The organism is Corallococcus sp. M7 (genome assembly GCF_054512695.1).
Window position 1 is genome coordinate 4895096 of sequence record NZ_CM137252.1, and the last position, 230686, is coordinate 5125781.

The 230686-nt window shown below is 70.5% G+C and carries 139 protein-coding genes and 3 pseudogenes (2 of these 142 cut by a window edge); 51 read left to right on the plus strand and 91 right to left on the minus strand.

Going from position 1 to position 230686, the window contains the following annotated elements:
- From ACX114_RS19735 to ACX114_RS19775, 9 genes are all read left to right on the plus strand, one after another.
- Positions 1–150 carry the end of a peptidylprolyl isomerase gene (locus ACX114_RS19735; RefSeq protein ID WP_459299961.1) on the plus strand. It extends 408 nt beyond the left edge of the window, so 150 of the gene's 558 nt are visible here — the last part of the coding sequence; the start codon falls outside the window, past its left edge; its stop codon occupies positions 148–150.
- A gap of 88 nt (positions 151–238) precedes the next feature.
- Positions 239–1192 carry a GTPase Era gene (era, locus tag ACX114_RS19740; protein WP_459299962.1) on the plus strand — a complete coding sequence of 318 codons (954 nt, stop codon included), beginning with the start codon at positions 239–241 and terminating at the stop codon, positions 1190–1192.
- Positions 1193–1262: 70 nt separating this feature from the next.
- The gene (gene der / locus ACX114_RS19745) at positions 1263–2675 is read left to right on the plus strand and encodes a ribosome biogenesis GTPase Der (RefSeq protein WP_459299964.1); all 1413 of its coding nucleotides are present in this window, start codon (positions 1263–1265) and stop codon (positions 2673–2675) included.
- A gap of 95 nt (positions 2676–2770) precedes the next feature.
- The gene (locus ACX114_RS19750) at positions 2771–3580 is read left to right on the plus strand and encodes a tetratricopeptide repeat protein (protein WP_459300211.1); all 810 of its coding nucleotides are present in this window, start codon (positions 2771–2773) and stop codon (positions 3578–3580) included.
- 46 nt (positions 3581–3626) lie between these two features.
- Positions 3627–4766 (plus strand): outer membrane protein assembly factor BamB family protein, encoded by a 1140-nt coding sequence (locus ACX114_RS19755; protein ID WP_459300213.1) that lies wholly within the window; start codon positions 3627–3629, stop codon positions 4764–4766.
- Positions 4763–5200: a (deoxy)nucleoside triphosphate pyrophosphohydrolase gene (locus ACX114_RS19760; RefSeq protein ID WP_014397046.1), complete on the plus strand. Its 438-nt coding sequence runs from the start codon at positions 4763–4765 to the stop codon at positions 5198–5200. Before ACX114_RS19755 ends, ACX114_RS19760 begins: the two co-directional genes overlap by 4 nt.
- On the plus strand, positions 5200–6075 hold the full coding sequence (locus ACX114_RS19765; protein ID WP_459299967.1) for a ribonuclease H-like domain-containing protein: 876 nt from the start codon (positions 5200–5202) through the stop codon (positions 6073–6075). Before ACX114_RS19760 ends, ACX114_RS19765 begins: the two co-directional genes overlap by 1 nt.
- A gap of 11 nt (positions 6076–6086) precedes the next feature.
- Entirely contained in the window at positions 6087–7139 is a 1053-nt protein-coding gene (locus tag ACX114_RS19770; RefSeq protein ID WP_459299968.1) for a hypothetical protein, read from the plus strand.
- 69 nt (positions 7140–7208) lie between these two features.
- Positions 7209–8090 carry a DUF3014 domain-containing protein gene (locus ACX114_RS19775; protein ID WP_459299970.1) on the plus strand — a complete coding sequence of 294 codons (882 nt, stop codon included), beginning with the start codon at positions 7209–7211 and terminating at the stop codon, positions 8088–8090.
- Positions 8091–8093: 3 nt separating this feature from the next.
- Here ACX114_RS19775 and ACX114_RS19780 read toward each other — a convergent pair whose 3' ends face one another.
- On the minus strand, positions 8094–8651 hold the full coding sequence (locus ACX114_RS19780) for a hypothetical protein (RefSeq protein ID WP_459299972.1): 558 nt from the start codon (positions 8649–8651) through the stop codon (positions 8094–8096).
- Positions 8652–8992: 341 nt separating this feature from the next.
- Between ACX114_RS19780 and ACX114_RS19785 the strand changes: the two genes are divergently transcribed.
- Together ACX114_RS19785 and chrA are read left to right on the plus strand one after the other, a co-directional pair.
- Positions 8993–9400 carry an arsenate reductase/protein-tyrosine-phosphatase family protein gene (locus tag ACX114_RS19785; RefSeq protein ID WP_459299974.1) on the plus strand — a complete coding sequence of 136 codons (408 nt, stop codon included), beginning with the start codon at positions 8993–8995 and terminating at the stop codon, positions 9398–9400.
- Positions 9400–10545, plus strand: a complete 1146-nt coding sequence (chrA, locus tag ACX114_RS19790) for a chromate efflux transporter (RefSeq protein WP_459299976.1) — start codon at positions 9400–9402, stop codon at positions 10543–10545. Before ACX114_RS19785 ends, chrA begins: the two co-directional genes overlap by 1 nt.
- Before the next feature lie 59 nt (positions 10546–10604).
- Here chrA and ACX114_RS19795 read toward each other — a convergent pair whose 3' ends face one another.
- Positions 10605–13805 (minus strand): RCC1 domain-containing protein, encoded by a 3201-nt coding sequence (locus tag ACX114_RS19795; RefSeq protein ID WP_459299978.1) that lies wholly within the window; start codon positions 13803–13805, stop codon positions 10605–10607.
- A 209-nt stretch (positions 13806–14014) separates the two neighbouring features.
- On the opposite strand from ACX114_RS19795, the gene ACX114_RS19800 reads away from it, so the two are divergent.
- The 6 genes from ACX114_RS19800 to ACX114_RS19825 all read left to right on the plus strand — a co-directional run bounded on the left by ACX114_RS19800 (position 14015) and on the right by ACX114_RS19825 (position 17981).
- Entirely contained in the window at positions 14015–14170 is a 156-nt protein-coding gene (locus ACX114_RS19800; protein ID WP_459299980.1) for a hypothetical protein, read from the plus strand.
- 197 nt (positions 14171–14367) lie between these two features.
- Entirely contained in the window at positions 14368–14526 is a 159-nt protein-coding gene (locus tag ACX114_RS19805; protein ID WP_459299982.1) for a hypothetical protein, read from the plus strand.
- Between the two features lie 71 nt (positions 14527–14597).
- Positions 14598–15152, plus strand: coding sequence for a MauE/DoxX family redox-associated membrane protein (locus ACX114_RS19810; protein WP_459299984.1), 555 nt, complete (start codon positions 14598–14600; stop codon positions 15150–15152).
- Between the two features lie 8 nt (positions 15153–15160).
- Positions 15161–15682, plus strand: coding sequence for a TlpA family protein disulfide reductase (locus tag ACX114_RS19815; protein ID WP_459299986.1), 522 nt, complete (start codon positions 15161–15163; stop codon positions 15680–15682).
- The gene (locus ACX114_RS19820) at positions 15679–17544 is read left to right on the plus strand and encodes an ABC transporter ATP-binding protein (RefSeq protein WP_459299988.1); all 1866 of its coding nucleotides are present in this window, start codon (positions 15679–15681) and stop codon (positions 17542–17544) included. Before ACX114_RS19815 ends, ACX114_RS19820 begins: the two co-directional genes overlap by 4 nt.
- Positions 17544–17981 (plus strand): S26 family signal peptidase, encoded by a 438-nt coding sequence (locus ACX114_RS19825; protein WP_459300215.1) that lies wholly within the window; start codon positions 17544–17546, stop codon positions 17979–17981. The genes ACX114_RS19820 and ACX114_RS19825 overlap by 1 nt, the downstream gene beginning before the upstream one ends.
- A 93-nt stretch (positions 17982–18074) precedes the next feature.
- Here the strand turns inward: ACX114_RS19825 and ACX114_RS19830 are convergent, their stop codons facing one another.
- A complete protein-coding gene (locus tag ACX114_RS19830) occupies positions 18075–19169 on the minus strand; it encodes an RCC1 domain-containing protein (protein ID WP_459299990.1) in 1095 nt (364 codons plus the stop codon).
- A 147-nt stretch (positions 19170–19316) separates the two neighbouring features.
- On the minus strand, positions 19317–19526 hold the full coding sequence (locus tag ACX114_RS19835) for a hypothetical protein (protein WP_459300429.1): 210 nt from the start codon (positions 19524–19526) through the stop codon (positions 19317–19319).
- On the opposite strand from ACX114_RS19835, the gene ACX114_RS19840 reads away from it, so the two are divergent.
- Genes ACX114_RS19840 through ACX114_RS19855 form a run of 4 tightly spaced genes read left to right on the plus strand, consistent with a single transcriptional unit; the run spans position 19455 to position 29909 of the window.
- Entirely contained in the window at positions 19455–24467 is a 5013-nt protein-coding gene (locus tag ACX114_RS19840; RefSeq protein ID WP_459300217.1) for an amino acid adenylation domain-containing protein, read from the plus strand. The two genes, ACX114_RS19835 and ACX114_RS19840, sit on opposite strands and share 72 nt — an antisense overlap.
- Positions 24464–27415: a type I polyketide synthase gene (locus tag ACX114_RS19845; RefSeq protein ID WP_459299992.1), complete on the plus strand. Its 2952-nt coding sequence runs from the start codon at positions 24464–24466 to the stop codon at positions 27413–27415. The genes ACX114_RS19840 and ACX114_RS19845 overlap by 4 nt, the downstream gene beginning before the upstream one ends.
- On the plus strand, positions 27412–28167 hold the full coding sequence (locus tag ACX114_RS19850) for a thioesterase II family protein (protein ID WP_459299994.1): 756 nt from the start codon (positions 27412–27414) through the stop codon (positions 28165–28167). The genes ACX114_RS19845 and ACX114_RS19850 overlap by 4 nt, the downstream gene beginning before the upstream one ends.
- A complete protein-coding gene (locus tag ACX114_RS19855; RefSeq protein ID WP_459299996.1) occupies positions 28164–29909 on the plus strand; it encodes an acyl-CoA dehydrogenase family protein in 1746 nt (581 codons plus the stop codon). Before ACX114_RS19850 ends, ACX114_RS19855 begins: the two co-directional genes overlap by 4 nt.
- A 205-nt stretch (positions 29910–30114) precedes the next feature.
- On the opposite strand, the gene ACX114_RS19860 is transcribed toward ACX114_RS19855, so the two are convergent.
- On the minus strand, positions 30115–31437 hold the full coding sequence (locus tag ACX114_RS19860) for a metal-dependent hydrolase family protein (protein ID WP_459299998.1): 1323 nt from the start codon (positions 31435–31437) through the stop codon (positions 30115–30117).
- Positions 31438–31464: 27 nt separating this feature from the next.
- Positions 31465–32289, minus strand: a complete 825-nt coding sequence (locus tag ACX114_RS19865; RefSeq protein WP_459300000.1) for an MBL fold metallo-hydrolase — start codon at positions 32287–32289, stop codon at positions 31465–31467.
- Positions 32290–32395: 106 nt separating this feature from the next.
- On the opposite strand from ACX114_RS19865, the gene ACX114_RS19870 reads away from it, so the two are divergent.
- From ACX114_RS19870 to ACX114_RS19880, 3 genes and pseudogenes are all read left to right on the plus strand, one after another.
- Positions 32396–33172 (plus strand): helix-turn-helix domain-containing protein, encoded by a 777-nt coding sequence (locus ACX114_RS19870; RefSeq protein ID WP_459300002.1) that lies wholly within the window; start codon positions 32396–32398, stop codon positions 33170–33172.
- Positions 33173–33371: 199 nt separating this feature from the next.
- Positions 33372–35466: pseudogene (locus ACX114_RS19875) on the plus strand (S46 family peptidase).
- Positions 35467–35600: 134 nt separating this feature from the next.
- A complete protein-coding gene (locus ACX114_RS19880; RefSeq protein ID WP_459300004.1) occupies positions 35601–36365 on the plus strand; it encodes a phytanoyl-CoA dioxygenase family protein in 765 nt (254 codons plus the stop codon).
- A 13-nt stretch (positions 36366–36378) separates the two neighbouring features.
- Here the strand turns inward: ACX114_RS19880 and guaA are convergent, their stop codons facing one another.
- Entirely contained in the window at positions 36379–37932 is a 1554-nt protein-coding gene (gene guaA / locus ACX114_RS19885; protein ID WP_459300006.1) for a glutamine-hydrolyzing GMP synthase, read from the minus strand.
- A gap of 124 nt (positions 37933–38056) precedes the next feature.
- On the opposite strand from guaA, the gene ACX114_RS19890 reads away from it, so the two are divergent.
- Positions 38057–38644, plus strand: a complete 588-nt coding sequence (locus tag ACX114_RS19890; RefSeq protein WP_459300008.1) for a hypothetical protein — start codon at positions 38057–38059, stop codon at positions 38642–38644.
- Between the two features lie 48 nt (positions 38645–38692).
- Here the strand turns inward: ACX114_RS19890 and guaB are convergent, their stop codons facing one another.
- Positions 38693–40150, minus strand: a complete 1458-nt coding sequence (guaB, locus tag ACX114_RS19895; RefSeq protein ID WP_459300010.1) for an IMP dehydrogenase — start codon at positions 40148–40150, stop codon at positions 38693–38695.
- A 164-nt stretch (positions 40151–40314) separates the two neighbouring features.
- Here guaB and ACX114_RS19900 point away from each other — a divergent pair, with 164 nt between their 5' ends.
- The 4 genes from ACX114_RS19900 (at position 40315) to ACX114_RS19915 (ending at position 111794) form a co-directional block, all read left to right on the plus strand.
- Positions 40315–42555 carry a TIGR02266 family protein gene (locus ACX114_RS19900; protein ID WP_459300012.1) on the plus strand — a complete coding sequence of 747 codons (2241 nt, stop codon included), beginning with the start codon at positions 40315–40317 and terminating at the stop codon, positions 42553–42555.
- A 134-nt stretch (positions 42556–42689) separates the two neighbouring features.
- On the plus strand, positions 42690–62780 hold the full coding sequence (locus ACX114_RS19905; protein ID WP_459300014.1) for an amino acid adenylation domain-containing protein: 20091 nt from the start codon (positions 42690–42692) through the stop codon (positions 62778–62780).
- Positions 62746–73770, plus strand: coding sequence for a non-ribosomal peptide synthetase (locus ACX114_RS19910; RefSeq protein ID WP_459300016.1), 11025 nt, complete (start codon positions 62746–62748; stop codon positions 73768–73770). The genes ACX114_RS19905 and ACX114_RS19910 overlap by 35 nt, the downstream gene beginning before the upstream one ends.
- Before the next feature lie 251 nt (positions 73771–74021).
- On the plus strand, positions 74022–111794 hold the full coding sequence (locus ACX114_RS19915; protein WP_459300018.1) for a non-ribosomal peptide synthase/polyketide synthase: 37773 nt from the start codon (positions 74022–74024) through the stop codon (positions 111792–111794).
- Positions 111795–111863: 69 nt separating this feature from the next.
- Here ACX114_RS19915 and ACX114_RS19920 read toward each other — a convergent pair whose 3' ends face one another.
- The 26 genes from ACX114_RS19920 to sppA all read right to left on the minus strand — a co-directional run bounded on the left by ACX114_RS19920 (position 111864) and on the right by sppA (position 135827).
- Positions 111864–112658, minus strand: a complete 795-nt coding sequence (locus tag ACX114_RS19920) for a DedA family protein (protein WP_459286825.1) — start codon at positions 112656–112658, stop codon at positions 111864–111866.
- A gap of 306 nt (positions 112659–112964) precedes the next feature.
- The gene (locus ACX114_RS19925) at positions 112965–113435 is read right to left on the minus strand and encodes a cyclic nucleotide-binding domain-containing protein (RefSeq protein WP_459286826.1); all 471 of its coding nucleotides are present in this window, start codon (positions 113433–113435) and stop codon (positions 112965–112967) included.
- Between the two features lie 32 nt (positions 113436–113467).
- Entirely contained in the window at positions 113468–113983 is a 516-nt protein-coding gene (locus tag ACX114_RS19930) for a gamma carbonic anhydrase family protein (protein ID WP_120563250.1), read from the minus strand.
- Positions 113984–114019: 36 nt separating this feature from the next.
- Entirely contained in the window at positions 114020–115405 is a 1386-nt protein-coding gene (miaB, locus tag ACX114_RS19935) for a tRNA (N6-isopentenyl adenosine(37)-C2)-methylthiotransferase MiaB (protein WP_459286827.1), read from the minus strand.
- A gap of 73 nt (positions 115406–115478) precedes the next feature.
- The gene (locus tag ACX114_RS19940; RefSeq protein WP_459286828.1) at positions 115479–115994 is read right to left on the minus strand and encodes a hypothetical protein; all 516 of its coding nucleotides are present in this window, start codon (positions 115992–115994) and stop codon (positions 115479–115481) included.
- A gap of 29 nt (positions 115995–116023) precedes the next feature.
- Entirely contained in the window at positions 116024–117421 is a 1398-nt protein-coding gene (locus ACX114_RS19945; protein ID WP_459286829.1) for a VWA domain-containing protein, read from the minus strand.
- A gap of 6 nt (positions 117422–117427) precedes the next feature.
- Positions 117428–118723 carry a class I SAM-dependent RNA methyltransferase gene (locus ACX114_RS19950; protein ID WP_459286830.1) on the minus strand — a complete coding sequence of 432 codons (1296 nt, stop codon included), beginning with the start codon at positions 118721–118723 and terminating at the stop codon, positions 117428–117430.
- A 39-nt stretch (positions 118724–118762) separates the two neighbouring features.
- On the minus strand, positions 118763–119155 hold the full coding sequence (locus tag ACX114_RS19955) for a PilZ domain-containing protein (protein WP_459286831.1): 393 nt from the start codon (positions 119153–119155) through the stop codon (positions 118763–118765).
- Between the two features lie 87 nt (positions 119156–119242).
- Positions 119243–119905: a CoA transferase subunit B gene (locus ACX114_RS19960; RefSeq protein WP_014397005.1), complete on the minus strand. Its 663-nt coding sequence runs from the start codon at positions 119903–119905 to the stop codon at positions 119243–119245.
- Positions 119906–119908: 3 nt separating this feature from the next.
- Positions 119909–120610, minus strand: a complete 702-nt coding sequence (locus ACX114_RS19965; protein WP_459286832.1) for a CoA transferase subunit A — start codon at positions 120608–120610, stop codon at positions 119909–119911.
- A 16-nt stretch (positions 120611–120626) separates the two neighbouring features.
- On the minus strand, positions 120627–121808 hold the full coding sequence (locus tag ACX114_RS19970) for a thiolase family protein (protein WP_459286833.1): 1182 nt from the start codon (positions 121806–121808) through the stop codon (positions 120627–120629).
- Positions 121809–121953: 145 nt separating this feature from the next.
- The gene (locus ACX114_RS19975; protein WP_014397002.1) at positions 121954–123660 is read right to left on the minus strand and encodes a 30S ribosomal protein S1; all 1707 of its coding nucleotides are present in this window, start codon (positions 123658–123660) and stop codon (positions 121954–121956) included.
- A 271-nt stretch (positions 123661–123931) separates the two neighbouring features.
- On the minus strand, positions 123932–125077 hold the full coding sequence (locus ACX114_RS19980) for an acyl-CoA dehydrogenase family protein (RefSeq protein WP_459286834.1): 1146 nt from the start codon (positions 125075–125077) through the stop codon (positions 123932–123934).
- Positions 125078–125097: 20 nt separating this feature from the next.
- Positions 125098–125559 (minus strand): AgmX/PglI C-terminal domain-containing protein, encoded by a 462-nt coding sequence (locus tag ACX114_RS19985; protein ID WP_459286835.1) that lies wholly within the window; start codon positions 125557–125559, stop codon positions 125098–125100.
- Between the two features lie 10 nt (positions 125560–125569).
- Positions 125570–126712, minus strand: coding sequence for an acyl-CoA dehydrogenase (locus tag ACX114_RS19990; RefSeq protein WP_223743094.1), 1143 nt, complete (start codon positions 126710–126712; stop codon positions 125570–125572).
- 35 nt (positions 126713–126747) lie between these two features.
- Positions 126748–127362: a hypothetical protein gene (locus ACX114_RS19995; protein WP_459286836.1), complete on the minus strand. Its 615-nt coding sequence runs from the start codon at positions 127360–127362 to the stop codon at positions 126748–126750.
- A 1-nt stretch (position 127363) separates the two neighbouring features.
- Positions 127364–128140, minus strand: coding sequence for an enoyl-CoA hydratase-related protein (locus ACX114_RS20000; protein WP_459286837.1), 777 nt, complete (start codon positions 128138–128140; stop codon positions 127364–127366).
- Between the two features lie 24 nt (positions 128141–128164).
- On the minus strand, positions 128165–129013 hold the full coding sequence (locus tag ACX114_RS20005) for a 3-hydroxyacyl-CoA dehydrogenase family protein (protein WP_128797323.1): 849 nt from the start codon (positions 129011–129013) through the stop codon (positions 128165–128167).
- Positions 129014–129062: 49 nt separating this feature from the next.
- On the minus strand, positions 129063–129470 hold the full coding sequence (locus ACX114_RS20010; RefSeq protein WP_459286838.1) for a hypothetical protein: 408 nt from the start codon (positions 129468–129470) through the stop codon (positions 129063–129065).
- A gap of 4 nt (positions 129471–129474) precedes the next feature.
- Positions 129475–129981, minus strand: coding sequence for a hypothetical protein (locus ACX114_RS20015; protein WP_459286839.1), 507 nt, complete (start codon positions 129979–129981; stop codon positions 129475–129477).
- 27 nt (positions 129982–130008) lie between these two features.
- Positions 130009–131091, minus strand: coding sequence for an iron-sulfur cluster carrier protein ApbC (gene apbC, locus ACX114_RS20020; protein WP_459286840.1), 1083 nt, complete (start codon positions 131089–131091; stop codon positions 130009–130011).
- Positions 131092–131245: 154 nt separating this feature from the next.
- Entirely contained in the window at positions 131246–131848 is a 603-nt protein-coding gene (locus tag ACX114_RS20025; protein ID WP_459286841.1) for a hypothetical protein, read from the minus strand.
- Positions 131849–131931: 83 nt separating this feature from the next.
- A complete protein-coding gene (locus tag ACX114_RS20030) occupies positions 131932–132681 on the minus strand; it encodes a zf-TFIIB domain-containing protein (RefSeq protein ID WP_459286842.1) in 750 nt (249 codons plus the stop codon).
- Between the two features lie 45 nt (positions 132682–132726).
- Complete coding sequence (locus tag ACX114_RS20035; RefSeq protein ID WP_459286843.1) at positions 132727–133548, minus strand: helix-turn-helix transcriptional regulator; 822 nt, start codon at positions 133546–133548, stop codon at positions 132727–132729.
- A 3-nt stretch (positions 133549–133551) separates the two neighbouring features.
- A complete protein-coding gene (locus tag ACX114_RS20040) occupies positions 133552–134082 on the minus strand; it encodes a YbhB/YbcL family Raf kinase inhibitor-like protein (protein WP_459286844.1) in 531 nt (176 codons plus the stop codon).
- 74 nt (positions 134083–134156) lie between these two features.
- Positions 134157–135827: a signal peptide peptidase SppA gene (gene sppA / locus ACX114_RS20045; protein WP_459286845.1), complete on the minus strand. Its 1671-nt coding sequence runs from the start codon at positions 135825–135827 to the stop codon at positions 134157–134159.
- A gap of 79 nt (positions 135828–135906) precedes the next feature.
- On the opposite strand from sppA, the gene ACX114_RS20050 reads away from it, so the two are divergent.
- Positions 135907–136260, plus strand: a complete 354-nt coding sequence (locus tag ACX114_RS20050; RefSeq protein WP_459286846.1) for a hypothetical protein — start codon at positions 135907–135909, stop codon at positions 136258–136260.
- Positions 136261–136270: 10 nt separating this feature from the next.
- Here ACX114_RS20050 and ACX114_RS20055 read toward each other — a convergent pair whose 3' ends face one another.
- Both ACX114_RS20055 and ACX114_RS20060 read right to left on the minus strand, forming a co-directional pair.
- A complete protein-coding gene (locus ACX114_RS20055; RefSeq protein ID WP_459286847.1) occupies positions 136271–137347 on the minus strand; it encodes an RNA 3'-terminal phosphate cyclase in 1077 nt (358 codons plus the stop codon).
- Between the two features lie 63 nt (positions 137348–137410).
- Entirely contained in the window at positions 137411–139345 is a 1935-nt protein-coding gene (locus tag ACX114_RS20060; RefSeq protein WP_459286848.1) for a CocE/NonD family hydrolase, read from the minus strand.
- Positions 139346–139514: 169 nt separating this feature from the next.
- On the opposite strand from ACX114_RS20060, the gene ACX114_RS20065 reads away from it, so the two are divergent.
- The 3 genes from ACX114_RS20065 to ACX114_RS20075 all read left to right on the plus strand — a co-directional run bounded on the left by ACX114_RS20065 (position 139515) and on the right by ACX114_RS20075 (position 143169).
- Positions 139515–140009 (plus strand): peroxiredoxin, encoded by a 495-nt coding sequence (locus ACX114_RS20065; protein ID WP_014396984.1) that lies wholly within the window; start codon positions 139515–139517, stop codon positions 140007–140009.
- A gap of 122 nt (positions 140010–140131) precedes the next feature.
- Positions 140132–141607 carry a hypothetical protein gene (locus ACX114_RS20070; protein ID WP_459286849.1) on the plus strand — a complete coding sequence of 492 codons (1476 nt, stop codon included), beginning with the start codon at positions 140132–140134 and terminating at the stop codon, positions 141605–141607.
- Between the two features lie 98 nt (positions 141608–141705).
- Positions 141706–143169 (plus strand): TraB/GumN family protein, encoded by a 1464-nt coding sequence (locus tag ACX114_RS20075; RefSeq protein ID WP_459286850.1) that lies wholly within the window; start codon positions 141706–141708, stop codon positions 143167–143169.
- A 49-nt stretch (positions 143170–143218) separates the two neighbouring features.
- Here the strand turns inward: ACX114_RS20075 and ACX114_RS20080 are convergent, their stop codons facing one another.
- On the minus strand, positions 143219–145519 hold the full coding sequence (locus ACX114_RS20080) for a S8 family serine peptidase (protein ID WP_459286851.1): 2301 nt from the start codon (positions 145517–145519) through the stop codon (positions 143219–143221).
- A 235-nt stretch (positions 145520–145754) separates the two neighbouring features.
- Here ACX114_RS20080 and ACX114_RS20085 point away from each other — a divergent pair, with 235 nt between their 5' ends.
- The 4 genes from ACX114_RS20085 (at position 145755) to ACX114_RS20100 (ending at position 150258) form a co-directional block, all read left to right on the plus strand.
- Positions 145755–147170 (plus strand): hypothetical protein, encoded by a 1416-nt coding sequence (locus tag ACX114_RS20085; RefSeq protein WP_459286852.1) that lies wholly within the window; start codon positions 145755–145757, stop codon positions 147168–147170.
- A 69-nt stretch (positions 147171–147239) separates the two neighbouring features.
- Entirely contained in the window at positions 147240–148052 is an 813-nt protein-coding gene (locus tag ACX114_RS20090) for an STM4013/SEN3800 family hydrolase (protein WP_459286853.1), read from the plus strand.
- Positions 148049–149362 (plus strand): STM4012 family radical SAM protein, encoded by a 1314-nt coding sequence (locus tag ACX114_RS20095; protein WP_459286854.1) that lies wholly within the window; start codon positions 148049–148051, stop codon positions 149360–149362. The genes ACX114_RS20090 and ACX114_RS20095 overlap by 4 nt, the downstream gene beginning before the upstream one ends.
- Positions 149359–150258 carry an STM4011 family radical SAM protein gene (locus ACX114_RS20100; protein WP_459286855.1) on the plus strand — a complete coding sequence of 300 codons (900 nt, stop codon included), beginning with the start codon at positions 149359–149361 and terminating at the stop codon, positions 150256–150258. The genes ACX114_RS20095 and ACX114_RS20100 overlap by 4 nt, the downstream gene beginning before the upstream one ends.
- Here ACX114_RS20100 and ACX114_RS20105 read toward each other — a convergent pair.
- From ACX114_RS20105 to ACX114_RS20115, 3 genes are all read right to left on the minus strand, one after another.
- Positions 150225–151349, minus strand: a complete 1125-nt coding sequence (locus ACX114_RS20105) for an STM4014 family protein (protein WP_459286856.1) — start codon at positions 151347–151349, stop codon at positions 150225–150227. The genes ACX114_RS20100 and ACX114_RS20105 overlap by 34 nt on opposite strands.
- A 9-nt stretch (positions 151350–151358) precedes the next feature.
- A complete protein-coding gene (locus tag ACX114_RS20110; RefSeq protein ID WP_459286857.1) occupies positions 151359–152723 on the minus strand; it encodes a WGR domain-containing protein in 1365 nt (454 codons plus the stop codon).
- 62 nt (positions 152724–152785) lie between these two features.
- Positions 152786–154102 (minus strand): OmpA family protein, encoded by a 1317-nt coding sequence (locus ACX114_RS20115; RefSeq protein ID WP_459286858.1) that lies wholly within the window; start codon positions 154100–154102, stop codon positions 152786–152788.
- Between the two features lie 178 nt (positions 154103–154280).
- Between ACX114_RS20115 and ACX114_RS20120 the strand changes: the two genes are divergently transcribed.
- A complete protein-coding gene (locus tag ACX114_RS20120; RefSeq protein ID WP_459286859.1) occupies positions 154281–155030 on the plus strand; it encodes a hypothetical protein in 750 nt (249 codons plus the stop codon).
- A 13-nt stretch (positions 155031–155043) separates the two neighbouring features.
- On the opposite strand, the gene ACX114_RS20125 is transcribed toward ACX114_RS20120, so the two are convergent.
- Both ACX114_RS20125 and ACX114_RS20130 read right to left on the minus strand, forming a co-directional pair.
- Positions 155044–156759, minus strand: a complete 1716-nt coding sequence (locus ACX114_RS20125; RefSeq protein WP_459286860.1) for a ribonuclease H-like domain-containing protein — start codon at positions 156757–156759, stop codon at positions 155044–155046.
- Between the two features lie 16 nt (positions 156760–156775).
- A complete protein-coding gene (locus ACX114_RS20130) occupies positions 156776–159196 on the minus strand; it encodes a DEAD/DEAH box helicase (RefSeq protein WP_459286861.1) in 2421 nt (806 codons plus the stop codon).
- A gap of 183 nt (positions 159197–159379) precedes the next feature.
- Between ACX114_RS20130 and ACX114_RS20135 the strand changes: the two genes are divergently transcribed.
- Positions 159380–160627: an ArsB/NhaD family transporter gene (locus ACX114_RS20135; protein WP_459286862.1), complete on the plus strand. Its 1248-nt coding sequence runs from the start codon at positions 159380–159382 to the stop codon at positions 160625–160627.
- Here the strand turns inward: ACX114_RS20135 and ACX114_RS20140 are convergent.
- Positions 160624–161463, minus strand: coding sequence for a hypothetical protein (locus ACX114_RS20140; protein ID WP_459286863.1), 840 nt, complete (start codon positions 161461–161463; stop codon positions 160624–160626). The genes ACX114_RS20135 and ACX114_RS20140 overlap by 4 nt on opposite strands.
- A 90-nt stretch (positions 161464–161553) precedes the next feature.
- Here ACX114_RS20140 and ACX114_RS20145 point away from each other — a divergent pair, with 90 nt between their 5' ends.
- From ACX114_RS20145 to ACX114_RS20155, 3 genes are read left to right on the plus strand one after another with little or no spacing between them, the layout of a single operon-like run.
- Positions 161554–162312 (plus strand): GspE/PulE/PilB domain-containing protein, encoded by a 759-nt coding sequence (locus tag ACX114_RS20145; protein ID WP_459286864.1) that lies wholly within the window; start codon positions 161554–161556, stop codon positions 162310–162312.
- A gap of 7 nt (positions 162313–162319) precedes the next feature.
- Positions 162320–164245: a hypothetical protein gene (locus ACX114_RS20150; RefSeq protein WP_459286865.1), complete on the plus strand. Its 1926-nt coding sequence runs from the start codon at positions 162320–162322 to the stop codon at positions 164243–164245.
- Positions 164242–166365 (plus strand): hypothetical protein, encoded by a 2124-nt coding sequence (locus ACX114_RS20155; protein ID WP_459286866.1) that lies wholly within the window; start codon positions 164242–164244, stop codon positions 166363–166365. Before ACX114_RS20150 ends, ACX114_RS20155 begins: the two co-directional genes overlap by 4 nt.
- Before the next feature lie 10 nt (positions 166366–166375).
- Here ACX114_RS20155 and ACX114_RS20160 read toward each other — a convergent pair whose 3' ends face one another.
- The 23 genes and pseudogenes from ACX114_RS20160 to trpS all read right to left on the minus strand — a co-directional run bounded on the left by ACX114_RS20160 (position 166376) and on the right by trpS (position 195504).
- Positions 166376–166888 (minus strand): hypothetical protein, encoded by a 513-nt coding sequence (locus tag ACX114_RS20160; protein ID WP_459286867.1) that lies wholly within the window; start codon positions 166886–166888, stop codon positions 166376–166378.
- Positions 166885–170712, minus strand: coding sequence for a type VI secretion IcmF C-terminal domain-containing protein (locus ACX114_RS20165; protein WP_459286868.1), 3828 nt, complete (start codon positions 170710–170712; stop codon positions 166885–166887). Before ACX114_RS20165 ends, ACX114_RS20160 begins: the two co-directional genes overlap by 4 nt.
- Before the next feature lies 1 nt (position 170713).
- Positions 170714–171031, minus strand: a complete 318-nt coding sequence (locus ACX114_RS20170; RefSeq protein WP_459286869.1) for a hypothetical protein — start codon at positions 171029–171031, stop codon at positions 170714–170716.
- The gene (locus tag ACX114_RS20175) at positions 171028–171669 is read right to left on the minus strand and encodes a DotU family type IV/VI secretion system protein (RefSeq protein WP_459286870.1); all 642 of its coding nucleotides are present in this window, start codon (positions 171667–171669) and stop codon (positions 171028–171030) included. The genes ACX114_RS20170 and ACX114_RS20175 overlap by 4 nt, the downstream gene beginning before the upstream one ends.
- 12 nt (positions 171670–171681) lie before the next feature.
- On the minus strand, positions 171682–173328 hold the full coding sequence (locus tag ACX114_RS20180; protein ID WP_206794620.1) for a type VI secretion system baseplate subunit TssF: 1647 nt from the start codon (positions 173326–173328) through the stop codon (positions 171682–171684).
- A 52-nt stretch (positions 173329–173380) separates the two neighbouring features.
- Positions 173381–173983 carry a hypothetical protein gene (locus ACX114_RS20185; protein WP_459286871.1) on the minus strand — a complete coding sequence of 201 codons (603 nt, stop codon included), beginning with the start codon at positions 173981–173983 and terminating at the stop codon, positions 173381–173383.
- 13 nt (positions 173984–173996) lie between these two features.
- Positions 173997–175670, minus strand: a complete 1674-nt coding sequence (locus ACX114_RS20190) for a hypothetical protein (RefSeq protein WP_459286872.1) — start codon at positions 175668–175670, stop codon at positions 173997–173999.
- Positions 175670–176059, minus strand: coding sequence for a GPW/gp25 family protein (locus ACX114_RS20195; RefSeq protein ID WP_459286873.1), 390 nt, complete (start codon positions 176057–176059; stop codon positions 175670–175672). Before ACX114_RS20195 ends, ACX114_RS20190 begins: the two co-directional genes overlap by 1 nt.
- A gap of 5 nt (positions 176060–176064) precedes the next feature.
- Positions 176065–177315, minus strand: coding sequence for a type VI secretion system baseplate subunit TssK (gene tssK / locus ACX114_RS20200; RefSeq protein ID WP_014396955.1), 1251 nt, complete (start codon positions 177313–177315; stop codon positions 176065–176067).
- An 88-nt stretch (positions 177316–177403) separates the two neighbouring features.
- On the minus strand, positions 177404–177988 hold the full coding sequence (locus ACX114_RS20205) for a hypothetical protein (RefSeq protein WP_459286874.1): 585 nt from the start codon (positions 177986–177988) through the stop codon (positions 177404–177406).
- 54 nt (positions 177989–178042) lie between these two features.
- Positions 178043–179530 carry a type VI secretion system contractile sheath large subunit gene (gene tssC / locus ACX114_RS20210; protein ID WP_459286875.1) on the minus strand — a complete coding sequence of 496 codons (1488 nt, stop codon included), beginning with the start codon at positions 179528–179530 and terminating at the stop codon, positions 178043–178045.
- Positions 179531–179570: 40 nt separating this feature from the next.
- Positions 179571–180218 carry a type VI secretion system contractile sheath small subunit gene (gene tssB / locus ACX114_RS20215; protein WP_459286876.1) on the minus strand — a complete coding sequence of 216 codons (648 nt, stop codon included), beginning with the start codon at positions 180216–180218 and terminating at the stop codon, positions 179571–179573.
- A gap of 136 nt (positions 180219–180354) precedes the next feature.
- Positions 180355–181251, minus strand: a complete 897-nt coding sequence (locus ACX114_RS20220) for a hypothetical protein (protein WP_459286877.1) — start codon at positions 181249–181251, stop codon at positions 180355–180357.
- A 5-nt stretch (positions 181252–181256) separates the two neighbouring features.
- Entirely contained in the window at positions 181257–182348 is a 1092-nt protein-coding gene (locus ACX114_RS20225; protein WP_459286878.1) for a type VI secretion system protein IglI family protein, read from the minus strand.
- Positions 182341–182727: a DUF4280 domain-containing protein gene (locus ACX114_RS20230; RefSeq protein WP_459286879.1), complete on the minus strand. Its 387-nt coding sequence runs from the start codon at positions 182725–182727 to the stop codon at positions 182341–182343. Before ACX114_RS20230 ends, ACX114_RS20225 begins: the two co-directional genes overlap by 8 nt.
- 15 nt (positions 182728–182742) lie before the next feature.
- Positions 182743–184458, minus strand: a complete 1716-nt coding sequence (locus tag ACX114_RS20235) for a long-chain fatty acid--CoA ligase (RefSeq protein ID WP_459286880.1) — start codon at positions 184456–184458, stop codon at positions 182743–182745.
- 6 nt (positions 184459–184464) lie between these two features.
- Positions 184465–185352 carry a hypothetical protein gene (locus ACX114_RS20240; protein WP_459286881.1) on the minus strand — a complete coding sequence of 296 codons (888 nt, stop codon included), beginning with the start codon at positions 185350–185352 and terminating at the stop codon, positions 184465–184467.
- 138 nt (positions 185353–185490) lie between these two features.
- Entirely contained in the window at positions 185491–187596 is a 2106-nt protein-coding gene (locus tag ACX114_RS20245) for a cyclic nucleotide-binding domain-containing protein (RefSeq protein WP_459286882.1), read from the minus strand.
- Complete coding sequence (locus ACX114_RS20250; protein ID WP_459286883.1) at positions 187597–189714, minus strand: HEAT repeat domain-containing protein; 2118 nt, start codon at positions 189712–189714, stop codon at positions 187597–187599.
- 97 nt (positions 189715–189811) lie between these two features.
- Complete coding sequence (locus ACX114_RS20255) at positions 189812–192463, minus strand: pseudouridine synthase (protein WP_459286884.1); 2652 nt, start codon at positions 192461–192463, stop codon at positions 189812–189814.
- Between the two features lie 27 nt (positions 192464–192490).
- Positions 192491–193490, minus strand: a pseudogene (gene scpB, locus ACX114_RS20260) (SMC-Scp complex subunit ScpB).
- The gene (locus ACX114_RS20265) at positions 193477–194289 is read right to left on the minus strand and encodes a segregation and condensation protein A (protein WP_459300219.1); all 813 of its coding nucleotides are present in this window, start codon (positions 194287–194289) and stop codon (positions 193477–193479) included. Before ACX114_RS20265 ends, scpB begins: the two are co-directional and overlap by 14 nt.
- Before the next feature lie 201 nt (positions 194290–194490).
- Complete coding sequence (trpS, locus tag ACX114_RS20270) at positions 194491–195504, minus strand: tryptophan--tRNA ligase (protein WP_459286885.1); 1014 nt, start codon at positions 195502–195504, stop codon at positions 194491–194493.
- A gap of 244 nt (positions 195505–195748) precedes the next feature.
- Between trpS and ACX114_RS20275 the strand changes: the two genes are divergently transcribed.
- On the plus strand, positions 195749–196936 hold the full coding sequence (locus ACX114_RS20275; RefSeq protein WP_459286886.1) for a DUF4388 domain-containing protein: 1188 nt from the start codon (positions 195749–195751) through the stop codon (positions 196934–196936).
- A 4-nt stretch (positions 196937–196940) separates the two neighbouring features.
- Entirely contained in the window at positions 196941–197915 is a 975-nt protein-coding gene (locus ACX114_RS20280) for an RNA ligase family protein (RefSeq protein ID WP_459286887.1), read from the plus strand.
- 6 nt (positions 197916–197921) lie between these two features.
- Here ACX114_RS20280 and ACX114_RS20285 read toward each other — a convergent pair whose 3' ends face one another.
- Positions 197922–198284, minus strand: a complete 363-nt coding sequence (locus tag ACX114_RS20285) for a hypothetical protein (protein ID WP_459286888.1) — start codon at positions 198282–198284, stop codon at positions 197922–197924.
- Positions 198281–199528 (minus strand): annotated as a pseudogene (gene sitA5 / locus ACX114_RS20290) (SitA5 family polymorphic toxin). Before sitA5 ends, ACX114_RS20285 begins: the two are co-directional and overlap by 4 nt.
- 81 nt (positions 199529–199609) lie before the next feature.
- Here sitA5 and ACX114_RS20295 point away from each other — a divergent pair.
- Positions 199610–199993, plus strand: coding sequence for a hypothetical protein (locus ACX114_RS20295; RefSeq protein ID WP_459286889.1), 384 nt, complete (start codon positions 199610–199612; stop codon positions 199991–199993).
- 7 nt (positions 199994–200000) lie between these two features.
- Here the strand turns inward: ACX114_RS20295 and ACX114_RS20300 are convergent, their stop codons facing one another.
- The 5 genes from ACX114_RS20300 to xerD form a co-directional block, all read right to left on the minus strand.
- Positions 200001–200444: a PAS domain-containing protein gene (locus ACX114_RS20300; RefSeq protein WP_459286890.1), complete on the minus strand. Its 444-nt coding sequence runs from the start codon at positions 200442–200444 to the stop codon at positions 200001–200003.
- A gap of 128 nt (positions 200445–200572) precedes the next feature.
- Entirely contained in the window at positions 200573–201316 is a 744-nt protein-coding gene (locus ACX114_RS20305) for a glutathione S-transferase family protein (protein WP_459286891.1), read from the minus strand.
- 57 nt (positions 201317–201373) lie between these two features.
- Complete coding sequence (locus tag ACX114_RS20310) at positions 201374–203248, minus strand: hypothetical protein (RefSeq protein ID WP_459286892.1); 1875 nt, start codon at positions 203246–203248, stop codon at positions 201374–201376.
- A gap of 23 nt (positions 203249–203271) precedes the next feature.
- Positions 203272–204804, minus strand: coding sequence for a hypothetical protein (locus ACX114_RS20315; RefSeq protein ID WP_459286893.1), 1533 nt, complete (start codon positions 204802–204804; stop codon positions 203272–203274).
- A gap of 261 nt (positions 204805–205065) precedes the next feature.
- Positions 205066–206004 carry a site-specific tyrosine recombinase XerD gene (xerD, locus tag ACX114_RS20320; protein ID WP_459286894.1) on the minus strand — a complete coding sequence of 313 codons (939 nt, stop codon included), beginning with the start codon at positions 206002–206004 and terminating at the stop codon, positions 205066–205068.
- A gap of 126 nt (positions 206005–206130) precedes the next feature.
- Between xerD and ACX114_RS20325 the strand changes: the two genes are divergently transcribed.
- On the plus strand, positions 206131–206445 hold the full coding sequence (locus ACX114_RS20325; RefSeq protein WP_459286896.1) for a hypothetical protein: 315 nt from the start codon (positions 206131–206133) through the stop codon (positions 206443–206445).
- 28 nt (positions 206446–206473) lie between these two features.
- Here ACX114_RS20325 and ACX114_RS20330 read toward each other — a convergent pair whose 3' ends face one another.
- Genes ACX114_RS20330 through ACX114_RS20355 form a run of 6 tightly spaced genes read right to left on the minus strand, consistent with a single transcriptional unit; the run spans position 206474 to position 211544 of the window.
- The gene (locus ACX114_RS20330) at positions 206474–207460 is read right to left on the minus strand and encodes a hypothetical protein (RefSeq protein WP_459286898.1); all 987 of its coding nucleotides are present in this window, start codon (positions 207458–207460) and stop codon (positions 206474–206476) included.
- Between the two features lie 23 nt (positions 207461–207483).
- A complete protein-coding gene (locus ACX114_RS20335; RefSeq protein ID WP_459286900.1) occupies positions 207484–208104 on the minus strand; it encodes an L-threonylcarbamoyladenylate synthase in 621 nt (206 codons plus the stop codon).
- Between the two features lie 52 nt (positions 208105–208156).
- The gene (locus ACX114_RS20340) at positions 208157–209455 is read right to left on the minus strand and encodes a cation:proton antiporter (protein ID WP_459286902.1); all 1299 of its coding nucleotides are present in this window, start codon (positions 209453–209455) and stop codon (positions 208157–208159) included.
- Positions 209452–210687 carry a sodium:proton exchanger gene (locus ACX114_RS20345; protein ID WP_459286904.1) on the minus strand — a complete coding sequence of 412 codons (1236 nt, stop codon included), beginning with the start codon at positions 210685–210687 and terminating at the stop codon, positions 209452–209454. Before ACX114_RS20345 ends, ACX114_RS20340 begins: the two co-directional genes overlap by 4 nt.
- A 32-nt stretch (positions 210688–210719) precedes the next feature.
- Positions 210720–211058, minus strand: a complete 339-nt coding sequence (locus tag ACX114_RS20350) for a hypothetical protein (RefSeq protein ID WP_459286905.1) — start codon at positions 211056–211058, stop codon at positions 210720–210722.
- Between the two features lie 39 nt (positions 211059–211097).
- Positions 211098–211544 (minus strand): general stress protein, encoded by a 447-nt coding sequence (locus tag ACX114_RS20355; protein ID WP_459286907.1) that lies wholly within the window; start codon positions 211542–211544, stop codon positions 211098–211100.
- A gap of 316 nt (positions 211545–211860) precedes the next feature.
- Here ACX114_RS20355 and ACX114_RS20360 point away from each other — a divergent pair, with 316 nt between their 5' ends.
- Positions 211861–212604 carry a TVP38/TMEM64 family protein gene (locus tag ACX114_RS20360; protein ID WP_459286909.1) on the plus strand — a complete coding sequence of 248 codons (744 nt, stop codon included), beginning with the start codon at positions 211861–211863 and terminating at the stop codon, positions 212602–212604.
- On the opposite strand, the gene ACX114_RS20365 is transcribed toward ACX114_RS20360, so the two are convergent.
- The gene (locus ACX114_RS20365) at positions 212591–213496 is read right to left on the minus strand and encodes a LysR family transcriptional regulator (protein WP_206794553.1); all 906 of its coding nucleotides are present in this window, start codon (positions 213494–213496) and stop codon (positions 212591–212593) included. The genes ACX114_RS20360 and ACX114_RS20365 overlap by 14 nt on opposite strands.
- Positions 213497–213599: 103 nt before the next feature.
- Between ACX114_RS20365 and ACX114_RS20370 the strand changes: the two genes are divergently transcribed.
- The 4 genes from ACX114_RS20370 to thiD all read left to right on the plus strand — a co-directional run bounded on the left by ACX114_RS20370 (position 213600) and on the right by thiD (position 216661).
- Positions 213600–214250, plus strand: a complete 651-nt coding sequence (locus tag ACX114_RS20370; RefSeq protein ID WP_459286911.1) for an NADPH-dependent F420 reductase — start codon at positions 213600–213602, stop codon at positions 214248–214250.
- An 86-nt stretch (positions 214251–214336) separates the two neighbouring features.
- Positions 214337–215350, plus strand: a complete 1014-nt coding sequence (locus ACX114_RS20375) for an alpha/beta fold hydrolase (RefSeq protein WP_459286913.1) — start codon at positions 214337–214339, stop codon at positions 215348–215350.
- Positions 215351–215362: 12 nt separating this feature from the next.
- Positions 215363–215839 carry a GNAT family N-acetyltransferase gene (locus ACX114_RS20380; RefSeq protein ID WP_459300221.1) on the plus strand — a complete coding sequence of 159 codons (477 nt, stop codon included), beginning with the start codon at positions 215363–215365 and terminating at the stop codon, positions 215837–215839.
- Positions 215840–215851: 12 nt separating this feature from the next.
- Positions 215852–216661 (plus strand): bifunctional hydroxymethylpyrimidine kinase/phosphomethylpyrimidine kinase, encoded by an 810-nt coding sequence (gene thiD / locus ACX114_RS20385; RefSeq protein ID WP_459286915.1) that lies wholly within the window; start codon positions 215852–215854, stop codon positions 216659–216661.
- 347 nt (positions 216662–217008) lie between these two features.
- On the opposite strand, the gene ACX114_RS20390 is transcribed toward thiD, so the two are convergent.
- The 11 genes from ACX114_RS20390 to mutS all read right to left on the minus strand — a co-directional run.
- Entirely contained in the window at positions 217009–220581 is a 3573-nt protein-coding gene (locus tag ACX114_RS20390) for a DEAD/DEAH box helicase (protein ID WP_459286916.1), read from the minus strand.
- A gap of 23 nt (positions 220582–220604) precedes the next feature.
- Positions 220605–222329 (minus strand): N-acetylmuramoyl-L-alanine amidase, encoded by a 1725-nt coding sequence (locus ACX114_RS20395; protein ID WP_459286918.1) that lies wholly within the window; start codon positions 222327–222329, stop codon positions 220605–220607.
- Positions 222330–222413: 84 nt separating this feature from the next.
- Positions 222414–223181, minus strand: coding sequence for a DUF3592 domain-containing protein (locus ACX114_RS20400; protein WP_459286920.1), 768 nt, complete (start codon positions 223179–223181; stop codon positions 222414–222416).
- Positions 223182–223224: 43 nt separating this feature from the next.
- A complete protein-coding gene (locus tag ACX114_RS20405; RefSeq protein WP_459286922.1) occupies positions 223225–223575 on the minus strand; it encodes a DUF2019 domain-containing protein in 351 nt (116 codons plus the stop codon).
- Positions 223572–224861: a hypothetical protein gene (locus tag ACX114_RS20410; RefSeq protein WP_459286924.1), complete on the minus strand. Its 1290-nt coding sequence runs from the start codon at positions 224859–224861 to the stop codon at positions 223572–223574. Before ACX114_RS20410 ends, ACX114_RS20405 begins: the two co-directional genes overlap by 4 nt.
- 322 nt (positions 224862–225183) lie before the next feature.
- A complete protein-coding gene (locus tag ACX114_RS20415; RefSeq protein ID WP_459286927.1) occupies positions 225184–225606 on the minus strand; it encodes a cyclophilin-like fold protein in 423 nt (140 codons plus the stop codon).
- A 28-nt stretch (positions 225607–225634) separates the two neighbouring features.
- On the minus strand, positions 225635–226159 hold the full coding sequence (locus ACX114_RS20420; protein ID WP_459286929.1) for a (R)-mandelonitrile lyase: 525 nt from the start codon (positions 226157–226159) through the stop codon (positions 225635–225637).
- A complete protein-coding gene (locus ACX114_RS20425) occupies positions 226156–226578 on the minus strand; it encodes a (R)-mandelonitrile lyase (protein ID WP_459286931.1) in 423 nt (140 codons plus the stop codon). The genes ACX114_RS20420 and ACX114_RS20425 overlap by 4 nt, the downstream gene beginning before the upstream one ends.
- Positions 226579–226711: 133 nt before the next feature.
- Positions 226712–227611, minus strand: a complete 900-nt coding sequence (locus tag ACX114_RS20430) for a universal stress protein (RefSeq protein WP_459286933.1) — start codon at positions 227609–227611, stop codon at positions 226712–226714.
- A gap of 110 nt (positions 227612–227721) precedes the next feature.
- The gene (locus ACX114_RS20435; RefSeq protein ID WP_459286935.1) at positions 227722–229989 is read right to left on the minus strand and encodes a hypothetical protein; all 2268 of its coding nucleotides are present in this window, start codon (positions 229987–229989) and stop codon (positions 227722–227724) included.
- A gap of 120 nt (positions 229990–230109) precedes the next feature.
- Positions 230110–230686 carry the 3' end of a DNA mismatch repair protein MutS gene (gene mutS / locus ACX114_RS20440; RefSeq protein ID WP_459286937.1) on the minus strand. 2198 nt of this gene lie beyond the right edge of the window, so the window shows 577 of its 2775 coding nt (coding positions 2199–2775); its start codon lies off the right edge, out of view — the gene reads right to left on this strand; the stop codon is at positions 230110–230112.

The window sequence follows — 230686 nt, forward strand, 5'->3', positions numbered from 1 at the left end:
GACAACCGGTACACCATCTTCGGCGAGGTGGTGGAGGGGCAGGACGTGGTGGACCGCATCGCCAACGAGCTCCCCAAGGATTCAAACGACCGTCCCCGCCGGGACGTGCGCATCCAGACGTTGACCATCTCCACGGCGCGGCCGTCTTAAAGCAGTCCACCGCCGCCGTACCCTGGCAGTTCCCCCGGGGTCTTCCTGTCTCACGAAGTCGGAAGGCCCACTGATCATCTCCGGAAGTATGGCCTCCCAGTCCCAGAAGAAGACCCCTCGCGCTGGCTTCGCCGCGCTCATCGGCCGGCCCAACGTGGGCAAGAGCACGCTGCTCAACGTGCTCACGGGCGAGAAGATCGCCATTGTCTCGCCCAAGCCGCAGACCACCCGCAACCGCATCCTGGGCGTGGTGACGCGTCCGGAAGGGCAGGTGGCGTTCATCGACACGCCCGGCATCCACCAGGCCAAGGGTGAGCTCAACCGCTACATGGTGGAGGCCGCCCTCTCCGCGGCCGAGGAGGTGGACCTGGTCCTCTTCCTCATCGAGCCGCCCCAGGGCGAGACGCTGGACGTGACGCCGGGCAACCGCGCCATCCTCGAGCGGCTGCAGAAGGTGGGCAAGCCCACCTTCCTGGTCATCAACAAGATCGACTCCATCCCCAAGGCGAAGCTGCTGCCGCTGATTGCCCTCTACGGCCAGGAGTTCCCCTTCGCGGAGGTGGTGCCCATCTCCGCGCGCGAGAAGGACGGCGTGGAGCACCTGTTCCAGGTCGTGCTGGGCCACCTGCCGGAGGGCGAGCCCATCTTCGCGGAGGACATGCTCACGGATCAGCAGGAGCGCGTCCTGGTCGCGGAGTACATCCGCGAGCAGGTGCTGCGTCACTGCCGCCAGGAGATCCCGTACTCCACCGCGGTGCTGGTGGACGTGTTCGATGAGTCCGAGCGCGAGCCGCGCCCGGGCACGCCCCCGGGCCAGCTGGGCGGCCTCATCCGCATCGCGGCGTCCATCTACGTGGAGCGCGACAGCCAGAAGGCCATCCTGATTGGCAAGCAGGGGCAGATGCTGAAGCTCATCGGGACGGACGCGCGCAAGTCCGTGCAGCGCCTCCTGGGCGCGCATGTCTACCTGGACCTGCGCGTGCGCGTGGAGGCCCGCTGGAGCGAGCGCGCCGCGGGCCTGCGGAAGCTGGGTTACGAGTGATGTCGCCGCTGAAGTCCGTGCCGCTGACGTCGTTGCCTTCGAAGTCGTCGTCGCTGTCGAAAGAGACTCCATGAAGCCGCTGGTCGCCATTGTCGGTCGCCCCAACGTGGGCAAGAGCACGCTGTTCAACCGCCTGGTGGGCCGCCGCATCGCGCTCGTCGAGGACCAGCCGGGCGTCACCCGCGACCGGCACTACGCCGACGCGGAGTGGGAGGGCCGCGCCTTCACCCTCATCGACACGGGCGGCTTCGTCCCCGGTGAGAAGGACACCCTGCTCAAGCAGGTGCGTGAGCAGGCGCAGTTCGCCGTGGAGGAGTGCGACGTCATCATCTTCGTGGTGGACGCCCGCGCGGGAATGACCACGGCGGACGAGGCCGTGGCCAACTACCTGCGCAAGGCGGGCAAGCCCGTCGTCGTGGCGGCCAACAAGCTGGACAACGAGTCCGGGCAGATGCAGTCGCTGGCCGGCGAGTTCTTCCGCCTGGGCCTGGGCGACGTGAACGCTATGTCCGCCGAGCACAACCTCGGCATGGGCAGCCTGATGGACTCCGTGGTGTCCAAGCTCCCGGAGAAGCAGGAGGGTGAGGACGCCGAGGCGCCGCCGGACGACGGGAAGATCCGCGTGGCCATCATCGGCCGGCCCAACGTGGGCAAGAGCACGCTGGTCAACGCCATCCTCCAGGAGAAGCGCGTCGTCACCAGCGACGTCGCCGGCACCACGCGCGACCCCATCGACTCGGAGGTGACCTACAAGGGCAACCCGATCATCCTCACGGATACGGCGGGCATCCGGCGCAAGAAGACCATCGCGCACCAGGTGGAGCAGTACTCCGTCATCGCGGCGCTGAAGGTCCTGGAGCGCAGCGACGTGGCGGTGCTGCTGATGGACGCCACGGAGCCGGCGGTGGATCAGGACGCGAAGCTCGCGGGCCTGTCCATGGACCGCGGCCGCGCGCTGGTCATCGTGGTGAACAAGTGGGACCTCATCGCGGAGGACAAGCGCCGCCAGGAGGCCTTCCGCGAGGACCTCAAGCTCGCGCTCAAGTTCGTGGGCTACGCGCCCGTCATCTTCACGTCCGCCCTCAACGGCACCAAGGTGGAGAAGGTGGTGGACGTGGCGGTGGAGCTGGCGAAGCAGTTCCGCTTCCGGGCGCCCACCCCCCAGCTCAACAAGCTGCTGGATTACATGGTGGACAACAACCCGGCCCCCATCGTGAAGGGCAAGCCGCTGCGCCTGTACTACATCGCCCAGGTGGCGGCGGCGCCGCCGACCTTCGCCCTCACGTGCAATGAGCCGCAGGGCGTGCCGGACATGTACAAGCGGTACATCACCAACCAGATCCGCAAGACGTTCGATTTGCGGGTCCCCATCCGCCTGCTCTTCCGCGAGCGGCCAGGCAAGGCCAAGCGCGAAGCCCGGAAGAACCCGCACCTGGCGGGGAAGGGTGGCAAGAAGGGTGGGAAGCGCGCGGGGCGTGACTGACCGCGCTCGCGCGTTGACACTCCCAGCGGGCGCTCTTTACAGTGCGCCGCTTTCCCAGAGCGAAGAGCACCGTCGAGCCGGAGAGAGGTCCCTTCATCGTGGCCCAGCAGAAGACCGAGAAGATTCGCCAGCAGGAGCTTCGTCAGCCGGACGCTTTCCAGAAGGCGGGAGCGGACGCGCGGGACTGGCTGATGCAGCGCCAGAAGTTCCTCGCCATTGGCGCGGGCGTGCTCGTGCTGGGCGCGGTGGGCGTGGCCATCGCCAGTGAGGTCTCCAAGCGTGGCGAGGAGCAGGCCTCCATGGCCCTGGGCCAGGCCCTCACCGTCCTGGACCGCCCCGTGACGGGCGTGGACCCGGTGGACCCGTCCGCCACGGAGCCCCCGTTCCCCACGGTGCAGGCCCGCGACGAAGAGGTCGTGAAGCAGCTGGCCGCCTTCCGCAAGGAGCACGGCGGCACCCGCTCGGCGACGACGGCCGCCCTGCCGCAGGCCAAGGCCGAGTTCCGGCTGGGCAAGAACGACGACGCCCTGGCGTCCCTGGACGTCTTCCTCAAGGGCGCCCCGGAGAACGACGCCCTGCGCGCCAGCGCCCTGGAAGGCCAGGGCTACGCCTACGAGGCCAAGGGTGACTACGCCCAGGCCATCACCTCCTTCGAGGCGATGGAGAAGGCGGACACCGGCGAGTACCTGGTCGGCATGGGCGCGTACCACAAGGCGCGCATGCTCATCCTCCAGGGCAAGAAGGACGAGGCCGCGCAGGTGCTGTCCAAGATCCCCACGGACCACCCGAACAGCGCCGCGGCCCGCCAGGCCACCGAGCGCATGGCGGTGCTGGCCGCGGAGGGCGTGAAGGTGCCCACGCCGGCGCCTCCCGCCGCGACGGCCACGGACGCGGGGCAGCCGTAGCTCGCTCATGACCATGCGGCTTGCTCGGTGGAAGCGGTGGGTGGGAATGGTGGCCGGGGCAGGGCTCCTGGCCGGGTGTGCGTCGGCGCCGCTGTACGGCAACCCGGAGCTGCCCGCGGCGCCCCGGCAGCCGCCGGTGGACTACTTCCAGGTGGACTGGTGGGCGGGGCTCATCGACAAGGTCCCGCTGCTGGAGTACTCGCCGCGCGAGCCCGCCTCCCCGGTGTACGACCCGGAGAGCCGGAACGTCGTGGTGCAGACGCGTGACGGCTACGTCCGCGCGGTGGGACCGGACGGGAAGGTGGCCTGGTCCCTGCGCACCGGTGCCCGGGCGCTCGCGGGCGGTCTGGCCAGCGAGGGCGTCATCTACCTGCCGGGCGGTGACGGCGTGCTGTACGCCGTGGACGGCCGCACCGGCGCGGTGAAGTGGAAGTACGCCACCAACGAGTCCCTGGCCACGGTGCCGGTGCTCGCGGACGGCCTGGTGCTGGTGGCCACGGACACCGACACGGTGTTCGCGGTGAAGGCGACGGACGGCGCGTGGGTGTGGCAGTACCGGCGCGACCCGCCGTCCGGCTTCACCGTCCGGGGCGCCTCCGCGCCGCGAGTGGACCAGGACACCGCGTACATCGGCTTCTCCGACGGCTTCCTCGTCGCCCTCAAGGTGGAGGACGGCGGCGTCATCTGGGAGAAGTCCCTGTCGGGCGCGGGCACGGAGTTCCTGGACGTGGACACCACGCCCGCCATCGACTCGGCGGGGCGGCTCTACGTGGCCTCGTACAAGAACGGCCTGTACGCCCTGGAGGCGGACACCGGCGCCGTCATCTGGAACGCCAGCGTGGGCGGCCTGACGTCGCTGCTGGCGCGGGGCGAGGTGGTGTTCGCGACCGGTGACGGCCGCGTGGACGCCTACCTGGGAGAGACGGGAAAGCTCATCTGGTCGCTTCCTCTCAAGAACAGGACGGCGCTCGCTCCAGTGTTGGCCAGGGGAATGCTGCTGGTGCCCAACGAGCGCGCGCTGCTGTTCGTGGACCCGACGACGGGCAAGTCCCGCATGGCCTGGAACCCGGGCGTGGGCATCTCCGCGCCGCCGTTCGTGGTGGGCTCGCGCGTGTACGTGCTGTCCAACAACGCGTACCTGTACGCGCTGGACATGAACGACGTGAAGAAGGGGCCGCGCGGGTGACGCGCGCCGTGCCCCGGACGGTACGGGTGGTGGCCGCGCTGATTCCCCGGCCTGGTCCGGAAGACGGCGGGCCGCGGTACCTGGTCCAGCAGCGCCTTCCCGGTGGGAGCCGCGCGCTCCTCTGGGAGTTCCCCGGCGGCAAGGTGGAGGCGGGCGAGACGGACGAAGCCGCCCTCGCGCGCGAGTGCCGCGAGGAGCTGGACGTGGAGCTGTCCGTGGGCCGCCGCCTGTGGGAGGGCCGGCACACGTACCCGGACCTCACCGTGGAGCTGGTGCTGCTCGCGGCCACGATCGTGTCCGGCGAGCCGAAGCCGCTGGGCGCGCACCAGCTGGCGTTCCACACGCCCACGGAGATGCAGGCGCTGCCGTTCTGCGAGGCGGACATTCCGCTCCTGGACGACCTCCTGGCGGGAAGGCTGGGTGCGCTCGATTGATGCTGCTGCACACGTTCCAGCTCATCCCCGGCGTGGGGCCGTGGCGCGAGAAGGACCTGTGGTCCAAGGGCATCCGGACCTGGGATGACTTCCCGGACGGCGGCATCGTCATCAGCCGCAAGGCGGACACGGCGGCCCGCGAGCGCATCGCGGAGGCCCGGGCGGCGCTGGCCCGGCGCGACCTGAAGGACCTGGCCCGCATGGTGCCGCCGCGCGAGCACTGGCGCCTGTTCCCGGAGTTCCAGGACGACGCCGTCTACTTCGACATCGAGACGGACGGCAGCAAGACGCAGGTGCCCACGGTGGTGAGCCTGTTCGACGCCGCCGGGCTGCACGTCTTCATCCAGGGCCGGAACATGGACGCGCTGCCAGAGGCCATGGCGAAGCGGCGGCTGTGGGTGACGTTCAACGGCTCGTGCTTCGACGTGCCGGTGCTGAAGGAGTACTTCGGCGCGAAGAACTTCCCGGTGCCGGAGGCGCACATCGACCTGCGCTTCGTCACGCGGCGGCTGGGGATGGGCGGCGGGCTGAAGGAGATTGAAGACAAGCTGGGCGTGGGCCGGCCGCCGCACCTGAAGGGCGTGAACGGCTACGACGCGGTGCTGCTGTGGCGCGCGTACCTGCGGCGCGGGGACGTGGAGGCCCTGCGCTACCTGGTCGAGTACAACCTCTACGACTCGTTCCAGCTCCGGTCGCTGATGGACCTTGCGTACAACAAGGGCGCGGACGACCTGAACATGGACGTCCCCCGGCTGAAGGTCTTCGAGCGCGGGGACCTGCTGTACGACGTGAGCCGGCTGCTGCTGGAGCTGGGCCCCACGGAGCGCGACCTGGACACGCTCGCGCGCGTGCGGGCCATGGAGCAGGATTCCTGAGCGGCCAGGTCGTGCCTTGGGTCGGCCGGCCGCGGCCCGGCACGCCGTGGGGCATCCCCAGCCGCCGCGTTGCGCTCACTCGAGTCACGACGCTGCCGGTGACGGACGCGGAGTGGGCGGGTGACGGCTTCGTGCTGCCGCCCGCGGGTGAGTCCGTGGGGCTGGCCCTGGGCGTGCGGCGCCTGGCTGTACTCGGGGCTCGGGAGTCCTGGCCGCCGGAGCATGCGCTGGATCTGCCTCGGACCGCGGGGCTCGTGGCGTTGCATCCGTCGCTCCGGTTCGCGGCGGTGCTGGGACCGGGGCGCATCGAGATGGTGGGCCGGGCGCTGGACGGGAGTCCGGTGGAGACGCCCGCGCGGACCTGGACCCGGCACACGCAGTCCCTGGGGTTCGACGTCACCGGCGAGAGCCTCTGGACGAGCGGCGTCCAGGACGGTCGGGCTTCGGTGCGCGTCCTGGATGCCCGAACGTTATCGGACGGAGTGGGCACGGAGGCCGGGCTCGAGCTCGACACGCCGGTGTTGGGCGAGGACGACCTGGACGGGCTGCACGAATGGATGCCGCATCCGCGCCTGCCGGTGATGGGCGCGTCGGTGAGCCTGGGCCAGGAGGGCACGTGGCTCACCTTCGTGGAGCGCGGTGCGGCGGGGCTCGTGCGGGGCGCGGCGGTGGCTTCGGTGGAGGCGCCGTTCTATCCGGCGGGGTTCCTTCCGGATGGCTCGGGCTTCATCGGCGTGGGCGGCACCTGGGTGCGGCGTTGGACGTACCCGGAGGCCACGCTGGCGGCGGAGTTCCTGCTGCCGGAACAGGGCACGCTCGCCACGGGGTACAGCGGGCTGGTGACGGAGCGGGCGGTGCTGGTGGCGGTGGAGGACCTGTTGGAAGCGGGTGAGTGGTACCTGCTTCAACTGGACCCGGGCTCATTGCGGCCCGTGTGCGCGTGGGAGCTGCCGTTGTCCACGGAGGCCGTCACGTCGGTGCACCTGCTGCCTGGCGGCTTCATCCTGTCGCCCGAGGACGGCCAGCTCTGGCGCCTGCCGGACGAGGTCCTCTCCGCGCGGTGAACACAGACGGCGCGGATTGTTCACGCGCGCGTGGAATGGCTCGAAGGCCTGTCTGTAAGGTCCGGGACCATGAGCGATCCGAACTTCGTGAATCAGGGCCCTGGAGCCATTCCGCCGCCGCCGGAGGCCGAGCCGCCCAAGTCTCCGTCGCGGGGCAAGGTCCTGGGCATCCTGGTCGCGCTGATGGTCGTGGGCGTGGTGGGTTCGTATTTCGGCCTGAGGCGCCAGTCGGAGGCGCCCGTGGTGACAGCGCCGCCGGTGGTGGACGCGGGCGTGGCGGAGGTGCCCGCGGAGGTGTCGCTGCCGGAGAGTGACGGCCGCATCCGCGACCTGGTGGGCAAGCTGTCGGTGGACCCGGAGCTGGCGAAGTGGCTCCAGGAGCGCGACCTGGCGCGCCGGTTCACCGCGTCCGTGAGCAACATCGCCGAGGGTGAGAGCCCCCGGGCGTCGCTGTTGTTCATGGCGCCCGTGGGGGCGTTCCAGGTAGGCGCGGCCGGGGCGAACGGGCGCTCGGAGATCGCGCCGCTGAGCTACGCCCGCTACGACCTGGTGGCTCGGGTGCTGGGATCGCTGGACGCGTCCGGCGCGGCGATGGTGTACCGGGAGCTGAAGCCGCTCATCGACCAGGCGTATCGGGAGATCGCGCCGCCGGATCAGGGCTTCGAGACAGCGTTTGGCCGGGCCATCCAGCATCTGCTGGCGGTGCCGGTGCCGAAGGGGCCGGTGGAGGTGGAGCCCAAGGGCGCGCTGTATGTCTATGCGTCGCCGGAGCTGGAGGGGCTGAGCAGGGCCCAGAAGCACCTGCTGCGGATGGGCCCGGGGAACATGCGGATCATCCAGGCGAAGCTGCGGGAGCTGCGCACGGCGCTGAACCTGCCGACCCCGGCGCCGGCCACGCCCGAACCGTTGCCGGATCAGGCGGTGCCGGGGCAGTCGGAAACCCAGGAATGACGGCTACTTGGACTTCTTCTTGCCGCCCTTGGCGGGCGGCGGAGGCGGCTTCGGCTTCTCCTTGTCGCCGATGATCTGGAACGAGGCCCGGAGGTCCTCGACGTCGCGGCCGCGCGAGTCCTGGAACGACGAGCCGGTCTGGGAGTCGACGACGAGAGTGTACGAGTAGCCGGTCTTGAGCGGCTGCGGCAGGTGGATGCGGTACACGAGGCCGTCATCGGCCTCGGACACGGAGTCGTCGGAGACCATGGCCCGGTCGGCTTCGTCCATGAGCCGGACGCGGTAGTTCTTGAGGCCCAGGGTGCTGCGGAGCTCCAGGTCGGAGGTGGGCTCCACGAGCGGCTTTTCCTCCAGGGCCAGGGGGATGAGCGCGGAGCCGCCATCCGGCGACAGGTACTGGAGCGTGAAGACCACGGCCTCGGGACCCGAGTCCGGGGCCGCCGTGGCGCCGGTGACGCCGCCGTCCACGGGGGCCTGGGACGTCTTGTCGGGGCAGCCCGTCAGCAGGGCCGCGGTGAGGCCGCAAAGCGCGGCGAGTCCGGTTCGTCGGAAGAGGCGCATGGGGCGGCAAGGTACGTTCCGGACCGGGGCTCGGGAAGCACGAGATTCCACGGGCCGGGGACGGGCGGTGGGTGGTCGACGGTATGTTTTGGGGAACGGTCGGCGCATGGCGCACCGTCCGCGGCCGAGGTTCGGGAGGCCCATGAGGCCGGCTGCGCGAACGTCCGTGGAGGCTCTGAGCGGGCCAGGGAAGCGCCTGGAATCCTTGGGGAACGCCCAGTCAGAACGTCTGATAAGAAGCGTTATGTAAACTAAGCCTCTGGGCGTCCTGGGGACTTCTACCTGGGCCCGTTTCGCGTTCGTTTGGGTGGTTCCCCTGCTTCTCTGGTGAAGTCCGCGCGATGGAAACGGTCATCTTCGCCTGCGTCCACAACGCGGGCCGCTCGCAGATGGCGGCGGCGTTCTTCAACGCGCTCGCGGCTCCAACCCGGGCGCGTGCCCTCTCCGCTGGAACTCGGCCCGGAGACCGCGTCCACCCGGAGGTCCAGGCCGTCATGGCCGAAGCCGGCATCGACTTGTCTGGCGCCCTGCCTCGGCTCCTTACGGACGAACTGGCCCGGAACGCCGGATGGCTCATCACCATGGGCTGTGGCGATGCGTGCCCGGTCGTTCCTGGCCTGAGGCGCGACGACTGGCCCCTGGACGACCCCAAGGGACAGCCGCTGCCCCGTGTGCGTGAGATCCGGGACGAAATCCGGGCCCGTGTAGTCGACCTGCTGACCCGTCAGCTCTGGCTTCGAGTCCCCTGATGGCGCCCCCACGCCCGGGTTCCGTCGGCGAAGTCGCCTGGGTCTTCCTCCGGCTGGGGCTGACGGCCTTTGGGGGCCCTGCCGCGCACATCGCCATGATGGAAGACGAGCTCGTACGGCGGCGCCAATGGCTGCCCCGTGAGGAGTTCCTCGACCTGCTGGGCGCCACGAACCTCATCCCCGGCCCCAACTCCACCGAGCTGGCAATCCACCTGGGCCACCGGCGTGCCGGCTGGCCCGGGCTGCTGGTGGCCGGTGCCTGCTTCATCGTTCCGGCAATGCTCCTGACGCTCGCGGCGGCCTGGGCCTACGTGCGTTTTGGCACCCTGCCGCAAGCCGGCGCCCTCTTGTACGGCGTCAAACCCGTCATCCTGGCCGTGGTCCTCCAGGCCCTGTGGGGCCTCGGCAAGACGGCCCTGACGACCCGGCCCCGGATCGCCGTGGCCATCGTTTCAGCCCTGGCGAGCGCCCTGGGCGTCAACGAACTGCTCATCCTGGCCCTGGCTGGCGTTTCCCTGGCGGCCTGGAGCCATTTTCGGTCCTCCCCCGAGTCCAGATCGGCGCTCACGCTGACCCCGTTCGCATTCCACGGCGTCACCGCCATGGCCGCCACGGCCCCCGTTCCGGCCAGCCTCAGCGGCCTCTTCCTGTTCTTCCTCAAGGTCGGCAGCGTGCTGTTCGGCAGCGGCTATGTCCTCCTGGCCTTCCTCCGGGCCGACCTCGTCGAACGCTGGGGCTGGCTCACGGAAGCCCAGCTCCTGGACGCCGTGGCCGTGGGCCAGTTCACGCCGGGCCCCGTCTTCACCACGGCGACGTTCATCGGCTACCTCGTGGGCGGCACGCCCGGCGCCGGGCTCGCGACACTGGGCATCTTCCTGCCCGCTTTCGTCTTCGTGGCGCTCAGCGGTCCCCTGATCCCCCGGCTTCGCCAATCCCGGACCGCGGGCGCGGTGCTCGACGGCGTCAACGCGGCCTCACTGGCCCTCATGGCCGTGGTGACCTGGCAGCTGGGACGCGCGGCGCTGGTGGATGGCTGGACGGTGGCCCTCGCCGTGCTCGGCGCGGTGTTGCTGCTCCGCTGGCGGGTCAACTCGGCATGGCTGGTGTTGGGCGGTGCCGCCGCCGGACTGCTACGGGCTTGGTGACAGGCCTGTTCTCTGTACCGCCCAAGGGCGCCTGCCAAACGCAAGCGCCCATCGCCTCGTCAGAGGCTCAGGCCGTACACCTGCACGGGTATGAGGCGGTTCGCGACTGTCGTGTCGCCGAGCTGGCCCGCGTCGTTGAGGCCCCAAGCCCAGACGGTGTCGTCGTGCTTCAAGGCGAGCGAATGGGCGAAGCCACCAGCGATGGCCGCGACGCCTGTCAATCCCTGCACCTGCACGGGCGTGAGGCGTTGGGTGGTTGTCCCGTCGCCCAACTGACCCGCGATGTTGCGGCCCCATGCCCAGACGGTGCCATCTTGCTTCAAGGCGAGCGAGTGGGCGTAGCCACCAGCAATGGCCGCGACGCCCGTCAATCCCTGAACCTGCACAGGCGTGAGGCGCTGGGTGGTTGTACCGTCGCCGAGCTGGCCATCACCGTTGGTTCCCCAAGCCCAGACGGTGCCGTCGTGCTTCAAGGCGAGCGAGTGGAAGTCGCCAACAGCGATGGCCGCGACGCCCGTCAATCCCTGCACCTGCACGGGCGTGCTCCGGGCCCACGTCGTCCCGTCGCCGAGCTGGCCCTGGTTGTTGAAGCCCCATGCCCACACGGTCCCATCCTGCTTCGATGCGAGCATGTGGTTCCCAGTCGCGAGGGCCGTGACACTCGTTAAGCCTGGCACCTGAACAGGCCCATCGCCGAGCTGGCCGAACTCGTTGACGACCCAGGTCCAGACGGTGCCGTCCTGCTTCAAGGCGAGCGGGGGACCTTTGCCAGCGGCGATGGCCGCGACGCCCGTCAATCCCTGCACCTGCACCGGGGTGCGGCGGATCGTGACTGTCCAGTCGCCGAGATGGCCGTAATTGTTTTCGCCCCAGGCCCAGAGGGTGCCGTCCTGCTTCAATGCGAGCGGGGTGTAGGCGCCACCGAGGCCCGCGACACCTGCCAATTCCTGCACCTGTACGGCCCAGGGGCGGCTCGCGACTGTCCCGTCGCCGAGCTGGCCGTAATTGTTGTGGCCCCAGGCCCAGACGGTGCCGTCACCCATCAGGGCCATGCTGTGCCAGCCGCCAGCGGCAACGCGGCGCCTCCCGGAAACGAAGCACGCGGAGCCAGGAGGACCGGAAGCCGCCTCGTCGGTTGCTCCGTCGCAGTCGTTGTCCACGCCGTCGCAGGCCTCCGCCGCCCCAGGCCGGATGCTCGCGTTGGAGTCATTGCAGTCGCCGGCATTCGATACATAGCCCGCGGGCTGGCTGCACTTCTGCAGTGCCTGGGCCGAGGTGCCGTAGCCATCCCCGTCCGCGTCACGAGACCAGGTCTGCGTGGGCACGCCCTCGTCCACCTGGCCGTCGCAGTCGTTGTCCACGCCGTCGCAGACCTCCGTGGCTCCAGGGTTGAGGGCCGGGTTGCTGTCGTTGCAATCCCCCGCATTCGGGGCATGCCCCGCAGGCTGGACGCAGGCCAGGACGGACTGGGACGTCTGGCCGTAGGTGTCGCCGTCCTGATCGCGGTACCACGACGGGAAGGCCAGCCCATCATCCGGCTGTCCGTTACAGTCGTTGTCCTTGCCGTCGCACACCTCGCTGGAAGCCCCCTGCGTCGGCACGCAGTGAATGACTCCCTGCGTGCAATACGTCACCCCCTCGCCGCACACGCCCAACTGACCCGTTGCGCACGCCTGGAGCCCGCCCGGATTCCCCTCGTCCGTCGCGCCATCGCAGTCGTTGTCCAAGCCATCGCACCGCTCGGCCGACGCGGCCTGACGCTGCTGGCACAACACGGTGCCGTTCGTGCACGCCGTCACTCCCGCCGCGCAGACGCCCTGCTGCCCCGTCGAGCACCCCGCCCCGCCGCTGGCGCTGCCGTTGTCCACCACCCCGTCGCAGTCGTCGTCCATCCCGTTGCAGGTCTCCTCCGCACCGGGATGGGTGCTGGCCGAGTAGTCATCGCAGTCGAGGTCCTCCACGTATCCCGGTGACGGCTCGCAGGCCTCCTCGGCGATGTACTCGTCGCCAAAGCCGTCCATGTCGCCATCGAAGTAGAACGTGTTGGCGATGAGGGCCGTCCCCGGCGCCGTCACCGGCGTCGTTGACGTGCTGCCCGTGCCGAGCTGTCCCTGTCCGTTGTTGCCCCAGACCCAGACGGGGCATCCGGGCCGCAGGGCCAGCGTGTGCTGGGCCCCGGCCGCGAGCGCCGTCGCATCCGAGATGCCCGTGACACCGACGGGCGAGGCGCTGTTCGCCGTGCCGCCGTTGCCCAGTTGGCCCGACGCATTGTGTCCCCAGGCCACCGCCAGGCCATTCCCGATGATGGCCAGGGAGCTGTTGTGCCCGGCGACGAGCTTCGTCACCGCGAAGACGCCATTCACCGGAACGGGCGTCACCACCGGCGTCGAACTGGTGCTGCCCGTGCCCACCTGGCCGAAGGTGTTCTGCCCCCACGCCCACACGTTGCCGAACTGCTCATCGACGATGAGGGAGTGGCCCGCGCCCGCCGCGACGGCCTTGGCGAGCGGCAACCCCGCGACCTGCACAGGAGTCGCCACCGCCGCGCTGGTGCTGCCCGTGCCCACCTGGGCGGATGAGTTCAGGCCCCAGCCCCACACCTTGCCGTTCGCATCCAGGGCCAGCGCGTGGTTCACGCCCGCGGCCATGGCTCGCACGGTGGGCAGGCCTTGCACCACGACAGGCGTGGCCACCGCAGCGCTCGTGCTGCCAGTGCCCATCTGCCCGGAGGCATTCTGGCCCCAGGCCCACAGCCGGCCGTCCGCGCCCAGCGCGAGCGAGAAGTTCCCGTTGGCCGCGATGGCCTGGATGCCGGTGAGCGCCGCGACCTTCGTGGGAACGAGCACCGGGCTCCCCGAGGTCCCCAGGCCCGCCTGACCGGAAGCATTCTGGCCCCACGCCCAGACGTTGCCGCTCACGTCCAGCGCGAGCGAGTGTCCGATGCCCGCGGCAACGGCCTTGATGGAAGGCAGCCCATAGACACGGCCCGGCTGCGACTGGGGCGTGCCGCTGGTGCCGCCAGTGCCGAGCTGCCCCGTGACGTTCTGGCCCCACGCCCACACCGTTCCGTCCTTCTTGAGGAACAGGGAGTGATAAGCGCCCGCCGCAACGGACTGGGGAACCTTCACGCTCGTGAGCGCCTGTTCCGCGGTGGCGGTCTCGATGTCACCGGATGCGTCTGGCTGCATCCCTCCGCAGCCCATGGCCGCGAAAAGCCCCACAGCCAGAATCACCAACCAACTGCTGCTCACTCGTTTCACGAATGCCCCCGGGAAAGGGGGCGCTATAGCCGATATGTAAATGTTTTTGCTCGTGAGTCCACCCTGCCCCCAATGAGTCAATCGCGCGGCGCGTTGTTCTGTTTTTGCTAATATTTCTTTTATTGGCCGGTTTCGCTGAAAAACCTTCAGGAGGTAACGTTCGTATCGCGTCGAGAATCCCTCTCAACGCATACCCAAAGGACCCCACCATGAAGATCCTCAAGGCGATGAGCGACCGTTTCCTGAAGCTGTTCCTGTCCGAGGTTTCCGCAGGTGCGTGCGTCATCAACCATGGCGAGTGCTGCAACACCCGGCGCATGAGCCACAACTGCTATGGCATCTGCACCAAGTCGCCCGTCTGCTGATTCCCGCATCATGACCACGGCTGGACGTGCCACGGCGCGTCCAGCCGTGCCGCGCAAGGCGCGCCGCGTTAATCCTTGAATGCCAAGATTGCGAGAAAGCCCCCTTTCGCCGCAGAACCTTCGGGAGGTAACGTTCGTGTTGCGTTTGAGTGGATGTTGTTCACCCCCCTCTCAACGCGTCCCGAAAGGACCACACCATGAAGATCCTCAAGACGCTGAGCGACCGCTTTCTGAAGCTGTTCCTGTCCGAGGTTCCCGCTGGCGCCTGCGTGCCCTCCAACGGCGAGTGCTGCACCACCAAGCGCAAGGTCCACAACTGTTACGGCATCTGCGTCGCGTCGGTCGGCTGCAAGTGACCTCTGTTTCATGAGGCCGCGGCTGGACGCGCCCCATTGGCGTCCAGCCGTTGTCCCTGGGAGTTCTTCCATTGAGCGCGGTCAATCTGGCGTGTCGCCTGATGCTGTCCCTGGTGTTCGTGGTCGCCGCCTTCGGCAAGGCGCGCGGACGCAAGCCCTTCGAGGACTTCATCCAGACGCTTGGGAACTTCGGCCTTCCACCCTCCCTGGTGGGCTCGCCGCTCGCGGCCACCTTGATCCTCGCGGAGGCCGCCTCCGCGGTCCTGCTGCTCTTGAACGTGGCCGCGGGCTATGCGCTGGCGCTGGCGCTCCTGGGCGGCTTCACGCTGGGCATCGCATGGGTGTTGCGCCGGGGCGCCAGGGTGGCCTGCCGGTGCTTTGGCGCCAGCAATACCCCCGTGGGCGCGGCGCACCTGGTGCGCAATGGCCTGCTGCTGGCCATCACTGTCGTGGGCGCCGTGAGCCACGCGGCGGCCTCGGGTGCGTCCGTGACGGTGGCGATGGGGGCCATCGCGGGGACCGCCGGAGTGCTGGCCGGAGTCTTCGTCACGCGTTGGGACGATCTGGTGTTCCTGATTCGCGGACCGGAGCCCCTGGCCGCTTCGTCGCGAGCCCGAAGGAGCTGAGAGAGACGATGGTTGAAATCCTTGTCGTGGGTGGCGCCATCCTGGCCGTGCTGGTGGTGCTCAACCTCTTGCTGACGCTCGCGCTCATCGGCCGGCTGCGGAAACTCCAGGAGACGGTGGCCAACCAGGTCCCCACCCGGGACCCTGCCCTTCCGCTGGAGGGGGACAAGGTGGGCCGCTTCGAGGCGACCACGGTGGAGGGCGATTCCGTCACGGATGCCGTCCTGGCGGAGGGGCAGACCCTGATCGGCTTCTTCACGCCGGGCTGCCGGCCCTGCTCCTCGGTGCGCGAGAAGCTCATCGCCGCGCCACCCGGAATGCCGATCCTGGCGTTCATCGAGGGAGGCCCCGAGGACCCGGACGTGGTCTCGCTCGGCGCTTCGCTGAAGCAGGTGGCCCGGGTGGCGTACCTGAACGATGGGGACTCCATCACGCGGGCGATCAAGCAGGCCGGCTACCCTACCCTCGTGCTCGTCGATAAGGGCGTGGTCACCGCCGCGGGGCACTTCGTGCACGAAGTCCTGCCATGACCGGGCCGCGGAACGCGCGGAGACTCGTGCGTGAGGTGCTGCGCACGGTGCGGGCGGCCGTGGTGCTCCAATGGCGTTCGGCTCCGCTGGCGTCGGCCTTCGCGTTCGCGCTCACGCTGTGCACCGGCTCCGTGGCGGCCGTGGGCGGGTGGCTCACCAAGCAACTGCTGGACGAGCTGAGCCGTGGTGCGCTCGCCGACACGCAGCGGGCGCTCACGCTCGCGGTGGGCGCCGCCGCCGTCGCCGGGGGCTCCATGGCGGTGCTCAACGTCACCGAGTACCTGGCCGGAGTCATCCGCTGGCGCGTCACCATCGAGGTCGAGCGCACCCTCTTCGCGAAGGTGGTGGCGCTGGAGGGCCTGCGCCACTTCGAGGACCCCGCCTTCCACGGCCGGCTTCGCCTCGCGAAGGAGGCCGCCCTGGACGCGCCCCAGCAGCTCGCCGAGTTCGTGCGCGCCATGGTGCGCACGCTGGTGTCGGTGGCGACGCTGAGCGCCGTGGTGCTGATGGTATCGCCGCCCATGGCGCTGCTGCTGCTGCTGGCGGGAGGCGTGGCGTTGGCGGCGCAGCTCGCGCGCAGCCGGTGGTTGGTGGAGCTGACCGCGGCGCTCGTGCCCACGTACCGCTGGAGCGACTTCTACCGCTCGCTGCTTGTGGACGTTCGTGCAGCCAAGGAGAGCCGGCTGTTCAACCTGGGGGATCTGCTGCTGGAGCGGATGGTGGCGTCGCTGCGGAAGGCGTCGAGCCAGGAGCTGGCCGTGACGCGCAAGGGGTTGGGCGTGCAGGCGGCGCTGTCGCTGCTCACGGCCGCGGTGGCCGCGCTGGGGGCCTTCATCGTCGCGCGCGGGGCGCTCCGGGGGCAGCTCCAGCTCGGGGACGTGGCCCTCTTCCTCGCGGCGGTGGCGGGCATCCAGAGCGCCTTCAACGGGCTGCTCTCGCAGATCGAGTTCGCGAGCCGCAGCATCCAGACGTTCAAGAACTACCTCGACATCATCGAGCTGCCGGTCCGCGCGGCGGGGCCCTCGCGTCCGGTGGCGCCGCTGCGACATGGCATCGAGCTGCGCGACGTCTGGTTCCGCTACGACGCCAGCGGCCCCTGGGTGCTGCGCGGCGTGAACCTCTTCATCCCGGCGGGAGGCTCGGTGGGGCTCGTCGGCGTCAACGGCGCGGGAAAGAGCACGCTGGTGAAGCTGCTGTGCCGCTTCTACGACGTGGAGCGCGGGCAGATCCTCTGGGACGGCGTGGACGTGCGGGAGCTGGATGCCCCGGCGCTCTGGGCGCGGATGACGGCGACCTTCCAGGACTTCATGACGTACGACTTCAGCGCGGCGGAGAACATCGGCCTGGGGGACGTGGCCCGGCTGAAGGACGGCGCGAGGATTCGGGACGTGGCGCGGCTGGCGGAGATGGACGCCACGCTCGCCGCGCTGCCGGCGGGCTACGACACGCTGCTGAGCCGCGTCTTCGCGGGAGAGGAAGACGACGCGCCAGCGGGAGTGTCGCTCTCCGGAGGCCAGTGGCAGCGGGTGGCGCTGGCCCGCTCGCTGATGCGCGAGGACGTGGACCTGCTGGTACTGGACGAGCCCAGCTCCGGGCTGGACGCGGCCGCGGAGTTCCACATCCACCAGACGCTCGAGCGCCACGGTGCGGGCCGCGCGCGGCTGCTCATCTCCCACCGGATGAGCGCGCTGCGGAGCGCGGACAGGCTCTACGTCCTCTCCGACGGCCGCGTCATCGAGCAGGGCACGCATGACGAGCTGATGGCCGCGGGTGGCGAGTACGCACGCCTGTTCACCCTCCAGGCCAGCGGCTATCAGGACGAGCGTGTCGCCTCACGGACCACGTCGCGGGAGGTCGCGTGATGCTCGCGGCGATGGGCGTGGGCGCGGGGCTCCTGGTGGCGGGCGCCGCGCTCACGGCCTGGGCCCGGCGCCGCTGGCTCGTGGTCACGGTGCGAGGCAACAGCATGTCGCCCACGCTGCGCGACGGTCAGCAGCTCCTCGCGAGGCGCCGAGTGGGAGACGGCGGCTACGCGCGCTCCGACGTCATCGTCTTCCTGCTGCCCGCCGAACGGCTGGCGGTGATGAACGCGGAGGACCCGCCCTACCTCATCAAGCGGGTGGCCGCCGTCGCGGGAGATCCAGTGCCGGACTGGGCGTGGGCGAAGATTGGTGCCAACGGCCAGACGCGCGTCCCGCCCGGCAAGGTGGTGGTGTTGGGAGACAACGCCGACAACACCCAGGACTCACGGCAGCTCGGCTACATCGACGCCGAAGCAATCATCGCCGTCGTGCGATGACATGGCCCAGAACGAGGACCTCAGGATTGACGTCGCGGCCTGACATTGTACGGAGACGGACTGGGGGACATTGGGCGCCATCCGCTGCTCTTCCTAGAGTCCTTGAACCTGCACCGGCATGGACCGGTTCGTCGTGGTCCCGTCCCCGAGCCCGCCGAGCCCGTTGAAGCCCCACGCCCAGACGGTGCCAAGTGTGTCCATGGCCAGGACGTGGTTGCTCCCAGACACGAAGCTGTAGAGTCCAGGAACGCCTTGCACTTGAACCGGCAGGAGCCGGTCCACCTCCGTTCCGTCTCCCAACTGGCCAAGGCTGTTGGAGCCCCAGGTCCACAGGGTGTAGTCCAGCTTCCGTGCCACGAAGTGGTCGGCACCTGAAACGACGAACGCCGCGGTTCCAAAAACTCCCTGCACCTGCACCGGCGTGGAACTGGAGTTCGTCGTTCCGTTCCCCAGTTGGCCGTGGCTGTTGTCCCCCCAGGCCCACAGGGTGCCGTCCAACTGCGCCACCACCGTGCTGCGGCGGCCGGCAGCGACGCTGATGATGTTGGTGAGCCCTGGCACCTGTGCCGGCGTCGACCTGGACGTCGTCGTGCCATCGCCCAGTTGGCCGTGAAAGTTGCTGCCCCAGGTCCAGACGGTACCGCCCGCCTTCAGCGCCACGGTGTGGTGGGCACCTGCGGCGAAAGCGATGGTCCCGTTGAGGCCCTGGACCTGAACCGGAGTTTGGCCGTAGCCGCTCCCCCAGGTCCAGACCGTGTTGTTCGACTTCAGTGCCACGGAGTAGCCGTCACCCGCGGCGACGGCGACCACCCCGGTGAGGCCCTGCACCTGCACCGGCGTTGAGCGATCGGCCGTGGTCCCGTCACCCAACTGGCCGTTGGCGTTGCTTCCCCAGGCCCAGACGATGTCATTCGATTTTATCGCCAGGCTATGGGTAGCGCCCGCGGCGACATCGGTCACCCCGGTGAGGCCCTGCACGTGCACCGGCGTTGAGCGGTCGATCGTCGTCCCGTCGCCCAACTGGCCGTTGGCGTTGTAGCCCCAGGTCCAGACGGTGCCATCCACCTTCAAGGAGATGGAATGTGCCTCGCCTGCCGCGAGCATCAGCGTGACGGGGTTCCCCGAGAGCTTTTGCTGGACGACGCCCTGGGTGCTGCCCGTCTCGCCCTCCGCTCGCAAGCCAGCCACCACCAGTCCAAAAGCCAGGCAGAGCCACCCACTTCGACTGTGTCGCCTCATGACGTACTTCCCCGCGTAAGCAATGAGGGCGGGACTTTACGGGGAGTCATGATGTCTTCGCCGGGAGGCAGACCTGTCTCACGGTGTTTCACCGGGTCATGTAAAATCCTGAAAACGGCCCAAATCCGCTAAACGCCTGATTTTCTTCGGACGGGTGCGGCGCCGGTTGGAGGATTCTTGCTGCCCCCCGTCCATCAGCTCGTCGAGCGACGAGCGACCGAACTTTCCTCCCAGATCGCCGTTGCCTCCCGAGCCCGCTCCCTCACCCATGCCGCGCTGAATGCGCACGCGAACCGGGTGGCTCATGCGTTGATCACCCGGGGCGCCGGACCGGACGTCCTCGTGGGCGTCTGTCTTCCTCGAAGCGTGGAGCTGGTCACGTCCGTCCTGGGCGTCCTCAAGGCCGGAGCCGCCTGGCTTCCCCTGGACCCGGCCGCCCCTCCTGAGCGCCTGCGATACATGGCCGTCTCGGCGGGGACCCGGTTCGTCATCGGCACGGGACCGGCCGTGGAGCGGCTCGCGGCGGACGGCGTCCAGGTCCTGGCTCCGGAGGCATCAGCGCTCCAGTCGTTCCCGGACGTGAATCCGGGCGTCACCGTCCAGCCGGATCACCTCGCGTACGTGATCCACACCTCGGGGTCCACCGGGCTGCCCAAGGGCGTGATGGTCAGCCACCGGGCGCTGTCCGCCTTCACGGAGTACCACCTCGACACGTTCGGCCTGTCGCCCACGGACCGCATCGGCGTGGTGGCCTCGGTCGGCTTCGACGCCTTCGTCATGACGCTCCTGCCGTCGCTGGCCGCGGGGGCTCGGCTGGAGCTTCCGCCCGACGAGGAGACCCGCCTGTCGCCCCAGCGGCTTCAGGACTGGCTCCTGGCCCGGGACATCTCCTGCGTTTTCCTTCCCACGCCGCTGGCCGAGCGTGTCCTCCCTCTGTCCTGGCCCGAATCCTGTGCCCTGCGCCTGATCCTCACCGGCGGCGACCGGCTGCACCTGCACCCCAGGCCCGGGCTGCCGTTCCAATTCGTGAACGGCTACGGCCCCGCCGAGTGCACCATCTACAGCACGTCCGGGGTCGTCCCTCCGGGTGACACATCGGCATGGGAACAGCTGCCCTCCATCGGCCGTCCCATTGGCGGCGTGGAGGTGCACGTCCTCGATTCGGACCTGCGGCCCGTGGCGGATGGCGAGACCGGGGAGCTGTTCATCGGCGGCCCCGGTCTGGCTCGCGGTTACGTGGGCACGCCGGACCTGACCGCGGACCGCTTCATTCCGGATCCCTTCTCCCGCTTCGGCGGTGAGCGGCTGTATCGCACGGGAGACCTGGGGCGCCGGTTGCCGGATGGCTCGCTGGAGTTCCATGGCCGCTCCGACCGGCAGGTGAAGGTCCGTGGCATCCGCATCGAGCCCGCGGAGATCACGGCCGCGCTGCTGACCCATCCACACGTCGGGGCCGCGCACGTGCTGGCTCGCAGCACCGAGGGCCAGGACGTCTTCTTCGTGGCGTGGTTCGCGCCGAAGGACGCTCGCGCCGTCCCCGGGACGGAGCAGCTCCGCGAGCACCTCCGCGCCTGGCTCCCCGAGGCCATGCTCCCCCGGACCTTCGTCGTCGTGGACGCCCTACCCCTGGGCCCCACCGGCAAGGTCGACGTCCGGGCGCTGCCGATGCCCGATGCCCACGCGACCCGGAGCAGCGCCTACGTCGCGCCTCGCACGGAGCTGGAGCGTGGGCTCGTCCAGGTGTGGCAGGAGGAGCTGCGCCTGGAGCAGGTCGGCATCGAGGACGACTTCTTCGAGCTGGGGGGCCACTCGCTGCTGGCCACGCGGATCACCGCGCGGGTCGCGGAGGTGCTGGGGCTCCCGCTGTCGCTGACGGAGCTCTTCTCCCTCCGCCGCATCTCCCAACTGGCGAACATGCTGGAGCCACGCCGGGCTGTTCCCGCGAAGGACGTGCTGCCTCCCGTGGTGCGCGTCGCCGACCCCGAACGGGCCACCCTGTCCGTGCAGCAGGAGCAGGTCTGGTTCCTCCAGAAGCTGTCCCCCGGCAGCATCTCCTACCAGGCGCAGACGACCCTCCGCGTGCTGGGCGGACTGGACCTGGCGGTGCTCGAACGCGCGCTGACGGAGATCACCCGGCGCCATGAGCTGCTGCGGACGACCTACGAAGAAGTCGACGGCCGGCCGTGGCAGCGTGTCCTTCCCGTGACGCCGGTGCAGGTCCCGCTGATTGACCTGTCCGGGCTGCCCCCGGTCGAGCGTGAACAGCGGCGTGAAGAGGCGCTCCGCCAGGAGCTGCGGCGGCCCCTGTCGCTCTTCGAACCGCCGCTCGTGCGGTGGACCGTGGTCCGCCTGGCTCCGGACGATCACGAGCTGGTCCTCGTGGAGCACCACGTCGTCCACGACGGCGTGTCGTTCTCCGTGCTGATGCGGGAGCTGGACGCGCTCTACAACGCGTATCTGCGCGGTGAGCCCTCGCCGCTCCCGGAGCTCCCGGTGCAGTACCGCGACTTCGCGGCGTGGCAGCGCGAAGCGCTCGACGGTCCGGCCATGAAGGCCCAGATCGACTTCTGGCGGAAGCGGCTGGCCGGTGCTCCGGAGGTGCTGCCGCTGCGCACCGACCATCCGCGTCCCCGCGTGCAGACCTTCAACGGTGACCTGCTCCGGCTGGAGCTGCCGCCCGCCCTGCCCGGTGCCCTGCGCGCGTTCTGCCAGCAGGAGGGCGTGACGCTCTTCAACACCCTCTTCGCCGCCTTCGCCACGCTGCTGCACCGATACACCGGCGAGCAGGACCTTTGCATCGGTTCGGCGTTCGCGGCGCGGGCCGGCATCCGGAACATCGAGAATGTCATCGGGATGTTCGTCAACGCCGTGGTCCTCCGGTGTGACGTCTCCGGCGCGCCGTCGTTCCGCGAGCTGGTCCGTCAGGTGCGGGACCTCACCGTGGCGGCGGCCGAGCATCAGACGTATCCGTTCCTCAAGCTGATCGAAGCCCTGGGCGTGAAGCGCGACCCCAGCCGCAATCCGCTCGTACAGGCCATGTTCAGCTTCCATGACTCCGCGGTGCGGAGCCCCCGGCTGGGTGATGCCTCGTGCACCATCTTCGAGCGGGGCAATGGGTCGTCGAAGGTGGACCTGGATGTCGTCGCCATTCCGCACGCGGGCCGGCACCTGGGCGACCGCGAGCGCGGTGATGCGCGCATCTCGCTCATCTGGGAGTACAACCGGGACCTGTTCGACCGCTCGACCATGGAGCGGATGGCCGCGCACTTCCTCCGGTTGCTCGAGGCCGCGGTGGCCCGTCCCGAAGTGCCGGTGTCGCGACTGCCGATGCTCTCGGACGCGGAGCGGCAGGTCCTCCTGGCGAATGGATCCACGAAGCCTGTCAGCGCGGATCCACCCGTGCATCAGCAGGTCCTGGCGCAGGCCCTCCGGACTCCTGACGCCGTGGCCGTGCGCGACGAGGCAGGCACCCTCACCTACGCGGAACTGGTCCGGCGCGCGACGCTGCTCGCCGAGCATCTTCATGCGCACGGTACGGGCGCGGAGTCGGTCGTCGGTGTCTGCGCGCCTCGTGGCGCGGAACTCGTGACGGCCGAGCTGGGTGTGATGCTGTCCGGAGCCGCGTTCCTGCCGCTGGATCCGGAGCATCCGGCTGAACGCATCGCGCTCATCCTGGGGGACGCAGGCGTGCGTCGGGTGATCACCACCGGGCCGCTCGCGGAACGGCTCCCCGCCACGGTGGAGCGTGTGCGCATCGAGTCCTTCCATGGCCCCGGCACGCTCCAGGGAGGTCTGCCCACGAAGGTGCGGCCCGGGCAGCGGGCCTATGTCATGTACACGTCTGGCTCCACGGGCGTTCCCAAGGGCGTGGTGGTGGAGCACGGCGCGCTGGCCCACCTCGTCGGGTGGCACCGGCGCGCGTTCGGCCTGACAACAAGCAGCCGCACCACGCTGCTCTACTCGCCCGCGTTCGATCCGTCCGTCGCGGAGCTCTGGCCTGCCCTGACCGCGGGCGCGACGTTGCATGTCCCCGGACAGGACGTGCGCCTGTCCCCGGAGCGGCTCCAGGCGTGGCTCCTCTCCGAGCACATCACCTTCACGGACCTGCCCACCGCGCTCGCGGAACGACTGCTGGCCCTGCCATGGCCGGCGTCGTGCGAGCTGCGCACGGTGCTCGCGGGCGGTGACCGGCTCCACGCGCATCCCGTGCCCGGACTCCCGTGGCGGCTGTTCAATCAGTACGGCCCCACCGAGACCACCGTGACTGCCACCTCCGGCGAGGTGCTGCCCACGGGCCCCGTGGAGACACTGCCCGACATCGGCCGGCCCATCGACGGGACCACGGCCCATGTCCTGGACGCGGAGCTGCAACCTGTCCCCACGGGCGTCGCGGGCGAGCTGTACATCGGCGGTGCCGGTGTGGCGCGCGGCTATCTGAACCGCCCGGACCTCACCGCCGCGAGCTTTGTCCCCGACCCGTACGCGGCACATCCAGGCGCGCGCATGTACCGCACGGGCGACCGGGTCCTGCTCCGTGTGGACGGGACGCTCGAGTTCCTGGGCCGCATGGATGCGCAGCTCAAGATCCGGGGCTTCCGCGTGGAGCCCGCGGAGGTCGCTGTCCGCCTGCGCACGCATCCGGGACTCGCGGAGGCACATGTCCGCGCGTGGAGCCCTCCCGGTGGCGCGCCGCAACTGGTCGGCTACCTGGTGCCCCTCGCGGGTCAGGCCGTGCCCACACCGGCGCGGCTGCGTGAGCACCTGTCGCGTGAGCTGCCTGCGTACATGATCCCCTCCGCGTACGTGGAGCTGAAGGCGCTGCCGCTCACCCACGGTGGCAAGGTGGATGAACGGGCGCTGCCCGAACCCACGCCCGGAACCCAGGCGCCTCGGGTCCCGCTCGCGAACGAGGCTGAACAGCGGCTCGCCGGCATCTGGTGCGAGACGCTGCGCCTGGAGCACGTGGGCGCGGAGGACAACTTCTTCGACCTCGGTGGCCACTCGCTGCTGCTGGCCCAGGTGCAGTACCTGCTGAAGCACCGCATGGGCCATGACGTGCCCATGGTGACGCTGTTCGAGTTCCCCACCGTCCGTGCGCTCGCCGGTCATCTCCAGGGCCGTGACGATGGTGGCGAGGCCGAGGCCGCGCAGGCGCAGCGTCAGGAGCAACGGCGCAGTGGCCGTGCGCGCTTGCTCGGGCGTCAGGGCCGGCTGTCGGCGGACCGCTCGCGGGAGGAAGTGGAATGAGCGCGTCCCTCGACGTGATGGAGGAAGAGGACCGCTCGGCGCACCTCGCGGTGGTGGGCCTGGCGTGCCGGCTTCCCGGTGCGGCCACCGCGGCGGAGTTCTGGTCCAACCTGGCCGGCGGCATCGAGTCCATCACCTTCTTCGGTCCAGACGGCCAGCCCTGTGCCGGGCCTCCCACCGAGCGCGCCGTGGGCGAGGAGGTCCCCGCGTTCGGTCTGGTCGCGGATGCGGACCGGTTCGACGCGCAGGCCTTCGGGATGTCGCCGCAGGAAGCGCTGATGCTGGATCCGCAGCACCGGGTGTTCCTCGAGTGCGCGCGGGAGGCGCTGGAGGATGCCGGGTATGATCCGGCTCGATACCGGGGCGCCATTGGCATCTACGCCGGGGGCAGTGAGACGGACTACCTGTCCGCGCTGCGGGCCCGGAGGGACCTGCTGGCGGGTGCCAGTGACTGGCAGCTCCGGCTGGCCACGGGCGTGGACTTCCTCACCAGCCGCGTGGCCTACAAGCTGGGCCTTCGCGGGCCGGCCGTCACGGTGCAGACCGCGTGCTCCACGTCCCTGGTCGCGATCCACCTGGCCGCGCAGGCGCTGCTCGCGGGGGACTGTGACATCGCCTTGGCAGGCGGCGCGTCGGTGCATGTGCCGCCCCGGTTCGGTCACTACAGCGAGGGCGGGCCGCTGTCCCCGGACGGCCGCTGCCGCGCGTTCGACGCTCGGGCGCAGGGCACGGTGGGCAGCAACGGCGCGGGGATCGTGGTGCTCAAGCGGCTCGCGGATGCGCTGGAGGATGGGGACACCATCCGCGCCGTCCTCCGAGGCACCGCCGTCAACAATGACGCCGCCGGGAAGATCGGCTTCACCGCGCCGAGCGTGGAGGGCCAGTCGCGCGTCATCGAGACCGCCCTGCATGCCGCGGGCGTGGACCCCGCGAGCATCAGCTACCTGGAAGCGCACGGCACCGGCACGCGGCTGGGGGATCCCATCGAGGTCGCCGCGCTGACGAAGGCCTTCGGTGCCCGCGAGCCCCGGTCCTGTTGGCTGGGATCGGTGAAGACGAACATCGGCCACACGGATGCCGCGGCGGGTGTGGCGGGCTTCATCAAGACGGTGCTCGCGTTGGAGCACCGGAAGCTGCCACCGAGTTTGAACTTCGAACGGCCCAACCCGGAGATCGACTTCGAGCACGGCCCCTTCCGCGTGAACGCGGAGCTACGGGACTGGGACACCGGCGGTCATCCGAGGCGGGCCGGCGTCAGCTCGCTGGGCATTGGCGGCACCAACGCGCACGCCGTGCTGGAGGAGGCCTCTACCCTGCCCGCCTCCGAACGTTCGCGCACCCCGCAGTTACTGGTGCTGTCGGCCCACGGTCCCGCCTCACTGGCGCGTGCGGTGGATCGGATCGGAGGGCACCTGCGTGCGCATCCGGAGGTGGACCTGGGTGACGTCGCCTGGACGCTCCAGATGGGACGCGCCGCGCACAAGCACCGGACGTTCGCGGTGGGCCAGGACCCCGCGGAGGTCCTTCGCGCCCTGTCGGAACAGGATGGCTCCACGCACCACGAAGCCGGCGAGCGCCAGGTGGTGTTCATGTTCCCCGGCCACGGTGGGCAGCACGTGGGCATGGGGCGGGAGCTGTACGGTTCGCAGCCGGCATTCCGAGAAGCCGTGGACGCGTGCCGTGCGCACCTGACGCCGCTCCTCGGGTTCGACCTGGGGACGGTGCTCCATCCGGATCCCACGGATGCCGCCGCGCTGGAGCAGGCCTCCGCCCGGATGGGCGAGTTCGTCACCGGTCAGCTCTCCGTGTTCGTCATCGAGTACGCGGTGGCGCGGCTGTGGAAGCGCTGGGGCGTGCAGCCCGCCGCGGTCGTGGGCCACAGCCTGGGGGCCTATGCCGCGGCCACGGTGGCCGGGGTGTTCCGTCTGGAGGACGCGCTGCGGTTGGTCCTGGAGCGCTCGCGCATCCTCGCGAGTCTGCCCGCCGGGGCCATGCTGGCCGTGCCGTTGCCCGAGGCGGAGCTGGCGCCCCTGCTTCACGGAGACCTCGCACTGGCGGCCGTGAACGGGCCCGCCCAGTGCGCGGTGTCTGGCCCTGCGGCGGAGATCGAAGCGCTCCAGGCGCGACTGATGGAGCGCGGTGTGGAGTCGAAGCTGCTGCGCATCCCGGGCGCGGGACATTCGCCGCTCGTCGAGCCGTCCCTGGCAGCGTTCACCGCCTGCGTCCAGCGAGTCGAACGGCGTCCTCCCCAGCTCCCGTGGATCTCCGACCGCACGGGTGTGGCGGTCACGGCGGAAGAGGCCGTGGACCCGGACTACTGGGCCGCTCATCTGCGCCACACCGTGCGCTTTGGCGACGCGTTGGACACGTTGTTCGCCGGCCCGCCAGGTGTGTTCCTGGAGGTCGGGCCCGGACGAACCCTGGCGACGCTGGCGCGCCAGAACCCTGGTGCAGGGCCGCACCTCACGGTGGCCACCCTGCCCCATCCCTCGGACAACACGTCCGATGCGGTCAGCGCGCTCACCGCCGCGGGACGCCTTTGGAGCGCGGGCGTCGCGATCTCCTGGCAGGGACTCCACGGGGGCGTCCCTCGTCGCCGGGTGCCGCTGCCCACGTATCCGTTCGAGCGGCAGCGCTACCTCGTCGACGCGCCCGCCACCGTTGCAACAGTGTCACCACCGCCCGAACCTGAAACCACGGCGGTGCCGGAACTGCCCGAGGACGAAGTCGTGCGCCGGGTTGCCACCGCGTTCGCGGAGGTCCTGGGGCTGGCGAGGGTCGGGCTCCACGACAACTTCTTCGCGTTGGGCGGCGACTCGTTGATGGCGGCGCAGGTCATCGCGCGGTTGCGTCCGCATGTCGCCACGCCCCTCAAGGTGAAGGCCCTCTTCCGCGCGCCCACCGTGGCCCGCCTGACGCGCTTCATCGCGGAATCGTCCCCGGCATGACCCCGACTTCTCCCTGGCTCGCATGCCGCATCCGGCGTCCGGAAGCCTCCGTGCGCCTCTACTGCTTCCCGCACAGCGGCGGCTCCGTGGGCGAGTACGTCCGCTGGGCGGACCTGCTCCCGGACATCGAGGTCTGGGGCGTGCAGCTTCCGGGTCGAGGGGCGCGGGCGGAAGAAGCACCGTTCACCCGGCTGGACGAACTGGTGGACGCACTGGTTCGCGCGGTGGACTTCGGATCCTCCTTTGCCTTCTTCGGTCACAGCCTGGGGGCGTTCGTGGCCTTCGAGACGGCCCGCCGTCTGCGCGACCTGGGCCGCGTGCTTCCCGAGGCGTTGTTCCTCTCCGCGGCTCCAGCCCCGCAGCTCCCACCACGAGGCATCCCCGCGAGCCACCTGGACGAGGACGGACTCCTCACCGCCCTGGAGCCCACCTACGGCGAGCTGATCCACGAGCTGCGCGAGGACGAAGAGCTGCGCGAGCTCATCCTCCCCGGCCTGCGAGCGGACCTGCTTCTCGTGGAGTCCCACCGGCACCAGGACCGCGCTCCCCTTCCCTGCGCGATGACCGTCACGGGCGGCACCCAGGACGACCTGACCCGCGCTGACCTGGAGCCGTGGAGACTCCACACCTCCGGGCCCTTCGCGCTCCACCTGCTGTCCGGTGGGCACTTCTACCTTCGCGACCCGGAACCGAAGTCCACCCTCCTGCGCCTCATCGCGGAGACCCTCTCCAGAAGGACACCGACTCCATGAGCCACGAGCCACTGCACCCCGCCACCCGCAGCCGCGAGGGCTTCCTGGGCCAGCTCTTCGCGGGGAGGCTCCGCTGGGATCTCGTCCGCGCGTTCCCCGAACAGGACGCCGGGGAACGCCGTCAAGGCGACGCCGTCATCGCGGAGGTCGAGCAGTTCCTCCAGGAGCACGTGGACCCGGACGAGATTGAGCGCACGGGCCGCATTCCGCCGGAGCTGCGCGAAGCCCTGCGTTCACGCGGCTACTACAAGCTCCAGGTGGAGCGGGAGCTGGGAGGCCGAGGCCTCTCCATGCTGAACACGTTCCGCGTCATCGAGGCCGTGATGAGCGTGTGCCTGCCGGTGGGCTACACGCTGGCCATCCACAGTGGCCTGGGCGCGGGTGCCATCATCGAGGCCGTGCAGGACGGCCCCCTCAAGGACTACGTCCGAGGCCGCGTCGCCGAAGGAGTCATCTCCGGCTGGGCCGACACGGAGCCCATCGGAGCCTCCGTGCGGCGCGCGTCCACCACGGCCGTGCCCACGGAGGACGGAACGGCGTATGTCCTCAACGGGGAGAAGGTCTTCATCGGCAACGGCTCCATCGCGGATCTGCTGAACGTCACCGCGACGCTCCAGGAGGACGGTCGCGAGCAGATCAGCCTCTTCTTCGTGGAGACCACCAGCCCCGGCTTCCACGTCCGAGCCGAGCACGGCCTGATGGGACTGCGAGGCCTGCCCATCGCCGCGCTGAGCTTCGACAACGTGCGGGTGCCGAAGGAGCGCATGCTCGCGATGTCGCAGGAGCACTGGCGGAACACGCCGCTGCTGGAGCCGCTCAGCGCCCTGGGCCGCATGTACATCATCGTGGCCGCGTCGCTGGCGCTCTCCAAGAAGTGCCTCCAGTGGTCGCGAGGGTTCCTCCACCGGCGGCTCGCACAGGGGCGCAGGCTCGGTGACTTTGATGAGATCCAGCGCCAGGTGTCCGCCACGGCGGCGGAGGTCTTCGCCATGGAGAGCGTGGCCCGCTGGAGCCTCACGGGCGTGACGGCGGACACCCTGCCCCTGCGCTGGTTCGAACAGGTCGCGGCCAAGAACATCGCGTCCCTGACGTGCGCGCGAATCACGGACCGGACGATGTCGCTGCTCGCCGCCGAAGGCTACGAGACGTCGGAGAGCAAGGCCGCCCGGGGCGCCACGCCGGTCCCGCTGGAGCGCACGTTGCGTGATGCCCGGGCCTTCCGGGTCGCGGGAGGCGTGGACTTCCTGGTGGACCACAAGGCCGCGAGGGAGGGCCTCTTCTCCCTCTATTACCCATCGGCCTCGCACGCGGCGGAGCTGGAGTCGCCCCCGGTACCCCTCCCCGGGGAAGAACACCTCTCCCCGCGCAACCGCGACCATCTCCAGCACACCGCCCGGGAGGTGCACCGGCTCGCGAAGCGAAGCCTGGACCTGTCGCGCCGCTACCCGGACGCGGGAGCCCTGCACGCGAAACAGCGGACGCTCATCCTGATGAACCAGCTCTGCAACGAGCTGTTCACGATGTCCGTCACGCTGGCCCACGCGTCGGCCCTGGCTTCACGCGGCCAACCCCAAGCCGACGCACTGGCGGACATCTACTGCACCGCCGCGCGCTACCGCCTGGAGGACCTCTGGCGCCAGGCCGACGCCGAAGCGGAGCCGGACTTCTCGGGCGTGAGCGAACGCTGGCTGACGGGGGACACGCTCGACTTTCTGCTGCGCGATGTGCTCCTCCGGAAATGAGCTTCATGGCGCGTCGCGCAAACAGCCGCCATGTCGTCAGGGAGGCTTCGCTTCTTTGAGCCCACACGGGCCGAACCGTCCGCCGGGGGCAGAGTGAGCCAAAACCTGTCGGACAGTCGGACAGGTTCGCGGACCTCGCGGCCCGGGGGCGCTCAGGCCCAGGGTTTGACGCGGGCGGTCAGCGTGGTGCTTGGGGCCGCGAGCTTTACGGTGCGGCGCGTGAGGTCGTCGCGGTGTCGTCTCGGTGGATGACGCCTTCCTTCATCACGAAGAAGACCTTCTGCGTCACGCGGATGTCCTGGAGCGGATTGCCCGGCACGGCGATCACGTCCGCCAGCTTCCCCGGCTCCAACGTCCCCAGCTTGTCCGCCACCCCGAGCAGCTCCGCCGTGTTCACCGTGGCGGTGCGCAGGGCCTCAGCCGGTGTGAGCCCTGCCTCCACCAACAGCGCGAACTCCGCCGCGTTGCGCCCGTGGGCGAACACTCCCGCGTCCGTGCCGAAGGCGATGCGCACGCCCAGGGAGATCGCCTTGCGCAGCACGTGCTCCCGCCTCCGGTCCACCGCTCGCAGCTTGGCGACCGTGTCCGCCGGGAGCTTGCCCTGATCCGCCAGCTCCTTGATTCCGAAGAACGCGAAGGCCGTGGGCACATACCAGGTGCCCTTCTGCTTCATCAGCGCCACACCTTCATCGTCCATCAGCGTGCCGTGCTCGATGGAGTCCACGCCCGCGCGGATGGCGCGCTTCGCTCCTTCCGCGCCGTGCGCGTGCGCGGCCACCTTGCGCCGGTGCGCGTGCGCTTCGTCCACCACCGCGTCCAGCTCCGCCTGCGTGAACTGCGGCGCGTCCGGGTCCGCGTTGAGGCTCATCACGCCGCCCGTGGCGCAGACCTTGATGACGTCCGCGCCGTACTTCACGTTCTCGCGCACCCTGGCGCGCAGCGCGTCCGGGCCATCCGCCACGCCGGGGCTCGCGTCGTGGGCCAGCAGCCCCTTGCGGAACGAGTTGCCGTAGTCACAGTGCCCGCCCGTGGAGCTGAGGCTGGACGTCGCCGCGAGGATGCGCGGCCCCACCACGAGGCCTCGCGCGGTGGCGTTGCGCAGGCCCACGTCGATGAAGTCCTCCGCGCCCAGGTTGCGCACGGTGGTGAAGCCGGCCATCAGCGTCGCCCGGGCCCACGGCAGCGTGTCCAGCGTCTGCTCGGGGATGGTGCGCTGGAAGCTGTCGACGAGGTCCTTTCGCCAGTCCGGACCGGGCTCCACCGTCAGATGCGTGTGCGCGTCCATGAAGCCCGGCAGCAACGTGGCGTCGCCCAGGTCCACGACGCTCGCGCCTTCCGGCACCGGCGCCTTCGGACCCACGCCCACCACCCTCCCCTCCGACACCACCACCACACCCGGGGTGACGACCTTCCCCGCCTTCGCATCGAACAGGCGGGCGGCTTTCAAGACCTGGACCCGGGCGGGTTCAGCGGCGGAGGCGGAGGACAGCGACCACAGGAGGGAGCCGAAGAGCAGAGCGCGTCGCAAGGTCCGGCCATGCTACCGCCCGCACCCTCACGCACGCATCCGGTCGAACTCCACGGCACAGTGCGCGGAGAACACCTTCACCTCGTGTCCGTGCGCACGGACCAGGCCGCGCAGCCGCTCCTGGTTCTGGAGGCGCACGGCGTTGTCCTCGGAGTACAGCCGCTGGAACAGCGCCACGCCCCAGGGGCTTCGCGGTGCCACCGGGTTCACTTCATGGTGGCTGAAGTACGCGTCCCCCGCGTGCAGCATCCAGCCCCCGGGCCCCTTCACCGCGACGCCGCAGTGACCCGCCGTGTGGCCCGTCAGCGGCACCAGCAGCACCTCCTCGTCCAGGCCTGGAATCACCCGCACCGACTCGAAGCCGAACCAGCGCTCGCCGTCCACCGCGTAGCGGCTCCACTTCGGCCCGTGCGCCCACTGCACCGGCTTGTAGCCGTGCCTCGCGCCCGCCACCGGAGGCTCCACCGCCGCGGCGTGCTCGTCCCCGAAGACGTGGACCTGGGCATCCGGGAAGTCCACCAGGCCGCCGACGTGATCCAGGTCCAGGTGCGTGGGCACGATGTGCCGGACGTCCTCGCGCCGGAAGCCCAGCCGCTCCACCTGGGCCAGCGCCGTCTCCGCCGGGTCCAACCGGGGCGTGTTCCGTCGCACGAAGCGCTGTCCCAGCCGCCCCCGCGCGTCCTGCACATCCCGGGTCCCCAGGCCCGTGTCCACGAGCACGAGCCCCCGGGACGTCTCCAGCAGCAGGCAGTGGCAGACCATCCGGGCCCGCTCGAACAGGCCGCCGGAGCCCGTGACGAACCGGGCACTGGCGGGACACAGGGTTCCACAGTTGAGGTGATGGATTCGCATGCCCGGCAAGGTACGGACCGGGCCCCGGTCCCCGATTGGAGGAATCGGCCATCCGCCCAGGGCCCGGGTTGAAGCGCGGGCCCGGCCAGCCCATGCTTCCTTTCGCATGGCCGCTCCGCCCGACAACGCGCTGGTCCCCCGGGCCGACCTGTCCCGCTTCGTCCAGCGGGTGCGCGTGCTCTGGCGCGGTCCCTCCCACGGCGACTACGTCCGCGTGCCGGACGGCACCGTGGAGCTGGTGGTCCGCGTCACCTCCACCACTTGCGACGTGCACGCCCTGGGGCCGCGCGAACAGGTGGTGCGCAAGGCGCCCTCGGAGGTTCCGCCCGACACGCTGGGCCTCCAGTTCAAGCCCGGCGGCGCCTACCCCTTCTTCGGCCTGCCCATGTCGGAGCTGGCCCACCGGTCGCTCTCCATCGACACGCTCTGGGGCAAGGCGGACGGCGCGAAGCTCCGCGAAAGGCTCGCGAAGGCCCCCTCCTCCCAGGCCCGCCTGCGCACGTTGGAGTCCGCGCTCGTGGACCGGCTCCACCGCGACGACGTCTACGAACCGGCCGCCGCGTACCTGGTGCGGCGCGGCATCCGCCTGCTCACCGGCCCTGGGGAGATCCCCCGTGTCGCGGACCTGGCCCGCACGCTCGGCGTGAGCGAACGGCACCTGCGCCGCGCCTTCGACGACGTGCTCGGCATGGGACCCAAGTCCTACGCCCGGCTCGTCCGCTTCCAGCGCGCACTCCAGGCATCCTCTACCCAGGGCGGCCGGCCGGACTGGGGAAGCATCGCCGCCGGTGCGGGCTACTACGATCAGGCCCACCTGATCGCGGATTTCCGGGCCGTGCTGGGCACCACGCCGGGCGCGTGGGTGCGCGCACGGGCCGCCTGAGCCGGCCCGGACGCGCTGCGTCGGGACCCGGCGGGTGGGGAAAGCGCATGCCCGGTGGGCATCCCTGGGAATCGTTCAGGCGCTCGGACGTTATCCGGCTGGCGGAGGTGTTTTCCCAGCTTGACCGACGCTGGGGCATCCACCACAAACGCCCCGTCCCCGCGGAGCTCCGTCCCGCGGCCCGAAAGGATCCCATTCAATGAAGCGATTGGTCGTCATCGCCGCCCTCGTGGGTGCCGCCCCGGCGCTCGCCGATGAAGGCATGTGGACGTTCAACAACTTCCCCGCCGCCAAGGTGAAGGAGAAGTACGGCTTCCAGCCGGATCAGCAGTGGATGGACAAGCTGCGCCTGGGCGCGGTGCGTCTGGCCGGCGGCTGCTCGGCGAGCTTCGTGTCGCCGGACGGCCTGGTGATGACCAATCACCACTGTGCGCGCGGCTGCATCGAGCAGCTGTCCACCGCGAAGCAGGACTACCTGGCCAACGGCTTCTACGCGAAGACGCAGGGCGAGGAGAAGCAGTGCCCGGCGATGGAGGTGAACCAGCTCGTCGAGATCACCGACATCACCGAGCAGCTCAACAAGGCCACCGCGTCGCTGACCGGTAAGCAGTACTCGGACACGCTGAAGGCGGAGATGTCCAAGGCGGAGAAGCGCCTGCTCCAACGGCGACGACAAGGTGCGCTGTGACGTCGTCACGCTGTACCAGGGCGGCAAGTACAACCTGTACAAGTACCGCCGCTTCCAGGACGTGCGCCTGGTGTTCGCCCCGGAGCACGCCATCGCCTTCTTCGGCGGTGACCCGGACAACTTCGAGTTCCCCCGCTACGACCTGGACGTGACCTTCGTGCGCGTCTACCAGGACAAGCAGCCGGTGAAGACGCCGGACTACTTCAAGTGGTCCGCGAGCGGCGCGAAGGAGAACGACCTCACGTTCGTGGCCGGCAACCCGGGCCGCACCTCGCGCGCGCTGACCATCGCGGAGCTGGAGTACACCCGCGACGTGTCCCTGCCCAAGACGCTCGTGTACCTCTCCGAGCTGCGCGGCATGCTCACCGAGTTCCAGCGGCGTGGCCCCGAGCAGAAGCGCATCTCCAGCAACCTGCTGTTCGGCGTGGAGAACGGCCTGAAGGCGTCCAAGGGCCGCCACGAGGCGCTGCTCGACAAGAAGTTCTTCGCCTCCAAGGTCGCCGCGGAGCAGGAGCTGCGCAAGAAGGTCGACGCGAACCCCGAGCTGAAGAAGAAGTACGCCGCCGCCTGGGATGAGATCGCCAAGGCGGAGGCCCAGCTGCTCACGATCCGCAAGGACCTGAACTTCATCGAGCAGGGACAGGGCCTGTCCGCCAGCCTGTTCCACACCGCCCGGGCGCTGGTGCGCGCCGGCGACGAGCTGCCCAAGGACAACGGCCAGCGGCTGCGCGAGTTCAACGACGCCAACCTGCCCGCCCTCAAGGCGCAGCTCTTCAGCCCCGCGCCCATCTACGCGGACCTGGAGATCGCCCGCCTGACGTTCGGCCTCACCAAGATGCGTGAGGAGCTGGGCGCCAAGCACCCGTTCGTGAAGAAGGTGCTGGGCAAGGAGTCCCCGGAGCAGGTCGCCACCCGCGTGGTGAAGGGCACGAAGCTCTTCGACCCGAAGGCGCGCCAGGCGCTCTGGGACGGCGGCAAGAAGGCCGTGGACGCGTCCAAGGACCCGATGGTCCAGCTGGCCGTGCTGACGGATCCGGACGCCCGCGCCATCCGCAAGAAGTTCGAGGACGACGTCGAGTCCATCATCAAGAAGAACAGCGAGCTGGTCGCCAAGGCGAAGTTCGACATCTACGGCACCAGCCAGTACCCGGACGCGACCTTCTCCCCGCGCGTGTCCTTCGGCTCCGTGAAGGGCTACGTGGATGAGGGCCAGCAGGTCGCCCCCATCACCCAGATGTCCGGCACCTTCGAGCACGCCACGGGCCAGGATCCGTACGCCCTGCCCAAGTCGTGGCTGAAGTCGGAGAAGATCGTCAACGGCAGCACGCCGATGAACTTCGTCACCACCAACGACATCATCGGCGGCAACTCCGGCTCGCCCGTGGTGAACAAGAACCACGAGATCGTCGGCCTGGTGTTCGACGGCAACATCCAGTCGCTGGGCGGCGAGTACGGCTTCGACGAGTCCGTGAACCGCACGGTGGCCGTGCACTCCGAGGCCATCATCGAGGCGCTCCAGAAGATCTACGGCGCCAACCGCGTCCTGGAAGAGCTGCGCCCCGGCAGCACCAAGGTCGCGCCGGTGAAGGCGAACCCGGCAGGGTAGTCCTCCCTTCCGAGTCCTGAAGTCCCCAGAGGCTGTCCGGTGCGAACCGGGCAGCCTCTTCCGTTTGTCAGGATGAGCGGCTACTTGGAGTGAAGTCACGGCGCCCCGGCACTTCCCCCGGGGACAGGAGGCAGATGGACGCGCGCGCCGAGCAGTTCATGCGGGACGGGTTCCTCCGCATCGACGGAGCCTTCCCCCGGGAGGCCGCGGACGAGGCCCGGGCCATCCTCTGGCGGGACACGGGCTGCGACCCGGACCGGCCCGCCACCTGGACCCGCCCCGTCATCCGCCTGGGCATGTACACCCAGAAGCCCTTCGTGGACGCGGCCAACACGCCCGTGCTCCACGCGGCCTATGACGCGCTCGTCGGCGCCGGCCGATGGCTGCCCCTCGGGGCCATGGGCACGTTCCCCGTGCGCTTCCCCTCCCCCGAGGATCCGGGTGATGCCGGATGGCACATCGACGTGAGCTTCGGCGTCGACCATCCGGACTTCATGGAGTGGCGCGCCAACGTCGCCTCGAAGGGCCGGGCGCTGCTCATGCTCTTCCTCTTCTCCGACGTGGGCGAGGACGACGCGCCCACCCGGATCCGCGTGGGCTCGCACCAGGACATCGCGCGGCTCTTGGGCCCGGCGGGCGAGGCGGGCCTGACGCTGCGTCAGCTCGCGGCCAATGGCTTCGCGGAGTCCGCCCACCGGCGGGAGGTCCTGGCCACGGGCGAGGCGGGCACGGTGTACCTGTGCCACCCCTTCCTCGTGCACTCGGCCCAACCCCACCGGGGAACCCGGCCGCGCTTCATGGCGCAGCCGCCACTGCTGCCCCGGGAGCCCCTGAGCCTGGCCCGGCTCCCGGAGGACACGTCGCCGGTGGAGGAGGCCATCCGGCGCGCGGTGACTTAGAGGCGCTACCGCCTCACTCCCACTCGATGGTGGCGGGCGGCTTGGAGGAGATGTCGTAGACGACGCGGTTGATGCCGCGCACCTCGTTGGTGATGCGCGAGGAGATCTTCTCCAGGATGGGGAACGGGATGCGGGCCCAGTCCGCCGTCATCCCGTCCACGCTGGTGACGGCGCGCAGCACGCAGGTGGACTCGTAGGTGCGCTCGTCGCCCATCACGCCCACGCTCTGCACCGGCAGCAATACGGCGAAGGCCTGCCACACCTCCTTGTAGAGGCCGGCCTTGTGGATCTCCTCCTGCACGATGGTGTCCGCGCGGCGCACCAGGTCCAGGCGCTTCTCGTTCACCTCGCCCAGCACGCGGATGGCCAGACCCGGGCCCGGGAACGGCTGACGGGAGACCATCTCGTCCGGCAGGCCCAGCTCGCGGCCCAGGGCACGGACCTCGTCCTTGAAGAGCTCGCGCAGGGGCTCCACCAGCTTGAGCTTCATCTGCTCCGGCAGGCCGCCCACGTTGTGGTGGCTCTTGATGGTGACGGAGGGGCCCTTCCAGGACACGGACTCGATGACGTCCGGGTACAGCGTGCCCTGCGCCAGGAAGCCCGCGTCCTGCACGTCGCGCGAGGCCTCCTCGAACACGGCGATGAACTCCCGCCCGATGATCTTCCGCTTCTGCTCCGGGTCCGTGACGCCGGCCAGCTTCGACAGGAAGCGCTCGCGCGCGTCCACCGTCTTCAGCGGCACGTGGAAGCGGTCCACGAAGAGCGCCTCCACCTGCGCCCGCTCGCCCTGACGCAGCACGCCGTTGTCCACGAAGATGCACTGGAGCCGGGGGCCAATCGCCCGGTGCAGCAGCAGCGCCGCCACGGAGCTGTCCACGCCGCCGGACAGGCCGCAGATGACGCGGCCTTCGTCACCGACCTGCTTGCGGATGGTCTCCACGGCCTCGTCGATGAAGCCCTTCATCGTCCACGAGCCGGTGACCTTGCAGTCGTTGAAGAGGAAGGCGCGCAGCATGGCCTTGCCCTGCGGCGTGTGGACGACCTCCGGGTGGAACTGGAAGCCGTACCAGGGGTTCGTCTTGTGGGCCGCCGCCGCGAAGGGCGAGTTGCCGCTGCGACCGATGGCCTCGAAGCCGGGCGGCAGCTCGTCCACCCGGTCACCGTGGCTCATCCACACCTGCACCTGGTCGCCCGGGCGGAACTCCGCGAAGGGGCCCCGCGCGGCGAGCACCTCCACCGCGGCGCTGCCGAACTCGCGGTGGGCGCTCCGGTCGATGCGGCCGCCCAGGAGCTTGGAGATGAGCTGGAGGCCGTAGCAGATGCCCAGCACCGGGAGTCCGGCCTCGAAGACGTAGGGGTCGCAGCGCGGGGAACCGGGCGCTTCCACGGACGCCGGCCCGCCGGAGAGGATGATGCCCTTGGGCGCGAACTGGCGGATGTCGGCGGCCGGGAGGTCCGGGCGGTGGATTTCGCAGTAGACGCCCAGCTCGCGCACCCGGCGGGCGATGAGCTGGGTGTACTGGCTCCCGAAATCAAGGATCAGGATCTTCTCGGAGTGCAGGTCCACCGGCGATTCTCCCAGGGGGCGTCGTTGACGGGTGGGGGCCCTTATCGCTACAAACTTCGGGAAATCAACGCTGAAAGGCCGTCAATTGTTCGTGCGCCGCCTGTCCGCTTCCACTGCAGCAGCCATGCTCCTCCTGTCCGCCTCGGGGTGCGTGAAGGAGATCACCTCCGACGAGCGTCTGGAGCGTGACACCCGCAGCGTCGCGGTGAAGGACGCGCCCGGGGTCGACCAGCTGTCCAAGCTCACCTGTGACGACACCACCGCGCCCCTCAACAAGGCGCGCGACGTGAACCGGCCGGAGTCCGACCGGCTGGTGGACTACGTCAACCTCTACTCCTCCCTGAAGGACCGCACCCACACCTTCGAGGAGGCCATGGCCCGCAACCCGGACCTGAGCTACCGCGAGGGCAGCCAGAACCTGGTCAACGCCAAGGACACCTGCATCCAGCAGACCGCGGACGTCCGGGTGGAGTTCGAGACCTACCTGCGCGAGCTGGTGGACGTGCCCACGGTGCAGGAGATCAAGGGGGGCAACACCGTCACGGTGGCCCGCCTGGACTTCGGCGCCCTGAAGAAGGCCATTGAAACGCTGGACCCGGACGACCGCGAGTCGCTCCTCCAGCGCGTCAACGCGGCGGAGAAGCGCGTGTCCACCACGGCCGCCCCCGCCGAGGACTCGTCCTCGGGCGGTGGCAAGCGTCGCGGCAAGTAGTCGTCCGCAGCCCTCCCCCGGCGCACCGCCGGGGGAGACGCCCCTGCCCTACTCCATCCGGTAGTTGGGCGCTTCCTCGGTGATGATGACGTCGTGCACGTGGCTCTCCTTGAGCCCGGCGGACGTGATGCGCGTGAAGGTGGCCTTCGTGCGCAGCTCCTCGATGGTGGCGCAGCCCACGTAGCCCATGCCGCTGCGGATGCCGCCCAGCATCTGGTGCACGTTCATGGAGAGCGTGCCCTTGTACGGGACGCGGCCCTCGATGCCCTCCGGCACCAGCTTCACCGCCTCCACGTCCGACTGGAAGTAGCGGTCCTTGGCGCCCTGCTTCATGGCGCCCAGGCTGCCCATGCCCCGGTAGCTCTTGTAGCTGCGGCCCTGGTACAGGATGACGTCGCCGGGGGCCTCTTCCGTGCCGGCGAACAGCGAGCCGATCATCACGGAGCTGGCGCCCGCGGCGAGCGCCTTCACGATGTCGCCCGAGTACTTGATGCCGCCGTCGGAGATGATGGGGACGCCGTGCTTGTCCGCCTCGCGGGCGCAGTCGTCCACCGCCGTCACCTGGGGCACGCCCACGCCGGCCACCACGCGGGTGGTGCAGATGGAGCCCGGGCCGATGCCCACCTTCACCGCGTCCACGCCCGCTTCAATCAGGGCGCGCGTGCCCTCCGCGGTGGCCACGTTGCCGGCGATGAGGTCGAAGCCCTTGAAGTTCTTGCGCGTGTCGCGCACGCCTTCGATGACGCCCTTCGAGTGGCCGTGCGCGGTGTCCACGACGATGACGTCCACGCCCGCCTTCACCAGCGCGTCGATGCGGGCCTCGCGGTCCGCGGACACGCCCACGGCGGCGGCGCAGAGCAGGCGGCCCTTGGCGTCCTTGGCGGCGTACGGGTGGGTGCGGCGCTTCTCGATGTCCTTGATGGTGATGAGGCCCTTGAGCTCGTAGGCCTCGTTGACCACGAGGAGCTTCTCGATGCGGTGCTCGTGCAACAGCTTCGTGGCGTCGTCCTGGGTGATGCCCTCGCGGCCGGTGACGAGCTTCGTCGTCATCACGTCCTCGACCTTCTGGGACAGGTTCTTCTCGAAGCGCACGTCGCGGCTGGTGAGGATGCCCACCAGGCGCTTGCCCTGCACCACGGGCACGCCGGACACGCCGTGGACCTTCATCAGCTCCAGCGCGCGGGCGAGCGGCGCCTTCGGGTCGATGGTGATGGGGTCCACCACCATGCCGCTCTCGAACTTCTTGACCTTGAGGACCTCCAGGGCCTGCTGCTCGGGCGTCATGTTCTTGTGGATGACGCCGATGCCGCCCTCCTGCGCCATGGCGATGGCGGTTCGCGCCTCCGTCACGGTGTCCATGGCGGCGGACAAGAGGGGAACGTTCAGCCGGATGTTGCGGGTAAGGCGGGTGGTGAGGTCGGCATCACGCGGGGTGACGGCGCTCTCACCGGGCAGCAGGAGCACGTCGTCGAAGGTGAGGGCCAGCCGGATATCGGGGTTCAACATGGGGGCTCCCGGAGGCCCCGCGGGGCACCAGCGCCCGGCGGGTGCGTGTCCATACGGTTTGCGCGGCTGCCGCGCAACGGAAGAAGGTTTTTTGCCGCCCGTTCCCGGGGACTTCAGGTGATACTCGGCGTCCCACCAACACTTATTGGGACTTGGACCGGGCCTTGGCGGAATTGAATCAAGCGGGGGCGGTGGGGCTGGTGGTGAAGCTGCCCTTCGCCACCCCCGAGGAGTTCCTCGCGAAATACGGGGGCAACATCACCCGGGGCGGCATCTATTTGCGCGCCAAGGCCGTGCGCCCCCCTGGCACGGCCGTTACCCTGGACCTCCGCCTGGCAAGCGGCGACCGGCTCCTCTACACGGCGGCCATCGTCCACTTCGTCACGGGCCAGCAGGGCCAGGGCATCTCTGGCATGGGGCTGAAGTTCGGGGAGGCGGATCCCCCGACCCGCCGGTTCCTGGAGACCGCGGTCGCCATCCTTCCGCACGCCCAGTCGGACGTTCCGCCCGTGCCCAACGGCGTGGGCACCCCGGACTTCACCGTGCCCGTCCAGGCGGCGGCCCCTGCCCTGCCCCAGGCCGCGGCCATGGATGCCCCGGCGCGGGTGGACGCCCCGGCCGCCGCCCCCGCTCCCGCCCTGGAGATGGTGACGGATGCGTCACTGGGGCTGAGCGTCGAGGAGCCGCCCCGGACGGGGCCAGTGATCGGCATCGACCTGGGGACGACGAACTCGTGCGCCGCGTTCGTGCGCGGCAACAAGCCCGGGGTGCTGCCCAGCCGCGAGGGCCACAACACGGTGCCCTCCATCCTCGCGTTCAACCAGCGCGGCAAGCTGGTGGTGGGCCACCCCGCGAAGGGGCAGATGCTCACCAACCCGCGCCAGACGGTGTACGGCGCCAAGCGGCTGGTGGGCCGGCCGTACGCGTCGCCCATCGTCGGGCAGATCAAGGGCCGCTTCCACTACGAGATCGCCGCGGGCCAGTCCGGCGAGGCGGCGGTGCGGCTGGGTGACCGCATCTATTCGCTCCAGCAGATCTCCGCGCTGATCCTCCGCGAGGTGCGCGAGGTCGCGCAGAACCAGCTGGGCCAGCCCATCTCCCGGGCGGTCATCACGGTGCCCGCCTACTACAACGACAACCAGCGGCACGCGGTGCGCGAGGCGGGCAAGCTCGCGGGCCTGTACGTGGAGCGCATCCTCAACGAGCCCACGGCGGCGGCGCTGGCGTACGGCTACGGCAAGAAGCTGAACCAGCGCGTGCTGGTGTACGACCTGGGCGGCGGCACGTTCGACGCGTCGGTGCTGGAGCTGCACGACACCGTCTACGAGGTGATCTCCACCGGCGGCGACACGTTCCTGGGCGGCATCGACTTCGACAACGCCATCGTGGAGTACCTCCTGCAGGAGTTCGAGCGGCAGACGGGCCGCGCCTTCCAGGGGGACCGGGTGGCCCTGCAGCGCATCAACGACGCGGCGGAGCGGGCCAAGTGCGCCCTGTCCGAGCGCTCCGAGATGCGGGTGCACGTGGCCTTCATCACGATGATCGACAACAAGCCGTACGACCTGGACGTCACGCTCTCGCGGCAGAAGTTGATCGCCCTGACGGAGGGGCTGGTGGACCGCACGGTCCAGGTCTGCGAGGAGGTGCTCCAGGCCAAGGGGCTGAAGCCCACGGACATCGACGAGGTGATCCTGGTCGGTGGCCAGAGCCGCTTCCCGCTGGTGCACGAGAAGATCACGAAGTTCTTCGGCCGGCCGCCCAGCAAGGGCGTGCACCCGGACGAGGCCGTGGCGCTGGGCGCGGCGCTCCTGGCGCACAGCCTGGGGCAGCTGGAAGGCGTGGTGCTCATCGACGTGCTGCCCATGGCCATTGGCGTGGGGCTGCCGGGTGGGCGCTTCAAGCCGGTGCTGGAGCGCAACGTGTCGCTGCCGGCGGCGAAGAGCTACACGCTCTCCACGCACCGGGACGGGCAGACGGAGCTGGAGCTCACCGTCTTCCAGGGCGACTCCGAGCGCGCGCAGGACAACGAGTACCTGGGCACTCTGCGGCTGGCGGGCCTGCCGAAGAAGCCTCGCGGCGCGGTGCAGGTGTCGGTGACGTTCGAGGTGAACAACGAATCGCTGCTCAAGGTGACCGCGAAGGAAGGCACCACGGGGCGCGAGGTCGTCAGCACGTTCACCACCCGCGATACGCCGGAGGCGGTGAAGGCCCGGCTGGCGCAGGAGGAGTCCGCGGCGGCCGCGCCGGCGCCTCCGGTCGTGACGCCGGGGGCAGCGGCTCCGGCGGCGCGCAAGGTGGCGGCTGCCCCGCCGGCCGTTCCGGAGGAGGCGGCGGCGGACGTCTCCGTCGTGTCAAAGCAGAAAGGTTTCATGGGGTGGTTGAAGGGACTGTTCGGCCGCGCCTGATGCAGGGCCTCCCGTGAGTCATCACCGGGAGTGCCTACGGGATTGAGCAGTCGGGCTGCTATGAAGTGTCGAAATTTTTCGACACCTGGACGGCCCCCCCCGTGACCGACCTCGCCCCCCGAAGCCTTTCTGGCTTGTTGCTGACCCTTGCTCAAGGGTCGTCCGCACACGCGCCGCTCTACACGTTCCTGGGAGATGACGGCGAGGAGACCGTCTGGAGTGCGTTCGACCTGGACGTGCGCGCGCGGCGCATTGCTTCAGCGCTGCGTGAGCAGGGCGCGCAAGGCGAGCGCGTGTTGCTGCTGTACCCGCCAGGGCTGGACTACATCGCGGGCTTCTTCGGCTGTCTGTACGCGGGAGCGGTGGCGGTGCCCGCGTATCCGCCGGACCCGATGCGGCTGGAGCGCACCCTGCCCCGGCTGCGCGCCATCATCCAGGACGCGCGCGCGTCGGTGGTGCTCACCACGTCGGGCATCCTCGGGCTGTCGGACTTCGTCTTCGAGCAGGCGCCGGACTTCCGCGCGCTGCACTGGATGGCGACGGACGCGTTGCCGGAGGGCAGCGAGCGGGACTGGGTGGCGCCGGAGGGCCTGGGCGCGGAGTCGCTCGCGTTCCTTCAGTACACGTCCGGGAGTACGGGCACGCCGAAGGGCGTGATGCTCACGCACGGCAACCTGCTGCACAACCTGTCGCTCATCCACGGTGCGTTCGGCGCGCGCGCGGACAGCGTGGGCGTCATCTGGTTGCCGCCGTACCACGACATGGGGCTGATTGGAGGCATCCTGGAGCCGCTGTACGGGGGCTTCCCGGTGACGCTGATGTCGCCGATGTCCTTCCTCAAGCGGCCCATGGCGTGGCTGGAGGCGGTGTCGCGCTTCGGGGGCACCATCAGCGGCGGGCCCAACTTCGCGTTCGACCTGTGCGTGCGAAAGAGCACGCCGGAGCAGCGCCGGGCTTTGGACTTGAGCCGGTGGGAGGTGGCCTTCTGCGGCGCGGAGCCGATTCGCCCGGAGACGCTGGAGCGCTTCGTGGAGGCGTTCGGCCCGAGTGGCTTCCGGCGTGAGGCCTTCTACCCGTGCTACGGCCTCGCGGAAGGCACGCTCATCGTCTCGGGTGGAGAGAAGTCAACGCCGCCGGTGTCGGTGACGATTTCAGGTGAGGCGCTGGAGCGGCACCGCGCGGAGGAAGTAGGCGCGGCGGAGCCTGGGGCGAGGACGCTGGTGGGCTGCGGCCGGACACTGGCGGAGCAGCGAATCGCCATCGTGGACCCGGAGACGCTGGAGCGGCGTGGGCCTGGGGAGGTGGGCGAAATCTGGGTGTCGGGGCCGAGCGTGGCCCAGGGGTACTGGGGCCGGGAGGAAACGACGCGCGAGACGTTCCATGCGCGCATTGCCCGGGAGGAAGGCGGGCCGTACCTGCGCACGGGTGACTTGGGCTTCCTGAGGCCGGAGGGCGAGCTGTACGTCACGGGACGGCGCAAGGACCTCATCATCCTGCGAGGGAGAAACCACTACCCGCAAGACTTGGAGACGACGGTGGAGGGGGCGCACCCGGCGCTGAGGCCCGGGGGCGGCGCGGTGTTCTCCGTGGAGGTGGGGGGCGAGGAGCGCGCCGTCGTCGTGCAGGAAATCGACGTGCGGCGGCTGGGAGGACTGCGGGAGCAGTTGGCTGCGGCGGACGCTGCGGTGGGAGTCATTCGTCAGCGACTGGCGGAGTCGCACGAGGTGCAGGCGCACGCGGTGGTGCTCATCGAGCCGGGCAGCCTGCCGAAGACGTCCAGCGGCAAGGTGCAGCGGCATGCGTGCCGTGCGGCCTTCCTCGCGGGAACGTTGCAGGAGGTGACAGCATGGCGGGCGGTGCCGCCGGGTGGCCCGGCGCAGGCGCCCCTCCCCCCTTCATCCGCAGCGCCAGGTTTCGGCGCATTGGCTGAGGCCTCCGGTTCCGGAGCCGCCGCTGCATCCGTTCCAGGCGACGGCAGGCCCGGGTCCAATACGGCGCCGCGCATCGGCGCATCCGGGCGGGTGGCTTCGACTGAGGCCTCCGGTTCCGGAGCCACTGCTCCAACCTTCCCAAGCCCTGGCGGGGCCGGTTCCCATACGGCGTCGGACTTCGGCGCATCCGGGCCGTTGGCTGAGGCCTCCGGTTCTGGAGTCGCCGCTTCATCCGCCTCGGGCCCTGTCTCGGCCGGAACCATCCTCGCGTCGGACTTCGGCGCACCCGGGCCTGTGGCTTCGACTGGGGCCTCCGGTTCTGGAGCCGCCGCTTCACCCGGGTCCAACACGGCGTCGGGTGGGGCATCGGCGAGTCATGCGGGCGGAGCCCTCAGCTCGTCCTCTCCTGGCTCTGGTTCGGGAGCGCGCGAAGCGGTGTCCGGCTCCGTGGGGCTGCCCGCGAAGCCGGACGCGGAGGCACTGATCGCGTGGCTGCGTGACGTCGTGGCCCGGCACGTGCGGATGCTCCGTGAGGACATCGACGTCGATGCTCCGGTGACTCGATACGGGCTGGACTCGCTGGGCGCCGTGGATCTGGCGCACGAAGTGGGTGCTGGCACCGGGCTGACGGTGCCCATGGAGTGGCTGCTCCAGGGGCCGAGCATCACCTCCCTGGCGCACAGGCTGGCCTCGCTCCGTGACGCGGTGGGGCCCGCGCCCCACCGTAGGAACGTGGGCGGCGACCGTGAGGCGTCGTCCTCGCAGGCCCGGTTGTTCTTCCTGTCCCGGTACGCCCCTGGCGACGTGTCCTACAACCTGCCCGCCGCCGTTCGCCTGGAGGGCGAACTGGATGTGGCCGCGCTGGAGGGCAGCCTCGTGGCGCTCGCGGCCCGGCATGAAGGACTGCGGACCTCCTTCCGTGAGGCCCCGGGACAGCCCCGGCAGGTCATCGCCAAGGACGCGTCCCTGCCGCTGACGCGCGTGTCACTGGAGTCCCTGCCCACCGCCGCCCGCGAGTCAGAGGCGCTCCGCCTGGCCCATGAAGAGGCCCGCCGCCCGTTCGACCTGGAGCGCGGACCGCTGGTGCGCGCCACGCTCCTCACGCTGGATGCGCGGACCCATGTGCTGGTGCTCGTCATGCACCACGCCGTGTCGGACGCGACGTCCATGGCGGTGCTGGTGCGCGAGGTCTCCGCCCTCTATTCGGCGCTTCGCGAAGGCCGTCCGTCGCCCCTGCCCGCCCTGCCCCTGGACTACGCCGACGCCGCTGACTGGCAACGGGACTCGCTGGACAGCGCCGCGCTGGAGTCGCGGCTGGACTACTGGCGGACGCAGCTCGCCGGTGCTCCCCAACTGTTGGAGCTGGCCACGGATCGGCCGCGTCCCTCGCGGCGTGGGTCCTCGGGTGCCCGGGTCCCGGTGGTGCTGGACGCGGGCCTTTCGAACTCCGTCAGGACGCTGGCGGAGCGCGAAGGCGTCACGCCGTTCATGGTCCTGCTCGCGGCCTTCCAGACCGTGCTCGCCCGCCGATCGGGCCAGGACGACATCAGCGTGGGCACGGCCATCGCGGGCCGTCAGCGTGCGGAGTTCCAGGGGCTCGTCGGTCTCTTCGTCAACTCGCTGGTCCTGCGCACGCGCCTGTCGGGCGCTCCTTCGTTCCGGGAGTTCCTGGGGCGCGTGCGGGACACGGCGCTGGGGGCGTACGCGCACCAGGACGTGCCCTTCGAGCGCGTGGTGGAGGCACTCAAGCCCCCTCGCGAGCTGGGACACACGCCGCTGTTCCAGGTGATGTTCAACCTCCAGGGCGCCCGCGTGGACGCGCCCGTCCTACAGGGGCTCCAGTCCCGGCTCCTGGACGTGCACACCGGCACGTCCATGTTCGACCTCACGCTGTCGCTCGCGGAGTCCCCCCAGGGCTTCGAGGGCTGGCTGGAGTACGCCACGGAGCTGTTCGACGCGGACACCGTGGCGCGGCTGGCCGGCCACTTCCGCGTGCTGCTGGAGGCCGCCATCGCGGCCCCTCGGACGCCCATCCACGAGCTGCCCTGGATGACGGACGCGGAGCGCCACCAGGTGCTCACCGCGTGGAACGACACGGCCCTCGACTACCCCTCTGGCAGGACGATTCCCGAGCAGTTCGCGCTCCAGGTCGCTCGGACTCCGGACGCTGTCGCCGTGGAGGACGGGGACCTTCGCCTGACGTACGCGCAGTTGGAGGCGCGGGCCAATCCGCTCGCGCACTTCCTCCGCGCCCGGGGTGTGGGCCCGGACGTGCCGGTGGCGGTGTGCATGGAGCGCTCCGTGGACTTCGTCGTCACGGTGCTCGCCATCCTCAAGGCGGGCGGCGCCTATGTCCCGCTGGACGCGTCGTACCCCGCGCAGCGGCTGGCGTTCATGATGGAGGACGCCCGGCCCCGGATGCTGCTTACCACGCGTGCGCTGCGTGAGCGGCTGCACGTGCCCGACGCGTCCCTGGCCTGCTTCTTCGTGGACTCGCTGGTACTCGACGACCAGCCCGTCACCGCGCCGGATGTCACCGTGGGGCCCCGCAACCTGGCCTACGTCATCTTCACCTCCGGCAGCTCCGGGCGTCCCAAGGGCGTGGCCAACGAACATCGCGGCGTGCTGCGCCTCGTGCACGCCGAGCCCTACTCGCGCGTCGGCTCGCGCGAGACGGGGATGCTCTTCGCGCCGCTGTCCTTCGACGGCTCCGTGATGGAGCTGTGGACGATGCTGCTGCACGGCGGCCGGCTGGTCATCTTCCCCGGCAAGGTCCCCGCTGGAGACATGGACACGCTCGCGCGCGTGGTGGAGCGCCACGCGGTCAGCTTCGCCCACCTGCCGTCGGGGCTCTTCTCGCAGTTGGTGGAGCACCGGCCGGACATCCTCGGGCGGCTGCGTGAAGTGCATGTGGCGGGCGACGTCATCTCCGCCCCGCATGTGCGCCGCGCGGTGGAGTTCCGGGGCCGGCCCGTCATCAACGCCTACGGCCCCAGTGAATGCTCCGTGGCCGCGTCGTTCTTCACGGTGGAGAGGCCGGAGCAGGCGGACGCGTCGGTGCCCATTGGCGCGCCGCTCGCGAACACCACGGCGTACGTGCTGGACGCGCGGCTCCAGCCGGTGCCGGTGGGCGTGCCGGGGGAGCTGTTCCTCGGCGGGGATGGCGTGGTCCGGGGCTACGTATCGCGGCCGGACCTGACCGCGGAGCGCTTCGTGCCGGATGCCTGGGGTACGAAGCCGGGGGCACGGCTGTACCGCACGGGCGACCGGGTGCGCTGGCGCGCGGATGGGACGCTGGACTTCCTGGGCCGCACGGACCACCAGGTGAAGGTGCGCGGCTTCCGCATCGAGCTTCCGGAAGTGGAAGCCGCCCTGCGCGAGCTGCCCGAAGTGCACGAGGCCGCGGCGGTGGTGCGCGAGGACGTGCCCGGCGACAAGCGGCTCGTCGCCTACGCGATGCCTCGCCCGGGTCAGGTGCTGGAGCCCACGCGGCTGCGTGAGGCCCTGCGCCGCAAGCTCCCCGACTACATGGTGCCGTCACTCTTCGTGGCGCTCCCCACCCTGCCCCTGAACCCCAGCGGCAAGGTGGACCGCAAGGCCCTGCCCGCCCCGGACTCGGAGGTCACCGGCCGGAGCGAGCGCTACGTGGCGCCGTCCCATCCGCTGGAGGAACGGATCGCCTCCACGTGGGCCCGTGAGCTGGGGGCCGACCGGGTGGGTACGCAGGACCACCTGTTCAACGACCTGGGCGGCACGTCGCTGTCCGTGATGCGGCTCGCGTCGCGCCTGAAGGAGGCGCTGGGCCGCGACGTGCCCGTGGTCTGGTTGTTCGAACATCCCACGGTGGAGTCGCTCGCCCAGCGGTTGGAGCACGAGTCCCGGTCGCCGGGCTCACCCGCTCCGGCACCTGGCCACCATCCGCGCGAGGCGTCGAAGCCGGGCGCTTCCGGCTCCATCGCCATCGTCGGCATGGCGGGCCGCTTCCCCGGCGCCGGAACGGTGGAGGCGTTCTGGCGCAACCTGCGCGAGGGCGTGGAGTCCATCACGCGCTTCTCTCCCGAGGAACTGGAGCACCTGCCCTCCCTGCCGGAGGGCTTCGAGCTCTGGTACCACCCGGCGTTCGTTCCGGCCGCGGGTGTCCTGGAGGACGTGGAGGGGTTCGACCACGCGTTCTTCGACATGTCCCTGCGCGAGGCGCAGTTCACGGATCCGCAGCAGCGGCTGTTCCTCCAGACGGCGTGGGCCGCGCTGGAGGACGCGGGCGTCAATCCGGAGCGCTACCCCGGCGCCATCTCGCTGTACGCGGGGGCCGCGGCCTCTGGATACGCGGAGGCCGTGCGTCAGTCGATGCCGCTGGATGCGGCGTCCTTCTTCGAGCTGAACGGCACCGCCACGCACGAGAGCCTGCCGACGAAGGCGTCCTTCAAGCTGGGGCTCACGGGTGAGAGCACGCTGCTCTACACGGCGTGCTCCACGGGTCTGGTGGCCGTGCACCTGGCCTGCCAGAGCCTGCGGACGGGCCAGTCCGATGTGGCGCTCGCGGGGGCCTCGCGGCTGTCGCTGCCGCAGCGCACGGGCTACGTGGCGCAGGAGGGGCTCATCTTCTCCCCGGACGGCCACTGCCGTGCGTTCGACGCCAAGGCCCAAGGGACGCTGCCCGGCAACGGCGTGGGCGCGGTGGTGCTCAAGCGCCTGGAGGACGCGGTGCGGGATGGGGACGCCATCTACGCCGTCATCCGGGGATCGGCGCTGAACAACGACGGCCGGAACAAGTCCGGCTTCACCGCGCCGAGTGTGCAGGGACAGGCGGCGGTTGTTTCCCAGGCCCTGGCCAACGCGGGCGTGGCACCGGAGGCCGTGGGCTACGTGGAGGCCCATGGCACCGCGACGCCGTTGGGGGACCCGATTGAAGTAGCGGCGCTGACTCGCGCGTACGGTCTGGGTGCGGAGCACCGGGGGCGCATCGCGCTGGCGTCGCTGAAGACGAACGTGGGGCATCTGGATACGGCCGCGGGCCTGGCGGGCCTGATGAAGGCCGCGCTGGCACTGCACCATGGGGAGATTCCTCCCAGCCTCCACTTCGAGAAGCCCAACCCGCAGATCGACTTCGACGCGGGGCCGTTCTTCGTCAACACCACCTTGCGGTCGTGGCCTCGGAGCGAGACGCCTCGCTTCGCCGCGGTCAGCTCCTTCGGCATTGGTGGCACCAATGCCCACGCCATCCTCGAGGAAGCCCCCATGCGGCAGAGTGGTTCCACCACGCGTTCCCATCAGCTCGTCGTGCTGTCCGCGCGCTCGCCGGAGGCACTGGAGGCGGCGGCGCGGCGGTTGGAGGCGAAGGGCGTCGGGGACTCGGCGCTGGCGGATCTGGCGTTCACGCACGCCGTGGGCCGCAAGTCGTTCGAGTACCGCCGCGCGGTGGTGGTGAAGGACACGGAGGACCTGGCGCGGCAGCTCCAGAAGCCGGTGACGCTGGCGAAGATCCCGGGCAAGGCGCCTCGAGTGGCGTTCGTGTTCTCCGGGCAGGGGTCGCAGCGGCTGGCCATGGGGCGTGAGCTGGCGGAGGCATCGCCCCTGTTCCGTGCGCACCTGAATGCGTGCCTCGCGTTGCTGGACGCGCCGCTGCGGGCGCGGGTGTCGGCCGTGCTGGCGGCCGAGGCCGATGCTTCGGCGGACCTCGCGGACACGCGCGTGGCGCTGCCCGCGTTGTTCAGCGTGCAGGTGGCGCTGGCGCGGATGTGGCGGGACCTGGGCGTCACTCCGTCCGCGGTGATGGGACACAGCTTCGGTGAGTACGCGGCGGCGTGTGTCGCGGGGGCGCTGTCCCTGGAGGACGCGATGCGCCTCGCGGTGGCTCGCGGGGAGCTGATGCACCGGATGCCGCCGGGCGCGATGCTCGCGGTGGCCCTACCCGTGGAGCGCGTCCAGTCGTTGCTGTCGGGCCGGCTGTCGGTGGCGGCGGTGAACGCTCCGGATCGCTGCGTGGTGTCCGGGCCGGTGGAGGAAGTGGAGTGGCTGGAGGCCGAGCTGAAGGGCCTGAAGGCCGGAGCGGTGCGCATGCCCGCGCCGCACGCGTTCCATTCCGCGGACGTGGAGCCGCTGATGCCGGAGCTGGCGCGCGTGGTGGGCACGCTGCGCTGGTCGGAGCCGACGGTGCGGTACGTCTCCAGCCTCACGGGGGCGGTGGTGCAGCCCGGGCAACTGGCGGCGCCGGACTACTGGACGGAGCAGATGCGTCAGCCGGTGCGCTTCACCCGCGCGGTGGAGGCGCTCCAGGCGGAAGCCTGCACGGTGCTGCTGGAGGTGGGCCCGGGCCAGGACGTGACGCCGCTGGTGCGCGCGAACCTCGTCAGGCCCGAGGGTGGCGGTGCCCCTGTTATCGCGCTGGCGTCGCTGCGGGTGGGCGGGAAGACGACGGAGCAGATGGGCTGGCTCCAGTCCGTGGGTGAGCTGTGGACCGCGGGCGTGGCCATGGACTGGAACGCGTTCTACGCGCACGAGCAGCGACTGAGGCTGCACCTGCCCACGTACGCGTTCCAGACCAAGCCGGTCTGGGTGCAGCCAAGGGCACGCGCCACGACGTCCCCGTTCGCGCCGCCCTCGGTGGGCGCCATCCGGGCCCCACAGGCCGCGCCCGCTGAGCGTGCGCCCGAACCATGGACTCCGACCGCGCCCACCGGGCGTGCGCCCGAAACGACTTCCGACCTGGCCCTGGTCACGGCGTCGGTCCGCGCCCCTCAAGCGGCGTCCGCGATGACGGCCACGGCTTCGATCCGCGCCCCTCAAGCGGCGTCCGCGATGACGGCCTCGATCGGCGCTACCCAGAACGCATCCGCGATGATGACGGATCCAAACGGCGCTTCACCAAGCGCATCGGCGGCTACGGCGTCGGCCCGCGCCCCCCAGGTCGCGTCCGCGATGACGGCTCCGGCCAGTGCTTCTCAGTCCGCCTCCTCGTTGACGGAGCCGAACGGCGCTCCAAGGAGCGCGTCCGCGATGACGGCTCCGACCAGTGCTCCTCAATCCACCTCTGGGATGACGGCTCCCATCGGCGCGTCCCAGTACGCATCAGCGACGACGAGTCCGGTTGGCGTCTCACACGGGGCTCCGGTGTACGTGATGCATCCGGAGGCGGCGGTGGCCTCGCACGGGTCTGCCGTGCCCACAGTCGTGGAACCCACGCCCGCCGTTGCTCCCCCTCCCGGTCGAGCGGACGCGCCTCGGGGCGACATCGAGGAGCGTGTGGCGGCGCTGTGGCGCGACCGTCTGGGCCTGGAATTCGTGGGCCGCCATGACGACTTCCTGGAGCTTGGCGGCAACTCGCTGACGGCCGCGCAACTGCTCAATCAGCTCCGTGAAGCCTTTGGCGTGAACCTGCCCCTGGCCGCACTCTTCGAAGCGCCCACGGTCGCGGGTATCGCGGAGCGCCTGGAGCCCCTGCTGCTCCAGACGCCCCAGGCCCCCGTCTCCGCGGAGCTTCCGCTGGTGCCGCTGCCTCGCGATGGCAGCGAGCTGCCGCTGTCCTTCGTGCAGGAGCGCGTCTGGCGCCTGGAGCAGCACCTGCCCGGCCTGTCCGCGTACAACCTCCCGTTCGTCCTGCGGCTCGAAGGCGACCTGGACGCGGACGTGATGGAGCGCGGCATCCAGGAGATCGTCCAGCGCCACGAGTCCCTCCGCACGACCTACGACACCGTGGACGGCCGCCCCGTGCAGCGCTTCCACGCGCGCATGCGCGTGCCCCTCACTCGCGTGGAGCTGCGTGGCCCGCTGGAGACCCGTGAACCGGAGGCGCTGCGCCTCGCCCGCGAGGACGCCGCGAAGCCGTACGACCTGGTCCGCGGCCCCGTGCTGCGCACCACCCTGGTCCGCCTGGACACGAAGCTGCACCTGCTGATCGCCAGCATCCACCACATCGTCAGCGACACGATGTCCATCGCCCTCTTCGTCCAGGAGCTGGGCCAGCTCTACGACGCCTTCCTCCAGGGCAAGCCGTCTCCGCTCAAGCCGCTACCCCTCCAGTACGCGGATTTCGGCGCGTGGCAGCGCCGGGGCATCACGAGCGGCCGTCTGGCCGAACAGGACCAGGGCTGGCGGCAGCGGCTGGCCGGCATGCCGCGCAAGCTGGACCTGCCCACCGACCGGCCCCGCTCCAATGAGCCCCTCATCTCGTCCCACCGCATGACGCTGGACTTCCCGCCAGCGCTCGCTCACGAGCTGGTGGCCTTCACGCGCCGCGAGGGCTTCACCGGCTACATGACGGTGCTCGCCGCATGGCAGACGCTGCTGCACCGCTACAGCGGCCAGACGGACGTCGTCGTCGGCACGCCCATCGCGAACCGCACCCGTCCGGAGCTGATGCCGCTCATCGGCTACGTGGCGCACTCGGAGGCGTTCCGGACGCGCTTCACCGAAGGGCTCACGTTCCGCGAGCTGCTGGCCCAGGTGCGCGGCGAGGTCGCGGACGCGCAGACGCGTCCCGACGTCCCCTTCGAGTACCTGGTCGAAGCCCTCATCCCGGGCCATGACATCGGCCGGGGGCGCATGACGGACTCCGTGTTCGTCTACCACACGGGCGCGAGCTCCTCGGAGACGCTGGAGCTCATCGGCCTGCGCGCCACGTTGGTGGAGGTGCCGGGCACGCCCGTGCAGTGGGGCTCCACCCTGAGCGCCCTCACCCTGGTCCTCTTCGAGTCCCCCACCCGCGTCCACGGCGCGCTGGAGTACGCGTCGGACCTGTTCGACGCCGCTACCACGGCGCGGCTCATGGAGCACTTCCAGGTCCTGCTCGCCGCGGCGCTCGCGAACCCCGACACGCAGGTGGCGCACCTGCCGCTCGCCACCGATGACGAGCGCCGCGCCTGGCCCACGCCTCGCGCCACGCCGGGGCTGGTCCCCGTGCCCGCTGCGCTCGCGGAGCGGCGTGCTCGCCATGCGGATGCCACCGCCCTGTCCCAGGGGGAGACGCACTGGACCTGGGCGGAGCTGGGCGCCCGCGCGGACGCCCTGTCCGCGAGGTTGAGGTCCCTGGGCGTGAAGGCCGGAACACCGGTGGCCGTGTGCCTGCGCACGTCGCCGGAGAAGCTGGCCGCGCTGTGGGGCGTGCTGGGCGCGGGCGGCGCGTGCGTCGCCCTGGGCCCGTCCGACCTGAGCCACCTGCCCGTGTACGCGCCCGAAGGTGCTCCGGTGCCGGTGCTCGTCACCACGCGCGCGTTGGTGGCCTCCGTGCGCGTGGATGCGGCGCGCGTCGTCTACATGGAGGACGTGCCAGCCGCCACTGAGGCCTCTGCTGTGCACGTGGAGTCGGACGCCCTCGCGTGGCTGCTGCCCACGGGGCGGGGGCAGCCCGCGTGGGCCCTGGGGCACCGGGAGCTGGCGGAGTTCTTCACCGGCCTGGACACGCGCCTGTCGCCCCCGGACGGCGGCGCGTGGCTGGCCGCGAGCGAACCGTCCTCCGACCGTCCGGAGCTGGAGGCCCTGTGGGCGCTCACGCGCGGCCTGCGGGTGGTGTTCCCGCCGGAGCGCATCACCGCCCGGCTGGTGAGCCTGGGTGATGGAGGCCCTCGCGCGAAGGCGATGGACCTGAGCCTCATCTACTTCGCCAACGACGAGGACACGCTCACCGGGCCCAAGTACGAGCTGCTGCTGGAGGGCGCGAAGTTCGCGGACGCGAACGGCTTCTCCGCCGTGTGGACACCGGAGCGGCACTTCCATTCGTTCGGAGGTCTGTACCCGCAGCCCGCCGTGGTGGCGGCGGGTCTGGCCACCGTCACGAAGCACCTGCGCCTGCGCTCCGGCAGCGTGGTGTTGCCGCTACATGATCCGCTACTCATCGCGGAGCAGTGGTCCGTGGTGGACAACCTGTCGCAGGGCCGCGTGGGCCTGTCCGTGGCCACGGGCTGGCACACGCAGGACTTCACCTTCGCGCCAGCCAACTACGAGAAGCGCCGCGACATCCTGCTGGAGAAGCTGTCCACGCTGCGCGCCCTGTGGCGCGGCGAGCGCTTCAAGCGTCCCGGCGGCGCTGGCAGCACGGTGGAGGTCGGCCTGCGCCCGAAGCCGGTGCAGAAGGAGCTGCCGGTGTGGCTCACCGCCACGGGCAACCCCGAGACGTTCCGCATGGCGGGCGAATTGGGCGCGGGCGTGCTCACGGGCCTGCTGTCCCATTCGTTGGAGGAGCTGAAGCAGAAGGTGGCGCTGTACCGCGACGCGTGGCGCCGCAACGGGCATCCGGGCCGGGGCCACATCACCTGCATGCTGCACACGTACCTGGGCGACGACGAACAGGAGGTGCTGCGCACGGTGCGCCAGCCGCTGCTCGGCTACTTCCGAAGCTCCGTGGACATCAGCACGTCGCTGCTCCAGGCGCAGGGCATCACCGACGTCCAGAAGCTGTCGCCGGACGACATCAACGCGGTGCTGGAGCGCACGTTCGAGAACCACGCGAAGAACACCGGCCTGCTGGGCACGGTGGACAGCGCGATGCGGCGGCTGCGTGACGTGCGCGCGGCGGACGTGGACGAGGTGGCGGCGCTCATCGACTTCGGTCTGGACACGCCGGTGGTGCTGGAGGGCCTGCGCCGGCTGGCCGTGGTACGTGAGCGCATGGACGCGGAGGCCGCCGCCCGCCAGGAGCAGGTGCTGGTGGAGGCCGAGGCGGGCGTCGAAGGCCTGCTGGAGCTGGCGCGCCAGTCCGGCGCCGTGCTGCTGCACACGTCGGCCCGCCTGGCGCGTTCACTGAGCGAACTGCCCGGAGCACGCGAGTCCCTGGCCCGGGTGGGCGCGCTCGTGTTGGAGGGCGCGTCGGTGGAATTGGGCGCGGCGCTGCACCGTGCCGCGGGCGTGGAGGTGTGGCTGTCCGGTGATGCCCAGGAGGGCGCGCTGCTGCCGCGCACGTTGGCGGAGCGCATCCCCGCGAACCTCCAGGCCTGGGTGCTGGACGCGGCCGGTCAGCCCGTGCCTGCGGGCGTGGTGGGCGAGCTGGCCCTCGCGGGCGCCGGGCTCCCCTCCGCCCTGTGGCGCGCGGGTGATGAAGAACACCGGCGCCTGGTGCCGCACCCTCGCGAGGCTTCCGCGAAGCTGTTCCGCACCGGCCGTCACGCCCGCCTGCGCGGGGACGGCCGGCTGGAGCCCGTGGCCTCACCGTCTCGCCTCCCCCCTCCGCCCGTGGCGCGTCCCGCCGTCGTGGAGGCCCCGCGTCCGGTGGCGCCCGCCGCACCGGCGGTGGTGAACCTGGGCCCGCCGCCCATCCCGCGCGTGAGCCGGGATCAGCCGCTGCCGCTGTCCTTCGCGCAGCAGCGCCTCTGGTACCTCCAGCAACTGGATCCCACGAGCAGCGCGTACAACAACCCGGCCATCTTCCGGCTCACAGGCGAGCTGGACGAGGCCGCGCTCCAACGCGCGCTGGATGTGATGGTGACCCGCCACGAGGTGCTGCGCACCACCTACTCCCTGGAGGGGGACCACTCGGTGCAGGTCATCCACCCGCCCAGGGGCCTGCCGCTCCAGCACTGGGACGTGCCCGGTGACACACCGCAGGCGCGCGAAGCGGCGATGCGGCGCTTCTTCCAGCAGGCCGTGCGCCAGCCGTTCGACCTGGAGAAAGAGGTGGTCCGCGGGGCGCTGCTGCGCATGGGCGCGCGGGAGCACGTGCTGCTCGTCACCTTCCACCACGCGGTGTCCGACGCGTGGTGCACCATGGTGGTCGCCCGTGAGCTGACGGAGAACTACACCGCGTTCCGCGCGGGCCAGCCGTCGCCACTGCAGGAGCTGCCGGTGCAGTACGCGGACTACGCCGTGTGGCAGCGCGCCTGGTTGGACGGCGGCGTGATGGAGGCACAGCTCGCGTGGTGGAAGCAGCAGCTCACCGGAGCGCCCACGCTGGAGCTGCCCACGGACCATCCGCGTCCCGCCCTCCAGTCCTTCGCCGGCGCGCTGCACCGCTTCGCGTTCCCGGCCGACGTGTCCGCGCCGCTGCTTGCGCTGGGCCGCAAGCACGGCGCCACGTCGTTCATGGTGCTGATGGCGCTCTTCCAGACAATGCTGTCGCGCTACTCTGGCCAGGAGGACTTCGTGGTGGGCACGCCCATCGCGGGCCGCACCCGGCCGGAGGTGGAATGGCTGATGGGGTGTTTCATCAACACCCTGCCCTTCCGCTCGCGGCTGTCCGGCAGGCCGTCCTTCGTGGAGCTCCTGGGCCGCGTGCGCACCCAGTCCCTGGAGGCCTATGCGCACCAGGACGCCCCCTTCGAGCGCGTCCTGGAGACGCTCGAGCTTCCCCGCGACTTGAGCCGCACCCCCGTCTTCCAGGTCAGCCTCAACGTCGTCAACACCCCGGAGATGCGGGCCACGTTGCCGTCGCTGGAGTTGAGCCCGGTGGAGGTTCCCACCGACACGGCCAAGTTCGACCTGGCCCTGGAGGTTCGGGAGAGCCGCACGGAGCTCTCCTGCCACCTGGAGTACGCCACCGCCCTCTTCGACGAGGCCACCGTCGCGCGCATGGCGGAGCACCTGGTGGGGCTCGCGCGGGAGATCGTCGCGGCGCCGGAGGCCCCCGTCGCGACGCTGCCGCTGCTGACGCCGTCCGCGCGCGAACAGGTGCTGCGCGGTTGGAACGACACGCGCGTGGACTTCCCAAGCGGCGCCACCCTGCATCAGCTCTTCGAGTCCCAGGCGGAACGCACGCCGGACGCCATCGCGCTCCAGTTCGAGGAGCAGCGCCTCACGTACGCGCAGCTCGACGCCCGGGCCAATCAGCTCGCGCACCACCTGCGTTCGCTCGGTGCGGGCCCGGAGACGCTCGTGGGCGTCTGCATGGAACGCTCGCTGGAAATGGTCGTCGCCCTGCTGGGCGTCCTGAAGTCCGGCGCGGCCTACGTGCCGTTGGATCCGGCCACGCCCGCGGAGCGGCTCGCTGGGATGCTGGAGGACACCGCCGCGCCCGTGCTCCTCACCCAGGAGCGCTTCCGGGCCGCGTTGCCTTCGCACGCCATCGCGCTCGACGCCGGGTGGACCGCCATCGCGCGGGAGCCCACGGACCGCCCCGTGCCGCGGGCCGGTGAGGACTCGCTCGCCTACGTCATCTTCACCTCTGGCAGCACGGGCCGTCCCAAGGGCGCGATGAACGCGCACGCGGGCGTCGTCAACCGCCTGCGCTGGATGCAGGGGCGCTACGGCCTGACGCCGTCCGACACGGTGCTGCAGAAGACGCCGTTCAGCTTCGACGTGTCCGTGTGGGAGTTCTTCTGGCCCCTGATGACGGGCGCGCGGCTGGTGCTCGTGCGGCCCGGCGGACATCAAGAGCCGGACCACCTCGTCGCCCTGATGGCGCGCGAGAACGTGACGACGGTGCACTTCGTGCCGTCCATGCTCCGGGCCTTCGTGGAGGAGCCCGGCCTGGAGTCCCTGACGCGCCTGCGCCAGCTGATGTGCAGCGGCGAAGCCCTGTCCGCGGACCTGGTGCTCCGTGCCCAGGCCCGCCTGCCGCACACCACGCTGCACAACCTCTACGGCCCCACCGAGGCCGCCGTGGACGTGACGTCCTGGGAGTGCCCTCGCGACGAAGCCCCGCGAGTCATTCCCATCGGCCGCCCCGTGGCGAACACGCGCATGTACGTCCTCGATGCCCACGGGCAGCCGGTGCCCATGGGCATCCCGGGCGAGCTGTTCATCGGCGGTGTGCAGGTGGGCCGGGGCTACTGGCGCCGCCCTGGCCTCACGGCCGAGCGCTTCATCCCCGACGCCTTCAGCGACGCGCCCGGTGCCCGGCTGTACCGCACCGGAGACATCGCCCGGTGGCGCACCGACGGCACGCTGGAGTACCTGGGCCGCGCGGACTTCCAGGTGAAGCTGCGCGGCTTCCGCATCGAGCTGGGCGACATCGAGGCCGCGCTGCGCTCCCACCCGGACGTGCGGGAGACCGTGGCCATGGTCCGCGAGGATGCGCCCGGTGCGAGGCGCCTCGTGGCCTATGTCGTCTCCGGGGTGGAGCTGGATCCGGCTTCGCTGCGGGCCCTCCTGCTGCGGCGGCTGCCGGAGTACATGGTGCCCTCCGCCTTCATCGCGCTGCCCGCGCTGCCGCTGACCTCCAGCGGCAAGGTGGATCGCAAGGCGCTGCCCGCGCCGAAGGGACAGCGCGCCTCGCGCCGCGAGTTCATCGCGCCGCGTACGCGGCGGGAACAGGCGCTGGCGCAGGTGCTGGCGCAGGTGCTGCGCGTGGAGCGAGTGGGCCTGGACGACAACTTCTTCGAGCTGGGCGGCGACTCCATCATCAGCCTCCAGGTGGTGGCGAGGGCGCGGCAGGCCGGCGTGCGGTTGCAGGTGAAGGACCTCTTCCAGAACCCCACCCTGGGCGCGCTGGCGGCGGTCGCCCGCGACGGCGAGGCCCCCGTCGCGGAGCAGGGCCCGGTGGTGGGCGAGGCGCCCCTCACGCCCATCCAGGTGGACCTGTTCGAGCGCGAGCCGACGTACCCCCACCACTTCAACCACGCCCTGCTGCTCCAGGCCCGTCAGCCGCTGAAGGCCGGTCTGCTCGAGCAGGCGCTCCAGGCGCTGGTCACCCACCACGATGCCCTGCGCCTGCGCTACGTCCAGGCTGAAGGCGGCACGTGGCGCCAGCAGGGCCTGGCGCCCGGGGACGTGCCGCTGGTGCTCCTCCAGGTGGACCTGGCCATGCTGCCCCAGGAGGCCCGGCCCGCCGCGATGGAGAAGGAGGCCGCACGCCTCCAGGCGGACTTCGACCTGGCCACGGCGCCCCTGGTGCGCGTGGCGCTGTTCGACTTCGGCCCCAGGGAGCCGCAGCGCCTGCTGCTCGTCATCCACCACCTCGTGGTGGACGCGGTGTCGTGGCGCATCCTGGTGGAGGACCTGGAGGCGGCGTACCTCCAGCTCCAGTCCGGCCGTGCCCCGGCGCTGCCCGCGAAGACGACGTCATTCCTGTCCTGGGCGCAACGGCTGCGGAAGCATGCCCTGTCGGACGCACCGGGCGCGCAGGAGTCCTTCTGGCGGGAAGCGCTGCGCGGCGACGTGGCTCCGCTGCCCGTGGACGGCCCGGGGCCGTGCACGTACGCGTCGCGGCGCAGCGTCGCCGTGGAGCTGGACGCGGAGGAGACGCGGCAGTTGCTCCAGGAGACGCCCACCGGCTGGCGGGCGCGCATCGACGACGTGCTGCTGACCGCGCTCGCGCGGACGCTGGGCGAATGGACGGGGAAGCCTGACGTCCTCATCGACCTGGAAGGACACGGCCGCGAGGAGCTGTTCGCGGACGTGGACGTGTCGCGCACCGTGGGCTGGTTCACGTCCATTGCCCCTGCCCTGCTGCGGCTGCCCGCGGGCGGCTCGCTGGGAGACGGACTGCGCGCCGTGCGGGACTCGCTGAAGGCGTGGAGCGGGCGGGGCATCGGCTTCGGGCTGCTGCACCGTCTGGGGCCGCCGGAGACGCGGGCCCGGCTGGCCGCGCTGCCCCAGGCGCAGGTGGTGTTCAACTACCTGGGCCAGCTGGACGGCACGGCCGCCGCCAGCACCCTCTTCACGATGAGCCACGAGCCGGTGGGGTCCCTCGTGGCGCCCCAGGCCGTGCAGCCGTACGCGCTCACCGTGGACGGCTCGGTGTTCCAGGGCCGGCTGCGGATGACGTTCGGCTACAGCCACCAGCAGCACCACGAAGCGACGGTGCGCGCGCTGGCGGAGCGCTTCCTGCGCGTGCTGCGCGAGCTCATCGCCCAGCGGCACTCGGAGGATGCGCGCAAGCGGACGCCCGGCGACTTCCCGCTGGCCCGCCTGTCCCAGGCCACGCTGGACGCGGTGCTCGCGGCGCAGGGCCCCACGGTGGAGGACCTGTTCCCGCTGTCCCCGCTCCAGGAGGGCATGCTCTTCCACGCCCTGAATACGCCAGAGGCGGCCTACTACTTCGAGCAGGCCGCGTGGTCGAGCCACTCGGACGTGGACATCGCGCTGCTCCAGCGGACATGGCAGACGGCCGTGGACCGCAACCCCGTCCTGCGCACCGCGTTCGTGTGGGAGGGCCTGGAGTCGCCACTCCAGGTGGTGCACTCGCACGCCACGCTGCCGTTCATCGTGCATGACTGGCGCCACCTGCCGGAGGCGGAGCAGCCGGCCGCGCTGGCGAAGCTCACGACGGAGGACCGTGTCCGCGGCTTCGACGTGTCGCGCGCGCCGCTGTCACGGATGACGGTGGTGCGCCTGGGCGACGCGCGCTGGCGCTTCCTCTGGAGCCACCACCACCTGCTGATGGACGGCTGGAGCATGGGCCTGTTCTTCCAGGAGGTCTTCGCCCTCTACGACGCCGTGCACGCCGGGACGGCGCCGCCGCCCTCGGGCCGGCCCCCGTTCCGCGACTACATCGCGTGGCTGGACCGCCGCGACCCGGTGGAGGACGAGCGCTTCTGGCGCGGCCAGCTCGCGGGCCTGTCGGCGCCCACGCCCCTGCCCTCGGCGCGGCCCGCGTCCCTGGCGCGGCCCACCACCGCCTCGAAGCCGCCCGACGTGCGGGTGACGCTGCCGGAGGCGGTCACCACCGCGCTGGGCGTCTTCGCGCGGCGGCATCAACTCACGCTCAACACGCTGGCGCAGGCGGCCTGGGCGCTGGTGCTCGCACGCCATGCGGACACGCGCGACGTGCTCTTCGGCACCACGCTCGCGGGCCGGCCGCCGGAGCTGCCGGGCTCGGACGCCATGCTGGGCATGCTCATCACCACGCAGCCCGTGCGCGTCACGCTGCCCGGTGACGGCGATCCGGTGCTGCCGTGGCTCCAGGCACTCCAGGCGAAGCTGCTGGGCATCCAGCAGCACCAGTACACGCCGCTGGTCGCGGCGCACGGCTGGAGCGACATCCCTCGCGGGCAGCCGCTGTTCCAGTCGCTGCTCGTCTTCGAGAACTACCCGTTCGACGAATCGGTGCTGCGCCGCTTCACCACGATGGACCTGCGCGACCTGGAGCTGGGCGACAGCACGAACTACCCGCTGGCGGCCACCGTGGTGCCGCGCAGCGAGCTCCAGTTGCAGTTGGCCTACGACGCGGGCCGCTTCGACGTGGAGTCCGTGCGGCGGGTGCTGGGCCAGTGGCGGCAGGCGCTGGAGTCCCTGGTCCAGCCGGACGCCCGGCTCGAGGACGTGTCGCTGTTGTCCGCCGGGGACCGGGACTGGCTGCTGCGCACCGGCACGGGCAGCGCCATGGACTTCGAGCGCGACACCACGCTGCACGCGCGCTTCGAACGGCAGGCCGCCGCGACGCCGGACGCGGACGCCGTGGTGTCCGGCGGGACGACGCTGTCCTTCCGGGAGCTCGATGCGCGGGCGAACCAGCTTGCATGGCACCTGCGATCGCTGGGCGTGGGCCCCGAGGTGACGGTGGCGCTGTGCCTGGAGCGGTCGGCGGAGGCCGTCGTGGCGCTGCTGGCGGTGCTCAAGGCGGGAGGCGCCTTCGTGCCAGTGGACCCGGCGGCCCCCGCGGCTCGCAAGTCGTTCGTCCTCCAGGACAGTGGTGCGAGCGTGCTGGTGACGACGCGAGCCGCGCAAGACGCGTGGCACCCGGAGGTGACCCACCGGGTGCGGCTGGACGAAGCGCCTGTCGGACCCTCGGACAGGTTCTCGGAAACCCCGCCGCCGGCGGCGGGCCCGGCGAACCTTGCCTACGTCATCTACACGTCGGGCTCCACGGGCACGCCCAAGGGCGTGATGGTGCAGCACCGGTCGGTGCTCAACCTGCATCAGGCGCTGGGGCGGAGCCTGCACGCGGGGCTGTCACCGGGGCAGCGCGTCTCCGTCAACGCGCCGCTGCACTTCGACGCGTCCATCGCGCAGGTGATCCAGCTGCTGAGCGGCCACAGCCTGCACATCGTGCCGGACGTCGTGAGGCAGGACCCGGAAGCGATGGTGGCGTGGCTGGAGGACCAGCGCATCGACGTGCTGGACTGCACGCCGTCGCAGCTGCGCCTGATGCTGGCCGCGGGCCTGCTGGAGCGCGCCCACGTGCCCGGCGTCATCTCGGTGGGCGGCGAGGCGGTGGACGAGAGCTCGTGGAACCAGCTTCGTGCATCGAACCGCACGCGGGCGTTCAACGAATACGGCCCCACGGAGTGCACCGTGGACTCGGTGGACTGGCGCATCCAGGACGCCGCGCAGGAGACGCCTGTCATCGGTCGTCCGCTGGCCAACCTCAACGCCTACGTGCTGGACGCGCGCCAGCGGCTGGTGCCCCTCGGCACGCCAGGCGAGCTGTGCCTCGGCGGCGAAGGCGTCACGCGTGGCTACCTGGGCAGCGCTCGACCTGACGGCTGAGCGCTTCGTGCCGGATCCCTTCAGCACGGAGCCCGGTTCGCGGCTCTATCGCACGGGTGACAAGGCCCGCTGGCGCGAGGACGGCACGCTGGAATACCTGGGCCGGTTGGACTTCCAGGTGAAGCTGCGTGGCTACCGTATCGAGCTGGGGGAGATTGAAGCCGCGCTGCGCACGCACCCGGACATTCGCGACGCGGTGGTGCTGATGCGCGAGGACCGGCTCATCGCCTGGGTCGCGCCCCAGGTGGACACGGCGCCCCTGCGTCAGCACCTCCAGCGGACCTTGCCGGAGTACATGGTGCCCGCCGCGTTCGTGGCGCTGGACGCCCTGCCTCAAACCCCCAACGGCAAGGTGGACCGCAACGCCCTGCCCTCGCCAGAGGCCACTCCGGCTCCCGAGCGCGTCATCGAACCGCCTTCGACTCCCACGGAGGTGACGCTGGCCGCGCTGTGGAGCGAGGTGCTCCGCGTCCCGGCGGTGGGCCGCCATGATGGCTTCTTCGAGCTGGGCGGTCACTCGCTGCTGGCCACGCAGTTGGTGTCGCGGGTGCGCGCGCGCTTCGGCGTGGAGCTGCCCCTGCGCGCCCTGCTGGAAGGGCCCACGGTCGCGGCGCTGGCCGAGCGCATCGACTCGCTCCACCAGCCGCGGCGGCAGGAGGTGTCCGCCCTGCCTTCGCTGGTCCGGGTGGAGCGGCCGGAGGTGCTGCCGCTGTCGTTCGCGCAGCAGCGCATGTGGTTCGCCGAGCAGTTGGGCACCGCGAGCACCGCCTACAGCATCCCGCACCTGCTGGACCTGGACGGCTCGCTGGACGTCATCGTCCTGCTGGCCGCGTTCGACGAGCTGGTGCGCCGCCACGAAGCGCTGCGCACCACGTTCCAATCGAGCGAAGGCACGCCGTCGCAGGTCATCCACCCGCCGTTCCCCATGTCCCTGCGGCACGCGGACCTGTCCGCGCTTGCGACGCATGAGGCACGGGAGGCGGAGGTGTCGCGGCTGGCGCGGGAGGAGTCCTCCACCCCGTTCGACCTGGAACACGGCCCGTTGTTCCGGGGGCTCCTGATGAAGCTGGGGCCCACGAAGCACGTGCTGCTGCTCAACACGCACCACATCATCATGGATGGCTGGTCCACCGGTGTGCTGGTGCGGGAGATGGGCGCGCTCTACGCGGCGTTCGCGGCGGAGCAGCCGTCGCCGCTGGCCCCGCTGACGGTGCAGTTCGTGGACCATGCGCTCTGGCAGCGCGCCTGGTTCCAGGGCGAGGTGCTGGAGTCGCAGGTGGCGTACTGGCGCGCGCAGCTGGACGGCGCCGCGCCCTACCTGGAGCTGCCCACGGACCACCCGCGTCCGGTCGGTCAGGGGGCCTATCGCGCCAGCTCGCGGTCCGTCGTGCTTTCGCGCGAGCTGAGCGAAGCGGTGGAGGCCTACGCGCGGCAGGTGTCCGCCACGCCGTTCATGGTGCTGCTCGCGGCCTTCCAGTTGTTGCTGCACCGGTACTCGGGACAGGAGGACGTGATCGTGGGGTCGCCCATCGCGGGCCGCCGCCACGCCGAGTCGGAGTCGCTGATCGGCTACTTCGCGAACACGCTCGTGCTGCGCACCCGGATGCGTGGGACGCTGCGCTTCCGCGAGCTGCTGGAGCAGGTGCGCGCCACCACGCTGGGCGCGTACGAGCATCAGGACCTCCCGTTCGAGAAGCTGGTGGAGGTGCTCCAGCCGGAGCGCGACCTGGGCCGCACGCCGCTCTTCCAGGTGACGTTCACGCTCCAGAACGCGCCCATGCCGGAGCTGGCGCTGCCAGGGCTGACGCTCAAGGCCCGCGAGGACCTGAAGGACTCCACCCTCTTCGACCTGCAATGCGTGCTGTCCCGGGGACCGGACGGCTTCGAAGGCGTGCTGGGCTTCAACCAGGACCTGTTCGATGCGGAAACGGTGGCCGGCATGGTGGAGCACCTGCGGGTGCTGCTGGAGTCCGCGCTCCGCTCGCCGGACGCAAGGCTGGCGGAGCTGCCCTGGCTCACCGGGGCGGAGCGTCAGCGGCTGCTCTCCGACTGGAGCGGCACCGCTCGGGATTACCCGCGTGACGCGTCCGTGGCGTCGCTCTTCACCGAGCAGGCCGCGCGCACGCCGGACGCCACGGCGCTGAAGGCCGGTGAGCGGCGGATGTCCTACGCGGCGCTGGACCGCGCATCGAACCAGCTCGCGCACCACCTGCGGCGCCAGGGCGTGCGGCCCGGCCACCGGGTGGGCCTGTGCGTGGAGCGTTCCTTCGAGAGCATCACCGCCCTGCTCGGCATCCTGAAGGCCGGCGCTGCCTACGTGCCGGTGGACCCTCAGGCCCCCGCGGAGCGCATCGCGTGGGTGCTGCGCGAGGCGGGCGTCAGCCTGCTCGTGACGGAGGAGGCGGTGGCCGACGAGCTGCCGGCCGTCACGGACCTCCTGGTCCTGTTGGACGCGGACGCCGCCGTCATCGCACGGCAGTCCGAAGCGGCGCTGGACGTGGCGGTGTCCTCGGAGGCACTGGCCTACGTGATGTTCACGTCGGGAAGCACCGGCCGGCCCAAGGGCGTGAGCGTCCCGCACCGGGGCATCACCCGCTTGGTGCGCGGCGCGGACTTCATCCACTTCGGCCCGGAGGAGGTCTTCCTCCACCTGGCACCCCTCGCGTTCGACGCGTCCACGCTGGAGGTCTGGGGCGCGCTGCTCAACGGCGCGACGCTGGTGGTCGCACCCGCGGGCGCGCTGTCGCTCGGGGACACGGGAGCGCTGCTGCGGCGCGAAGGCATCACCACGCTGTGGCTCACCGCCGCCCTCTTCGAGCAGATGGTGCTCCACCAGGGCGACGCACTGGCCCGGGTGAAGCAGGTGCTGGCGGGTGGCGACGTGCTGCCCGTGGAGCGTGTGCGCGAACACCTGAAGCGGCTGCCTCCAGGTGCCGTGCTGGTCAACGGCTACGGCCCCACGGAGAACACCACGTTCTCCGCCACGCACACGCTGCGCGCCGGGGACGCCGTGGGCCGTTCGGTGCCCATCGGCCGGCCGTTGGTGAACTCCACGGCGTGGGTGCTGGACGCGGCGCTCCAGCCCGTGCCGCCGGGAGTGCCGGGCACGCTGTACGTGGGCGGGGACGGTCTGGCCTGGGGCTACCTCCAGCGCCCGGACCTCACCGCCGAACGCTTCATCCCCCACCCCTTCGCCCCTGAACCCGGAGCGCGTCTCTACGACACGGGCGACCGCGTGCGCTGGCAGCGCGACGGGACGTTGGAGTTCCTGGGCCGCACCGACTTCCAGGTGAAGCTGCGCGGCTTCCGCATCGAGCCGGGCGAAATCGAAGCCGTGCTGCGCCAGTCGCCGGAGGTCCAGGAGGCGGTGGTCGTGGTGCGTGAGGACGTGCCCGGCGACAAGCGCCTCGTGGCCTACGTCGTGAGCAGCGAGGACCTGGAGACGGGAACGCTTCGGGCAGCCGTGCAGAAGCAGCTGCCGGAGTACATGGTGCCGACCGCCATCGTGGTGCTGCCGAAGCTGCCGCTGAGCGCCAACGGCAAGGTGGACCGCAAGGCCCTGCCCGCACCGAAGGCCCGAGTCGCGGACCCCGCATCCGCCACGCCCCGGAGCGCACTGGAGAAAGCGCTCGCGGACATCTGGGCGGAGGTGCTGCAACTGAAGACGGTGGACATCCACGGCGACTTCTTCGAGCTGGGTGGCCACTCGTTGCTGGCCACGCAGGTGGTGGCGCGCATCCGGTCGACGCTGGGCCTGGAGCTGCCGTTGGGCGAGCTGTTCCGCGCGCCCACGGTGGCGTCGTTGGCGGAGCGGCTGGTGGATGCCCGCCGCACCCAGGCGCCGCCGCTGGTCCCCGTGTCGCGCGCGTCGGCGCCGGCTCTGTCGTTCGCGCAGCAGCGACTGTGGTTCGTCGACCAGTTGGAGCCGGGCAGCCCGCTCTACAACATGCCGCTGGCCTTGAGCCTCACCGGCGACCTGGACGTGGATGCACTGCGAGGCAGCCTGAACGCGCTGATGGCGCGGCATGAATCCCTGCGGACTACCTTCCGCATGGAGGCGGGCAAACCGGTGCAGAACATCCACGCAGAGGGGCAAGTGCCCCTGGAGTTCGTGGACCTGACGGTCCTGGGCAGCCGCGCCGCGAGACAGGCCGAAGCCCAGCGGTTGGGCCACGCCGAAACGCTGCGTCCGTTCGATCTGACGCGCGGGCCGGTGATCCGCGCGCTGCTGATGAAGCTGGACGCCAGCGAGCACGTGCTCGTGCTGCACCTGCATCACATCGTGTCCGACGGCTGGTCACTGGGTGTGATCGTGCGGGAGCTCACGGCCCTCTACGAGGCCCGGCGTTCGGGCCGTTCCGCCGTCCTGCCGGAGCTGCCGGTGCAGTACGCGGACTACGCCGTCTGGCAGCGCGGCTGGCTCCAGGGCGGCGTGCTGCAAGCGCAGGTGGAGTGGTGGAAGAACCAGTTGTCTGGAGCCCCCTTCGTGCTGGACATGCCCACGGACCGGCCGAGGACGGTGGGGGCGGATCGGCGCGGTGGGCGGATTCGGGTGTCGCTGCCGCGCGCCCTGAGCGAGCGCATGGAGGCGCTGGCGCAGGCCGAAGGCACCACGCCCTTCATGGCGCTGCTCGCGGCGTTCCAGGCTGTGCTGTCTCGACTCTCCGGCCAGGATGACGTGCTGGTGGGCTCGCCCATCGCGAACCGCCGGCAGGCGGAGACGGAGGGCCTCATCGGCTTCTTCGTGAACATGCTGGTGCTGCGCGGACGCCTCGGCGCGAGGACGACGTTCCGCGAGCTGCTCGCGCAGGTGCGCGCCACCACGCTGGGCGCGTACGAGCACCAGGACATCCCGTTCGAGCACCTGGTGGAAGCGCTCCAGCCCGAGCGTGACCTGGGGCGCACGCCGCTGTTCCAGGCGATGTTCGCGCTCCAGAACGCCCCGCTGCCGGAGATGTCGGTGCCCGGCCTCACCGTGGCGCCGGCCCACCTGGAGGGCGACGTCCCCTCGCAGTTCGAGCTGGCCCTGAACCTGAGCCGCTCGGCGGAGGGCTACGAGGGCCACCTGGGCTTCGCGGCGGACCTGTTCGACACGGCCACCATCGAGCGGCTCTTCGCCCAGCTCCGGCGGCTGCTGGAGGCCGTGTGCGACGCGCCGGACCTGCCGCTGTCGGACGTGTCGCTCGTCTCGCCGGAGGAGCTGGTGCGGCTGGTGCGCATGGGCAGCGGCGAGATGGTGGACTTCGAACGCGACGCCACGCTGCACGGCCTCATCGAAAGGCAGGTGGCGCGCACCCCGGATGCGCCGGCTGTCGTGTTCGGAGAGACGGCGCTGACGTACCGGCAGCTCGACACGCGGGCCAATCAGCTTGCGTGGCGGCTGCGCTCTCTGGGCGTGGGCCCGGAGGTGAAGGTGGCGCTGTGCCTGGAGCGCTCGGTGGAGGCCATCGTGGCCCTCCTCGCGGTGCTCAAGGCCGGTGGCGCCTTCGTCCCGATGGATCCTTCCGCCCCGGCGGCGCGCAGGGACTTCGTATTGAAGGACAGCGGCGCGTCCGTGCTCGTCACGACGGAGGCCGCGTGCGGGGACTGGAGCCCCTACGGCGTCCACGAAGTGTGGCTGGACGTCGAACAGACCGGACTGGGCGCTCTCTCCCATGAGCCCCTGCCCGCCCTGACGGGCCCCGGCCACCTGGCGTACGTGCTGTACACGTCCGGCTCCACGGGCAAACCCAAGGGCGTCATGGTGCAACACCGCACCATCCTCAACATGCACCGCGCCTTCATCCGCGCCTTCTACGCGGGCCAGCCGCGTGGACAGCGCGTCAGCGTCAACGCGCCGCTGTACTTCGACGCGGTGATGGACCGCGTGGTGCAGCTCATCGACGGACACTGCCTCCACATCGTCCCGGACGCGCTGCGCGTGGACCCGGAGGCGATGCTGGCGTGGCTGGAGCAGCACCGCATCGACTCGTTCGACTGCACGCCCGCGCAGCTCAAGCCGCTGCTGGCGGCCGGAATGCTGGAGCGGGCCTGGGTGCCGCCCCTCGTGATGATGGGAGGCGACGCACTGGACGCGGAGTCGTGGCGCAAGCTGGCCGCGACGGACCGCACGCGCGTCTTCAATGGCTACGGCCCCACGGAGTGCACGGTCTGCACGGCGGGCGTCACCATCCAGGGCAGTTCCCGCACGGAGCCCTTCATCGGCCGGCCGGTGGCGAACCTGAACGCGTACGTCCTCGACGCGCGGCAGCGCCTGGTGCCCTTCGGCACGCCGGGCGAGCTGTGCTTCTCCGGCGAGAGCGTCACCCGCGGCTACCTGGGCCGGCCGGACCTGACGGCCGAGCGCTTCGTCCCGGATCCCTTCAGCGCGGAGCCTGGAGCCCGCCTCTACCGCACGGGCGACAAGGGCCGCTGGAGACCGGACGGCACGCTGGAGTTCATGGGCCGCCTGGACTTCCAGGTGAAGCTGCGCGGCTACCGCATCGAGCTGGGCGAAATCGAAGCCACGCTGCGCACGTACGCGGGCGTCAGTGACGCGGTGGCCCTGGTGCGCGAGGACGTGCCCGGCGACGCGCGGCTCGTGGCCTACGTGGTGACGGACGGCGACACGGAAGGACTGCGCGAGCACCTGCGCCGGCACCTGCCCGAGTACATGGTGCCGTCCGCGTTCGTCACCCTGCCCGCCCTGCCGTTGACGCCCAACGGCAAGCTGGACCGCAAGGCGCTGCCTTCGCCGGAGGCACAGCGGCGCGCCGCACGCTCGTACGAAGCACCAGCGACGCCCGCGGAGGTGGCCCTGGCCTCGCTGTGGGAGGAGCTGTTGAACGTGCCCGTGGTGGGCCGCAACGACCACTTCTTCGAGCTGGGCGGCCACTCCATCCTGGCCACGCAACTGGTGTCCCGCATCCGCGCCCGCTTCGGCGTGGACGTGGGCGTCCGGGCGCTGTTCGAGTCCCCCACCGTGGCGGGACTCGCCCAGCGGCTGCCGGATGCACCGGAGGCCAACGCCCTCCCGCCACTGCGGCCCGCCGCGACGCCCGGTCCGCATCCGGTCTCGTTCGCGCAGCAGCGGCTGTGGTTCATCGACCAACTCGAGCCGGGCAGCGCGCTCTACAACATGCCCACGGCGCTGTGGCTCACGGGCACGGTGGATGTGTCCGCGCTCCAGCAGGCCTTCGACGCGCTGGTAGAGCGTCATGAAGCGCTACGCACCACGTTCGAATCGCACGACGGTGAACCCCGTCAGTACGTGCACCCTGCCCCCACCGGAGTCCTGTCGGTGGTGGATCTGACAGGCCTTCCTGAGGACATGCGCGAGACGGAGGCGGTGCGGTTCGCGAGCGAGGACGCGCTGAAGCCCTTCGACCTCGCCATGGGTCCGCTGGTGCGGCTCACGCTGCTGAAGCTGGGCGAAGCGGAGCACGCGCTGCTCCTGTGCATGCACCACACCATTGGCGACGGCTGGTCCATGAGCATCCTGGTGCGTGAAGTCACCGCGCTCTACGAGGCCTTCCGTCAGGGGCAGCCCTCGCCGCTGGCTCCGTTGCCGGTGCAGTACCCGGACTTCGCCGTGTGGCAGCGCGGCTGGCTCCAGGGTGAGGTGCTGGACGCGCAGCTCGCCTGGTGGACGCAGCAGTTGGCCGGAGCCCCGCAGGCCCTGGCCCTGCCCACCGACAAGCCGCGTCCGCCGCAGCGTTCCGCGAGAGGCGCGACGTTCCCGGTGCGCCTGTCGCAGTCGTTGAGCGAAGCGGTGGAAGCACTGGCCCAGGCGGAGGGCGCCACGCCCTTCATGGTGCTGCTCTCGGCCTTCCAGACGCTGCTGCACCGCTACTCCGGGCAGGAGGACCTGCTCGTCGGAACGTCCATCGCGGGCCGGCGTCACGCGGAGACAGAGGGCCTCATCGGCTTCTTCGTCAACACGCTGGTGCTGCGCGCACGGTTCGACAGCCGCCCGTCGTTCCGTCAGCTCTTGGCTCAAGTGCGCGCCACCACGCTGGGCGCGTACGAGCACCAGGACATCCCCTTCGAGCGCCTGGTGGAAGCCGTGCAGCCCGCGCGCGACCTGTCGCGCACGCCGCTCATCCAGGCCCTCTTCGGGCTCCAGAACGTGCCGGACGCGGAGGTGCGCCTGCCGGAGCTGACGCTGCGTCCGGTGGAGGTGGACCTGCCCTCGACGAAGTTCGACCTGGACCTGACCATGGCCCGCAAGGAGCAGGGCTTCGAGGGAGCCCTCTCCTACGCCACGGACCTCTTCGAGCCCGCCACGGCCCGCCGGCTGTCCGAGCACTTCGTCCAACTGCTGGAAGCCGCCATCTCCCGGCCGGACGCGAAGGTGGACAGCCTGCCTCTGCTGACGGCGGAGGAGCGCCAGTGGGTCCTGGAGGAGTGGAGCGGCGAGACGGCTCCCTTCGAAGGCGACGTGCCCTTCCACGCGCGCTTCGAGCAGCAGGTGACGCGCACGCCCAAGGCACCCGCCGTGGTGATGGGCGAGGCCTCCGTGTCCTTCCACCAGCTCAACGTGCGAGCGAACCAGTTGGCGCATTACCTGCGCTCGCTGGGCGTGGGCCCGGATGTGCCGGTGGCCTTCTGCCTGGAGCGCTCGCCAGAGGCCATCGTCGCCATCCTGGGCATCCTCAAGGCAGGCGGCGCGTACGTGCCGCTCGACCCGGCGGCCCCTGAGGCGCGCAAGGCCTTCATCCTGGAGAACAGCGGCGCGGCCGTGCTGCTGATCACCCAGGCCCAGGTGGAGTCGTGGCAGCCGCCAGCGCGGCACGTGGTGCGGCTGGACGCGGACGCGCGGCGCATCGAGTCGTCCTCGCCAGGCAACCCGCGTTCGGGCGTGCGGCCGGAGCATCTGGCCTACGTCATCTACACGTCGGGCTCCACGGGCATGCCCAAGGGCGTGATGATCCAGCACCGCTCGCTGGCGCACCTGCGGCGCGCGATGAACGAAGCCTGCTTCGATCGGGCGTCGTCCCGGCCGCTGCGCGTCAGCGTCAACGCGCCGTACTTCTTCGACGCGTCGGTGCAGCAGTTGTCACTGCTGCTGGATGGCCACTGCCTCTTCCTCGTTCCGGAGGCCGTGCGGAGGGATCCGGAGGCGATGCTCGCATGGGTGGATCAGCACCGCATTGACGTGCTGGACACCACGCCGTCTCAGTACCAGCTGTTGCTGGGGGCGGGTCTGCTGGAGCGCGAACACGTTCCGGCCCTCTGCTCCATCGGCGGTGAGGCGATGGACGAGGTGACGTGGCGCACGCTCGCGGCGACGGAGCGGACCTGGGCCTTCAACGCCTACGGTCCGACCGAGTGCACCGTGAACGCCACCATCGCCCCCATCCAGGGCAGCACCATGCCCACGCCCGTCATCGGGCGCCCGCTGCTGAACCTGGGCGCGTACGTCCTGGATTCGAACCTGAACCCCGTGTCCGTGGGCGTCCCGGGTGAGCTGTACATCGGGGGCGAGGGCCTGGCGCGCGGCTACCGCAACCGCCCGGATCTCACCGCGGAGCGCTTCATCCCCCACCCATTCAGCACGGAGCCCGGGGCTCGGATGTACCGCACGGGCGACCGGGTCCGGTGGATGCAGGACGGCACGCTGGAGTACCTGGGCCGGTTGGACTTCCAGGTGAAGCTGCGCGGCTACCGCATCGAGCTGGGAGAGATTGAGGCCGCGCTGCGTGCGTCTCCGGGCGTCCGCGACGCGACGGTGGTGCTGCGTGAGGACGTCCCCGGGCTCCCGCGCCTGGTGGCGTATGTGACGCCGGAGGTGGACACCGCGACGCTGCGAGGACACCTGCAACGCTCGTTGCCGGAGTACATGGTGCCAGCGGCCTATGTCGCCCTGCCCGTCCTGCCGCTGACGCCCAACGGCAAGGTGGATCGCAAGGCGCTGCCCGTCCCCGTGGACGGCCCCGTGAGCCCCGAGACCCACGTGGGCCCCAGGAACGAAGCCGAGGCGCGGATCGCGGCGCTCTGGGCGGAGGCGCTGGGCGTGTCCACCGTGGACGTGCGCACCAGCTTCTTCGAACTGGGCGGGCACTCGCTGCTCGCGGTGCGGCTGATGGCGGCGGTGCACCGGGAGACGGGCCGCAAGCTCCCGCTGTCGGCGCTCTTCCAGGCCCCCAGCGTGGAGCGGTTCGCGCTCCTGCTGGGAGAGGCAGAGCCGAAGCCCTTCACGCCGCTGGTGCCCTTCACGACCGAAGGCACCGGCACGCCGTTCTTCTGCGTGCACCCGGTGGGCGGCAACGTGCTGGCCTACGCGGAGCTCGCGCGGAGACTGGGACCGGATCGGCCCTTCTACGGCATCCAGGCCCGGGGCCTCGACGGCACGGCTCAGCCGCTGGACACCGTGGAGGCCCTGGCCGCCAGCTACGTACGCGCGGTGCGAGGCGTCCAACCCCATGGCCCGTACCACCTGGGCGGTTGGTCCCTGGGCGGCGTCATCGCCTACGAGATGGCGTACCAGCTCCGTGAGGCAGGCGAAGCGGTGGAGTTGGTCGCGATGATCGATTCGTACGTCCCGGAGACGGTTCCGGACTCGGAGCCGGACCTGGACCGCACGCTGGCGGTGGGCATGTTCGCGCAGGACCTGATGGGCGTGTCGCTGGCGGACCTGGATGTGGACACGGCGGAGCTGGCGAAGCTGGAGCCTGAAGCGGCGCTCGGAAAGGTGCTGGAGTCCGCGGCCCGGTTCGGCGCGCTGCCGCCTGGAGTGGACGCCACGGCCCTCTTCCAGGTCTTCGAGGCGAACCTCGAAGCGGCCCGGCGCTACCACCCGCCCGCGATGGAGCAGCGCGTGCTGCGCATCCAGGCGGAGGAGCTCGCCGATGACGCGGGTACGGGTGACGGAGGCTGGACGGCGCTCGTGGGAGACCGGCTGGAGTCGCACCGCCTGCCGGGCACCCACTACACGCTGCTGCGCGAGCCGGGGGTCCAGTCCGTGGCGGAGCTGCTGACGAAGGCGCTCCGCGCCGCGAGCAAGGAGTAACGCGGAAATCCCCGCTCCCTCCGTCGAGGGGGCGGGGCCCACACGGGATGTATCAGTCGAGTCAATGTAGAAAGGTTTCATGGGGTGGTTGAAGGGGCTGCTCGGCCGCGCGTAAGTGCGTGTCGAGTCCCCGCTCCCCGAGTGGGCTGGCGTCGCGAACCCGCCGGGTTTCGTGACCAGGAGTGCCGAGGAATTGAGCACTCGGGCTGCTATTAAGTGTCGGCGGTTTTTCGACACATGGATGGCTCCCCGTGCACGACTTCTCGCGAACCCTTCCTGGCGTCCTGCTGAAGCTTGCCCAAGGGCCGTCCGCCCACGCGCCGCTCTACACGTTCCTGGATGAGTCCGACGGTGAAGAGACCGTGTGGAGCGCGGCCGATCTGGACGTGCGGGCGCGGCGAATCGCGGCGGCGCTGCGTGAGCGGGGCGCGCAAGGCGAGCGCGTGCTGCTGCTGTACCCGCCGGGGCTGGACTACATCGCGGGCTTCTTCGGCTGTCTGTACGCGGGAGCGGTGGCGGTGCCCGCGTATCCGCCGGACCCGATGCGGCTGGAGCGCACCCTGCCCCGCCTGCGCGCCATCATCCAGGACGCGCGCGCGTCGGTGGTGCTCACCACGTCGGGCATCCTCGGGCTGTCGGACTTCGTCTTCGAGCAGGCGCCGGACTTCCGCGCGCTGCACTGGATGGCGACGGACGCGTTGCCGGAGGGCAGCGAGCGGGACTGGGTGGCGCCGGAGGGCTTGGGGGCGGAGTCGCTCGCGTTCCTTCAGTACACATCCGGGAGCACGGGCACGCCGAAGGGCGTGATGCTCACGCACGGCAATCTGCTGCACAACCTGTCGCTCATCCACGGTGCGTTTGGAGCGCGTGCGGACAGCGTGGGCGTCATCTGGCTGCCGCCGTACCACGACATGGGACTCATCGGCGGCATCCTGGAGCCGCTGTACGGGGGCTTCCCGGTGACGCTGATGTCGCCGATGTCCTTCCTCAGGAGGCCCCTGGCGTGGCTGGAGGCGGTGTCGCGCTTCGGGGGCACCATCAGCGGTGGGCCCAACTTCGCGTTCGACTTGTGCGTGCGAAAGAGCACGCCGGAGCAGCGGCGGGCGTTGGACCTGAGCCGGTGGGAGGTGGCCTTCTGCGGCGCGGAGCCGATTCGCCCGGAGACGCTGGAGCGCTTCGTGGAGGCGTTCGGCCCGAGTGGCTTCCGGCGTGAGGCCTTCTACCCCTGCTACGGCCTGGCGGAAGGCACGCTCATCGTCTCTGGTGGAGAGAAGTCAGCGCCGCCGGTGTCGGTGACGATTTCAGGTGAGGCGCTGGAGCGGCACCGCGCGGAGGAAGCGGGCGCGGAGGAGCCTGGGGCGAGGACGCTGGTGGGCTGCGGCCGGACACTGGCGGAGCAGCGAATCGCCATCGTGGACCCGGAGACGCTGGAGCGGCGTGGGCCTGGGGAGGTGGGCGAAATCTGGGTGTCAGGGCCGAGCGTGGCCCAGGGGTACTGGGGCCGGGAGGACGCGACGCGCGAGACGTTCCATGCGCGCATCGCGAGGGAGGACGGCGGGCCGTACCTGCGCACAGGTGACTTGGGCTTCCTGAGGCCGGAGGGCGAGCTGTACGTCACGGGACGGCGCAAGGACCTCATCATCCTGCGAGGGAGAAACCACTACCCGCAGGACCTGGAGGCGACGGTGGAGGGGGCGCACCCGGCGCTGAGGCCCGGGGGCGGCGCGGTGTTCTCCGTGGAGGTGGGGGGCGAGGAGCGCGCCGTCGTCGTGCAGGAAATCGACGTGCGGCGGCTGGGAGGACTGCGGGAGCAGTTGGCTGCGGCGGACGCGGCGGTGGGCACCATCCGTCAGAAGCTGGCGGAGTCGCACGAGGTGCAGGCGCACGCGGTGGTGCTGATTGAGCCGGGCAGTCTGCCGAAGACGTCCAGCGGCAAGGTGCAGCGGCATGCGTGCCGTGCGGCCTTCCTCGCGGGAACGTTGCAGGAAGTGACGGCGTGGCGGGCGGTGCCGCCGGGTGGCACGGCTCAGGCTCCCCTCCCCGCTTCATCCGCAGCGCCAGGTTTCGGCGCATCCGGGCCGTTGGCTGAAGCCTCCGGCGTTCCGAGCGACGGCAGGCCCGGGTCCAACACGGCGCCGAGCATCGGCGCATTCGGACTGGTGGCTTCGACTGAGGCCTCTGATTCGGGAGCCGCCGTCTCCCCTGCATTTGGCTCCGTCCTGGCCAACATGAGCCCCATGCAGGACACCGGCGCATCCGGGCGGGTGACTTCGACTGAGGCCTCTGATTCGGGAGCCGCTGTCTCCCCCGCATCCGGCTCTGTCATGACCGGCATGAACCCCGCGCCGGAGATCGATGAATCCGGGCGGGTGGCTTCCACTGAGGCCTTCGGTGCCGGAGCCTCCGATCCATCCGCATCCAGCTCTGGTGGGGCCGGGCCCAGCCCAGCGCCGGGCATCGGCGTATCCGGGCTGATGGTTTCGTCTGAAGCCTCCAGTTCCGGAGCCGCCGTTTCATCCGCATCCGGCTCCGTCATGGCCGGCATGCCTCCCTCGCCGGACTTCGGCTCGTCCGAGCCGGTCGCTTCGACTGGGGCCGTCGGGGTCGGCCCCTCTGCTTCAGCCGTCCAGGGCTCCGGCAGTCTCGGGTCCGACATGGCGCCGGAATCGAGAGCAGCCGAGTCATCGAGTCAGGAAGGCGGAGCGCTGAGTCCGTCCGCTCCTGACGCGGGTTCGAGAGCACACGAAGCAGCGCCCGTCTCCGTGGGCCTGCCTGAAAATCTGGACGAGGCGGCGCTGGTCGCGTGGCTGCGCGATGTCGTGGCCCGTCACATGCGCATGCGCCGTGAGGACATCGATGTCGATGCTCCGGTGACGCGCTACGGACTGGACTCGCTGGGCGCGGTGGAACTGGCGCACGAAATGGGAATCGGCGCGACGCGCCTGGCGGTGCCCATGGAATGGTTGCTCCAGGGACCGAGCATCACGTCCCTCGCGCGACAGTTGATCTCGGCCCGGACGCCAGTGTCCGTCCCTGCATCGAGCACGCTGCTTCGCCGGGATGTGCAGGGTGACCGGGCGGCGTCCTTCGCGCAGGCGCGGCTGTGGTTCCTGGACCGGTACGCACCGGGCGACGTGACCTACAACCTCCCCGCCGCCGTGTGGCTGGAAGGCGAACTGGACGTCGCCGTGTTGCAGGACAGCCTCCTGGTGCTCGCCGCGCGCCATGACGCGCTGCGGACTTCCTTCCGGGAACAGGACGGACGGCCGCTTCAGGTCATCTCGAAGTTCGCATCCCTGCCGCTGGCGCGCGTGTCACTGGAGTCCCTGCCCGCCGACACCCGTGAGGCTGAAGCCTCCCGGTGGGCCCATGAGGAGGCCCGCCGCCCGTTCGTCCTGACTCAAGGGCCGCTCGTGCGCGCCACGCTGCTGACGCTGGACGAGCGCACGCATGTGCTGGTGCTCGTCATGCACCACGCCGTGTCCGACGGCACGTCCATGGCCGTGCTGGTGCGCGAGATGTCCGCCCTCTACGCGGCGCTGCGCGAACATGGCCCGTCGCCGCTGCGCGCGCTGCCGGTGACCTACGCGGACTACGCCGAGTGGCAGCGCGAATGGCTGGGCGGCGCCGCGCTGGCTTCGCACCTGGACTACTGGCGCCAGCAGCTCTCGGGCGCACCCCGCTTGCTGGATCTGGCCACGGACCGGCCGCGTCCCGCCGAGCGTGGGACGCAGGGCGCCCGCGTGCCGGTGGTGTTCGACTCGCGGCTCGCTGAGGCGGTGCGCGCGCTGGCGGTTCAAGAGGGCGCCACCCCCTTCATGGTCCTGCTCGCGGCCTTCCAGGCGGTGCTCGCGCGTCGCTCCGGACAGGACGACGTCAGCGTGGGCACGGCCATCGCGGGCCGCGACCGCGCGGAGTTGAAGGGCCTGGTGGGCTTCTTCGTCAACACGCTGGTGATGCGCACGCGGCTGTCCGGCGCGTCCACCTTCCGTGAGCTGCTGGGCCGGGTGCGCGCGACGGCGATGGGTGCGTACGCGCACCAGGACGTGCCCTTCGAGAAGCTGGTGGAAGCGCTCCAGCCCACGCGCGAGCGCGGACACACGCCCCTCTTCCAGGTGATGTTCATCCTCCAGGGCGCGCAGGTGGGCGCCCCCGCGCTGCCGGGCCTCCAGTCACGCTTGATGGACGTGCATTCGGGCACGGCGATGTTCGACCTGACGCTCTCGCTCTCCGAGTCCGCGCGGGGCTTCGAGGGCTGGCTGGAGTACGCCACCGACCTCTTCGACGCGGACACCGTGGCCCGCATCGCTGGCCACCTGCGAGTGCTGCTGGAGGCCGCCGTCGCGGATCCTTCGCGCCACGTGGATGTACTGCCGTGGCTGGATGCCGACGAGTCGGAGCACCTGCTCGCGCTGTCGCGGGGTCCCGATATCGAGTTCCCGTCGGACGCCACCCTCTCCTCACGCTTCGCGGCGCAGGTCGCCCGCACGCCGGATGCCGTGGCGCTCGTCGCTGGGGAGCACCGCCTGACGTACCGGGAGCTGCGCGCTCGGGCCCGGGCCGTGGCGCACACGCTGAGGCAGCGGGGTGTGGGGCCGGAGTCAGTGGTGGGCCTGTGCGTGGACCGCTCGGTGGATCTGGCCGTGGGGATGCTTGGCATCCTCGAAGCGGGTGCGGCGTACCTGCCGTTGGATCCGGCGTACCCGGCGCAGCGGCTCGCGGCGATGTGGGAGGACTCGGGAGCGAAGGTCCTCGTGGGGCCCCGGCGCCTGGAGGACGTGATCGCGGTGCCGGCCGAGCGCCGGTTCTTCCTCGATGACGTGAACCCTTCGGTGGGCGCGGACTTCGTGCGCTCCGCGAGCGACGCGCGGACGCTCGCCTACGTGCTCTACACGTCGGGTTCGACGGGGCGGCCCAAGGGCGTGGGCGTGCCGCACCGGACGGTGATGAACTTCTTCCGCGCGATGGATGCGCACGTCTCGCCGTGCCCGGGCACGTGGCTGGCGATGACGAGCATCTCGTTCGACATCTCCGTGCTGGAGCTGCTCTGGGCCTGGACGCGCGGCTTCCAGGTGGTGCTCGCGCCCACGGGCCTGGAGCCCGCCGCGTTCGCGGACCTGCTGGAGCGCCACGCCGTCACCCACTTCCAGTGCACGCCGTCGTACGCGAGCGTCCTCGTGGAAGAGCCCCGGGCGCTGCATGCGCTGGGCGGGCTGCGCCAGATGCTCGTGGGCGGCGAAGCGCTTCCAGGGAGCCTCGCCTCGAAGCTGCGGTCGCACGTCCCCGCCCTGCTCAACATGTACGGCCCCACCGAGACGACGGTGTGGTCGTCCATGCATCGCGTGGAGACGGCCACGGCCGGCACGGTGTCGCTGGGCCGGCCGCTGGCGAACACGGGGCTGCACGTCCTGGATGACCGGCTGAGGCCGGTGCCGGTGGGTGTCCCCGGTGAGCTGTTCATCGGCGGTGAAGGCGTGGTGCGCGGCTACCTGGGCCGGCCAGACCTGACGGCCGAGCGCTTCGTGCCGGACACGTTCCGCGACGCGCCGGGCACGCGGATGTACCGCACGGGCGACCGGGTGCGCTGGAGCGCGGACGGGACGTTGGAGTTCCTGGGCCGCATCGACCACCAGGTGAAGCTGCGTGGCTTCCGCATCGAGCCGGGCGAAATCGAAGCCGCGCTCCGCATGCACCCCGAGGTCCGAGAGGCCGTGGTCGACGTGCGCGAACAGCGGCTCGTGGCCTACGTCGTCCCGGCATCCGCGGAGGCCGGCGTCCTGAGTGAACACCTGCGCTCCCGCCTCCCGGAGTACATGGTGCCCTCGGCCTTCGTTGGCCTGGACGCACTGCCCCTCACGCCCAACGGCAAGGTGGACCGAGGTGCCCTGCCCGCCCCCGCGGCGCCTGCCGTCACCGAGGACACCGGCCCGCTGACGCCGCTCCAGCAGAAGCTGGCCGCGTTGTTCCAGGACGTGCTTCGCGTGGAGCGCGTGGGCGCGCACGACGACTTCTTCGCGCTCGGTGGGCATTCACTGCTGGCCACCCAGCTCGTCACCCGGGTGAGCGCCCGGTTCGGCGTGGACCTGCCCGTGCGCGCTCTGTTCGACGCACCCACCGTGGCAAGGCTCGCGGAGCGCATCGAGGCGCTCCCCTCCCGATACCCCGCCGAGCCCATCCCCACCGTGTCCCGGGACGGGGCGCTGCCGCTGTCGTTCGCGCAGCAGCGCATGTGGTTCCTGGACCAACTGGAGCCCGGTCAGGCCCTCTACAACATCCCCCTGGCCCTGCGGCTCTCCGGTCCCCTGGACGTGGACGTGCTGCGCCGCACGTTCGCGGAGATCGTCCGCCGGCACGAACCGCTGCGGACCACCTTCGAGGATCACGAGGGCCAACCGCTCCAGCGCATCCACGCGCCGCCCTCGGACTGGCCGCTGCCGGTGGAGTCTCTTCCCGAAGGCGCCGATCGCGACGCCATCCTGCGGCAGCGCATGCGGGAGGACGCGACCCGGCCGTTCGATCTGGGCACCGGTCCGTTGCTGCGCACGCGGCTGCTCCGGCTGTCCCCGGACGAACACGTGCTGCTGCTGTGCATGCACCACATCGTCACGGACGGCTGGTCCATGGGCGTGCTCGTGCACGAGGTGGGCAGCCTCTACCCCGCGCTCGCGGCGGGACGTCCGTCGCCGCTTCCGGCGCTGGAGGTGCAGGCCGCGGACTTCGCCGCATGGCAGCGCCAGCAGGAGGACTCCGAGACGGCCCGGGCCCGGCTGGACACCCTCAAGGAGTCCCTGAAGGACGTGCCCGTGCTCAGCCTGCCCGCCGAGCAGGGACAGCCCGGGACCCGGTCGACACGTGGAGGCAGCCATGTCTTCACGCTGCCTGAGTCCCTGGTGCGTTCGCTGGAACAGGTGGGCCGCGACCGGGACGCCACGTTGTTCATGGTGCTGATGGCCGGATACCAGGCCGTGTTGTCGCGCTACTCCGGGCAGGACGACTTCGCCGTGGGCATGCCGGTGGCCCACCGCACCCGGCCGGAGCTGGAGCCCCTCATCGGCGTGTTCCTCAACACGCTGGTGCTGCGCGCCCGCCTGGACGGAGCGCCTCGCTTCTCCGAGCTCCTGGACCGTGTGCGCGAGTCCTCCCTGGCCGCGTACGCGCACCAGGACGTGCCGTTCGAGAAGCTGGTGGAGGCGGTGGTGCACGCACGCGGTGGAGACCGCACCCCGCTGTTCCAGGTGATGTTCGTGCTGCAGAACGCGCCGCTGTCCACGCCGTCCCTGCCCGGCGTCCACGTGGAGCGGCTGCACACCTCGACGGAGACCGCGCGCTTCGACCTCATCCTGTCGCTCACCGCGCGGGACGGCGGGCTGGAGGGCACGCTTGAGTACAGCCGCGACCTCTTCTCCGAGGATGCGGCCGCGCGCTTCGCGACCCACTTCCGGGTCCTGCTGGAGGCCGTGGCCCACGACGCGGCGACGCCCGTGTGGCGGCTGCCCCTGATGGACGCGGCGGAGCGTGCGCGGGTGCTCGAAGCCTTCAGCGCACCGGACCTCCGGCCGCTGAGCACGCCGTCCCTCCTGGAGTGCTTCGACGCGCAGGTCCAGCAGGCTCCGGAGGCCGTGGCCGTGGAGCACGAAGGCCACACGCTGACGTACGCGCAGTTGGATGCACGGGCGAACCAACTGGCGCGACACCTGCTGGTCCAGGGCCTTCCGCCCGAGGGCCGCGTGGGCCTGTGCCTGGAGCGCGGCCTGGACCTCGTCGTGGGCATGCTCGGCGTCGTCAAGGCGGGCGGCTGCTACGTGCCGCTGGATCCGGCGTACCCGGCCTCGCGGCTGACATTCATGTTCCAGGACGCCGGGCTGTCGCTGGTGGTGACGGAGCGCGCGCTGCCTCCTGTCGTCCAGGACCGCTCGTGGCCCACGGTGAGCCTGGAGGCGGACCGGGACACGATCGCGAGCCATGACGCGTCCGCTCCGGGCGTGCGGCTGCTGCCCGACGCGTGGGTCTACGTGCTCTTCACGTCGGGCTCCACGGGCACGCCCAAGGGCGTCGGCGTCACGGCCGCCTCCATCGTTCACGTGGTGCGGGACACGGGCTACATCCAGCTCGGGCCCGACGACCGCATGGTGCAGGGCGGGACGCCGTCGTTCGACATCGCGACCTTCGAGGTCTGGGGCGCGCTGCTCAACGGCGCCCGGCTCGTCATCCTGCCGCGCGAGGTGACGCTGGATCCGGCGCGGCTGGCTCGCACGCTGCGGGAGACGGGCGCCACCACGGCCATGTTCCCCACGGCGCTGGTCCACGCCGTGGCGCGAGAGGTCCCGGACGCGTTCGCCACGATGCGCGTGGTCTTCTGCGCGGGCGAAGCCGCGAACCCGGAGGCGATCCGCGCCGTGCTGCGCGCGGGGCCGCCGGGCCGGCTGGTGAACTTCTATGGCCCCACGGAGACCACCGTGGGCGCCACCACGCATGACATGCACGGCCTGCCGGAGCATGTGACGTCGGTGCCCATCGGCCGGCCGATGACGCGGGTCCAGGCGTACGTGCTGGATGCGCACGGCCAGCCCGTGCCCGTGGGCGTCCCGGGGGAGCTGTACATCGGAGGGGCCGGGGTCGGCCGGGGCTATGTGGGCCGCCCCGCGCTGACGGCGGAGCGCTTCCTGCCCTCGCCCTTCGGTGACGTGCCCGGCGCACGGCTCTACCGCACGGGCGACCGGGTGCGCTGGATGGCGGACGGGACGCTGGACTTCCTGGGCCGCCTGGATCACCAGGTGAAGCTGCGCGGCTTCCGCATCGAGCTGGGAGAGGTGGAGTCCATCGTCCGCCAGCACCCGGCGGTGAAGGCCGCGGTGGCCTCGGTGCTCGACGACGGCGAGGGCGATCCGCGCCTCGTGGCGTGGTACGTGCCCCGCTCGCCGATGGAGGCGGCGGAGCTGCGCGCCTTCGTCGCCGAACGGCTGCCCGCGCCGCTGGTGCCCTCCGCGTTCGTGGCGCTTCAGGCCCTTCCCCTCACGCCCGTGGGCAAGGTGGACCGCAAGGCCCTGCCCGCTCCGGATGCGCGCTCGGTCGCCGTGGCGCCTTCGAAGCCTCAGCGGATGTCGCCCTTCCAGCAGCGGGTCGCGGACCTGTTCCGCGACGTCCTGCGCGTGCCGGACGTGGGTGTGCACGATGACTTCTTCGCGCTGGGTGGCCACTCGCTGCTGGCCACGCGGCTCGTGTCCCGCTTGCGCTCCACGTTCCAGGTGGAGTTGCCCCTGCGCGGCCTCTTCGAAGGCGCCACCGTCGCGGACGTCACCGACCAGGTCGAGGCGCGACTCCTCGCGCGCACCGGCCTTCCGCGCGTGCCCGCGATCCGCAAGGTGTCCCGAGACGGCGAGCTGCCCCTGTCCTTCGCGCAGCAGCGGCTCTGGGTGATGGAGCAGCTGCAACCCGGCGCCACGCCCTACCTCCTGCTGGGCGCGGTGCGGATGGAAGGCGCCCTGGACGCGGAGGCCCTGCGCCGCGCGCTGGAGCTGCTCGTCGATCGTCATGAAGCGCTCCGCACCACGTTCACGTTGAAGGGCCGAGAGCCCGTCCAGGTCATCCAGGCCACGCCCCCGTGGGCCCTGCCCCTGACGGACCTGACCGGTGTACCGGCGGAGGAGCGCGAGGCGGAGGTGCGGCGGCTCGCGAGGGAAGAAGCAGCACGGCCGTTCGACCTCGGCACGGGACCGCTGCTGCGCACCCGGCTCCTACGGCTGACCCCGTCCCATCACGTGCTGCTGCTGGGCATGCACCACGTCGTCTCCGACGGCTGGTCACTGGAGGTGATGGTGCGCGAGGTGGCCACGGCCTACGCGGCCTTCGCCTCCGGCGCGGCACCCGAGCTGCCGGCCCTGCCCGTGCAGTACGCGGACTTCGCGGCGTGGCAGCGCGGCTGGCTCCAGGGCGACGTGCTCGCGGACGAGGTCGCATGGTGGAAGGAGCAACTGGCCGGTGCGCCCCGGGTGCTGGAGCTGCCCACGGACAAGCCGCGCCCCACGACGCGAAGTCCGCGCGGCGCGCTCCTGCCCGTGCACGTGCCTCGTGAGCTGACGGACCGCCTGTCGGAGCTCGCGCGGCGGGAGGGCGCCACGCCCTTCATGGCGCTGCTGACCGTGTGGCAGATGTTGCTGTCGCGCTACAGCCGGCAGGAGGACCTGCTCGTCGGCGCCCCCATCGCGGGCCGCACCCACGGCGACGTGGAGGGGCTGGTCGGCTTCTTCGTGAACACACTGGTCCTGCGTGCGCGGATCCGTCCGGACGATTCCTTCCGCGCGCTGCTGGGACAGGCGCGGGACACGACGCTCGCGGCCTATGAGCACCAGGACCTGCCGTTCGAGAAGCTGGTGGAGGAGCTCCATGTGCCTCGCGACCTGGGGCGCACGCCGCTGGTGCAGGCCGTGGTCGCGCTCCAGAACGCTCCGGCCGGGGTGCTCGAAGCGCCTGGACTGAAGATGGAGCTGCTGGAGGTGGACGCGGGCACGGCGCACTTCGACCTGGGCCTGCTGCTCACGGAGACGCAGGACGGGCTGCGCGGCTCCATCGAATACAGCACCGACCTCTTCGAGCACGACACCGTGGCCCGGCTCGCGGGCCACCTGCGCGTGCTGCTGGAGGCCGCCGTCGCCGTGCCGGACGTGCCGGTCTCCCGGCTGCCCTGGCTCACGCCGGAGGAGCGCCAGCAGGTGCTCGTCGCGTGGAACGACACCGCCCTGCCCTATCCCTCGGACAGCACCGTCGCGGCGCGCTTCGAGCTGCACGCCGCGCGGCAGCCGGACGCCATCGCGGTGGAAGACGGCGAAGCCCGGCTGACGTACGCGCAGCTGGATGCCCGGGCGAACCAGCTCGCTCACGTCCTGCGCTCGCGGGGCGTGGGACCGGACGTGCCGGTGGCGCTGTGCCTGGAGCGAACCGTGGGCTTCGTGGTCACGGTGCTCGGCATCCTCAAGGCGGGCGGTGCGTACGTGCCGATGGACGCGTCGTATCCCGCGCAGCGGCTGCGCTTCATGCTGGAGGACGCACGGCCGCACCTGCTCGTCACCACTCGCGAGCTGCACGGGCGGCTGCACCTCCCCGACGCGTCCCTGCCGTGCCTGTTCCTGGAGGAACTGGCGCTGGAGGACCAGCCCGTTACCGCGCCGGAGACCGGCGTGGGGCCGCGCAACCTGGCCTACGTCATCTTCACGTCCGGCAGCGGCGGACGGCCCAAGGGCGTGGGCATCGAGCAGCGCGGGCTGCTGCGCCTGATGCACTCGGCGCCGTACACGCGCTACGGGGCGCGCGACACGGGGCTGCTCTTCGCGCCGGTGTCCTTCGACGGCTCCGTGCTGGAGCTGTGGACGCCGCTCCTGCACGGCGGCCGGCTCGTCGTCTTCCCGGGCCACGTCCCCGCGGGTGACATGGACGCACTGGCGAACGTCGTGGAGCGCCACGGCGTCACCTTCGTGCACCTGCCCTCGGGCCTCTTCTCGCAGTTGATGGAGCACCGGCCGGACATCCTCGGGCGGCTGCGGGAACTGCACGCGGGAGGCGACATCGTGTCCGCGCCGCATGTGCGCCGGGCCGTGGAGTCGCTGGGCATCCCCTTCACCAACGCGTACGGACCGACCGAGTGCTCCGTGGTCGCCACCACCTTCACGGTGGAGCGGCCGGAGCAGGTGGCCCTGTCCGTGCCCATCGGTGCGCCGCTCTCCAACACGTCGGTGTACGTGCTGGACGCGCGGCTGCATCCGGTGCCGGTGGGCGTGCCGGGCGAGCTGTTCCTCGGGGGCGACGGCGTGGCCCGGGGCTACGTGTCCCGGCCGGACCTCACGGCGGAGCGCTTCGTCCCGGATGCGCACGGCGCGACACCCGGCGCCCGGCTGTACCGCACGGGGGACCTGGTGCGCTGGCGTCCGGACGGGACCCTGGAGTTCCTGGGCCGCGCGGACCAGCAGGTGAAGGTGCGCGGCTTCCGCATCGAGCTGGCGGAGGTGGAGGCCGCCCTGCGCGATCTGTCCGCGGTGCAGGAGGCCGCGGTGGTGGTGCGCGAGGATGTACCCGGAGACAAGCGGCTCGTCGCCTACGCGATGCCCCGCGGGGGGCAGGTGCTGGAAGCCTCGGCGCTGCGCGCGGCGCTGCGGCAGCGGCTGCCGGAGTACATGGTCCCGTCGGTGTTCGTGACGCTGGCCACCCTGCCCCTCAACCCCAGCGGCAAGGTGGACCGCAAGGCGCTGCCCGCGCCGGATGCCGCGTCCACGGGACGGCAGGTCCGCTTCGTGGAGCCGTCGCACCCGCTGGAGCAGCGGCTGGCGCCCCTCTTCGCTCGCGAGCTGGGCACGGACCGCGTGGGCGCGCAGGACCACCTCTTCGAGGAGCTGGGAGCCACGTCGCTGACGGTGGTGCGCCTGGCCGCGCGCCTGCGCGAAGAGCTCCAGCGCGAGGTGCCCGTGGTGTGGCTGTTCGAGCACCCCACGCTCGAAGGGCTCGTCCAGCGGCTGGAGCGCGAGTCCCAGGGCTCGAACACCGCACCGTCCGTGGCCCCGGCCCCCGGTCACCGTCCGCGCGAGGCGTCGAAGCCGGGCGCGTCCGGTTCCATCGCCATCATCGGCATGGCGGGCCGCTTCCCCGGCGCGATGACGGTGGCGGAGTTCTGGCGCAACCTGCGCGGAGGCGTGGAGTCCATCACGCGCTTCGCACCGGAGGAACTGGAGCACCTGCCCGTCCTGCCCGAGGGCGTGGAGCTGTGGCAGCACCCGGCGTTCGTCCCGGCCGCGGGCGTGCTCGACGGCGTGGATCGGTTCGACCACACGTTCTTCGACATGTCGCTGCGCGAGGCGCAGTTCACGGATCCGCAACAGCGGCTGTTCCTCCAGACGGCGTGGGCCGCGCTGGAGGACGCGGGCATCGATCCGGAGCGCTTCCCTGGAGCCATCTCGCTGTACGCGGGGGCCACGGGCTCCGGGTACACGGACGCCGTGCGCCAGGCGATGCCAATGGACGCGGCGTCGTTCATGGAACTGCAGGGCACGGCCACGCACGAGAGCCTGGCGACGAAGACGTCCTTCAAGCTGGGGCTCACGGGCGAGAGCACGCTAATCTACACCGCGTGCTCCACGGGTCTGGTGGCGGTGCACCTGGCCTGCCAGAGCCTGCGCGTGGGCCAGTCCGACGTGGCGCTCGCGGGCGCGACGCGCCTGGCGGTCCCGCAGCGCACGGGCTACGTGGCGCAGGAGGGGCTCATCTTCTCCCCGGACGGCCACTGCCGTGCGTTCGATGAGAAGGCGGGCGGAACGCTCTCCGGCAACGGCGTGGGCACGGTCGTGCTCAAGCGTCTGGAGGACGCGGTCCGGGACGGCGACTCCATCTACGCCGTCATCCGGGGCTCGGCCATCAACAACGATGGCCGGAACAAGTCCGGCTTCACCGCGCCCAGCGTGCAGGGACAGGCGGCGGTTGTTTCCCAGGCACTGGCCAACGCGGGTGTGTCGCCCGAGGCCGTGGGCTACGTGGAGGCCCATGGCACCGCGACGCCGCTGGGCGATCCGATTGAAGTGGCGGCGCTGACTCGCGCGTATGGCCTGGGTGCCGAGCACCGGGGGCGCATCGCGCTGGCGTCGCTGAAGACGAACGTGGGGCACCTGGACACGGCCGCGGGGCTGGCGGGCCTGATGAAGGCCGCACTGGCGCTGCACCACGGGGAGATTCCTCCCAGCCTCCACTTCGAGAAGCCCAACCCGCAGATCGACTTCGACGCGGGGCCGTTCTTCGTCAACACCACCTTGCGGTCGTGGCCTCGGAGCGAGACGCCTCGCTTCGCCGCGGTCAGCTCCTTCGGCATTGGTGGCACCAATGCCCACGCCATCCTCGAGGAAGCCCCCATGCGGCAGAGTGGTTCGACCACGCGTTCCCACCAGCTCGTCGTGCTGTCCGCGCGCTCGCCGGAGGCATTGGAGGCGGCGGCTCGGCAGCTCGATGCGCACGTGGCGGAGGGCGTGGACGCGCGGGCGCTGGCGGACCTCGCGTTCACGCACGCCGTGGGCCGCAGGATGTTCGAGTACCGCCACGCGGTGGTCGCGAAGGACGCGGAGGACCTGGCGCGGCAGCTGCGCAAGCCGGTGTCGGCGGTGAAGACCGGGAAGCGCGCGCCGCGCGTGGCGTTCGTGTTCTCCGGCCAGGGAGCGCAGCGGGTCGCGATGGGGCGCGAGCTGGCGGAGGCGTCGCCCCGGTTCCGCGAGCATCTGGATGAGTGCCTCGCGTTGCTGGACGCGCCCCTGCGGGAACGGGTGTCGGCCCTGCTCGCGCCCGAAGCCGGCGCGGAGGCGGAGGCCTCGGCATTGCTCGCGGACACGCGCGTGGCGCTGCCCGCGTTGTTCAGCGTTCAGGTGTCGCTGGCGCGGCTGTGGCAGGACCTGGGCGTCACGCCGTACGCGGTGATGGGCCACAGCTTCGGTGAGTACGCGGCGGCGTGTGTCGCGGGCGCGCTGTCGCTGGAGGACGCGATGCGCCTCACGGTGGCGCGCGGGGAGCTGATGCACCGGATGCCGCCGGGCGCGATGCTCGCGGTGGCTCTGCCCGTGGAGCGCATCCAGCCCCTGCTGTCCGGCCGGCTGGAGCTGGCGGCGGTGAACGCACCGGACCGCTGCGTGGTCTCCGGTCCGGTGGAGGAAGTGGAGCGGCTGGAGGCGGAGCTGAAGGCCCAGAAGGCCGGAGCGGTGCGCATGCCCGCGCCGCACGCGTTCCACTCGGTGGACGTGGAGCCGGTGATGACGGAGTTGGCGCGCGTGGTGGGCACGCTGCGCTGGACGGAGCCCACGGTGCGCTACGTGTCCAGCCTCACGGGCACGGGCGTGCGGCCCGGGCAGCTCGCGGAGCCTGCGTACTGGACGGAGCAGATGCGCCGGCCGGTGCACTTCACCCGCGCGGTGGAGACGCTCCAGTCGGAAGGCTGCGCGGTGCTGCTGGAGGTGGGCCCCGGTCAGGACGTGACGCCGCTGGTGCGCGCGAACCTGCTGCCGGTGGAGCCCGGAGCGCCTCGCGTGCGAGGGCTCGCATCGCTGCGCATGGGCGGGGCGACAACGGAGCAGATGGGCTGGCTCCAGGCCGTGGGTGAGCTGTGGACCGCGGGCGTCGCGGTGGACTGGAGCGCGTTCTACGCGCACGAGCAGCGCATGCGGCTGCACCTGCCCACCTACGTTTTCCAGGAGAAGACCGTCTGGGTGGAACCGAAGGCGCAAGCCCCTGCGTCCGGCCACCTGCCTCCGGTGGGGGTGGTAGCGCAGGCTCCTGCCCTCCCCGCCTCGAATGCCGCCGAGGCCGCGCGTCCGGCTCCCACTGGCTCCATGGCCTTCGGCGGAACCCACGGGCCGTCCGGCGCCATGCAGTTCCGAGGGGCAGGCCGGGTGGCGACGATGACGCAGGCTGCGTCCTCCGAAGGACCTCCGTCTGCAACTCCCGGCGTCGCCGCGTCCTTCGCCACGACACCGCTCCCGACGCAGACCGACGTTGCATCCGTCGACAGGGCCCAGATGTCCACCCGCACGGATGCTCCCGCCTTTGACGGTCCTGAGACCGAAGCCTTCGCGTCCTCGCGCCACTCGTTCGAGACCGCACCCCGCGTGTCCTCGCATCACGGGCCTGAGACCACGGCCTCCGTGCTCTCGCGTCACTCGTCAGAAACCGCAGCCTCCGCGCCCTCGCGAACCGTCCGCGACGACGCGCCTCGCGGTGAGGTGGAGGAACGCGTGGCCGCGTTGTGGCGTGAGCGCCTGGGCCTGGAGTTCGTCGGCCGCAATGACGACTTCCTGGAGATTGGCGGCAACTCGCTGACGGCCGCGCAGCTCCTCAACCAGGTGCGCGATGCCTTCGGTGTGAACCTCCCGCTCGCCGCCCTCTTCGAAGCGCCCACGGTCGCGGGTATCGCGGAGCGCCTGGAGCCCCTGCTGCGGCAGGCGCCGCAAGCACGCGTCTCCGTGGAGCTGCCCCTGGTGCCGCTCACGCGCACGGGAGAGCTGCCCCTGTCCTTCGTGCAGGAGCGCGTCTGGCGTCTGGAGCAGCACCTTCCCGGTCAGTCCGCGTACAACATCCCGTTCGTCCTGCGCCTGGAAGGCGACGTGAACGCCGAGGTGCTGGAGCGCGGCGTCCAGGAGATCGTCCAGCGCCACGAAGCGCTGCGCACCACCTACGACGCAGTGGACGGCCGCCCGGTGCAACGCTTCCACGCGCGGATGCACGTCCCGCTCACCCTCGTGGAGCTGCGCGGCCCCATGGAGACCCGCGAACCCGAGGCCCTGCGCCTCGCCCGCGAGGACGCCGCGAAGCCGTTCGACCTGGTCCATGGCCCCGTGCTGCGCACCACCCTCGTGCGCGTGGACACCCAGGTGCACCTGCTCCTGGGCTGCATCCACCACATCGTCAGCGACACCCTGTCCATCGCCCTGTTCGTCCAGGAGCTGGGCCAGCTCTACGACGCCTTCCTCCAGGGACGTCCCTCGCCCCTGCCCCCGCTGCCCCTCCAGTACGCGGACTTCGGCGCGTGGCAGCGCCACAGCGTCGCGGGCAACCACCTGCCGGAGCAGGACCAGGGTTGGCGTCAGCGGCTGGCCGGCATGCCGCGCAAGCTGGACCTGCCCACGGACCGTCCGCGCCCCGCCGACAGCCCGCTCACCTCCGCGCGCATGACGGTGGACTTCCCTCCCGCGCTCGCCCGCGAACTCACGGCCTTCGCCCGCCGCGAGGGATTCACCGGCTACATGACGGTGCTCGCCGCGTGGCAGACGCTGCTGCACCGCTACAGCGGGCAGACAGACATCATCGTCGGCACGCCCATCGCCAACCGCACCCGGCCGGAGCTGCTGCCGCTCATCGGCTACGTGGCGCACTCGGCGGCGTTCCGCACTCGCTTCACGGATGGGCTGACGTTCCGCGAGCTGCTGGCCCAGGTGCGCGAAGAGGTCGCTGACGCGCAGACGCGTCCCGACGTCCCCTTCGAGTATCTGGTGGAAGCCCTCATCCCGGGCAAGGACATCGGCCGCGGGCGCATGACGGACTCCGTGTTCGTCTACCACACGGGCGCGGCCGCGGGCGCCACGACGCTGAACCTCACCGGCCTGCGTGGCTCGCTGGTGGAGGTGCCGGGCACGCCCGTGCAGTGGGGCGCCACGCTGGCGGACCTCACGCTCGTGCTCTCCGAGTCCCACGGCCGCGTCCACGGCGCCCTCGAGTACGCGACGGAGCTGTTCGACGCGGCCACCGTGGCGCGGCTCGTGGAGCACTTCCAGGTGTTGCTCGGCGCTGGACTCGCCCAACCGGAGACGCCTGTCTCCCTCCTGCCCCTGGCCACGGAGGCCGAGCGCCGCGCCTGGCCCGCGCCCCGGGCCTCGCCGGGCTTCACCTCCGTGCCGTCGCTCCTCGCGGAACGTCGTGAGCGTCAGGCGGACGCCATCGCCGTGTCGCGTGGGGACAGCCACTGGACCTGGGCGGAGCTGGGCGGTCGGGCGGACGCCCTGGCCTCGCGCCTGAAGGCCCTGGGCGTGTCGGCCGGGACGCCCGTGGCGGTGTGCCTGCGCTCCTCACCGGAGAAGCTGTCCGCGCTGTGGGCCGTGCTGGCCGCCGGTGGCGCGGCCATCGCGCTGGGCCCCTCGGACCTGGCGCGGCTGTCCGTCTACGCGCCGGAGGGCGCCCGCGTGCCGGTGCTCGTCACCACGCGCGCCCTGGTGGCCTCCGTTCGCGTGGAGGACTCGCGCGTCGTGTACGTGGAGGACGTGGAGGCAGCGGGGATTGCCTCCGGCGCCTCGGTGGATGCGAACGCCCTGGCGTGGCTGCTGCCTACGAGCGCGGGGCAGCCCGCATGGGCCCTGGGGCACCGCGAGCTGGCGGAGTTCTTCACCGCCCTGGACACGCGCCTGTCGCCCCCGGATGGCGGCGCGTGGCTGTCCGCGAGCGAGCCGTCCGCCGACCGGCCGGAGCTGGAGGCCCTGTGGGCGCTCACGCGCGGACTGCGCGTGGTGTACCCGCCGGAGCGCATCACCGCGGGGCTGGTGAACCTGCACGGGGGCGGGCCTCGCGCGAAGGCGATGGACCTGAGCCTCATCTACTTCGCCAACGACGAGGACACGCTCCAGGGGCCGAAGTACGAGCTCTTGATGGAGGGCGCGAAGTACGCGGACGCGAACGGGTTCTCCGCCATCTGGACGCCCGAGCGGCACTTCCACTCCTTCGGTGGCCTGTACCCGCAGCCGGCGGTCATCTCCGCCGCGATCGCGGCCGTCACGAAGCACGTGCACGTGCGCTCTGGCAGCGTGGTGCTGCCGCTGCATGATCCGTTGATCATCGCGGAGCAGTGGTCCGTGGTGGACAACGTGTCCCAGGGCCGCGTGGGCCTGTCGGTGGCCACGGGCTGGCACACGCAGGACTTCACCTTCGCGCCGGCCAACTTCGAGAAGCGCCGCGACATCCTCCTGGAGAAGCTGGCCACGCTGCGCGCGCTGTGGCGGGGCGAGCGCTTCAAGCGGCCCGGCGGCGCCGGCACCACCGTGGAAGGCGCCCTGCGGCCGAAGCCGGTGCAGAAGGAGCTGCCGGTGTGGCTCACCGCCACGTCCAATCCAGAGACCTTCCGCATGGCGGGCGAGCTGGGCGCGGGTGTGCTCACGGGCCTGCTGTCCCATTCGCTGGAGGAGCTGAAGCCGAAGGTGGCGCTGTACCGCGAGGCGTGGCGCCGTAACGGCCACCCGGGCCGCGGCCACATCACCTGCATGCTGCACACGTACCTGGGCGACGACGAGCAGGAGGTGCTGAAGCTCGTGCGCCAGCCGCTGCTCGCGTACTTCCGCAGCTCGGTGGACATCGTCACCACGCTGCTGCTCACGCAGGGCTACCAGGGCGACATCCAGAAGCTGTCCGCGGACGACATCAACGCGCTGCTGGAGCACACCTTCGAGCACCACGCCAAGACGACGGGCCTCGTGGGCACGGTGGACAGCGCGCTGCGGCGGCTGCGCGACGTGCGCGCGGCGGACGTGGACGAGGTCGCGGCGCTCATCGACTTCGGTCTGGACACGCCGGTGGTGCTGGAAGGCCTGCGCCGGCTGGCCGTGGTGCGCGAGCGCATGGACGCGGAGGCCGCCGCCCGCCAGGAACAGGTGCTGGTGGAGGCCGAGGCGGGCGTGGAGGGCCTGCTGGAGCTGGCGCGCCAGTCCGGTGCGGTGCTGGTGCACACGTCGGCGCGTCTGGCGCGCACGCTGAGCGAGCTGCCTGGAGCACGAGAATCGCTGTCCCGCGTGGGCGCGCTGGTGGTGGAGGGCGCGTCGGTGGAGCTGGGCGCGGCGCTGCACCGTGCGGCGGGCGTGGAGGTGTGGCTGTCCGGTGACGCCCAGGAAGGCGCGCTGCTGCCGCGCACCCCGCGCGAGCGCATCCCCGCGAACCTCCAGGCCTGGGTGCTGGACGCGGCCGGTCAGCCCGTGCCCGCGGGCGTGGTGGGCGAACTGGCCCTCGCGGGCGCGGGGCTTCCCACGGCGCTGTGGCGCGCGGGTGAGGAAGAGCACCGGCGCCTGGTGCCACACCCTCGCGAGTCCGCGGCTCGGCTGTACCGCACGGGCCGCCATGCCCGCCTGCGCGCGGATGGCCGTGTGGAGCCGGTGGCCTCGCCGTCCCGAATCCCCCCTCCGCCCGTGGCGCGTCCTGCCGTGGAGGCACTGAGTCCCGTGGCGCCGGCCGGAGTGGAAGGACTGCGGCCTGGAGCGCATCCCGCTGGGACGGAAGTCCCGCGACATGGAGCAGCTCCCGCCAGTTCGGAAGCCTCGCGACATGGAGCGCATCCCGCCAGTGCGCAAGCTCCGCATCGCGGAGCGCATCCCATCGGTGCGCAAACTCCGTGGCCTGGAGCGCAGCCCATCGGTGCGAACACCTCGCGCCATGGACATCCCGCCAGCGCGGAAGCCCCGCGCCCTGGTGCGCATCCCGCCGTGGGGCAGGCCCCTCGTCCGGTGGCGCCCGCCGCTTCGACAGTGGCGAACATGGGTCCGCCGCCCATCCCGCGCGTGGGGCGCGACACTCCGCTGCCCCTGTCCTTCGCGCAGCAGCGCCTCTGGTACCTCCAGCAACTGGAGCCCGGCAGCGGTGCGTACAACAACCCGTCCCTCTTCCGCCTCGTCGGAGCCCTGGACGTGGACGCGCTGCAAGCCGCGCTGGACGCGTTGGTGGCGCGACATGAGGTGCTGCGCACCACGTACTCGCTGGAGGGCGACCGCGCGGTGCAGAACATCCACCCGCCGCGAAGCCTGCCGCTCCCGCTGCGCGACGTGGCGGGCGACACGCCCGAGGCCCGCGAAGCGGAGATGCTGCGCTTCTGCAAGGCGTACGTGCTGCTGCCCTTCGACCTGGAGAAGAGCGTCCTGCGCGCGACGCTGCTGCGCCTGGAGCCCCAGGTGCACGTGCTGGCGCTCGTCTTCCACCACGCGGTGTCCGATGCGTGGTGCAACATGGTCATCGCGCACGAGCTGACGGCGAACTACGCCGCGTTCCGCTCGGGCCAGCCTTCGCCCCTGCCAGAACTGCCGGTGCAGTACGCGGACTATGCCGTGTGGCAGCGCGCGTGGCTGGAGGGCGGCGAGATGGAGGCGCAGCTCGCCTGGTGGAAGCAGCGGCTCTCCGGAGCGCCCAACCTGGAGCTGCCCACGGACCGGCCGCGCCCCGCCGTCATCTCCTTCGCGGGCGCGCGGCACCGGTTCACGCTCCCTCCGGACGTGTCCACGCCGCTGCTGGCGCTGGGCCGCAAGCACGGCGCCACGTCGTTCATGGTGCTGTTGGCGCTCTTCCAGACGGTGCTGTCGCGCTACTCCGGCCAGGACGACTTCGTGGTGGGCACGCCCATCGCGGGCCGCACGCGCCCGGAGCTCGAATGGCTGATGGGGTGCTTCATCAACACCCTGCCCTTCCGCGCGAAGCTGTCCGGCCTGCCGTCCTTCGCGGAGCTGCTGGTCCGCGTGCGCACCCAGGCCTTGGAGGCCTACGCGCACCAGGACGCCCCCTTCGAGCGCGTGCTGGACGCGCTGGAGCTGCCGCGCGACCTGAGCCGCACGCCGCTGTTCCAGGTGAGCATCAACGTGGTGAACACCCCGGAGGCCCAGGCCCGTCCCGCGGACCTGACCCTCAGCGGCGTGGCCGTGCCCACGGACACGTCCAAGTTCGACCTGGGCTTCGAGGTCCTGGAGGGCCGCGACGGCTTCAGTTGCAGCCTGGAGTACGCCACCGCCCTCTTCGACGCGGCCACCATCGAGCGCATGGCGGAGCACCTGGTGGGCCTGGCGCGCGCCGTCGTCGCGAGCCCCCGGACGCCCGTCGCCCTGCTGCCGCTGCTGGCGGAGGCGGAGCGGCACCAGGTCCTGGAGGCCTGGAACGACACGTTCCGCGACTACCCGCATGACGCGTGCATCCCGGACCTCTTCGCCCGTCAGGCCGAGCTGCGCCCGGACGCGGTGGCGGTGGAGTTCGGTGAGGAGCGCCTGACGTACGAGCAGTTGGACGCGCGCACGAACCAGTGGGCACACCTGCTGCGCCAGCACGGCGTGGGCCCGGACGTGCTGGTGGCGGTATCGCTGGACCGCTCGGTGGAGCTCATCGTCGCCCTGCTGGGCATCCTCAAGGCCGGGGGCGCCTACGTGCCGCTGGATGCGTCGTACCCGGCGGCGCGCCTGGCCGCGATGCTGGAGGACGCGCCCGCGAAGCTGCTCGTCACCACGCGCGCGACGCGCGCAGCGCTGCCGGTGGAGCTGCCGTCCCTCTTCGTGGAGGAGGCGCCCGTCGCGGACCTGCCCACGTCACCCGTGGAGGACACCGGCCTGCGTTCACGCCACCTGGCCTACGTGGACTTCACGTCCGGCAGCACCGGCCGGCCCAAGGGCGTCGCGGTGGAGCACCGCGCCGTGATGCGCCTCCTGCACCACCCGACGTACGGGAACCTGGGGCCGGACGAGACCTTCCTGCTCGTCGCCCCCATCTCCTTCGACCCCACCACGCTGGAGATCTGGGGACCGCTGCTGCACGGCGGGAAGCTGGCGGTGTTCCCGCCCACGTCACCGTCGGACGTGGACCTGCTGGCGAAGGTCCTCCAGCGCCACGGCGTCACCACGCTGCTGCTGACCTCCGGCCTCTTCACGCAGGTCGTGGACGTGAACCTGGAGGCGCTGCGCGGCGTGCGGCGCGTGCTCGTGGGCGGTGACGTCGTGTCACCGGTCCACGTGCGCCGGGTGCTGGAGTCGGACCTGGGGACCGCCGTCACGGCCTGCTACGGCCCGACGGAGACGACGCTCCTCGCGTCCACGTACCCCGTGCCGGACGCGGCGTCCGTGGGCGCGACGATGCCCATTGGCCGGCCCATCGCGCAGACGCAGCTCTACGTGCTGGACGCGCACGGACAGCCGGTCCCCCCGGGTGTCCCCGGCGAGCTGTACGTCGGCGGAGACGGCCTGGCGCGTGGCTACGCATCCCGGCCGGACCTCACCGCGGAGCGCTTCGTCCCGCACCCGTTCTCCTCGCGGCCCGGTGAGCGGCTCTACCGCACGGGCGACCTGGCGCGCTGGCGGCGCGACGGGGTGATGGAGTTCCTGGGCCGCGTGGACCACCAGGTGAAGGTGCGCGGCTTCCGCATCGAACTGGCCGAGGTAGAGGCCGCCCTGCGCGCCCACGCCAACGTGCGCGAGGCCGTGGCCTGGGTGCGCGAGGACGTGCCCGGCGACAAGCGGCTCGTGGCCTACGTCGTCCCGGACGGCGGGCCGCTCGATCCGAACGCGCTGCGCGACTTCATGCGCCAGCGGGTGCCGGAGTTCATGCTCCCGTCCGCGTTCGTCACCCTCGCGGCCCTTCCGCTGACGGCGCAGGCGAAGGTGGACCGCAAGGCCCTGCCCGCCCCCGAGGGCCAGCGCGCCTCGCGCCGTGAGTACGTCGCGCCCCGCACGCGCATGGAGCAGACGCTGGCGCAGGTGCTCGCCCAGGTCTTGCGCGTGGAGCGCGTGGGCCTGGACGACAACTTCTTCGAGCTGGGCGGCGACTCCATCATCAGCCTCCAGGTCGTCGCGAAGGCGCGGCAGGCCGGCGTCCAGTTGCTGGTGAAGGACCTCTTCCAGCACCCCACCCTGGGCGCGCTGGCGGCCGTGGCCCGCGTGAGCGCGGCCAGCCTCGCGGAGCAGGGACCGGTGGTGGGCGACGTGCCCCTCACCCCCATCCAGGCGGGCTTCCTGGAGCGCGAGCCGGTGTACGCGCACCACTTCAACCACGCCCTGCTCCTCAAGGCCCGGCAGCCGCTCTCGCCCGCGCACCTGGAGCAGGCCCTGACGGCGCTCGTCGTCCACCACGACGCCCTGCGCCTGCACTACCTCCGCGGCCCGGAAGGCACCTGGCGCCAGCGCGACGCCGGGCCTGACGAGGCCCCGCTCACGCTCCTCCAGGTGGACCTCTCCGCGCTGCCGGCCGGGGCACGCGCGTCCGCCATGGAAGCGGAGGCTACGCGCATCCAGGCGTCGTTCGACCTGTCCGCGCCGCCGCTCGTGCGGCCGGTGCTGTTCCACTTCGGGCCGGGCCAGGAGCAGCGCCTGCTGCTCGTCATCCACCACCTGGTGGTGGACACGGTGTCGTGGCGGATCCTCGTCGAGGACCTGGAGACGGCCTACCGCCAGCTCCAGTCGGGCCAGGGCATCACGCTGCCCGCGAAGACGACGTCCTTCCTGTCGTGGGCCCGAAGACTGGAGACGCATGCCCTGTCGGACGTGCTCGGCGCGGAGGCCGCCTTCTGGCTGGAGGCGGCGCGCGCGGACGTGGCGCCGCTGCCGGTGGACGGGCCGGGACCGCGCACCTACGCCACGCACCGGACGGTGGCCGCGGAGCTGGACGCGGAGGCCACGCGGCTCCTGCTCCAGGAGACGCCAGGCGCGTGGAGGGCACGCATCGACGACGTGCTGCTGACCGCGCTCGGCGTGGCGCTGGGCGAGTGGACCGGCAAACCCGACGTCCTCATCGACCTGGAGGGCCACGGCCGTGAGGAGCTGTTCGCGGACGCGGACGTGTCGCGCACCGTGGGCTGGTTCACGTCCCTCACGCCCGCCCTGCTGCGGCTGCCCTCCGGGGGCACGCTGGGAGACCGGCTGCGCGCCGTGCGCGACACGCTGCGCGCGTGGCCCGGCCGGGGCATCGGCTTCGGGCTGCTGCGCCACCTGGGCCCCGTGGAGACGCGGGCCCGGCTGGCCGCGCTGCCCCAGGCGCAGGTGTCCTTCAACTACCTGGGACAGTTGGACGGCTCGGCCGCCGCGAGCACGCTCTTCGCCCTGAGCGACGAGTCCGTGGGCCCGAACGTGGCCCCCCAGGCCGCGCATCCGCACGCGCTGGTGGTGGATGGCTCGGTGCTGGACGGGCGGCTGCGCCTGGCCTTCGGCTACAGCCCCCAACTGCACCACGAGGAGACCGTGCGGGCCCTGTCCCAGCACTTCCTCTCCGTGCTGCGCGAGCTCATCGACCGGCGTCACTCGGAGGACGCGCACCGGAGGACGCCGAGCGACTTCCCCCTGGCGCGCCTCTCCCAGGCCTCGCTGGACGCGGTGCTGGCGGCGCAGGGCCCCACGGTGGAGGACCTGTTCCCGCTGTCTCCGCTCCAGGAGGGCATGCTCTTCCACGCCCTGGAGGACCCGCACGCGGGCTTCTACGTGGAGCACACGGCGTGGACGTTCCACTCGGACGTGGACATCGCGCTGCTCCAGCGGACGTGGCAGACGGCGGTGGATCGCAACCCCATCCTGCGCACCGCGTTCGTGTGGAAGGACCTGGAGACGCCGCTCCAGGCGGTGCACTCGCACGCGGCGCTGCCGTTCGAGGTGCATGACTGGCGCCACCTGCCGGACGCGGAGCAACAGGCCGCCCTGGAGCGGCTGATGGCCGAGGACCGCTCGCGCGGCTTCGACGTGTCCCGGGCGCCGCTGTCGCGCATGACGGTGGTGCGGCTCTCGGACGCGCGCTGGCGCTGCGTGTGGAGCCACCACCACCTGTTGTTCGACGGCTGGAGCCTGGGGCTGTTCTTCCAGGAGGTCTTCGCCCTCTACGACGCCCTTCGGGCCAAGACGCCCCTGCCCGCCGCCGGCCGCCCCCCGTTCCGCGACTACATCGCGTGGCTGGGACAGCGTGACGCCGCCAGTGACGAGCACTTCTGGCGCGGCCAGCTGGCCGGCCTGTCGTCGCCCACGCCCCTGCCCGCGGTGCGTCCTCCGGCCCTGCAACCCACGGGCGTGGTGGAGCAGCCCGACCTGGCGATCGTGGTTCCGGAGTCCCGGACCCAAGCGCTCGACGCCTTCGCGAAGCAGCACCAGCTCACGCTCAACACGCTGACGCAGGCGGCCTGGGCACTGGTGCTGGCGCGCCATGCGGACACGCGCGACGTCCTCTTCGGCACCACGCTGGCGGGCCGTCCGCCGGAGCTGGCGGGCTCGGAGTCCATGCTGGGCCTGCTCATCGCCACGCTGCCGGTCCGCGTCACGCTGCCTGACGAGGACTCGCCCGTGCTGCCGTGGCTCCAGTCCCTCCAGGCGAAGCTGCTGGGCATCCAGCAGCACCAGCACACGCCGCTGGTCACCGCGCACGGGTGGAGCGACATCCCCCGGGGACAGCCGCTCTTCCAGTCGCTGCTCATCTTCGAGAACTACCCGTTCGACGAATCCCTGCTGCGCCGCTCCACCGCGCTGGACCTACGCGACCTGGTGATGGGCGAGAGCACGAACTACCCGCTGGCGGCCTCGGTGTTGCCCGGTCGCGAGCTCCAGCTGCACCTCACCTACGACGCGAACCGCTTCGACGAGTCCGCCGTGCGTCGGGTGCTGGGCCAGTGGCGGCAGGCGCTGGAGGAGCTGGCCCGGCCCCAAGCCCGGCTGGCCGAAGTGTCCCTCGTGTCCACCGATGACCGCGCGTGGCTGCTGCGCGCGGACCTCGGCGACATCGTGGACTTCGAGCGCGACTCCACGGTGCACGGCCGTTTCGAACGGCAGGCCGAGGAGACACCGGACGCGGACGCCGTGGTCTTCGGCGGGACGACGCTGTCCTTCCGTCAGCTCAACGCGCGAGCCAACCAGCTCGCCTGGCACCTGCGTTCGCTGGGCGTGGGCCCGGAGGTCCCGGTGGGCCTGTGCCTGGAGCGGTCGGCGGAGGTCATCGTCGCGCTGCTCGCGGTGCTCAAGGCCGGTGGCGCCTTCGTGCCGTTGGACCCCAGGGCTCCCGCGACTCGCAAGGCGTTCGTCCTCAAGGACAGCGGCGCGGCCGTGCTGATCACGACGCAGGCGCTGCAGGACACGTGGCAGGCGGAGGTGCCCCACCGGGTGCTACTGGACGCGGAACCTGTCGGACAGTCGGACAGGTTCACGGAGAACCCGCCGCCGGTGGCGGGCCCGGGGAACGTCGCCTACGTCATCTACACGTCGGGCTCCACGGGCGCGCCGAAGGGCGTGATGGTGCAGCACCGCTCGGTGCTCCATCTGCACAAGGCGATGACGCTGAGCATCTACGAGGACCTGCCGCCCGCTCAGCGCATCACCGTGAACGCGCCGCTGTACTTCGACGCGTCCATCGAACAGGTCATCCAGCTGTTGTCCGGCCACTGCCTGTACATCGTCCCGGAGGACGTGCGCCTGGAGCCGGAGGTCCTGCTGGGGTGGCTGGAGCGTCAGCGCATCGACGTGTTCGACAGCACGCCGTCGCAGCTCAAGCTCCTGCTCTTCGCCGGACTGCTGGAGCGCGCCCACGTCCCCAAGCACTTCTCCATCGGCGGCGAGGCGATGGATGAGGTGACATGGCGGCAGCTCGCCGCGGCGAAGCGCGGTCGCGTCTACAACGGTTATGGCCCCACGGAGGTCACCGTGGACGCGACGGTCAGCGTCGTCCAGGGCGCGCCCCAGCCGGTGCCCGTCATCGGCCGGCCCATCGCCAACCTGCGGGCCTACGTGCTCGACACGGACCTGCGCCTGGCACCCATCGGAACGCCGGGCGAGCTGTGCCTCGCGGGTGAAGGCCTCGCGCGAGGCTACCTGGGCCAGCCCGCCCTGACGGCCGAGCGCTTCATGCCGGATCCGTTCAGCCCGGAGCCCGGCGCGCGCCTCTACCGCACGGGCGACAAGGCCCGCTGGCGGGAGGACGGCACGCTCGACTTCATGGGCCGCCTGGACTTCCAGGTGAAGCTGCGCGGCAACCGCATCGAACTGGGCGAGATCGAAGCCACGCTGCGCGCGCACCCGGGCATCCGGGACGCGGTGGTGCAGGTCCACGACGACCGGCTCATCGCGTACGTCGCGCCCCAGGTGGACACGTCGCCCTTGCGCGAACACGTGCGCCAGCACCTGCCGGAGTACATGGTGCCCGCCGCGTTCATCGCGCTGGACGCCCTGCCCCTCACGCCCAACGGCAAGGTGGACCGCAAGGCGCTGCCCGCGCCGGAAGCCGCCCCCGTCACCGAGCGCGTCATCGAACCGCCCGCGACGCCCACCGAGGCGGCGCTGATCCCGCTGTGGACCGAGGTGCTGCGAGTCTCCGCCGTGAGCCGGCACGACGGTTTCTTCGAGCTGGGCGGCCACTCGCTGCTGGCAACGCAACTGGTGTCACGGGTGCGCACGCACTTCGGCGTGGAGCTGCCCCTGCGCGCCCTGCTGGAAGGGCCCACGGTCGCGGCGCTGGCCGAACGCATCGACGCGCTCCGGAAGCCAGAGGCTCCGACATCCGCCGCCTTGCCCGCGCTGGTCCGGACCGAGCGGCCCGACGTGCTGCCCCTGTCGTTCGCGCAGCACCGACTGTGGTTCATCGAGCAGTTGGGCACCGCGGGCAACGCCTACAGCCTGCCGAGCATGCTCGTGCTGCAAGGCACGCTGGACATCATCGTGATGCTCGCGGCGTTCGACGAACTGGTCCGCCGTCACGAAGCGCTGCGCACCACCTTCCGTTCGCACGAAGGCACGCCGTCGCAGGTCATCCATCCGCCCTTCCCCATGCCCCTGCGGCACGTGGACCTCTCCGTGCTCCCGACGCAGGAGGCTCGGGAGGCAGAGGCATCGCGGCTGGCGCAGGAGGAGCTGCACACCCCGTTCGACCTGGAACAGGGGCCGTTGTTCCGGGGCCTCCTGATGAAGCTGGACTCCACCGAGCACCGGCTGCTGCTCAACACGCACCACATCATTTCCGACGGCTGGTCCACGGGCGTGCTGGTGCGCGAGATGGCCGCGCTCTACACGGCGTTCGCCGAGGAGCAGCCGTCGCCGCTGCCGGAGTTGCCGGTCCAGGCCGCGGACCACGCCCTCTGGCAGCGCGGCTGGCTCCAGGGGGACGTGCTGGAGTCGCAGCTGGCGTACTGGCGCGGACAGTTGGAAGGCGCCGCGCCCTTCCTGGAGCTGCCCACGGACCACCCGCGTCCGGCGCGCCAGTCCTTCCGGGCCGGCGTGCGGCCCATGACCCTGCCGCGAGACCTGAGCGAGGCGCTGGAGGCCCTGGCACGCCAGACCTCCACCACGCCCTTCATGGTGCTGCTCGCGGCGTTCCAATTGTTGCTGCACCGGTACGCGGGCCAGGAGGACGTGCTGGTGGGGTCGCCCATCGCGGGCCGCCGTCACGCGGAGACAGAAGACCTCATCGGCTACTTCGCGAACACGGTGGTGCTGCGCACGCGGGTCCGCGACACGCTGCGCTTCCGTGAGCTGCTGGAGCAGGTCCGCGCCACCACGCTGGGCGCGTACGAGCACCAGGACCTCCCGTTCGAGAAGCTGGTGGAGGTGCTCCAGCCGGAGCGCGACCTGGGGCGTACGCCGCTCTTCCAGGTGACCTTCACGCTCCAGAACGCGCCCATGCCGGAGCTGTCCTTGCCCGGCCTGACGTTGCGTCCGCTGGAGGCGAACGCCGACGTCATCCTCTTCGACCTCCAGTGGCTGATGCAGCGCACGCCGGAGGGCTTCGACGGCGCGCTCGTCTTCAACCAGGACCTCTTCGAACCCGCCACGGCGGCCGGCATGGTGGAGCACCTGCGTGTGTTGCTGGAGGCCGTCGTCCGCGCGCCGGACACGCGGCTGGGGCAATTGCCGTGGCTCACGGAGGCGGAGCGACAGCGGCTGCTCGTCGGATGGAACGATACGGCTCGGGACTACCCGCGTGATGCGTCCGTGGCCGCGCTCTTCGAGGAACAGGCCGGGCGCACGCCGGATGCCATCGCGCTGAAGTCCGGCGGAGAGACGCTCACGTACGCGGCGCTGGAGCGCGCATCGAACCAGCTCGCGCACCACCTGCGGCGCCAGGGCGTACGGCCCGGCCACCGGGTGGGCCTGTGCCTGGAGCGGTCGTTCGACCTCGTCACCGGCCTGCTGGGCATCCTCAAGGCCGGCGCGGCCTATGTGCCGGTGGACGCGAAGGCACCGGCGGAGCGCATCACCTGGATGCTCCAGGCCGCCAGCGTCAGCGTGCTCGTCACGCAGGAGTCCCTGGCGGATGAGCTGCCGCAGGTGACGGACCTCCAGGTCCTGCTGGACGCGGATGGCTCCCAGATCGCGAGGCAGCCGGAGACGCCGCTCGACCTGAGCGTGCCCGCCGACGCGCTGGCCTACGTGATGTTCACGTCAGGAAGCACCGGCCGGCCCAAGGGCGTCAGCGTCCCGCACCGGGGCATCACCCGCCTGGTGCGCGGCGCGGACTTCATCCACTTCGGCCCGGAGGAGGTCTTCCTCCAACTGGCGCCCATCGCGTTCGACGCATCCACGCTGGAGGTCTGGGGCGCGCTCCTCAACGGCGCGACGCTGGTGCTGGCACCGCCCAGGGCCTTGTCGCTGGAGGAGACGGGAGCGCTGCTGCGGCGCGAAGGCATCACCACGCTGTGGCTCACCGCCGCTCTCTTCGAGCAGATGGTGTTGCATCAGGGCGATGCGCTGGCCCGCGTGAGGCAGGTGCTGGCGGGCGGCGACGTGCTGCCCGTGGAGCGCGTGCGCGAACACCTGAAGCGGCTGCCTCCAGGTGCCGTGCTGGTCAACGGCTACGGCCCCACGGAGAACACCACGTTCTCCGCCACGCACACGCTGCGCGCCGGGGACACCGTTGGCCGCTCGGTGCCCATCGGCCGGCCGCTGTCGAACTCCTCGGCGTGGGTGTTGGACTCGGCGTTCCGGCCCGTGCCTCCGGGCGTGCCGGGCACGCTGTACGTGGGCGGAGACGGCCTGGCCTGGGGCTACCTCCAGCGCCCGGACCTCACGGCTGAACGCTTCATCCCCCACCCCTTCGCCACCGAACCCGGAGCGCGTCTCTACGACACGGGCGACCGCGTGCGCTGGCAGCGCGATGGGACGTTGGAGTTCCTGGGCCGCACCGACTTCCAGGTGAAGCTGCGCGGCTTCCGCGTGGAGCCCGGCGAAATCGAAGCCGTGCTGCGCCAGTCGCCGGAGGTCCAGGAGGCGGTGGTCGTGGTGCGCGAGGACGTACCGGGCGACAGGCGCCTCGTGGGCTACGTCGTGAACGGTGAAGACGGAGGCCTGGACACGGGAGCACTGCGGGCGTCCGTGCAGAAGCAGCTGCCGGACTACATGGTGCCCTCGGCCATCGTGGTGCTGCCCAAGCTGCCCCTGAGCGCCAACGGCAAGGTGGATCGCAAGGCCCTGCCCGCGCCCCAGGCCCGTGTCGCGGACAGTTCCACCGCTGCCCCCCGAAGCGCGCTGGAGAAGACACTCGCGGACATCTGGGCGCAGGTGCTGCACCTGGAGACCGTGGACATCCACGGCGACTTCTTCGAGCTGGGTGGGCACTCGCTGCTGGCCACGCAGGTCGTGTCGCGCATCCGGTCGGCACTGGGCGTGGAGTTGCCTCTGGGCGAGCTGTTCCGCTCTCCCACGGTGGCCTCACTGGCGGAGCGGCTGGTGGATGCCCGCCGCACCCAGGCGCCACCGCTGGTCCGTTCGGAACACACGTCCGCGCCGCCGCTGTCCTTCGCGCAGCAGCGGCTGTGGTTCATCGACCAGTTGGAGCCAGGCAGCCCGCTCTACAACATGCCGTTGGCGCTGAACCTCACCGGCGACCTGGACGTGGAAGCACTGCGAGGCAGCCTGGACGCGCTGATGGCGCGGCATGAATCCCTGCGCACCACGTTCCGCATGGAGGCCGGCAAGCCCGTGCAGGACATCCGCCCAGAGGGTCACGTCCCTCTGGAGACGGTGGACCTGATGGTCCTGGGCAGCCGTGCCGCGAGGCAGGCCGAAGCCCAGCGCCTGGGCCACGCGGAGACGCTGAAGCCGTTCGACCTGAAGCGCGGGCCGGTCATCCGCGCGCTGCTGATGAAACTGGATGAACGGGAGCACGTGCTGGTGCTGCACCTGCACCACATCGTGTCCGACGGCTGGTCGCTGGGCATCCTCGTGCGGGAGCTCACGGCCCTCTATGAGGCCATGCGCGCGGGCCGTTCCGCCGTCCTGCCGGAGCTGCCAGTGCAGTACGCGGACTACGCCGTCTGGCAGCGCGGTTGGCTCCAGGGCGGCGTGCTGCAAGCGCAGGTGGAGTGGTGGAAGCAGCAGCTGTCCGGTGCGCCCTTCGTGCTGGACATGCCCACGGACCGGCCAAGGACCGCCACCGCCACGCAGCAGGGCGGCCTGGTCCGGGTAACGCTGCCGCGCGTCCTGAGCGAGCGCGTGGACGCACTGGCGCAGGCCGAAGGCGCCACGCCCTTCATGGCGCTTCTGGCGGCGTTCCAGGCCGTGCTGTCGCGAGTCTCCGGACAGGACGACGTGCTGGTGGGCTCGCCCATCGCGAACCGCCGCCACGCGGAGACGGAGGGCCTCATCGGCTTCTTCGTGAACATGCTGGTGCTGCGCGGGCGCTTCGGCGCGAAGACGACGTTCCGCGAGCTGCTCGCACAGATACGCGCCACCACGCTGGGCGCGTACGAGCACCAGGACATCCCGTTCGAACACCTGGTGGAAGCGCTCCAGCCCGAGCGTGACCTGGGCCGCACGCCGCTCTTCCAGGCGATGTTCGCGCTCCAGAACGCGCCCGTGCCGGAGCTGGCCGTGCCCGGCCTGACCGTGGGGCCGACCCACTTCGAAGGCGGCGCGCCGACGCAGTTCGAGCTGGCGCTGGATCTGAACCGGACCCGCGACGGCTACGAGGGCCGCATCCACTACGCCGCGGACCTCTTCGACGCGAGCACCATCGAGCGGCTCGTCGCGCACCTGCGCAGGCTGCTGGAGGCCGTGTGCGACGCGCCGGACCTGCCGCTGGCGGACGTGTCGCTCGTGTCGCCAGAGGAGCTGGTGCGGCTGGTGCGCATGGGCGGCGGTGAGCGGGTGGACTTCGAACGCGACGCCACGCTGCACGGCCTCATCGAGCGGCAGGTGGCGCGCACCCTGGATGCGCCGGCCGTCGTGTTCGGAGAGACGGCGTTGACATACCGGCAGCTCGACACACGGGCGAACCAGCTCGCATGGAGGCTGCGCTCCATGGGGGTGGGCCCGGAGGTGCGGGTGGGCCTGTGCCTGGAGCGTTCGGTGGAAGCCATCGTGGCGCTCCTCGCGGTGCTCAAGGCCGGTGGCGCCTTCGTGCCGCTGGACCCCAGCGCCCCGCCCGCGCGCAAGGACTACGTGCTGAAGGACAGTGCCGCGGCCGTGCTTGTCACGACGGAAGCCGCTTGTGGCGACTGGAGTCCGGGCGCGGTGCAGACGCTGTGGCTGGATGTGGAGCAGACCGGCCTGGGCGCTCTCTCCCATGAGCCCCTGCCCGCCCTGACGGGCCCGGAGCACCTGGCGTACGTGCTGTACACGTCCGGTTCCACGGGCAGGCCCAAGGGCGTGATGGTGCAACACCGCACCATCCTCAACATGCACCGCGCCTTCATCCGCGCCTTCTACGCGGGCCAGCCCAAGGGCCAGCGCGTCAGCGTCAACGCGCCGCTGTACTTCGACGCGGTGATGGACCGCGTGGTGCAGCTCATCGACGGACACTGCCTCCACATCGTCCCGGACGCGCTGCGCGTGGACCCGGAAGCAATGCTGGCGTGGCTGGAGCAGCACCGCATCGACTCGTTCGATTGCACGCCCGCGCAGCTCAAGCCGCTGCTGGCGGCCGGAATGCTGGAGCGGACCTGGGTGCCGCCCCTCGTGATGATGGGAGGTGACGCACTGGACGCGGAGTCGTGGCGCAAGCTGGCCGCGACGGACCGCACGCGCGTCTTCAATGGCTACGGCCCCACGGAGTGCACGGTCTGCACGGCGGGCGTCACCATCCAGGGAACGCGCCGGACCGAGCCCTTCATCGGCCGGCCGGTGGCGAACCTGAACGCTTACGTCCTCGACGCGCGGCAGCGGCCAGTGCCCATCGGGATGCCGGGCGAGCTGTGCTTCTCCGGCGAGAGCGTCACACGCGGCTACCTGGGCCGGCCGGACCTGACGGCCGACCGCTTCCTGCCGGATCCGTTCAGCGACGAGCCTGGAGCCCGCCTCTACCGCACGGGAGACCGGGGCCGCTGGAGGCCGGACGGCACGCTGGAGTTCATGGGCCGCCTGGACTTCCAGGTGAAGCTGCGCGGCTACCGCATCGAGCTGGGCGAAATCGAAGCCACGTTGCGCACGTACGCGGGCGTCCGTGACGCGGTGGCCCTGGTGCGCGAGGACGTGCCGGGCGACGCACGGCTCGTGGCCTACGTGGTGACGGAAGGCGACACGGAAGGTCTGCGCGAGCACCTGCGCCGGCACCTGCCCGAGTACATGGTGCCGTCCGCGTTCGTCACCCTACCCGTCCTGCCGCTGACCCCTAACGGCAAGGTGGACCGCAAGGCACTGCCGTCGCCGGAGGCGCAGTGGCGCGCCGCACGCACGTACGAGGCACCGGCGACACCCGCGGAGGTGGCCCTGGCCTCGCTGTGGGAGGAGCTGTTGAACGTGCCCGTGGTGGGCCGCAACGACCACTTCTTCGAGCTGGGCGGCCACTCGCTGTTGGCCACGCAGTTGGTCTCCCGCATCCGCGCCCGCTTCGGCGTGGATGTAGGCGTCCGGGCACTGTTCGAGTCCCCCACCGTGGCGGCGCTCGCCCAGCGGCTGCCGGACGCGCCGGAAGCCAGCGCCCTGCCGCCACTGCGTCCGGCGACGAGCCCCGGTCCGCATCCGCTGTCATTCGCTCAGCAGCGACTGTGGTTCATCGATCAGCTCGACCCGGGCAGCGCGCTCTACAACATGCCCTCGGCACTGCGCCTTTCCGGCGCGGTGGAGGTGCCCGCGCTCCAGCAGGCCTTCGACGCGCTGGTGGAACGGCACGAAGCGCTGCGCACCACGTTCGAGTCCCACGACGGTGAACCCCGTCAGCACGTGCACCCTGCCCCCACCGGAGTCCTGTCGGTGGTGGACCTGACGGACCTGCCCGAAGACATGCGGGAAGCGGAGGCCATGCGGCTCGCGAGCGAGGACGCGCTGAAGCCCTTCGACCTCGCCATGGGGCCGCTGGTGCGGCTCACGCTGCTGAAGCTGGGCGAAGCGGATCACGTGCTGCTGTTGTGCATGCACCACGCCATCGGCGACGGCTGGTCCATGGGCATCCTGGTGCGTGAAGTCACCGCGCTCTACGAGGCCTTCCGTCAGGGGCAGCCCTCGCCGCTGGCTCCGTTGCCGGTGCAGTACCCGGACTTCGCCGTGTGGCAGCGCGGCTGGCTCCAGGGTGAGGTGCTGGACGCGCAGCTCGCCTGGTGGACGCAGCAGTTGGCCGGAGCCCCACAGGCCCTGGCCCTGCCCACCGACAAGCCGCGTCCGCCGCAGCGCTCCGCCCGGGGCGCGATGTTCCCGGTGCGCCTGTCACAGTCGCTGAGCGAAGCCGTGGAGGCACTGGCCCAGGCGGAGGGCGCCACGCCCTTCATGGTCCTGCTCGCGGCCTTCCAGACGTTGCTGCACCGGTACTCTGGCCAGGAGGACCTGCTCGTCGGAACGTCCATCGCGGGCCGGCGTCACGCGGAGACGGAGGGCCTCATCGGCTTCTTCGTCAACACGCTGGTGCTGCGCGCACGGTTCGACGGCCGCCCGTCGTTCCGGAAGCTGCTCGCGCAGGTGCGCACCACCACGCTGGGCGCGTACGAGCACCAGGACATCCCCTTCGAGCGCCTGGTGGAAGCCGTGCAGCCCGCGCGCGACCTGTCGCGCACGCCGCTCATCCAGGCCCTCTTCGCGCTCCAGAACATGCCGGACGCGGAGGTGCGCCTGCCGGAGCTGACGCTGCGTCCGGTGGAGGTGGACCTGCCCACGACGAAGTTCGACCTGGACCTCGCGCTGTCCCGCACGGAGCAGGGCTTCGAGGGCACCCTCTCCTACGCCACGGACCTCTTCGAGCCCGCCACGGCGCGCCGACTTTCCGAGCACCTGGTCCAACTGCTGGAGGGCGCGGTCGCGAAGCCCGACGCCGCGCTGGACACCCTTCCCCTGCTGACGGCGGAGGAGCGCCAGTGGGTGCTGGAGGAGTGGAGCGGCGAGGCGGCCCGCTTCGACGCCGACCTGCCCTTCCACGCACGTTTCGAACAGCAGGTGGCGCGCACGCCCAAGGCCCCCGCCGTGGTGATGGGCGACACGACGGTGTCCTTCCACCAGCTCAACGTGCGGGCGAACCAACTGGCGCACTACCTGCGCTCGCTGGGCGTGGGCCCGGAGGTGCCGGTGGCCTTCTGCCTGGAGCGCTCGCCCGAGGCCATCGTCGCCCTCCTCGGCATCCTCAAGGCGGGCGGCGCGTACGTGCCGCTCGACCCCGCGGCCCCTGAAGCACGACGGGCCTTCATCCTGGAGAACAGCGGCGCGGCCGTGCTGCTGACCATGCAGGCCCAGGTGGAGTCGTGGCAGCCGGCAGTGCGGCACGTGGTGCGGCTGGACGCGGACGCGCGGCGCATCGAAGCGTCCTCGCCGGGCAACCCGCGTTCGGGCGTGCGGCCGGAGCATCTGGCCTACGTCATCTACACGTCGGGCTCCACGGGCGCGCCCAAGGGCGTGATGGTCCAGCACCGCTCGCTTTCTCACCTGCGGCACGCGATGGACGAGGCGTGCTTCAGCAAGGCGCCTCCGGGCATGCGGGTGGCCCTCAACGCGCCGTACTATTTCGACGTGTCGGTGGCGCAGTGGGTGCTGATGGGAGACGGCCACTGCCTGTGCCTCGTCCCGGAAGCCGTGCGGCAGGATCCGGAGGCGATGCTCGCGTGGCTGGAGCAGCGGAGGGTGGACGTCCTGGACTGCACGCCTTCGCAGTTCAAGCTGCTGCTGGAGGCGGGCCTCCTGGAGCAGGGGCATGTGCCCGCGCACATCCTCCTCGCCGGTGAGGCGGTGGACGAGGTGACGTGGCGCACGCTCGCGGAGGCGCGGCGCACGCGGGCGTTCAACCTCTACGGCCCGACGGAAACGACGGTGTATGCGACCTGGGAACGCATCTCCGGCACGGCGCACCCCACGCCCATCATCGGAAGGCCCCTGGTGAACATGGGGGCCTACGTGCTGGACGCGAACCTGAGCCCCGTGTCGGTGGGCGTCCCGGGTGAGCTGTTCATCGCGGGCGAGGGCCTGGCGCGTGGCTACCGCAACCGTCCAGACCTGACGGCGGAGCGCTTCCTGCCGCATCCGTTCAGCACGAAGCCCGGAGCCCGCCTCTACCGCACGGGCGACCGGGTCCGCTGGAAGCACGATGGCACGCTCGACTTCATGGGGCGTGTGGACTTCCAGGTGAAGCTGCGCGGCTACCGCATCGAGCCGGGTGAAATCGAGGCCGCGCTGCGCACGCACCCGGGCATCCGCGACGCGATGGTGCTCGCGCGCGAGGACGTGCCCGGAGTGCAGCGGCTGGTGGCGTACGTGGCGCCGGAGGTGGACACCGCTCCGCTCCGAAACCACCTCCAGCACTCGCTGCCGGACTACATGCTCCCGGCCGCCTACGTCGCCCTGCCCGTCCTGCCGCTGACGCCCAACGGCAAGGTGGACCGCGCGGCGCTGCCCGCGCCGGTGGACGAAGCCACGAACCCCGAAGAGAGGGTCGGCCCCAGGGACGAACAGGAAGCGCTGCTCGAACGCCTGTGGGCCGAAGCCCTGGGCTTGGCCACCGTGGACGTGCGCACCAGCTTCTTCGAACTGGGTGGACACTCGCTGCTCGCGGTGCGGCTGATGGCGGCGGTGCACCGGGAGACGGGCCGCAAGCTGCCCCTGTCGGCGCTCTTCCAGGCCCCCAGCGTGGAGCGGTTCGCGCTCCTGCTGGGAGAGGCAGAGCCCGAGGAGCCGAAGCCCTTCAGCCCACTGGTGCCCTTCACGACCGAAGGCACCGGCACGCCGTTCTTCTGTGTGCACCCGGTGGGCGGCAACGTGCTGGCCTACGCGGAGCTCGCGCGGAGGCTGGGACCGGACCAGCCCTTCTACGGCATCCAGGCCCGAGGCCTCGACGGCACGGATCAGCCGCTGGACACCGTGGAGGCCCTGGCCGCCAGCTACGTGCGGGCGGTGCGAGGCGTCCAGCCCCACGGCCCGTACCGTCTGGGCGGTTGGTCCCTGGGCGGCGTCATCGCCTATGAGATGGCGTACCAGCTCCGCGAAGCCGGTGAAGCAGTGGAGCTGGTGGCGATGATCGACTCGTACGTGCCAGAGACGGTGCCGGACTCGGAGCCGGACCTGGACCGCACGCTGGCGGCAGGCCTGTTCGCACAGGACCTGGGCCTGGAACCCGAAGCGTCGCTCACGCAGGTGCTGGAGTCAGCGGCCCAGGCCGGCGTGCTCCCGCCCGGAGTGGATGCCACGGCCCTCTTCCAGGTCTTCGAGGCGAACCTCGAAGCGGCCCGGCGCTACCACCCGCCCGCGATGGAGCAGCACGTGCTGCGCATCCACGCGGAGGAGCGGGACGAGACGCGCCCGCCCGACGGCGGCTGGGCGGCGCTGGTGGGCGAGCAGCTCGAATCGCACGAGCTGCCGGGCACCCACCACACGCTGCTGCGCGAGCCCACCGTGCAGTCCGTGGCGGAGCTGCTGGCGACGGCCCTCCGCGACGCGGGCAGGTAGCAACGAAGAACCCCGCTCCCTCTCGTCGAGGGGGCGGGGTCCGTGAACCGCGTCACCGATGAACCGCGGCTACTTGTGCGCGTTCAGGTCCGGCTCGGACGTGGGCGCCTTGTCGGCGGGCACGTCGAAGAAGGAGCTGGGGCTGGCCGCGCGCGTCGGCGACATGCTGTTCTCCAGCGTCTCCGGCACGGGCGGCAGGGCCACCGGCGTCACCTGCGCCTGGGTGGCGGCCTCGGCCTTGAGCTTCGCGTTCTTGCGGCGGCGGTAGAGGAAGTAGCCCACCCCCAGCACCGCCAGCGTTCCCAGCACCACCACCTGGCCGTCCTTCAGCTTGCGGATGACCATGTCCAGCTCGCCACCGAAGTGGAACCCGAGCCACACGAACACCGGCGCGGACAGCAGCGCCGCCAGCCCGTCCCAGAAGATGAAGCGCCAGTACGACATGTGCACGGAGCCCGCGGTGAAGTACGTCACCGCGCGCACGCCCGGCATGAAGCGGGCGATCATCACGATCTTCTGGCCGTGCGTGACGAAGAGGGACTCCACCTTCGCCCGCTTCTCCGGCGTGACGATCTTCGAGAAGAACCCCCCGCCCTTCGCCCCCGGGTCGCGCCCCAGCTTCGTGCCCAGCCGGCGCCCCGCCAGGTAGATGAGGCTGTCACCTACGAGGATGCCGAAGAACCCCACCGCCATCATCACCGGCAGGTTGGCCGCGCCCTTGTGCGCCAGGAACCCACCGAGGATGAGCGAGATGTCCTCCGGCAGCGGCACGCCCAGTCCGCACGCCACCAGGATGGCGAACACGGACAGGTAGGCGAAAAGGCCCTGGGAGCTACCGAGCAGGTTGGTGAGCAGTTCTTCCACGCGTCGTTCCGTCCAATCACTTCCAGAAGGGCCGCTCGGCAACCACCCGGGCCGGCCCGTCCATCACCCAGCCATCAACCGGGTGCGGTCGTTGAAAACTCCGGCCGCACAGCTTCCCACCTCAAGCGTCGACGCCACACCACGAAAGCCGCCGGCCGCATGTCTACCCATACCTACGGTGTGCGACAGCCCGAGAGCCCGGGGAGGCTCCAGGCGAGCACAGTAACCACCTCGGGTGCGGGTGGCAGGCCCGTTCGCGAGTTCCACCTCCCGGCTGGAGCCTGGAGCCACCTGTCCGACAGTCGCTCAGGTTCCCGGGGCCCGCGCCACCAGCGTGCGCAGCATGTCCCGGTTGTCCCGGGCCTTGGCGCCGAAGTGGCTGACGATGCCCATCAACAACTTGATGCAGGCCTGCGGCTTCTGCGCCAACAGCTTCTGGAAGTCCGCCGCGCGGATCTCCAGCGCCATCACGTCCGTCTGGGCCGTGGCCGAGCACAGCCGCTCGCCCTTCTGCACGAGCGCCAGCTCTCCCAGGGGCTCACCGACGGTCACCTCGCCCAGGGGCACGTCCTCGCCCGAGGGGCTCCGGGCGCTCAGCCGCACCGTGCCCTCACCCACGATGAGCAGCGAGTCCCCCGCCTTGCCCTCGGTGAACAGGGCCGTCCCCTTGGGGTAGGCGCGCGACACGGCCGCCGCCGCGAAGATGGAGATGCCGGTGTCGGTGAAGCCCTTGAAGAGCGGACAGGCCTTCAGGGTCGTCTCGGGGGCGAGCGCCATGGGGTGTTCCTAACACGCACAACGCGGCCGCGTCAGCGGCTGGCGCGGTGTTCGGCGGCGGTGTGCACGTAGTGGAGGGCGGACTGCACCAGGAACTCACGTTCGCCGTCGTGGATGGGGCGCTTCACCTTGCCGGGCGAGCCCACCACCAGCGACCCGGGGGGGATCTTCGTCCCGGGTGTCAGGAGCGTGCCGGCGCCGATGATGCAGTCGTCCCCCACCTCCACGCCGTCCATCAGGATGGCGCCCATGCCCACCAGCACGCGGTGGCCCACGACGCACCCGTGGAGGATGACCCGGTGGCCCACCGTGCAGTCGTCGCCCACCGTGGTCGAGTCACCCTGGCTGGTGACGTGGATCATGGTGAGGTCCTGGATGTTGGTGCGCTTGCCGATGCGGATGGAGTTCACGTCCCCGCGCAGCACGGAGTTGAACCAGATGGACGAGTCCTCGCCCAGCTCCACATCGCCCACCACCTGGGCGGAGTCCTCGATGAAGCAGCTCGGATGGACGCGGGGGGACACCCCGCGAAACGGCTTCAACGGCATGGTGGCACCTCCGACGGCGGGACAGCGGCGGAAGCGTCAGGCCTCCGCCGGGACATGCATCGGCACCGGCAGCTCCACGGCGGGCGGCGTCACGGTGGGCGCCTGGAGCATCGCCACCTGCTTGCCCGCGAGCTGGTTGGGCGTGGCGCGCTCCACGTGCACCTTCACGATGGAGCCCGCGGGAGCATCGCCCTCGAAGTTCACCGTGCGGTTCTCCGGCGTGCGCCCAAAGCGCTTGGTGGCGTCGTAGCGCGAGCGGCCTTCGACGAGCACTTCCACGTCCAGGTCCACCTGCGCCTGGGTGTACTCGCCGCTGATGCGCCGCTGGAGCTTCTGCAACCGCTCCAGCCGGGCCACCTTCACCTCGTGCGGGATGGGGCCCCAGTCCTTCTCGCGCAGCGCGGCGCCCGTCTTGGGGCGAGGGCTGTACACGAAGGAGAACTGGTTGTCGTACTTCACCCGCTCGGTGAGCTGCATCGTCATCTCGAACTCCTCCTCGGTCTCCCCGGGGAAGCCGACGATGATGTCCGTGGTGATGGCGATGCCGGGCCGAGCGGCGCGCAGCTTCTCCAGCCGCTCCATGTACTGCTCGACGGTGTAGTCGCGGCGCATCATCTTGAGGATGCGGTCGCTGCCGCACTGCACGGGCAGGTGGAAGTGCGGGGCAATCTTGGGCTGCACCCGGAACGCTTCGATCAGCTCGTCCGACAGGTCATGCGGGTGGCTCGTCGTGAAGCGCACGCGCTCGATGCCCGGCACCTCCGCGGTGCGCAGGAGCAGCTGCGCGAAGCTGATGCCGCCCAGGTACGAGTTGACGTTCTGACCGATGAGCGTGACCTCGCGCACGCCCACGCCGGCCAGGTCCGCCACCTCGTTGAGCACCTCCGGGAAGTTGCGGCTGACCTCGCGGCCACGGGTGTGCGGGACGATGCAGAACGAGCAGACGTTGTCGCAGCCCTTCATCACGGTGACGAACTCGGTCACCTTGCCGCGGGACGTCTCCGCGTCGGCGCGCGGGAAGACGTACTCCTCGGAGTCCACGAAGGCCGTCTCCACCACGCGCTCGCGGGCGTCCTGCACGCGGGCGATGACCTCCGGCAGCTTCGCGATGTTGTCCGGGCCGAAGACGAAGTCCAGGTACGGGACCTTCTTCAGCAGCTTGTCCTTCTCCTGCTGGGCCACGCAGCCGCCCACGCCCAGGATGGCGCCCCGGCTGGCCTTCACGGCGCGGTAGCGCCCCAGCGCGGACAGCATCTTGTCCTCGGCCTTCTCCCGGATGGAGCAGGTGTTGAGGATGATGAGGTCCGCGTTGTCCGGCTCCGGCGTGGGGACGTAGGACATCTTCGACAACGCCTCGCTCATGCGGAGCGAGTCGTTGACGTTCATCTGGCAGCCGAAGGTGTGGATGAAGTAGCGCTTCATGGGTGGGCCTTGAAGGAAAACGGGCCGTTATGGAACGCCCGGACGCGGAATGCAACCGGGCGGGCACTCCGGGTCATCCCCGGCTGAGCACCTTCGTGAGCCGGGTGTGCAGCGCCACCAGCTCCGCCTCGCGCTCCCGGAGCAGGGCCACCGTCTCCACACCGTACCGCCGGCCCAGGGCGTCCGTCTCCCGCTCCTGCTTCACCAGCTCGTCCTGGACGCGCTTCTTCACCTCGTCCACCTCCGGCCCGGAGCGGGACTCCAGCTCCGTCAGCTTCGAGCGCAGCCGCTGCACGGTCCACCGCCGCCCGCCAAAGGCCCGGAGGACGGCGCTCCCCCACTCCGCCGCCTTCACGTCCAGGCCGCTGGACTCCAGGGCCGCCTTCGCTGCGCCGGCCATGGCCTCCGGGCTGGCGTCCGCCTCCACGTGCGACAGGAAGGTCTCCTGGTAGCGGACCAGCTGGTCGAGCAGCGCCTTGTCCACCGGCCGGGACGCCATGCGCAGCGTGCGGTCGTCGGCGGCGTCGAAGGCCGGACCGGTCTCCACGTTGGGGACGTCCTGGTAGTCGTCGAAGAAGGACGGGGCCATGGGGGCGCTCCTCGGGGGTGAAGGGGTTTTCAGACGGGGACGAGCTGTTCCGCGATGCGGGCCAGGTCCGACACGGAGGTGACGACCACGGCCTGGGTGCAGTGCTTCTCGTAGGTGAGCATCTCGCTGTCGCCGATGCCCCAGTTGCCCCGGTCCTCGGGGCAGATCCACAGCACGCGCTTGGCCTTGCGCTTCAGGTCCTTCAGGGCCCAGGCGTTGCTCGCGTTGTAGTTGTTGCGGCCGTCGCCAATGATCATCACGGTGGTGCGGCGCGTGATGCTGCCCAGGTGGTCGCGCGTGAAGTCCGCCAGCGCACGGCCGTAGTTGGAGTTGGAGCTCATGGACACGGTGCGCCCGGCGGTGGCCGCGTCGATGGCCTCGCTCACGTCCAGGTCCTTGAAGAACGGGGTGACCTCGCCCACGTCGGACACGAAGACGAACGAGCGCACGCGCACGAACAGCGACTGCATCGTGTGCATGAACAGCAGCATCATCCGGGACGCGTTGCGCACGGAGTCGGATACGTCACAGAGCACCACCAGCTCCGGGCGCTCCGGCCGGCGGGTGCGGAACACGGGCACCATGGGGATGCCATCCCAGGGCATGTTGCGGCGAAGCGTGCGCTGGGCGTGGAGCGACCCGCGCCGGTGCGAGCGCTGCTTGCGGATCATCCGGCTCTTGAGCTTCTCCGCCAGCGTGCGGACGGCGGCCTCCATCTGGTCCACCTCCGCCTGCGTGAGCAGGTGCAGCGGCTTCTCCGTGACGTTGTCCGTGCGGCGGCGGATGCGCGCCTCGGACTGGCGCTTCACCTCCGCGCGAGCGGCGTCTTCAATCTTGCGCATGGCCGCGGCCACGTGGCGCGAAACGATCTCCACGCCCTCCGCGTGCAGCCCGCGGGCCTTCAGCTCGTCCTCCATCGACTTGAGGTCGGAGCGCGCCCGCTCCATGCCCGCGCCCGCGAGCATCCGCCGCGTGAAGAACCCCGTCTGAAGGGGGCTCTCCAGCTGCCCCAGGTCCAGTTGGAGCGACGCCTGACGGAAGATCTGCGCCAGCCGCGCGCGGTCCCCCGCGAGGATGGCCTGCGCGAGCGGGGACATCTCCGGCGCCAGCAGGTTCATCTGGTAGATGACCATCTTCAGCAGGTCGCCTTCCAGGTAGCCCTCTTCCTCCAGCTGCTTCGCCAGCGACTTGTCGATGGCCTCGAACGTGCGGGCCGCGCCGGAGAAGAAGAAGTCGAACGCGCGGCGGAACGTCTCCACGTCCAGCTCGCGCTTCACCAGCGTGGTGCGCAGCACGGAGCGGAACAGCCCCCGGTCCTCGAGGCCCACCTCCGCGGTGGCGCGCAGCGCGTCCTGCACCTCGGACGTGCTGACGCGCACGCCGTTCTGGCGGAGCACTTCAGCGAACTCGACGATGCGGGCGTCCATGGCGCGTCAGGCTCCCCGTTCGAACGACATCACCGCTTCCACGTGGTGCGTCTGCGGGAACATGTCCACCACCTGGAGCGCCACGGGCTTGTAACCGGCCTCCACCAGCCCCGCCGCGTCGCGCGCCAGCGAGGCCGGGTCGCACGCCACGTAGACGACCCGGCGCACGTTCAGCGCGCGCATCCACTTCGCCAGGCCCGGAGCCCCGGCGCGCGGCGGATCCGCGAGGCACAGGTCGAACGAACGCCCCTCCGCCACCAGCCCGTCGCACACCTTGCGAGCGTCGCCCTGGACGAAGCGCACGTTGGACACGCTGCCCTCGCGAGCACTCCGCTGCGCCAGCTCCACGCCCACCGGGGACGACTCCACACCCAGCACCGACCCGGCCGTCCCGGCCAGGGGGAACGTGAAGTTGCCGTTGCCGGAGTACAGCTCCAGCACGGAGTCCGTCTCCTTCGCGCCCAGCTCGTACAGGGCCGCCGTGACGAGCCCCACGTTGGCCTCCGCGTGCGCCTGCGCGAACGCATCCGGCCGCAGGTACACCGGCACCTCGGGCCGCAGCGGGGACAGCGAGCGCAGCACCGGCCGGCCGATGAGCCTCGCCGAGCCCTCCTTGGGCACCAGCACCGCGCCCTCCAGCCGCAGCGCGCGCACCGCGGCCTCCGCCGCCTCCAGGTGCCGCGCCGTGACCGGGCCGCTCATGTTCACCGCGAACGCGGCCTTGTCGCCCTCGGCCAGCAAGAGCACCTCCTCGGTGTCCTTGGCCAGCGGCTTGAGCAGCGGGGCCAGCTTCCCGGGCAGCGCCGTGAGCACGGGCGTGAGCGCGGGGCAGACCTCCACGGGAATGCGCTCATGCGTGCGCCGGCCGAAGTAGCCGAGCGCCCCCTTCCCCGCTCCGTGCAGCACCGCGCGGCGGCGGTAGCCCCAGTCCCGGGGCGCCACCATCAACGGCCGCACGGTGAAGTCCGTACGCTTCAGGTGGCCCAGGTGCTCCAGCGTGGAGAGGACGATCTCCTGCTTCGCGGACCGCTGCGCCGGGACGGACAGCTCCAGCCAGTCACAGCCTCCGCACGCGTCGGACAGGACGCAGCGCGACGACACGCGCTCCGCACCGTCCGTCAGCACCTGACCCAGCAGGCCGCGCAGGACCTTGCCCTGGGCCTCCAGGCGGACGCGCACGGTGTCGCCGGGGAAGGCGCCGGGCACGAAGACGGTGCGGCCCTCCCACTGGGCCACGCCTTCGCCCAGCTGGCCCAGCCGCTCAATCGTCAGTTCAATGGGGGATTCGGGCAGCGTCGTCATCGCAGGCGCACTCGCGGGGGCCGCCTGGGTGGGGCCGCCCTACTTCCGGGTCGCGCTGCCACGCTCGTCCGCCGGCAGGGCTTCCCGCAGGCGCTCCACGAACGCTTCGATGCGCGACCGCTTCTCGTCGTCAACGTCCAGGAACTCCACCGCCATCCCCGGCACCTCCTGCCCCGGCGTCCCCTGGGGGTTGGTGCGGGTCACCTTCCCGGACAGGTCCACCGGGAAGCTGGCGCCCGGCAGCGACACCAACAGTCGCACCACCGTGCCCACCGGCAGCGGCTGCTGCGTGTTGATGTAGAGCCCGCCGCGCGACAGGTTCACCGCCCAGTCCGTCACGAAGCCCGACACCGTGCGGTACGCCACGGGCAGCTCATGGTCGATGCGGTGCGCGCGAGGCGCGGGGACGGGCTTCTCCGAAGTGTCGGACATGCGGTGCTCCGTTCTCCGGGAGACGGTGGCTTCCGCCTCGTCTCCAGAACTGGAGGGAGAGACGGAAGCGCACCCTAGCACCCTACGTCAGGCCTGGAACTTCATCTCGCGCAGGTCGGGCGCGATCTTCAGCTTCGGCTCGGTGAGCTGCTGCACCCGTTCCACCGTCAGTCCGGGTGCCAGCTCGCGCAGGACCAGGCCCTCCGGCGTCACGTCGATGAAGGCGTGGTCCGTGACGATGTGGTGCACGCACTTGAGGCCGGTCAGCGGTAGCGAGCACTTCTTCAAAATCTTGGGCTGCCCGTCCTTGTTGGCGTGCTCCATGGCCACGTAGATGCGCTTGGCACCCACGGCCAGGTCCATGGCGCCGCCCATGCCCTTCACCATCTTGCCGGGGATCATCCAGTTGGCCAGGTCACCCTCTTCGCTGACCTCCATGGCGCCCAGCACGGCCAGGTCGATGTGGCCGCCGCGGATCATCCCGAAGGACAGCGCGGAGTCGAAGAAGGCGGAGCCCTTCACCACCGTCACCGTCTCCTTGCCCGCGTTGATGAGGTCCGGATCCTCGCTCCCCTCCTCCGGGTACGGCCCGATGCCGAGCAGGCCGTTCTCCGACTGGAGCACCACCTCCACCCCGTGCGGGATGTAGTTGGGCACGAGCGTGGGGATGCCGATGCCCAGGTTCACGTAGAAGCCGTCCTTCAGCTCCTGGGCGATGCGCTGCGCGATCTGTTCACGAGTCAGGGGCATGGGTCAGGACGCCTTCTTGCGGACGGTCCGCCGCTCGATCCACTTCTGGAGGTTCTTCGCCTGCACGATGCGGTGCACGAAGATGCTCGGGATGTGCACCTGATCCGGGTCCAGCTCGCCCGGCTGCACGATGTGCTCCGCCTCCACGATGGTGACCTTGGCGGCCATGCACATCATGGGGGTGAAGTTCCGCGCCGTCTTGTGGAACACCAGGTTGCCCCAGGTGTCCGCCTTCCAGGCGTGGACGATGGCGAAGTCCGCCTTCAGCGGCGTCTCCAGGACGTGGAGGCGCCCGTCGATCATGCGCGACTCCTTGCCCTCCGCCACCTGGGTGCCCGCGCCCGTCGGCGTGAAGAACCCGCCGATGCCGCAGCCCCCGGCGCGGATGCGCTCCGCGAGCGTGCCCTGCGGGTTGAGCTCCACCTCCAGCTCCCCGGAGAGGAACTGCCGCTCGAACTCCTTGTTCTCCCCCACGTAGCTGGCGACCATCTTCTTCACCTGCTTGTTCTGCAGGAGGATGCCCAGCCCCAGCTCCGTGGTGCCGCAGTTGTTGGAGATGATGGTGAGGCCCTTCACGTTCTTCTTGTGCAGGGCCGTGATGAGGTTCTCGGGGTTGCCGCACAGCCCGAAACCACCACTCATGAGAGTGATGTTGTCCGGGATATCGGCGACCGCCTCATCCGCGCTCGCGTAGACCTTGTTCATGCGGGCGGTGTCCTTTTCAGCGCTCGACCATCAGCGCGATGCCTTCGCCGCCGCCGATGCAGAGCGACGCCACGCCGCGCTTCTTGTCCTGGTCCTTCATCGTCTGGAGCAGCGTGACGAGCACGCGAGCGCCGGACGCGCCAATCGGGTGGCCCAGCACCACCGCGCCGCCGCGCACGTTCACCTTGGACGGGTCCAGGCCGAGGATCTTGTTGTTGGCGATGGACACCACGGAGAAGGCCTCGTTGATCTCCCAGAGGTCCACGTCCTTGGCCGTCACGTTCTGCTTCTTGAGCAGCGTGTTGATGGCGTCCGCCGGCGCGATGGTGAACTCCACCGGCTTGCGGGCGGCCTGCGCGTAGCCCTTGATGCGGCCCAGGATGGTGCGGCCTTCGGCCTTCGCCTTCTCCTCGCTCATCAGCACCAGCGCCGCGGCGCCGTCGTTGATGGAGGACGCGTTGGCGGCCGTCACGGTGCCGTCCTTCTTGAACACGGGCTTCAGGCCCGGGATCTTGTCCGGCTTGGCGTTCTTGGGGCCCTCGTCCTCGGAGACGGTGGTGAACTCATCCGGCTTCTTGCCCGGGATCTGGACGGGGACGATCTCCGCCGCGAACAGGCCTTCCTTCTGGGCCTGGATGGCGCGGCGCGTGGACTCCAGCGCGAACTCGTCCTGCTGCGCGCGGCTGATGCCCTGCGAGGTGGCACACTCCTCGGCACAGTTGCCCATGTGGACGTTGCCGTACACGTCCCAGAGGCCGTCGTTGATCATCGCGTCCTTGAACTCCACGTTCCCCATGCGGGCGCCGCCGCGCATGGTGTGGCTGATGTAGGGCGCGTTGGACATGGACTCCATGCCGCCCGCGACGATGACGTCCGCGTCACCCAGGGCGATGGACTGCGCCGCGGCGATCACGGTCTTCAGACCGGAGCCACAGACCTTGTTGAGCGTGACGGCCGGGACGGACTCCGGGAGGCCCGCGAACAGGGCGGCCTGACGCGCGGGGGCCTGGCCCACGCCCGCCTGCAGGACGCAGCCCATGATGACCTCCTGCACGGCCTCCGGCTTCACGCCCGCGCGCTCCAGGGCCGCCTTGATGGCGATGGCGCCCAGCTGCGGCGCGGTGAGCTTGGACAGGGCTCCCTGGAAGGAGCCGATGGGGGTACGGGCCGCGCCCACGATGACGACTTCACGAGCCATGGAACTGTCTCCTTGAGAGGGGAACCGGAACCGCTGGAAAGGTTTGGATGCGACTTATCACGGGCGGTTTCGGGCGAATCAAATGGAAACGGCCGGGCTCCCACTGGGGAACCCGGCCGCCATCCACTTCAAGACGTGGGGCTGATTACTTCTTCAGCTTGCTCGCCATCACGTCGCCCAGGCGGGCCTTGGACCCTTCGGCCTGCTTGCGCAGGTACTCGCGGTAGTCCTCGCCCTCGCCGATGAGCGCCTTGATGGACAGCGCCACCTTGCGGTCCGGGGTGTTGATGTCGATGAGCTTGACCTCGACCTCCTGGCCCTCCTGCACCACGTCGCGGGGGTTCTCCACGCGCTCTTCCTTCAGCTCGGAGACGTGGACGAGGCCCTCGATGCCCGGCTCGATCTCCACGAACGCGCCGAAGTCGGTGACCTTGGTGACCTTGCCCTTCACGCGGCTGCCCACCGGCAGGCGCTCGGAGAGGGTCTCCCAGGGGTCCGGCTGGAGCTGCTTGATGCCCAGGCTGAAGCGCTCGTTCTCGACGTCGATGTTGAGGACCACCGCCTCGACCTCGTCGCCCTTCTTGAACATCTCGCCCGGGTGCTTGATGCGCTGGGTCCAGGAGATGTCGGACACGTGCACCAGGCCGTCCACGCCCTCCTCGACGCCGACGAACACGCCGAAGTCGGTGACGTTGCGGATCTGACCCTTGATGACGGAGCCGATCGGGTACTTGTCCTCGAGCAGCGTCCAGGGGTTCTGCTCGATCTGCTTCATGCCCAGCGCGATGCGCTTGGCCTTCGGATCGATGTCGAGGACGACGGCCTCCACCGTCTGGCCGACCTCCAGGATCTTGGACGGGTGCTTGAGGCGCTTGGTCCAGGACATCTCGGACACGTGCACCAGGCCCTCCACGCCCTGCTCGATCTCGATGAACGCGCCGTAGTCCGTGATGGACACGACCTTGCCGGCGACGCGGGTGCCGACGGGGTACTTCTCGTCGGCGCGGTGCCACGGGTCCTCCTGGATCTGCTTGAGGCCCAGGCTGACGCGCTCCTGCGCGGGGTCGAACTTGAGGACGACGACGCGCACTTCGTCACCGACGTTGAACATCTCGCTGGGGTGACCGATGCGGCCCCAGGACATGTCGGTGATGTGGAGCAGGCCGTCGATGCCGCCGAGGTCGATGAAGGCGCCGTAGTCCGTGAGGTTCTTGACCACGCCCTTGAGGACCGCACCCTCCTTGAGGTTCTTGAGGGTCTCCTTCTTCATCTCCTCGCGCTGCTTCTCCAGCAGCACGCGGCGAGAGAGGACGATGTTGCCGCGCTTCTTGTTGAACTTGATGACCTTGAACTCGAATTCCTTCGAGATGTACTGGTCAAGGTTGCGCACAGGGCGGATGTCGACCTGGGAGCCAGGGAGGAACGCCTTCACGCCGATGTCGACGGAGAGGCCGCCCTTCACGCGACCGACGATGGTGCCCTTGACGATCTCATCACGCTCGCAAGCGGCGGAGATCTCGTCCCAGATGCGCATCTTGTCGGCCTTCTCCTTGGAGAGGACGACCATGCCGGTGTCGTTCTCGCGGCTCTCCAGGAGGACCTCGACGGGGTCACCGGACTTCACGGTGACTTCACCGCGGGGATTGGTGAACTCGGAGATCGGGACCTGGCCCTCGGACTTGTAGCCGATGTCCACGATCGCGAAATCCTTCGTCACCTGCACGACCGTGCCCTTGACGATCTCGCCTTCCTTCAGGATTCCGTCGCCGCCACGCTCCTTGAGCGAGGCCTCGAACATCGCCGCGAAGTCTTCGTCACCGCCGTCGATCTGCTGGTTCACGTTCTGCTGCATGAATGGGAAGTCCTTGGAACGGTACAACTGCCCCCTGTTTGAATGGGTGCGCGGCCGCCTGCGGGGAGCGACGGGAAACCGCGGGTGTCCCCTGAATGGGAACGCAAGGCTGGTTGGAAGCCGCGCACCCTAGACACCGGAGTTTCCGGGAGTCAAGCGGGGCACTGCGCCAAGTGGTGATCCGTGTTCTATGAACGCCCGGCCGGGTCCGCATCTGTCCTACCCGGCTGGTGCCCCCTGCCCGCTCGCCCCGTGTGGGACAAGCGGAGCGCTACCCCTCGCGCCGGAATGTTTCCCGGGCGATGACCATCCGCTGCACCTCGCTGGTGCCCTCGTAGATGGTCTGCACGCGCGCGTCCCGGAAGTAACGCTCGACCGGGAACTCGTCGATGTAACCGTAACCGCCGTGCAGTTGCACGGCCTTGTCCGCGACCTTGTTGCTCATCTCGCTGGCGAAGAGCTTCGCCATGGAGGCCTCGCGGGTGAACGGCTGGCCGGCCTCCTTGAGGGCGGCGGCGCGCAGGGTGAGCAGCTCCGCCGCATCCAGTTGCGTACGCATGTCCGCCATCATGAAGCGCGGGGCCTGGAGGTCCGCCACGGCCTGGCCAAAGGCCTTGCGGTCCTTGGTGTAGGAGACAGTCGCCTCCAGCGCGGCGCGGCCGGTGCCGCACGCCTGCGCCGCGATGCCAATGCGTCCGCCGTCCAGCGCCATCATGGCCAGGCGGAACCCGTCGCCCTCCTTGCCCAGGAGGTTCTCCGCGGGGACTTCGCAGTCCTCGAAGGTGAGCCCCACGGTGTTGGACGCGCGCAGGCCCATCTTGTCCTCGTGCTTGCCCACGTGGAGGCCCTTGGCGCCGCCCTCCACGATGAAGCAGGACAGGCCCTTGTTGCCGGCCTGGCCCGTGCGGGCCCACACGACGATGACGCCCGCGTAGGCGCCGGAGGTGATCCACTGCTTGCTGCCGTTGAGCACGTACTTATCGCCGCGCTTCGTGGCGGTGGTGCGCATGGCGCCCGGGTCGGAGCCCGCGTGCGGCTCGCTCAGGGCGAACGCGCCGACGATGGCCTCACCGGAGGTGATGCGCGTGACGTACTTCTCCCGCTGCGCGTCGTTGCCGGCCGCGTGGATGAGCTCCGCGCACATGTTGGTGACGGCCATGGCCACGGACACGGAGGCGTCCGCGGCGGCCATCTCCATCATGGCCAGCGCGTAGGACACGACGCCCGCTTCCGCGCCGCCGTACTTCCCCGGCAGGTTCACGCCCAACAGGCCCACCTCGGCCAGGGCCTTGAAGACTTCCGGGTCGAAGCGCTCTTCTCGGTCCGCCGCGCGGGCGTGCGGGGCCACGCGCTCGCGGGCGAACTTGCGAGCGGTGTCACGGATGAGCGTCTGGGTCTCGGTGAGGTCGAAGTTCACGGGAGCGGGTGTCCTGAACGCTAATCGATGGCCTTGAGGTTGAACGGGTACTCGATGGGGTGGTCGCGGCCGTCCGGGGGCTTGGGGAAGTCCATGGACGACAGCACCGCCACCACGCAGTCGTTGAGGCCCGCGTCCTTCAGCGTGCTGCCGTACTTGTCCACCTTGGCGCTGCGCACGGTGCCTTCGGCGGTGATGGTGAAGGTGGTGAGCAGCTTGCCCTCCACCTTCTTGTCCTTCTCCACCATGTGGTCCTCGTAGCACTCCTGGATGCGAGGCATGTGGTGGGCCATCACCTGGCGGATGGAGTCCGGGGTGAAGGGCAGCTTGCTCACGTCCAGCCCGTCGTCCTTCTTGGGCGCGGGCGTGGTGGCCGGAGCGGGCGTGGCCGCGGCCTTCTTCTTGGAGCCACCCTGGGCGAGCGCCAGCGGCGACGCCAGGCCCAGGGACAGGAACAGCACGGGGAGGAGCGCGCGCTTCATGACCGGGTGACTACTCCTTCAGCAGGTTGGCGGAGATGACGATGCGCTGGATCTCGCTCGTCCCCTCGTAGATTTCGGTGATGCGCGCGTCGCGCACGTGGCGCTCGGCGTCCATCTCCTTGCTGTAGCCCATGCCGCCGTGGATCTGCAGGGCCTTGTTGGCCACGCGGCTGGCCATCTCGCTGGCGTAGAGCTTGGCCATGGCGCTCTCCGGGCTGTGGCGCACGCCCTTGTCCTTCATCAGCGCCGCGCGCCACACGAGCAGGCGGGCCGCGTCGATCTCCATGGCCATGTCCGCGATCATGAACTGGATGGCCTGGTGGTCGCGGATGGGCTTGCCGAACGTCTTGCGCTCACCGGAGTAGCGGACGGCCTCCTCGAAGGCCGCGCGCGCGATGCCCAGCGCCTGGGACGCGATGCCGATGCGGCCGCCGTCCAGGGTGGACATGGCGACCTTGAAGCCCTCGCCCTCCTTGCCCAGGCGGTACTTCTCCGGGACGCGCATGTCCTCGAAGAACATGGAGCAGGACCAGGCGGCGCTGATGCCCATCTTCTTGTCCGGCTCCGCGCGGGTGAATCCCGGCGTGTCGGTGGGCACGAGGAACGCGGTGATGCCCTTGTTGCCCGCTTCCTTGTTCGTCATCGTGATGAGGACGATGGCGTCGGCCTTGGGGCCGTTGGTGATCCAGTTCTTGGAGCCGTTGATGATGTACTCGTCGCCGCGCTTCACGGCGATGGTCTTCTGGGCGGCGGCGTCGCTGCCGGCCTCGGGCTCCGTCAGGCCGAAGCAGCCGATCTTCTGGCCGCTGGCGAAGGGCTTGAGGAACTGCTCCTTCTGCTCGGGGGTGCCGAACTTGGACACCGGGTCGCAGTAGAGCGAGTTGTTCACGCTCATGATCACGCCGGTGGAGGCGCAGCCGCGCGAAATCTCCTCCATGGCGATGGCGTAGCAGACGTTGTCCAGGCCCGCGCCGCCCCACTCCTCCGGCACCGCGATGCCCAAGAGGGACAGCTCCGCCAGCTTCTTCACCGCGTCCGTGGGCCACGCGTGCTGTTCGTCCCACTTGCGGGCGTTGGGGATGAGCTCCTTGGCGGCGAACTCGCGGCACAGCCGCTGGATCTCGCGCTGGATGTCGGTCAGCTCGAAGTTCATGGTGGACCTCCCATAGTACGGGGTCCGCCCCGGGGCTACTCCGAAGACGCCCCTGCGTCCCCGGGAGCAGGAATCCGGGTCCCAAAGAACATCGCCAGCGGCACCGTCACGTCGAAGGACACGTCCGTGCGAGCCCCCGCGTCCGTCCACGTCCTGCGCACCACCACCGACACCGTCCAGGGTTGGGTGTCCCGGTGCCTTTCAATCAAGTCATAGGTGAGCCCCACCCCGGCCACCCCGCCCTGCCCGTCTCCGCCCCACACGCCTGCTCCCTCGGCCAGCACGCCGAAGCGGTACGCGTCCGGGAAGGCATACACGCGTCCTCCCGCGAGCAGTCGGAAGGTGGACGGCCGCAGCCGCAGCTGGGGCTCCACGAAGGGCGACAGGATGAGCGTGGGCCCCGGTACATCCAGCGGAGGTGTGGCCCACGGGTGGATGGGCCAGGACAGCACCCAGTGGGCGCCATCGCCCCATTCACGGCGCAGGTCCGGGATGGCGGGCTCCAGGAAGCACAGCGTGTAGAGACACAGCGTGCGCTTCCAGGACACCAGGGCCGGGGCGCGGGGCTCCTGTTCGGGAACCTCCTCCGCCTGGACCGGCGGTGCGGCCAGGAAGCACAGCAGGCTCCCGGCCGCGACCGCGTGCTTCACGTCACTTGCCCTGGAAGTTGGCCGGACGCTTGGCCAGGAACGCGGCCATGCCCTCGCGCTGATCCTCCGAACCGAAGAGGACGGCGAAGCCCTGGCGCTCCAGCTCGTTGGCGGCGCGCAGGTCCTGGTCCGCCCCGTACTCCACCACGCGCTTGGCCTGGGCCACCGCGAGAGGGCCGTTCTTGAGGATCTTCGCGGCCACCGCCTTGACGTGCTCCATCAGCTTGTCCGCGGGCACCACGTCCAGCACCAGGCCGATCTCCTTGGCCTTGGCGGCGTCCAGACGGTCCGCGGTGAAGAGCAGCTCCTTGGCGCGGGCGCGGCCCAGCAGACGGGCCAGACGCTGGGTGCCGCCGAAGCCCGGGATGACGCCCAGGGTGACTTCCGGCACGCCCAGCTTCGCCTTCTCCGACGCGTAGATGAGGTCGCAGCCCAGGGCCAGCTCCAGGCCGCCGCCCAGCGCGAAGCCGTTCACGGCCGCGATGGTGGGGATGGGCAGGTTCTCCAGGTGCTCGAAGACGCGGTGGCCCAGGGCGGAGAACTCACGCGCCTGCGCGGCGCTGATGGTGGCCATCTCCGCGATGTCCGCGCCCGCGACGAAGGCCTTGTCGCCACCGCCCGTGACGATGAGGGCGCGCGTGTCGGCCGTCAGCGAGTTGAGCGCGTGCTCCATCTCGTGGAACGTGGCGCTGTTGAGCGCGTTGAGCGCCTTGGGCCGGTCCACGGTGAGGATGGCGAGCGCGCCGTCCTTCTCGAACTTGATGTTCTGGTAGTCCATGTGCGTGTGGGCTCCTGGTGGGGGCTAGTACTTGTAGAAGCCGCGGCCGGACTTCTTGCCGTACCAGCCGGCGTCCACGTACTGCCGAAGCAGCGGGCACGGGCGGTACTTGGAGTCGCCCAGGCCCTTGTGCAGGACCTCGGCGATGTAGAGCACCGTGTCCAGGCCGATGAAGTCCGCCAGCTGCAGCGGGCCCATGGGCTGGTTGGTGCCCAGCTTCATCGCGGTGTCGATGTCCTCCGCGGTGCCCAGGCCCTCCATCAGCGCGAAGCAGGCCTCGTTCAGCATGGGGATGAGGATGCGGTTGACGATGAAGCCCGGGTAGTCCTTGGAGACCACCGTCGTCTTGCCCATGCGCTCGGCCATCGTGCGGATGGTGGTGTACGTCTCATCGCTGGTGGCCGCGCCGCGGATCAGCTCCACCAACTGCATCACCGGCACCGGGTTCATGAAGTGCATCCCGATGACGGCCTCGGGGCGCTTGGTGGCCGCGGCGATGCGGGTGATGGGGATGGAGGAGGTGTTGGTGGCGAGGATGCCGCCCGGGCGGACCACCTCGTCCAGCTCCAGGAAGATGCGGCGCTTGAGGTCCTCGTTCTCGGTGACGGCCTCGATGGCGACGTCCACGTCCTTCGCCTCGCGGGCGCTGGTGAACGTGGCGAGGTTCGCTTCGGCGGCCTGCTGCTTCGCCGCGTCCAGCTTGCCCTTCTCCACCAGCTTCTTCAGGCCGGCCTTGATGCGGTCCGCGCCCTTGGCGAGCCCGTCCTTGTTGACGTCCACCAGCGACACGCGCAGGCCCGCCTGGAGCGCCACCTGCGCGATGCCCGCGCCCATCTGCCCTGCACCGACGACGACGATGTGTTCCGTAGCCATGGCGTCTTCTCTCCTGTGCCGGCGGCCATAACGCACGGCACCAGGAGGGTCAACGACTGGCGCCGGGCAGTCTCAACGGGACGACGATGGCCTGGGCCTCGCCCACCATCAGCCGGCCTCGAATGACGTCCCGCTTCTCGCGCCCCTCCACCTGGAGGAATAGCAGCGTGCGGAAGGTGCCCTCCGGCAGGTCCACCTTGAAGGTGACCTCCATGGGCGGACCGTCCGCGAAGAAGCGCTCCTCGCGCTTCACGATGTGCTCCTCGGCGTCCAGCACCTGGAGGTCCATGGCGCGCACGTCGCCCCAGTCATCGCCTTCCAGCCGGTAGATGAGCTGGCGCTCTGGAACGTCCGTCACCTTCCACAGCCACAGGCCCAGCGCGACGATGGCGATGAGCGCCAGCCGCTTGATCAGGGGATGGGTGCGCCAGGTACGCCGGGGTGCTTCTTCCGCCACGTCCCTACTCCCGCTTCGAGCGCTTGGAGGCCGGCCGGCGCGCGTTCACGTCCGTGATGACCACGCGCGCGGTGGGGCCCTCCGCGGCCTTCTTGTGGGCCTTGGGGGGATGCTCCGGCGCGGGCGCCTCTTCGGACTTCTCCGACGGCACCAGGCGGATCTGCGCCTTGACCTCCACCGTCATGCCGGAGAGCAGCTTGAGGAACTCGTCGCGCAGCTTCTCCGACTGCATGAAGCGGCGCAGCTCCTCCGTGACGACGCGGCTGATGTCGTCCTTGGTCTTCTCCGCCTGGGAGAGGAGGAAGCCCAGCGCCTCCTTGGGCAGCTTGAGCTGGCCGGCGAGGGCCCGGAGGCCCTCCTCGCCCATGAAGACCGCGCCCATGCCGGCCACCGCCATGCGCCGCACGAAGTCCGGCACGAAGCCGCTCCGGCTCTCACGGCCGGACTGCTGCTCCGAGTCGTCATCGAACAGCGGATCGGGCGGGAGGTCGTCGTTGCCGGCCGGGGCCATGCGGTCTCCTTGCGCTTCGGTTGGGTCCTACCGGGCCTGCATCACCGGAAGGGGCACGCTCTTCATGGACTGCGTGGACACGCGGCCCGCGACTGCACGGGCGACGTCCTGGAAGGCCTTCGCCTCCGGGCTGTCCTTGTGCCCCACCACCACCGGCACGCCGGAGTCTCCCGCCTCGCGCACCTTGAGGTCGAGCGGGATCTCCCCCAGGAATGGGATGCCGAACATCTCCGCCGCCTTGTGGCCGCCACCGTGGTTGAAGATGGGCGTGCTCTTGTTGCAGTGCGGGCAGACGAACTGGCTCATGTTCTCCACGATGCCCAGCACCGGGATGTGCACCTTGTCGAACATCTGCTTGGCGCGCACCACGTCCGCCAGCGCCACGTCCTGCGGCGTCGTCACCAGCACCGCGCCCGCGGCCCGCACGGACTGGGACAAGGTCAGCGCCACGTCGCCCGTGCCGGGGGGCAGGTCCAGGATGAGGTAGTCCAGCTCGCCCCAGTTCACGTCGCGCACCAGCTGCATGAGGGCGCCGTGGAGCATGGGGCCGCGCCAGATGAGCGCCTGATCCGCCTCCACCAGGAAGCCGATGGACATGATCTTCAGGCCGTGGGCGACCAGCGGATCCAGCGTCTTGCCGTTGGGGCTCACCGGGCGCTTGTCCGCGGTGCCCGTCATCAGCGGCACGGAGGGGCCGTAGAAGTCCGCGTCCAGCAGGCCCACCTTGGCGCCGTGCTGCGCGAGCGACGTGGCCAGGTTCACCGCCACCGTGCTCTTGCCCACGCCGCCCTTGCCGGCGCCCACGAGCAGGATGTTCTTCACGCCCGGCAGCAGGGCCCCGCCGGAGCCTCCGGCGACGCCGCGCACCTGGGCGCCCCACTCGATGTCGAAGGACTTCAGGCCCGGCACCGCCTTGAGCGCGGCCTCCGCGTCCGCCTGGATCTTCCCCTTCATGGGACACGCGGGCGTGGTCAGTTCGATCTTCAGCTTCACCGTGTCACCGGTGACGCGCACGTCCTTCACCATCCCGGCCTTCACCAGGTCGACGTGCAGCTCGGGATCGATCACCTTCGACATGGCCGTCATCACATCGGCCTGGGACACGCTCATCGGAACACCTGAAACCTTTTGAAAACGGGCGTTTGCACGCTCGAAGGGGGGCGGAGATTGCCAGCACTCCGGGGGCTGTCAACGTCGTTTAACGCACATCTCCGGAGCCCGCCCGGCCTTCCACCGGCCCCGGATCGCGCCCGGCTTCTGGCCGTCATTCGATGGCGGCCACCCGGTACTCGCCATCCTCCAGCACCAATCGCACGGCGCGCTCGCCTCCCAGGGGGAACAGCGCCTCGCCCGCCGCCACGCGCACGTGGGTGTTGAGGGCCAGCCGGGCGCGGCGCAGGCGCTCCTTCGCCAGGGGCTCCCGCTCGAAGTCCTCCTTCAGGCGCTCCGGGGTGTAGCGGGCACTCAGCGGCGAGGCGAGCAGGCCCCAGGCGCCCTTCCAGTCGCGGGAGTCCACCTCGTCCAGGAACTTCTTCAGCGCCGCCCGGGGCACGTCTGCGGGGCGGGACTCCACCACGCGCCAGTCCTCCCCCTGGCGGGCCAGCGTGACGGACGGGGTCCGGGCCTCCAGCACGCCCGTGCCTGCCCGGACGGCGGCGGCGCGCTCCTTCCGGGCGGCTTCGTCGGAGTACTCGTCCAGGAAGGCCCCCTCGCCCTCTGGGGTGCCGGTCGTCAGGCGGTAGGCGTCCGACAGCCGGTTCTCCTCCAGGGCCTTCGCGTACGCCTCCGCTACCGAGGCCGGCTCACGGGAGGTGGTGGCACAGGCGGTGCCGAGCAACAGGAGGCTCAGGGGGGCGAGGCGGGTCATCACTGGCGCGGCAGGGTAGACGCCGGCTCCAGGGCCGGCAATGCCCGGACGTCCGCCCCGTCGGTGCTCCCGCGGACGAACGGTCAGCGGCGCAGCAGCCGGTAGATCCAGGTCACGACGTCCACCAGGTCGAAGTTGTCCGCGAACTCTTCCAGGTTCGAGTAGGTGGAGGAGTCGCGGTTCTTGGGCAGGCTGTCTCCCGACACGGCGCCCTTCGGGCGGTGCTCCCGGCAATAGAGATCGCCGTTGAGCGCGTAGGCCTGGGACGCGGAGACCTGGATGCCGCAATGGACGCAGGCCAGCGGGGAGCGCACGCCCAGGCCCCCCGTGGGCGAGTCCGACGGCGGCAGCGCGACCGTGGAGCCTGGACCCTTCCAGGGATCCGCGCCCCCATCCGTCGCCGGGGCGACCTCCCAGCCCTTGGACGTCGCGGGCGTGGGTTTGGGGGCCGTCACCTCGGCGTTCTCCAGGGCCTCGAACTTGCCCGCGTCCAGCCAGGTGCCGCCGCAGTGCGTGCACAGGTCCACGTTGCACACGCGCGCGTTGACCATCGCCAGCCGCGCGCCACAGCCGGGACAGCCCAGGGGCTCGCCGCGGCAGGTGGCACAGACGGACATGGCCCGAGGGATGAGGTGCCCGCCCGTGCGGCAGCGCGACGCGGCCTGCCTCGCCGCGTTCAGCAGCGGCTTGAGTGAAGGCCGGTCCGGAAAGCGCTCCAACTCCCCCCGGTCGAAGTACAGGCCGTGGCAGCGCGGACAGACGTCCACCTCCACGTCGGAGGCCTGGACGACGTTCAGGGGCTGACTGGGGCAGACCGGGCAGGAGCGGGCCATGCCGCGCATGCTAAAGGCCTGATTCTCTCCGTGAAAGGGCGTGGCTCAACGCACCTGGGGCCGCTTCGCGCGGAGCTTCGAGGGGAGCACGCCGAAGCGCTCGTGGAAGCGGGTCGCGAACCGCGAGGCGGAGGTGTACCCCGCCTCGATGGCGACGTGTCCCACCGGCAGGTCGGTCGTCCAGAGCAGCGAGACGGCGTGGTCCATCCGGACCTCCGTCAGGAGCTTGCTGAACGTCGTGGCTTCGCCCGTCAGCCGCCGGTGGAGCGTGTCCTCGCTCATGGCGAGCTTCCTGGCGACCTCCGTGAGGGTCCATGCCCGCGACGGGTCCCGGGACACGAGGCGCTTCATGCCGAGGCGCGCGCTCGATGACGCGCTCACGTCGATGTTCAGGTCCCGGAGCCAGGCGATGAGCTCCAGCACGCGCGCTCGCACGACGCCTTCCGGGAACTTCTCCGTGAGCGCCTCGATGCAGCGGTGGTGCGCGTCGACGAGCCGGGGAAGCTCGTCGGCGCGCAGCCGCTGGACCCGCGAGGCGCCCGGTGTTGCCTTGGGTTCCGCCTGGAGGAGGAGCTCCGGGGCGATGAGCATGCCCTCGGCCTGGTACTCCCCTCCTTCGTCCGGGACGTTGCGCACCTGGAGGCGGGTCCCCGGTGAGATCCAGATGAACTCACCGGCCCGGACGTGGACGGGCGCATCGCCCTGGTGGAAGACCTTCTCGCCCCGCTGGATGTACATCAAGCCGGCGGAGAGCCACTCCACCCCCGCGTAGACGGGGTCGGCCTCGCGTTGGCGGATCTTGAGGTACATCGCCGCCGTCGTGTCCAGGAGCCTGGCGGTGCGTTCAATGGGCGAGGGCCGGCGCATGGTTCAGGGCGTGACGGAGGTGGGGACGATCGTAGCGCGCGCCAGGGTGTGACCCAAGAGCACGAAGGAGAGGTACGCGGGCGTGGCCTCCGCTGGGATGGGAAGCGCCTCCACATCGAGTGCGTGCACGACAACGAAGTAGCGGTGCGGTCCGTGTCCTCGCGGCGGCGCGGCGCCCAGGTACTGGGCCAGGCGGGCATCGTTGGGGAGCTGCACCGCGCCCTGCGGGAGGAGCCTTGCGTCGGCGCTCCCCGCGTTTCGCGGCAACGTGCTGACGCCCGCCGGGATGTTGAACACGGCCCAGTGCCAGAAGCCGCTCGGCGTGGGGGCGTCAGGGTCGAAGACGGTGACCGCGAAGCTCTTCGTCGCGGCCGGGAAGCCAGACCAGCTCAGCTGCGGCGAGATGTCCTTGCCGCCCGTCTCGGACTGCGCGCCGCGGTGGTCGGTGTGCAGCGGCTGTCCATCCTGGATGTCCGTGCTGGTGACGTGGAACGACGGGACCGCGGGGAGTGCTGCGTACGGGTTCGTTTTCATGGACAGCAATGTGCGGTTTCTGGGCGGGGAGCGTTCGCCCGGGATCCGCAACGGCTGTCCCGTGAACCGCGTTCTCACCGTCGGCGCTGGAGGCTCCATGCCGTGGTGCAGAAGGCGTACGTCGTCGGGTGCGTCGCGCCCATCAGCAGCTTGAGCAACGACAGCTTCGCGCGAGCGCCGCCGTAGCGCACCAGCTCGAAGTCGTCCGAAGGGACGCGCGCCTCGTCGAGCGCGTGGCGGCAGACCTCCTCGAAGCCGCCGATGCGGTCCACCAGCCCCGCCTCCTTCGCGCGCAGCCCCGAGTAGACGCGCCCCTCCGCGCGCTGGTGGATCTCCTCCTTCGTCCGGCCGCGAGCCTGGGCCACCAGCTCCAGGAAGGACTGGTAGCTCTCCTCCACCTCGCGCTCCAGCGCGGCGCGCTCTTGCGGCGTGAAGCCTCGCGACGCGGAGAAGAACGCGGCGTTCTCGCCCCGCGCCAGCGTGGTGCGGTGGATGCCCAGCTTCTCCAGCAGGTCCCCGTATTCGAACTTGCCCACGAACACGCCAATGGAGCCCACGACGGCATGGGGCGCGGACCAGATCTCCTTCGCGCCGATGGCCGCCATGTAGCCGCCGCTCGCGCAGATCTGATCCACGTACGCGATGACGGGCTTCTGCTTCGCCACGCGCTTCACGGCTTCCAGGATCTGCTCGGACGCGAGCGCGGATCCGCCGGGGCTCCCCACGGCCAGCACCACCGCCTTCGCGCGCGGATCCCTGCCCGCCTTGCGCAGTGCCTTCACCACCGAGTCCGCCGCCGCGAACCGGCCCGCGCCGCCGCTGCCCGGGATGATGATGCCCGCCACGTCCACCACCGCCAGCCGGGGCTTGCGGCGCAGCCGGCGCCACTTCACCGGCGGGAACGCGAGCGTCGACAGGTACGCGTCATAGGTGGGGACCGGCGGCTCCTCGTCCTTCTTCGCCTCCAGCCCCAGGTGCGCGCCCAGGTCCGCCTCGTGGACCAGTCCGTCCACCAGCCCCGATTCCAGCGCCCGCTTCGCGCTGTAGGGCCCCGCGTCGATGAGCGCCCGCGCCTCGTCCGGCGTCTTGCCCCGGTCGCTGGAGATGGCCTCCACCAGTACGGCGTAGCGCTCGTTCAGGAAGGACTCCAGCGTCTGGCGCTGGATGTCGGACACCTTGCCGTCCGTGAAGAGCTCCGGCGCCGTCTTGTAGTCACCGCGCCGGGCGAAGTGCGCGTGGATGCCCACCCGTCCAAAGGCCTCGCCCAGCACCGTGGCCTCGGCGGCGTAGCCCACCAGCTCCACCCGGCCCATGGGAGCAAGCAGCACCTCGTCCGCCGCGCCCAGCACGGGGTAGCCGTCCGTGTCCACCATCACCGCCCATGACACCACCCGCTTGCCGGCGGCCTGGAAGTCCGACAGAAGGGTGCGCAGGGCCTCGCGCTTCGCGTCCGGGATGGCCAGGCCCTCCAGCTCCAGGAGGATGCCCTCGACCTTCGGGTCCGCGGCCAGCACCTTGAGTGCACGGCCCAACGCTTCCAGTGAGGTCACCGTGGCGGGCTCCGCCGCGGCGGCGCCGATACGGAATCGTTGCACGGGGCGCGGCCGGTACGGGAGCTCGCCCGCGAGCCGGAAGCGGATCCACGTGGGTCTTTTGCGCGCCGCCATCAGACGAAAGGGCAGGCCCAGGAGCAGCCGCAGCCCCAGGAGGAGGTTCGCCAGGAGGAGGAAGGGAAGGCGGAGCATGCGGCGCGCGTAACGCCCCGCGCCGGGCGAAGCAACCCCTGTTCACCCGCGCCGGGAGGCTCTGTTAGGCTGAAGGCCCATGCCCTCCCCCTCCCTCCCCCGGCTTGTCCTCGTCCTCGCCCTTGTCTGGGGCGGCGCTGTCCTGGCGCAGCCCCAGCGCCGGCAGCCCCAGGAGTTCCAGAACCGCAAGGAGTTGACCCAGGAAGAGAAGGACGCCGCCAAGGCGCGCGCCATGGGCAACAACCTCAACGGTTACGGCAAGGACGTGCAGATCAAGGAGACGCCGATCCCCTGGATGGCCATTGGCCTCGTGGGAATCGTCTTCCTCGTCGCCGCGCCCTTCGCCATCCGCGCCTACCGCGGCACCGTGCGCGAGATAGCGGACGCCAACACCTTCGGCGCCCGCGGCAACGCTACCGAGGACGAGGCCTAAGCAGCCCTCCTCACGCCGGGCGGATCTCCACGCTCCCGCCCGGCTCCACCTGGACGTGCACCGGCAGGAAGCGCCGGAGCACCTCCGCCTGGACCGTCAGCGCGTCGGTGATGCGCGCGGCGGTGAAGCGCGTGGTGCCCGGCGTCACCGCCCCCAGCCTCCCCGACGCCAGGAGCGCCGCCGGCAAGAGCAGTTGTTCCGCCAGGTGTTCGTCGAGCGCGCCGCCCGTCTCCATGAAGCGGGTCAGCGCCTCCGCCGCCTCGCGCCCCACCCCTTCCGCGTCCAGGCCCCGCTCGCCCAGGGACGTGAAGCCCGCCACGGTGTGCTCGAACTGCGCCAGCACGAAGGTCGCGGAGCCCTGTGAGCGCGTCACCGCCAGCGGCCGGTTGTCCGCCTCCGCCAGGATGCCCCGCTCGCGCAGCGCGGCCACCGCGGCGCGGGACTGACGCTCCGCCACCGCGAAGGGCAGTCCGCCCACGAAGGACATCACCCGCACCTCGCGCAGCACGCCGCGCGCGGGCAGATCCACGCGCACGGGCGGTTCGGCCGGGGCGCCCACCTCCGCGGTGAACTCGCCCGCGCCCTCCGGAAGGAAGCCCGCGTGGGTGAGCGATAGCTGCACGGGCAGCCCGTACGCGCGCGCGACCGACAGCCATGCGCCGACGAGCGCGTGGAAGCTGGGCCCGGCCCGCAGGTGCGTGGCGCCCCGCAGCGTGAGCCGTCCGCCGCCCGCGAGCGCCAGCGGGTACACCAGGCACTGGAAGAGCCGGGGCGTGCTGCCGGACGCGCCGGCCTCCAGCAGGTAGTCCCCCGCGCGCACCGGGCCGGGGGTGAAGCGCAGCTCCGTGGAGCCCACGACGGCGCCCTCACTGGTGCCGCCGCTCAGCGCCTCCGCGCCGCGCACGTAGGCCAGGTGATGGGGACGCAGGCCCGGCGGATCGCGGTGCTCGCGCAGCCCACTGAGCTGGAAGGGACGGCCGGTGATGAGCGACAGGGACAGCGCGGAGCGGAGGACGTGGCCGCCCCCCTCCCCCACTTCTCCGTCGAGCAACACCCGCCCGGCGTCGGGCCGGTCGTGACCGGTCATGTCCCTCCCGTCATTCGTGGCGGGCGCGCAGCCTAGCAGACCGCGCGCGAGTGGACCGGGGATCTACTCGTCCAACGCGGGCAGGACGTTCACCTTCAACGCACTGGGCTGGGCCGCCGTGTGGTGCAGCCGGTGCATCGCGCGCACGAAGTCGGTGGGCTTCGCCTCGAAGATGTTGGGCACGAAGGTCTGCGGGTTGCGGTCGACGAAGGGGAACCAGCTCGACTGCACCTGCACCATCAGCCGGTGGCCGCGCTGGAAGGTGTGGAACACGTCATTGATGACGAAGCGCACCTTCGTCACCTCGTTGGGCGTGAAGGGCTTGGGCTGGGAGTAGCTGTCGCGGAAGCGGCCGCGGAACGGCTCGCCGCGCACCAGCGTCTGCTGCGCGCCCCGGTTGCGCTCGCCGGAGTGTTCCTGCTCCTTCGTCCAGCCGGGCACCTTCCCGGGGTTCACGTCCACCAGCTTCACCACCCAGTCCGCGTCACTGCCCGTCGTGGAAACCCACAACTCCGCCTCCAGCGGGCCCGCGAGCGTGAGGTCCTGGGTCAGCGGCTCCGTCTGGTACGTGAGTACATCCGGCCGGCGCGAGGCGAAGCGCTGATCCTCCGTCATGTACGACTTGGACCAGCCGGGGCTCAGGTCCTGCGTGTACGGCACGGGCCGGGCCGGGTCGCTCACGTACTCGTCGAACGACGGCGCTGGCGCCTTGGGGGCCTGGAACGTCAGCGCGCCCTGGGGCTGGAAGTACAGGCGCGTCTCCCTGGTGCCCTTGGGCGGCCAGGCGTCCAGTTGGCGCCAGCGGTTGGCGCCGCCCTCGAAGACGAACGCCTCCGGCACGGCCGCGTCCGGGCCGCCCTTCAGGTGCTGCTTGAAGAAGGCCAACACCAGGTCCTGGTACTGGACGCTGGTGGGGAAGCCGAAGTCCGCGTCCCCCAGCGACGTGCCGTCCGAGCGCATCCAACCACCATGGGGCCAGGGGCCCATGACCAGTGTGTTGGAGATGCCGGGGTTCTGCTTCTCGATGGCGGCGTACGTGCGCAGCGGGCCGTAGAGGTCCTCCGTGTCGTACCAGCCGCCCACCACCATCACCGCCGCCTTGATGTTCTTCAGGTGCGGCAGCAGGTTCCGCGCCTGCCAGAAGGCGTCGTAGTTGGGGTGCGCGACGAAGTCCTTCCAGAAGGCGATGTCGCCGTGGAAGTGCTTCGCGTCCGCGTTGGACAGCGGGCCCAGGTCCAGGAAGAACTGGTAGGCGTCCGGGGTGCCGAAGTCGAAGGACTTCCAGTCGGTGTCGTCGGTGGGCGCGGGGCGCGGCTTGCCGAAGGTGGAGAAGAAGCTGAACGCCAGCTGGAGGTTGAAGGCGCCATGCCGGTGCATGTCGTCCCAGAACCAGTCCGCGATGGGCGCCTGCGGCGACACGGCCTTGAGCGCGGGGTGCGAGTCGATGGCGCCCGCGGACGTGTAGAAGCCCGGATAGGACACGCCCCACATGCCCACCTTGCCGTTGTTGTGGGGCACGCGCTTCACCAGCCAGTCGATGGTGTCGTACGTGTCGCTGCTCTCGTCCACCTCCTTGCCGCGCTTGGTGTCGCGGTGGGGGCGCACGTTGACGAACTCGCCTTCGGACATGTACCGGCCGCGCACGTCCTGGAAGGCGAAGATGAAGCCGTCCTTCTCGAAGGCGGGCAGGCCCAGGGTCTTCGGATAGCGGCCGGCTCCGTAGGGCCCCACGGAATACGGCGTGCGCGAGAGCAGCACGGGGTAGCGCTTCTGGGGGCTCGCGTCGTTGGGCACGTAGAACGTCGTGAAGAGCTTCACGCCGTCGCGCATGGGGACGCGCACCTCGTACTTCGTGAAGCGCGACCGGAGGTACGCGGCGCGTTCATCCTCGGGGCTCGCGGGCGGCTTGGGTGGCGCGGCGGGGGCCTGCGCGAGCGCGGGGCCGGACAGCGAGAACAGCGCGAGCGCGGCCACGAGGCCGCGGGGGTGGAAGGACATGCTCCCCTCCTCTTGCGGAAAGAACGCGGGGGACGATGCGGAGGAAATCCATCTTGGGCGATGCCGCCGGGGCACGGAAGCCGGAACGCCCGCCGCATCGCGCCGCCGATTGATTTGCGGGTCAGGCCATGCGCGGTCCATGCTCCCGCCCGGGAGGATTGGGACTTTCATGGCCAAGATGCTGAAAGAAGGGGATGCGGTTCCGGATGTCACCCTGCAGGGGCCGGGCGGCGCGCCGGTGCGCCTGCGCGATCTGCTGGGCGACAAGGCGATGGTCATCTACTTCTACCCGAGGGACGACTCCCCGGGATGTACGGTCCAGGCCTGCAGCCTGCGCGATCAGTACCAGGACTTCACGGACGCGGGCGCGGACGTGGTGGGCATCAGCAGCGACTCCGCGGAGTCCCACGAGAAGTTCGTCGCCAAGTACCGCCTCCCCTTCCGCCTTCTCAGCGACCCGGATGGCGCGGCGCGCAAGGCCTTCGGGGTGGGCACCAACTTCCTGGGGCTGCTGCCCGGGCGGGTGACGTTCGTCGCGGACAAGGGCGGCACCATCCGCTACGCGTTCGACTCGCAAATCCAGGTGAAGAAGCACGCCGAGCACGCGCTGGATGTCGTCCGGTCGCTCACGGGCCAGGGAGCCGCTCCCACCCGTCCTGCCTGACAGACGTGTTCTCCGTGCGTTTCCCGGTAGACTGATTCCCGTCGTCCCGGCCGTGGGAGCCGGGACGCCGCACCCCCGTCGCGAGCAACATCGAGCACAACGGGTGGGCCGGAGGTCATGCCATGCGGTTGCACTGGTTGCTGGGGCTGTCGTTGTGCGTCGGAGGCTGCGCGAGCCTGACGAAGGACCTCCATGACGACACGCCGGAGGACGAGGAGATCCCCTCCGAGGAGACGGTGTACCTGGTCCCGCTGGACGAGGCCCTCTTCACCATGCGGCGCGTCTTCGAGGAGCAGCGCTACGACGTCTTCGAGCGCGCGGACCACAACGAGCTCTACACGTCCGCGCACGAGCCCGGGGTGAACCTCCCCGGCAACCGCACCTACGAGCGCTACTTCGTGAAGGGCGCGTCGCTGGGGCCGCGCCAGTCGGTCATCCGCGTCTTCCGCCTGCGCTACCGCGAGCAGGACACGAACATCGAGGTGAAGCCCAAGTGGCTCAACGAGCGCATCCAGGACGAGGAGAAGTACCTCGCCCGGAAAACGTTCGAGCGCTTCACGTTCGAGGGCGTGCCGGACATGGAGGGCTTCAAGATGGTGCGCGGCACGCGCGACCTGCCGCTGGAGCGCAAGCTGCTGGCGAAGCTGGAGATGGTGCCGTCGCTGGAGCTGGTGGGTGGCAGGACGACGGCGCCCGTGCGCGCGGTGCAGGTGGAGGGCTGGGATGACGACACGGCCCAGCCGCCGCCGGTGAAGTGCGGCGATCCGCTACAGGGCGTGGAGCCGCTGCTCACGGCCGGGAACACGGTGCTGGTGGGAGATCCGCTGGGCACGCGTGAGCTGCCGGAGATCGCCACGCGGATGTTGTGCGACGCGGTGGAGAAGAAGCTGCCGGTGGCGCTGGCGTTGTCCATGCCGTCGGAGGACCAGGGCGCGCTGGACGACTACCTGGCCAGCGCGGGCCACGGCCCGGACCTGGAGCGGCTGCTGGTGGTGAGCTCGTTCTGGCGCCGCGTGTACCAGGACGGCCGCAGCAGCGGCGCCCTGCTCCGCCTCATCGAGCAGGCCCGGAGGCTGCGCGCGCAGGGGCACGCGGTGACGGTGCTGGCGTTCGACTCGAACAACGCCTCCGGCAACGCGCGCGAGGCGGAGATGGCGAAGAACCTCATCGCGTACCGCCAGGCGAATCCGGACACGTGGCTGCTGGCGCTCGCGGGTGACGTGCACGTGCGCACGAAGCCGGTGAGCTGGAACAAGGACTTCGAGCCGCTGGGCTGGCGGCTGACGAAGGCGCTGCCGGAGTCGCCGGTGAAGGCGCTGGAGGTGGGCTTCACGCGAGGCTCGCAGTTCTCCTGCCGCTTCAACGTCTGGGAGCAGGTGGACTGCAACGTCTTCGCGCTCAGCCCGACCCCGGAGCTGCGCCAGGAGCCGGGCACGCCGCGCAAGGTGGCCCTGTTCGACAGGCCCAGCGACACGGGCTTCCACGGCCGGCTCTGGGTGGGAGCGCTCAACGCCTCACCCCCGGTCATCCAGCGCGCCGCGCCCGTGGCCCAGCAGCAGCAGGACGGCGGCACGAAGCCCACGGACGCGGAGCACTGAGACCGGGGGGCGCAATTCCCGCACCCGGAGTGCTAGACTCAGGCGTCCGGGGATGGCGCCTGCCTTGGGCTGTCCCCTCCACGAAAGGGGATAGGACCATGCGGTGGCACTGGACGCTGGGGCTTCTGTGCATGACGGGGTGCACGGGCATCTCGCGCGGATTGGATGGGGATCCGCTGGACACGGAGCCCATCCCTACCGTGGAGCGCGTGTACCTGGTGCCTCTGGACGAGGCGATGTTCGTCGCTCGCCGCCTGCTCGAAGAGCAGCGCCTGGACATCTTCGAGAACAACACCACGCATGAGCTGTACTCCCAGTCCTGGGAGATCGGCGTGAACGTGCGTGGCAACCGCACCTTCGAACGCTACCTGGTGCGCCCCGAAGAGGTCGGCCCGCGCCAGTCCATCGTGCGCATCTTCCGCCTCCAGTACCGGGAAGCGGACGACGCCGTCACGCAGCAGACGCCCGAGCCAGGCAGCCAGCGGACCAACGACCACTACTACAACCACTTCCGCGAGGTGTTCGCCCACGAGACCTTCGAGGGCGTCCCGCAGATGGAGGGCTTCCGGCTGCGCCGCGGCTTCCGCGACCTGCCCCAGGAACGCAAGCTGCTCCAGCGTCTGGAGATGGTCCCGTCCCTGGAGCTGGTCGGCGGCAAGGCCGCCATCCCCGTGCGCGACGTGAAGGTCGCGGGCTGGACCCCGGAGACGCCCGAAGCCACGCCCCGCTGCGGCGACCCCGTGGAGGGCGTGGACGCGCTGCTCACGCAGGGCGGCACCGTGCTGGTCGCGGACCCCATGGGCACGCGCGAATTGCCGGACGCCGCGGCGCGCATGCTCTGCGACGCCACCGCGAAGAAGCTCCCCGTGGCGCTCGCCCTCTCCGTTCCGTCCGTGGAACAGGCCGCGCTGGACGAGTACCTCACCAGCGCCGGCACGGACGCGGACCTGGAGCGGCTGCTCGTGCTGAGCGACTTCTTCCGCCGCGTGGATCAGGACGGCCGCAGCAGCGCCGGCGTCATCCACCTGCTGGAGGCCGCGCGCCGCCTGCGGGCCCAGGGCCACGCCGTCTCGGTGGTGGCGTTCGACTCCAAGCAGGCCGCGGGCAACGCGCGCGAGGAGGAGATGGCCGCGAACCTCATCGCCTTCCGCAAGGAGAACCCGGACGCGTGGATGCTGGTGCTCGCGGGCGACGTGCACGTGCGCACCAGAGGCGTGAACTGGGATTCGAAGTTCGAACCCATGGGCCACCGCCTCACGGCCGCCCTGCCCTCCTCGTCCGTGAAGGCACTGGACGTGGGCTTCGCGCGCGGCGCCCATTACTCCTGCCGCTTCAACGTCTGGCAGCAGGTGGACTGCGACGTGCACGGCATCAACCCGTCGGCGGAAGGACGCCAGGAGCCGAACACGCCGCGCAAGGTGGCCCTCTTCGAAGCGCCGGGCGAGACGGGCTTCCACGGCCGGCTCTACCTGGGCACGCTGAGCCCGTCCCTGCCCGTCCTCCAGCGCGCCTCGAAGCCCGTGGTCCAGCAGCAGGCCCCCGCGAAGCCCGCTGAACACTGACCGTCACGGCGCGGGCCCCGGACACACCGGAGCCCGCGCTCGGCAACGACTACGGCGCCTTCGCGTTGAGGTTCACGCCGCTCACCACCAGGGCGTAGACCGCGTCCACCGCCGTCGTCGCCGTGTGGGCGTCCTGGACCACCTCGTCCGCCAGGACCTCCACCTTCCACGTGCCCGCGGCCGGGTTCGCGAGGAAGACGTTCTCCACGGTGTCCACCTTGTTGGACACGCCGCCGGACGTGGACACGTTGCCCGCCGTCAGGCCGTTGTTGCCCCAGTACACCGTGCCGTTGGGCGCCGTCACGCGCAGGGACAGGTCGTTGATGCGCGCCCGGGCCGCGCCCACCGTGCCCATCGGATCCGTGTAGACCATCGTGACGTTGAGCTCCGGCTCACCGGTGGGCACGACGAAGGCGTACGTCTTGACGCCGAGCGGCGCGAGGACGTCCGTCTCGTCCACGACGAACGTCTTCGCCGCGCGGTCGTACAGGCGCTTCAGGTCGGACGTGCCCCAGCCCTGCTTGTTGCGGTCGATGTCCGCGTTCGAGCCGCCCGCCAGCCAGTTGTACTTGGACGCGCCGTTGATCATCAGCGCCTTGGCCGTGGCCATCTTCGGGCGGCTGGTGAAGACGTCCGCCTTCTTGCCGTGGCCGGCCCACACGCCCTCGTGCCACATCTGGTGCAGCAGGCCGAAGTGGCCCGCCGTCTGCGGCGTGGCGGAGCTGGTGCCGCTGAACTCCGTGTAGGCGCTGTCCGACGAGCCGTACGCGCCCCGGATGCTGTCGTAGTAGAACGCCAGGTCCGGCTTGATGCGGCCGTCCGCCGCCGGGCCGATGCTCGCCCCCGAGGACCAGCGGTCATCCGTGCGCGTCTGCGTGTTGTAGTGCCGGATGCCGCCCACGGAGACGATGTTCTTCGCCCACGCCTGCGGCCGGGAGCTGCGCGTGCCGCTGTTGCTCTGCGACTGCGTGCTGAGGATGGGCGCCTTGAACAGGTAGTCGTCCACCTCCGCGGAGATGGTCGTGTACGACGTCGTCAGCGTGCTGCCCACGCTGGAGGTCTGGAACACCGCGCGGTAGGGGCCGCTCGGGTTGATCAGCTCCTGGTTCATCGTGAGCCGGGACTTGGTGCCGCCGAACTGCGTGGCCTCCGAGTAGAGGAAGAAGATGCCCTGCCCACCCGGCAACAGACCCCTGGCCAGCGGATCCACGCCCTTGGCGAAGTTGTGGCTGTAGCAGGCCGTGCCGTGCAGCGAACCGGAGGACGTGCCCGTGCTGTGGATGATGGGCGCGGTGGGCCACTCGCGGTGGGTGGTGCGCAGCTCGGTGTCGAAGATCTCCCCGCGCACGCCCTGCCCGTTCCAGCCCTTGAGCCCCTCGACGTAGTTGGCGCCGCCCGTCTCGCGCACGATGTCCATGTCCACCTCGCCGGGGCCACCCCAGCGGTCGATGAACTGCACCTCGTTGGCGCGCGCGACCGAGGCCAGTTGCTCCTGGTTGAGCGTCGCCTCCACGCGCAGGCCGCCCGGCTCCACCAGGTCCACCTTGCCGCCCAGCCGCTCCACCAGCGCCGTCACGCGGGCCTGGCGGGCCGCGCCGCCCTCACCCAGCATGATGGAGTAGCGCTGGGGGGCCAGCGCCGCCGTGCGTCCGAGCAGCGCGTCCCGCAGCGCCGGCTCCACGCGCCACTCCGGGTGGTAGTCCCCCACCCAGCGCACGGCCGGGAGCTGGGTGACACGCGCGCGGACCTCCGACGGCATCTCCACCAGGTACGTGTGGTCCGACAGGAAGCGCAGCACCTTGCCGCCCGCGTTCTCGATGGTCTCGCGGTACTCCGGCAGCGGCGTGCCGTGGAACTGCACCAGCGACAGGGTGTTGTTCCGGTCCGCCACCAGCGCGTTGCCCAACAGCGGCGCGGTGCGGGCCAGCGGGTCGAATGACGCCTCCGCCAACCGGATGAGGTACTCCTCCTGCTGCACGCGGCCCAGCAGCTCCGAGCCGCCGCGCGTGTACGCGGAGAAGGAGCGCTCCGTGCCGTCCGCCTGCCGCTCACGCCAGACGTGCAGCTGCACGCCGGTGTCCCGCGCCACGTCCAGGGTGCGCAGGCCGCTGACCGGCCGCGCCGTCTGGTGGAACACCAGCCCGGACGGCGTCGCCAGCGTGGTGCCCCCGGCCTGGAGCGCCGTGGCCACCGCCGCGCCCGGCGCCGCCGGAGCCCGCGTGGCCGATGAAGGAGTGCGCTCCGCCGCGAGCGCGCCAGCCGGAACCGCCAGGGTGCAACCCAGCACCAGCGCCGTCACCGGCCGCCAGCCACCACGAGACGTCGAGAACCGCTTCCGCATGTTCTGCATGTCGTGCACTCCCTTCAAAGTGAGAATAACCTGTAATACGTATTACTACCGTATTTCAAGTCCTTGCCACTCAGTTGCAATAGGGCGTGCTTTTTGCGCCGTGGACGTCCTCTCCGAGTAGGTCCAGGTGGTCCTGGATGGGTGGAAGTAGCTGGAATCTCTCAAGATTCAGGAGTGTAAGAGCCACACCCTGAGCGGAAACAAAGCGTCGGAAAGGTCGATAACCTCATTACCCATGACTTCCATCAATCCCAACCGTCCCACTCCTACGTTCCAGCCGACGCAGTCGACGGTCCCCGCCAACCGCCCCGCGAGCGCGCCGCAGACGCAGGCGCCCGCGCAGCAGCAGGCCCCGGAGGCAGCGGCCGCGGCGGAGCGCAACCGCGACTCGTTCTCGCCCGCCGCCGCGATGCGCCCCACGGGCCGCGCCCGGGTGACGACGCAGGGTGACAACTTCGTCCTGGAGGCCCAGGGCCAGGTGGGCAACCGCGGCTCGACGCCTCGGGGCGGCGTGCCGACGCGGCTGGGGCCGGTGAGCGCGGGCGGTTCGTTCGGAGTGCAGGGCAGCCTCCGTGTGGAGGTGCCGCGTCAGGCCGCCACGGACGCCATCCGCAACGGTGAGATGCCCAATCCCGCCGCCCCGGAGACGTGGCCGGTGGGCACCCGCGCCCGGGCGGAGGTCCAGGGCCAGGCGGGCTTCAACGCGGGCGTGCGCGCCGGTCCGGGCAAGCTGGGCGAGCGGCTGGGGCTGAGCACGTCCTACGACCGCACCCAGACGCAGCGCTTCGAGGTGCAGCGCACGTCGGAGGACACCGTGCGCGCCACGGTGACCAGCGACGGCCGCCAGCGGGACGCCACCAACATCCGCGGCCTGGAGGGCCGGCAGGATCAGCGCCTGGGGCGCTCGCATTCGGCGGACTTCAACATCCGCACGCCGGAGGGCCGCGCGGCCTATGACGACTTCATGCGCACCGGCCAGCTGCCCCAGGCGAATGGCCCGGGCGTGAGCAACGTGAACCGCACGGACACGCTGGATCAGACCCGCGAGGGTCGCGTGCTGGGCGCGCGGGTGGCGGACAGCGCGCGGCGGACGGAGGTGGCCTCGGACGGCGCCGGGCAGCACACGGTGCGCCAGTCGGACCGGGAGATCTCCGGCAGCACGCTGTCCTCGGAGACCACGGTGGGGGCGAACGGCGAAGGCCAGACCCGGACGCGCATCAACGACTCCGTGGTGGCGTCGACCGAGCGTCGCCCGGGCCAGCCGGCGCAGACCTCCTACGAGCTGACCTTCACGGACCCCACGGCGGCGCAGATCGCGCGAGGGGCGTTCTCCAGCGACGACTCGGCGGCCGACAACCGCGCCCCCTACTCGGTGCGCCTCAGCGAGCCGCAGGCCCGCGCGCTGGTGGAACGCACGATGGGAGAGGGGCTCCAGGGCGGGCAGCAGGCACTGGACAACGCCTTCCGCCGGCTGTCGCAGGGCGGGCAGCAGGGCTTCGCGACGTCGCTCTACAACTCCACGATGGACACGCAGCGCCCCAACGCCCCGCGCCGCCCGCTGGAGTCCATGCCGGCCGAGGCCGCCACCCCGGCGCAGCCGCGGAACCCGACCGAGTCGCTTCCCTCGGTCCCGACCATCCCGATGTCGTAGTCCCGCCGTCCAAAGGCGGGGTATGGGACCTCCCATCGATGAGGTCCCCTCCCCGCCCCACCGGTCCGCATGCATGACCTGAACGCACTGGTCGGCACGCACGACCTGCTCCTCCTCACGCTGGACACGCTCCGCTACGACGTGGCCCGGGAGGAGCTGGAAGCAGGCCGCACCCCCACCCTGGCCGCGCTGCTACCCGGCGGCCGGTGGGAGGAGCGGCACACTCCGGCGAGCTTCACCTACGCCGCGCACCAGGCCTTCTTCACGGGCTTCCTGCCCACGCCTGTCACCCCGGGCCGGCACGCCCGCCCGTTCGCCCTGCGCTTCGAGGGCAGCGAGACGACGGGCCCCGGCACCTGCGTGCTGGACGCGCCGGATATCGTCACGGGGCTGGCCGGGCGCGGCTATCACTCGGTGTGCATTGGCGGGACGGGCTTCTTCAACCAGAAGAACCCCCTGGGCCGCGTCCTCCCGGGCCTCTTCTCCGAGGCGCACTGGGCCCCGGAGCTGGGCGTCACCGACCCCCGATCCACGGAAAATCAGGCATCACTGGCAGTGAAAATCCTGGGGTCGCTGCCCCGGGAGCAGCGGGTGTTCCTGTTCATCAACGTCTCCGCGCTGCACCAGCCCAACCGGCACTACGTGCCCGGGGCGACGGAGGACTCCAAGGCGACGCACGCGGCGGCCCTGGCGTACGTGGACAGCCAGTTGCCGCCCCTGTTCCAGGCGCTGCGACGGCGGGGCCCGGCGTTCTGCATCGTGTGCTCGGACCACGGCACGGCGTACGGCGAGGACGGCTACACGGGACACCGGCTGGGGCACCCGGTGGTGTGGACGGTGCCCTATGGCGAGTTCGTGCTGCCGGTAGACTCCGCGCCATGACGCGCTTGGAGTCGATGCTCGAAGGGACGCCGTACGTGGCGTACCTCTACGGCTACCCGCACAAGACGGCCTACCGCCCGCTCACGCCCGCGCTGCCACTGGAGGACGTCTGGGCGAAGGAGCGGCGGGACGCGCTGTTCCTCTACCTGCACGTCCCGTTCTGCGAGATGCGCTGCGGGTTCTGCAACCTCTTCACCGCCGCGGACCCGAAGGAGGACGTCGTCGACGCGTGGCTCGCCGCGCTGAAGCGCGAGGCCCGCCGGGTGAAGGAGGCGCTGGGGCCGGCCACGTTCGCGCGGGCCGCGATTGGCGGTGGCACCCCCACCCTGCTGGACGTCGCGGGGCTGGAGACGGTGTTCGACCTGGCGGCGGAGCTGGGCGTGGATCCTCGCGGCGTGCCCATGTCCGTGGAGGTGTCGCCGGAGACGGTGGACGCGGACAAGGTGGCGCTCTTGAAGGCCCGGGGCGTGGACCGGGTGAGCATGGGCGTGCAGAGCTTCCTGGAGTCGGAGGTCGCCGCGGTGAAGCGGCCGCAGAAGACGGCGCAGGTGGAGGCCACGCTGGACCTGCTGCGGAGCGCGGGCTTCCCCACGCTCAACCTGGACCTCATCTACGGCATCGAGGGCCAGACGGTGGAGACGTTCCTCCACTCGCTGGAGGCGGCGCTGCGGTACTCGCCGGAGGAGCTGTACCTCTACCCGCTCTACGTGCGGCCCCTCACCTTCCTGGGCAAGAAGTCGCGCGCGTGGGACGACCTGCGGCTGTCGCTCTACCGGACCGGCCGGGACTTCCTCCTGTCGCGCGGCTACACGCAGGTGTCCATGCGGATGTTCCGCGCGGCGCATGCCCCCGCGACCCGCGGCGCGGTGTACCGCTGCCAGGAGGACGGCATGGTGGGCCTGGGCGTGGGCGCGCGTTCGTACACGGGCGCGGTGCACTACTCGTCCGAGTACGCGGTGGCCTCACGCGAGGTGCGCGGCATCATCCAGGCTTACAGCGAACGGGACTCGGCGTCCTTCGGTGAGGTGCGCTACGGCTTCGTGCTGGACGCGGCCGAGCAGCGCCACCGGCACCTGGTGCTGTCGCTGCTCGCGGAGGGCGTGGACCCGGGTGTGTACCGCCAGCGCTTCGGCACGGAGGCGAAGGCGGACTTCCCGATGCTCACGGAGCTGGAGGCGCACGGGCTGGCGCGCGACGTGGACGGCGTGTTCCAGCTCACCGCGGCGGGCGTGGAGCGCTCCGACTTGATTGGGCCGTGGCTGGACTCCGAGGCCGTGCGCGCGCGCATGGCGGAGTACGCCTGGCGATGAAGCTCACCGTGCTCTACCGGGGTCCGCTGTCCGGCTGTAACTACGGCTGCGAGTACTGCCCCTTCGGCAAGTGGAAGCAGAGCGAGGAGGAGCTGACGAAGGACCGCGCGGACCTGGAGCGGTTCCTCCAGTGGGTGGAGTCGCGCACGCAGGACACCGTGTCCGTGTTCTTCACGCCGTGGGGCGAGGCGCTCATCTGGCCCTGGTATCAGCAGGCCCTGGCGCGGCTCACGCACCTGCCCCATGTGGAGCGCGCGGCGGTGCAGACGAACCTCTCCTGCCGGCTGGACTGGCTCACGGACTGCCGCACGGAGAAGCTGGGCATCTGGGCCACGTACCATCCGGAGTGGATGAAGCGTTCGCGCTTCCTCGCGCAGTGCCAGCGGCTGTCGGAGCACGGCGTGCGGCACAGCGCGGGCATGGTGGGCTTCCGGCGCTTCGCGGACGAAGCCGAAGCCCTGCGCCGCGAGCTGCCCGAGGACACGTACCTGTGGATCAACGCGGTGAAGGACGGCCTGGACGCGTACACGCCCGAGGACGTGGAGCGCTTTACCCGCATCGACCCGCTCTTCCCGGTGAACAACACCCGTCACCCCAGCAAGGGCCGGGCGTGCCGTGGCGGCGAGTCCGTGCTGTCGGTGGACGGTGACGGCACCGCGTACCGGTGCCACTTCATCAAGGAGCCGCTGGGGAACCTCTACGCGCCTGACTTCGACGCGGCGTTGAAGCCGCGCCCGTGCTCGAAGGACACGTGCGGGTGTCACATCGGCTACGTGCACCTGGAGTACCTGGAGCTGGATCGCGTGTTCGGCTCCGGGCTGCTGGAGCGCGTGCCGGCGACGCGGCTGTGGACGGGCGGCGCTCAGCGCAGCGCTTCGCGAATCTCCCAGTCGTAGACGGACAGGCCATCGCGCGTGAGGCCGGGGAGCAGGTCTCCGAAGGCGTTCGCCTCCAGCACGCGGTGGCCGTGGAAGAAGTCCTCGAACATCAGGTCGATGCCCACGTGGAGGCAGTCATGCGCGCGGGCCACGGCGCGGCAGCTCTCCATCGCGGCCTCCAGCTCGCCGGGAGGCACCGCCGCGCGGAAGGCGTCCAGGTCTCCCCGGTAGCCGCCCAGGTGCAGGTTGGTGATGGGCAGGCGGCTCTGGCGCACCACGGTGAAGACGGGCTCGTCGCGCACCGCGAGAACACGGCAGTCGAACATGTCGCCGCCCAGTCGCGCCTTGGGCCTGGACTCCTCCACCTGTGAGCCCTCACGCAGGAGGAAGGACAGCACCGCGTCCACCTCCCGCGCGTCCGTCACGCGGCGCACCTTGAGGGAGTTGAACCAACCGGTGGCGCCCCGATGCAGGCTGGTGAGCAGCGTGCCCTGCTCCCGGTCCGGCCGGTACACGGCGAGGCACGACGCGGACGAGCCGCAGGACAGCTTCACGAACGCCTCGCGGAAGTTCGCTTCGCGCAGGGCGTGGCGCAGGGTTTCCGGTGTCGTGCCCGGGGTCACGTCCAGGAACGGCGGCACGGGGATGCCCAGGCCCGCGTACCGGCGCGACGTGATGCGCTTGTCGAACAGGTCCGCGATGGCACCCGGTGAGGACAGCACACGCCAGTGGGGGCGCTGGGCGAACCGCGCGGACAGGTCCTCCAGCACGCGCAGGAAGCCCAGGTGGTGCTGCCGGGGGCACAGCACGCGGCCGTGTTCATCCGGCAGTGCATCCAGCTGTTCAGGCGTGACGGTGTCGCAGCCGGCGGCGAGCGCATCGGTGTAGCCGCGCTGGAGGAACAGGCGCTCGACGGCCGCGTCCTCCCCCGCCGCGTCGATGCGGACAAGGCGCTCCGTGTCGGGCAGCTCCAGGAGGACGTCAGGCGTACGGGCCACCGTCTCCCACGCCACCACGTGCGCGGGAGGAAGCCCGGCGCGGACCAGGGCCTCCTGGAACAACGTGACGCGCCGGTTCCCGGGGTTGCCGATGATCAGGAACGGCGGCATGCGGACGGGCTACTCGCCCACTGCGGCGTAGCGCGACTCTTCGTCATAGGGCTCGCGCTGGTTGCCGCTCGCCACGGACTTCGCGACGTGGGCCACGGTCTTCTGCCCCGCCTTCGTGAGGAAGTTCTGGGTGACGTCCAGGGTCTTGAGGTGCGCGAAGGCCTTGGCGTTCTGGGCCAGCGTGTCCGCGCCCGCGTCGGACATCGTGCCCATGGACAGATCCAGCTCCTCCAACTGGGCCAGGATCTTCGACTTGGGCAGCGCCGCGCACAGCTCGTCGGTGAACTCGGCGTTGCGCAATCCCAGCTTGCGCAGGGCCGGCACGCCCTCCGCGTCGAGCAGGGGCTTGAGCTCCTTCACCCCGCCGCTCGCGCCGTAGTTCTCCTGGCCGAACCAGACCTCCAGCGACTCCAGCTTCGGCCACTTCGCCTTTACGATCTCCTTCACCGCGCCCTCGTGGAGGCCACCGGTCTCCACGGTAAACGAGCGCAGCTCCGGCAGGTCGATCTTCCCGAAGCCGATCTCCCCGCCGCGCACGCGCAGCTCCTGGAGCTGGGGGTAGACCTTGTAGAGCGGCTTGAGGTCGCCCACCTGCGTCCAGGAGATCTCCGTCTCGTCCGGGAACTCGAAGTCGCCAATGAACAACGAGCGCAGCGGCGGCGCGGGCTTCGCCTTCGCGAGCACTTCGAGCGTCTCGTCGTAGTCGTTCTCGCCGTCGAAGTTGGCCATGCCGAGCGTCAGCCGGCTCAGGAACCGCGCGGACGGGTGGGCCAAGAGCTCGGCCAGCAGGTCCGGGATCTCCGCCGTGGAGTCGTAGTCCACCTGGCCCAGCCGGGCCTCGCGGATGTAGCCCAGGTGCCATTCCAGCTTGAGGGTCTCGTCGGAGATGGCCTCCGTCAGCGACTCGCCCAGCAGCTCGGCCCCATGCGTCTGGATGTACTTCTCCACCTTCTTGCGCGTGGCCGTGGCCGTCGCGGCGGGCGCGTCCAGCGCGGAGTGCTGGAGGAGGATCAGCTCTGCGCGGGGGTCTCCCTCGCCCTTGAGCCATTCGGCGTACGCGAGATAGCCCTTCACGTCGTCGGGCTTCGCGAGGATGGCGGCCTCCAGGTCCGGGTTGACGGCGGACTCGGCGGTGGCCTCTCCACCGTCGTCGTCTCCTCCCCCGGAGCCCTCGACGAGCGCGTAGCCCTTGCGCTCCTTCTCGCGGACCTGGGCCTCGTAGGCCTTCTTCGCCTCGGCCTTGGAGTCGAACTCCTCGACCTTCTCCTGGCCGTCGGTGCCGATGCGGCCCCAGCGCTTGGTCAGCGTGGTGCCCTCCAGGGTGATCTCCCAGAACTTGCTGGAGCTGCCTTCCGTGAACTCGTAGCGAGGCATCGCACGTCCCTTTGGCGAAGAACGCCCGGGACGCTAGAGGAGCCCCAAAGCAACCTCAAGGCTCAGGGGCGCAGCAGCACCAGCTCCACGCGGCGGTTGAGCTCACGGCCGCGAGGAATCAGGTTGGGGGCCTTGGGGCTGCGGTCGCCCAGGCCCACGGCCTCCACGCGGGACGGCGCCACGCCGGCGCGGATCAGCATGTCGGCCACGGCGCGGGCGCGGGCGTCGGAGAGGCTCTGGCGCGCGGGCTCGGGGACCTCGCGCGAGTCGGTGTGGCCCTCGACGCGCAGGCGGGCCTTCGGGTCGCGCACGAGCAGGTCCACCGCCAGCTCCAGGCCCGTGAGCGCGGCCTTGGAGGGCATGGGCTTCTTCTCCTCGAAGCTCAGGGGCTGGGGCAGCTCGATGCGGCCCTCCTGCACCTTGGCGGCCTTGGCGGCCTTGGGCGCGGGCACCAGCGCGAAGGCGAGCGACGTGTCCGCCCCGGCGGCCAGCTCCACCTGGCGCGTCTGCGCGAGGAAGCCGTCGGCGATGAGGTCCACGGTGTACGCGCCCGCGGACAGGGGCACGTCCTGCGGCTTCTTGCCGGGCACGGTGAGCTTCAGCGGCTCGCCCGGACCGCGCACGAAGGCGGTGGCGTTGGTGGGCTTCTTCGACGTCACCTGGAGGCGCAGGCGGCTGGCGGCCACCGGCGGGCGCTCCACGGGCGGCGTCACGGAGACGACGGTCGTCGTGGGCTTCACGCCCGCGTCCGGCGGAGGCGTGGGCTGGACGACCTTCACCGGGGCGCCGGCATCCACGGGCGCGGGCTTCACGGGCGGCGGCGCGGTGACGACGGCGGGCTCGTCCTTCAGCGGCTGGATCATCTCCGCGGTGACGGCGTGGGTGAGCTTGAGCTTGAGGCGCGGATCCGGCGCGTTGGGCACGACGCTGGGGGACGCCTTCACCACGACGCGCAGGCCGCGCTGGGTCTGGAAGCCGACGGAGGCGGTGATCTTCCAGAGGAAGCCGTTGGTCTCGCTGAACAGGCTCCAGGAGCCGTTGGTGTACGTGACGCGCGAGACGAGGGTGTGCTCGCCGGGTTCGACCTTCAGGTTCGCGAGCCGGTGGACGCCGGGCGCGTTGAGCTCGTCCAGCCCCGGGACGGCGAGCGGCTCGCCATCCAGGAGGAAGTCGGTCTCCACGAGCCGGTAGCCGTCCTCGGGCTTGAAGCCCGCGAAGAGCACCTGCACTTCGGAGGGAGACTCGGGGACCATGTCGCGCAGCTGGCGTTCCAGCTCCGCGCGCACCTGTTCCTCGCGCGTCGTTTCAGCCGCGAACGCGCCCGGGGCGAGGAGTCCGGCGAGGACCAGGGACCCGAATTTGAGGAAGGAGGAATCCACGAGGCGCACGCAGCATGGCACAAGGTGACCCGGGACGATGCAGGGATACAGCCCTGTAGGGCGAGCAGGCGTGCGTGTCCGTCAAGTTTCGGGGATCCGGTTGAAGGCCTGGCGGTGAATCCCGCGTTCCAACCAGTCCTGGCGAAGCGGGGCCGGGATGGATCATCCTGTTTCGCGCATGGATCCCCGGCCCGAATCCCCTCCGACCCCTGTCCCCTCCTCCCCCAAGCCGGAGCCTCGCTTTTCACGGCGGGCGTGGGCCTGGAGCGCGGTGGGAGCGGTGGTGACGCTGGGGGTGCTCGCGGGGATGGTGCGGGTGGACCGCTCGGCGCGAGGCCTGGTGCTGCTCCAGCAGGGCGAGTGGGTGGACGTCCCGGCCCCGGCCTCGGGGCGAGTGATGTCGGTGGACGTGGGGCTGACCGAGCCGGTCAAGGCCGGGCAGGTGCTGGCGAGGCTGGAGACGGCGTCCGGGGCGGCGGAGGTGGTGGCGCCACTGGAGGCGATGGTAGGCCGGGTGGCGGCGACGAAGGGGGCCCAGTTGGAGGCGGGGCAGCCGGTGGTGGCGTTGATGAACCGGAACGTGCTGCCGTCGCTCTCCGTGCTGTTCCCGGAGGACTACCGGCAGGAGCTGGCCCCGGGGATGACGCTGGAGTTCCAGATGCCGGACATGCCCCACCCGCTGGAGACGGTCATCGAGCAGGTGGAAGGTCCGGAGGCGTCGCTCCAGTTCGCGAAGGTGCAGCGGCGAGCCGCGGCGTACCCGGAAGGCGCGGTCCTGATCCGGGCGCACGTGCCAGCCCGGACCTACGAGCGGGACGGCAAGAAGCGCGTCTACCAGGACGGCGAGTCGGGCCGAGCCCAGGTGAAGCTGGGCACGCAGCGACTGCTCGTCTCGTGGTTCCCGGGCCTGCGTGATGCGCTGCCGTGAGGCGGGCTGACGCTCAGGCGCCCTGACGCGACAGCCGACGCTCCAGGCGTTCCAGGCGGAGCTGGTGGTCCTCGGGCAGCTCCACGGGGGCTGCGAGCCTGGCGTGGTACAGGGCCCGGGGCAGGTCCTTGAGGGAGTGCTCGTAGAGCTTCGTCAGGGACAGGTGCAGCACCGCGCCCTGGCCGGGCTTCGCGAACGTGAGCGCCCGCTGCAGGTGCGCTACCGCTGACTCGCAGTCTCCCGAGCGGCGGCAGAGGCGTGAGGCCAGCACCAGCGCTTCGATTCCCACCGGGCCTCCGCTCTCCGCGGCGGCCTTCGCGAAGGTCAGCGCCCTCGCCGCGTCCCCTGCCCTCTCCGCCACCTGCGCGAAGCCCAGCAGATCCCGGGGGTCCTGCCGCTCCGTGCCCTCCGACTGGAAGCGGCGCACCAGGTCGCCCATCAGCGCCGCCAGCAGCAGGATGTCCTTCTGGTTGTGCTCCAGCACCGGCACCAGCTCCGAACCATCCGTGCCGCGCAGGAAGCGGAAGTACAGCTCCGGGATCAGCGAACCGTCCACGTCTCCGATCCGGTGATGGCCCAACACCTTGGACTCCAGGTGCACCAGCCGCGCGCCCTCGCCCCGGTGCTTGAAGACGCGACGTGCGCAGTGCAGCAGGTCCAGGTGCGGCAGCTCCTTTGGCACCGGCACCCGGTTGAGGACGAAGCGCGTGCGGAGCAGCGGCCAGTCGAAGCTCTTGCCGTTGTACGTGACCAGGCAGGACGACGACGCCATGCGCTCGGCCAGGAGGCGCAGCATGGGCGCCTCCTCTCCCATGCGCCGCAGGAAGAGCTGCTGCACGCGCATCGAGCGGCCTTCGAACCAGCCCAGGCCCACCAGGAACGGCACCGTGCCTGTACCGCCCGCGAGCCCCGTCGTCTCCGTGTCCAGCATCAACATCCGCGTGAAGTCCACCGACTCCAGCTCCGGATGCAGCGCCAGCCCCGCCACCAGCCGCGCCTCCACGTCGAGCGCCGCCGCCACCGGCGCGGTGCCATGACGGTGATCCGGCGAATACACCTGCTCGGCGACATGCACCGTGCCGTGCGGCGTCGCCCGCGCCTCCACCGGCAAGGCACGCGGCTCGGGGAGCGGCGCCACCGCCTTCCGAGCGGACGCCGTGCCCTGACGCTCCGCCCAGAACGACAACATCTGGCGCAGCGCTTCCACCCGTGGATCCGCGGGGCCGTCCGCCGTACCGCCGCGCTTCGCCGCGAACCGCCGCCGCGCTTCCTCGCGCAGGTCCACGAGGCCATCCGCCCGCGTGGCCTCGCGGCTTTGCCCGGCGCCTCCGTCCACCCGCGTGGCCTCGCGGTCGGAGACCGCCGTCCGCGCGGTGAGTCCGTTCACCAACGCAGCCTCGGGCGCCAGGCCTCCGTCCGTCCCTTCCGCGTCGGGGGCGTGCTCACCCTCCCCGTCCATCGACAAGCGCTTGCGCAGCGCCTGGACCAGCACCTCCGCGATGGTGGTCGTCCCCGCTTCTTCCAGCCGCGTTACCGCCGCAGCGCTGCCCTCGTGCGGCCGGGCGACCACGGCCGACGGGGAGCTCGCCTCGGCCGCCGCGTCCTGTGCGCGCGCCTCCACCGCCGGTGTCTCCATCACAGGAGCCACCGCCACGGTGTTCACGGGCGCCCGGGCCTGACTGCCGGGGCCCGCATTGGTGAGTCGGGACAGCTTGCGCTTCAGGTCCATGCCGCGCCCGTGCTCCTCACTGCACCCCGGCGACGCCGAGCGCCGCCAGCAGGTCCAACGCCAGTCGCTTGCGCGGATGCGACCCCGACGGCGCGCTCCCCGGCTGCCCACCCGCCGCCGGCCCGATGCACGCCGGACACCCGTCCTCGCACGGACACGACTCCAGCAGCTTGCGCCCTCGCAGGAGCAGCTCCTCGCGCTGATCGTACAGCCGCGCCGCCAGCCCCACGCCGCCGGGCACGTTGTCGTAGAGGAACAGCGTCGGATCGAAGCCCACGCCTCCCTCCTTGCGCGGCGGACCGTCCGGCTCGTCCTTGCTGCCGAGCGTCCGTCCCAGATCGCGCGGGTCGCTCATCAACCCCACGCACGCCACCGTGCGCAGCGCGGAACCCAGGCCTCGCAGCGCGTCGATGACCGCGGGCCGGGGCGCGTCCATGTTCCGCACCACCGCCTCCGGCACCGTCAGCCACAAGGCCGACGTGTGCATCTGCATCTCCGGCAGCCGTACGTCGCCGTAGCCCACGTTCTCGTGCGTGTGGAACTTGATCTTCTTGTAGCCGACCACCTTCTCGATGACGGACACCTCGCCCAGCCCCGCGTGCAGCGAGGGCCCCAGCGGCGCGCCCTGGTCCTCCTGGATGACGCTCACGCGCACGTTCGTCATCGCGTCCGTGAAGTAGTCCGGCGCCACCTTGCGCACGAACGCCTTGTGGTTCTCCAGGTCCAGCATCTCCACCTGGTACTGCTCGGAGTCGTGCTGGTAGATGGCCTGCTCGTGCAGCTGTGTGTGCGCCGAGCGGAAGTCCATCTCCGCCAGCGTCTTGTCCGTACCGCGCTCGATGACGACGACGTTGTCCCAGCCCACGCTGCGCAACGACACGTGGTGCGCCGGATACGCGTCCGACGACCAGTGGAACATCCGCCGCCCGCCCTCCGGCGCCTGCGACGGGTGCACCACCTGGTGCTGCGTGAGGAAGTCCAGCGCCTCCGTGGTGTTCTCCACCGGCACGTCGCCGAAGGAGTCCCCTTCCTCGAAGGGCAGCTCGAACGCCGCGCACTTCAGGTGCTGGACCAGGATCTCCACGTTGTCCGGATCAATCCGAGCGTGCTCCACCGGCGCTCCCGTGAGCGCGCGCGGATCCGCCGCGAAGTACTGATCCAACGGCGCGCTGGACGTCACCAGCAGCGCCAGGCTCCCCATGCCGCGCCGGCCCGCGCGGCCGAAGCGCTGCGCCAGCGCCGCCACGGAGCCCGGGTAGCCCGCGCACACGACGGCATCCAGCGAACCGATGTCGATGCCCAGTTCCAGCGCGTTGGTGGCCACCACGCAGCGCACCTCGCCCGCGCGCATCGCGGCCTCCGTCGCGCGCCGGGTGCCCGGCAGGTAGCCGCCCCGGTAGCCCTGGATGAGCGACGGGTCCAGCTTCTCCTCAACGAACCGGTCGCGGAGGTACTTGAGCATCACCTCCACGTTGTTGCGCGACTGGCCGAACAGCAGCGTGGACACGCCCGCGCGCACCAGATCCGACGTGAGGCGCACCGCGCTCTTGAGATAGCTGGCGCGGATGCCCAGCTCCGCGTTCACCACCGGCGGGTTGTAGACCATCACCCGGCGCTCACCGGACGGCGCCCCGCTCTCCGACACGAGCGCCACCTCGCGCCCCAGCATCCGCTCCGCGTGCGCCTTGGGATTGCCGATGGTCGCCGACGCCAGGATGAACGTGGGCGAAGCCCCATGGAACCGCGCCACCCGCTGCAACCGCCGCAGCACGTTCGCCAGGTGCGAACCGAAGACGCCCCGGTACGTGTGCAGCTCGTCGATCACGACGTAGCGCAGGTTCGCGAACAGCCGCGCCCAGTTCGCGTGGTGCGGCAGGATGCCCGTGTGCAGCATGTCCGGGTTGGTGAGCACCACGCCCGCGCGCTCCCGGGCCGCCCGGCGTGCATCCCCCGGCGTGTCACCGTCGAAGGTGATGGCGCCGTGGCCCAGGCCCGCCTCACGCATGAAGGCGCGCAGCGACTCTTCCTGGTCGCGCGACAGGGCCTTCGTGGGGAACAGGTAGAGCGCCCGCGCTTCCGGCTCGCGCGCGAAGCGGTCCAGCAGCGGCAGGTTGTAGCAGAGGCTCTTGCCGGACGCGGTGGGCGTGGCGATGACCAGGCTCTCCCCGTCGCGGGCCCGCGCGTAGGCCTCCGCCTGGTGGGAGAAGAGCTGCTCCACGCCCCGGCGCTTCAGCGCATCCCGGACCTGGGGGGACAGCCCCTCCGGCAGCGGCGCGAACACACCGGCGCGGGCCGGCGTCACGGCGTCGTGGACGATGTTCGGCCACACCTGCCGGTCCGTCCGCCATCCCTGGAGGACGGCGTCCAGCCCGCGAGCCCCCGACCACGGCGTGCGGCGCGGGCCGGAGAAGGCCTCGGTTTCCTTCTCGGGCTTCATAGGGCCGGCCACTGTACAGACGTGTACCCGGAAGGACAACGCGCGTCAGGACCTCCCGCGTCGGTCTTTTGGGGGCCCATCACCCACATTCGCACCCGACAGTAGCCGGCCCGATTCCCTGCTGGGCAGGCGGCTCCAGGGGCCTCGACGCGTCCGAGGCGCGGACCCTAGTGTCCCGCGCCCGTGGCGCTCGCGATCTTCCTGTTCACGTACATCTTCATCGCCGGGGCGAGGCTGCCCTTCATCAAGCTGGACCGTCCCGGAGGCGCGCTGCTGGGCGCCACGCTGATGGTCGTCGCCGGGGCCGTCACGCCCGCGGAGGTCTTCGGCCACAGCACGGACCGGGGCCAGCAGGCCATCGACATGGACACCATCGTCCTCCTATTGGGGATGATGCTGCTGGCCGTGTACCTGGCGCAGGCGAACTTCTTCCGCGCCGCCGGGGCCAGGGCCCTCAAGGTCGCGCACACGCCCCGGCTGCTCCTGGTGGCCGTGACGTTCGTGAGCGCGTTCCTGTCCGCGTTCCTCGTCAACGACACCGTGTGCCTGTTCCTCACGCCGCTGGTGCTGGTGGTAGTGGAGGACGCGCGCCTGCCGCCCGTGCCGTACCTGCTGGCGGTGTGCATGGGCAGCAACAGCGGCTCCGTGGCCACGTTCACCGGCAACCCGCAGAACATGCTGATCCAGGGCGCGTCCGGCCTGGGCTACGCGCGGTTCGCCGCGTACATGGCCCTGCCCGCGGTGCTCTCCACGCTCATCGTCGCCGTGGCGCTGCTCTACCTCTTCCGCAAGGAGCTGCCCTCCGCGCGCTTCGACACGCACCCGCCCCCGCTGGAGGTGGACCGCCGGCTGCTCGCGCTGGGACTGGGGAGCCTCCTGGGCGTGGTGGTGGCGTTCTTCGCCGGCTTGCCCATGAGCTGGAGCGCGCTCGCGGGCGGCGTGCTGGTGATGTCCCTGTCCGGGCACGAGCCGCGCGAGGCCCTGGAGCGCGTGGACTGGGTGCTGCTGCTCTTCTTCGCCAGCCTCTTCGTCGTCGTGCACGGCGTGCACAAGGCGGGCTGGGCGGAGGAGATCCGCCACGTGTTCTCCCCGCTGATGGCCGGGCCGCCGTGGCGCGAGACGCTGGGCTTCGCGGGCCTGACGCTGGTGGCGTCCAACCTCTTCAGCAACGTGCCCTTCGTGATGCTCGCGCGCGCGTGGGTGCCGTCCATGCAGGAGCCGGAGCTGGCGTGGCACGTGCTCGCGCTGGGCTCCACGCTCGCGGGCAACCTCACGCTGGTGGGCAGCGTGGCGAACCTCATCGTCTTCGAAGCCGCGCGCGGCAAGGTCCGCATGGGCTTCATGGACTACCTGCGCGTGGGCGTCCCCGTGACGCTGCTCAGCTTCGCGGTGGACCTGGGTGTGCTCCTGGCCGAGCACGCCCTCTTCTAGGGATCCGGATCCGGCAGCTCGCCCGGGGGCAGCTGGCGCTCGGGCGGAGTGGGCGCCGGGGTGGGCTCGGGCGCGGGGGTGACGGCGGAGGGCACGGTGTCCGGCGCGGTACTGCCCGACGGGGCCGCGCCCTTGCGGTTCGTCGGCGTCAGGTCCTTCACGAACATGTCCGCGACCTTGTCCAGCAGGTCCGTCATGGCCAGCCGGAACAGCTCCGGCTCCTTGCCGACCTTGAACGGATCCAGGTGCGGCGCGCCCTGCTCCACCGCGTCCAGGTTGAACGGCCGGCGCCACAGCTCCGAGCGCCCGTCCACCCGGAACATGCGCCCGTACCCCTTGAGGTAGGCCCCGGCGTGCCCGTCATCGCTGCGCATGCCGTAGTCCTGGATGACGAACTCCACGATGGTGTCCGCGCCCAGCGGGGCCATCAGGTCGTAGTCCGGCGCGTTGGCGGGCACCTCCTCCACCAGGAAGCTCTCCAGCGCGGAGGCCACCCGGGCGGGATCCACCGCGTCCGTCCAGGGCGCCTCTTCCGGCAGGCGCGACAGGGTGGTGACGCGCAGGCGCTCGGAGAGCTCGAAGCGCGTCACGGCCTGCTGAAGCTTCACGGTGAGCCGGCGATCCGCCTCCTTGGGCTCCAGCTTCTTGAGCTTGTCGGAGTACGCGCTGTCCTCCTGGAACACCTTGCTCTTGGGCCCCGCGCCATCCTCGATGCGGGAGATGAAGGCGGGCCGCTGGACCCGGTCCAGGTCCGCGCCGGACAGGCGCTGGGACGCGCACCCGGCGGTGAAGGCGACGAGGACCGCGGCGAATAGGACGCTTCTGCTTCGCACCATGAGCCCAGGCTATCCCATCCCCGCCCCCCTGGCCTGTTTGTGACCCACCGAAGGCCTGGGGAGTGTCCGGCGCTGATATGCTGCCCGGCCGTGAATCCTCCCCCTTCTGTTCCTCCCGGCCCGGGCCCCAACCGCAAGCGGCGTTTGGGCGAAATCCTGATGGACGCCGGCCTGCTCACTGAAACCCAGCTGCGGACGGCGCTCGCCGAGCAGCGCAAGTGGGGCGGCCGGCTGGGCCTCACCCTGGTCCAGATGGGCGTCGTGGACGAAAGCTCCATGGTGCACGCCCTGTCCCGGCAGCTGGCCATCCCCACGGTGAACCTGGACACGCACGTCCCCGTGCCGAACGCCCTCCAGGCGCTGCGCGTGGACATCGCCGAGCGCTACACCGTCTTCCCCATCGCCTACGAGGTCCCCACCAAGACGCTCACCGTGGCCACGTCGGATCCGACCAACGTGGAGTCCCTCCAGGAGCTGGCCTTCCACTCCGGCCAGAAGCTCCAGGTCGTGGTGGCGACGGCGTCCTCCATCGAGCGCGCCATCCGGCACCACTACCACGGGGAGATCACCTCCACGGCCGCCACGCCGCTGAGCTTCGGCATGGAGGAGGCCACCTTCGAGCTGGCCCCGCCGCAGCAGGCGGAGGCCCCCACGCCGCCGCGAACCCCCACGCCGCCGCCGGTGGTGCGCGACGTGGAGCTGGCGTCGAAGGTGGAGGCGCTCACGCAGCAGGTGGCGGACCTGGAGCGCATGGTGGCGCAGCAGGCGCGCGTGATGCGCGCGATGATGGACGCGCTGGAGGCCCGGGGCGCGCTGACCCGCGAGGAGGTCCAGGCGAAGGCCCGGTGAACACGGCATGGCGCTCCCCTTCTCCGAAAAGCTGAAGCTGGAGCTGACCGTCACCGCGGGCGAGCAGGCCTTCGCCATCCCGGGCGGCCAGGTGCGGGACTTCTCGCTGCGGATGACGCCCACCGGCTTCCGCTGCGAGCTGACGTTCTGGACCGCGTTGGAGAAGAAGGACGCGGCGCTGTTCACCGCGTTCAGCAAGCCGGACCTGGTGCGGGTGCGGCTGGCGCTGTCCGGCGTCTTCGACCCGCCGTCCACGCCGCTGGTGGTGCAGGGCATCGTCACGGAGAAGCGCGTCAGCGGCACCGCGCACGGCGACAAGGACAGCGTGGCGGTGGCCTTCCGCCAGTACACCGTCACCTTCGAGGACCCCGCGCGCGTCCTCTGGAAGCAGCACCGCCCGGTGGAGCTGCACACGGCGAAGAAGCTGTCGGAGCTGCTGGACGCGCACAAGCCCGGCGGCCTGCTGCTCACCTACGACTGGGACGCGCTGGAGGAGAAGCACGCGATGGTGTGCCTGGGCATCGGCGACGACCACGCGGCCGCGAGCTTCTACGACTTCGTCCTCTGGTTCGTGGACACGCGCGGCGGCGTGCTCACCTACGACAGCCCCAAGGACACTTACACCTTCTCCGCGAAGAAGCCGGCCACGGGCACCGTCACCGGGCTCAGCCGCAAGCACGTGTCGCGCGTGGACGTGGAGATGCCGCCCGTCATCCGCCACGGCACGCGGGTGCTCAACGGCTTCGGGGCCGGGGCGACCACGGTGGCGCTGGAGCAGCCCCAGGCGGTGGCGGGCATCCAGCACGACATGCTGGTGCGCACGCCCATCGCGGCGGAGGCGGAGCAGCGCCAGTCGCTGGAGAAGGGACGCCTGCGCGTGCGCAAGCGGCGGCTGCGGCTGACGTTCCTGGACATGCCGCCCATCGCGCTGCACCCGGGGGCGTTGCTCAAGCTGGACGGAGGCCGCTGGAGCCCGGACCTCACGGACCTGGGAGAGGACCATCGCGTCGCGGAGCTGGCCTTCGACGGCGTGGGGCTCCAGGCCGGTCCGCACGACGGCCAGCAGGAGACGATGCAGGGCTACACGGTCTCCCTGTCCGTGCTGCTGGAGCAGAAGTCGGATCCGGTGCCGGAGCTGCCCGCGTACCGGCCGCCCCGCTACCCCATCTACGTCGAGGGCAAGATGCACAGCCCCGGCGGCGAGGCCACGGACCGCATCTACCTCCAGGTGGATGATCAGAAGACGTCCGTGACGAACTACCGGGTGGCGATTCCGCTGTGGAACAAGACGGTGAGCGTGCCGGCGGAGCCCGGTGAGTTCCCGGGGACGTTCTACTTCCCGCCGTACAAGAACGAGCGGGTGCTGGTGGCGCTGCACTTCGACCACGCGGCGCTGCACCGCTTCCTGGACTGGGGCGAAGGCGTGCGCATGCCCCAGGACAGCCAGGGCGATCAGCTCCTCTTCGGCAAGAACGGCACGAACCAGACCGCGCTCACGCACGACTTCCAGGACAACAAGCCGGTGTGGAACCTGGGGCGGGTGAACTCCAACGACACGGAGGTCATCCGCCTGTCGGAAGGGCACCTCCTCATCCAGACGAAGGAGAACCCCGGCGCCGCCGCCGCCACGCCCACGTACGACGTGACGCCGCAGGTGGAGACGGCGAAGGGCGACCTCACCGCGGGCGTGGAAGGCGCGGTGAGCGACGCGACGGCGGCGTACAAGGAGTCCTCTGCGGCGGTGAACTCCAAGTTGAACGCGGCGACGGAGGAGACGGGCGCGGCCCTCGCCGCCGCGGAGGCCCAGGTGAAGGGCAAGGCCGCCGAATCCCGCGCCCAACTCACCGGCGCGCTCAACGGCGTGGATGGCCAGACGGGCGCGCTCTCCGGCGCCGCCGCTGAAGCCAAGGCCGCGCTCGCGGGGCTGAAATGAACGACCTGCGCGCCACCGTGGCGAAGCACAAGGCAACCGTGGAGGGCTTCGGCTCCGGCATCACGCCGCGCCTCGCCACCGCGAAGGGCGAGGTGGAGACCCTGGCCCAGGGCGTCGTGGAGCAGGTCGCCGCGCTGCGCCCCTCCATCAGCGCGTCGCTGGGGGCGCTGCTCGCCCAGGTGAACGCGGCGAACGTGACGCTGTCGGACCCCTCCCCCCGCTTCGACGCGCTGGCCTCGGAGGTGGAGGGCCACCAGCAGGCGCTGACCGCTTCCAGCACCACGGCGCGCACGAAGGCGGAGTCGCTGGGCCAGGAGGCGACGGCGAAGAGCCAGGGGCTGGAGGCCCAGGCGAAGTCGTCCGCCGAGTCGTCGCAGGGACAGCTCACCGCGCTCCAGCAGCAGGTGGCCCAGAAGTGCGACGCGGACAAGAAGTCCTTCGACGCGAAGCTCGCGAAGCGCAAGGGCTCCAAGGAGGAGACGGAGGCCCGCCGCGCGCAGGGCCATGCGCTGATTGAGCAGACCCGCTCGCAGCTCACGCAGGACCTCACGGGCGTGGGGTCCACCCTCGCGGCGGCGCTGGCGGCGGTGCTGGTGCGGCTGACCACCTCGCGCGACGCGGCGACAGGCCGGAGCACCCAGCTCACCTCCACGCTGGACGGCGCGGTGAAGAACCCCGTGAGCGCGCTGAAGACGCTGCACCAGGAGATTTTGAGCGCGGGCACCACGGCGAAGGACACCCACCAGCAGCAGCAGTCCGCCCTGGAGGGCCAGCGCAAGACGCTGGTGGATCAACTGATGGCCGCGGCGTCCGCGTCGGCAGCCATCGTGGATCCGCTGGACACCCAGGTGGCCCCTTCACTGACGGCGGGCAAGTCGCAGGCGGACGGGGCGCTGGACACGCTGGGCAAGACGATTGCCGGTCAGGTGGCCAGCGTCACCGCGCAGCTCACGGCGGTGGAGAAGCTCATCGACCAGGTGCAGAAGCAGGTGGAGACCGCCATCACCACGGTGAGCGGCACCATCGACGGCGTGGTGCAGGGCGCGCTCACGGCGGTGGAGGCCGTCAAGGCGCCGCTGAAGGCCACGCTGGAGGCGGCCTTCACCACGCTGGACACCCTGGTCGCGACCGTCAGCGCCCTCAAGCAGCAGGTGATGGCGCTGTTCGAATCGCTTCCCCAGATGCTGGAGCAGCTCCAGACCCTCTTCCAGCAGATCGTCGGCTCGCTGGAGTCGCTGCTGGAGCGCGCCATGGGCCTCCTGGACGCCATCCCGGCCGCGGACCTGCCCAAGCCGCTGGTGAGCCCCGCGGTGCAGGGCATCAGCCAGGTGGTGGGGCAGATCACCACGCAGCTGGGCACCCTCTCCTCCCAGGTGGGCACGCAGCTCCAGGCGGTGCAGAAGACCATCGTCTCGCAGGTGGAGACGGTGCAGACCCAGGCGCAGACGCAGATCGACACAGCCACCACGCAGGCCGTGACGCAGATGGGTACGCTCACCCAGTCCGTCCTCCAGGGCATCGAGCAGGCCACCGCGCAGGTGGGCCAGATTGTCGCCGCGGCCGTCACGCAGATCGGCACCGTGAAGGACCAGGGCGTGCAGCAGATTGAGACCCTGAAGCAGCAGGTCGCCGCCCGGGTGACGCCGCTGGACACGCAGGTGCCCCAGCGCCTGGAGGCCCTGGACGCGCAGGTGGGCTCCGGCATCGACGCCGCGGTGCAGGCCATGCAGACCGCGCGAGACACGGCGGAGGGCCAGGTGACGTCCGCCAAGGGGCGATTGGATTCGCACCTGGGCACGACGAATGCGTCCGTCGCGACCGGGCTGACGTCGCTGGAGACGGCCCGCGCCAGCGCGGAGACGTCGCTGACCTCCCAGGCGGATCAGGTGCTCGCGGCCTTCAAGCAGCGCGCGGAGGGCCTGAAGTCGGGCGCCCAGACGCAGGTGGACTCCGTCTCCACCCAGGCCACGGGACAGAAGCCGCAGCTCCTCTCCCCGCTCGACGCGATTGGCGCCCAGCTCCAGGGGGGCGCCTTCGCGAAGCCCGTGACGGCGGCGAACGGCCGGGTGACGTCCGCGCTCAACGCGCTGGGGCCGAAGCTGGACGCGCTCGCGTCCTGAGCCGCCGCTCCTACCTGGGCGAGGCCAGGGACATCTTGGGCTCGGGCACCTTGGGGGCTTCCGGGGCCTTCGGAGCCTCGGGCGCGGCCGGCGTGGACTCCTGGGCCGGTACGCCCTTGGGCAGGTCCGTGCGGATGCGGCTCTCCTGCAGCTCGATGTCCACCGTCTTGGGCACCGGCACGTCCAGCAGCGCCTGCCATGCGCCGTTGGGCGTGGTGAAGAGGAAGCTCACCGCCACCGCCTGCTCCGGCGGCAGGGGGATCTTCACCTGCTTCGTGCCGCTCGGGTAGATGACCACCGTCTGGAGCACGGACTCGTCCGGGCTGATGACCTTGGCCGCGACGTCCGCGTAGCCCTCCGTCATCGACGTCTTCGAAACCGTGCGGATCAGCATGTACAGCGGCCGGCCCTGGTTGGTGCCCGCCGGAGCCTTGACGTTCACCGTCAGGCTGGGCGCCGCGCAGCTGCCAGCCACCACCGCTGTCACCAGCCCCGCCGCCAGCCTCACACCCCTGCCCTTCATGGCACCACCCCACGGAATGGCGCCCAAGGCTCGCCGCGCAACCCGAAGCTGATCTCCAGGACCTTCTCGTTCGCCGCCAGCCCGCGGCCCGGCAGCACCCACACCACGTTGGACTGATCAGTCAGCGTCGCGGACTCCAGCAGGCGGAAGCAGTTCCACGACGACTCCGACATCTCCATGGAGCGGTAGCGCTTCCCATCCCGCTGCGGCGAGCGCAGCTCCACGCCAATGGACGACGGCTGCGGGCTCCACCAGCTCAGGGGGAACTCACCCCACGCCGGCCGCTGGTTGAAGCCGAACGACGCCGCCCCGCCGCACTTCAGGTACGACAGCGTCACGAAGCTGTCCGGCGTGGGCGCCGTCGGCAGCGGCAGCGGACGCACCTGCATGGCGATGGGACGGGGCTTGCCCTCGTCGTCCCACAACAGCTTCGACAGGCGGCCCAGCTGGCCCAGCGCGGAGAGCATGCGCGGCGGCAGGAGCAGCCGGGACTTCAGCGGATAGCGCAGCGTCCAGTCCGTCCCGCGCTCCTCCACGATGGGCGCCAGCACCTGCGTGACGAAGCCCCAGAAGGCCCCGTCCTTGCGGCGCAGCACCTCCAGCTCCACCGGATCCACTTCCTGCGACGCGCTGGGGTTGAACGGATAGCGCTTCACCAGCGGATCCAGCGTGCGGCGGGCCTGGTAGGTCCACTGCTCCGCGATGACGCGCTCCAGCTCCGCGCGGCCCCGGTTGCGCACGATGATGAACGGCTGGCGGAACGGCTGCCGGAACTCGCCCACCAGGCCGTGCTGATCCAGCCACGCGTCCACCCGGCGCAGGTACGAGTCCTCCTCCTCCAGCAGCATGCTCAGCGCCACGCGCCCCACCGGCGACAGCATCTCCGCCAGCTGCGAGCCCGCCGAGGACGCCGTCGCGCCAGCGGCCCCAGGCGCCGCCGGGTTGGCGGGAGCAGCGGGCTTCGCGGCCGCGGGCTTCGCGCCGGACAGCTCCTGCTGCAGCTGCGACACCAGCGTGGTGTAGGCCGCCAGCTCCACGATCACGCCGCTCTTGTCCGGCGTCATCAACTGCACCACCGGCTTGAAGGGCGCCACCGCGTCGCGCATGGGCGCGTAGTACTCGCTCTCCAGCGGGACCACGCCGGCGCGGACCGCCACGTCGCGCAGCATCGCCTCCAGCGGCGAGGACGGCTGCAGCAGCACGGACAGGTCGCTGGCCAGCGAGCCTCGCGGCGTGGTGCGGAAGCGGTAGCCCCGGTACGTCGCGTAGAGGTCCTGCCCGTAGCGCTTCGCGAAGGTCTGCACCTTGCCTTGCACGAAGGTAGCCCGCTCCACGGCCTCCTCGCGCGACAGGCTGGATTTGGCCAGGCGCTCCGTGAACTCGTCCACCAGCGGGCTCAGCTGCGCCTCGAAGGCGGCCTTGCCCAGCACCTTGCCCACCACCGGGGCCGTCCCGCTGGTGAACTCCGTGTCGTCGTCCCCGACTCCTTCGGTGGCGACCTCCGACGTCGTCTCCCCCGTGCGCGGGTTGAGCGCGTTGCTGTCGAACGGCGTGCGGCCCGTCTCCTTCAGCGAGCGCAGCACCTTGTCCAGGAGCTGCCGCGACACGTCCATCGGACGGAACTCGAAGTCGCGACGGAGGACCTCCACTTGGTAGCGCGCGTCACCCTCGCTGGGGGCGAAGAGGCCGTCCGCGCGGGTGAGCAGCTCCGCGGGCGTCATGCGGGCGGCGGCGCGCAGGGCGGCGTCCGTTTCGTCCTCCATGCGCAGGATGGCCTCCAGCGTCTGGCGGTTCTGGCGCAGCCAGTCCAGCGAGTCCAACAGGCTGCCCACGCCCTTGAGCTGGCTGGCGTCCGGCTCCGCGTCCGACGCGTTGATGAGGTCCATCACCTTGCGGGCGGAGCTGTACGGCGCGCTCTCCGCCAGCGTGGCGCGCAGGCGCTCACGCTCGTCCGCCAGCGCGCGCCAGCGGTTCAGGTCCAGCTCCTTCGCGGACAGCGTGTCCTGCAACTGCGTGAAGTGGTCGCGCCACGGACCCAGCAGGCCGTCCAGGGTCAGCCAGACAAAGGGCCAGCGCGTCCAGGGGACGTTCTCGTCGAAGGGCTTGTCGCTGGCGATGACGTAGTTGGCGACCATCGGCTCCGCCAGGCCCATTGCCTCCAGCCAGTTGTGCTCCTGGTCGGTGCTGGCCAGGTTCAACCCGAAGGCCTCCGCCATCCACCCCACCTGCTTCTTGTGCGTCCCTTGCACGCTGTGCAGGACGAACTGGCCCAGGTCCTCGTTGCGCGAGGCGTAGAGCACGCCCAGCGTGTAGAGCACCTGCTCCGGACGGCACAGCGTCTCCATGTGGCAGCCGTCATCCACCGCGGGCGCCGGGACGAGCGGCGTGGCGCGCGTGCCCCGGTTGGCGAAGGCGGGCGCGGCCTGGCAGCCGGGAATCTGGCTCGAGCACCGCCGGCACTGGTCCTGGCACTTCTCCAGCATCGGCTTCAGGTAGGACAGCCGGATGCTGCGCGTGAGCCGCGCTCTCAGCTCTTCCCACTCGTCGGTGAAGCTGTGCTCCAGGGGCGGCCAGTAGCGCGTGGCGCTCCAGAGGTCCTCCATCGCCTTCATCGCGTCGTTCGTCTGGCCCTCCACCACGGAGCCCGACACGCTCTGGTTGCGCTCCTCCAGCCGCTGCACCGTGACCTGGAACGCGTCCAGCTTGTCCTGCGCGCGCAACAGCAGCCGGTAGAAGTGCGCGTACGCCAGCAGCACCGGCAGGCACCCCACCGCGAGGATGGCCGCGCACCGGCGCAGGTGCGTCCAGCGGTAGTCCCGGACGAGCAGCTCCGCGGGTTGATCCGCCTGCACCGCCAGCGCGCCCGTGGGCTGGGCGTCCGCCCCGCCCGAGGACAGGTACACGCGCTTGAGGTTCAGCGGGTACGCCAGCGAGCCGCCCTCCAGCAGCGTGGACACGAAGCGCCCCAGCGCCGCGAAGGCCTCACCGCCGCGTGAGTAGAACGACGCCAGCCGCTCGAACGCCTCCGGCGACAGCGAGGTGAGCCCCAGCGCCAGGTATTTCTCCATGGGCTGGAGCGCTTCGCCCAGCTCCCCTTCCCTGCCGGGCGGCGGCACCGCCAGCTCCAGCGGCACGCCGTTCTTGCGCAGCAGCTGCGCGAAGTCCGCGTAGCCGTCCAGCGTGTCCATGTGCGTGAGGACCAGCCGCGTCTCCACGGGCGCCTGGCACACCTCCGACAGGAGATTGACCTTGCCGCGCAGCAGCTGGGTGACGCGCTTCACCTCGTCCGGAGACGTCTCCAGCAGCCAGTTGACCTTCAGGACGATGACGGCCCGGCCCACGTGCCGGCGCCCGAAGGTGGCCTTCCACAGCCGGCGCAGCGCGCGCCGCGCGTGGAGCGAGTCGTCCTCCAGCACGGGCGCGGCCAGCTCCTGCACCACGACCTCCGGCCCCAGGAACACCTTGAGGAGCGGGTCGTCCGTGTAGCTGGGCATGAACTGGCGCTGCTGCCGCTCCCAGTCCACCTCCGCTCCAATGAGGTCCGACTTGCCGCTGCCCGCCGGCCCCAGCACCACCAGCGTGGGGAAGTCCCGCACGGACGCGCGGAAGCGCCACGGCAGCTTCGCCAGGAACTGCTTGCGGATGGACAGGAGCTGCCCGGACGCGAGCGGCTTCTGCTCGCTGCCGAGCGCCGGGCCGCGCTGCTGCCGCTTGCGCCACCAGAGCGTCACGCCCACGCCAATGGCCGCGAGCACCACCACGATGCCCAACACGAGCACCCAGTGGGCCTTCAAGGCCGCCAGCATGGACTGGAGCGCGCCCACGTCAGCCGCCGCTCCTTCCGCCCGGCTTCACGGCCAGCTGGAGCGCCTCCAGCACGTCCTCCGCCTCCTCCAGCGCGGAGGTCAGCTTCGCGCGCAGCTTCTCCTGCTCCTGCGGCGACGGCAGCATCCCGTCCCCGGGCGGATCCAGCGCCACCAGCCCCTCACGCACGGAGTCCAGCAGCGGCTGCACGCCCTCCTTCAGCGCCCCCAACTCCGCGCCCACCTGCTGCTCCAGCGCGTCCAGCAGCGCGAGCATCTTCGGGGGAGCCTTGGAGGCCGGCGCGGGAGGCCGGTTGTCCTGTCCCAGGAACGGCCTCAATTGGAGACCCACCACAGGAAGACGGGCAGCCCCAGCACGATGGCCACCGTCACGGCGTAGTAGTGCACCGGGAAGTCATAGACGGTGGGCACCGCCGCGGGCACCACCGGCGCGGGCGGCGCCATGGCGGCAGGCTGCGGGATGCGCTGCGAGATGCGGTCCTTGAGTTCGCGGATGCGCTCCGGCTGCCCCACGAGGCGGCCCGTGAAGCCCGCGGCCAGGCAGAAGCGGATCATCTCGAAGACGATGGAGGGCGTATCGTTGCGACGCAACTTCTCTTCCACGAACTCGTAGAAGAGGTCTCCACCTGCATCAACCTGAAACAGGTTCTGCTGCAGGAGCGGCCAGAGATGTTGCTCCGCGTCCGACAGCCGCCGGAGCACCCACTCATCCAGGAAGAAGACGAAGGGGCGGATCAGATCCTCCACCTCGTCCGGGCGCATGTCCGCGCCGAACGCCGCGCGCAGGCGCTCCAGCTCCACCATCAGCGCCTGCTCCAGGTGGCCCAGCGCCTCCTGCCCCACCCTGCCCTGAGGCCGGCGCGCACCTGGGGCCGGCTCGGCGGGCAGAGCCCGGTCGAGGAGCTGGCGCACGCGACGCTGCGTGGCCAGGAGTGCGTTCCAATGCTCCAGTTTCATACGGATGTTTGTCTATGTTGGAAGCTGTAGCGGCCCCAGACCCGCCACCGAGGCCTTGAGATCAACAGTCGCCTCGTTGTTCCAAGCATCAAGCAGGTCCCTGAGCTGCTCAAGAAAGCAGATGACGACAGGCTCGAAGCTCTGGTCGAAGGGCTCCATCACCGCTTCATACGCGTGGCGGATCCCCGACCCCTTGAGCGCGCTGTCGGGCACTACACTGAACTTCAACTCCTTGAGCCAGGGAAGGACGCGGCGGAACGGGCTCTCCGCCGGGGTCCCCAGGTGACCCAGCAGGGCGACCACCTCGTCGCGGCCCAGCGTGGGCTTGGCCTTCCACGCGAGGAATTGGGTCAACGCCTCGACATCATCCCGTAGCACGCTGTCGCGGTGGGGCTGGAGGCTGCCCACTGTCTGCCATTTCAGGCCTTCGATGTGACGGCCCGGAATGGACACCTCCACCCTGCCCGCCGCCTGCGCGGAGAACTGCGGCTGGTGCCACAGCGCCTCCAACACAATCTTTCGCGGCGCGGTGAAGGCCTCCGGCATGCGCACGATGAGGCTCTGCCGGGACGCGAGCTTCTCGTCGAAGGTCTCGTCCACTTCGTAGCTGGGGCCCTTGCCGGGCAGGAACGCGGGCCTGAGCGGGGCCAGGCCCGCCTTGGTCATCTCGAAGACGCCCGTCACCGAGTGCAGGGTGAACTCGCGCCCCGCGCTCATGCTGATGATGGGGTGCTCCGCGCGCGTGCCGTCCGCCACCACCACCTGCGCGGGCTCCGCCTTGAGGTTCACCACCGGCACGGTGAAGAGCTGGAAGAAGTCCGGGTGCAGCGAGCGGCCGACGTTCCAGTCCTTGTCCAGGTCCAGGCAGAGGCAGAAGCGCATCCAGGAGCTGCCGCGCGGCGGCGGCACCTTCACGTGCACGAAGAGCTGCTGCTCCGGGAACTGGAAGAACGCGCGCAGGCGCTGGAACGGGTGCGCGTAGAGGCCGCTGTCGTCCGGCGCGGGCGGGTCGCGGTTGAAGGACACCTCGCAGGGGCTGCCCACGGAGTGCTCATCCGCCTCTTCGTCGTAGACGACGCTCACCTGCTTTACGTGCTTGCGCAGCGCGTGGAACACCGCCAGCGACGAGCGGTAGTCGTCCAGGTGCCGCACGTGCAGGCTGAGCACGTCGATGGCGTCCTTGCGCGCGAAGCGGGACTCGAAGCGCAGGATGAGCCGGTGGCCGCTTCGCACCTGCGGCACCACGTCCGTGCCCTTGAGGAAGATGGGCAGCACGCGCAGGTCGCGCTGGAGCCGGAAGGAGCCCGACACGCCTTCCGCGGGCGTCAGGCGCAGCTCCGTGCCCCGGGTGAGGAGCACCGGCTCCACCATCTTCTCCGTGGGCACGGCCTGCGCCATGGCGGCGGCGGGCACGGGCTCCAGGAGGAAGTCGAAGAAGCCGGCGAACAGCCGGCGCCAGGTGGAGCGCAGGTTGTGCAGCGTGGCGTGCCGCGTCTGCACGGAGAAGAACGCCATCGCCTCGATGAGGCGGCGCACGTCCGGGTCCTCGCGATCCAACGGGGCCGCCGGGTGCCGCTCCTGGAAGCGCTGACGGAAGCGCTCCAGCCCGTCCAGCTCCGACAGGAAGTCCAGGTAGATCTTCTCTGAGAAGTCCTTCACCGCCCGCTCTCCCGCCGTACGTCTGTCGTTGCCATGTGTGATTCAGCCGTCTTCAGCCCAGCTTCACCAGGCCGCCGCCCACGCTGGTCAGGGGGCTCTTCAGGTTCGCCATGCCGGTGCTCTCCAGGTCGAGCTTGCCGGTGCCGGACACCTTGGTCATCGCGGCGGACATCTCCGCCTGCGACTTGCCGGCGAGCTTCAGCGTCAGGCCGTCCACCTTGGCCTCGCCGCCGGAGGTGACCATCTCCGCGCCCATGTTGCCCTTCATGGCCAGCTTGGACGTGGCCTCGATGTTCACGTTCGCGCTGGAGGACAGCTTCGCGTCACTGGTGGCCGTCTGAGTGAGCTTCGCGCTCGTCTTGAGCGTCATGTCCTTGGTGCTCTCCACCGTGAGCGTGTCCTGGCTGGTCCACTTGGAGACGCCCTTGGACTTCATGGTGATGGTGTCGGTGTCGAAGGTGAGGTCCTTCACCGTCACGACGATGCTGTCCTGCTTCTGGACGATGGTGCTCGTCTCCTGCTGGCCCTTCACCGTGATGGTGACGCTGGTGCCGTCCATCTTGATGGTCTGGGTGATCTGATCATCCGCGTTGTCGACCTGGACGGTGATGCCTCCCTGCTTGTCCAGCTCGATCTTGCAAACCAGCGTGCCCATCGTCCCTCCCGCCTCAGGCGGACTCTTCCTTCACCAGGATGAGCAGGTTGCCTTCCTTGAGCTCGATCTTCTCCGTGTCGCTCTCGTTCGTGCGCTGGAGGCGCCACAGCGGCTTGTTGTCCTCGTAGAAGTGCCTCATGGACGTGCCGCTCGTCGTGGTCTTGCCGACGAGCAGGTGCACGCCCTGCCCGTCCGAGGGCAGCCGCGCGCCCGCCCGCCAGTCCAGGTGGCGCTTGAGCCACGCGCGCAGGAAGTCCAGCGCCACCAGCACCCGGGCGCCCTTGTAGGTCGGGAAGTAGAAGTGCCCCGGCTGGAGGTTCGCGTTGAAGGGCACCTGGACGATCTGATTGGCGAACAGGGGCAGCTTCACCTTGTAGCTGTCCAGCGACGTGGCCTCGTCCGTGTACGCCTGCCAGGTCTCGTCCTTCTTCTCGCCCACCTCGCTGACGACCAGCCCCTCCACGAAGCGCGGGTACACCGGCGTCACGAAGGGCGGCAGGTCCACGTGCGCTTCCGCCTTCTTCTCCAGCCGCGTGGTGAACGAGATGAGGAAGCGGCTCTCCGGCTTCGGCCGCCGCACGGGCTCCTCGCCTTCCCCGCCCGCCGGGATCTCCCCCTCCTCCACGGGCAGCGGCTCCGCGCGCAGGCTCATCCGGCGCACCCGGAAGTCCTGCGTGGCCGGCACGCCCGCCGCCGTCCACCCGGCGGTGTCCGGCAGCTTCACCAGCGCGCCCGGAGCGAAGGCCACCGCCGGGAAGCGGTTCCAGTCCAGCTCCACCTCCAGGCCCCGCACCTTGAGGCGCGCCGTCTCCAGCGTCACGCGGGCCTGCACGTCGTCCGCGATGTCCGTGCGCAACAGCACGTCCTGGCGGATGCCGGTGACGGCCTGGGCGTTGGTGATGGCCTGGTTCTTGGGGCTCTCCGCGGCGGCGTTCAGGATGGCCACGTCGTGGCGGGCCACCTCCGGGAACACCACCGACACGCGGTCCACGTCCGCCGCGCGCAGCGTGAGCGGGGTCCCGGTGGCGTCCTTCGCCGCGCGCAGCTGGTAGCCCTGGGCCGTGTAGTCGTAGGCCAGCACGCCGTTGCGCGTGTGCACGAACCAGACGACGAAGTCGTAGAAGCTGGCGCCGGACTCCGGGGACAGGCCCAGGAAGATGAGCGGCAGCGTCTTGTCCAGCTGCGCGGCCCAGTCGTTGGCCAGGGCAATCTTGTCGCCCTTGTGCGCGTCCAGCACGTCCTGGAGCGTCTTCTGCGTGTAGAGCACGCAGGGGTGATGCTGCGTCCACAACAGCCGCGCGGGGTCCACGAAGCGCACGGTGTAGTGCCGGTAGGTGATGCCCGCGCCCTTGGCCTGGGCGACGGACTCCTCCGTGAGGGCCTTCTCCTGCACCAGCCCCTTCACCTTCAGCGACGTAAAGGTGGGCTTCGTCGCCGTGTCGGAGTGCACGGCCTTCAGCTCCAGCGCCACCTCCGCCAGGTCCGGCTTGAGGAAGTCCGCCAGCAGCTTGTCCTGCTTCTGTCCGCCGTGCCCCGTCTCGTCGAGCACGCGGAACTCCACCCTCCCCTCGTGCCCCCAGCCGTGCAGATCCAGCTCGAAGGCGAGCACGTCCGCGGAAGGGATGGCGTGCGCCGTCCCGCCAATGGTGAGCGTCAGGCCCAGGTCCAGGCGGTCGGCGAAGGCCATCAGGTGTCCTCCGCCTGCACGCGCACCCGGCCGGTGGTGGAGTGGAACATCAGCGACAGGTGGCAGGGCTGCCCGTCGAAGGTGCCCTTGCAGTCGAAGTACAGCCACAGCGCGCTGTCGCGCCCGCGCAGCTTCACCTCCGGGCCCACCAGCCGGGGCTCGTGCTGGGTGACCTCCTGCTGGATTTCGGCGGTGAGCGCCTCCACCAGCTCGCGCGTGCCCAGCTTCTCCGTGTACCCGCCCAGCCCGAAGTCGTGCATGAAGAAGCCGTAGCCCTTCTTCGTGTTGAGCACGGCTTCGATGTTGCGCATCACGTGCTCCAGGCTGTCGCGCGTGCTGGTGCGCTCCCTGCGGGTCGCGAACTTGTCCAGGAACGGTGCGCGCGCCATGGCGTCTAGCTCCTCCGCCAGAACAGCGAGGTCTGGGCGCCCCGGAGCGCGGGCGTCACGTAGAAGGCCAGGCCATCCTCGCGCAGCGCGTGCTGCCACTCCTCGCCGTTGCTCAGCAGATACCAGTCAATCTCCGGCCCCAGCGCGTGCGGGAACGACGGATACGGCACGTGCTTGAAGGGCACGCCCTTCAGGGCCTGGCGGCGCACCAGCGGCAGCCGCGAGGGGCTCGCCAGCTTCACGCCGTCCAGCGGCGTGCGCTCTCCGGGCTGGGTGCGCTGCACCAGGAGGTACGCCTCGCTGGCGGAGCGGATCTCCGGCGGCAGCGGCGTCATCTGGAACTGCCCCTCCTTCGCCTGGAAGGCCTTGTGCGTGGAGCGCGTGGCCTCCGGCTGGAAGCTGCGCGTGAGCAGGCGGATCCACCCGCCCAGGGCCTCGTTCAGCCCCTCGTGCTGGTACACCGGCATCTGCTCGTCCGGGAGCATCTCCAGGTAGCAGCACGCCTCGAAGTACAGCCGACGAAGCGCGTCGAACAGGTGGTACGGGTGCACATACACCTGACGGAACATGTCCCGGCGCAGCGCGATGAGCCGCTGCACTTCAAAGAGCGCCCGGCGCGCGTTGGTGAGCCGGTCCGTGCGCAGGTACGTGTCCGAGATGTTGGTGAGCAGCTGCTGGCGCACCTGATCCAGCAGGTCATCCAGCGTGGAGAGCAGCTTCTCCAGGAAGGGGTTGGGCCCGACGAGCAGCAGCGGCGGCACCCAGTCCGGGGACGTGTGCCACGCGCCGTCCTCGTCCTGCGACACGGCGGCCAGCCCCAGCGAGCCGATGGTCCCGTCCAGCACCGGCTCCGTGGACAACTGAAGCTTGTGCAGCACGCGCTGGAGCACCGGCGGATCATCCGCGTACAGGCGGATGCCCTCCGCGCTGACGGTCTCCTTGAGCACGTGCAGGTAGACGATGAACTCCGTCTTGCCCACGGCTTCCAGCGACAGGGGCGAGATGACGGAGTTGCCCGGGACGTCCAGCAGGTCCCCGGACTTGGTGACGACGGTGAGCGCGGAGATGGACAGGCTGCCGCTCTGCAGGAGCGACTCGTTCCAGGCCAGGTTCGCGACGCCGTAGGAAGGCAGACCGGACAGCGTGGAGTGGAGGCGGATCTCCGCGTCCAGCGCGTCCTCCTGCGCGACGAAATGCTCCGGAAGAAGCGTCTGGCCTACGTGCCAGCGGACCCGTGCGAGCTTGTACCGCTGCATACGCCTTTCTTTCCTTCCACCCGCCTTGAAGCCAGGCCGGGAGCGAATCCTGCTCCCGGCCCGGTTTAGACCCGGACCGCGGCCGGCGCTACTTGGCGGCCGCCTCGGTGATGCCCCACTTCTTCGCGATCTTCTTCGAGGAAGAGGTGGCCAGGTTCAGCGACTGCTCGGTCGCCTGCGGCTTGATGCCGATCTGGAACGTGAAGTTCTTGGGCGACTGCACCTCACGCGACTCGTTGTCCGCGATGGACATGTTCAGGTCGTCGCCGTTCTTCTCGAGCAGACCCTTCATCTCCGCGTCGAGGAAGTTCGACTTGAAGTACTTCTTCCCGATGGGGTCGTACTCGTAGATGACGTACTTGAAGTTGACTTCGATGTTGCTGAAGTTGCCCAGCAGCATCTCCGCCACCTTCTGCTTGTTCGCCACCGACACCTGGCCGGAGAAGTACATGGCGTCCGTCACGCCCGTCTCCCACAGGTAGTGGTTGAGCACCGCGACGACCTTGTCCGCGATGGGCGCGTCCGGGTTCTCAGGATCCTTGATGGTCTCCTGGTCCGCCGCCAGGGCCTCGCCGCCGATGGTGATGGCGGTGATGTAGCCCACGGGGTTCTGCTTGTCCTTCTTGAAGTTGAAACCCTGATACACGTCCAGGTTGCGCGAAAACTGGGGCATCTGTCACTCCAGGGTAAGGGGGCAGGCACTCACCTGCCCCAAGTGGGATGCGGCTTAACCGAGCCGCGACTCGAGCATCAGCTCCACGTTGAGGCCTTCGAACTGGATGTGCGGGAGCACGGCCAGCTTGCAGTCATACCAGCCGATCTCACCGGGACGCGGGAACACCGTCACGCTGCTCGCCTTGAACGGGAAGCGGCGCACCGTGAGGTCGTCCGGGTTGGCCACGGTCGTGACGTAGTTGGACAGCCACGAGTCCAGCTGCCGCTGGATGTAGGGCGCGTCCGCCGTGTTGCCGATGTTGTCGCGCATGATGCACTTCACGTAGTGCGCCAGCCGCGTGATGGAGAACGTGTAGGCCAGGTTGGTGACGAGCTGCGAGTTCTCCGAGTCCTTGGGGTCCTTGAACGTCTTGGCGACCTTGGCGGACTGGGTGCTGAAGAACGTCGCGTCGCTGGAACCCTTGCGGTACACGAGCGGGATGAAGCCGCTTCTCGCGAACTCGTACTCGCGGTAGTCCGGGATGGCGATCTCCACCGGGGCCTTGATCTCCTCCTGGCCGCGCAGGGAGAAGGTGTCCACGGGCAGGCCCGTGATGAGTCCACCGCCCTTGGGGCCGCGGATGGACTGGCACCAGCCGCTGATCTCGAACGCCTTCACCATGTTGCGCGCGAGCAGGATGGCGGAGTTGCCCCACAGGTACTTGTCGGAGTCGCCGCGCGCCGTCTCGGTGAAGTTGAGGACGTCGCAGGGGTTCTTGTCCGGATGCCAGGGCAGGCGCAGCACGTAGCGCGGGAAGGTCAGGCCCACGTACGCGGCCTCCTCCGTGTCGCGGAACGCGTTCCAGCGGCCGAAGCGCGGGTGGGCGAGCACGCCCTCCAGGTTCTTGATGGCCTCCATCTCCTCGATGGTCTCGCAGCCGAAGAACTTGTGGTTCACGGCGGAGATGAACGGCGCGTGCGCGGCGTTGGAGACCTTGGCCATGCGCTGCAGCCAGGTCAGGTCCGCGGGCGTGGAGGAGAAGTCGTACAGGCCGACGATGGCGCCAAAGGGACGGCCGCCGTACTGGTCGTACTCCTGGATGTAGACCTTGTCGAACAGCGCTCCGGCGAAGATGTTGCTGGAGTTGTTCTCGAAGTCCTCCGCCAGCTCATCCTTGGCGACGTCCAGGATGTCGATGGCGATGTTGGCCTTGAAGTTGGTGTGGTCGACCAGGTCCTCCAGGCCGCGCCACGTGGACTCCAGCTTCTGGAAGGTCTCGTTGTGGAGGATCTCGTTCATCTGCGCGTCGATCATGCGATCGATGCGGCTGATGACGTCCAGCACCTGGCCCTTGTCGAAGCGGGCGGTGTTGTCCGGGTCCTCGACGGGGGCCACGTTCTGCAGGAGCGCGGCGACGCTGGAGAGAAAGCGGCTCTCCAGGGTGACCTGCTGCTCGTCGCCCGCGGGCGCGAAGTTGGTGGTGATCATCGGCGCCGATTCCTGGGGCGGATCGAGCCGGACGCTGGTGAACAGGCGCTTCAGGTAGGTGGTCTCAGCCATGGCGGAGTCCTTTTAGAAGTCGAAGGGTTGGGAAGTCGGATCAGGAAGCGGCCGGGGGCTTGGCACCCGCGGCGACGGTGGCGGCGACCGCGGCGGTGGCGGCGGCGGCACCTCCGGCGGGCTTGCCAGCAGCGGCGGCGGCACCCGCGGCGGGCGCGTCCGTCTTCGCCGCGGACTCACCGGCGGGCAGACGCATGGTCTCGTAGCCCTTCAGCTCGTTGAGCAGCTCCTTGAGCGCCTCCGGCTTGGAGAACAGCTCGTAGAGCTCGCGGCGCAGGTCCTTGCGGTTGTCGATGTTCGACTGCATCTCCACGAGGAGCGTCTTCAGGAGCAGCAGCGCCTTGAGCTTCGGCACGTGCTTGACGATCTCATCCGGGTGGAAGGACTTCATCCGGTCGATGGGGAGCGTGACGTTCAGCTCCTCCTCCACGTCCGGGTTGATGCGGTTGGCGACCTGGAAGTTGGTGGACATCTTCATGTCCTTCATCAACTCGTCCAGGTTGCGGCCATCCACGGAACGCAGCTTGCGCGTCTCCAGGTCCGTCTTGCGATCCTCGGAGGAACCCAGGGAGAAGTCCCCCATCACCAGGAGGCGCAACGGCAGGTTCACCGTCTCCTGCTCGCCGTTGATGGTGGTGCGGTACGTGAGGGTGATGCGGGATTTGGGAAGCTGGTCCTGAATGGCCACGGTGACTCCCTGACAATCGCAGTGCGTTTGATTCCCCCCGTACTGCCCTTGCCGCTCCGGGAGTACGCCCTGCCGAGTGAACATTTACAGCCTAGGCGCGATCAGGAAATCCCGTCAACCAGCCGACATGTCAGGTCTAGCGGGGTTCTGATGATCGCAGTTGAGCGGTGTCCCCCGTGAACAGGAGGACCTCCTGAGTCTGTTCCGGGCCGCCTACCAACGGCTCGTATCCCAGGTGGCTTCCGTCGATCAGCCGCGCGTAGCTGCTCTGATCACGCAGGCACAGGATGACGGCGAGCGCGAGCGGGGTCTCCGCGAGGCTCGGGAGGATGCGGGTGTTGAGGCGCCGGCGGGCCTCCACGGTCCACGGGGTGCCGGTGCCGGAGTGCGGCTCGTTGAGGAACAGCCGCACCTCCACGCCGCCCGTGGGGACGGTGGCGAAGCCGCCCACCGCGCTGCCGTCTCCGAGCGCGGCGGCGCCCAGGCGGATGCCCTTGGCTTCGATGCGCTGGCGGCGCGTCTCGCGGCGCACCACCACCTCCGCCTCCGGGAAGACCTTGGCGAACAGCCAGTGCAGGCTGCTGGGGCACGCGAGCCGAAGCAGGCGCAGCCGGTGCGCGGTGGAGTGCTCCCAGCCGGGCAGCAGGGACTCGTCGCGATCCGGAAACTGGCCCGCGAACCGGGTCCGCAGCAACAGGTGGTCAAAGTAACCCAGGAAGTCCGCCATCGTGTCCTGCTCCAGGCGGTCCATGGCCTGGAAGAGAAAGGATGGCAGCGGCGTCTGCAGACTGAGCAGGCCCAGGTTGACGGTGATCACCACCCGTTTGCGCGGGTGGCGGGTGAATTCAATGGCATGCACCAGATGGGGCTGGTGCACGGTGCTGCGGTGGCTGCGGAACTCCACCTCCGCCTCGCCGTAGCCTTCCTTGGCGAGCAGGTCCAGGAGGGCCGGCACGTCGAAGCTGCGGATGCGCTCGCTGATGCGCTCCTCGACGGTGAGCTTGCGGCCCGGCTGTTCGCGCTCCAGTGCCATGGGGGCTATTCGTCGTATTCCGAGCCGCCGCGCGGCTGACGCTGCTGGGCCACGAGGAACGCGTCCAGGTCCACGCGGTAGAGCTGATCCATGGCGCGGAAGGACAGCGTCTCCGTGTTGTGCAGCATGGGCTCGATGGCTTCCGCGTGCTGCGCCAGGCCATTGAAGAAGCCGGAGAAGAGCTGCGGCAGGAACACGCGCGGGTCGAAGCGCTCCACGGTGGCGAGCACGTCCACGGCGATGACGCTCGCCTTGGTGTAGTCCTCGCGCTCCACCAGCGCCTCGAAGGCAGACAGCTTGCGGACCAGCTGCGCGAGCGCGGGGGACATGGGCACGGTGGGGCCCGCGTCCTCTTCCACCTGACGGGCGGCCTTCTTGCGGCGCACGGGGCGGACCTCCTCTTCCTCCTCCTCCGCTTCGTCGTCCTCGTCCTCCTCCCCTTCGTCGTCATCCGGAGCGGCGGCGAGCTCGGGCTCGGGGGCCGCGGCGGGCCGGGGCTCCTCCGGCGGGGGCAGGAAGGGCACGGTCTGGGCGTGGGAGCGCAGCGCGCCGAGCAGCGTGCGCATGGCGTCCATGCACGCGCTCTTCTGCAGGATGGCGAGGGCGGCGATGAGCGGGTCGCCCAGGGCCAGGGCCTCTTCCAGGGGCTCGCGGTTGCCGGGCGCGCTCCATGTCTGCCATTGCGCGTCCTTGAGGCGCGAATGGTGCTCCAGGTGCTTGCCCATCATCTTCAGCAGCCAGCGCAAGCCGGTGTCCGCGAAGACGAGCTTCTTCTCCATCGGGCCGAAGAAGTCCCAGTTCTCCGTCAGCGTGCGCTTGAGGGAGCGGAACACGACGGGCAGCGCCTTCATCCCGTCCGCGAAGAAGTGGCCGAAGAGGTACGGCCCCACCACGCGCACGTCGCGCACGCCCTGGCGCAAGAGCCCCGCGGCGGCGCGGGCCGCGTCCGCGTACTCGCTCTTGGCGACGAGGCCGGTGATGGCCTCCAGGCGCGGATCCGGGCCCTCGGACTCGTCGAGCGGCACCGGGGCGGTGGTGAACTCCGCGTCCAGCAGCGTGAAGTCCACGGGCTCCAACACCTGCGCGGGGCTACCCATCCGTCACCGCCATCTGACCGGGGGCGGTGATCTGGATGACGCCCCCCCAGTTGCACATGCACTTGGAGTTGCTCTCCAGCGCCGGGAAGTTGGCGATCAACACCGTGGGGCACCCGGGCACCCAGGGGGCCGCCGTGGCGGGGATGCAGGGCATGGGCGTGAGGACGCCGAGGGCCGCCGCGGTCGCCGCCGCCACCATGGGGTTGGCCAGGGACTGGCACATGCCGAAGGGCATGATGTTCAGGAGCGGCTTGTTGTCCATGATGTTCGCCGCGGGCAGGGTGGCCATCACCATGTTCGCGGGGAGCACCATCAGCGCGGAGGGCGCCATCCCGAAGCTGCATTGGAGCATCGCTCCCGTCACGACCTGAGCACCCATTGTGCCGCTCCTTCTTCAGCGCGCTGGCGACGGGTCATCTTCACCCGAAGCGGCAGCGCTTTCCAGCAGTCGTCCCCGCAGGGCGGTGAGGGCCTGGAACATCGGGTCCTTCGACTTCTTGTGCAGCGCGCCGGTGAGGAACTGCGAGGCGCACCACCTGTCGTCGACCGCGCCCTTCACCCGGTGGGGAAAGAGCGGAAAGAACTCGATGCGGTCGGGCAGGAAATCCCCGCCAAGCAGCATTTCGATGCGCCGGTGGATCTCCTGCTCGCCGGACGAGGGGGCAGGCGTGGCCCCGGTGAAAGCCAGGAGGATGAAGCGGGAGTGGCTGGCCAGGCCGCCGGTGGACACCGGCACCACGCTGGTGCCCGCGAGGAACGGCAGGCCCTCCAGCGCGGCGGTGACCTCCTTCGCGGAGTAGGGGCGGCCGTCGTGCCGGAAGCCCAGCGTGCCCCCGTAGTGGTAGCGCTGGCGGATCCGCGCGAGCAGGACGTGACCTGGCGGGGAGTCCTTGTCCGGCAGGAGCGTGAAGACGCCCACGTCCGAGGGAGCGCCCTGCCCGCTCAGGTTCGGATCCTTCAGCGTCCACGCCCGGCCCGGGACGGGGAGGACGTCCGTGTGCACGTCCGTGGTCGGCTCGTTCACGCCGCGCGAGGACACCAGCACCGCGCCGCCGGCGGACGCATCGATGAGGACATTGGAGGACGGCACGGCCTGGAGGCCGCACTGCTTCACCCACGTGCGCCAGGCCTGGGCGTCGAAGGGCTCCTCCGGATTGCGGAACCAGTGCTGCACGTTGCGCAGGTTGGCGCGGTGGCGCAGGAGCAGGTCGCGCAGCTTCGGCGTGACGCCCAGGGCGCGCAGCGGGTGCTCCAGGAGCGGGGCCGGGTTGAGCGCCAGGTCCGCCATCTCCAGGTGCAGGTAGGTGGCGCCGCGCAGGAGCGTGGCGAAGAAGAGCGCCGGCAGGTGCTGGAGCACCGGGAAGTCTGGCGCCGCGAGCATGTCCCCCGGCGACAGGCCGAAGGTGAGCATCCCGTCGCCGATGGCGCCTCTCCACGCGTTCTCCGCGGTGAGGGGCACGGGCGTGTGCGGCGGATCCACCAGCGGAGAGAAGAGCAGCCCCACCACGTCCGAGGGCTTGTACGTGTGGGACGTGAAGCCCGGCGCTCCCCTCCCCTGGCTCTTGAGCAGGAGCTGCTCGTGGCCCTTGAGGAGCGGGAGCTGGTGGGGCTCCGCGGCGATGAAGTCCGGCGTCAGCGCCTCCAGCCGCGTGGCCATGGCGCGCGGGCCCATGGGTGGCAGGAGCGTGAAGCAGCCGCCCAGCTTCAGCGTGGCCAGGAGCGACACGAGCAGCTCCTGCCCTACTCCGTGGACCAGGCACACCTTGGCGCCCGGCTCCACGCCCTGATCCGCCCACTCGCTGGCGCGGCGCGAGGCCAGGTCGTGCAGCGTGCGGTATCCCAGGGCCTGCCAGCCCTGGATGCGCTGGTGCGTGCGGAACGCGGGGCGCTCCAGCGCGACGTGGCGCACGATGAGGTCGTGGAAGAAGTCGTACTGCTGGCCCGGGCGGCTCTTGGGCGGCGGGACGCCCCGGCCCGCGTGGGCCTCCGCGAGCGCCACGGCGAACCCTTCCGGATCCTCCCAGCTCTCCTGCCACCACTTCGGGGCGCCTGACTCCGGGGCGAAGCCGGCTTCCAGCTGCCGGAGGATGTCCTTCACGTCGAAAGGCATGGGTGTCTAGCGGGAGGGAAAGTCGAAGCCGACCTTCACCATGAAGCGGACCTTGGAGCGCACGTTGCTGTCCGGGGCGTAGTCGATGGGGGTCGCCCCGCGCTTCGCAGGCGTCTGCTGCGGCTTCGCGCGTTCGATGGACGTGGGCTCGACGGCGCGCACCAGCGGGTGGCGGGCCAGGAGCGGCGGCACGTGCATGTCCACGTCCCGGCCGAAGAGCCACGCGCCACAGCGCCAGAGGATGTCGTGGCGCCGGGTGAGCAGCGTCCAGAAGCGGTCCCGCGTCTCCGTGGCTTCGAAGAGCAGCGGTGAGCTCGAGTCCTCGCGGGCCGCACCGGGGGCCGCGAGCAGGGCGCGCAGTTGCTGCGCCACGCGCTCCACCTCGTCCACGTCCTCGGGGGTGACGGGTGAGCGGCCGGCGAGCTTCGCCTCGTGTCCGCGGAACAGCGCCACGAGCCCCAGGCAGTCCCCCACCACGTCGCGGTGGCCCTCTCCGTGAGCGGCCGACACGTCTCCGGCGGTGAGGAAGGAGGCCTCCGCGAGCGCCTCCGCGGTCTTGAGCAGCTTGCGGCGCAGCTGCTGGGCGCGGTCGAACAGGGTTCCGAAGGAGCTGGCCCGCATGTCGCGTTGGACGCGCAGCGCGGCCCAGGCCAGGCCCTGGGCAAGCAGTGGCAGCTCGCGCAGCTCCTCCACGTTCACGCCTGGAAGCGCGGCGACCTCCGCCTCACGGGCGAGGACGCTCTCCACCCCGCGCTTCGTGTTGTGGAAGGCGAGCGCGATGTTGGAGCGGCACTCCTCCACGGGACCATCGAGGGCACGCGCGGGGGCGAGGAACACGTCATAGCCGGGCTCGGAGCCAATGGCCTCCAGCTCGGCGATGTCGTCGGGCCCCAATCCCGCTGTCGCGTGCTGGCCTCCAGCCATGACTGGGAGGATAGCGGGCACCTCCGGGCGTCACAACCTGGCGCCCTGTACGGCTGCGTCAGGTGACTCGCGGGGTGGGATGCCATCCCGGGGACCCGCGAGGGCACGTCAGACGAGGATGAGGTCTTCGTCCTCGTCGCCCGGCGTGGTGCCGGCCTGGGTGTCCAGCACGTGCTGCGTGCGGCGCAGGCGTTCGTCGCTCAGGTCCGAGACGAGCATCAGGACCTGCGGGTGGCTGGAGATCAGCGAGTCGAAGTCCTCGCGAGGCAGGCGCAGCAGCGTGGTGTGGCGCGAGGCCTCCACGGTGGCGGTGGCCGGCGTCTTCTGCAGGAGGGAGATTTCACCGAAGAGATCCCCTTCCTTCAGGCTCGTCAGCCGCTGCCCGCTCTTGTGGACCTCCACCTCGCCGGAGAGGACGACGTAGAGGCCGTCCGTGGCGTCGCCTTCGCGGATGATGACCTCGCCGCGCTCCACGTCGCGGGCCCGGAAGCGCTCCACGAGGTTGCGGCGGTCCTTGCGATTGAAGGGACGGAACAGCGCGGAGCTGTTCATCACGTTCGCGAGGAGCCGCTCGCGGCAGAACTTCTTGAGGGCCTTGGCGACGGGCGGATGGCTGCGCGAGAGCGTGGCGAGCACGGCGGCGGAGATCTCGAGCACCTGCGTGTCATCGGACACGGACGCCACGGAGGCGGCGCGCGGGGCTCCGGACAGGAGCGCCATCTCGCCGAAGAAGGCTCCGCCCTCCAGCGTGGCCAGGTCCTGGCGGCGGCCGTCCTCTTCCTTGAAGACGCGCACGCTGCCTTCGCAGATGACGTAGAAGGCGTCGCCGTGGGTGCCTTGCGCGAGGATGCGCTCGCCTGGGCCGAAGCGCCGCAGCGGGCAGCGTTCGAAGAGCTGGATGAACGCGTCGCGCGGCAGGTCGGAGAAGAGCGGGATGGACGGCAGCGCGTCCCAGGTGCCGGGGCCGGCCTCCTCGGTCAGCTCGTAGACGGGCTCTTCTTCTGGCGCGTGTTCGGCCAGGCCCCGCTGGGCCGCGAGCTCCACCGCGTGCAGCAGTGAGTCCGCTTCGATCTCCAGCTCCGTGAAGCTGGAGACGCGCAGGGACGCGAGCCAGGGCTCTGGGGCTCCAGCGGTGGTGGGAACCACGGAAGCGCCCGCGGCGACCGTGGCCGTGGGCCTTGCGGGCGTGTCGACGCGGCGGGGGCGCAGGCCCGGGGGCGCGGCCGGAGAGGAAGGCTTCGGCTCGGTGGGGGCCGGCGCGGTTTCGGGGCCCGTGATGGGCGGCGCGAGCGCCTGCCAGCGTCCGCTGGGCGTCCGGCTCTGGGGAAGCTCGGGCATGGGAGATGGGGACGGCGGTGCGACCCGGACGGACTGGCCCGCCGGTGCGGGTGCGGCGGCGACAGGCACCGTGGGTGTCTCAGGCCGCGCTACGACGGCAGGCGTCGTGGGAGGGCTCGCGGTCGCAGGGGCGGCGGAGCCGGGCACCGCTGGCGTCGCCGGAGAACTCGCGGTCGCAGGCGCGGCGGCAACAGGCACTACGGGGGGCTCAGTCCGCGTGGATACGGCGGCATGCGTCGCGGGAGAGCTCGCGGTCGCAGGCGCGGCGGAGCCGGGCACCGCTGGCGCCTCGGGCGTCACGGGCGCGGCCTGCGTGGGCTCGAGCTCGACTTCGACGGAGAGGACCACCTCGGTGTCGTCCGCGACGGGCGCGTTCGACAGGGCCAGCTCGGGCGGGAGCGCATCCGACAGGTCCACCGGGGCTCCGTCGGCCTCCAGTGGTTTCGGCGGCGTGGCCTTGGGGCTGGGGGCTTCGGGTGGAGTCTCCCGTTGGGCGATGAGGCTCGCGGGGGTGGATGGGGGCGCGGCGTCCTTCGGCTTCGCCCTGGACGTGGCCGGCGTGCCCCTTCGCGCGTACAGGTCCGCGAGCATCTGCTGCACGCCCTGGTGGGACGGATCCAGCTCGAGGATCAGCTTGCTCGCGGCGATGGCGCGCGGGAGGAAGCCCTCCTTCGCGAAGCCCTCCGCCGCGGACTGGTACGCGGAGACGGCCCGGTCACGCTGACCGGCCTTGGACCACGCATCCCCCATGCGCAGGCGGCTCTGGTGGTCCTTCGGCTCCGCCTGGCAGTAGTCCTCGTACAGCTCGGCGGCCTTGGCGAAGCGGCCCTTGCCGAAGGCCTCCGTCGCCTTGTCCTTGAGCGCGCGGGACTCCATTCACTGCGCCCCGCCGGCCGCCGTGCCTTCCTTCGTCTGCGAGGCCCCCGCTGCGACGCGGACCTCGCGGAAGTAGTCGCCCTTCAGCGCGTCCAGCGGCTCGGCCTCCGCGCCGGTGTTCATCTTGCGCAGCGCCGTGGCCGCCGCGGCCCGGATCTCCGGCAGGTCGTGGTACAGGTCCCGCCCCACCACCTCCGCGGACTTCGCGTCGCCCATGGCTCCCAGCGCCAGCAGCACGTCGCGCCGGGCCACGCTGTTGGAGTCGTCCAGCGCCTTGAGCAGCGTGGGCACCGCGTCCTTCGCGCCCATCCGGCCCAGGAGCTGCGCCGCGAGCGCCGCCTCCGCCCCCCCCTCCTTCACCACGCCCTGCAACGCCTCCGACGCGGACGCAGGCGGCGGTCCCACGCGCGTCAGCGCATCCAGGACCACCAGCTTCTCGCTGCCCATCTTCGGCAGCGACGCCACCAGCGCGAGCTGCCCGGCCTCGCCCTGCTCCGCCAGCGCCAGCGCCAGCGTCTTCTGCAGCTCACGGTCGGGCTCCAGCAGCGCCGTGCGTGTCACCTCGATGCCCTCCGGCCCCACGGACGCGAGCCCCACCAGCGCCGCCGCGCGCAGCACCGGGCTCACGTCATCCGCGTAGCCCTTGAGGATCTCCAGCGCTCCGGGCGCCTTCAGCCTGCCCAGCGCGGTGAGCAGCGTGGCCAGCGGCTGCAGCTTCGCGGGCTCCACGTCATCGCTCAGCTCCGAGGGGACTCGCGGCGGCACCACCACGCGCCCGGCCTCCTTGGCGCGGGCCGCGTTGAGCGCCTGGAGCCGCTCGAAGAGCTGCGCGTGCTTGGCGGGCCGGGGATCCTCCTTCGCCTTCGCCGCCTCCGGACGCGGGGCCGACGGATCCAGATCCGCCGCGTACTTCCGCGGCAGCGCCTGCGGGATCCAGTCCGCGCGCAGCGCCGCGAGCCCGGCGACCTCCTGCTCGTAGAGCTTCTGGATGACGGGCACCACGGAGGCATCGCCCACGTGCGTCACCGCCTCCACCGCGAGCGTGCGCAGCCCGACGTCCGGCTGGTTGAGCCACGGCGTCACCTTGGGCAGCAGCGCCTGCGCCGCCGGGCCCAGGCCCGCCACCGCCTGGAGCCCCGACGCCGCGGTGGCCGGGCGCGACAGCCGGTCCGCGATGGGCTCCGCCGGGCAGCCGCCTCGCGAACGCATGGCGCGGGCGGCATCCAGGGCCTCGTCCCGGGCGCCATCGAGCGCGATGGCGCACAGCGCGGCGTCCGTCGCGGGCGTGCGCGGGAAGGTCAGGATGGCGTCGGTGGCCAGCGGGCTCACCGCGCTCTTCTCCACGGCCACCGCCTGGAGCTTCGTCGCGGCGGTCGGGTCCTGCAGCTTCATCAGCGCGCCGATGGCGGACTCGCGCAGCTCCGGGAAGCTCTCGTCGAGGAGCAGCGCGATGGGGGCCACCGCGCGGGTGTCGCCCGCGTCGCCCAGTCCGCGCACGGCGGCGGCGGCGAGGATGACCTGGCTGTCGCGCACCATGGGCAGCAGCCGGTTCACGGCTTCCGCGCGGCCGCTCTTGCCCAGCTCCTCGGCGGCGCCCACGCGTTCGGGGAGCGCGCCCTCGGTGAGCGCCAGGAGGTTGCGCTCCCACAGGCCCTTGGCCTCGGCGTTGACGACGGAGGCCATGGCGCCGGCGACGTTGGTGCTCTTGAGGGCCTGGACGATGACCCGGCGCGTGGCGCGGCCCCGCCGTCCGTACTGGAGCGTGAGGTACGCCTTGGCCTTGTCGTTCTTCACCTTGGCGAGCGCCAGGGCGGCCTGGCCCTGCACGGCCTCGTCGGGATCCTCCAGGAGCTCTCCGAGCAGATCCACGACGCGCGGGTCCTGGCTCTCCCCGAGCGCGCTGGCGGCTTCACCGCGAACGAAGGCCGAGAGGTCCTTGGCGGCGCGGGTGAAGAGGACCAGGTCGTCCGGGTTGTTCTGCTCGGCCAGCTTCCGCACGGCGGCGGCGCGGGTTTCGGGACGAGGGTCCTGGATCTCCGCGAGGAGCTGATCCCGGTTGCCGTTGCACCCGACGAGCAGGGTCAGGGCGAGGAAGAGGGGTCGCACGCGGATTCGCATCGTTCTCCCGGAGCGGCGGACGCTGGAGGTAGGCGGCGGTTATATCAACGCCCTCCCGGGCCGCCCACCGACGGAGCGACCCAGGAGGAAGGTTGTTTCAGCGGGAGCGGCCACCACGAGGGGGCGGACGGCCTGCCCCTCCCCGAGGCGCCTTGCTGTTCCAGCGCGGCTCGGAGGCGCGCGTCTTGCGCTCCTTGAAGTCCTGGTAGCCGCCGCCACGCTCGCCCGGGGGCGCCTTCTTCACGCCCGCGCGGACGATGCGCTCGCCGGAGGAGGCGCTGGACGAGGCTCCACCGCCGCCGCGAGACCGGCTGCCGGAGTCCTCGCCACGGGGCTTGAACTCGCGACGCTCGGGACGGCCCGCGGACTCGCCGCGCGGCTTCCATTCACGGCGCTCCGGACGGTCGCCACCCGCGCCAGCGGGCTTGCCGAAGCGGGCACCACCGCGCGCGCCGCCCTCGGAACGGCCCGCACCGGCGGGCTTGCCGAAGCGGCCACCGCCACGAGCCCCACCCTCTTCGCCACCGAAGCGGCTGCCACCCGCCGGCTTGCCGAAGCGGCCGCGAGGAGCGCCGCCCTCGTCACCGCCACGGCCCGCCGGCTTGCCGAAGCGGCCTCGAGGAGCACCACCCTCGTCACCGAAGCGGCCCGCGGGCTTGCCGAAACGTCCACCGCCGCGAGGAGCACCACCCTCGTCACCGAAGCGGCCCGCGGGCTTGCCGAAGCGACCACCGCCGCGCGACGCGCCACCCTCGGCACCGAAACGGCTGCCACCGCGCGGGGCGCCTTCGTCACCACCACGGCCCGCGGGCTTGCCGAAGCGACCACCGCCGCGAGACGCGCCGCCCTCGGCACCGAAACGGCTGCCACCGCGCGGAGCGCCTTCGTCGCCACCACGGCCCGCCGGCTTTCCGAACCGGCCGCCACCGCGAGGGGCACCACCCTCTTCACCGCCGAAGCGGCTCGAAGGCTTGCCGAAGCGGTCACCGCCTCGCGACGCACCACCCTCGGCGCCAGCACGAGCTGGCCTGCCGAAGCCGCCGCGCGGAGCCTCATCACCACCGCGGCCTGCACGGGCCGGCTTGCCGAAGCGGCCCGCGCCACGAGCGCCACCCTCTTCGCCACCGAACCGGCTCGCGCCGCCCTCGGAACGACCCGCACCAGCGGGCTTGCCGAAGCGGCCACCACCGCGAGGAGCGCCGCCCTCTTCACCGCCGAAGCGGCCCGCGGACTCACCGCGCGGCTTCCATTCACGGCGCTCCGGACGGTCACCGCCCGCGGGCTTGCCGAAGCGGCCACCGCCACGAGCCCCACCCTCTTCGCCACCGAAGCGGCCCGCCGGCTTGCCGAAACGGCCACCGCCGCGAGGAGCATCGCCCTCGGCGCCCGCACGGGCCGGCTTGCCGAAGCGGCCCGCGCCACCCTCGGAACGGCCCGCACCGGCCGGCTTGCCGAACCGGCTGCCACCGCGCGACGCGCCACCCTCGGCGCCGAACCGGCCACCACCACGGGACGCACCGCCCTCGGCGCCGAACCGGCCGCCACGCGACGCACCACCCTCGGAACGACCCGCACCGGCCGGCTTGCCGAACCGCGCGCCGCCACGGGGGGCGCGCTCACCCTCGGGCTTGCTGGAACGGCCCGCGCCTCGCGCGGCCTTGCCGTAGGTGGCTCCCTCGGCGGCGTCCGACTCCGTCTCTTCACCGTCGTCGTCGAACGTCGGCACGTCATCCAGATCCGCGTCGTCGTCCGCGGCCAGCGTCGCTCCGCGCTTCGCGAACTTCGGGGGACGCGTGCCTCCGTCCTGCACGCCCTTCCACTCCTTGCGCTCCGGACGCGCCTCGCGGGTCTTGGGCCCCGTCGCAGGAGCCTTCTTCGCCGCGCGCTCCGTCTTGCGCGGCGCCACCGGAGCGTCGTCGTCCATCGACAGCTCGATGTCGTCGTCATCCGCCCCGCCGAAGCCCGGCGCCGAACGCCCGTGACGGCGCGGCGGCAGCTTCAGGTCCGACGCGTTCGGCTGCGCACGGCCCTCCGCCACCTCCGTCAGCTGGATCACTTCCGCGGTCTTCAGCGGCCGCAGCTCACCGGGGCGCAGCCCCTCCACGCCCACGCCCGCGTAGTTCGGACGGAACAGGCGCACCACCGGGTGCCCCACCGCCGCGCACAGGCGCTTGATGAGGTGCGGACGGCCCTCCGCCACGACGATTTTCAGCCAGGTGTTGCGCTCGGCCTTCTCGAAGACGTCCACGGACACCGGCGTGGCCATGCCGTCTTCCAGCCGCACGCCCCCGCGCAGCTTCTCCAGCGTGGGCATGTCCGGCGTGCCCTTCACCTTCGCCAGGTACGTGCGAGGCACCTGGAAGCTCGGGTGCGTGAGCTTGTGCGCCAGCGCGCCGTCATCCGTGAAGAGCAGCGCCCCTTCGGCGTCGTAGTCCAGGCGTCCCACGGGGAACAGGCGGCGGCCCGTCTCCTCCACGTAGCTGGCCACCGTGGGCCTGCCCTGCGGATCCGACAGCGTCGTCACGACGCCCACGGGCTTGTACAGCAGGTAGTAGGACGACTCTTCCGGCGGCGTGACGAGCTTCCCATCGACGGTCACCAGGTCCACTCCGGGCTCCACCCGGCTGCCCAGCTCCGTCACCGTCTCGTTGTTCACTCCGACGCGACCGGAGGTGATGAGTTCTTCCGCGTGCCGGCGCGAAGCCACTCCCGCGCGAGCCAGGTACTTCTGCAAACGTTCCGCCGCCATTCCGTGCCTTCTTCCAGTTGCCGCCCATCACTCGGGCTTGGGCCCCTCGCTATCACCCTTCTCGGGCGAAGGGGGGCTTTCCAGGATGCTGGAGCTGACCTTCTGGGTCCGCTCCGCGGCGGCCATGGCCTCCTCCAGCTCCTCCAGGGCGGCCTCACTGGCCGCCTCGTTCTTCTCCATTCGCTTCGTGAAGTTCGGGTCCGACAGCGCCGCCACCGTCCCCTCCGCCTTCGGAGCCGGGGGAGCCGCCTCCTTCTCCACGATTTCCCGGTGCTCCTGGGTCAACTCATGGAATTCCCGGAGCGTGGGCAGCGCGGAGAGGTCCTTCAGCGCGAAGAACTCCAGGAACTCGCGCGTGGTTCCATAAAGGATGGGGCGGCCGACTTCTTCCCGCTTCCCCAGGATTTTCACCAGCTTGCGGTCCATCAGCGCCTTGAGCACCGCGCCGCAGTCCACGCCGCGGATGTCCTCCAGCTCCGGGCGGGTGACGGGCTGCCGGTACGCGATGATGGCCAGCGTCTCCACGGCCGCGCGGGTGAGCCGCTGCGGCTTCACCCGGAGGTAGCGCCGGACGTACTCCGCGGAGTGGGGGTCCGTGCGGAACTGCCACCCGCCCGCCACTTCATAGAGGACGACGCCGCTGATGCCCTCGCGGTGGATGCCGGAGAGCTGATCCAGCGCCTGGAGGATGGGCTCCCTGGGGATGCCGGTGGCCTGGTAGAGCTCGTCCACGTTCAGGGGGCGCTCGGCGACGAAGAGCACGCTCTCCAGGACCGTGCGGATGCGGTCCGGGGAGAGGTTGCGGCTCTTGGCGACCAGCTTCTCGAAGGAGGACTGGAGGTCCGGGACGTAGTCGTCGTCCGAGCCCTCCTCGATGGCGGCCGCCTCCACCCCGTCCAGCTCCGCGTCGTCGGGGACCAGGGCCGGTGACGGCGGCGATCTCCTCCTCGGAGAAGGGGCCGGGGCCGCCGGGCGTGCCGGGGGCGGGCGTCTCGTCACCGTCGTCGGGACCGTTACCGGTAGTCACTCTCGTCGACCTCCGTGGGGATGAGCTTCTCCAGCGCGTCCCCGTTGGGCGTCACCTGGATGGGGCCCAGGGGCTCCTCCTGGAAGACCTTGATGAGGCGGCGCTTCACCATCTCCAGCATGGCGATGAAGGTGATGACCACCTCCTGGCGCGTGGCCGCCTCCGTGAACAGCGCGTCGAACACCACCTGCCCGTCCTTCTTGAGCCGCTCCGCCACCCGGAGGATGGCCTCGGACAGGCTGACGCGCTCCAGCACCACCTCGTGCTGCACCTTGGGCGTCAGCCGCTCGAGGACGCGGTCGAGCGCCTCCACCAGCTTCAGGACGCTGATCTCCTGCAGCCCCACCTCGTCCTCGGGGATGGGGACCGCCTCCACGGGCACCTTCCGGGCGAACACGTCCCGGTCCAGGATGTCCTGCTTGGCCAGGTGCTCCGCGGCCTCCTTGTACTTCTGATACTCCAGGAGCCTGCGCACCAGCTCCGCGCGAGGGTCCTGCGCCTCCTCCACCGCCGCGAGCACGTCCGCCCCTTCCGGGACCTGGGCGGCGTCCTGCCGGGGCAGGAGCATGCGGCTCTTCAGGTGGGCGAGCGTGGAGGCCATCACCAGGAACTCGCCGGCGATGTCCAGGTTCAGCTCCCGCATCCGCTCCAGGTACTCGAGGTACTTGGCGGTGATGAGCGCCAGCGGGATGTCGAAGATGTCGACCCGGTGCTCCTTGATGAGATGGAGCAGCAGGTCCAGGGGACCCTCGAAGTTGGGCAGCGCCACCCGGAAGGCGTCTCCGGGCGTGCGCGGCAATCCCTCCCCGTCGGGGTCCGGCGGGAGGTCGTCGGGCGGTGGGGGCTTGCGACCTTCGCTCACCGGCCGGCGTCCTTCTGGGGGGATGGGAACTTCGTCATGCGGAAGGGGCCGAAATTCCGGCCTTTACAAGCGCCGGAGGGACAGACCTCCTTAGCAATGCCTCCCAGGGGGGTCAAACATTTGAACAGGAACGGGCGTTCAGGGGATTCCCACGGCCCGTCTCACCTGGTCCATCAGGCGGGTGGCTTCCGCCCGGGCGCGGTCGGCGCCGTCCTTGAGGATGCGCTCCAACTCGCCAGGGTCGTTGAGCAGCTCCTGGCGGCGCTGGCGGGCGGGGCCGAAGGTGACGTGGAAGGCGTCCAGGAGCTTCTTCTTGAAGTCGCCGTAGCCCTTGCCGCCGGCCTTCCAGGACGCGTCCACGTCGGAGAACTCGCCGGGCGGGAGCATCAGCTTGAGCAGGTCGTAGAGCGGCGCGTCCGTGGTGGGCTTGGGCGCGTCCACGGGCGTGGAGTCCGTCTTGATGGACATGATGCGCTTCTTGATGTCCTTGTCCTCGCCGAACAGCTCCAGCGTGTTGCCGTAGGACTTGGACATCTTCTGTCCGTCGATGCCGGGCACCGTGGCGGCGTTCTCCTGCACGAAGGCGGCAGGGAGCTTGAGGATGCCGGGCGCGTGGCCCCGCTCCTTGCCTTCCGGATCCGCCGGGTCGTAGCCGGGGACGTACTGGGTGTTGAACTTCACGGCCCAGTCGCGCGCGAACTCGATGTGCTGGATCTGATCCTTGCCCACCGGGACCTGGTCCGCGCTGAAGAGCAGGATGTCCGCGGCCATGAGGACGGGGTACGCGTAGAGGCCGAAGTCCGCGCTGATGCCCTTGGCGACCTTGTCCTTGTAGCTGGTGGCCCGCTCCAGGTGCGCCATGGGCACCACGGTGCCGAGGATCCAGTTGAGCTCCATGACCTCCTTCACGTCGCTCTGACGGAAGAGGACGGCCTTCTTCGGATCCAGGCCCAGCGACAGGTACGTGAGCGCCGCGTCGCGCGTCAGCTCCATCGCGAGCTTCGGGTCCCGGATGGTGGTGAGCGCGTGGTAGTTGGCGATGAAGTAGTAGGCCTCGCCCTGATCCTGGAGCTGCACGAACTGCCGCATCGCCCCGTAATAGTTGCCGATGTGCAGCCTTCCGGACGACTGGACGCCTGAGAGAATCCGCATCGCGATTCGCGCTCCGAATGACGGGTGGAGGACACGGCTCGTTCGCACACCCGCCGTCATGCTGCAACCTTCCGTTGGGACAGGTGGGCCCTTTCAACGCCTGACACTCGCGTGCCCTGATTCCCTGGAACATTTCGCCCGGGCAGGAAAAGCCCAGCAGTTTCAGGGGGTTGAGACGTCTCAAGTCTCCCAGGTACCCTGGCGGCCGGCGCAGCATGCGACCTGCCTTGGAGGGCGCCCACGGATGGAAGCGTTCACAGGAAACCTGGCCAGCTACCGGCTCCAGTTGGTGTTGCCCCCGCTGTTCGCGACGCCTGGGGTGGAGGGGACGCTGCGGGTGGAGCGGGGCGCGGTGCGCCGGGAGTTCTACCTGCGGGACGGGCACCTGGTGGGGGTGGCCTCCACGGATCCGAGGGAGCACCTGGCGCAGGTGCTGGTGAACCTGCGCATCCTGGACGCGCCCCGGGCGGCGGCGGCGTTCGAGGCGGCGGAAGGCGCGAACCTGCCCTACGGCACGTTCCTGGTGCAGCGCTGCTTCGTGGAGCTGTCGCAGCTGACGGAGGCCATGGAGCACAAGGCGCGCGAGGCGCTGTTCGACTGCTACGCCTGGGAGTCGGGCGAGGTGGAGTTCACGCCGGGGCTGCCCCTGTCCGGGCGGGCGGTGGGCCTGCGGCTGCCCTTGAGCACGCTGCACCGGGACGCGGTGGCGCGAGTGCAGGAGTGGGCGCAGTTCCGGGACATCTTCCCGCGCCTGGACACCACGTTCCGGGTGTTCCGCGAGTTCGCGGTGGAGACCTTCTCCGAGGAGGAGGACGTGCTCCTGGACCTGGCGGCCGGAGGCGCGACGCTGGGCGAGCTGCTGGCGAGCGCGAGGGAGGCGCCGTTGTTCGCGGCGCGCTGGGTGCTGCACCTGTACCGGCGCGGAGCGCTGGCGCCGCACCGGTCCACGGGGCTCCAGGTGGGCGAGTCCACGGAGTTCACGGAGCTGCTGGCGCTGGTGCGCGCGTTCCTGTCGTCGCGCAAGTACGACCTGGCGGTGGCGTTGGCGGCGCAGGTGTTGGAGCGGGGGCCGGTGCCGGAGGCGCACGCGCTGTACCGCGAGGCGGAGGTGGGGCTGACGCTGGCGTTGAGTGACGCGCTGTTCGCGTTGGACGGGAGGCTGGTGTTCGAGCCCATCCCCCGCCCTGCCCCGCCGGACCTGACGGCGGACGACCTGTATCTCTACTCCAAGCTGAGGGGCAGCCGGAGCATCCGCCAGGCCCTGCGCACGGCGGCGATGGGAGAGCTGGCCGCGTCACGCTCCGTGGAGAGACTGAGGGCCGCGGGGCTGATCCGCGTGGCCCCGCTGGCGCCCGATGCGCCGGAGCCCGGGCCCAGGCGCACGACGACGGATCCCTATGGTTTGAATCTGGGGGACCTGGGCGGAAACTGAGCCCATGCGCTTCCGACCCTTCCTGAAGATGTCCTCCGCGGGTGATGCACGGGGGCAGGCCAGTCCTTCCGGGAGCTGGGTGGCACTGGAGAAGCTCCATGGCGCGCAGCTCGTCCTGGGCGTTCAGGACGGGTCGGTCCACTTTGGCAAGCGCAAGGCGTGGCTCGAGGAGGGGGACTCCTTCTTCGGATGGCAGCTCTTGCGCCTGTCCTTGAGCAACGCGGCCCTGGAGGCGGTCCGGGCGCTGGGGCTCACCGACGCGCGCGTCTATCTGTACGGCGAGCTGCTGGGAGGCCGCTATCCCCATCCGGAGGTCCCCGCCGTGCCTGGAATGATGCCGGTCCAGACAGGCATCTGGTACGCGCCGGGCCTTCACTGGGTGCTGTTCGATATCCTGGTGGCCCGGTCGGACGAGGACGAAGGGGTGATGCTCTCGCATCGCGACGTGGAGACGGCCGCGAGGGCCGCCGGGGTGCTCGCACCGCCCCTCGTGGCGCGAGGAACCCGGGCGCAGATGGAATCCGCGCCCACGCGAGCGCTGACGCGACTCCCCGCGATGCTGGGCCTGCCCCCGCTGGCGGACAACTGGGCGGAAGGGCTCGTCATCAAGAGCGAGCAGCCCGTGGCGCCGGGGCAGCGCGTCGCCTTCAAGCGGAAGATCGAGGAGTTCAACGAGGCCCGCTTCGACGAGAGCACGGCCTGGGATGCCCACCAGCGGCTGTCCCTCACCGAGCTTCAGGCCTGGTCCTCGCGTCTGGTGAATCCCGCGCGGATCGCCAGCGCCCTCTCGAAGTGCGGGCGCGACGACGAAGACGCGGTGGTGAGCGAAGTGGAGCTGGATGTCCGGGTGGACCTGGAGCTGGCCTTCCCTGCCGCGTGTCAGTCCCTGGATCCGGCGAGCGAGGAACGTCTGGCCGCGCATGTCCGCGACCTTGCCCGGCCGCTCATCCAACAGGCCTTGGCTGCAGCCGGGAGCTGAAGCTGATCAAGTGAATTTGAGTGTGCCCTCGCGCCACGCCTTGAGCGCGTACAAAGCTGGGGTTCTGTTGGGCCCCGGCCGAGCCGCGAGCCAAAGAAGGACGGGCTCGCCCTGCTCGGGTGCGAACTCCAGGGCATGTGTCGCGACGAAGGACCGGATGATCTCGTCCTTGCTCTGAAGCAAGGGAAGGAGCTGGGACGTCGCACCACGGCCCCGAAGCTCCCGGTACACCCCCGAGATTTTGTCTGCGGCGCGATTGGCGGACCGCGAGTCCGCGGCGTCCAGGGCCTGTCCGTATGCAATGGCGCTTTCCACGTACCACTGGATGAGTTCCTCGATGCTGGCCTTCTGGAATCTGCGCGCATTCATGGGATGACTCCGTAGTCCATGAGGATGCTCAAGCCAAAGTCGCGTTGAGCCTGGAACGATTGGCCGCTCAGCCACTGCCGCACGGTCTGCGTTAGGGAAATACGAGGATCCTTGGACGAGTAGTAGGCGCTGATCCGTTGGTGGACGGATTCGTCGAGGGCGATCACGTTGTCGGTGTTGTGCAGGGCCTGTGGACCGAAGCGCCGCACGTTTCCGTCCGTCTGCTCAACGATGTGGTGCCACTGCTTCCCGGGGCCCGCAGGCCCTCGTGCTCGCTTGAGGGCACTGAAGGAGTTCCAGGAGCTCGCGCCGGCCAGCGGAACTCCGCTCCCTTTCGCCGCCATGGCGACGACCGTGGACGGCAGGGCGAGCGTGATGACTCCGCCCGAGACGGACACCGCCCTCACCTGCTCGAGGCTCGCGACGTTGACGCCTATGCGCGAGGCCACCGCCGCACCTCCCGGGAAGTTCGGCAACGTCGCGAGTCGGGCCGCCAGCAACGACGCGCCACCGGTCATTCCATGGCTCACCGCGACCGTGGTCGCGAGCACCAGGACTCGTGCGATGGACGGCCCTACCCGCGTCGCGAAGCGCTGGCCGGACGCATCCAGCTCCTTCCACGTGGAGGCCCGGTCCGTCGCGAGCTTCAGGTCCTGGCTCGCTTCAATCAGCTCCAGGAACGTCTCCGCACCCAGGTAGATCAGGAGCAGCGCTGAGATGACCGCGGCGGCCTTGGTGAAGGCAGGCTCAGGATTCGCGGCCAGCGCCGCCCAGGTCACGAGTCCGGTCGCAATCACCGAGTAGAAGAGCTGCGGCGCCAGGGTCTCCTCCACGGCCCTGGAGATGCTCTCCTTCAGAGGGTCGAGTGACAGCGCCAGCGCCACGTCGAACTTGTCCCAGTCGCTCAGCCCCATCACGTCTTCGAGCAACGAGATGCAGTCCCCCCGACGAAGCCCCGGCTCGCAGAAGCCCCCGAAGGCACGGTCCGTATCCCCCGTGGCATAGGAGGCGCGGACCCAGTCGACTGGCCGCGAAGCCCGGAGGCGCAGAGGTGTCACCAGCACCAGCTCGGTCAGCGCCTCCTCGAAGGCACCCTCCCCCACCGTCACCGCCCGGACGGAGGAAGGCGGGCTGTACTCGATGGGTGCACCGTCGCCCGTATCCAGCCGCACCCTGCCCCGTGGGGCGGCTCACGCTCCCAGCAAGGCGAGGAGCAGGACAGCGAGCTGGACTCGAAAGGCCATGGACCCCTCCGGGTCCCCTCCCTAGCGTGTGACTCGACCCCAGGGGAAGCCCGGTGGGTCCTCGAAGAACGGAGCACGCGGATGGACCTGGCAGCCCGTGAGCGGATCACCCTCGTGGAGGTGCTCGAACGGACAGCGCCCTTCCCTGTCTTCACCGCCACCATTCAGGCCGCGGTCCAACGCCTGGAATCCGAAGGCGTGCGCAGCCTGCTCAGCATCCAGTTCCACGCCCGGCCTGATGACACGGAGGTCGGCGTGATCATCACGTTCGCGGACTCGCTCCAGGTCATGGAGCACATCCGGCGGATCTCCGGGTGGCCGGAGTTCAAGGCGCTCCTTGGCGTCGCGAAGCCCGTGGACGTGCGCGTCTACGGGCGGCTTGGCGAGGAGGCACATGCCTGGCTCCGGACGATGAACGTCGTGAGCAAGGTCTTCGAAAGCCCCGTGGCGGGCTTCGTGCGCTGACGCGGCTTCAGCGCGCGTCCGGCATCTTCTTGTCGGACACCAGCACCCAGACCGAATCCGTCTTGTCGCTGTAGAACAGCGTGATGGCCACGTGGCGCGCGCCGTGCGCGAAGCGGAAGACGAAGCCAAACGTCTGGTAGAGCTTCTTCGCCCTCACGCCCTCCTGGAACAGGCCGAAGAACTGCCGCACGCGCGTGCACGGCGCGACGTCGTAGAAGAAGTTCTTGCCGATCTGCTCGCGCGCCTGGATGCGCGCCAGCGCGGCCTCGGTCCGGTTGAACTTGAGGATCCGCCCCTGTCCGTCGAGCTGGATCATCCCCAGCGGGAGGTGATCCAGCTCCATCTCCGACATGCCGTCGACGCGCTGGATGAGCGCGTCGAGCGACTCCAGCGAGGTCGCTTGCAGGGGGAAGGGTTCGCCAGTGGGGGGAGTGTGCGGGGTCGGGTTCATGCGCGAACCGTAGAAGACGTCCGCACCGGCACGTCCGTGCGATGGCGGTGTCCAACGTTTGATCGTTGGGTGGTGTGCTTCCATGCGCGAACAACCCTCCGCTTTCCGACGAAAGCCCCCCACAGGCCTCAGCTCGCGGCGCGCAGGGACACGCCCGCGGTGCGGGGCGCCGCGTCCACCCGTCCGAGCCAGGCGCTCAATCGCTCGCGCCGCTCCACCTCCGCGCCCTGCCAGGGCGTGAGCGGCGTGCGCAGGCTCTGCAACTGCGCGAACAGGGCCAGGTCCGCCACGCTCAGCGCCCCTGCCAACCAGTAGCCCTGCTCCGGCGCCCGCGCGTCCAACTGGTCCAACAGCACTCCGAACCGTCGCCAGCAGGCCTCCGGGCCCGCGCGCCAGACGTCCCGCGCCACCAGCCGCTCCACCTGCTTGCGGCGGATCAGCGTCGGGACCACCGCGCGCACCGGCGCCGGCATGAAGTGGAAGAACGCGGCGCGCGTCCGGGGCCAGTTGCGGTCATCCGCCCAGCGGGACGCGACCAGGAAGCCGTTGAGGGACGTGTCCGCCAGCTCCTCCCAGAGCAGCGCCTCCGGCGACGCGTCGATGCGGCCCGGCGCCAGCTGCTGGATGCGCGCGAGGATGGCCGTGGAGTCCGGCACCGCCTCCTTGCCCACCAGCAACACCGGCACCTGGCCGGTGGGGTTGTGCGCGCGGTGGGAGGCCGGGTTGTCCGCGCAGCCTCGCGCGTAGGGCAACCCCGCGTACTTCAAGGCGCGGTGGGCCTTGAGGCAGAAGGGAGAGTAGCTCTCGATGCCCGGCAGGCCGGTGTCGGCCAGCTCCAGCAGGGTCAGGGGTGGCAAGGCGTTCGCGTTCATGACGCCATCCTGGGCCCGCCGTGTGACAGCCGTCTGTCAGGATAGTGACCGGGCGGCTCAGCTGTCCCAGTGGATGTCCAGCCACTTCAACCCGGGGCTCCCCGTCTGGAAGGGGGTGAGCATCTGCTTGCGGTAGCTCATCACCACCTCGGTCATCGTCTTCTCCAGGAACCTCCGGATGTCCCCGTGGTCCTCGAAGTATTTGTCGATGCTCTTCAGGGCCGCCTGGATGCCCCGCACCTCCGTGCCGGTGTAGCCGTTGGTGAACTCCTCGCGCGTGCGCACGAGCATGAGGAAGGTGGTGAGCTCATCCGCGACGACCGGAGGGATGAACTCGTAGTGCATGGCGATGAAGGCGGCGATCTCGTTCTTCGTGCCGCCCAGGAAGTTGACGTTCGCCGGATCCAGCGAGGCGCCGCTCAGGCTGTTGCAGTACGCCCGCATCACGTCCTTGAGCGCCGCCAGTTGGCGCACGTCCGCGACGGACTGGATCTGATAGTTCGTCAGCGCCTTCAGCTTGCTCCCGAGCTCGCCCTGCGGAGGGACCAGCATGAAGGACGCCGCGCCCAGGACGTCGATGCGGCAGCGGTCGGAGAACTTCTTGCGCAGCCCGATGGCGGCCTCCTTCACCGCGCCCTTGCGCCGCGACAGGCTCCGGAAAAGCCAGCCTTCGTCGTGGATGGCCTCCAGCTTCGGGTCGTTGATCTTGTTGTCCTTCACGGCCACGAGCTTGCTGTCGACCAGCAGCTTCGCCACGCCTGACGCGCTGTCGTTCACTTCATTCCCGATGCAGTAGACGTAGTAGTGGACCCCCTCCAGCGTCGTCAGCAGCGTCTGGGTCTTGTTGGGCTCATCCTTGTAGGCCGTCACCTTCAGGGTCGTGCCCGGGCCGTTCGCGACCACCGAGGAGGTCACGCCCTTCTGGAGCGTCGACGTGATGCCCGCGTGCTCGTACCTCCCGGTCGTGCTCTTCGCGAGCGCGGGGGCATGCACGAGCAGGGAGTTGGCGAGGATGTTCACGCCGGAGCGCACCAGCCAGTGCACCTTGTGGCCGTACCGCATGATCTGCTCGGCCGCGTCGATCGCCGCGTTTCCGCCCTGGAGACAGATGGTCTTGCCCTTCTCCCCGCTCGTCGCCAGGTGCCGCATGAGCTGATCCATGTCCATGATCCGCCGGTCGGTCTCCCACCCCTGGGGCGCCGTGATGCCGTTGGCCACCGACGGCTTGAGGTAGCTCCCGTTGCCCGTCATCAGGAGCAGCTCGCGGGCCTTGATGGGCTCATGGACGGTCTCGAACCTCGCCGGCGTGAAGGTGATGACGAAGCAGTCTTCGTCCTCGCTCCAGTCGATCTTCGTCACGTGCCCCCAGAGTCGGGTCAGCCCGTGCCGTTTGGCGCGGCGAATCACCTCCAGCCACTCCTCCTTGAAGCTCTCGCGAGAGGTGTAGCCCTGGGACTGCTCGAAGACGTCAGCGTCGTCCTGCACCGTGTCGTGCGTCTCGAAGACCTTCCACCACTCCTCCACGATCGTGCTCCGCGACATGTCGTTGCGGAACCGGGAGAGCGGCCGGGTGCTGACCACCTGACGTGAGTGATTGACGAAGTAGTTGCCGCCCCGGCCCGTCTGCTGGTCCGTCTTGTTGATGTGCCACGGGTTGCTCATGCCGATGAGCACCGTGTTGGCGAGCACGGCGCGCTCGGACGTGAGGTCCAGCGCCTCCTTGTTCTGGGGCGTCCGCATGTCGGTGTCCCTGTCACCGACGAACAGCAGGTGCTCCAGCGCCTTCTTGCGGGCCTCCTGGCCCTCCACTTCACCGAGCTGCTTCGTGAGCTGCTCCCGGATGCCCGACGTGAGGTCGGACCCCATGCGCGCATCGAGGTAATACATGGCACCGCCACCCGCGCCGATGATGGCCTTGTCGAAGATGGGCATGGAGTCCTCCCGAGCTCACCGGCCTACAGGCCGTTGTACTTGAGGTTGAGCGGGTTGACGGGCGGCGTGCCGCGGGACAGGTCGGCGTCCTCGAAGGCCTTCATGCCGCTGCTGCCCTGCGTCGCCTTCTGCCACGCGGGCAGCGACTTGAAGGCGAACACCATGTCGAAGTCCATGGGCACCGTCCCGGGATCCAGCGGCACGTTGCCCGGGTTGTTCTGGAACCACTTCATCCAGGCCTGCGAACCGGGCGGCTCCAGGACGAGCGCGTCCTTGTTCGGCCCCACGACCGTCGGCGGCATCGTGGTGGTGGGCAAGAGGAACGTCTTCATGGGCCACTCGGCCACGCTGTGGCAGCTCATGCACGACGAGGCCTGCACGGCGGGCACGATCTGCCCGTTGATGGAGGCCGGCGCCACCACCGCGCCGTCGTTCGGGCCGGACAGGCGGCCACCCCACCCCAGTGTCGCCGTGGAGTACGCGGGCGCCGCGGGGTTGATGACCGTCTCCTGCAGCGGCATGCCCGGGTTGAGCGTGGAGTTGACGTTGGGATCATCCCCCCACATCGCGCCCAGGGGGATCATCTTGTCCCAGGGGCTGCCCGGCACGCGCATGTCATAGACGAGCGTGGAGAACACCCAGCCCGTCTTGGGCGCCGTCTTGGTGTCCTTGACGATGATGTCGAACTGCATGATCGACGCGTTCATCGTCACCGGCTTCGCGCCCGAAGGGCCGTTGGGCGGCGGCACGTAGACGGGCCACAGCGACGCGCCCTGCATCACCGGCCAGTCCTTGGCCAGCGCGCTCGTCAGCGCCACCTTGATGACGATGGAGCCTTCCGGGAACTGCGCGGACGTGTTGTTGAGCGTGGGCACCATCGCCGTCTTGCCCCACACCTGGCCCAGCGCGTACGCCGCCACCTTGTCGTAGTAGGTCAGCACGTACGTCGTCATGTCGACCTTGAGGCCGGACGCGGCGAAGGTGGCCGCGGGGAACTCGGAGCCCACGTACGTGCCGTGGATGCTCTCTCGGATGGAGGCGAGCCACGGCTCGTTGTACCAACCCTCCTTCGCCGCATCCCACCGGCGGTAGTCGTAGAGCAGCGTCTGCATGGACGGCGCGATGTACGCCTTCAGCGCGTTGACGTACGCGAGCGCGTTCGCCTTGGAGATGGGCTGCCCCTTGAGCGCGGCGATCCACGGCGGATTGGCCGGCGGCGCCACGGGCGTCTGCGGGTAGTCGTGGCTCAGGCTGAACAGCGGGCCCTGGTACTGCCAGGACGGCGGGATGTTGCCGTTGTTGTCCGCGAAGGGGTTGGCGTTCACGCCGTTGCGCTCGAAGGCCTCACGGGCCACGGCGAACGGCGTGCGGGTCTTGGAGGATTCCTCGGGGGCGGTGGCGGAGGCCGGCACCACGTTGGCGGTGGGCGCCTTCTTGGGCGGCGGCTTCGCTTCCGCCGCGTTCGCTTCCGGCACCTTGCATCCGGAGAGGGACAGCGCCACGCAGCCGGTGAGGGCCAGGACGCCTGACATCAGGGATTGGCGAGAACGCTTCATGGACGAGCAGACCTTCGTGGGCCACACCGCGCCCGAGTGGGGTGGAACGCGACGACCGTGCGACAGGCCAGCGGACGTCATGTCCGCTGGCGCCGTCCTGCACTGCACACGGCGATCCACTTCCCGAAGAATGCTGCGCTTCCTCTGCGAACCCGCTTCAGCGGCACGCGCACGCGCTCAGCGCGCGTCTTCACCGCAAGCGATTGCGTTCGCGCGCGACGCACGCGCCACGCGCCCCTCCCCGCGGTCCAGGGTCCCCCCCTACCCCGGAGTGGACGGGCGCTTGCGCGCGGACGGCTTGGGCTTGAACGCGTCGCTGCGCGGGTGGAACTCGTCGTACACCTTGCGCAGCCGAGCGCTGTTGACGTGCGTGTAGATCTGCGTCGTCGCCAGGTCCGCGTGTCCCAACATCTGCTGCACCGCGCGAAGGTCCGCGCCACGCTCCACCAGGTGCGTGGCGAACGAGTGGCGCAGCTTGTGCGGCGACAAGGGCTTGAGGATGCCGGCCTTCAGCGCGTAGCGCTTGAGCAGCTTCCAGAAGCCCTGCCGCGTGAAGCCCTCCCCGCGCGGCGTGACGAACAGCGCGTCCGCCTGGCGCTTGCCCAACAGCTCCGGCCGCGACCGGGACAGGTACTCCTGGACGATCTCGATGGCCACGCGCCCCAGCGGGACGATGCGCTCCTTAGAGCCCTTGCCCTTGGTGACGAGATAGCCGGACGTGAGCTGCACGTTGTTGAGCTCCAGCGTGCACAGCTCCGTCACGCGCAGGCCGGTGGCGTAGAGCACTTCAATCATGGCCTTGTCGCGCAGGCCCGTGACGGTGCGCGCGTCGGGCGCGGCGAGCAGCTGCTCCACCTCCTCCAGCGTGAGGAACACGGGCAGCTTGCGGGGCGACTTCGGCGTGTCCACGTCCTCCGTGGGGTCCTTGTCCGCCATCCGCTCCGCCACGAGGAAGCGGTGGAAGACGCGCAGCGCGGCCAGGTGGCGCGCCTGGCTGCGGCGTCCCAGGCCCCGCTTGCCCAGCGTCACCAGGTGCGCGAGCACGTCCTCCTGGGTGACGCGCGCCACGTCCTCCTTGCCGCGCGAGCGCAGGTCCTCGAAGTACACGGTGAGGTCCGCCGCGTAGGCGTCCACCGTCTTGCCGGACAGGCCCCGCTCCGCGCGGATGAAGGCGATGAACGCGTCGAGCAGTCCTTCCATGGTCCGCGGAAGGCTACCGGACGCGCTCCCGGGGGCAACTCCCTGACGGCCCCACCCGCCACGCCGTTGCCTTCACCCCGGGAAGCGGTCCACCCTGCCGCTTCCCACACTCAAGGAGCGACGAAGATGCGTGCACAGGCATGGATGTGGATGGCGGTCCTCACGCTGGCCAGCGTGGGCACGACGGCCCTGGCCCAGACGCCTGCGCCCGTGGCGAAGGAGCAGAAGACCCGGACGGGCAAGGTGAAGAGCGTCAGCCCCTCCAGCATCCAGTTGGAGGGCGCCACCAAGGACGCCCCGCCGCTCACCTACGTGGTGGACACGACCAAGCCCCAGCTCACGCAGGCGCTCCAGGGCATCCGGGCCGGGGACTCCGTGAAGCTGACCTACGCTCCCAACGACGTGGGCGCGAAGGTCGTCACGAACGTGGAGAAGCAGTAGCAGCGCCTGCCGGCGGCCCCAGGCACCTTCAGGCCTGGGGCTCCACCGAGGCCTCCTGGGCGTGCGCGCGCTCCAGCGCCTCCACCACCCAGGGCCAGCCCACCAGGATGTTGCCCGGCGAGCGCAGGCACGCGTCCGCCACCGCCAGCACCTCCGCCGGCCGCGAGCGCACCGCCAGCGCCAGGTGACGGCTCAGGAACGGGTGCGGCAGGTAGCTCAGGTTGTGGTGGCGCACCGGCACCCAGCGCAGCGTGGGCTTCCCCGTGAAGCGCTCCACCGCGTACGCCACCGCCTGCGCCAGCACCTCCAGCGCGTAGAACGGCAGCCGGAACGCGCACGTCAGGAAGGCCACCAGCGCGCTCGCCGCCACCGCGCCCGCGAAGGACACCGTGGAGGCGCTGCTCCACACCAGCATGGGCACCAGGCTCGTGGCGATGGCCGCCACCTGCACGTTGCGCACGGACGGACCGCGCCCGCTGCTCAGCCCGCCAATGCTGCCCGCGGACAGGCCGGACACGATGCCCAGGCACAGGCCCACCGTCATCGCCGCCCCGCCTCCGTGCTCCGGACCGAAGGCGCCGCCCGCCGTGGCGTGCAGCCCCGCCAGCATGGACACGCTCGCCAGCGAGCCCAGCAGCACGCCGGACGCGAGCCCCGACACCAGCGCCACCAGCAGCCCCACCGCGCTGCACAGCGCCGCGGAGACCAGGTACACGCCCCGCATCGGCACGCCCATCAGCCGCAGCCCCAGCCCCGCGAGCACCGTGAGGGTGGGCGACAACACGACGAGCAGGAGCAGCATCCGCGCCACGTAGGCCCCGGCGGCGCGGCCTCCTTCGGCCTGCTCCCGCCACAGCTGCCCGATGCGGCCCGCCGGCGAGCGGATGCCCGCTTCGCGCAGCCGGTAATGCAAATCAATGGGGCGGAGCACCAAGAGGCCCAGCAGCGCGAGCGCGCCCGGCACCCGCTCCGGTGAGTCGACGACAGGCGTTGCTGGTAGGTCCCCCTCGGCCAAGACTTCCCCCTCTGGAAAGGATTTCAGGACTCCAGACTACCCTTGCCCTGCCTCAGGATTTCAAGCGTATCGCCTATCAGTGAAACCACCGTGGACGGCTCGTTCAAGGTGACGCCACCATCCAGAATCAAATCCAGCCCATGCCCCAGCGCCGTCTTGATATCCCGCGCGTCAGAAAGAACCGTACCATCGGTATGGGTTGCTGACGTGGTGATGAGCGGGCGGCCGAGCGCTCTCGCCAGCTCGCGGGGCAAGGCGGCGTCCGGCACGCGCAGGCCCACCTGCTTCTGCTTCGTCATCATCACCTCCGGCACCAGGCGTGTGGCCTCCAGGATGAAGGTGAAGGCCCCCGGCGTGAGCCCCTTCATGGCGCGGTAGGCGAAGTTGCTCACGTGCGCGTAGCGGGCCACGTCCGACAGGTCCGGGCACAAGAGTGACAGCGGCTTTTTCTTGTCGCGACCTTTGAGCTGGTACAGCCGCTCAATGGCTTTCTTGGCGTTCAAATCACAGCCGAGCCCGTAGTACGTGTCCGTGGGGTAGGCGATGAGGCCGCCCTTCTCCAGCACCTCCACCGCGCGTGCGACATGGCGGGGCGAGGGGTGTTCCACGTCCACCTCGAGGATGGGTGCGACGGCGGCGGGCATGACGGAGAGCTCCTGGCAGAGGCCACTCCCGGGGTGAGGGAGTGTGCCCCCACTATGCGCCGCCGCCCGCCTCCTCCGCACGGATTTCGCCACTGCCCAGGAGCGCACGCCGGGTGAGGACGGGCCCCACCAGTTCGTGAGCGGTGATCATCGCGATGATGAGCACCTCCACCTGCGGCCCGAAGGTCGGGAAGGTGCGCGACACGAGCGCCGCCAGGCCGAACGTCACGCCCGCCTGGGAGATGAGCCCCATCCACAGGAAGCGCTTGAGGCGCGGATCCTCCGCGGGCGCGAACTTGCGGCACGCGCCCCAGATGGCCAGGCCGCGCAGCGCCACGAGCATCAGCGCGGCCGGCCCCACGGTCACCAGCGCGTCCAGCTTCAGCCCCGCCCCCGCCGCGGCGAAGAAGAGCGCGAACACCGGCAGGCCCGCCTGGTTGATGGCCTGGTGGATGCGGTGGCCCTCGCGCTCGTCCAGGTTCGCGATGATCGCCCCGGCCGCCAGCGACACCAGCAGCGGCGACAGGTGCAGCCGCGCCCCGCCCTCGGCCGCCGCGAAGGACAGGCCCACGAGGAACAGCGGCAGCTCGCGGTTGACGCCCCTCATGTACAGGAGCATCGCCACGGCCAGCAGGCACCCCACCGCCACGGAGCCGAACAGCTCCCACCCCACCCCGCCCACCAGCGCGGCCAGGTCCAGGCCGTTGCCGAACGTCGCACGGGTGATGCCCGCGGCCAGGCCGAAGGCCACCATCACGAACAGGTCCCCGATGATGACCAGCGCCATCAGGAACTCCGTGAAGGGGCCGCGCGCGGACGTCTCCTGCACGATGGCGATGGTCACCGTGGGGGAGAACGACACCACCACCGTGGACATGAGCGCGCTCACCGCCAGCGCCTGCGGCACCGTCATGGGGGACAGGAACGGCAGCACGGGCTTGAGCGCGAACGTGGCCGCGAAGCACACCGCGAACGTCACCCCGCACACCGCCGCGCAGAGCAGCGCCACGCGCGCGCCCACCCGGCGGATGAGCCCCAGGTGCAGCTCCGTGCCCGCGACCAGCGCGATGAGGCTCACCGCCAGCCCCTTCACCAGCTCCAGCCCCTTCACGCCCGCGTTGGGAATGAAGCCCAGCGCGTACGGCCCCACCGCCACGCCCACCAGCAGGTAGCCGGTGAGGCGCGGCAGGCCCAGTCCCTTGGCCACCTTGCCCGCGAACAGGCCACACAACAGCAGCGCGCCCGCCGCCAGCAGCACCGGCGTGCCCGCGTCCGCGCGAACCACCTTCGCCTGGGTGATGGCCGCCAGGAGCCCCATGAGCAGCAGCAACCGGAAGATGGACCCCTTCACGCCGCCACCCCCGCGTCACCGGCGGAGGCCGTGTCGCGCAAGGCCTTGGCCTTCCGCTCTCCGTTCAGCACGTGCCGGAAGGCCCCGTGCGCGAGCATCTCGTTGACGACCGCGCCCACCGCCACCACGTCCAGCACCCGCTGCGACAGCGAGCCCGGCACCAGCATCACGTACTCGGCCACCAGGCACAGCGCCAGACCGCCCTGGGAGATGAGCGCGTAGCCGAAGCGCGGCGGCAGATCCAACACGCCCGCGGTGAGCCGCTGCGCGAACCGTCCTCCCAGCACCTTGCCCAGGAAGCGCAGCCCCACGAACGCGGGCAACATCGCCCAGGCGGACACGTCACGCGCGTGGATCTGACAGCCCACCAGGAACACCAGCACCAGGTACGTGGGCCGCTCCACGCGCGAGAGCGCCCGCGCCACCCGCTCCGCCGTGCGCCCGCCCATCAGCGCCAGTGTCGCGCCGCAGGCCACGCCCGCCAGCAGCGACGACAGCCGCAGGTACGCCGCCGCGCCGCCCACCAGCGCCACCATGCCCAGCGTCACCGTGGTCTGCTCCGCCAGGTCCTTGAGCGAATACGTGAGGAACGCCAGGAGCGCCCCGCACGCCACGCCCAAGAGCAGCGCCAGCCCCAACAGGCCCAGCCCCTCCGCCGCGTTGCCGGTGACGCCCAGCACCAGGCCCAGCGCGAGCACGCCCAGGCCCACCGCGTCGTCCATCATCGTGAGCAGCGCCACGCCCAGGCCCCGCGCGCGCTCCAGCCGCCCGTTGCGGTAGCCCAGCACCGCGAAGTGGCCGGAGGACAGGCTCGCCGCCGCGCCCAGGAGCGCCGCCGCGCCCACCGCCACCAGGGGCCTCAGGCCCATGGACAACAGCAGCGGGACGGACAAGGGCAGCGCGACGAAGAGGAACGCCGTGCCCGCGTGCGCGACCGCCGCCGCGTACACGGGCCGGGGCAAGAGCCGCAAGAGGCGCGGCTCCAGGTTGAGCCCGAGGAGCACGCCCCCCGTCCCCAGCCCGAGCGCCACCAGCGGGCGCAGCGAGTCCAGGTTGCGCGCGGTGAGCACGCCCAGGAGGGACGGCCCCAAAAGGGCCCCGAAGATGAGGAACAGCAGGCCGCTGGCCGCCAGCTGCGCCAGCGCCGGGAAGCGGCCCGGATCCAGGAGCGACCGGCTGGACGCGAGCAGCGACAACGCCGCGACGATGAGGAAGACGAGCAGCGCTTGCACGCAGCGTGCTTACACCCGCGCGCCCCCGCGCGTCATCCACGCCGATGCGTGGGCGCCGCCAGGACAGGCAGGGCCACCAGGCGGCCCATGGGTGGGTCGTCCGCGTCCATCTCCAACTGCACGCGCTGGAGCATGCGATCCAGCTCCTCCTGCGGGAGGGCCGGCAGCACGCTCACCAGGACGATGCGATCCTCGTCCGCGCCCAGCGCGAGGCTGCGCAGACCGGCGAACACCGGGACCTCCGCGGACAGGGCCGCGGCGGCGCTGCGCGCCCGGATGACCAGCGGTTCCGGGATGCCAAACTCCCGGAGCCGGCGGATCGCCCGCTCGGTCGTCTCCACCTGTTCGAGGAACGTGATGACCAGGTACACGCGGCCGTCATACCGGAAGACCGCGCTTCCTGTCCCCCGTTACTCGTTGCCACCCGGCTGCGCGGGCTCTTCCGGCGTCGCCGCCGGAGCGGAGGTGCCCTCGGACGCGGGGGCATTCCCGGCCTGGCCCTCCATGGCGGCGCGGGCGGCGCGCTTGCCCTCTTCAATCAGCTTCTTGACCTTCTGCCCGCCCTTGCGGCCGATCTCCTCATAGAAGTTCGGACCGCGGGTGGCCTTGACGCGATCGCCGCCCTTCTTGCCGATCTCCTCGTAGAACTTCGCGCCGCGCTCGGCCTTCACGGTCTCGCCGCCCTTGCGGCCGATCTCCTCGTAGAAGGAGCGTCCGCGCTCGGCCTTCACCGTCGCTCCGCCCTTGCGGCCGATGGTCTCGTAGAACTCGCGACCGCGCTCGTTGCGGACCGTCTCTCCGCCCTTACGCCCGGCTTCCGCCACCGTCATGCTGCCCTTGTTGTCCTTGTCCGACATGTCCGTGTCTCCTCTCGTGACTGCCCAACCCCGTCCGCGCCTTGGTGTCCCTTGCCTGAAACCTTGGGACGGAAGCGCCCCGATGCAAGCAAGCTCCGTACACCGCCAGCCGTTCTCTCCTGACATTGCATGCATAATCCCCAGGGATTTCGCGCGCTTATCAGGCCTGCTGGGCATCCGGACGGGACGGGTGATTGCCCGGCAGGACGCTCTCGCTGTTCACAACAATTCAGCCCACGTTGCCGATTCCCTGCTCGGATCCCACCTTGTGCGCAACGCCTGACACATCGGTCTGGCGGGTGTGGGGGAGGATTCCTTGGCGAGCGTCAGGAGTGGGCTGAAGACCTGGTTGCGGATCCTCGCGCCCATGGTCGTCTCCATTGGCGGTCTGGTGATGCTCCGGCTCTTGGGGCCGGACTTCATCGATCAGCGCACCATCCGGGAGCTGCTGCTGCCCCTGGGCGACTACGCACCCCTGGCCTACGTGGCCTTCCTGGCCGTGAGGCCCCTGACGCTCCTGCCGGGTCAGGTGCTCACCGCGGTGGGCGGGATGATGTTCGGAACCCTTGCCGCGACCCTCTATTCACTAACAGGCAGCTTCCTGTCCGCCACCCTGCTCTACTTCGTCGCTCGCAAGCTGGGCACGCGGCCCATGCAGCGTCTGTGCGGCAGCAAGTACCCGGCGATCGCCAAGGCGGCGCGGCGGCACGACTTCCAGTTCACGTTCCTCGCCTGCCTCAATCCGTTGTGCCCCACGGACATCATGCTGATCGCGGGCGCGGCGAGCGGCGCGCGCTTCTGGCCGTCCGTGCTGGGCGTGGTGCTGGGCACCATCCCGGGCACCTTCCTCACCGCGCAGTTCGGCAGTGGCCTGGCCCAGGGCCGCACGGTGATGACGGCGGTGTCCGCGGTGGGCATGGTGGTGTCGCTGGTGCTGGGCGTCATCTTCGGCCGCCGGTTCTACAAGGAGGTCAACGAGGCGTCGGTGGAGACTCCCGCGCCCGAGGCGGAGGCCCCGCGCGGCCTGCCCTCCGCGAAGGAAGTGCTCACCACGCCGTGACGGTGCGCAGCTCCTCCACCAGGTGCTGGAGGAGCGCGCGGACGCGGGGCACGGACTGTCGCCCCGGAAGGCACAGCGCGTGGACCGGAGGCCCTTCCGCGGCGTACTCCGCCAGGACCTCCACCAGCGCGCCCTCGCGCAGCCGCGCGTCGCTCATGAAGTCCAGCACCTGGCAGAGCCCGGCACCCGCGGCGGCCAGGTCCAGCAGCGCCGGGCCGTGATCCACGTCGATGGCCGCGCGCGTGCGCACCACTCCGGCCTTGTCGCCGCCGGGGGACTCGCGGAAGTGCCACTCGCGGGTGATGCCGCGCGGATCCACGAACTTCAGGCACGCATGGCGCTCCAGCAGTGACGGGTGCTCCGGCGTCCCGTGCCGCGCCAGGTAGGCCGGTGACGCGAGCGTCATCCAGCGCGTGGAGAAGAGCCGCCGCGCCACCAGGCTGGAGTCCTCCATCCCGCCCACGCGGATGGCCACGTCGACCTGCTCCTCCACCAGCTTGCTGAGCCGATCACTCATGCGCACGTGCAGCGTGAGCTGCGGGTGGCGGGCCTGGAGCCGCGCCAGCCGGGGCAGCAGCACGGGGCCCAGGATGAACGGCAGCGACACCGTGACGGGCCCCCTGGGCGCGCGGTGCGCCTGGGCCACCGTCTCGCGCGCGGCGCGGATCTGCGCCACGGCCTCGCGCGCCCGCTCCAGGAAGGCGACGCCCTCGGACGTGAGGGCCACCTGCCGGCTGGTGCGCTCCAGGAGTCTGGCGCCCAGCTCCTCCTCCAGCTTCCGCACCGCCTTGCTCACCGCCGCCACGGTGACGCCCAGCCGCTCCGCCGCCTTCCGGAAGCTCCGCTCCTCCGCCACGTGGAGGAACGGCAACACGCCCGTGAACAGATCCATGGGGCAGGATTGTCAACCCGAGGTTGACGATGGTTCAACCCGGACGTGCTCACGGCTGCCTGGGTTGACGATTAGGGTTCTCCCCACACGAAAGGGAGTCCTCATGAAGATCGCGATCCTGGGTACGGGCATGGTGGGCGAGACGCTGGGCAGCAAGCTGGTGGCGCTGGGCCACGAGGTGCGCATGGGCTCGCGCACGCCGGACAACGCGAAGGCCGCCGCGTGGGTGAAGAAGGCCGGGGGCAAGGCGTCGCAGGGCACGTTCCGGGACGCCGCCGCGTTCGCGGAGCTGCTCTTCAACTGCACGCTGGGCAATGCCTCGCTGGACGTCCTGAAGTCCGCGGGCGAGGAGGCCCTGCGCGGCAAGGTGCTGGTGGATGTCTCCAACCCGCTCGACTTCACCAAGGGGATGCCGCCGGTGCTCTCCACCCCTCCGGACGACTCGCTGGGCGAGCAGCTCCAGCGCGCCTTCCCGTCACTGAAGGTGGTGAAGACGCTCAACACGATGAACTGCGAGGTGATGGTGGATCCCTCGCGCGTGCCGGGCGACCACGACGTCTTCGTGTCCGGCAACGACGTGGACGCCAAGGCCCGCGTGAAGCAGCTCCTCACGGAGGGCTTCGGCTGGAAGCACGTCATCGACCTGGGCGACATCACCACCGCGCGTGGAACCGAGGCATTCCTCCCGTTGTGGCTGCGCCTGTGGGGCACCCTGCGCACCGGCGACTTCAACATCCATGTCGTGAAGCGCTGAACGCCTTGACGCGGGGGGACGCAACTTCTGGGGCCAGATGCGGATAACCTACCCAAACCCACTTCCCCCGGTGGTTGGAGGTTTCCATGAGCACGATCGACCGCACCCGTTCCCTCGCCGTGCCGTCCTCCACCCCGAAGACAGCCGCGGAGCCGCTCGCGAAGAAGCCGGCGGCGCATCAGCCCGCGTTCCAGAAGTCCTCCTTCGAATCCGCGCCGGCGCAGCAGAAGAACCTGCTGGGCGGCCTCATCGACGCGGCGGTGGGCGGCATCAAGGACATCCCCCGCTTCGTGGAGATGGGCGCCAACGTCTTCAACGCCACCACGGTGAAGGAGATCACCAGCCTCTTTGGCGGCGCGAAGCCGGACCGCGCGCAGGACGGCATGTTCGTGGGCGCGGGCGGCAAGGTGCTGCCGTCGACGACGAAGCTGGGCGACGTGCCGGGCATCACGCCGAAGAACAACCCGAACCCGGACAAGACCCTCCTCTACGTCAACGGCATCATGACGCCGACGGCGGGCCAGGTGAACGAGATGCAGGCGCTGGCGGACAGCTCCGGCGCGAAGGTGGTGGGCATCCACAACGCGACCGAGGGCCTGGTGAAGGACCTGGGCCAGTGCGTGACGGACAAGCTGGACAAGGGCAAGAACCCGGCCGTGGACACGCTGGCGGACACGCTCTACTCGGAGCTGAAGGCTGGCCGCGACGTGCACCTGGTGGGCTACAGCCAGGGCGGCCTCATCACGGCGCGCGCGCTGAACGACGTGGCCAAGCGGCTGCGCGTGGAGGACGGGCTGTCCCCCGCGCAGGTGGAGGCGAAGCTGAGCCACCTGCAGGTGGAGACCTTCGGCGCCGCGTCCACGAAGTACCCGGACGGCCCCCAGTACGTGCACTACGTCAACAACGCGGACCCCGTGCCCACGCTCACCGGCCTGGGCGGCGACGTGGATCCGCTGGCCTTCCTGAAGGACGCGGGCAAGGGCGCGGTGGTGCACCGCTTCACTGACGGCAACCTGAACCCCATCAGCAACCACATGCTGGACACGCTCTACCTGAAGCACCGCGTGGACTTCGACCAGGCCCGGCAGAACCAGTTCTGACCTACGTCAATGGTGATCCTGCGCAACGTCACGGAGGAAGACCTCCCGGTCTTCTTCGAGCACCAGCGGGACGCAGTCGCGCTGCGCATGGCCGCGTTCCCGTCGCGGGAACGCGATGCCTTCCTCACCCACTGGCGCACGAATGTCCTCCGCCCCGAGAACGTGACTCGCGCCATCGTCGTTGACGGCGTGGTCGCTGGGTACATCGGCAGTTGGGAACAGGACGGCAAGCGCCTCATCGCCTATTGGGTGGGTCGCGAGCACTGGGGCAAGGGCATCGCGACCCAGGCGCTCTCGGAGTTCCTCGTGCATGAGCCGATTCGTCCGCTCCATGCGTGGGTCGCTGTCCACAACGTCGGGTCGATCCGCGTCCTCGAGAAGTGTGGCTTCCGCACGGTGGCCCAGGAGAACCCGGAGCACGCGGACGGAGTCGCCGAGGTCCTCATGACGCTTCGAGTTCCAGGGCCCCAGGAGCCGGGGCGCGGCTAGGATGCCGCGCCCATGAAGCCCTTCCCTGTCGCAACCGCCCTCACCATCGCCGGCTCGGACAGCGGCGGTGGCGCGGGCATCCAGGCCGACCTCCGCACCTTCTCCTTCCACCGCGTGCACGGCACCAGCGCCGTGACGGCCATCACCGCGCAGAACACGCGCGGCGTCACCCGCGTGGACCTGCTCCCTCCCGAGTCCGTCACCGCGCAGGTGGACGCCGTCGCGTCGGACATGCGCGTGGACGCGGTCAAGGTGGGCATGCTCGCCCAGCGCCCGCTGATCGAAGCCGTGGCGGATCAACTGGCCCGCGTGTCGCTGGGCCCCATCGTGGTGGACCCCGTGATGGTGTCCCGCGCGGGCTCGCAGCTCATCGACAACGAGGCGGTGGAGGCGCTGCGCTCGCGCATGCTGCCCCTGGCCGCCATCCTCACGCCCAACCGCCATGAAGCAAAGCTGCTCGCGGGCATGGACATCCAGACGCTGGAGGACATGCGTGAGGCCGCCCGGCGCATCCACGCCCTGGGCTCCCGCGTGGTGCTGGTGAAGGGCGGCGGCATGCCGGGCGCGCTGCGCGGCACGGACGTGTGGTTCGACGGGACGCGCATGGAGACGCTGTCCGTGGCGCCCGTGGACACGCCGAACACGCACGGCACCGGCTGCACACTGTCCGCCGCGATCGCCGCGAGGCTCGCGCTGGGGACCCCGCCGCTGGAGGCCGTGCGGCTGGCGAAGGAGTACGTCACCTCCGCCCTGCGCTACCCGCTCGCCGTGGGCCACGGGAACGGTCCGATCGGGCACTTCTTCCCGCTGATTCACGACTGAAACACAGACAATTCAATGCAATTGATTGCAATCAATTGCAGACACCACCCCGATGAAACATGTATTTATTTGATACATGTTTCATCGGGTGCACTGAGACCCACTGAAAGCGTGATCATGTGGGCATGGCAGTTCTGATCCGGAAGGTGGATGTAGGTCCTGGCGGCATCTGTCCGCCGACAAACGGTGCGTCTTGCCCACCTGATCACTGTTTCATGTAGGCATGGCCGATCAGAACTCCAGGACTGCTCGACCGTTCAGGTCGGGCCGCGCTGAGAATGGCTAAAAGTCTGTTCAGTGCCCGTTCAGGCACCTGAACAGCCCCGGGAAAACCACGGAAAGGCCGTTCAGTGCTTCGTCGCGTCGGAATCGAGCCCGTCGATGCCCGGCAGCCGCTGCGCGAGCAACCCGAGCAGCTCCTGGGTGGACAGGCGGGCGGCGGCGTCCTTGCCCTCCAGCACGCCGGCCACCAGGGCCCGCTTCTGCTCATGGAGCGAGAGCATCTGCTCCTCGATCGTCCCACGCGCCACCAGCCGGTAGACCGTGACGGGGCGCTGCTGGCCAATGCGGTGGGCGCGATCGGAGGCCTGATCCTCCACGGCGGGGTTCCACCAGGGGTCCAGGTGGATGACGCTGGTGGCGGCCGTCAGGTTGAGACCGAAGCCGCCCGCCTTGAGTGAAATCAGGAACAGGGGTGCGTCGCCCTCCTGGAAGGCGCGCACGCGGTCCGCGCGGGCACCAGCGGGGGTCGAGCCGTCCAGGTACTCGTAGGCGATGCCCTGGGCGTCCAGCACCTCGCGCACCAGCGCCAGGTGGGACGTGAACTGGCTGAACACCAGTGCACGGTGGCCCTCCTCGCGCAGCTCCTGGATGAGCTCCATGAAGCGCTCCAGCTTGGAGGACTCCAGCTTGGACGACTCGTCGTACAGGCGCGGGTGCGACGCGAGCAGCCGCAGCCGCGTCAGCGCCGCCAGCACCTCGATGCGCCGCTCCTGGTCCTTCATCTTCGCCTTGCGCGTCTCCAGGTCGGACAGGGCCGCGAGGCGCGCGTCCTCGTAGAGCGTCCACTCCGGCGGGGACAGGACGACGGGCACCTTCACGTCCGTGCGAGGCGGCAGCTGCGCCTCCACCTGGGCCTTGGTGCGGCGCAGGAGGAAGGGCTGGAGCACCCGGGCCAGCGCGGGCGCGGCCGTCGGATCCACCTGCTTCTCAATGGGCGCGGCGAAGCGGTTGCGGAACGCCTCCAGGCTGCCCAGCAGCCCCGGGAAGACGACGGCGAAGAGCGCCCACAGCTCGCCCAGGTGGTTCTCCAGCGGCGTGCCGGACAGCGCGAACCTGAAGTCGCCCTGGAGCGCCCGCGCCGCGCGGAAGCGCTGCGTGGCGGCGTTCTTCAACTGCTGGGCCTCGTCGAAGACGATGGTGGAGAAGCGCAGCGCGGCGAGCCGCTCGATGTCGCGCACGAGCAGGCCGTAGCTGAGCACCAGCACGTCGCGAGGCCCCAGCCGCTCCAGCGTGCCGCCCCGGTCCTCCGCGTCGGAGAAGATGGTCACCTTCAGCGACGGCGCGAAGCGCTTCGCTTCATCCCGCCAGTTGAAGGCCACCGACGTGGGGGCCAGCACCAGCGCGGGCCCGTGCTTCGCGCGCTCCAGCAGCACGGCCAGGGCCTGCACCGTCTTGCCCAGGCCCATGTCGTCCGCGAGCACCCCACCCGCGTTCCACGACGCCAGCCGCGTGAGCCAGCGGAAACCCTCGAGCTGGTAGTCGCGCAGCTCCGTCTTGAGCGCCGCGGGCACCCGGGGCTTCAGCTCCTTCGCCGCGAAGATGCGCTCGACCAGCGTCTTCCAGGACGCGTCCGCGTCGATGAGCGCGCCCGCGGTGCCCAGCCCCGCCAGGGCCTCCGCGGCGGACGGGCCCACCTCCAGCCCGTGCTTCGACAGGTACGCGTGATCCGATAGCTTCTCCAGTTGCTCGCGCAGCGCCGCTTCGATCTCCACCCACGTGCGCGCGTCCACCTGGACGAAGCGCTCCTTGCGCCGGGCCGCGTCCAGCAGCCGCGCCAGCTCCACCCGCTCGCCCTCCACGGACAGGCCGCCCAGCACGCCGAACCACTCGCGCTTGCGCTCCAGGACGACCTTCAGGTCGCCCGCGCCCCGCTTGGGCACGAGCCGCATGGACGCGCCCACCCACTCCAGCTCCGGCCGGGGCTCCATCTCCGCGCACGCGGCCAGCACCGCCAGCCCGCCCTGCGCGCTGTGGAAGAGGAAGCAGAACGGCAGCTCCTGCGGCTCCGCCGTCTGCAAGGGCAGCCGGGCCTGGAGCGCCGCGGCCGCCGTCAGCTCGCGCCCGAAGTCGCGCACCGCGTGGAAGGACCGCGTGTCGCGCCGCACGTGCACGTCGCGAGGCCCCTCGCCGGGCAGGTACGCCGGGCCATCCGGCAGCGCGCGCAGCCGCAACTCCAGCCGCACCGCGCCCCCGGGCTGTCCTTCCAGCCGGAGCACCGGGAGCTGCTGCGGCGCGATGGATTCGCCCATCACGCTGCGGGGCATGGCCACCGGCAGGCGCACGGAGAGCTTCGACAGGTGCTCCAGCAGCGCCCCGTGACTCTCCGGGGGAAACGCGTTGCCGTGCCGCTGGAGCACCGTGGCCATGGCGCGCACCTCCGGGCTCACGTCCAGCACCGTGAGCACATGCGCGCCTTCGTCCCAGAGGAACACCGCGTCCTCGGGCTTCGCCTTGCGCACGCGCTCCAGCAGCGGCGCGGGCAGCACGGTGCCGTCCACGCCCGCGTTCACCAGGACGGTGCCGCCCCGGTCCTCCGCGACCAGGCCCACCTTCTCGCGCTCGATGCGCACGGGGAGGTCCTGCGTGCCCTCCAGCGACAGGCGCGGATGATCCATCAGCTCGAACAGCAGCGCGCGCGACGCGGGCGCCGTGCTGTCGGAGAGCAGCGCGGCGACGCGTGAATCCGAGGGGCTGAGCTGCGAGCCGTACTCCTGCAACAGCTTGCGCCGGGTGACCTTCGCCCCCGTCGTGCGCACGCCCTTCTTCGTGCGCCGGTGCACGTAGGGCGCGACCTCCACGCCGTACCCTTCGATGACGTCCAGCCGCCAGGAGATCTCCACGCCTCCGCCGCCGCCCGGGCTCTCCTCCACCGCCCGCTCCAGCGCGCGCAGCGTCCGGGCCCACGCGGGCCGCACCAGCTCCTCCAGCGTCTCGCCGAAGTCCTCCGTCCAGCGCTGCCGCAGCCAGAGGAGCGCCGTGTCCACGGCCGCCAGTTGGTGCACGCAGAACGTTGCGCCGCATGAACAGTCCGCCTCCACGCCGGACGGGCTGAACGTCAGCCGCGCCTCCGCGAGGATGAAGCCCGAGCCCGGCGGAGACACCGGCAGCTCGGAGATGCGCGTCTCCTTGAGGCGGAAGCCCGGCAGGTCCGGCTCCTCCACCAGCGCCTCCAGCGGCAGCGCGTGCTCCGGACGCGGCGCGATGCTCGAAGGCACGCGGGCGCGCCAGGCGAGCAGCATCCCGTGCACCGTGTGCGTGCGCTTGTCCGCCGGGGGCGTGAGCCGTTCCGGGATGGAGGCCCGGGCCTCGATGGCGCCCTGCCGCTCGTCCTCCACGTAGCGCCAGGCGAGCCTCGGCAGCAGGTCCCGCATGCGCGGCGTGGGCAGCATCTCGGCCGTCCAGCGGTCGAGCGTGTCCTGGGCCAGCACCTCCACCAGCCGGCGGCGGGAGATCACGGCGCGCACCTGCGGCAGGTACGCGGCCTCCACGCGCGGGGTGAGCAGCGCCAGGCTCAGACGCGACAGGTGCTCCAGGCCCTCCGCCCGCAGCCATGCGCGCAGGTCCGCCTCCGTCTGGAACGGGGGCGCGTGGGGGTCCTGCGAAGGCTTGGGACTGGACGGGGGGGACTGCTCGGCCATGGGGACTGACGACGACGAACGCGTCAGTCTACCTTGGCCATGCGGCGGCGATCACCGAGGAACTCTTCCACTCCCAGCACGATGTTCTTCGCCACCTCGTCCTGGTAGCGCTCGGACGCCAGGCGCTTCTCCTCCTCCGAGTGCGACAGGAAGGACGTCTCCACCAGGATGGCGGGCATCTTCGCGCCCAGCAGCACGTAGAACAGCGCCTCCTTGTGGCCCAGGTCCTTGATGCCGTCGTACTTGCCGGACAGGCCCGTCACCAGGTTGTGCTGCACGGCGTTCGCCAGCCGCGACGACTCCTCCGTGTTCGCCTTGGTGGCCAGGTCCGCCAGGATGAACTGGAGGTCGCTGATGCCCTTCTCGGACGACGCGTTCTCGCGAGCGGCCAGGCGGATGGAGTAGCGGTCCGCGGACGTGTTGAGCGTGTACGTCTCGATGCCGCGCAGCTTGTGCGTCGCCGCCGAGTTGCAGTGCACCGAGATGAACAGGTCGCCGTGCGCCTCGTTGGCCAGCTTCGCGCGGTCCTCCAGGCGGATGAAGGTGTCGTCGTCGCGGGTGAGCACGACCTCCAGGCCCTTCTCCCGCAGGCCGTCCGCGACCTTCTTGGAGATGGCCAGCGCCACGTCCTTCTCCTTCGTCCCCGCCTTGCCAATGGCGCCAGAGTCATGGCCGCCGTGGCCCGCGTCGATGACCACGCGACGCACCTTCAGCCCCAGCTGCTCCGCCAGCGTCAGCTCCGCGTGGCGCGACTGCTTCGCCACGGCCTTGAGCCGGGCCTGCGCCACCTGGGCATCCACCGGCGCCGTCACCGGGCGAGGCGACTCCGGAGCGGCCGGCTTCGTCTCCGGCTTCGACGCCACCGCCACGGGGGCGGCCGGCTTCGGCGCCACCGGGGTGTTGTCCACCACCGGAGCGGGCGCCTTCGACGCCACGGCCGGGACCTCCACGCGGGCCTCCGGCTTCGCGGGCGCAACGGTCTCCGGAGCCTTCGCGTCGGCGACGGTGGGCGCGTCCACGATGTTCGCCGTGGAGTCCTTCGGAGCGGTCTCCGCGGCCGGGGCCGGGACGCTCGGATCCAGGCGCGGCAGCACCGGCGACGGCTCGCGGGCGAGCTTGGAGATGGCGTCCACCAGCGGCGAGCTGGGGGCCGCGGCGGCGACGGCGGTGTCCGGCGTGGACTTCACCACCGGGGGCAGCGGCTTCACCGTGGGCTTCGCGGGCGGCGTCTTGCTGGGCGGCGGCAGCGAGGCCAGCAGCGACTTCAGCTCCCTGGACTGGTCGCCCTTGGGGTTGGTGGCCAGCGACTCGTTGAGGATCTTCCGGGCCGCCTCCGGCTTGTCCAGGCGGTTGACGTGGATGCGCGCCAGCGCCAGCGCCGCGTCATCCGCGAGCCGGTGCTTCGGGTGCGCCTCCACCAGCTTCGAGTAGTCCGCGATGGCCGACTGCAGGTCCTCGTCCACGAACGAGATGCGGCTCAGCTCCTGGAGCAGGTCGCCCGCGGTGAAGAGGGCGTCGGGGGCGCGGTCGCTCTTGGGGAAGCGCGTGGCCACGGACTCGAAGCGGTGGACGACGTTGAGCCAGTGGTGGCGCAGCTTGCGGCGGGACGCGTCGTCCTTCAGCGCGTAGTAGGCGCGGCGGGCCTGCTGGTACGCCTCCTCCGCTTCGTTGCGCTTGCCGGCTCCGACGGCGCTCGGGGCCGTGAGGAGCAGCACGGGCAGCACGAAGTGGGAGAAGCGAACGCGCATGGAAGCCTCCGGACGTTGCAGCTACAGGCGTGTGTCACACGGCCTCCGGGGGCCAGCAACTTTTCAACCCCACCTGTCCGTCCTTCAGCGCACCCAGCCCAGCGTCCGCGCCAGCTCCTCGTCGATGACGCGGCACCAGCCCGGCTCGGAGGGCACCACGGCGGCCAGCACCTTGCCGCCATTGCGCACCGGGGCCCGCTGGGGGCGGCAGCGCGCCCGCACGGCGTGTTTCACGTCCTGGCGGAAGAAGTGCGCGGAGAACACGGCCTCGCCCTTCCCTTCCGGCAGGTAGCCGTCATCCGGGGTGAGCCACACCAGCGCGCCCAGCCGCAGGGGCACCACCTCCCGGCGCCACAGCCGCCGCACCTCCCAGGCGAAGCCGCCCAGGGCCACCAGCGCCCCCAGCCCCAGGCCCCAGGGCAACAGCCCCACCCGGGCCGCCTGGGCCCGAGCATGGGTCGCCTCGCGAGGCCGCCCCGGCTGGGACGGATCCACCAGCAGCTGCACCCGGGCGCCATGGCCCAGGCCCGCCGCGTGGTCCGCGGCCGTGCGGACCCCCGACACGGAGTGGTCCTCGCCCGCGAACGTGTAGAGGACGTCCAGCGTGCCCTCGGCGTCCTCGCGCTGGCTCGGAGGCGGCGCATGGCTCGCGCCCACCACCGCGTCCACCAGCTCCGCGCGGGACGTGAAGCGCTGCTCCTCGATGAAGTAGCGGCCCACGTAGCTGGCACCCAGCCCCAGCACGGCGATGATGACCAGGCCCAGCACCACCCCGCGCACCAGCCGCGTCACCGCCCCGGGCACCTGGGCAAGTCGGACGCTACGGGGAGCATGGGGGATGGCGAGCTGCATGGCGGGCGCGAAGCCTACTTCACGACCGGGGCCCGCGCTTCATTCAGGCCGGATCCAGATTCCACGCTCCCTCCTCCCATCGCTTCAGCACTTCAGAGGCCTCGAACGCCGCCAACCCTTCTCCGCCCGCGGCATGCTCCAGGACGGCCTTCGCTTCCTGGGTTTTGTACCGGAGCAGGTACGCCGCTGCCGCGACTCGAACATCCATTCGTGAGTGCGTCAGCAGGACCGTGAGTGCTTCGCGACCATCATCGCCAATCTCCCGGAGCTTCTTCATCGCGGACTGGTACTTCTTCGCGTGCTTGTTTCCGGTCTTGGAGTCACCCCGGAAGATCGCGTCCGTCTGCGCCTCGACGTGGGAGGCGAATTCTTCGACGAGTCTCGCAGGCGTCATCGCCAGATTCCCTTCTTGATGTTCTCGATGCTGCGCAGGCCGAATGCCCGTTGAGCGTCAAGCGACTGAGCACTCATCCACTGCCTCACGGTCAGCGATTCCGAGCCAGTGATGAACGGACGTTTGGACGAATAGAATGCGCTCACCAGGTTATGAAGTGCCTTATCGAGCGGAACGATGTTCTCCGTATTGTGGAGTGCCTGAGGCCCAAAGCGCGCCACAGTCCCATTCGTTTGTTCCACAATGTGGTGCCACTCCTTGCCCTCTCCTGCTGGCCCCATGGCTCGCTTGAACGACTTGAAGGACGAGTAGCCTTTCGGGCCGCCCGGCGGCGTAGCCCCCTGCGGACCACCTCCGCTCCTGCCGCCTGAGCCTGCCGCATCTCCGGCCCGCTGGAGGATGCTCGCGGCGCCCGGCCCCACGCTCAACATTGGCGCTGCGCGTCCCACTGGCACAACGACACGCTCCAGTGCCAGTGCTCCCTCCGCGGACAGCGCGAGCACCGGCACCGTGGCCTCTGCGCCTGCCGCCAGACCCGTCACCGTGCGTGTCGTCGCCGATGCCGCTCCCCAAGTGGCAAAGATGTTCGTCGTCAGTCGAGCCAGTTCGCGAATCTGCTCGCCTTCCGACATGTATTGGAAGCGCTCCCAGTACGCGGGCGACGACGCGATGAGAGCTGCCAGGCCGGCCGGCAGGTTGCTCAATCCAGCAAGGCTGTCCATGGGGCGGGAGAGCGCGTATCCCAGCGCATGGTACAGGTCCACGAAGGCGTCCTCGGCCCCATCCAGGGAGCGGCTGATGACGTCCGCGTCGTCGTATACCTCCGCCAGGGGCCGCTGGTCCGAAGCCTGAAGCCGTGCGTCCACGGCTCGGAAGACCCCACCCTTTCCGCTGTAGAAGCGGCCCAGTTCGAAGCCGTTCGCGCGGAAGGCCCCGTCCCGCCACACCACGGGCGCCACCTTCTGCTGAGTGCGTCCGGTAAGGGCCCAGGCGAGGTAGCCATCCGGCCTGAGCACCGCCAATTGCTCCCGGGAGATCCTCGCCACCCTCCGAGCCAATTCCTCGCGAGAAACCTCCCCTTGCTCCAGCACTTCTTGCAGGAGGAAGCCTGCCGCCATGCGCGGTGGAAAGGTGCCAAGCGTTACTGGCTTCTCCATCAACCGGCCCAGAACCTCCACCGCGTCGTCCGGAGTGAAGGGATTTCGGCGCGGTGGAAACGCGTCTGGATTATCCAGACCAGCTCGAACCAGCAGCTCCTCGAAAGACTCCAATCTCAGCAGGCCCATATCCAGGGCCTGCCGTGAAACCTTTCCAGCGGGGGCAATGAGGACCGTTCCAACAGGCACGCGCTGCCGGAGGACTCGCGAGCCTCCTCTTCCGGAGGCTGATTCCACACCAGCACAGCCTGCCAGCAGCAAGACACAGCATAGAACTGCGACACGCACAGACCGCATCCTCCACCCAAGGGGGCCCAAGGAAGGGCACAACATCGGAGGATAGCGTGACGCAGGCACCTTGACCGGAAGCAAGCACACCGTTGCGCGGGCTCGATCCGGGATAGCTCGTCGCTTCAGTGTTCGGTGTCTCCGACATCAACCGCCGGCGCGCCTACTCCCACCGCTCGATCTTCACTTCGATGGGACCCGGAGCGCGCAGGGCCTCGACACCGCCGTCGAGCTTGCCCAGCCGGATGAGTCCGGGTGAATGGCCGAAGGCCTTGTGGAAGAGGGCCAGGTTTCCCCAGGGCGAGTAGTAGGAGATGTCCCCCACCGAAGCAGCGGTGCCTGAAGGCGCGTCCGTGGTGGTCAGGCGCCGGGGCAGATCGCTGACCTTCTCGGTGGCCGCGTAGTCCGTGAGCGTCAACGTCACGGGCAGCAGCGCGGCGAAGTCGCGCGCCGTCGCGTTGTCGAGCAGCGTGGCCGTCAGGACTTTGGCTCCGGCCGTCAGTCGAATCTTCATGGGCTTCTCCTCGGCGTGCGCGCGTTGCTGTGCCAGCGAGGGCAGCGCCAGCAGTCCAAGCACGAGGGCCACGGTGCGGATCCGCGTCAGGGTGTGGCTCCTATTCGGGCGTGGCGCCGTACTGCGCGTCCGTCACCTTCTCCAGCCACTCCACCACCTTGCCGTCCTGTGCCTCCTGGAGGGCGACGTGGGTCATGGCCGTCGTGGGGCCTGCGCCGTGCCAGTGCTTCTGGCCCGCTGGAATCTGGACGACGTCGCCCGGGCGGATCTCACGGACGGGGCCACCCCACCCCTGCACCCTGCCGACCCCCGCCGTGACGATGAGCGTCTGCCCGAGCGGATGGGCATGCCACGCGGTGCGAGCGCCCGGCTCGAAGGTGACGCTCGCGCCCGACGCACGCCCCGGCGGGTTCGCCGCGAAGAGCGGATCAATGCGCACCACGCCGGTGAACGACTCCGCGGGCCCCTTCTGGGAGGCCTGGCTTCCGGCGCGCGTGACACGCACGCCCTCGCGCGCGGCGGCCGGGGCCGTGGGACCTCCCGCGTCCGCGCTTCCTGAACGGGCCTGTCCGGCGGCGAGCGCGAGCAACGGAAGGACGACCGCGGTGGTGACAAGCGACTTCATGAGGTCACCCCGTTCGCGCGCGGCCCCTGGAGGTATTGCTCGTCGGTCACGTGCTCCATCCACTCGACCGGCTTGCCATCGAGCGCTTCCTGGATGGCGATGTGGGTCATGGCCGTGGTCGGCGTCGCGCCGTGCCAGTGCCGGTGGTTTGGCGGACACCAGATGACGTCGCCCGCGCGGATCTCGACGATGGGCCCGCCCTCGCACTGGGTCCAGCCACAGCCCGCGGTGACGACCAGCGTCTGGCCGAGCGGATGGGTATGCCATGCGGTGCGAGCGCCGGGCTCGAAGGTGACGCTCGCGCACGAGGTGCGGGCCGGCGAGGGCGGGGAGTTGAGGGGGTCGATCCGCACGTTCCCGGTGAACGTCTGCGCGGGCCCCTTCTGGGAGGGCTGCGATCCTGCGCGCTTGATTTCCATGAGGCGCCTCCAGTGGGTAATGACAGGAGAGATACGTCCCGCACGGCGGACGGACTAGGCGGCTCGGAGCCAACAGGCTGTTAAGCCACGTTGGAGAATGGAGCTCAGCGCGTCACCCCGTAGCCCCGAGCGGCTACGCGGGGGGCCGGACCACGAGGACATCGCAGCCGGCCTCGCGAATCACATCCGTCGCCACGCTCCCGAGCAGGATGCGCGACAGGCCCGAGCGTGCCTGGGTGCCGAGCGCGAGCAGGTCCGCCCGGTGCCGGCGCGCGTCCTTCAGGATGATGGAGTACGGGCTGCCGTGCTCGAGGGCCTGACGGTAATGCAGGCCCAGTGCGTCCAGGTGCCGGTGCAGTGAACGGAGCTCGCGCAGCGCGCCCTCCTTGAACCGCTCCCGGTACCGCGCGCGCTCCTCGCGCGTCAGCCCGGGGAAGACCATGTACTCCAGCGGTGACTCGTATGCGTGGATGAGCCTCAGCGGGGTGCGTGGCTCCAAGAGGGCGGGCAGGAAGCCCACGGCGTGCCGTGACGTCTCCTCGTCGTCCACGGCCACCAGGGGGCGGCGGTACGGGTCCTTCACGAGCCCATGGACCACGAGCACCGGGGACGGGCCGTACCGGATGACGTGCTCGGCGGTGGAGCCCAGGAACAGGTCCCGGACGGGCCGGCGGCCATGCCGGCCCAGGACGACCAGATCCGCGCCAGCCGCCTGGGCCTGGCGCACGAGCGTGGGGGCCGGCTTCCCGAACACGAGCCGCGCCTCGACGGAGGCACTGGAGCCCTCGGCGTGAAGCGAGGCGTGGAGCTCCTGCGCGAAGACCGCCAGCGTCCTGGCGGCCCGCCCCCGCGCCTGCTCCACGAACTCCCGGGGCGCCCGTCCCGGCAGCGCGTGCACCAGGATGACGGCCGCCCCCGGTGCGAGCGGCAGGCGGGCCGTCCGCTCCACGGCGCGCGATCCAGAGGGCGAAAAGTCGGTGGCGACGAGCACCTTCCGCAGGAGCGGCGGCGCGGGTCTTCGCGTGGGGGGCATTCCGTAGGATAGGTCCCCGCTGCCCGAGCCGCGCCAGGAAGCGCCCCCACGCAGCCGGGGGCCCTGCTCGCTGCTCGCCGCCACGCCGTCATGGAGGGTCGCCCCCGGCGTCAGCGCTTCATCCGCGACAGGAAGCTGGCCGCGTTGCGCGGCCCGATGCCCTCGAAGTTGCCCAGGCGGTTGCCCATCTCGCTCAGGTAGCGGATCCACTTGTCCTGCTTGGACAGCCCCGGCGGCAGGGCCATGCTCGGGGCGTAGCTGTCGAAGTCCCGCACCACGGACGCGAAGGTGCTCAGGTCCCGGATGCTGCTCTTGCCCCCCGTCAATGCCTTATCGGACAGCGAGTGGAGCATCTGGTAGCGCTGATCCGGGGTGAGCCCGAAGTCATTGGCCACCTTGTCCAACTGGGGCAGCGTCGTCGAGGCGGTGGGGAAGAACTCCGGGAACGTCTTGCCCAGGCCGAGCACCTGGTCACGCGTCCAGCCGGTGGACTTCACCAGCGACTCCACCTGCTCCGGCGACGAGTACTTCGCCAGGTGGGTGACCTGCTCCGAGTCCGCGCCCGCGCGGTTCAGCAGCGTGCGCTGCTCCGCGCGCAGCTGTGACGCGGCCTCGTACTCCTTGCGTGCCACGATGCCCCAGCTGACCAGCTCGCCCAGGACGTAGACCCCCGCGCCCACCGCCGCCAGCGGCGCGCCCACGCCCGTGGAGCCCATGGCGATGAGCGCCCCGCCCACGAGCCCCATCGTATCCCCCGCGATGGACAGGCCGGTGCCCACGTTGCCCTGCCCGTTGGCGATCTCCTTGCCCTGCACCACCAGGTCCAGCGCGGCGCCGACGGCGCCCAGGCCGCCCGCGAACTTCGCGGCCACCAGCGCCCCGCCGGACTTGTTCGCCGCGCTCAGCGCGGTGCTCGTGAGGCTGGCCAGCTGCTGCGCGGAGAACGTCCCCGCCCACAGCGTGCCCAGCGCGTCCTGTGCCTTCGTGGACTGCTTCGTCTGGAGGATGCCCAGCGCCAGGCCCGCCGCCGCGAACCCCGGGCCCCACTTGGGCGATTTTGCCTCCAGGCCCCGCAGCGTCGACAGGCCCGCCTGGGACCGCCCCGCCGCCAGGTCGCGCAGGCCCGTGATGCCTGTCCGGATCGCCTCCGGCAACTGCTTGAAGTTGGCCTTGATGTCCGCGCCCGCGCCCCCTGCCTGCTGCCCCAGGTAGCCCACCGTCAACACCGTCTGGAGGTGGTCCACCGCCTGCGTTGGCGTGGCGTCGGGGAACTTCTCGTAGAAGGCCACCAGCGCGCCGGACACGGCCTTCTCACGCACGGTGTCCAGCGGCAGCGACGCCATGAAGGGCGCGAACGCGGAGCCGGGCGCCTCCATCTTCGCGGCCCAGCCCAGCGCCGAGGCCGCGCTCTTCGACTGGGCCAGCGCGGTGTACGCGGCCTGGATGGACCGGGCGTGCACGGAGCCATCCGGCCCCCGCAGCGCCTGCTCCAACTGGGGCGCGTTGTTCGCGAGCGTGGTCTCCAGCTTCTTCGCCGTCGCGTCGAAGCGGGTGTAGTCGCCCCCGTGCAGCTTGCGGAACTCCTCGATGTACGCACGCTGCTGGTTCTCGGTGAGGTACGGCCCGAAGGACGCGATGTCCTCCGCGAGCCGCTGCTCCAGCGCGGCGCGCTCCGCCAGCGCCGCCGTGTACGCCTGCTCCGCGGCCTGCACCTGGGACACCGCCGTGTCCAGCTTCGCGTCCACGGCCGCGCCCGCGCGGCCCAGGCAGGACACCAGCACGTCGCGGTCCGCGGGCAGCAGGTGGCCCCGCTTCGCCGCCGCCTCCAGCGCGGGCTTCATCGTCGTGACGCTCGCCTGCCTCGCGACGGTCTCCAGCGCGCTGTCCGCCACGCGCAGCGTGCCCACGGAGGTGATGCCCGGGGGCCGGGGCGGTGGGTTGGGCACCGCTTCCTTCACGCCATGGGCGAAGTCCTTCGTCAGCGCGTCCTCCAGCGTGCGCGCGGGCGTGGCCTGCAACAAATCCATCAGCTTCGCCTGGAGCGCGGGGTTGCCCGCCGCCTTCTCCAGCGCCGCGTTCGCCGCGCCCGTGAGGTTCTGCGCCTGCGAATACCCCTGCGTCAGCAGCGACCACGCCTCCGCCACGTTCACCGTGGATGCGCTGTCCCCCGCCGCTTGCGTGGAAGCAACACTGCTTGAAGCTGTCGCGCTGTAACCCAGCAGGTCCGGCCCCTTACGAGGCGGTGACTGCACGAACGCGTCCCGCGGCTCGGGAGGCGGAGGTGGTGGCGGCGGGGGCGGAGCAGCCGGCTCCGGCTCCCACGTCGTGCCCACCTGCGAAACGCCAGACGACGACCCTGCACTCGAAATGGTGCTCATGCGTTGCCCTCCCCCAGGGCGAACGGACGGAAGCACCGTTGTGGAAACAGCCCCCTCGCTTCCGTCCTGATTCCATTATCGAACGGGGACGGAAGCGATTGCTTGGAAACGACCTCTCCCTCAGGACGAGGCCAGGGACTGCTTCAACTTCGCCAGCAGGTTGAGCGCGTCCAGCGGGGTCATCCGGTCAATGGACACCGCCTTGAGTGACTCCAGCACCTCCGCGTGCGCGGGAGGCACGGGCGGCGCGGCCACGGGCGCAGGCTGCGGAGCGCCCCCGAACAGCCCCAGCTGCCCCGCGTTCGCCGGAGCCGCGCGCTTCGTGGAGCGCACCGCCACGCGGGGACGGCCCGCGTCGTCCAGCTCGCCGGACTCCAGGTTCTGGAGCAGCTCGCGGGCGCGCGACACCACCTCCGGCGGCAGCCCGGCCAGCTTCGCGACCTCGATGCCGTAGGAGCGGCTGGCCCCGCCGGGGATCAGCTTGCGCAGGAAGATGACCTTCCCGCCCTGCTCCTTCACGGCGATGCACAGGTTCTTCACCCGGGGCCGCTCGCGCGCCAGGTCCACCAGCTCGTGGTAGTGCGTGGCAAAGAGCGACCGCGCGCCCACCTTGTCGTGGATGTGCTCCGCCACCGCCCACGCGATGGACAGGCCGTCGAACGTGGACGTGCCACGGCCAATCTCATCCAGGATGACC

What these genes read in the sequence shown, in the direction of transcription:
- era (WP_459299962.1), top strand. Translation starts at nt 239, where the DNA reads ATGGCCTCCCAGTCCCAGAAGAAGACCCCTCGCGCTGGCTTCGCCGCG.
- der (WP_459299964.1), top strand. Translation starts at nt 1,263, where the DNA reads ATGAAGCCGCTGGTCGCCATTGTCGGTCGCCCCAACGTGGGCAAGAGC.
- ACX114_RS19755 (WP_459300213.1), top strand. Translation starts at nt 3,627, where the DNA reads ATGGTGGCCGGGGCAGGGCTCCTGGCCGGGTGTGCGTCGGCGCCGCTG.
- ACX114_RS19765 (WP_459299967.1), top strand. Translation starts at nt 5,200, where the DNA reads ATGCTGCTGCACACGTTCCAGCTCATCCCCGGCGTGGGGCCGTGGCGC.
- ACX114_RS19775 (WP_459299970.1), top strand. Translation starts at nt 7,209, where the DNA reads ATGAGCGATCCGAACTTCGTGAATCAGGGCCCTGGAGCCATTCCGCCG.
- ACX114_RS19780 (WP_459299972.1), bottom strand. Translation starts at nt 8,651, where the DNA reads ATGCGCCTCTTCCGACGAACCGGACTCGCCGCGCTTTGCGGCCTCACC.
- ACX114_RS19785 (WP_459299974.1), top strand. Translation starts at nt 8,993, where the DNA reads ATGGAAACGGTCATCTTCGCCTGCGTCCACAACGCGGGCCGCTCGCAG.
- chrA (WP_459299976.1), top strand. Translation starts at nt 9,400, where the DNA reads ATGGCGCCCCCACGCCCGGGTTCCGTCGGCGAAGTCGCCTGGGTCTTC.
- ACX114_RS19800 (WP_459299980.1), top strand. Translation starts at nt 14,015, where the DNA reads ATGAAGATCCTCAAGGCGATGAGCGACCGTTTCCTGAAGCTGTTCCTG.
- ACX114_RS19805 (WP_459299982.1), top strand. Translation starts at nt 14,368, where the DNA reads ATGAAGATCCTCAAGACGCTGAGCGACCGCTTTCTGAAGCTGTTCCTG.
- ACX114_RS19815 (WP_459299986.1), top strand. Translation starts at nt 15,161, where the DNA reads ATGGTTGAAATCCTTGTCGTGGGTGGCGCCATCCTGGCCGTGCTGGTG.
- ACX114_RS19820 (WP_459299988.1), top strand. Translation starts at nt 15,679, where the DNA reads ATGACCGGGCCGCGGAACGCGCGGAGACTCGTGCGTGAGGTGCTGCGC.
- ACX114_RS19825 (WP_459300215.1), top strand. Translation starts at nt 17,544, where the DNA reads ATGCTCGCGGCGATGGGCGTGGGCGCGGGGCTCCTGGTGGCGGGCGCC.
- ACX114_RS19835 (WP_459300429.1), bottom strand. Translation starts at nt 19,526, where the DNA reads ATGAGCCACCCGGTTCGCGTGCGCATTCAGCGCGGCATGGGTGAGGGA.
- ACX114_RS19845 (WP_459299992.1), top strand. Translation starts at nt 24,464, where the DNA reads ATGAGCGCGTCCCTCGACGTGATGGAGGAAGAGGACCGCTCGGCGCAC.
- ACX114_RS19850 (WP_459299994.1), top strand. Translation starts at nt 27,412, where the DNA reads ATGACCCCGACTTCTCCCTGGCTCGCATGCCGCATCCGGCGTCCGGAA.
- ACX114_RS19855 (WP_459299996.1), top strand. Translation starts at nt 28,164, where the DNA reads ATGAGCCACGAGCCACTGCACCCCGCCACCCGCAGCCGCGAGGGCTTC.
- ACX114_RS19865 (WP_459300000.1), bottom strand. Translation starts at nt 32,289, where the DNA reads ATGCGAATCCATCACCTCAACTGTGGAACCCTGTGTCCCGCCAGTGCC.
- ACX114_RS19870 (WP_459300002.1), top strand. Translation starts at nt 32,396, where the DNA reads ATGGCCGCTCCGCCCGACAACGCGCTGGTCCCCCGGGCCGACCTGTCC.
- ACX114_RS19880 (WP_459300004.1), top strand. Translation starts at nt 35,601, where the DNA reads ATGGACGCGCGCGCCGAGCAGTTCATGCGGGACGGGTTCCTCCGCATC.
- ACX114_RS19890 (WP_459300008.1), top strand. Translation starts at nt 38,057, where the DNA reads ATGCTCCTCCTGTCCGCCTCGGGGTGCGTGAAGGAGATCACCTCCGAC.
- guaB (WP_459300010.1), bottom strand. Translation starts at nt 40,150, where the DNA reads ATGTTGAACCCCGATATCCGGCTGGCCCTCACCTTCGACGACGTGCTC.
- ACX114_RS19925 (WP_459286826.1), bottom strand. Translation starts at nt 113,435, where the DNA reads ATGGCGCTCGCCCCCGAGACGACCCTGAAGGCCTGTCCGCTCTTCAAG.
- ACX114_RS19930 (WP_120563250.1), bottom strand. Translation starts at nt 113,983, where the DNA reads ATGCCGTTGAAGCCGTTTCGCGGGGTGTCCCCCCGCGTCCATCCGAGC.
- miaB (WP_459286827.1), bottom strand. Translation starts at nt 115,405, where the DNA reads ATGAAGCGCTACTTCATCCACACCTTCGGCTGCCAGATGAACGTCAAC.
- ACX114_RS19940 (WP_459286828.1), bottom strand. Translation starts at nt 115,994, where the DNA reads ATGGCCCCGTCCTTCTTCGACGACTACCAGGACGTCCCCAACGTGGAG.
- ACX114_RS19945 (WP_459286829.1), bottom strand. Translation starts at nt 117,421, where the DNA reads ATGGACGCCCGCATCGTCGAGTTCGCTGAAGTGCTCCGCCAGAACGGC.
- ACX114_RS19950 (WP_459286830.1), bottom strand. Translation starts at nt 118,723, where the DNA reads ATGACGACGCTGCCCGAATCCCCCATTGAACTGACGATTGAGCGGCTG.
- ACX114_RS19955 (WP_459286831.1), bottom strand. Translation starts at nt 119,155, where the DNA reads ATGTCCGACACTTCGGAGAAGCCCGTCCCCGCGCCTCGCGCGCACCGC.
- ACX114_RS19960 (WP_014397005.1), bottom strand. Translation starts at nt 119,905, where the DNA reads ATGCCCCTGACTCGTGAACAGATCGCGCAGCGCATCGCCCAGGAGCTG.
- ACX114_RS19965 (WP_459286832.1), bottom strand. Translation starts at nt 120,610, where the DNA reads ATGAACAAGGTCTACGCGAGCGCGGATGAGGCGGTCGCCGATATCCCG.
- ACX114_RS19970 (WP_459286833.1), bottom strand. Translation starts at nt 121,808, where the DNA reads ATGGCTCGTGAAGTCGTCATCGTGGGCGCGGCCCGTACCCCCATCGGC.
- ACX114_RS19975 (WP_014397002.1), bottom strand. Translation starts at nt 123,660, where the DNA reads ATGCAGCAGAACGTGAACCAGCAGATCGACGGCGGTGACGAAGACTTC.
- ACX114_RS19985 (WP_459286835.1), bottom strand. Translation starts at nt 125,559, where the DNA reads ATGAAGCGCGCGCTCCTCCCCGTGCTGTTCCTGTCCCTGGGCCTGGCG.
- ACX114_RS19990 (WP_223743094.1), bottom strand. Translation starts at nt 126,712, where the DNA reads ATGAACTTCGAGCTGACCGACATCCAGCGCGAGATCCAGCGGCTGTGC.
- ACX114_RS20000 (WP_459286837.1), bottom strand. Translation starts at nt 128,140, where the DNA reads ATGGACTACCAGAACATCAAGTTCGAGAAGGACGGCGCGCTCGCCATC.
- ACX114_RS20005 (WP_128797323.1), bottom strand. Translation starts at nt 129,013, where the DNA reads ATGGCTACGGAACACATCGTCGTCGTCGGTGCAGGGCAGATGGGCGCG.
- ACX114_RS20015 (WP_459286839.1), bottom strand. Translation starts at nt 129,981, where the DNA reads ATGGCCCCGGCCGGCAACGACGACCTCCCGCCCGATCCGCTGTTCGAT.
- apbC (WP_459286840.1), bottom strand. Translation starts at nt 131,091, where the DNA reads ATGAGCGTGTCCCAGGCCGATGTGATGACGGCCATGTCGAAGGTGATC.
- ACX114_RS20025 (WP_459286841.1), bottom strand. Translation starts at nt 131,848, where the DNA reads ATGACCCGCCTCGCCCCCCTGAGCCTCCTGTTGCTCGGCACCGCCTGT.
- ACX114_RS20030 (WP_459286842.1), bottom strand. Translation starts at nt 132,681, where the DNA reads ATGGCCCGCTCCTGCCCGGTCTGCCCCAGTCAGCCCCTGAACGTCGTC.
- ACX114_RS20035 (WP_459286843.1), bottom strand. Translation starts at nt 133,548, where the DNA reads ATGCGCCGGCCCTCGCCCATTGAACGCACCGCCAGGCTCCTGGACACG.
- ACX114_RS20040 (WP_459286844.1), bottom strand. Translation starts at nt 134,082, where the DNA reads ATGAAAACGAACCCGTACGCAGCACTCCCCGCGGTCCCGTCGTTCCAC.
- sppA (WP_459286845.1), bottom strand. Translation starts at nt 135,827, where the DNA reads ATGCTCCGCCTTCCCTTCCTCCTCCTGGCGAACCTCCTCCTGGGGCTG.
- ACX114_RS20050 (WP_459286846.1), top strand. Translation starts at nt 135,907, where the DNA reads ATGCCCTCCCCCTCCCTCCCCCGGCTTGTCCTCGTCCTCGCCCTTGTC.
- ACX114_RS20055 (WP_459286847.1), bottom strand. Translation starts at nt 137,347, where the DNA reads ATGACCGGTCACGACCGGCCCGACGCCGGGCGGGTGTTGCTCGACGGA.
- ACX114_RS20060 (WP_459286848.1), bottom strand. Translation starts at nt 139,345, where the DNA reads ATGTCCTTCCACCCCCGCGGCCTCGTGGCCGCGCTCGCGCTGTTCTCG.
- ACX114_RS20065 (WP_014396984.1), top strand. Translation starts at nt 139,515, where the DNA reads ATGGCCAAGATGCTGAAAGAAGGGGATGCGGTTCCGGATGTCACCCTG.
- ACX114_RS20070 (WP_459286849.1), top strand. Translation starts at nt 140,132, where the DNA reads ATGCGGTTGCACTGGTTGCTGGGGCTGTCGTTGTGCGTCGGAGGCTGC.
- ACX114_RS20075 (WP_459286850.1), top strand. Translation starts at nt 141,706, where the DNA reads ATGCGGTGGCACTGGACGCTGGGGCTTCTGTGCATGACGGGGTGCACG.
- ACX114_RS20080 (WP_459286851.1), bottom strand. Translation starts at nt 145,519, where the DNA reads ATGCAGAACATGCGGAAGCGGTTCTCGACGTCTCGTGGTGGCTGGCGG.
- ACX114_RS20085 (WP_459286852.1), top strand. Translation starts at nt 145,755, where the DNA reads ATGACTTCCATCAATCCCAACCGTCCCACTCCTACGTTCCAGCCGACG.
- ACX114_RS20090 (WP_459286853.1), top strand. Translation starts at nt 147,240, where the DNA reads ATGCATGACCTGAACGCACTGGTCGGCACGCACGACCTGCTCCTCCTC.
- ACX114_RS20095 (WP_459286854.1), top strand. Translation starts at nt 148,049, where the DNA reads ATGACGCGCTTGGAGTCGATGCTCGAAGGGACGCCGTACGTGGCGTAC.
- ACX114_RS20100 (WP_459286855.1), top strand. Translation starts at nt 149,359, where the DNA reads ATGAAGCTCACCGTGCTCTACCGGGGTCCGCTGTCCGGCTGTAACTAC.
- ACX114_RS20105 (WP_459286856.1), bottom strand. Translation starts at nt 151,349, where the DNA reads ATGCCGCCGTTCCTGATCATCGGCAACCCCGGGAACCGGCGCGTCACG.
- ACX114_RS20110 (WP_459286857.1), bottom strand. Translation starts at nt 152,723, where the DNA reads ATGCCTCGCTACGAGTTCACGGAAGGCAGCTCCAGCAAGTTCTGGGAG.
- ACX114_RS20120 (WP_459286859.1), top strand. Translation starts at nt 154,281, where the DNA reads ATGGATCCCCGGCCCGAATCCCCTCCGACCCCTGTCCCCTCCTCCCCC.
- ACX114_RS20125 (WP_459286860.1), bottom strand. Translation starts at nt 156,759, where the DNA reads ATGGACCTGAAGCGCAAGCTGTCCCGACTCACCAATGCGGGCCCCGGC.
- ACX114_RS20130 (WP_459286861.1), bottom strand. Translation starts at nt 159,196, where the DNA reads ATGAAGCCCGAGAAGGAAACCGAGGCCTTCTCCGGCCCGCGCCGCACG.
- ACX114_RS20140 (WP_459286863.1), bottom strand. Translation starts at nt 161,463, where the DNA reads ATGGTGCGAAGCAGAAGCGTCCTATTCGCCGCGGTCCTCGTCGCCTTC.
- ACX114_RS20150 (WP_459286865.1), top strand. Translation starts at nt 162,320, where the DNA reads ATGGCGCTCCCCTTCTCCGAAAAGCTGAAGCTGGAGCTGACCGTCACC.
- ACX114_RS20155 (WP_459286866.1), top strand. Translation starts at nt 164,242, where the DNA reads ATGAACGACCTGCGCGCCACCGTGGCGAAGCACAAGGCAACCGTGGAG.
- ACX114_RS20160 (WP_459286867.1), bottom strand. Translation starts at nt 166,888, where the DNA reads ATGAAGGGCAGGGGTGTGAGGCTGGCGGCGGGGCTGGTGACAGCGGTG.
- ACX114_RS20175 (WP_459286870.1), bottom strand. Translation starts at nt 171,669, where the DNA reads ATGAAACTGGAGCATTGGAACGCACTCCTGGCCACGCAGCGTCGCGTG.
- ACX114_RS20185 (WP_459286871.1), bottom strand. Translation starts at nt 173,983, where the DNA reads ATGGGCACGCTGGTTTGCAAGATCGAGCTGGACAAGCAGGGAGGCATC.
- ACX114_RS20190 (WP_459286872.1), bottom strand. Translation starts at nt 175,670, where the DNA reads ATGGCCTTCGCCGACCGCCTGGACCTGGGCCTGACGCTCACCATTGGC.
- ACX114_RS20195 (WP_459286873.1), bottom strand. Translation starts at nt 176,059, where the DNA reads ATGGCGCGCGCACCGTTCCTGGACAAGTTCGCGACCCGCAGGGAGCGC.
- tssK (WP_014396955.1), bottom strand. Translation starts at nt 177,315, where the DNA reads ATGCAGCGGTACAAGCTCGCACGGGTCCGCTGGCACGTAGGCCAGACG.
- ACX114_RS20205 (WP_459286874.1), bottom strand. Translation starts at nt 177,988, where the DNA reads ATGCCCCAGTTTTCGCGCAACCTGGACGTGTATCAGGGTTTCAACTTC.
- tssC (WP_459286875.1), bottom strand. Translation starts at nt 179,530, where the DNA reads ATGGCTGAGACCACCTACCTGAAGCGCCTGTTCACCAGCGTCCGGCTC.
- ACX114_RS20220 (WP_459286877.1), bottom strand. Translation starts at nt 181,251, where the DNA reads ATGGCACTGGAGCGCGAACAGCCGGGCCGCAAGCTCACCGTCGAGGAG.
- ACX114_RS20225 (WP_459286878.1), bottom strand. Translation starts at nt 182,348, where the DNA reads ATGGGTAGCCCCGCGCAGGTGTTGGAGCCCGTGGACTTCACGCTGCTG.
- ACX114_RS20230 (WP_459286879.1), bottom strand. Translation starts at nt 182,727, where the DNA reads ATGGGTGCTCAGGTCGTGACGGGAGCGATGCTCCAATGCAGCTTCGGG.
- ACX114_RS20235 (WP_459286880.1), bottom strand. Translation starts at nt 184,458, where the DNA reads ATGCCTTTCGACGTGAAGGACATCCTCCGGCAGCTGGAAGCCGGCTTC.
- ACX114_RS20245 (WP_459286882.1), bottom strand. Translation starts at nt 187,596, where the DNA reads ATGGAGTCCCGCGCGCTCAAGGACAAGGCGACGGAGGCCTTCGGCAAG.
- ACX114_RS20250 (WP_459286883.1), bottom strand. Translation starts at nt 189,714, where the DNA reads ATGCGAATCCGCGTGCGACCCCTCTTCCTCGCCCTGACCCTGCTCGTC.
- ACX114_RS20255 (WP_459286884.1), bottom strand. Translation starts at nt 192,463, where the DNA reads ATGGCGGCGGAACGTTTGCAGAAGTACCTGGCTCGCGCGGGAGTGGCT.
- trpS (WP_459286885.1), bottom strand. Translation starts at nt 195,504, where the DNA reads ATGCGGATTCTCTCAGGCGTCCAGTCGTCCGGAAGGCTGCACATCGGC.
- ACX114_RS20275 (WP_459286886.1), top strand. Translation starts at nt 195,749, where the DNA reads ATGGAAGCGTTCACAGGAAACCTGGCCAGCTACCGGCTCCAGTTGGTG.
- ACX114_RS20280 (WP_459286887.1), top strand. Translation starts at nt 196,941, where the DNA reads ATGCGCTTCCGACCCTTCCTGAAGATGTCCTCCGCGGGTGATGCACGG.
- ACX114_RS20285 (WP_459286888.1), bottom strand. Translation starts at nt 198,284, where the DNA reads ATGAATGCGCGCAGATTCCAGAAGGCCAGCATCGAGGAACTCATCCAG.
- ACX114_RS20295 (WP_459286889.1), top strand. Translation starts at nt 199,610, where the DNA reads ATGGACCTGGCAGCCCGTGAGCGGATCACCCTCGTGGAGGTGCTCGAA.
- ACX114_RS20300 (WP_459286890.1), bottom strand. Translation starts at nt 200,444, where the DNA reads ATGAACCCGACCCCGCACACTCCCCCCACTGGCGAACCCTTCCCCCTG.
- ACX114_RS20305 (WP_459286891.1), bottom strand. Translation starts at nt 201,316, where the DNA reads ATGAACGCGAACGCCTTGCCACCCCTGACCCTGCTGGAGCTGGCCGAC.
- ACX114_RS20310 (WP_459286892.1), bottom strand. Translation starts at nt 203,248, where the DNA reads ATGCCCATCTTCGACAAGGCCATCATCGGCGCGGGTGGCGGTGCCATG.
- ACX114_RS20315 (WP_459286893.1), bottom strand. Translation starts at nt 204,804, where the DNA reads ATGAAGCGTTCTCGCCAATCCCTGATGTCAGGCGTCCTGGCCCTCACC.
- xerD (WP_459286894.1), bottom strand. Translation starts at nt 206,004, where the DNA reads ATGGAAGGACTGCTCGACGCGTTCATCGCCTTCATCCGCGCGGAGCGG.
- ACX114_RS20325 (WP_459286896.1), top strand. Translation starts at nt 206,131, where the DNA reads ATGCGTGCACAGGCATGGATGTGGATGGCGGTCCTCACGCTGGCCAGC.
- ACX114_RS20335 (WP_459286900.1), bottom strand. Translation starts at nt 208,104, where the DNA reads ATGCCCGCCGCCGTCGCACCCATCCTCGAGGTGGACGTGGAACACCCC.
- ACX114_RS20355 (WP_459286907.1), bottom strand. Translation starts at nt 211,544, where the DNA reads ATGTCGGACAAGGACAACAAGGGCAGCATGACGGTGGCGGAAGCCGGG.
- ACX114_RS20365 (WP_206794553.1), bottom strand. Translation starts at nt 213,496, where the DNA reads ATGGATCTGTTCACGGGCGTGTTGCCGTTCCTCCACGTGGCGGAGGAG.
- ACX114_RS20370 (WP_459286911.1), top strand. Translation starts at nt 213,600, where the DNA reads ATGAAGATCGCGATCCTGGGTACGGGCATGGTGGGCGAGACGCTGGGC.
- ACX114_RS20375 (WP_459286913.1), top strand. Translation starts at nt 214,337, where the DNA reads ATGAGCACGATCGACCGCACCCGTTCCCTCGCCGTGCCGTCCTCCACC.
- thiD (WP_459286915.1), top strand. Translation starts at nt 215,852, where the DNA reads ATGAAGCCCTTCCCTGTCGCAACCGCCCTCACCATCGCCGGCTCGGAC.
- ACX114_RS20390 (WP_459286916.1), bottom strand. Translation starts at nt 220,581, where the DNA reads ATGGCCGAGCAGTCCCCCCCGTCCAGTCCCAAGCCTTCGCAGGACCCC.
- ACX114_RS20395 (WP_459286918.1), bottom strand. Translation starts at nt 222,329, where the DNA reads ATGCGCGTTCGCTTCTCCCACTTCGTGCTGCCCGTGCTGCTCCTCACG.
- ACX114_RS20400 (WP_459286920.1), bottom strand. Translation starts at nt 223,181, where the DNA reads ATGCAGCTCGCCATCCCCCATGCTCCCCGTAGCGTCCGACTTGCCCAG.
- ACX114_RS20405 (WP_459286922.1), bottom strand. Translation starts at nt 223,575, where the DNA reads ATGACGCCTGCGAGACTCGTCGAAGAATTCGCCTCCCACGTCGAGGCG.
- ACX114_RS20410 (WP_459286924.1), bottom strand. Translation starts at nt 224,861, where the DNA reads ATGGGCCTGCTGAGATTGGAGTCTTTCGAGGAGCTGCTGGTTCGAGCT.
- ACX114_RS20420 (WP_459286929.1), bottom strand. Translation starts at nt 226,159, where the DNA reads ATGAAGTCGCTTGTCACCACCGCGGTCGTCCTTCCGTTGCTCGCGCTC.
- ACX114_RS20425 (WP_459286931.1), bottom strand. Translation starts at nt 226,578, where the DNA reads ATGGAAATCAAGCGCGCAGGATCGCAGCCCTCCCAGAAGGGGCCCGCG.
- ACX114_RS20430 (WP_459286933.1), bottom strand. Translation starts at nt 227,611, where the DNA reads ATGCCCCCCACGCGAAGACCCGCGCCGCCGCTCCTGCGGAAGGTGCTC.
- ACX114_RS20435 (WP_459286935.1), bottom strand. Translation starts at nt 229,989, where the DNA reads ATGAGCACCATTTCGAGTGCAGGGTCGTCGTCTGGCGTTTCGCAGGTG.